General features: G+C 58.8%; 207 protein-coding genes and 1 pseudogene (2 of these 208 running past the window's edge). 77 read left to right on the forward strand and 131 right to left on the reverse strand.

The features are described 5' to 3' along the window. Together PspS49_RS20460 and PspS49_RS20465 are read left to right on the forward strand one after the other, a co-directional pair. Positions 1–33, forward strand: partial view of a metal ABC transporter permease gene (locus PspS49_RS20460; RefSeq protein WP_007917717.1) — the 3' end only. The gene continues 867 nt to the left of window position 1, outside the view; only the last 33 of its 900 coding nucleotides appear in the window; its start codon lies beyond the left edge, outside the window; its stop codon occupies positions 31–33. Next, positions 34–939: a zinc ABC transporter substrate-binding protein gene (locus PspS49_RS20465; protein ID WP_150750738.1), complete on the forward strand. Its 906-nt coding sequence runs from the start codon at positions 34–36 to the stop codon at positions 937–939. A 186-nt stretch (positions 940–1,125) separates the two neighbouring features. Here PspS49_RS20465 and PspS49_RS20470 read toward each other — a convergent pair whose 3' ends face one another. The 5 genes from PspS49_RS20470 to PspS49_RS20490 form a co-directional block, all read right to left on the reverse strand. Then, a complete protein-coding gene (locus PspS49_RS20470) occupies positions 1,126–1,350 on the reverse strand; it encodes an MbtH family protein (RefSeq protein WP_160041267.1) in 225 nt (74 codons plus the stop codon). Between the two features lie 83 nt (positions 1,351–1,433). Further along, complete coding sequence (locus PspS49_RS20475; protein ID WP_150775660.1) at positions 1,434–2,846, reverse strand: aspartate aminotransferase family protein; 1,413 nt, start codon at positions 2,844–2,846, stop codon at positions 1,434–1,436. A gap of 142 nt (positions 2,847–2,988) precedes the next feature. Beyond that, a complete protein-coding gene (locus PspS49_RS20480; RefSeq protein ID WP_127929196.1) occupies positions 2,989–3,474 on the reverse strand; it encodes a GNAT family N-acetyltransferase in 486 nt (161 codons plus the stop codon). Positions 3,475–3,602: 128 nt separating this feature from the next. Then, positions 3,603–4,925, reverse strand: a complete 1,323-nt coding sequence (locus tag PspS49_RS20485; protein ID WP_127929197.1) for an ATP-binding protein — start codon at positions 4,923–4,925, stop codon at positions 3,603–3,605. Next, positions 4,925–5,605, reverse strand: coding sequence for a response regulator (locus tag PspS49_RS20490; RefSeq protein WP_034155191.1), 681 nt, complete (start codon positions 5,603–5,605; stop codon positions 4,925–4,927). Before PspS49_RS20490 ends, PspS49_RS20485 begins: the two co-directional genes overlap by 1 nt. A gap of 258 nt (positions 5,606–5,863) precedes the next feature. Between PspS49_RS20490 and PspS49_RS20495 the strand changes: the two genes are divergently transcribed. From PspS49_RS20495 to dsbG, 4 genes are all read left to right on the forward strand, one after another. Next, positions 5,864–6,568: a hypothetical protein gene (locus PspS49_RS20495; RefSeq protein ID WP_160041269.1), complete on the forward strand. Its 705-nt coding sequence runs from the start codon at positions 5,864–5,866 to the stop codon at positions 6,566–6,568. Between the two features lie 149 nt (positions 6,569–6,717). Beyond that, positions 6,718–8,451, forward strand: coding sequence for a protein-disulfide reductase DsbD (gene dsbD, locus PspS49_RS20500; protein ID WP_160041271.1), 1,734 nt, complete (start codon positions 6,718–6,720; stop codon positions 8,449–8,451). Next, a complete protein-coding gene (locus PspS49_RS20505; protein ID WP_160041273.1) occupies positions 8,451–9,332 on the forward strand; it encodes a TlpA disulfide reductase family protein in 882 nt (293 codons plus the stop codon). The genes dsbD and PspS49_RS20505 overlap by 1 nt, the downstream gene beginning before the upstream one ends. Then, positions 9,308–10,078, forward strand: a complete 771-nt coding sequence (dsbG, locus tag PspS49_RS20510) for a thiol:disulfide interchange protein DsbG (protein WP_150775656.1) — start codon at positions 9,308–9,310, stop codon at positions 10,076–10,078. The genes PspS49_RS20505 and dsbG overlap by 25 nt, the downstream gene beginning before the upstream one ends. Before the next feature lie 103 nt (positions 10,079–10,181). On the opposite strand, the gene PspS49_RS20515 is transcribed toward dsbG, so the two are convergent. Beyond that, complete coding sequence (locus PspS49_RS20515) at positions 10,182–10,997, reverse strand: alpha/beta fold hydrolase (protein ID WP_160041275.1); 816 nt, start codon at positions 10,995–10,997, stop codon at positions 10,182–10,184. Positions 10,998–11,181: 184 nt separating this feature from the next. After that, positions 11,182–24,180, reverse strand: a complete 12,999-nt coding sequence (locus PspS49_RS20520; RefSeq protein WP_160041277.1) for a non-ribosomal peptide synthetase — start codon at positions 24,178–24,180, stop codon at positions 11,182–11,184. Positions 24,181–24,549: 369 nt separating this feature from the next. Here PspS49_RS20520 and PspS49_RS20525 point away from each other — a divergent pair, with 369 nt between their 5' ends. Then, positions 24,550–25,104 (forward strand): RNA polymerase factor sigma-70, encoded by a 555-nt coding sequence (locus tag PspS49_RS20525; RefSeq protein ID WP_141127401.1) that lies wholly within the window; start codon positions 24,550–24,552, stop codon positions 25,102–25,104. Between the two features lie 136 nt (positions 25,105–25,240). Here PspS49_RS20525 and PspS49_RS20530 read toward each other — a convergent pair whose 3' ends face one another. The 3 genes from PspS49_RS20530 to PspS49_RS20540 form a co-directional block, all read right to left on the reverse strand. Beyond that, positions 25,241–26,254 carry a GNAT family N-acetyltransferase gene (locus PspS49_RS20530; RefSeq protein WP_160041279.1) on the reverse strand — a complete coding sequence of 338 codons (1,014 nt, stop codon included), beginning with the start codon at positions 26,252–26,254 and terminating at the stop codon, positions 25,241–25,243. A gap of 85 nt (positions 26,255–26,339) precedes the next feature. After that, positions 26,340–27,137, reverse strand: coding sequence for a transporter substrate-binding domain-containing protein (locus PspS49_RS20535; protein ID WP_127929206.1), 798 nt, complete (start codon positions 27,135–27,137; stop codon positions 26,340–26,342). 92 nt (positions 27,138–27,229) lie between these two features. Then, positions 27,230–27,853, reverse strand: a complete 624-nt coding sequence (locus PspS49_RS20540) for a TetR/AcrR family transcriptional regulator (RefSeq protein ID WP_122597091.1) — start codon at positions 27,851–27,853, stop codon at positions 27,230–27,232. A gap of 184 nt (positions 27,854–28,037) precedes the next feature. Here PspS49_RS20540 and PspS49_RS20545 point away from each other — a divergent pair, with 184 nt between their 5' ends. From PspS49_RS20545 to PspS49_RS20580, 8 genes are all read left to right on the forward strand, one after another. After that, positions 28,038–29,822 (forward strand): acyclic terpene utilization AtuA family protein, encoded by a 1,785-nt coding sequence (locus PspS49_RS20545; RefSeq protein ID WP_160041281.1) that lies wholly within the window; start codon positions 28,038–28,040, stop codon positions 29,820–29,822. A 12-nt stretch (positions 29,823–29,834) separates the two neighbouring features. Further along, on the forward strand, positions 29,835–30,704 hold the full coding sequence (locus PspS49_RS20550; RefSeq protein ID WP_160041283.1) for an SDR family oxidoreductase: 870 nt from the start codon (positions 29,835–29,837) through the stop codon (positions 30,702–30,704). 3 nt (positions 30,705–30,707) lie between these two features. Continuing rightward, the gene (locus PspS49_RS20555; protein WP_127929209.1) at positions 30,708–32,324 is read left to right on the forward strand and encodes an acyl-CoA carboxylase subunit beta; all 1,617 of its coding nucleotides are present in this window, start codon (positions 30,708–30,710) and stop codon (positions 32,322–32,324) included. Positions 32,325–32,354: 30 nt separating this feature from the next. Next, a complete protein-coding gene (atuD, locus tag PspS49_RS20560; RefSeq protein ID WP_007908685.1) occupies positions 32,355–33,512 on the forward strand; it encodes a citronellyl-CoA dehydrogenase in 1,158 nt (385 codons plus the stop codon). Continuing rightward, positions 33,509–34,306, forward strand: a complete 798-nt coding sequence (locus PspS49_RS20565) for an enoyl-CoA hydratase-related protein (RefSeq protein WP_160041285.1) — start codon at positions 33,509–33,511, stop codon at positions 34,304–34,306. Before atuD ends, PspS49_RS20565 begins: the two co-directional genes overlap by 4 nt. Before the next feature lie 118 nt (positions 34,307–34,424). Continuing rightward, a complete protein-coding gene (locus tag PspS49_RS20570; RefSeq protein ID WP_160041287.1) occupies positions 34,425–36,386 on the forward strand; it encodes an acetyl/propionyl/methylcrotonyl-CoA carboxylase subunit alpha in 1,962 nt (653 codons plus the stop codon). A 70-nt stretch (positions 36,387–36,456) separates the two neighbouring features. Next, positions 36,457–36,999 (forward strand): exonuclease domain-containing protein, encoded by a 543-nt coding sequence (locus PspS49_RS20575; protein WP_127929212.1) that lies wholly within the window; start codon positions 36,457–36,459, stop codon positions 36,997–36,999. 105 nt (positions 37,000–37,104) lie between these two features. Continuing rightward, on the forward strand, positions 37,105–37,389 hold the full coding sequence (locus PspS49_RS20580; protein ID WP_003226701.1) for a pyrimidine/purine nucleoside phosphorylase: 285 nt from the start codon (positions 37,105–37,107) through the stop codon (positions 37,387–37,389). 87 nt (positions 37,390–37,476) lie between these two features. Here PspS49_RS20580 and PspS49_RS20585 read toward each other — a convergent pair whose 3' ends face one another. Then, positions 37,477–38,283 carry an MOSC domain-containing protein gene (locus tag PspS49_RS20585; RefSeq protein WP_127929213.1) on the reverse strand — a complete coding sequence of 269 codons (807 nt, stop codon included), beginning with the start codon at positions 38,281–38,283 and terminating at the stop codon, positions 37,477–37,479. Positions 38,284–38,450: 167 nt separating this feature from the next. Beyond that, the gene (locus tag PspS49_RS20590; RefSeq protein WP_064391361.1) at positions 38,451–39,386 is read right to left on the reverse strand and encodes a chemotaxis protein CheV; all 936 of its coding nucleotides are present in this window, start codon (positions 39,384–39,386) and stop codon (positions 38,451–38,453) included. Positions 39,387–39,841: 455 nt separating this feature from the next. Here PspS49_RS20590 and PspS49_RS20595 point away from each other — a divergent pair, with 455 nt between their 5' ends. From PspS49_RS20595 to PspS49_RS20605, 3 genes are all read left to right on the forward strand, one after another. Next, entirely contained in the window at positions 39,842–40,309 is a 468-nt protein-coding gene (locus PspS49_RS20595; protein WP_127929214.1) for a hypothetical protein, read from the forward strand. Positions 40,310–40,794: 485 nt separating this feature from the next. After that, positions 40,795–41,688: a sensor histidine kinase gene (locus tag PspS49_RS20600; RefSeq protein ID WP_127930432.1), complete on the forward strand. Its 894-nt coding sequence runs from the start codon at positions 40,795–40,797 to the stop codon at positions 41,686–41,688. Continuing rightward, positions 41,685–42,344: a response regulator transcription factor gene (locus PspS49_RS20605; protein ID WP_034155212.1), complete on the forward strand. Its 660-nt coding sequence runs from the start codon at positions 41,685–41,687 to the stop codon at positions 42,342–42,344. The genes PspS49_RS20600 and PspS49_RS20605 overlap by 4 nt, the downstream gene beginning before the upstream one ends. Here PspS49_RS20605 and yegS read toward each other — a convergent pair. Beyond that, positions 42,328–43,245, reverse strand: a complete 918-nt coding sequence (gene yegS / locus PspS49_RS20610) for a lipid kinase YegS (RefSeq protein WP_160041289.1) — start codon at positions 43,243–43,245, stop codon at positions 42,328–42,330. The genes PspS49_RS20605 and yegS overlap by 17 nt on opposite strands. A 313-nt stretch (positions 43,246–43,558) precedes the next feature. Between yegS and PspS49_RS29715 the strand changes: the two genes are divergently transcribed. Continuing rightward, positions 43,559–43,867 carry a hypothetical protein gene (locus PspS49_RS29715; RefSeq protein ID WP_174245074.1) on the forward strand — a complete coding sequence of 103 codons (309 nt, stop codon included), beginning with the start codon at positions 43,559–43,561 and terminating at the stop codon, positions 43,865–43,867. Between the two features lie 60 nt (positions 43,868–43,927). Here the strand turns inward: PspS49_RS29715 and glp are convergent, their stop codons facing one another. After that, positions 43,928–45,154, reverse strand: coding sequence for a gephyrin-like molybdotransferase Glp (glp, locus tag PspS49_RS20620; RefSeq protein ID WP_150750723.1), 1,227 nt, complete (start codon positions 45,152–45,154; stop codon positions 43,928–43,930). Beyond that, complete coding sequence (gene moaB, locus PspS49_RS20625) at positions 45,138–45,677, reverse strand: molybdenum cofactor biosynthesis protein B (protein ID WP_064120226.1); 540 nt, start codon at positions 45,675–45,677, stop codon at positions 45,138–45,140. The genes glp and moaB overlap by 17 nt, the downstream gene beginning before the upstream one ends. Before the next feature lie 81 nt (positions 45,678–45,758). Between moaB and mobA the strand changes: the two genes are divergently transcribed. Together mobA and PspS49_RS20635 are read left to right on the forward strand one after the other, a co-directional pair. Continuing rightward, positions 45,759–46,361, forward strand: coding sequence for a molybdenum cofactor guanylyltransferase MobA (gene mobA / locus PspS49_RS20630; RefSeq protein WP_150776325.1), 603 nt, complete (start codon positions 45,759–45,761; stop codon positions 46,359–46,361). A gap of 77 nt (positions 46,362–46,438) precedes the next feature. Beyond that, complete coding sequence (locus tag PspS49_RS20635; protein WP_007908660.1) at positions 46,439–46,660, forward strand: YgdI/YgdR family lipoprotein; 222 nt, start codon at positions 46,439–46,441, stop codon at positions 46,658–46,660. A gap of 79 nt (positions 46,661–46,739) precedes the next feature. On the opposite strand, the gene PspS49_RS20640 is transcribed toward PspS49_RS20635, so the two are convergent. The 3 genes from PspS49_RS20640 to PspS49_RS20650 all read right to left on the reverse strand — a co-directional run bounded on the left by PspS49_RS20640 (position 46,740) and on the right by PspS49_RS20650 (position 48,367). Continuing rightward, complete coding sequence (locus PspS49_RS20640) at positions 46,740–47,630, reverse strand: pseudouridine synthase (RefSeq protein ID WP_150750721.1); 891 nt, start codon at positions 47,628–47,630, stop codon at positions 46,740–46,742. Positions 47,631–47,701: 71 nt separating this feature from the next. After that, positions 47,702–48,019 carry a transcriptional regulator gene (locus PspS49_RS20645; RefSeq protein WP_150651944.1) on the reverse strand — a complete coding sequence of 106 codons (318 nt, stop codon included), beginning with the start codon at positions 48,017–48,019 and terminating at the stop codon, positions 47,702–47,704. A 111-nt stretch (positions 48,020–48,130) separates the two neighbouring features. Next, positions 48,131–48,367, reverse strand: coding sequence for a glutaredoxin family protein (locus PspS49_RS20650; RefSeq protein ID WP_150776326.1), 237 nt, complete (start codon positions 48,365–48,367; stop codon positions 48,131–48,133). Between the two features lie 208 nt (positions 48,368–48,575). On the opposite strand from PspS49_RS20650, the gene PspS49_RS20655 reads away from it, so the two are divergent. Next, entirely contained in the window at positions 48,576–50,288 is a 1,713-nt protein-coding gene (locus PspS49_RS20655) for a monovalent cation:proton antiporter-2 (CPA2) family protein (protein ID WP_160041291.1), read from the forward strand. Here the strand turns inward: PspS49_RS20655 and PspS49_RS20660 are convergent. Next, positions 50,285–51,493 (reverse strand): ammonium transporter, encoded by a 1,209-nt coding sequence (locus PspS49_RS20660; RefSeq protein ID WP_016985472.1) that lies wholly within the window; start codon positions 51,491–51,493, stop codon positions 50,285–50,287. The genes PspS49_RS20655 and PspS49_RS20660 overlap by 4 nt on opposite strands. 305 nt (positions 51,494–51,798) lie before the next feature. Between PspS49_RS20660 and PspS49_RS20665 the strand changes: the two genes are divergently transcribed. From PspS49_RS20665 to PspS49_RS20700, 8 genes are all read left to right on the forward strand, one after another. Next, positions 51,799–52,113, forward strand: a complete 315-nt coding sequence (locus PspS49_RS20665; RefSeq protein WP_007908653.1) for a DUF883 family protein — start codon at positions 51,799–51,801, stop codon at positions 52,111–52,113. A 2-nt stretch (positions 52,114–52,115) separates the two neighbouring features. After that, on the forward strand, positions 52,116–52,502 hold the full coding sequence (locus tag PspS49_RS20670; protein WP_016985474.1) for a phage holin family protein: 387 nt from the start codon (positions 52,116–52,118) through the stop codon (positions 52,500–52,502). Further along, positions 52,499–52,837, forward strand: coding sequence for a hypothetical protein (locus tag PspS49_RS20675; RefSeq protein WP_150776328.1), 339 nt, complete (start codon positions 52,499–52,501; stop codon positions 52,835–52,837). Before PspS49_RS20670 ends, PspS49_RS20675 begins: the two co-directional genes overlap by 4 nt. A 121-nt stretch (positions 52,838–52,958) precedes the next feature. Next, the gene (locus tag PspS49_RS20680; protein WP_160041293.1) at positions 52,959–54,122 is read left to right on the forward strand and encodes an EAL domain-containing protein; all 1,164 of its coding nucleotides are present in this window, start codon (positions 52,959–52,961) and stop codon (positions 54,120–54,122) included. 76 nt (positions 54,123–54,198) lie between these two features. Then, positions 54,199–55,527, forward strand: a complete 1,329-nt coding sequence (locus tag PspS49_RS20685) for a deoxyguanosinetriphosphate triphosphohydrolase (RefSeq protein WP_127929223.1) — start codon at positions 54,199–54,201, stop codon at positions 55,525–55,527. A 314-nt stretch (positions 55,528–55,841) separates the two neighbouring features. Next, positions 55,842–56,468, forward strand: coding sequence for a response regulator transcription factor (locus PspS49_RS20690; RefSeq protein WP_034155223.1), 627 nt, complete (start codon positions 55,842–55,844; stop codon positions 56,466–56,468). Between the two features lie 8 nt (positions 56,469–56,476). Continuing rightward, a complete protein-coding gene (locus PspS49_RS20695) occupies positions 56,477–60,121 on the forward strand; it encodes a transporter substrate-binding domain-containing protein (RefSeq protein WP_150776329.1) in 3,645 nt (1,214 codons plus the stop codon). Positions 60,122–60,168: 47 nt separating this feature from the next. Then, positions 60,169–63,114, forward strand: coding sequence for an HD domain-containing phosphohydrolase (locus tag PspS49_RS20700; RefSeq protein ID WP_160041295.1), 2,946 nt, complete (start codon positions 60,169–60,171; stop codon positions 63,112–63,114). Here the strand turns inward: PspS49_RS20700 and PspS49_RS20705 are convergent, their stop codons facing one another. Beyond that, entirely contained in the window at positions 63,115–63,597 is a 483-nt protein-coding gene (locus tag PspS49_RS20705; RefSeq protein ID WP_127929226.1) for a GAF domain-containing protein, read from the reverse strand. After that, entirely contained in the window at positions 63,594–64,484 is an 891-nt protein-coding gene (locus PspS49_RS20710; RefSeq protein WP_007908631.1) for an ATP-binding protein, read from the reverse strand. The genes PspS49_RS20705 and PspS49_RS20710 overlap by 4 nt, the downstream gene beginning before the upstream one ends. Before the next feature lie 166 nt (positions 64,485–64,650). Between PspS49_RS20710 and PspS49_RS20715 the strand changes: the two genes are divergently transcribed. Then, the gene (locus PspS49_RS20715; protein ID WP_127929227.1) at positions 64,651–66,972 is read left to right on the forward strand and encodes a response regulator; all 2,322 of its coding nucleotides are present in this window, start codon (positions 64,651–64,653) and stop codon (positions 66,970–66,972) included. On the opposite strand, the gene PspS49_RS20720 is transcribed toward PspS49_RS20715, so the two are convergent. The 3 genes from PspS49_RS20720 to msrB all read right to left on the reverse strand — a co-directional run bounded on the left by PspS49_RS20720 (position 66,956) and on the right by msrB (position 68,404). Continuing rightward, positions 66,956–67,417 (reverse strand): MarR family transcriptional regulator, encoded by a 462-nt coding sequence (locus tag PspS49_RS20720; RefSeq protein WP_127929228.1) that lies wholly within the window; start codon positions 67,415–67,417, stop codon positions 66,956–66,958. The two genes, PspS49_RS20715 and PspS49_RS20720, sit on opposite strands and share 17 nt — an antisense overlap. Beyond that, entirely contained in the window at positions 67,414–67,899 is a 486-nt protein-coding gene (locus tag PspS49_RS20725; protein ID WP_034155230.1) for a glutathione peroxidase, read from the reverse strand. Before PspS49_RS20725 ends, PspS49_RS20720 begins: the two co-directional genes overlap by 4 nt. Positions 67,900–68,008: 109 nt before the next feature. Further along, entirely contained in the window at positions 68,009–68,404 is a 396-nt protein-coding gene (gene msrB / locus PspS49_RS20730) for a peptide-methionine (R)-S-oxide reductase MsrB (RefSeq protein WP_160041297.1), read from the reverse strand. A 224-nt stretch (positions 68,405–68,628) separates the two neighbouring features. Between msrB and PspS49_RS20735 the strand changes: the two genes are divergently transcribed. Together PspS49_RS20735 and htpX are read left to right on the forward strand one after the other, a co-directional pair. Beyond that, on the forward strand, positions 68,629–69,840 hold the full coding sequence (locus PspS49_RS20735; protein WP_007908620.1) for a pyridoxal phosphate-dependent aminotransferase: 1,212 nt from the start codon (positions 68,629–68,631) through the stop codon (positions 69,838–69,840). 303 nt (positions 69,841–70,143) lie between these two features. Further along, the gene (htpX, locus tag PspS49_RS20740; protein ID WP_007908619.1) at positions 70,144–71,031 is read left to right on the forward strand and encodes a protease HtpX; all 888 of its coding nucleotides are present in this window, start codon (positions 70,144–70,146) and stop codon (positions 71,029–71,031) included. 183 nt (positions 71,032–71,214) lie between these two features. Here htpX and PspS49_RS20745 read toward each other — a convergent pair whose 3' ends face one another. Beyond that, positions 71,215–71,862 (reverse strand): thiopurine S-methyltransferase, encoded by a 648-nt coding sequence (locus tag PspS49_RS20745; protein WP_160041299.1) that lies wholly within the window; start codon positions 71,860–71,862, stop codon positions 71,215–71,217. 103 nt (positions 71,863–71,965) lie between these two features. Between PspS49_RS20745 and PspS49_RS20750 the strand changes: the two genes are divergently transcribed. After that, on the forward strand, positions 71,966–72,733 hold the full coding sequence (locus PspS49_RS20750; RefSeq protein ID WP_110721024.1) for a class III extradiol ring-cleavage dioxygenase: 768 nt from the start codon (positions 71,966–71,968) through the stop codon (positions 72,731–72,733). A gap of 105 nt (positions 72,734–72,838) precedes the next feature. Here PspS49_RS20750 and PspS49_RS20755 read toward each other — a convergent pair whose 3' ends face one another. Next, complete coding sequence (locus PspS49_RS20755) at positions 72,839–74,512, reverse strand: DEAD/DEAH box helicase (protein ID WP_008088238.1); 1,674 nt, start codon at positions 74,510–74,512, stop codon at positions 72,839–72,841. 423 nt (positions 74,513–74,935) lie between these two features. Here PspS49_RS20755 and PspS49_RS20760 point away from each other — a divergent pair, with 423 nt between their 5' ends. Beyond that, positions 74,936–75,727, forward strand: coding sequence for a crotonase/enoyl-CoA hydratase family protein (locus PspS49_RS20760; protein ID WP_150750712.1), 792 nt, complete (start codon positions 74,936–74,938; stop codon positions 75,725–75,727). A 111-nt stretch (positions 75,728–75,838) separates the two neighbouring features. Here the strand turns inward: PspS49_RS20760 and PspS49_RS20765 are convergent, their stop codons facing one another. Further along, positions 75,839–76,594, reverse strand: a complete 756-nt coding sequence (locus PspS49_RS20765) for a spermidine synthase (RefSeq protein ID WP_127929233.1) — start codon at positions 76,592–76,594, stop codon at positions 75,839–75,841. Positions 76,595–76,746: 152 nt separating this feature from the next. Here PspS49_RS20765 and PspS49_RS20770 point away from each other — a divergent pair, with 152 nt between their 5' ends. Continuing rightward, positions 76,747–78,093, forward strand: a complete 1,347-nt coding sequence (locus PspS49_RS20770) for a 3-deoxy-7-phosphoheptulonate synthase class II (protein ID WP_077573929.1) — start codon at positions 76,747–76,749, stop codon at positions 78,091–78,093. Between the two features lie 98 nt (positions 78,094–78,191). Here the strand turns inward: PspS49_RS20770 and PspS49_RS20775 are convergent, their stop codons facing one another. Next, positions 78,192–79,418 (reverse strand): winged helix-turn-helix domain-containing protein, encoded by a 1,227-nt coding sequence (locus tag PspS49_RS20775; RefSeq protein ID WP_160041301.1) that lies wholly within the window; start codon positions 79,416–79,418, stop codon positions 78,192–78,194. Between the two features lie 80 nt (positions 79,419–79,498). After that, positions 79,499–79,720 carry a DUF1127 domain-containing protein gene (locus PspS49_RS20780; protein ID WP_007908607.1) on the reverse strand — a complete coding sequence of 74 codons (222 nt, stop codon included), beginning with the start codon at positions 79,718–79,720 and terminating at the stop codon, positions 79,499–79,501. 96 nt (positions 79,721–79,816) lie between these two features. Here PspS49_RS20780 and PspS49_RS20785 point away from each other — a divergent pair, with 96 nt between their 5' ends. Continuing rightward, positions 79,817–80,671: a LysR substrate-binding domain-containing protein gene (locus PspS49_RS20785; protein WP_007908606.1), complete on the forward strand. Its 855-nt coding sequence runs from the start codon at positions 79,817–79,819 to the stop codon at positions 80,669–80,671. Here the strand turns inward: PspS49_RS20785 and PspS49_RS20790 are convergent. Further along, entirely contained in the window at positions 80,661–81,410 is a 750-nt protein-coding gene (locus tag PspS49_RS20790) for a sulfite exporter TauE/SafE family protein (protein ID WP_174245075.1), read from the reverse strand. The genes PspS49_RS20785 and PspS49_RS20790 overlap by 11 nt on opposite strands. Before the next feature lie 109 nt (positions 81,411–81,519). On the opposite strand from PspS49_RS20790, the gene PspS49_RS20795 reads away from it, so the two are divergent. The 4 genes from PspS49_RS20795 (at position 81,520) to PspS49_RS20810 (ending at position 84,796) form a co-directional block, all read left to right on the forward strand. Next, positions 81,520–82,476 (forward strand): LysR family transcriptional regulator, encoded by a 957-nt coding sequence (locus PspS49_RS20795; protein ID WP_160041303.1) that lies wholly within the window; start codon positions 81,520–81,522, stop codon positions 82,474–82,476. A gap of 73 nt (positions 82,477–82,549) precedes the next feature. Next, a complete protein-coding gene (locus PspS49_RS20800) occupies positions 82,550–83,005 on the forward strand; it encodes a MarR family transcriptional regulator (RefSeq protein ID WP_127929238.1) in 456 nt (151 codons plus the stop codon). A gap of 326 nt (positions 83,006–83,331) precedes the next feature. Then, the gene (locus PspS49_RS20805) at positions 83,332–83,751 is read left to right on the forward strand and encodes an organic hydroperoxide resistance protein (RefSeq protein ID WP_160041305.1); all 420 of its coding nucleotides are present in this window, start codon (positions 83,332–83,334) and stop codon (positions 83,749–83,751) included. 34 nt (positions 83,752–83,785) lie between these two features. Beyond that, positions 83,786–84,796, forward strand: coding sequence for an alpha/beta hydrolase (locus PspS49_RS20810; RefSeq protein ID WP_127929239.1), 1,011 nt, complete (start codon positions 83,786–83,788; stop codon positions 84,794–84,796). 183 nt (positions 84,797–84,979) lie between these two features. Here PspS49_RS20810 and PspS49_RS20815 read toward each other — a convergent pair whose 3' ends face one another. Together PspS49_RS20815 and earP are read right to left on the reverse strand one after the other, a co-directional pair. Then, a complete protein-coding gene (locus PspS49_RS20815; RefSeq protein WP_160041307.1) occupies positions 84,980–85,549 on the reverse strand; it encodes an elongation factor P in 570 nt (189 codons plus the stop codon). A 48-nt stretch (positions 85,550–85,597) separates the two neighbouring features. Next, complete coding sequence (gene earP, locus PspS49_RS20820) at positions 85,598–86,740, reverse strand: elongation factor P maturation arginine rhamnosyltransferase EarP (protein WP_160041309.1); 1,143 nt, start codon at positions 86,738–86,740, stop codon at positions 85,598–85,600. A 124-nt stretch (positions 86,741–86,864) separates the two neighbouring features. On the opposite strand from earP, the gene PspS49_RS20825 reads away from it, so the two are divergent. After that, positions 86,865–87,275: a hypothetical protein gene (locus tag PspS49_RS20825; RefSeq protein WP_160041311.1), complete on the forward strand. Its 411-nt coding sequence runs from the start codon at positions 86,865–86,867 to the stop codon at positions 87,273–87,275. A 2-nt stretch (positions 87,276–87,277) separates the two neighbouring features. Continuing rightward, a complete protein-coding gene (locus PspS49_RS20830; RefSeq protein ID WP_127929241.1) occupies positions 87,278–87,760 on the forward strand; it encodes a GreA/GreB family elongation factor in 483 nt (160 codons plus the stop codon). Positions 87,761–87,769: 9 nt separating this feature from the next. Here PspS49_RS20830 and cysB read toward each other — a convergent pair whose 3' ends face one another. The 5 genes and pseudogenes from cysB to PspS49_RS20855 all read right to left on the reverse strand — a co-directional run bounded on the left by cysB (position 87,770) and on the right by PspS49_RS20855 (position 91,740). Continuing rightward, positions 87,770–88,744, reverse strand: coding sequence for an HTH-type transcriptional regulator CysB (cysB, locus tag PspS49_RS20835; protein ID WP_007908591.1), 975 nt, complete (start codon positions 88,742–88,744; stop codon positions 87,770–87,772). A gap of 113 nt (positions 88,745–88,857) precedes the next feature. Then, positions 88,858–89,361 carry a universal stress protein gene (locus tag PspS49_RS20840; RefSeq protein WP_127929242.1) on the reverse strand — a complete coding sequence of 168 codons (504 nt, stop codon included), beginning with the start codon at positions 89,359–89,361 and terminating at the stop codon, positions 88,858–88,860. A gap of 97 nt (positions 89,362–89,458) precedes the next feature. Next, positions 89,459–90,364 (reverse strand): 5'-nucleotidase, encoded by a 906-nt coding sequence (locus tag PspS49_RS20845; protein ID WP_102900381.1) that lies wholly within the window; start codon positions 90,362–90,364, stop codon positions 89,459–89,461. 22 nt (positions 90,365–90,386) lie between these two features. Further along, a pseudogene (locus PspS49_RS20850) lies at positions 90,387–91,357 on the reverse strand (putative 2-dehydropantoate 2-reductase). Beyond that, on the reverse strand, positions 91,354–91,740 hold the full coding sequence (locus PspS49_RS20855) for a thioredoxin family protein (protein WP_160041313.1): 387 nt from the start codon (positions 91,738–91,740) through the stop codon (positions 91,354–91,356). Before PspS49_RS20855 ends, PspS49_RS20850 begins: the two are co-directional and overlap by 4 nt. On the opposite strand from PspS49_RS20855, the gene PspS49_RS20860 reads away from it, so the two are divergent. Both PspS49_RS20860 and PspS49_RS20865 read left to right on the forward strand, forming a co-directional pair. Continuing rightward, positions 91,739–92,182, forward strand: a complete 444-nt coding sequence (locus PspS49_RS20860) for a PilZ domain-containing protein (RefSeq protein WP_007908584.1) — start codon at positions 91,739–91,741, stop codon at positions 92,180–92,182. The two genes, PspS49_RS20855 and PspS49_RS20860, sit on opposite strands and share 2 nt — an antisense overlap. Positions 92,183–92,312: 130 nt before the next feature. Then, a complete protein-coding gene (locus PspS49_RS20865) occupies positions 92,313–93,389 on the forward strand; it encodes a 3-deoxy-7-phosphoheptulonate synthase (protein ID WP_127929246.1) in 1,077 nt (358 codons plus the stop codon). A 62-nt stretch (positions 93,390–93,451) separates the two neighbouring features. Here the strand turns inward: PspS49_RS20865 and PspS49_RS20870 are convergent, their stop codons facing one another. Beyond that, on the reverse strand, positions 93,452–93,733 hold the full coding sequence (locus PspS49_RS20870; RefSeq protein WP_003226804.1) for a GNAT family N-acetyltransferase: 282 nt from the start codon (positions 93,731–93,733) through the stop codon (positions 93,452–93,454). 640 nt (positions 93,734–94,373) lie between these two features. On the opposite strand from PspS49_RS20870, the gene oprI reads away from it, so the two are divergent. Beyond that, a complete protein-coding gene (gene oprI / locus PspS49_RS20875) occupies positions 94,374–94,625 on the forward strand; it encodes an outer membrane lipoprotei OprI (protein ID WP_003199355.1) in 252 nt (83 codons plus the stop codon). A 126-nt stretch (positions 94,626–94,751) separates the two neighbouring features. Here the strand turns inward: oprI and PspS49_RS20880 are convergent, their stop codons facing one another. From PspS49_RS20880 to PspS49_RS20890, 3 genes are all read right to left on the reverse strand, one after another. Continuing rightward, positions 94,752–95,723: a L,D-transpeptidase family protein gene (locus tag PspS49_RS20880; RefSeq protein WP_127929247.1), complete on the reverse strand. Its 972-nt coding sequence runs from the start codon at positions 95,721–95,723 to the stop codon at positions 94,752–94,754. Between the two features lie 180 nt (positions 95,724–95,903). Next, positions 95,904–96,197, reverse strand: a complete 294-nt coding sequence (locus PspS49_RS20885) for a hypothetical protein (protein WP_007908575.1) — start codon at positions 96,195–96,197, stop codon at positions 95,904–95,906. A 57-nt stretch (positions 96,198–96,254) separates the two neighbouring features. Then, positions 96,255–96,860, reverse strand: coding sequence for an arylesterase (locus PspS49_RS20890; RefSeq protein WP_016985507.1), 606 nt, complete (start codon positions 96,858–96,860; stop codon positions 96,255–96,257). A 10-nt stretch (positions 96,861–96,870) separates the two neighbouring features. Between PspS49_RS20890 and PspS49_RS20895 the strand changes: the two genes are divergently transcribed. From PspS49_RS20895 to greB, 3 genes are read left to right on the forward strand one after another with little or no spacing between them, the layout of a single operon-like run. Further along, the gene (locus PspS49_RS20895; RefSeq protein ID WP_007908572.1) at positions 96,871–97,554 is read left to right on the forward strand and encodes an ABC transporter ATP-binding protein; all 684 of its coding nucleotides are present in this window, start codon (positions 96,871–96,873) and stop codon (positions 97,552–97,554) included. Continuing rightward, positions 97,554–100,058 carry an ABC transporter permease gene (locus PspS49_RS20900; protein ID WP_150776381.1) on the forward strand — a complete coding sequence of 835 codons (2,505 nt, stop codon included), beginning with the start codon at positions 97,554–97,556 and terminating at the stop codon, positions 100,056–100,058. The genes PspS49_RS20895 and PspS49_RS20900 overlap by 1 nt, the downstream gene beginning before the upstream one ends. A gap of 34 nt (positions 100,059–100,092) precedes the next feature. Then, complete coding sequence (gene greB, locus PspS49_RS20905; RefSeq protein ID WP_003226818.1) at positions 100,093–100,590, forward strand: transcription elongation factor GreB; 498 nt, start codon at positions 100,093–100,095, stop codon at positions 100,588–100,590. Between the two features lie 6 nt (positions 100,591–100,596). On the opposite strand, the gene PspS49_RS20910 is transcribed toward greB, so the two are convergent. From PspS49_RS20910 to PspS49_RS20920, 3 genes are all read right to left on the reverse strand, one after another. Further along, positions 100,597–100,905: a hypothetical protein gene (locus PspS49_RS20910; RefSeq protein WP_077573983.1), complete on the reverse strand. Its 309-nt coding sequence runs from the start codon at positions 100,903–100,905 to the stop codon at positions 100,597–100,599. Between the two features lie 249 nt (positions 100,906–101,154). Next, a complete protein-coding gene (locus PspS49_RS20915) occupies positions 101,155–101,589 on the reverse strand; it encodes a DoxX family protein (protein WP_007908568.1) in 435 nt (144 codons plus the stop codon). A gap of 111 nt (positions 101,590–101,700) precedes the next feature. After that, positions 101,701–103,122 carry a transglycosylase SLT domain-containing protein gene (locus PspS49_RS20920; protein ID WP_160041315.1) on the reverse strand — a complete coding sequence of 474 codons (1,422 nt, stop codon included), beginning with the start codon at positions 103,120–103,122 and terminating at the stop codon, positions 101,701–101,703. A 236-nt stretch (positions 103,123–103,358) separates the two neighbouring features. Here PspS49_RS20920 and PspS49_RS20925 point away from each other — a divergent pair, with 236 nt between their 5' ends. The 3 genes from PspS49_RS20925 (at position 103,359) to PspS49_RS20935 (ending at position 106,435) form a co-directional block, all read left to right on the forward strand. Next, the gene (locus tag PspS49_RS20925) at positions 103,359–104,174 is read left to right on the forward strand and encodes a TatD family hydrolase (RefSeq protein ID WP_160041317.1); all 816 of its coding nucleotides are present in this window, start codon (positions 103,359–103,361) and stop codon (positions 104,172–104,174) included. A gap of 201 nt (positions 104,175–104,375) precedes the next feature. Beyond that, on the forward strand, positions 104,376–105,857 hold the full coding sequence (locus PspS49_RS20930) for a methyl-accepting chemotaxis protein (RefSeq protein ID WP_150750705.1): 1,482 nt from the start codon (positions 104,376–104,378) through the stop codon (positions 105,855–105,857). A gap of 212 nt (positions 105,858–106,069) precedes the next feature. Beyond that, positions 106,070–106,435, forward strand: coding sequence for an Mpo1-like protein (locus PspS49_RS20935; protein ID WP_127929254.1), 366 nt, complete (start codon positions 106,070–106,072; stop codon positions 106,433–106,435). 1 nt (position 106,436) lies between these two features. Here PspS49_RS20935 and PspS49_RS20940 read toward each other — a convergent pair whose 3' ends face one another. From PspS49_RS20940 to PspS49_RS20950, 3 genes are all read right to left on the reverse strand, one after another. Beyond that, entirely contained in the window at positions 106,437–107,231 is a 795-nt protein-coding gene (locus PspS49_RS20940) for an acyl-CoA thioesterase domain-containing protein (protein ID WP_160041319.1), read from the reverse strand. A 241-nt stretch (positions 107,232–107,472) separates the two neighbouring features. Beyond that, entirely contained in the window at positions 107,473–108,237 is a 765-nt protein-coding gene (locus PspS49_RS20945; RefSeq protein WP_160041321.1) for a CHAD domain-containing protein, read from the reverse strand. Positions 108,238–108,316: 79 nt separating this feature from the next. After that, on the reverse strand, positions 108,317–108,595 hold the full coding sequence (locus tag PspS49_RS20950; RefSeq protein WP_016770894.1) for a hypothetical protein: 279 nt from the start codon (positions 108,593–108,595) through the stop codon (positions 108,317–108,319). Positions 108,596–108,811: 216 nt separating this feature from the next. On the opposite strand from PspS49_RS20950, the gene PspS49_RS20955 reads away from it, so the two are divergent. After that, the gene (locus PspS49_RS20955; RefSeq protein ID WP_127929258.1) at positions 108,812–109,858 is read left to right on the forward strand and encodes a patatin-like phospholipase family protein; all 1,047 of its coding nucleotides are present in this window, start codon (positions 108,812–108,814) and stop codon (positions 109,856–109,858) included. A 109-nt stretch (positions 109,859–109,967) separates the two neighbouring features. On the opposite strand, the gene PspS49_RS20960 is transcribed toward PspS49_RS20955, so the two are convergent. The 6 genes from PspS49_RS20960 to kdpF all read right to left on the reverse strand — a co-directional run bounded on the left by PspS49_RS20960 (position 109,968) and on the right by kdpF (position 118,258). After that, complete coding sequence (locus tag PspS49_RS20960; RefSeq protein WP_150750702.1) at positions 109,968–110,663, reverse strand: response regulator; 696 nt, start codon at positions 110,661–110,663, stop codon at positions 109,968–109,970. 48 nt (positions 110,664–110,711) lie between these two features. Further along, positions 110,712–113,363, reverse strand: coding sequence for a sensor histidine kinase KdpD (locus tag PspS49_RS20965; RefSeq protein WP_160041323.1), 2,652 nt, complete (start codon positions 113,361–113,363; stop codon positions 110,712–110,714). 138 nt (positions 113,364–113,501) lie between these two features. Then, positions 113,502–114,047: a potassium-transporting ATPase subunit KdpC gene (gene kdpC / locus PspS49_RS20970; protein WP_127929261.1), complete on the reverse strand. Its 546-nt coding sequence runs from the start codon at positions 114,045–114,047 to the stop codon at positions 113,502–113,504. 344 nt (positions 114,048–114,391) lie between these two features. Next, positions 114,392–116,455: a potassium-transporting ATPase subunit KdpB gene (gene kdpB, locus PspS49_RS20975; RefSeq protein WP_127929262.1), complete on the reverse strand. Its 2,064-nt coding sequence runs from the start codon at positions 116,453–116,455 to the stop codon at positions 114,392–114,394. A gap of 10 nt (positions 116,456–116,465) precedes the next feature. After that, the gene (gene kdpA, locus PspS49_RS20980; RefSeq protein WP_127929263.1) at positions 116,466–118,160 is read right to left on the reverse strand and encodes a potassium-transporting ATPase subunit KdpA; all 1,695 of its coding nucleotides are present in this window, start codon (positions 118,158–118,160) and stop codon (positions 116,466–116,468) included. An 8-nt stretch (positions 118,161–118,168) separates the two neighbouring features. Beyond that, positions 118,169–118,258: a K(+)-transporting ATPase subunit F gene (gene kdpF / locus PspS49_RS20985; RefSeq protein ID WP_007899818.1), complete on the reverse strand. Its 90-nt coding sequence runs from the start codon at positions 118,256–118,258 to the stop codon at positions 118,169–118,171. 399 nt (positions 118,259–118,657) lie between these two features. Here kdpF and eat point away from each other — a divergent pair, with 399 nt between their 5' ends. The 3 genes from eat to PspS49_RS21000 all read left to right on the forward strand — a co-directional run bounded on the left by eat (position 118,658) and on the right by PspS49_RS21000 (position 121,011). After that, on the forward strand, positions 118,658–120,022 hold the full coding sequence (gene eat, locus PspS49_RS20990; protein WP_160041325.1) for an ethanolamine permease: 1,365 nt from the start codon (positions 118,658–118,660) through the stop codon (positions 120,020–120,022). Positions 120,023–120,151: 129 nt separating this feature from the next. Next, positions 120,152–120,319, forward strand: a complete 168-nt coding sequence (locus PspS49_RS20995) for a DUF2897 family protein (RefSeq protein ID WP_095120497.1) — start codon at positions 120,152–120,154, stop codon at positions 120,317–120,319. A gap of 137 nt (positions 120,320–120,456) precedes the next feature. Next, positions 120,457–121,011, forward strand: coding sequence for a TetR/AcrR family transcriptional regulator (locus PspS49_RS21000; RefSeq protein WP_150774846.1), 555 nt, complete (start codon positions 120,457–120,459; stop codon positions 121,009–121,011). Here PspS49_RS21000 and fabF read toward each other — a convergent pair. The 17 genes from fabF to PspS49_RS21085 form a co-directional block, all read right to left on the reverse strand. Next, positions 121,008–122,282: a beta-ketoacyl-ACP synthase II gene (gene fabF / locus PspS49_RS21005; RefSeq protein ID WP_127929266.1), complete on the reverse strand. Its 1,275-nt coding sequence runs from the start codon at positions 122,280–122,282 to the stop codon at positions 121,008–121,010. The genes PspS49_RS21000 and fabF overlap by 4 nt on opposite strands. A 22-nt stretch (positions 122,283–122,304) precedes the next feature. Continuing rightward, positions 122,305–123,108: an SDR family oxidoreductase gene (locus PspS49_RS21010; protein WP_160041327.1), complete on the reverse strand. Its 804-nt coding sequence runs from the start codon at positions 123,106–123,108 to the stop codon at positions 122,305–122,307. A gap of 211 nt (positions 123,109–123,319) precedes the next feature. Further along, positions 123,320–123,655 (reverse strand): helix-hairpin-helix domain-containing protein, encoded by a 336-nt coding sequence (locus tag PspS49_RS21015; protein WP_127929268.1) that lies wholly within the window; start codon positions 123,653–123,655, stop codon positions 123,320–123,322. A gap of 110 nt (positions 123,656–123,765) precedes the next feature. Then, a complete protein-coding gene (locus PspS49_RS21020; protein ID WP_160042566.1) occupies positions 123,766–125,760 on the reverse strand; it encodes a nucleoside-diphosphate sugar epimerase/dehydratase in 1,995 nt (664 codons plus the stop codon). 106 nt (positions 125,761–125,866) lie between these two features. Further along, entirely contained in the window at positions 125,867–126,895 is a 1,029-nt protein-coding gene (locus PspS49_RS21025; protein ID WP_160041329.1) for a glycosyltransferase family 4 protein, read from the reverse strand. Beyond that, positions 126,892–127,860 (reverse strand): SDR family oxidoreductase, encoded by a 969-nt coding sequence (locus PspS49_RS21030; protein WP_160041331.1) that lies wholly within the window; start codon positions 127,858–127,860, stop codon positions 126,892–126,894. Before PspS49_RS21030 ends, PspS49_RS21025 begins: the two co-directional genes overlap by 4 nt. A gap of 240 nt (positions 127,861–128,100) precedes the next feature. Beyond that, the gene (locus tag PspS49_RS21035; RefSeq protein ID WP_160041333.1) at positions 128,101–129,300 is read right to left on the reverse strand and encodes a glycosyltransferase; all 1,200 of its coding nucleotides are present in this window, start codon (positions 129,298–129,300) and stop codon (positions 128,101–128,103) included. Continuing rightward, positions 129,290–130,534 (reverse strand): methyltransferase domain-containing protein, encoded by a 1,245-nt coding sequence (locus PspS49_RS21040; protein WP_160041335.1) that lies wholly within the window; start codon positions 130,532–130,534, stop codon positions 129,290–129,292. The genes PspS49_RS21035 and PspS49_RS21040 overlap by 11 nt, the downstream gene beginning before the upstream one ends. 10 nt (positions 130,535–130,544) lie before the next feature. Continuing rightward, a complete protein-coding gene (locus PspS49_RS21045) occupies positions 130,545–133,118 on the reverse strand; it encodes a glycosyltransferase family 2 protein (RefSeq protein ID WP_160041337.1) in 2,574 nt (857 codons plus the stop codon). A gap of 9 nt (positions 133,119–133,127) precedes the next feature. Continuing rightward, entirely contained in the window at positions 133,128–133,877 is a 750-nt protein-coding gene (locus tag PspS49_RS21050) for an ABC transporter ATP-binding protein (protein WP_174245076.1), read from the reverse strand. Then, positions 133,874–134,671 (reverse strand): ABC transporter permease, encoded by a 798-nt coding sequence (locus tag PspS49_RS21055; protein WP_160041339.1) that lies wholly within the window; start codon positions 134,669–134,671, stop codon positions 133,874–133,876. Before PspS49_RS21055 ends, PspS49_RS21050 begins: the two co-directional genes overlap by 4 nt. Then, a complete protein-coding gene (locus tag PspS49_RS21060) occupies positions 134,672–135,166 on the reverse strand; it encodes a GNAT family N-acetyltransferase (protein ID WP_150774837.1) in 495 nt (164 codons plus the stop codon). Beyond that, the gene (locus PspS49_RS21065) at positions 135,163–136,290 is read right to left on the reverse strand and encodes a DegT/DnrJ/EryC1/StrS family aminotransferase (protein ID WP_150750685.1); all 1,128 of its coding nucleotides are present in this window, start codon (positions 136,288–136,290) and stop codon (positions 135,163–135,165) included. The genes PspS49_RS21060 and PspS49_RS21065 overlap by 4 nt, the downstream gene beginning before the upstream one ends. Before the next feature lie 97 nt (positions 136,291–136,387). Continuing rightward, positions 136,388–137,269, reverse strand: a complete 882-nt coding sequence (gene rfbA, locus PspS49_RS21070) for a glucose-1-phosphate thymidylyltransferase RfbA (protein ID WP_150750684.1) — start codon at positions 137,267–137,269, stop codon at positions 136,388–136,390. 2 nt (positions 137,270–137,271) lie between these two features. Next, positions 137,272–138,171 (reverse strand): dTDP-4-dehydrorhamnose reductase, encoded by a 900-nt coding sequence (rfbD, locus tag PspS49_RS21075; RefSeq protein ID WP_150774836.1) that lies wholly within the window; start codon positions 138,169–138,171, stop codon positions 137,272–137,274. After that, entirely contained in the window at positions 138,168–139,226 is a 1,059-nt protein-coding gene (rfbB, locus tag PspS49_RS21080) for a dTDP-glucose 4,6-dehydratase (RefSeq protein WP_150750682.1), read from the reverse strand. Before rfbB ends, rfbD begins: the two co-directional genes overlap by 4 nt. A gap of 4 nt (positions 139,227–139,230) precedes the next feature. Continuing rightward, a complete protein-coding gene (locus tag PspS49_RS21085) occupies positions 139,231–140,130 on the reverse strand; it encodes a glycosyltransferase family 2 protein (protein ID WP_150750768.1) in 900 nt (299 codons plus the stop codon). A gap of 299 nt (positions 140,131–140,429) precedes the next feature. Here PspS49_RS21085 and PspS49_RS21090 point away from each other — a divergent pair, with 299 nt between their 5' ends. Beyond that, entirely contained in the window at positions 140,430–140,588 is a 159-nt protein-coding gene (locus PspS49_RS21090; RefSeq protein WP_160041341.1) for a hypothetical protein, read from the forward strand. 120 nt (positions 140,589–140,708) lie between these two features. Here PspS49_RS21090 and PspS49_RS21095 read toward each other — a convergent pair whose 3' ends face one another. The 12 genes from PspS49_RS21095 to mtnA form a co-directional block, all read right to left on the reverse strand. After that, the gene (locus PspS49_RS21095; RefSeq protein ID WP_160041343.1) at positions 140,709–141,629 is read right to left on the reverse strand and encodes a glycosyltransferase; all 921 of its coding nucleotides are present in this window, start codon (positions 141,627–141,629) and stop codon (positions 140,709–140,711) included. Between the two features lie 215 nt (positions 141,630–141,844). Continuing rightward, on the reverse strand, positions 141,845–142,084 hold the full coding sequence (locus PspS49_RS21100) for a lipopolysaccharide assembly protein LapA domain-containing protein (RefSeq protein WP_150750680.1): 240 nt from the start codon (positions 142,082–142,084) through the stop codon (positions 141,845–141,847). Between the two features lie 30 nt (positions 142,085–142,114). Continuing rightward, complete coding sequence (gene ihfB, locus PspS49_RS21105; protein ID WP_003189779.1) at positions 142,115–142,411, reverse strand: integration host factor subunit beta; 297 nt, start codon at positions 142,409–142,411, stop codon at positions 142,115–142,117. 152 nt (positions 142,412–142,563) lie between these two features. After that, the gene (locus PspS49_RS21110; RefSeq protein WP_160041345.1) at positions 142,564–142,842 is read right to left on the reverse strand and encodes a hypothetical protein; all 279 of its coding nucleotides are present in this window, start codon (positions 142,840–142,842) and stop codon (positions 142,564–142,566) included. A 205-nt stretch (positions 142,843–143,047) separates the two neighbouring features. After that, positions 143,048–144,736: a 30S ribosomal protein S1 gene (gene rpsA / locus PspS49_RS21115; RefSeq protein WP_122609279.1), complete on the reverse strand. Its 1,689-nt coding sequence runs from the start codon at positions 144,734–144,736 to the stop codon at positions 143,048–143,050. Positions 144,737–144,855: 119 nt separating this feature from the next. Beyond that, positions 144,856–145,545 (reverse strand): (d)CMP kinase, encoded by a 690-nt coding sequence (gene cmk, locus PspS49_RS21120; protein WP_064391442.1) that lies wholly within the window; start codon positions 145,543–145,545, stop codon positions 144,856–144,858. Next, the gene (locus PspS49_RS21125) at positions 145,542–147,749 is read right to left on the reverse strand and encodes a bifunctional prephenate dehydrogenase/3-phosphoshikimate 1-carboxyvinyltransferase (protein WP_238704418.1); all 2,208 of its coding nucleotides are present in this window, start codon (positions 147,747–147,749) and stop codon (positions 145,542–145,544) included. Before PspS49_RS21125 ends, cmk begins: the two co-directional genes overlap by 4 nt. Positions 147,750–147,777: 28 nt before the next feature. Continuing rightward, positions 147,778–148,890, reverse strand: coding sequence for a histidinol-phosphate transaminase (hisC, locus tag PspS49_RS21130; protein WP_160041347.1), 1,113 nt, complete (start codon positions 148,888–148,890; stop codon positions 147,778–147,780). A gap of 13 nt (positions 148,891–148,903) precedes the next feature. Continuing rightward, positions 148,904–149,998: a prephenate dehydratase gene (pheA, locus tag PspS49_RS21135; RefSeq protein ID WP_007908404.1), complete on the reverse strand. Its 1,095-nt coding sequence runs from the start codon at positions 149,996–149,998 to the stop codon at positions 148,904–148,906. After that, positions 149,998–151,083, reverse strand: coding sequence for a 3-phosphoserine/phosphohydroxythreonine transaminase (gene serC / locus PspS49_RS21140; RefSeq protein WP_127929286.1), 1,086 nt, complete (start codon positions 151,081–151,083; stop codon positions 149,998–150,000). Before serC ends, pheA begins: the two co-directional genes overlap by 1 nt. A 229-nt stretch (positions 151,084–151,312) precedes the next feature. Continuing rightward, positions 151,313–154,087 carry a DNA gyrase subunit A gene (gyrA, locus tag PspS49_RS21145; protein WP_127929287.1) on the reverse strand — a complete coding sequence of 925 codons (2,775 nt, stop codon included), beginning with the start codon at positions 154,085–154,087 and terminating at the stop codon, positions 151,313–151,315. Positions 154,088–154,510: 423 nt separating this feature from the next. Then, positions 154,511–155,587 (reverse strand): S-methyl-5-thioribose-1-phosphate isomerase, encoded by a 1,077-nt coding sequence (mtnA, locus tag PspS49_RS21150; RefSeq protein WP_160041349.1) that lies wholly within the window; start codon positions 155,585–155,587, stop codon positions 154,511–154,513. A 108-nt stretch (positions 155,588–155,695) separates the two neighbouring features. On the opposite strand from mtnA, the gene PspS49_RS21155 reads away from it, so the two are divergent. From PspS49_RS21155 to PspS49_RS21175, 5 genes are all read left to right on the forward strand, one after another. Then, positions 155,696–157,030, forward strand: coding sequence for a TRZ/ATZ family hydrolase (locus PspS49_RS21155; protein ID WP_160041351.1), 1,335 nt, complete (start codon positions 155,696–155,698; stop codon positions 157,028–157,030). Between the two features lie 56 nt (positions 157,031–157,086). Next, positions 157,087–157,785, forward strand: a complete 699-nt coding sequence (gene ubiG, locus PspS49_RS21160; protein WP_007908399.1) for a bifunctional 2-polyprenyl-6-hydroxyphenol methylase/3-demethylubiquinol 3-O-methyltransferase UbiG — start codon at positions 157,087–157,089, stop codon at positions 157,783–157,785. Positions 157,786–157,789: 4 nt separating this feature from the next. Continuing rightward, positions 157,790–158,461, forward strand: coding sequence for an N-acetylmuramic acid 6-phosphate phosphatase MupP (mupP, locus tag PspS49_RS21165; protein WP_127929289.1), 672 nt, complete (start codon positions 157,790–157,792; stop codon positions 158,459–158,461). Positions 158,462–158,533: 72 nt separating this feature from the next. Then, entirely contained in the window at positions 158,534–159,274 is a 741-nt protein-coding gene (locus PspS49_RS21170) for a YciK family oxidoreductase (protein ID WP_085710824.1), read from the forward strand. Positions 159,275–159,635: 361 nt separating this feature from the next. Beyond that, a complete protein-coding gene (locus PspS49_RS21175) occupies positions 159,636–160,562 on the forward strand; it encodes a GGDEF domain-containing protein (RefSeq protein ID WP_127929290.1) in 927 nt (308 codons plus the stop codon). 134 nt (positions 160,563–160,696) lie between these two features. On the opposite strand, the gene PspS49_RS21180 is transcribed toward PspS49_RS21175, so the two are convergent. From PspS49_RS21180 to PspS49_RS21210, 7 genes are all read right to left on the reverse strand, one after another. Further along, positions 160,697–161,491 carry an iron-containing redox enzyme family protein gene (locus tag PspS49_RS21180; protein WP_127929291.1) on the reverse strand — a complete coding sequence of 265 codons (795 nt, stop codon included), beginning with the start codon at positions 161,489–161,491 and terminating at the stop codon, positions 160,697–160,699. Positions 161,492–161,537: 46 nt separating this feature from the next. Further along, positions 161,538–163,997: an EAL domain-containing protein gene (locus PspS49_RS21185; RefSeq protein WP_160041353.1), complete on the reverse strand. Its 2,460-nt coding sequence runs from the start codon at positions 163,995–163,997 to the stop codon at positions 161,538–161,540. Positions 163,998–164,198: 201 nt separating this feature from the next. Then, the gene (locus tag PspS49_RS21190; RefSeq protein ID WP_160041355.1) at positions 164,199–166,025 is read right to left on the reverse strand and encodes an ABC transporter ATP-binding protein; all 1,827 of its coding nucleotides are present in this window, start codon (positions 166,023–166,025) and stop codon (positions 164,199–164,201) included. Beyond that, complete coding sequence (locus PspS49_RS21195; RefSeq protein WP_174245131.1) at positions 166,018–166,620, reverse strand: DsbA family protein; 603 nt, start codon at positions 166,618–166,620, stop codon at positions 166,018–166,020. Before PspS49_RS21195 ends, PspS49_RS21190 begins: the two co-directional genes overlap by 8 nt. 35 nt (positions 166,621–166,655) lie before the next feature. Beyond that, a complete protein-coding gene (locus tag PspS49_RS21200) occupies positions 166,656–167,597 on the reverse strand; it encodes a rhodanese-related sulfurtransferase (protein WP_160041357.1) in 942 nt (313 codons plus the stop codon). A gap of 102 nt (positions 167,598–167,699) precedes the next feature. Next, on the reverse strand, positions 167,700–167,999 hold the full coding sequence (locus tag PspS49_RS21205; RefSeq protein WP_007908388.1) for a BolA family protein: 300 nt from the start codon (positions 167,997–167,999) through the stop codon (positions 167,700–167,702). A 12-nt stretch (positions 168,000–168,011) separates the two neighbouring features. After that, entirely contained in the window at positions 168,012–168,527 is a 516-nt protein-coding gene (locus PspS49_RS21210; protein WP_122661658.1) for a DUF2059 domain-containing protein, read from the reverse strand. A gap of 193 nt (positions 168,528–168,720) precedes the next feature. Here PspS49_RS21210 and PspS49_RS21215 point away from each other — a divergent pair, with 193 nt between their 5' ends. Next, positions 168,721–170,115, forward strand: coding sequence for a class II fumarate hydratase (locus PspS49_RS21215; RefSeq protein ID WP_007908383.1), 1,395 nt, complete (start codon positions 168,721–168,723; stop codon positions 170,113–170,115). Positions 170,116–170,238: 123 nt separating this feature from the next. Here the strand turns inward: PspS49_RS21215 and PspS49_RS21220 are convergent, their stop codons facing one another. Next, positions 170,239–171,198, reverse strand: a complete 960-nt coding sequence (locus PspS49_RS21220; protein ID WP_150750672.1) for a DMT family transporter — start codon at positions 171,196–171,198, stop codon at positions 170,239–170,241. A gap of 210 nt (positions 171,199–171,408) precedes the next feature. Here PspS49_RS21220 and PspS49_RS21225 point away from each other — a divergent pair, with 210 nt between their 5' ends. Then, positions 171,409–171,603 (forward strand): DUF6316 family protein, encoded by a 195-nt coding sequence (locus PspS49_RS21225; RefSeq protein ID WP_127929298.1) that lies wholly within the window; start codon positions 171,409–171,411, stop codon positions 171,601–171,603. A 135-nt stretch (positions 171,604–171,738) separates the two neighbouring features. Here PspS49_RS21225 and PspS49_RS21230 read toward each other — a convergent pair whose 3' ends face one another. Together PspS49_RS21230 and pap are read right to left on the reverse strand one after the other, a co-directional pair. After that, positions 171,739–172,923 (reverse strand): thiolase family protein, encoded by a 1,185-nt coding sequence (locus tag PspS49_RS21230; RefSeq protein WP_150750670.1) that lies wholly within the window; start codon positions 172,921–172,923, stop codon positions 171,739–171,741. Between the two features lie 103 nt (positions 172,924–173,026). Then, positions 173,027–174,541, reverse strand: coding sequence for a polyphosphate:AMP phosphotransferase (gene pap / locus PspS49_RS21235; protein WP_160041359.1), 1,515 nt, complete (start codon positions 174,539–174,541; stop codon positions 173,027–173,029). Positions 174,542–174,712: 171 nt separating this feature from the next. Between pap and mnmC the strand changes: the two genes are divergently transcribed. Then, positions 174,713–176,692, forward strand: coding sequence for a bifunctional tRNA (5-methylaminomethyl-2-thiouridine)(34)-methyltransferase MnmD/FAD-dependent 5-carboxymethylaminomethyl-2-thiouridine(34) oxidoreductase MnmC (gene mnmC / locus PspS49_RS21240; RefSeq protein ID WP_160041361.1), 1,980 nt, complete (start codon positions 174,713–174,715; stop codon positions 176,690–176,692). A gap of 3 nt (positions 176,693–176,695) precedes the next feature. On the opposite strand, the gene PspS49_RS21245 is transcribed toward mnmC, so the two are convergent. Next, entirely contained in the window at positions 176,696–181,507 is a 4,812-nt protein-coding gene (locus PspS49_RS21245; protein ID WP_160041363.1) for an NEL-type E3 ubiquitin ligase domain-containing protein, read from the reverse strand. Between the two features lie 340 nt (positions 181,508–181,847). Between PspS49_RS21245 and PspS49_RS21250 the strand changes: the two genes are divergently transcribed. The 5 genes from PspS49_RS21250 (at position 181,848) to PspS49_RS21270 (ending at position 188,693) form a co-directional block, all read left to right on the forward strand. Next, positions 181,848–183,332 (forward strand): DUF6543 domain-containing protein, encoded by a 1,485-nt coding sequence (locus PspS49_RS21250; protein WP_160041365.1) that lies wholly within the window; start codon positions 181,848–181,850, stop codon positions 183,330–183,332. Positions 183,333–183,441: 109 nt separating this feature from the next. Continuing rightward, the gene (locus tag PspS49_RS21255; RefSeq protein ID WP_160041367.1) at positions 183,442–185,214 is read left to right on the forward strand and encodes an N-acetylglutaminylglutamine amidotransferase; all 1,773 of its coding nucleotides are present in this window, start codon (positions 183,442–183,444) and stop codon (positions 185,212–185,214) included. Between the two features lie 3 nt (positions 185,215–185,217). Continuing rightward, positions 185,218–186,963, forward strand: a complete 1,746-nt coding sequence (gene ngg, locus PspS49_RS21260; protein WP_160041369.1) for an N-acetylglutaminylglutamine synthetase — start codon at positions 185,218–185,220, stop codon at positions 186,961–186,963. Positions 186,964–187,104: 141 nt separating this feature from the next. Then, the gene (locus PspS49_RS21265; RefSeq protein ID WP_160041371.1) at positions 187,105–188,295 is read left to right on the forward strand and encodes an osmoprotectant NAGGN system M42 family peptidase; all 1,191 of its coding nucleotides are present in this window, start codon (positions 187,105–187,107) and stop codon (positions 188,293–188,295) included. Between the two features lie 170 nt (positions 188,296–188,465). Then, positions 188,466–188,693: a YheU family protein gene (locus PspS49_RS21270; protein WP_003199186.1), complete on the forward strand. Its 228-nt coding sequence runs from the start codon at positions 188,466–188,468 to the stop codon at positions 188,691–188,693. A 6-nt stretch (positions 188,694–188,699) separates the two neighbouring features. On the opposite strand, the gene csrA is transcribed toward PspS49_RS21270, so the two are convergent. The 3 genes from csrA to PspS49_RS21285 all read right to left on the reverse strand — a co-directional run bounded on the left by csrA (position 188,700) and on the right by PspS49_RS21285 (position 190,234). Then, positions 188,700–188,885, reverse strand: coding sequence for a carbon storage regulator CsrA (gene csrA / locus PspS49_RS21275; RefSeq protein ID WP_007908359.1), 186 nt, complete (start codon positions 188,883–188,885; stop codon positions 188,700–188,702). 137 nt (positions 188,886–189,022) lie between these two features. Continuing rightward, on the reverse strand, positions 189,023–189,355 hold the full coding sequence (locus PspS49_RS21280) for a YnfA family protein (RefSeq protein WP_008088571.1): 333 nt from the start codon (positions 189,353–189,355) through the stop codon (positions 189,023–189,025). 63 nt (positions 189,356–189,418) lie between these two features. Beyond that, positions 189,419–190,234 (reverse strand): SDR family oxidoreductase, encoded by an 816-nt coding sequence (locus PspS49_RS21285; RefSeq protein WP_160041373.1) that lies wholly within the window; start codon positions 190,232–190,234, stop codon positions 189,419–189,421. Between the two features lie 323 nt (positions 190,235–190,557). Between PspS49_RS21285 and PspS49_RS21290 the strand changes: the two genes are divergently transcribed. Further along, on the forward strand, positions 190,558–190,716 hold the full coding sequence (locus PspS49_RS21290) for a DUF3309 family protein (protein WP_169432680.1): 159 nt from the start codon (positions 190,558–190,560) through the stop codon (positions 190,714–190,716). Positions 190,717–190,791: 75 nt separating this feature from the next. Here the strand turns inward: PspS49_RS21290 and PspS49_RS21295 are convergent, their stop codons facing one another. The 10 genes from PspS49_RS21295 to PspS49_RS21340 all read right to left on the reverse strand — a co-directional run bounded on the left by PspS49_RS21295 (position 190,792) and on the right by PspS49_RS21340 (position 200,203). Then, a complete protein-coding gene (locus PspS49_RS21295; protein WP_160041375.1) occupies positions 190,792–192,885 on the reverse strand; it encodes an LTA synthase family protein in 2,094 nt (697 codons plus the stop codon). Positions 192,886–193,185: 300 nt separating this feature from the next. Beyond that, positions 193,186–193,791 (reverse strand): START domain-containing protein, encoded by a 606-nt coding sequence (locus PspS49_RS21300; protein ID WP_150750659.1) that lies wholly within the window; start codon positions 193,789–193,791, stop codon positions 193,186–193,188. 41 nt (positions 193,792–193,832) lie between these two features. Then, positions 193,833–194,087: a YkgJ family cysteine cluster protein gene (locus PspS49_RS21305; RefSeq protein ID WP_160041377.1), complete on the reverse strand. Its 255-nt coding sequence runs from the start codon at positions 194,085–194,087 to the stop codon at positions 193,833–193,835. Positions 194,088–194,253: 166 nt separating this feature from the next. Beyond that, entirely contained in the window at positions 194,254–194,724 is a 471-nt protein-coding gene (locus PspS49_RS21310) for a translation initiation factor 2 (protein WP_127929308.1), read from the reverse strand. A gap of 78 nt (positions 194,725–194,802) precedes the next feature. Continuing rightward, positions 194,803–196,242, reverse strand: a complete 1,440-nt coding sequence (locus PspS49_RS21315; RefSeq protein WP_016985994.1) for a PLP-dependent aminotransferase family protein — start codon at positions 196,240–196,242, stop codon at positions 194,803–194,805. A 202-nt stretch (positions 196,243–196,444) separates the two neighbouring features. Beyond that, positions 196,445–197,257 carry an OmpA family protein gene (locus PspS49_RS21320; RefSeq protein ID WP_150750658.1) on the reverse strand — a complete coding sequence of 271 codons (813 nt, stop codon included), beginning with the start codon at positions 197,255–197,257 and terminating at the stop codon, positions 196,445–196,447. Continuing rightward, positions 197,254–197,610, reverse strand: coding sequence for a DUF4398 domain-containing protein (locus PspS49_RS21325; RefSeq protein ID WP_127929310.1), 357 nt, complete (start codon positions 197,608–197,610; stop codon positions 197,254–197,256). Before PspS49_RS21325 ends, PspS49_RS21320 begins: the two co-directional genes overlap by 4 nt. A 9-nt stretch (positions 197,611–197,619) precedes the next feature. Then, entirely contained in the window at positions 197,620–198,441 is an 822-nt protein-coding gene (locus PspS49_RS21330) for a transporter substrate-binding domain-containing protein (RefSeq protein WP_160041379.1), read from the reverse strand. Between the two features lie 80 nt (positions 198,442–198,521). After that, positions 198,522–199,451 carry an FAD-binding protein gene (locus tag PspS49_RS21335; RefSeq protein WP_127929312.1) on the reverse strand — a complete coding sequence of 310 codons (930 nt, stop codon included), beginning with the start codon at positions 199,449–199,451 and terminating at the stop codon, positions 198,522–198,524. A gap of 2 nt (positions 199,452–199,453) precedes the next feature. Further along, the gene (locus tag PspS49_RS21340) at positions 199,454–200,203 is read right to left on the reverse strand and encodes an electron transfer flavoprotein subunit beta/FixA family protein (protein WP_160041381.1); all 750 of its coding nucleotides are present in this window, start codon (positions 200,201–200,203) and stop codon (positions 199,454–199,456) included. A gap of 549 nt (positions 200,204–200,752) precedes the next feature. Here PspS49_RS21340 and PspS49_RS21345 point away from each other — a divergent pair. Then, complete coding sequence (locus PspS49_RS21345; RefSeq protein WP_016985998.1) at positions 200,753–202,417, forward strand: electron transfer flavoprotein-ubiquinone oxidoreductase; 1,665 nt, start codon at positions 200,753–200,755, stop codon at positions 202,415–202,417. 184 nt (positions 202,418–202,601) lie between these two features. On the opposite strand, the gene PspS49_RS21350 is transcribed toward PspS49_RS21345, so the two are convergent. Next, positions 202,602–203,492, reverse strand: a complete 891-nt coding sequence (locus tag PspS49_RS21350; protein WP_160041383.1) for an AraC family transcriptional regulator — start codon at positions 203,490–203,492, stop codon at positions 202,602–202,604. Positions 203,493–203,684: 192 nt separating this feature from the next. On the opposite strand from PspS49_RS21350, the gene PspS49_RS21355 reads away from it, so the two are divergent. Continuing rightward, positions 203,685–204,737, forward strand: coding sequence for an NAD(P)-dependent alcohol dehydrogenase (locus PspS49_RS21355; protein WP_160041385.1), 1,053 nt, complete (start codon positions 203,685–203,687; stop codon positions 204,735–204,737). On the opposite strand, the gene PspS49_RS21360 is transcribed toward PspS49_RS21355, so the two are convergent. From PspS49_RS21360 to PspS49_RS21410, 11 genes are all read right to left on the reverse strand, one after another. Continuing rightward, positions 204,734–205,537 (reverse strand): IclR family transcriptional regulator, encoded by an 804-nt coding sequence (locus tag PspS49_RS21360; RefSeq protein ID WP_034155326.1) that lies wholly within the window; start codon positions 205,535–205,537, stop codon positions 204,734–204,736. The genes PspS49_RS21355 and PspS49_RS21360 overlap by 4 nt on opposite strands. 61 nt (positions 205,538–205,598) lie before the next feature. After that, the gene (locus PspS49_RS21365) at positions 205,599–206,909 is read right to left on the reverse strand and encodes an MFS transporter (RefSeq protein ID WP_150750655.1); all 1,311 of its coding nucleotides are present in this window, start codon (positions 206,907–206,909) and stop codon (positions 205,599–205,601) included. Between the two features lie 174 nt (positions 206,910–207,083). Continuing rightward, positions 207,084–208,232 carry a galactonate dehydratase gene (gene dgoD / locus PspS49_RS21370; RefSeq protein ID WP_007908327.1) on the reverse strand — a complete coding sequence of 383 codons (1,149 nt, stop codon included), beginning with the start codon at positions 208,230–208,232 and terminating at the stop codon, positions 207,084–207,086. A gap of 61 nt (positions 208,233–208,293) precedes the next feature. After that, positions 208,294–208,914: a 2-dehydro-3-deoxy-6-phosphogalactonate aldolase gene (locus PspS49_RS21375; RefSeq protein WP_160041387.1), complete on the reverse strand. Its 621-nt coding sequence runs from the start codon at positions 208,912–208,914 to the stop codon at positions 208,294–208,296. A 19-nt stretch (positions 208,915–208,933) separates the two neighbouring features. Continuing rightward, positions 208,934–209,923, reverse strand: coding sequence for a 2-dehydro-3-deoxygalactonokinase (locus tag PspS49_RS21380; RefSeq protein WP_160041389.1), 990 nt, complete (start codon positions 209,921–209,923; stop codon positions 208,934–208,936). 77 nt (positions 209,924–210,000) lie between these two features. Continuing rightward, positions 210,001–210,927, reverse strand: a complete 927-nt coding sequence (locus tag PspS49_RS21385) for a hypothetical protein (RefSeq protein ID WP_160041391.1) — start codon at positions 210,925–210,927, stop codon at positions 210,001–210,003. A gap of 30 nt (positions 210,928–210,957) precedes the next feature. Next, positions 210,958–211,491 (reverse strand): hypothetical protein, encoded by a 534-nt coding sequence (locus PspS49_RS21390; RefSeq protein WP_127929317.1) that lies wholly within the window; start codon positions 211,489–211,491, stop codon positions 210,958–210,960. Continuing rightward, complete coding sequence (locus PspS49_RS21395) at positions 211,488–212,216, reverse strand: alpha/beta hydrolase (protein WP_160041393.1); 729 nt, start codon at positions 212,214–212,216, stop codon at positions 211,488–211,490. Before PspS49_RS21395 ends, PspS49_RS21390 begins: the two co-directional genes overlap by 4 nt. Before the next feature lie 5 nt (positions 212,217–212,221). Continuing rightward, positions 212,222–212,716: a PAAR domain-containing protein gene (locus PspS49_RS21400; RefSeq protein WP_150750649.1), complete on the reverse strand. Its 495-nt coding sequence runs from the start codon at positions 212,714–212,716 to the stop codon at positions 212,222–212,224. After that, a complete protein-coding gene (locus PspS49_RS21405; protein ID WP_160041395.1) occupies positions 212,713–213,375 on the reverse strand; it encodes a hypothetical protein in 663 nt (220 codons plus the stop codon). The genes PspS49_RS21400 and PspS49_RS21405 overlap by 4 nt, the downstream gene beginning before the upstream one ends. Positions 213,376–213,534: 159 nt before the next feature. Then, a complete protein-coding gene (locus tag PspS49_RS21410; protein WP_007908312.1) occupies positions 213,535–214,014 on the reverse strand; it encodes a GNAT family N-acetyltransferase in 480 nt (159 codons plus the stop codon). Between the two features lie 229 nt (positions 214,015–214,243). Between PspS49_RS21410 and PspS49_RS21415 the strand changes: the two genes are divergently transcribed. From PspS49_RS21415 to PspS49_RS21430, 4 genes are all read left to right on the forward strand, one after another. After that, the gene (locus PspS49_RS21415; RefSeq protein WP_160041397.1) at positions 214,244–214,897 is read left to right on the forward strand and encodes an HD domain-containing protein; all 654 of its coding nucleotides are present in this window, start codon (positions 214,244–214,246) and stop codon (positions 214,895–214,897) included. Positions 214,898–215,006: 109 nt separating this feature from the next. Further along, positions 215,007–216,203, forward strand: coding sequence for an MFS transporter (locus PspS49_RS21420; protein ID WP_160041399.1), 1,197 nt, complete (start codon positions 215,007–215,009; stop codon positions 216,201–216,203). Positions 216,204–216,285: 82 nt separating this feature from the next. Continuing rightward, on the forward strand, positions 216,286–216,627 hold the full coding sequence (locus PspS49_RS29890) for a hypothetical protein (RefSeq protein ID WP_007908306.1): 342 nt from the start codon (positions 216,286–216,288) through the stop codon (positions 216,625–216,627). A gap of 44 nt (positions 216,628–216,671) precedes the next feature. Further along, positions 216,672–216,929: a hypothetical protein gene (locus PspS49_RS21430; RefSeq protein WP_016986009.1), complete on the forward strand. Its 258-nt coding sequence runs from the start codon at positions 216,672–216,674 to the stop codon at positions 216,927–216,929. Between the two features lie 160 nt (positions 216,930–217,089). Here the strand turns inward: PspS49_RS21430 and PspS49_RS21435 are convergent, their stop codons facing one another. The 13 genes from PspS49_RS21435 to PspS49_RS21495 form a co-directional block, all read right to left on the reverse strand. Beyond that, on the reverse strand, positions 217,090–218,019 hold the full coding sequence (locus tag PspS49_RS21435; RefSeq protein WP_127929322.1) for a PfkB family carbohydrate kinase: 930 nt from the start codon (positions 218,017–218,019) through the stop codon (positions 217,090–217,092). After that, positions 218,012–219,478, reverse strand: coding sequence for a cytosine permease (locus tag PspS49_RS21440; RefSeq protein ID WP_016986011.1), 1,467 nt, complete (start codon positions 219,476–219,478; stop codon positions 218,012–218,014). The genes PspS49_RS21435 and PspS49_RS21440 overlap by 8 nt, the downstream gene beginning before the upstream one ends. 202 nt (positions 219,479–219,680) lie before the next feature. Continuing rightward, on the reverse strand, positions 219,681–220,679 hold the full coding sequence (locus PspS49_RS21445; protein ID WP_160041401.1) for an ADP-ribosylglycohydrolase family protein: 999 nt from the start codon (positions 220,677–220,679) through the stop codon (positions 219,681–219,683). Further along, positions 220,676–221,389, reverse strand: a complete 714-nt coding sequence (locus PspS49_RS21450) for a GntR family transcriptional regulator (protein ID WP_127929325.1) — start codon at positions 221,387–221,389, stop codon at positions 220,676–220,678. Before PspS49_RS21450 ends, PspS49_RS21445 begins: the two co-directional genes overlap by 4 nt. A gap of 403 nt (positions 221,390–221,792) precedes the next feature. Further along, positions 221,793–222,761, reverse strand: a complete 969-nt coding sequence (gene araH, locus PspS49_RS21455) for an L-arabinose ABC transporter permease AraH (protein ID WP_160041403.1) — start codon at positions 222,759–222,761, stop codon at positions 221,793–221,795. Between the two features lie 12 nt (positions 222,762–222,773). Beyond that, positions 222,774–224,318, reverse strand: coding sequence for an L-arabinose ABC transporter ATP-binding protein AraG (araG, locus tag PspS49_RS21460; protein ID WP_160041405.1), 1,545 nt, complete (start codon positions 224,316–224,318; stop codon positions 222,774–222,776). A 53-nt stretch (positions 224,319–224,371) separates the two neighbouring features. Then, positions 224,372–225,376, reverse strand: a complete 1,005-nt coding sequence (locus PspS49_RS21465) for a substrate-binding domain-containing protein (RefSeq protein WP_064120360.1) — start codon at positions 225,374–225,376, stop codon at positions 224,372–224,374. A gap of 136 nt (positions 225,377–225,512) precedes the next feature. Continuing rightward, positions 225,513–226,331: an SDR family oxidoreductase gene (locus PspS49_RS21470; protein ID WP_160041407.1), complete on the reverse strand. Its 819-nt coding sequence runs from the start codon at positions 226,329–226,331 to the stop codon at positions 225,513–225,515. 271 nt (positions 226,332–226,602) lie between these two features. Continuing rightward, positions 226,603–227,478, reverse strand: coding sequence for an SMP-30/gluconolactonase/LRE family protein (locus PspS49_RS21475; RefSeq protein ID WP_160041409.1), 876 nt, complete (start codon positions 227,476–227,478; stop codon positions 226,603–226,605). 132 nt (positions 227,479–227,610) lie between these two features. Continuing rightward, the gene (locus tag PspS49_RS21480; protein ID WP_160041411.1) at positions 227,611–228,327 is read right to left on the reverse strand and encodes a FadR/GntR family transcriptional regulator; all 717 of its coding nucleotides are present in this window, start codon (positions 228,325–228,327) and stop codon (positions 227,611–227,613) included. Between the two features lie 177 nt (positions 228,328–228,504). Next, the gene (locus PspS49_RS21485; protein ID WP_053122580.1) at positions 228,505–229,065 is read right to left on the reverse strand and encodes a DUF1285 domain-containing protein; all 561 of its coding nucleotides are present in this window, start codon (positions 229,063–229,065) and stop codon (positions 228,505–228,507) included. Positions 229,066–229,080: 15 nt separating this feature from the next. Continuing rightward, the gene (locus PspS49_RS21490; RefSeq protein WP_007908280.1) at positions 229,081–229,686 is read right to left on the reverse strand and encodes a DUF4823 domain-containing protein; all 606 of its coding nucleotides are present in this window, start codon (positions 229,684–229,686) and stop codon (positions 229,081–229,083) included. A 169-nt stretch (positions 229,687–229,855) separates the two neighbouring features. Next, a protein-coding gene (locus PspS49_RS21495) for a radical SAM protein (RefSeq protein WP_034155348.1) crosses the window boundary here: on the reverse strand, positions 229,856–230,686 show its 3' portion. It continues 138 nt past the right edge of the window; only the last 831 of its 969 coding nucleotides appear in the window; its start codon lies off the right edge, out of view; its stop codon occupies positions 229,856–229,858.

Here is a 230,686-nt window from a genome sequence, read left to right on the forward strand (position 1 = left end):
GTTGTCCCGAGCCTGAAAGGGAATCTTGGATAAATGACTTTTTCACTGCGCAAACTGACCCTGGCCATGACCCTTTGCGGCGTGATCTGCACGCCGTTGATGGCCGCCGAAAACACAAAACCGCTGCGGGTGCTGGCCTCCTTGCCCATCACCTTTGGCTTGGCTGAAGCGCTGCTCAAAGGCACCGATGTCAATCTCGAACGGGCGGCGCCAGCGAACCTGCCGGGCAGTCGTCAGAGCGCCTACTTCACGGGACGTGGCGCTCCGGCATTGAGCAAACTGGCAACCGCTGCCGATGCCGTGATTGGCGTGCGCTCGCTGTGGCCGGATGATCAGCTGTACCCGATCGCCCGCCGCAGCAATATCCGCATCGTTGAAGTCGATGCGGCGCGCCCGGTCGACGGCGCCCTGCCGGGCATTGCCGTGCAACCAGGTCTGCAGGTCGATGGCTTGAACAGCCAGCCATGGCTGGCCAGCAACAACATGGGACGTATGGCGGACGTGATGGCGGCGGATCTGGTGCGCCTGGCACCTAGCGCAAAGCCTGCGATCGAGGCGAATCTGGCGACGTTGAAGCAGCGTTTGCTTAAGCTCAGCGCCGACAGCGAAGCGCGACTGGCCAGCGCCGACAATCTGAGTGTGTTGAGTTTGAGCGATCATTTCGGCTATCTGATCGGCAGTCTGAATCTGGAGCTGGTTGGCCAGGATCCACGGCCTGATGCGGAGTGGACGCCCGAAGACCTGAAAAAACTGACGGCAACGCTCAAGGACAATGATGTCGCGATGGTGCTGCATCATCGGCAGCCATCAGACGCGGTGAAGGCAGCAATTGCCGAGTCGGGCAGCCATCTGGTGGTGCTGAGCACCGATGCGGCGGATCCGGTGGCGGAGCTGGAAGGCAATGTGGATTTGCTGCTTAAGGGTTTGAGCGGGGCTTAGTTTCAGCCGGACCGCGTTATCGTTCTTCGCGAGCAGGCTCGCTCCCACAGGGGTTTGTGCACGACACAGATCCAATGTGGGAGCGAGCCTGCTCGCGAAGAGGCCAGCCCGGACAACACCAATCCAAGGCAATAAAAAAACCCGCTGACCGTTATCGGTACAGCGGGTTTTCTTTTGCCCGGCCGCTTATTGCGCGGCGGCCTGCCCTTCCATCTTCTGACGCAGGCTCAACGGACGCATGTCAGTCCAGACTTCTTCGATGTAGGCCAGGCATTCCTTTTTCAGGCCGCTCTTGCCTGCGGTGCGCCAGCCTTCTGGCACGGCTTTGTAGTCCGGCCAGATCGAGTATTGCTCTTCGTGGTTGACCACGACCTGAAAGAGGATGTCCTCGCGGTCGAATACTGACGTCATGCTGGTTCTCCATCGCTGTAAGGGTGGGCTGCACGAAGGATGCAGCCGGGTATGTAGAAAGAACGTTCGGCGCGGCGAAAAATTTACAGCGCCGCCGTGGCAGCGGCCAAAGCGCGACCGAAGATTTCCGCAACGCGGTCGATTTCGGCAGCAGTGATCACCAGTGGCGGCAGGAAACGCACCACCGCACCATGGCGACCGCCCAGTTCCAGAATCAAACCGCGCTTGAGGCATTCGCGCTGGACCAGCGGCGCCAGTCGTGCAAACGCCGGCGGGTGGCCGAGCGCATCGAGTGTGCCGTTCGGCTCGACCAGTTCGACGCCGAGCATCAGGCCACGACCGCGAATGTCGCCCAGTTGCGGGAAGTCGCGTTGCAGGATGCGCAGGTGCTCGCTGAGGCGCTCGCCCATGGCAGCAGCGTGTTCGCAGACCTTGTGTTCAACCAGATAACGCATCACCGCAGAACCTGCCGCCATGGCCATCTGATTGCCACGGAAGGTGCCGGCGTGCGCGCCCGGCTGCCAGGTGTCGAGCCAGTCGCGATAGACCACCACAGCCAATGGCAGGCTGCCGCCGATGGCTTTGGACAACACCACCACGTCCGGGGTAATACCAGCGTGTTCGAAGGCAAACATCTTGCCGGTGCGGGCAAAACCGCTCTGGATCTCGTCGACGATCAGCGCCACACCGGCCTTCTCGGTGATCCGACGCAAGCCGCGCAGCCACTCGATGTCCGCCGGAATCACGCCGCCTTCGCCCTGCACCGCTTCGACGATCACCGCTGCGGGCAGTTGCACGCCGGCTTCAGGGTCGTTGAGCAGGTTTTCCAGATAGCTCAGGTTGGCCTTGACGCCCGCCGCGCCGCCGAGGCCGAACGGGCAACGGTAGTCATACGGGAACGGCATGAACTGCACGCCACTGCTGAGCAAGGCGCCCAGCGGCTTTTTCGGCCCCAGGCTGCCCATCAGGCTCAGCGCGCCCTGGCTCATGCCGTGGTAACCGCCGGAAAACGACAGCACGGTGCTGCGCCCGGTCGCCGTGCGTACCAGCTTCAGCGCCGCTTCCACGGCATCGGTGCCGGTCGGGCCGCAGAACTGGATTTTCGCTTCAGCCGCGAGGGCCGATGGCAGCAGGCCGAACAGGTCCTGCACGAACTGATCCTTGACCGGCGTGGTCAGGTCGAGGGTGTGCAGCGGCAATTCATCGGCCAGTACCTGCTGGATCGCTTCGATCACCACCGGGTGGTTATGCCCCAGCGCCAGCGTACCGGCACCGGCCAGGCAGTCGATGAAGGTGCGGCCTTCGACGTCTTCGACATACAGGCCTTTGGCACGCTTGAGCGCCAGAGGAATACGCCGCGGATAGCTGCGAGCGTTGGATTCCTGCCGGGCCTGGCGGGCCAGCAATGGCGACTCATTGAACTGGTACAGCGTTTCGGCCGGCGCCGAGCTGACCCGGGCCGACGACTCTTCGATAAGGCTGGTGGCGACTGACATCTCTCGACCCCTCAATTGGCTATGGATAGTGACCAAAACAGCACACCGGACAGGTGCGCATTCCGATCGCGGGGCGCACTTGCAGGTTTTCCTGTTCTGGAAACGCTTAAGGGGCTTGAGGATTTAGCCTTTGATCGAATTGTCAGACCGGCGATGCCAGCGACTTGTGCATGGGCAGGGTTTGCAAGCCTTGGTATTCGAGGGGAGGCGCAGATTCGCGGTAGCCAAGTCGGTGATAAAACGCACGACCGGTACGCGTGCTGTTGAGGTCAGCATGAGAAGCGCCGCAAATCCGTAACCAGCCTTCCAGATCCTGGATCAACGCTCGCCCGACGCCCCGGCGAAATGACTCTGGCTGCACGTAACACAGCGAAATATCGCCACTGACCTCGGCCATGCCGACACCAACCGGTCTGTCCGCCCACAAAGCAATACATAGATAGAAGTGAGGATCGGCAAGTCGAGCGCTGATGAAATCGGCGCATTGCCGGCCGATCCATTGGCTGACGAGTAGCGGATCATTACGGTGGTCGAGCGCACAACCGATGCGAATCGAACGTTCGATGATGCGGCTGATGATACCGGCGTCGGCCAGGATGGCCGGACGAATGCAGATGGGTGCTTCCATGGCGCAGTTCCCTCAATCCATTGAGTCAAAGCTGCGTTGACCTTACCCCTCCCCCTGGCGGATAGCGAACGCCGAGAAGTTACATTTGATGTGTCTGGCGCGATTTCCTTCCACAGGCTGTGCTGAAATCAGACAGGCTGCAACGGCATGGTCAGCTCGACCCGCAGGCCATCCGGTCGGCTGTCGAAATGCAGGGCACAGTCGCAACGCTGGACGATCGCCTGAACAATTGCCAGGCCGAGGCCACATCCGGTGCTCTGGCCGTTGCGCCAGAAGCGTTGGGTCAGGTGTTGCAGATCATCCGGCGCAATCCCCGGGCCATGGTCGCGCACGACAAAACGCACGCGGTTGCCAATGGTTTCCAGGCTCAGCTCAACCGCGCAGTCTTCGGGCGTATGGCGCAGGGCGTTGTCGAGCAGATTGCGCAGCGCCGCAATCGACAGCACGGCCGGCATTTGCAGCGGTGCAACGGAAAGTCCGGTCGGCAGTTGCAATTTGATGCGCAGGCGCTCGCCCCCCGTGGCGTCCTGAATCGCCAGGCGTGCCACTTGTTCGGCGCTGCATTGCGAGCCGTCATCGAACGACAGACTGCCCTCGACCCGCGCCAGCAACAGCAGTTGTTCGAGGGTGCGATGCAGACGGTCGGCGCCCTCTTCGGCCCGCGCCAGCGACTGATCGCGGGCATTGCCTTCAGTCATGCGCGCGACTTGCAGGTGCGTCTTGATCGCCGTCAGCGGGCTGCGCAGTTCATGCGCCGCGTCACCGGTCAGGCGGCGTTCACGCTCGATGGTTTTGCCAATGCGCTGGAACAACTGGTTTTGCGTTTCGAGCAGCGGCTTCAGTTCACTGGGGAAGGTCTGGATCTGCAACGGCTCAAGCGAGTCGGCGTTGCGTCGCATCAGCGCTTCACGCAGGCGATTGAGCGGCGCCAGCCCTTGGCCGATACCCAGCCACAGCAGACACAGACAACCCAGCAACGCCACACCCACCGGCACCGACGCCGCCAGCAGGATCGACATGTTCAGGGCTTCGCGCTCGATCTGCCGGTCAGCGGTGGTAATCCGCACATCGCCTCGGGCAAGGGTGAAACTGCGCCACGGCGCACCGTCGATCATCTGATCGTGAAAGCCCATTTTCTCGGCTTCCAGCGCCTGTTCGGGGTTATTGTGACTGCGCGCGAGGATTTCCCCGCGCAAGGAGCTGACCTGACAGGCCATGCCACCGGGGATATTCAGTTGTTCGGCACTGAAATGCGTGCCCTCGCCTTTGCTCGGCAAAGTCGGCAATTGTTCCAGCAGCCCGGCGACCATGCGCGCCGACGCCACCAGACGCTGGTCGAGGGAAAACATCATCTGATTGCGCAGATCACTGAGCATCCAGGCCGCCGCCAGCGCCCAGATCAGCGCAAACGCAGCGCCCAAGGTCAGGCTCAGGCGCAGTCGCAGACTCATCACTTGCCTTGATCTCCACCGTCAGCCGGGCCGAGACGATAGCCCAGACCGCGCACGGTCTCGACGATGCCTTTGCCCAGTTTGCTGCGCAGGTGATGGATGTGCACGTTCAGCGCGTTGCTTTCCAGCTCATCGTTGAAGCCATAAACACTGTCTTTCAACTGTTCGGTGGACAGCACCCGGCCGCGATTGTGCAGCAGCGCCTGCAACAGCGATTGCTCGCGACGTGACAAGTCCACCGGTTGTCCGGCCAGAGTGGTTTCGCGACTGCTCGGATCGTACGTCAGCGCGCCGTGCTCGATCAGGTTGACGCTGCGCCCGGCGACCCGGCGCAACAAGGTTTGCAGACGGGCGAACAGTTCACGCAGATCGAACGGCTTGAGCAGGTAATCGTCAGCCCCGGCCTGCAAGCCGTCGACACGGTCGGTGACCGAGTCGCGCGCGGTCAGGATCAGCACCGGAATTTCTAGGCCGCTCTGCCGCAATTGTTGCAGCAACTTGAGGCCATCTTCGTCGGGCAGGCCGAGATCGAGCACCATCACGTCGAATTCAGCGACTTTAAGTATCGCGCGAGCCTTCGATGCTGTGTTGACGTGTTCGACGGTCAGGCCTTGAGCACTGAGCCCCGCAACAATACCGCTGGCGATCAGCTCATCGTCTTCGCAAACCAGTACGTGCATGGGAACTCCGCAAGAAAAAACGTGAGTGAAGCAGGCGAGGATTAAGGCGCAATTATGGCCGTCACTGGCGTTATCGGGAAGCCGGGACAAAAAGCCCGTCGCGATATTCGGGCCGAACAGCAAGGAGCGCTGCCTGCCTGAAACTTTCACCCATATAAAAACCGACACAGAAACAATTCTCGCCTATATCACAGGTCCGTCGTCATTTAGCGTTGAACCTGCAACTTCACATGGATTCTCTAAAAGGATTTTATCAACATGCCACAACTTGAAAACTTCGTTGCCATCGACTGGCGCGCAGGCCCCGACCGGATTTATTTCTTCTTCAAGAACAGCGACACCTATTCTCGGTTCGATCTGGGCACACGCACTGTTTCGGACAACTATCCTGCCTCGACCTCCGGCAGTTGGGACTCGTTTGATCCGTTTACCAAAGACTTGCGCTTCGGCCTGACAACCACCTCATTCGGATTCAATAACTCGGCGGACGAAGATATTGCCTGGTTGTTCTTCTACCAGGGAACAACACCCATGGTGTGCAAGTACGATCAGGACAAGGACAAGGTCGCCGGATTCCAGAAAGTCGCCGACTCAATCTGGAAGCCGATACTGCCGTACTTTGAGCGGATCATTGCCGGCACATGGTTTCAACTGACCGGCCATCCGTTTCTGTTCCGCTTCATTCTTGATGACGGCCATTATCTCTCATTCAACGCCAGGGCAAAGACACTGACCCGCAAACCTTTCGGCGAACATCAACTCGGCGTGCTGAAACCTTATAAGGACCGAATCATCACAGCCGCCCAAAATGATCGGACGTTCGCCGACAGCTACTGGTACATCTTTCTGACCAACAACCAGTACCTGATCTACAACATTCAGACAGACCGGCTGATCTCAGGCCCGCACACCATCAATGACACTAATTGGCCGGGCCTGTTGCGAGGCGCCTCCCGAGGTTAAACCCACAAAGCAGGCGCATTTTCACGCGTGTCGGGGCTGCCCGGACGCCTGATTGGCCAATCGAGAGGGGCCTTGTAGGATACGGTTAATTATCGGTTAATCGCCGCCGCCCATTCTGCCCCCCACTTGCACAGGGACAAGGCTCCTCCATGCGTCATTTTTTTCTTTTTTTTGCACTGCTGATCTCGGGTCTGGCCCAGGCCGGGAACAATCCATTTGATACCAAACCGGAGTTTCTGCCGGTCGACCAGGCATTCGTGCTCACGTCCGAACGCCTGGAGTCCGGTGAAACGCAGTTGTTCTGGCAAATCACCGATGGCTATTACCTGTATCAGAAACGCCTGAAATTCGATGGCCTGAGCGCCGAACAGCAACCCGCACTACCCGAAGGCGAGTCCCACAGCGACGAGTTTTTCGGTGAGCAACCGGTCTATCGCCAAGGGCTGGAGGTGAAGATCCCGGCAGCGGCCACAGGCCAGATCAAGGTCAGCTATCAGGGCTGTGCCGATGCGGGCCTGTGCTATCCACCGCAAACCCGGGTCATTGATCTGGGCGGCAAAGCCACGGTGGCCGCAAGCACTGAAGCGCCGGATCAGGCCTTGGCCAGCAGCCTGCAACAACGGGCGCTGGGCTGGAGCTTGCTGGTGTTCTTCGGCCTCGGTCTGTTGCTGGCGTTCACGCCTTGCACGTTGCCGATGCTGCCGATTCTGGCCGGCATGGTGGTCGGCAGTGGTGCCACCCCGCGTCGCGGTTTCGCGCTGGCCGGCAGCTATGTGATCTGCATGGCGCTGGTGTATGCGGCGATGGGCGTGATTGCTGCGCTGCTTGGTGCGAATCTGCAGGCGTGGTTGCAGAATCCGTGGCTGCTCGGCACCTTCGCCGCGATCTTCGTGGTGCTGGCCTTGCCGATGTTCGGTTTCTTTGAACTGCAATTGCCGGTGGCCCTGCGCGACCGCCTCGAACACGCTTCGCGCAGTCGCAGCGGTGGCAGCCTGATCGGCGCCGGGGTCCTCGGTGCATTGTCCGGTCTGCTGGTCGGCCCGTGCATGACCGCGCCGCTGGCCGGTGCGTTGCTGTATATCGCGCAGAGCGGCAATGCATTGCATGGTGGCCTGATTCTGTTTTCACTGGGCATCGGCATCGGTGTGCCGTTGTTGTTGCTGGTGACCGTGGGCAATCGCTTCCTGCCCAAGCCCGGCGCGTGGATGAACCTGCTCAAGGGCGTATTCGGTTTCCTCTTCCTCGCCACCGCACTGTTGATGTTGCGCCCGGTGCTGGATGCTTCGTTGTGGCTGGGCCTGTGCGGTGCATTGCTGTTGATCGCCGCGTTCTGCGCGTGGAAACAGTCCGAAGGTTTTGGCCGCGTTGCCCAGTTGTTCGGCGCCAGTTCGTTGTTGCTCGGCCTGTGGGGCAGTCTGCTGGTGATTGGCGCGGCGGGCGGCAGCGATGATCCGTATCAACCGTTGCATGTCTACAGTGCCGGTCGTGTCGGGACTGCGGCGCCTTCGGCTCATGACGCATTCATCACGATCAAGGATCCGGCGGCACTGCAAAGTGAACTCGATGCCGCCAAAGCCAAGGGGCAGTGGGTACTGCTCGACTACTACGCCGACTGGTGCGTGTCGTGCAAAGTCATGGAAAAGCAGGTATTCGGCAAGGACAAGGTCATGCAGGCGTTGAGCGACGTGCGCCTGCTACGGCTCGATGTCACCGCTGACAACGCGGCCAGCCGTGAATTGCTCAGCCGCTACAAAGTGCCGGGGCCCCCGAGTTTCGTCTGGATCGGCACGGATGGCGAAGAACGCCGCAGCCAGCGCATCACCGGCGAAGTCGATGCCGAGACATTCCTGCAACGCTGGGCTACCACCCGGGAAGCCAATTAATGCTGACTTTCACCCTCGGCACCTTTGCCATTGCGCTTAATCACCTGCTGCTGATCAGTGCCTTGGCGCTGGCGACCTTTGTCGGCTGGCGGGTGGCCAAGCGTGGCGGCGATAACCCCGAGTCGGCGTTGTTCAGCCTGTTTCTGCTGGGCATGCTCGCAGCGCGTGTTGCCTTTGTGTTGCTGTATTGGTCGCACTATCGCAATGATCCGTGGCAGATCATCGATTTGCGCGACGGTGGTTTCCTCGCCTGGCCGGGCGTGATCGTGCTGCTGCTGGTGGCGCTGTATCGCGGCTGGCGCCGTCCGGGCTTGCGTCGCCCGCTGGGTTTTGGTGTGGCCAGCGGCGTGACGTTCTGGCTGTTGGCGACGCTGTCGCTGAATATCTATGAACAAGGCACCCGGCTGCCGGACATCTCGCTGCGCAATGCGGCTGGGGAAACCATCCAGCTCAGCGACTATCAGGGTGGCCCGCTGGTGATCAATCTGTGGGCGACCTGGTGCCCACCGTGCCGACGCGAAATGCCGGTACTGGAAAACGCTCAGCAACAGCGCCCGGACCTGACCTTCCTGTTCGTCAATCAGGCCGAAAGCATGCAAAGCGTGGCGACGTTTCTGGAAACCCAAGGCCTGAGCCTGAACAACGTGTTGTTTGACCGCAGCGGTCGGCTGGGCCAGGCCGTGGGTTCCATGGCCTTGCCGACTACGCTGTTCTATAGCCCCGACGGTCGGTTGCTGAGCAGTCACCTTGGTGAGCTATCGAACGCCAGCCTGGCGCGCGCGCTGGAAAACTTCGACACCCCGCCCCCGAATTCGAACCCGGCCACAGCACCGGCCACCTCTGCAAGGAAACTGCCATGCCCCGCCTCCGCCACCTGCTGACGCTGACTCTGGGCACCGCCCTGCTGCACTTGCCGTCGGTGCAGGCTGCTGAAGAGTTGCCTGCGGCGATCAAACAGATCGAAGCCAAAGGCGCGAAAATCGTCGGCCAGTTCGACGCCCCCGATGGCCTGCGCGGCTATGCGGCGCAGTATCAGAATCGCGGCATGGCGCTGTACCTGACCCCGGATGGCAAACACGTTTTACTCGGTAATCTGTACGACGCCGACGGTAAGGACTTGAGCAGTGAACCGCTGCAGAAACTGGTTTACGCGCCGATGGCCAAGGAAGTCTGGGCCAAGTTCGAGGCAAGCAACTGGATTCAGGACGGCAACAAGGATGCACCGCGCACCGTGTACCTGTTCAGTGACCCGAACTGCCCGTACTGCAACATGTTCTGGGAACAGGCTCGACCATGGGTCAAGGCCGGCAAGGTGCAACTGCGGCACATTATGGTCGGCATCATCCGCGAGGACAGCCCGGGCAAATCGGCCGCGTTGCTGGCGGCGAAAGATCCGGCCAAGGCGCTGGAAGATCACGAGAAGGCTGGCAAGGGCAGCACGCTCAAGGCCTTGAAAGATATTCCGGTGGCGGTGCAGACCAAACTGGCGGCGAACATGCAGTTGATGGAAGACCTCGACTTGCAAGCCACGCCGGCAATCTTCTATATGGATGACAAGGGCGAACTGCAACAGCAACAAGGCGCGCCTTCGCCGGACAAGTTGGTGAAGATTCTCGGGCCTAAATAATTTTCGGTGCCTGGACTGGCCCCATCGCGAGCAGGCTCACTCCTACAGGGGAATGCATTCCAAATGTAGGAGTGAGCCTGCTCGCGATCGAAGATCACTCGGTTTAACGGTTGCGCGCGCTGAGGAAGGTAAGCAACACCTCGGTGACAAACTGCGGATTCTCCAGATTGGAGATATGCCCCGCCTCCGGCACCAGTACCCACGGGCAACCGATCAACTCGGCCATTTCCTGTGTTTCCGACGGTGGTCGCGGCTTGTCCTGATCGCCGCACATGACCAGCGTGGTCGCCGCATTCAGCTCACCCAGCCGTGGCAACAAATCATCCCGGCCAAACGTGATGCGCCCCATCGGTACGATGCTTTCGCGTAAACGATCGGACGAGTACGCCGCCAGTTTCGCGCGAAAATCCTGATACAGCGCCGACTGCGGATCGATGCCCGGGCGGAAGAAGATCGGCACGACGATATCGAGTAACTGATCGGAGATTTCGCCGGTTTCTTCAATCTGTTTAAACAGTGAAAAGTAGTACTGGCGGGTCGGCTCAGGCTCGACACCGACGAAGGTGTCCATCAGCACCAGACCATTGACCCGCTGCGGTGCCGACAGCGCCAGACGCACGCCCCACATGCCACCGACCGACAGCCCGACGAGGGTGACCTGATCGATGTCCAGATGATCGAGCAAGGCCTGCGCCTGTCGGGCAATGTCATCCAGAGATGTCGTGCCTTCAGGCAACCGGCCCGATTCGCCATGGCCCCACAGATCCAGCGCAATCACCCGATAATGCGGCGATAACGCGGCAATCTGCGGCGCCCACATGGCCTGATCCCACAGATAACTGCCGGCCAGCAAGACTGCCGGGCCTGAGCCTTGATCAATGTAATGCAGCGCTTGTCCGTCAACCGTGAAAAAAGGCATCGACCACCCCCGCGACAAAAAAAGAGAACCGGCAGACTGAGCTGCCGGTTGCTGGTCGTCAACCTTGGAAATGTAGGTGAATGTACGGACGCCAATCGCGAGCAGCCTCACTCCTACAGGGGAACGCATTCCAAAATGTAGGAGTGAGCCTGCTCGCGATGAGGCCCGTACAAACGCTAGAGAATCAAAGCCCCTCCAGCTCCGCCATCAGATCATTCAACCGATCAACCTTCTCCTCGGTAATGTCACTCGCCGCCAGTCCATCAATGTACTCAGCCAGTTCCTCCACCGTGCTGCATTCGAACATCGCCCGCAACGGCACATCACGTTGCAGGGTTTTCTGCACGCGCGAAGCGATCTGCGTGGCCAGCAACGAGTGCCCGCCCAGCTCGAAGAAGTTGTCGCGGACACCAACTTGCTCGACCTTCAATACCTCGGCCCAGATATCAGCCAACGTCTGTTCAAGATCATTGCGCGGGGCCAGATAATCCTGGCTCTGCAACTGGCCGATCTCCAGCGCCGGCAAGGCTTTGCGATCGAGTTTGCCGTTGGTATTGCGCGGCAGCTGATCGAGCCACAACCAGTGCAGCGGCACCATGTATTCCGGCAGTTCGGCGCGCAACCGCTGCTTGATCCGCTCCAGTCGTTCACCCGGATTCAGCGCGCTATCAGCAGCCACCAGATAACCGACCAAGTGCTTACCGTTAACGCCTTCCTGCACACCGACCGCGCCATCGCGTACTTCCGGTTGTTCGTGCAGACGCGCTTCGATCTCGCCCAGTTCGATGCGATAACCGCGAATCTTCACCTGATGGTCAACCCGACCGACGTACTCCAACACTCCGTCGCTGCGACGCCGCGCCAGGTCGCCAGTGCGATACAGACGCTCGCCCGGCGCACCGAACGGGTTCGGCACAAACACCGGCGCGGTGCGCAACGGATCGCTGACATAACCGCGACCAACGCCCGTACCCGCCACGCACAACTCCCCTACCGCGCCCAACGGCACCAGTTCCAGAGCGCCATCAACGAGGTACAGCAAGTTGTTGTCGGTCGGCGTACCGATCGGCAAGTAACTGCCGCGCGTCGACGCCATGTCGACGCGGAAGAACGCCACGTCATCGGAGCATTCCGCCGGGCCATAAGCGTTGACCAGCCCGATGTCCGGGTAACGCAGCAGCCATTGGTGCGCCAGTTCCGGCGGCATTGCCTCACCGGTCGGCAGCATCCAGCGCAGGCCATCCAGACTCAGACGATCCGAGGCGAGCATGCCCTGGATCAACGAAGGCACACTCTCCAGCACGGTGATGCCCTGCGCCTGCACATGCACCAGCAACCCTTGCGGATCGTGGGCGATGGTGTTCGGCACGATGTCCACCCGCGCGCCGAACAACGGCGCGGCGAGGAACTGCCAGACCGAAATATCGAAGCTTTGCGACGCGGTCTGGGCGATCACGTCGGCGTCGCTCAGTTGCAGATACGGCACCTTGCTCAACTGATTGTTGAGCATGCCGCGCTGCTCGACCATCACGCCTTTCGGCAGGCCGGTGGAGCCCGAGGTGTAGATCACGTAGGCGAGGTTGTCCGGGCCGCTGTAAATGCCCAGGTTCTGCGCCGACGTCGCCGCTGCTTGAACCTCTTCCCACACCAGCAAGCGCGGGCGATTGGCGCAGCTGAATTCATCCAGCAAGGTCTGCGCCTGTTCAAAGCATGTTTTAGAGCAGACCAGCACCGGCGTGCGGCTCAGCTCGATGATGCGTTGCAGACGTTGACTCGGCAGGCCCGGATCCAGTGGCAGATAACCCGCGCCAGCCTTGAAGCTGCCGATGATCATGCCGAGCAGATCGAGATTCCGTTCTGCGAGCAAGGCCACCGGTTGATCCATCTGCACACCCGCGGCGACCAGTGCATGGCCGAGACGGTTGGCGTTGTGGTTCAGCTCGGCGTAGCTCTGTTGCTGGTCAAGGCATGTAGCGGCGATGCGCTGCGGATGCGCGGCAACTTGAGCTTCGAACAGCGCAACGTAGCTCTGCTCCAGCGGATAATCGTGGGCACTCTGGTTGCAACCGTGCACCAGGAAGTCCTGTTCTTCACTGCCCACCAGCGGCAGATCGGCCATGTCGCCATGGAAGCCGTCGACCAGCGCCAGCAGTAGACGTTTGAACTCGCCGAGCATGCGCTCAATGGTCGATTCGTCGAAATAACGCTGGTCATACGACAAGTGCAGACCGAGATCATCACCGGGGTAGCACACCGCCGTCAGCGGGAAGTTAGTGTGCGTACGGCCCGAGTCCGAGGTCGCATTCAGGCTCTGCGCGCGATCAAGCACCGAGACTTCCACCGGGGCGTTTTCGAAGACGAACAGGCTGTCGAACAGCGGCTGGCCTTTCGGCAGTTCGCTCTGTTCCTGAATGTTCACCAGCGGCAGGTATTCGTACTCGCGCAGCTGCATGTTGCTGTCGAGCAAACCACTGAGCCACTGACGCACGCTGCTGCGTTCATCGTCCGCCGGCATCTGCACCCGCAGCGCAATACTGTTGATGAACAGGCCGACAGTACGTTGCATCTCCGGCATTTCCACCGGGCGACCGGCCACGGTCACGCCGAACAGCACGTCACGATCGCCGCTCATACGCCGCAGCACCAAGGCCCACGCCGCTTGGGCGAAGGTGTTGATGGTCAGTTGATGGGCCTGCGCCAGTTCACGCAGACGCGCGCCGTCCTCGACATTGAGGCGAGTGTAGCGGTCGCCGACGATCATGCCGCCGCTTTCGCCAGCATGTTCACGCAGGAACGGCCGGTCGCTCGGGATCGGTGTAGTACGCTCGAACCCTCGCAGGTTCTGCTGCCACCACTGCCGCGCTTCGGCCAGGCTCTGGCGTTGCAACCAGCCGATGTAATCGCGATAACGCGGCGGCACGGCGAGTTGCGCTTCACGCCCCTCACCCAGTGCGGTGTAGATTTCGAAGAAGTCATTCATCAGCAACGAGCGGCACCAGGCATCGATGAGGATGTGGTGGTTGCTCATCATGAACCAGTAACGCGCCGCGCCGACCTTGATCAGGCGCAGATGAAATGGCGCCTGATTGAGCAGATCGAAACCGGCTTCGCGCTCGTTTTTCAGCAGCGTTTGCAGCTTCGGTTCCTGCTCGGTTTCAGCGATGGCGCTCCAGTCCAGATACTCGATCGGCGTGCGACCCGGCGTGTGAATCACTTGCAGCATGTCTTCGCCGACGTTCCAGCAGAACGACGCGCGCAACGCTTCGTGACGGGCGATTACTGCTTGCCACGCCTGGGCGAAACGCTCGGCGTCGAGTTCGCTGTTGATGCGGTAGCGATCCTGCATGTAGTACAGACCGGTGCCCGGCTCGAGCAAGGTGTGCAGCAACATGCCTTCCTGCATTGGCGTCAGCGGATAGACGTCTTCGATGTGCGCGGCCGGCACCGGCAACGCATCGAGTTGCGCCTGAGTCAGTCTGGCCAGCGGGAAGTCCGACGGCGTCAGGCCGCCGGCCTCGTCTTGCAGGCAATGGGCGATCAGGCTTTGCAGCTCGCCGAGGTAAGCGTCGGCCAGATCGTGGATGGTTTGCGCCTCGTAACGCTCGGCGCTGAAGGTCCAGCGCAGCAGCAATTCACCACCGTAAACCTGGCTGTCGATGCTCAGTTCGTTCGGCAATGGCGCCTGCGGATCGTGGGCGGCACCGACCGCTTCATCCAGCGGACGGAACAGCGCATCGCTACCGAAGCTCTGGTCGAACTGGCCGAGGTAGTTGAAGGTGACCGGCGCCTGCGGCAACGCGGCCATGCTGCGCTGGCTGAGATCGTCGGCGAGATAACGCAGCACGCCATAACCCAGACCTTTGTGCGGCACTGCGCGCAGTTGCTCCTTGATCGCTTTGATTGATGCGCCCTGCCCGGCGGCTTCTTCGATGTTGTGCGGGGTCAGACGCAGTGGGTAGGCGCTGGTGAACCAGCCGACGGTGCGGGTCAGGTCGATCTCGTCGAACAGGGTTTCGCGACCGTGGCCTTCCAGTTGAATCAGCGCCGACGGCTGACCGCTCCAGCGGCACAGCACGCGCGCCAATGCCGTCAGCAACAGATCGTTGACCTGAGTGCGATAGGCGGCCGGCGCCTGTTGCAGCAACTGTTTGGTGTGCTCGGCATCGAGGCGCACGCTGACGGTTTGCGCATGACGATTGTGCTGGCCGCCCTGCGGATTTTCGCAAGGCAGATCGGCGTTCTGACCGGCCAGTTGGGTCTGCCACCAGTTGAGTTCTTCACGCAGGGATTCGCTGCCGGCGTAGGCCTGCAAGCGTGCCGTCCAATCCTTGAAAGCACTGGTTTTCGCCGGTAGTTTTACCGATTGCTCAGCCGTCAGTTGGCGATAGACCGTTTGCACATCGTCGAGCAACACGCGCCACGACACGCCGTCGACCACCAAGTGATGGATCGCGATAAACAGGCGTTGCTGACCTTCAGGGCCGTCGACCAGCAAGGCGCGAACCAGCGGGCCGTTTACCAGATCAAGGCTGCGTTGCGCATCAGCGAACAGCGCTTCGCACTTGTCCATCGAGGTGACGCGCACTTGCCACAACACCGCCGCATCGGAGACCGGTTGGTGCGTCGCTTGCCATTGACCGTCGGCCTCGGTGAAGCGCAGACGCAAGGCATCATGCTGTTCGATCACCGCCAGCAGCGCTTGCTCCAGACGATGGGGTTCGAGGGTCACCGTCGGCTCCAGCAACAACGCCTGGTTCCAATGCTGACGCTCAGGAATATCGGTATCGAAGAACCAGTGCTGAATCGGCGTCAGACGCGATTCACCAACCACCAAGCCTTGCTCCGCCGTCACTTGTTCGGTGCGGCTGGCCACAGCGGCGAGGGTTTGCACAGTCTGGTGCTGGAACAGATCGCGCGGGCTGAAATGAATGCCCTGCTGACGGGCACGGCTGACCACTTGAATCGACAGAATCGAATCGCCGCCGAGTTCGAAGAAGTTGTCGTTGAGACCGACCTGTTCGACGTTGAGCACTTCGCACCAGATCTGCGCCAGGGCCTGCTCCAGCTCGTTGCTCGGCGCAACATAATCCTGACGATTCAACTCAGGATCCGGCGCCGGCAACGCGCGGCGATCGAGTTTGCCGTTGGCGGTCAGCGGCATGCTCGCCAGCAGAATCAGATGCGTCGGCACCATGTAATCCGGCAGTTGCGCCTTGAGGTGCGACTTGAGGGCTTCGCGCAGCTCGGCCTGCTTGGCTTCGTTTTGCTCAGCGACATCGGTGACGAGGTAACCGACCAATTGCTTGCCGCTCGGCGCATCCAGTGCGAGCACGACGGCTTCGCGGATCGAGTCGTGATCGAGCAGGCGCGTTTCGATTTCGCCCAGTTCAATACGGAAACCACGGATCTTTACCTGATGGTCGATCCGGCCCAGGTATTCCACCAAACCATCGGCACGCTGGCGCACCAGGTCGCCGGTGCGGTACATGCGCCCGCCATCGGTGGCGAACGGATCCGCGACAAAACGTTCGGCGGTAATGCCCGGACGGTCGTGATAGGCCTGGGCCAGACCTGCGCCGCCAACGAACAGTTCACCCGTCGCGCCTTGCGGCACCAGCGCCAGATCGGCGTCGAGAATGTAGGCAACACGCGCACCGATCACGCTGCCAATCGGCACACTGCCGGCGCCCTCTTCCAGCACCTCCGGCGCCAGACTGGCCAGCGGCATGACCACGGTTTCGGTCGGGCCATAGGCGTTGAAGAACGTCGCCGGTTTGAACGCTGCGCGAATCCGTTGCAGGTGTTCACCGGTCAACGCTTCGCCACCGGTGATGATCATCCGCACCGGGAGGATTTCGTTTTGCGTGGACAGGAACTGCGCCAACTGGCTGCCGTAGCTCGGGGTAAAACCGAGCACGTTGATCTGATGAGCACGGATCAAGCCGCAGATTTCTTCCGCGTCCCACTGACCCTGCGCACGCAACACCACCTGCGCACCGCTGAGCAGCGGCACCAGCAGACGTTCGGTCGCCGCATCGAAGTTGATCGAATAGAAGTGCAGTTCGCAGTCGTCGGGGCGCATACCGAAACGCTCGATCACCGCTTGGCAGTGCATGGCGATTTCACCGTGGGAGACCACCACGCCTTTCGGCTTGCCGGTCGAACCCGAGGTGTAAATCAGGTACGCCTGATGCTGTGGCAGGCTGATAAACGGCAGCTCGCTGGCCGGGTAAGCGGCCAGCGCTGCGCTGTCCTCCTCCAGGCACCAACGCGCCACATTTGGCGGCAGATCGCCGAGGGCGTTGAACATCGCGCGATCACTGAGCAGCAAACCAATGCGGCTGTCTTCGATCATGTAATGCAGACGGTCGAGCGGGTATTCCGGGTCCAGCGGCACGTACGCGCCGCCAGCCTTGAGAATCGCCAGCAGGCCGATGACCATTTCCAGCGAGCGCTCCAGTGCCAGACCAACGCGCACTTGCGGACCGACGCCGCGCTCTCGCAGGGCCCAGGCCAGACGATTGGCGCGGGCATCGAGTTCGGCGTAGCTCAGGGTCTGCCCGGCGAAGGTCAGGGCCGGCGCGTCTTTGCGCGCCAGCGCCTGTTCGGCGAACAGGTGATGAATGCACTGGTCGAGACGATGCTCGCCCGGCTCGATGCCAAGGCTGTCGAGCAGCTGCTGTTGCTCGGGTTGATCGAGCAGCGGCAATTCGCTGAGGCGCTGTTGCGGATCGGCGATCAGCGCTTCAAGCAGATTGCGCCAATGTTTGGCCATGCGCGCGATGGTCGGCTCATCGAACAGATCAGTGCTGTAGGTCAGGCAGCAACCGAGGCGATGGTCGAGGTCGGTGACTTCCAGGTTGAGGTCGAACTTGGTCGCCCGCGCATCGTTGGCCAGGTACTCGACGGTCATGCCGGCGAGCATGCGGCTCTGCTGGAATTCCCAGCGCTGCACGTTGCACATCACCTGGAACAGCGGGTTGTACGCAGCACTGCGCGGCGGCTGCAACGCTTCGACCAGATGATCGAACGGCAGATCCTGATGCGACTGGCCTTCGATCACGGTGTGGCGCACCTGCTCGAACAGTTCGCCGACCGACATCATGCCGTCGAGCTGGCAACGCAGCACTTGGGTGTTGAGGAACGCCCCGATCAGCCCTTCGCTTTCCGGACGGATGCGGTTGGCTACCGGCGCGCCGATGCGCAGATCGGTCTGGCCGCTGTAGCGATACAGCAGGGTGGCGAGTGCGGCGGTCATGGTCATGAACAGGGTCAGACCGTTTTGCGCATTGAACGCACGAACCCGCGCGGCGAGGTCATCGCTCAGGTCGAAGCGGAACAGTTCGCCTTGGTGGCTTTGCACCGGCGGACGCGGACGATCACCGGGCAACTCCAGCAGCGGATGTTCACGGCCGAGTTGCGCGGTCCAGTAGTCGAGCTGACGCTGACGCTCGCCGGATTCCAGCCAGTTGCGTTGCCAGACGCTGTAGTCGAGGTACTGCACCGGCAGCGGCTCAAGCGGTGAATCACGGTCATCGACAAACGCTTCATAGAGCGCACTGAGTTCGCGGGCGAAAATGTCCATCGCCCAGCCTTCGGTGACGATGTGGTGCAGAGTCAGGACAAAGTAATGCTCTTGCTCGGCAGTCTTCACCAAACAGGCGCGCAGCAGCGGACCGGTTTCCAGATCGAACGGCAGATGTGCTTCCTCATCGGCCAGTTGCTGAACCTTTTGCTCACGTGCATCGGCGGCAAGTTTTGAAAAATCCTTCCAGCCCATGCGCACACCGGTTTCGGCATGCACCTGCTGACGGGCGACGCCGTCGACGCTCGGGAACGTGGTGCGCAGGGTTTCGTGGCGCAGGATCAGCGCTTGCAACGCCGCCTCGAAACGCTCGACATGCAACACGCCGCGCAGACGCGCCATGCCGCCGACGTTGTACGCCGGGCTGTCCGGCTCCATCTGCCAGAGGAACCACATGCGCTGTTGCGAGTACGACAACGGCACCGGTTTGCTGCGATCAACCTTGTCGATCGGCGGCTGTTTGTTGGTGCGGCCGCTGGCCTGGATCAGGCGGATCTGTTCGGCGAAATCACCGAGTTCGCTGTGTTCGAACAAGGCGCGCAACGGCAGTTCGACGTCGCAGGCCTGACGGCTGCGTGAGATGATTTGCGTGGCCAGCAGCGAGTGACCGCCGAGGGCGAAGAAATCGTCGCGCAGGCCGACTTGTGCCAGACCGAGCACTTCGCGCCAGATCGCGGCGATCTGCTGTTCCAGTTCAGTCACCGGCTCGACGTGTTCACGCACTTGCCATTGCGGTTCGGGCAGCGCGCGGCGGTCGAGTTTGCCGCTTGGGCTGAGGGGCATTGCGTCGAGGCGCATCAGTTGCGCCGGGACCATGTATTCCGGCAGCTCGGCGGCCAGTGCGGTTTTCAGGCGTGTTATTTGATCGTCGTGATCTTCGCTGGCATCGGTGGCGGTGAAGTAGCCGATCAGCTGCGCGCCGGCAGCAGTTTCACGCACCTGCACCACGGCTTGGGCGACGCCGTCCTGTGCGAGCAAGCGTGCTTCGATTTCTTCCGGTTCAACGCGGAAGCCACGCAGTTTGACCTGCTGATCAAGACGGCCGAGGTATTCGATCACGCCGTCGCAGGTCCAGCGCGCACGGTCGCCAGTGCGGTACAAACGTGCGCCCTGCTCGCCCAGCGGATCGACGACAAAACGTTCAGCGGTCAAGGACGGTCGGCCGAGGTAACCACGGGCCAGACCGACGCCGCTGATGCACAGCTCACCCGGCACACCGCTCGGCACTGGATTGAGATCGGCATCGAGCACGCGGCAAATCACGTTGCCCAACGGCCGGCCGATCGGCGAGCGTTCGCCATCGGCCGTGGTGCAATGCCAGTGGGTGACGTTGATCGCGGTTTCGGTCGGGCCGTAACGGTTGTGCAGTTGCACCGTTGGCAACTGCGCCAACACGCGATTACGCAGTTCGGCCGGCAGCGCTTCACCGCCGGAGAATACCCGGCGCAGGCTGGTGCACTCGGCGCTCAGCGGTTCGTCGATGAACAGCGAGAGCAGCGGCGGCACAAAGTGCAACGTGGTCACGCCATGTTCTTTAACGAGCTGGGCGATGCGATGCGGATCGCGGTGTTCGCCGGGGCCGGCAATCAGCAGACGCGCGCCAGTGATCAGCGGCCAGAAGCATTCCCACACCGACACGTCGAAACTGATCGGCGCCTTTTGCATCAGCACATCAGTTTCATTGAGGGCGTAAGCGTTCTGCATCCATTGCAGACGTTCGGCCAGCGCGGCGTGAGTGTTGCCGACGCCTTTCGGCTGGCCAGTGGAACCCGAGGTGTAAATCACATAGGCGAGGTTGTCGCCGTGCAGGTGCAAACCCGGTGCCTGGCTCGGCCAGTTTTCCAGGTGCAACGCGTCCATGGCAATCACGCTGACGCCGTCGCTGGCCGGCAAACGGCCGAGCAATTCGGTTTGGGTCAGGAGCAATTCGACGCCGCTGTCGCTGAGCATGTAGGCCAGTCGATCGGCCGGGTAATCCGGGTCCAGCGGTACATAGGCGCCGCCGGCCTTGATGATCGCCAGCAGACCGATCAACAGCTGCGGCGAACGCTCGGCGGCGATGGCCACGCAGACATCCGGGCCGACGCCTTTGTCGCGCAGATAGTGCGCGAGACGATTGGACTGGCTGTTCAATTCGGCGAAATCGAGGCTGCCGCCGTCCCATACCAGCGCCGTGCGCTCAGAGGTCAGGCGCGCCTGTTCGTGGAGCAGTTCCGGCAGCCATTGTTGCGCCGGGGTGCAGGGTGCAACGCCCCAGACTTTTTGCTGATCGTACTCGCTGGTGGTCAGCAACTGCAGATCACCGATGGCTTGCTCCGGGCGTTCGCAAACTGCGCGCAACAGGTTGCTGAAGTGCTCGGCCAGACGCGCGATGGTCGCGGCGTCGAACAATTCACTGGCGTAGTCGAACGACAAGGTCAGGCGACCGTTACGGTCTTCTTCGCTGTGCAGTTGCAGGTCGAACTTGGCTTCGCGACTGTGCCACGGCAGCTCTTCGGCGAGCAGCCCCGGCAGGCGCTTGAGCGCGCTCAGATCGCGCTGCTGGTGGTTGAACATGACCTGGAACAGGCCTTGTTCGCGGGCCTGCGGGAAGGCTTCGAGCAGTTGTTCGAAGGGCAGATCCTGATTCGCTTGTGCCCCGAGGGCGGCCTCGCGGGTCTGGGCCAGTAGTTCAACAAACGGCAGGCGCGAATCAATCTCGGCGCGCAGCACTTGAGTGTTGATGAAGAAACCGATCAGGCCTTGGGTTTCCAGGCGCGGACGGTTGGCATTCGGCACACCGATGCGGATGTCGCGCTGACCGCTGTAGCGCTGCAGCAAACTCTGGAATGCCGAGAGCAGCAGCATGAACGGCGTCGATTGATGCGTTTGCGCCGTGTTGCGGATCGCATCGCTGAGGCTGGCGCCCAGACGCACAGTGTGGCGTGCTGCGCTGTGATTTTTTTGCGCCGAACGCGGATGATCGGTGGCCAGTTCCAGCGTCGGATGCTCGTCACCCAACTGCGCTTTCCAGTAGGCCAGTTGTCGCTCGCCCTCACCTTGCGCCAGCCATTGGCGCTGCCAGCTGCCGTAATCGGCGTACTGGGTTGGCAGTGGCGCGAGGCTAGCCGTCGCGCCTTGCGAAGCGGCGGCGTACAGGCGCGAGAACTCGTCGATCAACACGTTCAGCGACCAGCCGTCGGCGATGATGTGGTGCATCGTCACCAGCAGTTGATGATCTTCGTCATCGAGGCGCACCAGCGTCACCCACAGCAGCGGGCCATTTTCCAGATCGAACCGGGTGCGTGCTTCTTCTTCGCGGATTTGTTGCGCGCGGGCTTCACGCTCATGGGCCGGCAGGTCGCTGATGTCGACCAATTGCAAATTGAATTCGGCGGCGGCATCGACTTGTTGCAAGGCCACGCCGTCGCGCTCGAAGAAGCGCGTACGCAGGGATTCGTGGCGCTCGATCAGTTGCTGGAAGCTGGCGCGCAAGGCGTCTTCGTCCAGTTCGCCGCGTAAACGCAGGGCACCGGGAATGTTGTAGGCGCTGCTCTGTGGGTCGAGTTGCCAGGTGATCCACAAACGGTTTTGTGCCAGCGATTGCGGCATTGGTTCGGAGCGCGACAACGCGGTGATTGCGCCTTGAGCGCTACCGCCGTCCTGTTGCTGTTGCGCCACGGCAGCGGCGAACGCGGCCAGCGTCGGCGCTTCGAACAGCAGGCGCAGGTTCAGCTCAAGGGCGAGTTCTTCGCGGACTCGGGCGATGACTTGGGCGGCGGCGATCGAGTTGCCGCCGAGCAGGAAGAAGTGATCGTCGGCGTTGACCTGTTTGACGCCGAGTTGCTCGGCCCAGATTTTACCGATCAGTGCTTCGAGTTCGGATGTGCTGGCTGTTGCACCGTGAGTTTCGGACGTGTTCGACGGAAACACCGCGTAACTGTCGAGGCTGCCATCGGCCAGGCGATTGCGGCACGCCGAACGCTGCAATTTGCCACTGGAGGTTTTCGGCAGCGCGCCTGGATTGAGCAGCACCACCACGCTTGGGGCCTCTTGATAAGCCTCGGCCACCGCTTGGCGGATGGCTTTGATCAACGCTTCCGGCGGCAGGATTTTCTGCACGCTACGGCTGATTTCCGCCGCGATGCCGATGCCCTCTTCGCCATTCTGACTGACGGCGAATGCAGCGACGCGGCCCTTGCGCACCACTTCCACTTCGTTTTCGACGGTCTTCTCGATGTCCTGCGGATACAGGTTGTGACCACGCACGATCAGCATGTCTTTCAAACGGCCAGTGATGAACAGTTCACCGTCGCGCATAAAGCCCAGGTCACCGGTACGCAGCCAGGTCCGGCCGGCGTGCTGAACGAAGGTCTTGGCGCTGGCTTCGGGGTTGCGCCAGTACCCGAGGGCGATACTCGGCCCGGCAGCCCAGACTTCACCGACGGCGTTATCGGCGAGTTCTTCCAGTGATTGCGGTTCGATGATCAGCACGGCGTGTTCGGGCTGGCTGATGCCGCAGCTCATGATCGGGCTGCCCTCGCCCGGCTCGGCACGGTTTTGTGCCAAAGCCTGATCGTCGACGCGCAGCGCGGGAATACCGGTGCCGCGTGGGGTGCCGGCGACGAACAGCGTGGCCTCGGCGAGACCGTAAGAAGCCATGAAACTGTCGGCGCTGAAACCGCTCGCGGTGAACTTCTCGGCGAAGCGTTCGAGGGTGTCGAGACGGATCGGTTCGGAGCCGGAATAGGCCACACGCCAGCCGCTTAGATCCAGGCGTTCAAGCGCCGATTCGCTGACCCGCTCGCTGCACAAGCGATAAGCGAAGTCCGGCCCGCCGCTGATGGTGCCGCCGTATTGGCTGATCGCTTCGAGCCAGCGCAATGGCCGGCCGAGGAAGTAGGCCGGCGACATCAGGATGCATGGCACGCCGCTGAAAATCGGTTGCAGCAGACCACCGATCAAACCCATGTCGTGATACAGCGGCAACCAGCTGACGATGACGTCATCAGGGTTCATATCGATACCGAAACCGTGGCGGATCAGCAATTCGTTGGCGACCAGATTGCCGTGGCTGACTTGCACGCCTTTGGGCAACGCGGTGGAGCCGGAAGTGTATTGCAGGAAGGCGATGTGGTCTGGTGGCAGATTCGGCTCAACCCAGTTTTGCGCCAGTGCGCTGTCGAGGCTGTCGACACACAGCAGCGGCGGCGCGCCTTCGATTTGCTGCAAGGCGTCGCGCAGGTCGGTGCTGGTCAGCAGCAGACGCGGTTCGGCATCGGCAATGATCGACAGCAAACGCTCCTGATGGTGACGACGCGCGGATTCCGGCGGATAGGCCGGCACCGCGATCACCCCTGCGTACAGGCAGCCAAAAAACGCCGCGACGTAATCCGGACCGCTTGGGAACAGCAGCACCGCGCGATCACCGAATTCAGCGTCAGCCTGCAATGCAGCGGCAATGGTGCGCGCGCGCTGATCCAGTTCGCGATAGCTGAGCACCACAGCCTGCTCTGGGTTTTCGGCAAGAAAACGCAAGGCCAGTTGATCCGGCGTCAGGGCCGCGCGGCGCTGGAGGGCTTGGACCAGGGTGCTGGGGAGTTCGAACGCGTCGGTCATGAGGTTTCCTGCCTGAATTCGGCTTGCTAGTGGAATCGGGTTGCTGCGTCACGCCCCTCAAAGGGCATGCAGGGCGCGGTCTGTGCCGACCGCGCGAGGCATTGGAATGCTGTCTGGCCGGGCGCTTCACCCGGAACCATTCACCAATGAGAACGGATGACGTCTTGAAATAATTAGTCGGCAGGCTGGATCGCCAACGGGGCCGGGGTGTGGCGGCGTGTCGCAGTTCTCACATCGCACCGATTTGGATCATTAGTTCTCTTTCTCAATTGACAATCATTATCATTCAACATAATTTGTCGCTCGATGTGTAGGACGGCCCGTCCCCGAAGGCGTCCCACTAACCTATTTGGCAGCAAGGTGATTTCCATGACGGAACAAGTATCCACAAGCAAGTGCGATTCACCGCTACTTCAGGCATTCGTCGACAATCGACTGATTCTGGTCAAGATTGCAGCCCGCATTACCGGCTGCCGGTCGCGCGCCGAAGATGTGGTGCAGGATGCGTTTTTCCGACTGCAATCGGCGCCACCGATCACGTCGTCGATCAAGGCGCAACTGAGCTATCTGTTCCAGATCGTGCGCAACCTCGCCATCGATCACTACCGTAAACAGGCGCTGGAACAAAAATACTCCGGCCCTGAAGAGGAAGGGCTGAATGTGGTCATCCAGGGTGCTTCGCCGGAAACCTCGCACATCAATTTTTCGACCCTGGAAAACATCGCCGACGCACTGACCGAGCTGCCGAGTCGCACTCGTTATGCGTTCGAGATGTACCGCCTGCACGGCGTGCCGCAAAAGGACATCGCCAAGGAACTCGGCGTTTCGCCGACCCTGGTCAACTTCATGATTCGTGATGCGCTGGTGCACTGCCGCAAGGTCTCGGGCAGTCGTCGGGATGCGGTGATCGCGGGTCGTCGCTAAGATTCAGATTTTGCGTCAAGCCATTCGCGAGCAGGCTCGCTCCCACATGGAATTTGTGAGTGCCACAAAACCCATGTGGGAGCGAGCCTGCTCGCGAAGGCGGCCTCAAGATCACAGAAATCCTGAAGCCAGATCATCACGCCAGTTTGCACCGATCAAAAAACCGCTCACGCCCCAGGATCATCAGCGCCGCACGCTTGTGCGGGAAGTCGAACTCTTTCTCACAGTGAAAGCACTGATTCTGCATATGGCCGATCATCTTCGCATTGTCGGCGCGTGGTTCAGCGACCACCCGCTGCGTGCGCGGATCATCCAGAAACAGGTAATGCACCAGCGCCGATAACCAGCTCGCCACTTTGTGCGGCCCGCGGTGATCCTCCTCGCCGACCAGCATGTGAATGCCACGATCGTAATTGTCGGCATCGTAGAACGGCGCAATACGATCTTCCTTGGCCCAATAAGCCTCGAAATAGGCAAACGGCTGATCATCGAAACAGCCGACCAAGGTCAGCGTGTGCGGGTCGGCATCGAGCTTGTCCAGGTATTCGCGGTGTTTCTCGAGACTGCCCTCTTCCTGCCAGAAACTGGCGACACGCGGGCTGTTCTGCCAGCGGTTGAAACGCGGCAGATCTTCTTCGATTTCTACGGTGCGCAGAGAAATCCACGCACCCAGACGCGCATCGAAACGCCGATAGACTTCACCGCGCGGCTTCACCGGCCGCAGCGGATGACGCTTGCCTTGGCTGAGGATCATCTGCTGCGGATAGCTGCCGGTCAGCGAAGTGCCGAGCCACGGTTGTGGCAATTGCCAGAACAGCGTGCGCTCGCTGCGATATTCGCCAGCCACTTCGGTGCTCACCAACAAGCCACTGAGCAACGCCTCGGTCGGCGGCTGATCCAGTTGCCAGGTCAATTGCTGGCACGCCGGATCCCGCGCGAACAGCCAGTAACAGGCCGCCCACAGCGCCTGCCCGGGCGGCAGCGCAAAGCGCTCATCAAGCTGGATCGGTCCCTTGGCCTCCCGGTCAAGGCGCAGGCGAATCAGTGGTTGCCCGTCCAGGCTCAGGCTCAGACGGCTTTCGGTAGCATCAGCGATCAGTTGACTGCCCGATGGCAAGGCCAGGGCAGTGAGGTCATTCAGATTGGACATGGGTCGGGCTCACGATAATCGTCGACAGTTCAACGATGTGACGTGAGCCGAGAGGGGAAATTTAGCCCTCAAGGGAAATCAGGCATCAATGAAGGGGCACCGGCACAACCGCAATCTTGTACGGATCGAAAATCTTCAGCATTTCGCCATTGTCGCGTAACCCCTTAAGCAGCTTGCCAAACGCAGCACCGGTAATCGGCGCCGTCGGGCGAAGAATGGCGTAATGGTGATAGACCTGATCGATACGCTGCGACACCAGCAATTCGTCGCGCACTTTCTCGTTACGCAGCAGGTAATCGAACAGATAGGAACGCGTCACCAGGGCGATATCCGCCCGCGAACGCAGGACCATCAGCAGATTGCTGTCGTGGGAATAGGTCAGCGTAGCGTTGTAATTCTGCGCAAGAAATTTGGGGTCAGCGTTGAAGTTGGCGAACTCGTAGTGATAACCGCTGAACAGCGCCAGGCGCTTGCCGGTGAGGTCGGCAAAATAGTTCTGCTGACGACCGTCTTCGCGTTGCGCGACGAAAATCTCCGCGTCCTCAAGACCCATGTCGACGTCCGTGTGCGGGATATCCTTCCAGCCCCATTCCGGATTCTCGAAAATCGCCATGTCGATACGGCCCTGCTTGAAGTCACCGAAACGCCGGGGGATCGAGGTCGGCACAAGGACGAACTGATAGTCGCTTTGCAGGCGATTGAGGGCCTCGACCAGTTGCGGCAAGAGGCCGGTGTCGGCACCGTTTTCCGGGCGAATGGTGTAAGGCGGAAAATGCGCCGCGCCGACCCGAACCAATTGCGCTGCCTGAGCGGGCAATACCCAGAATGCAGCCAGCGCTGCGAGCATCAACCCCGCGGCCGTCCGAATTGGCAAAGACTTCAAAACACCCCACTCCCCGAAAAAATACCGATCAATGCATTCAAGCTAGGCGGTTTCGCCCAGTTAGCCAGTTTCCCGGCTGGATAGAAAGTGCTTCAACGTTCTTCGAGGACCAGAATCAATGCCTCGTCGGCCAGTTGATCAAGGCTCAGACTGCCGCCGGCACGGAACCATGTGGTCGTCCATGACAGTGCCCCAGTGAGGAAACGTCGGGTAATAAATACATCGCCACGGATAAATCCGGCGTCCTTGGCCTCACCCAGCACCTGCAGCCAGATGTCTTCGTAAACATCGCGCAGCGCCAGTACTTTGGCCTGCCCCTCTTCGGACAGCGAGCGCCACTCATAAACCAACACCGCCATGGCTTCACCGCTGCCGCCCATGATCGACTGCAGTTCGCAGCGAATCAGCGCCAGCACGCGCTCGCGCACATCTGCAGCGTCGGCCAGCGCCGCGCGCATCAGGGCCGTGTTGTAGCGGATGGTTTCTTCCATCACCGCGCGGAGGATTTCATCCTTGCTTTTGAAGTGATGAAAAATGCTCCCGGACTGGATGCCGACGGCGCCGGCCAGATCGCGCACCGTGGTGCGTTCGTAGCCTTTGTTGCGAAACAGGTGAGCCGCCACTTGCAGCAATTTGCCACGGGCGCTGTCGGGGTCGGTCAACTGGCCTTCGTCGACCAAATCGCGCATGACCCTCAGGGCTTTTTGCTCGTCCACCCGTTCTCTCCTACAGTCGATCAGTCTGTTGCCCCCTGAAACCGCAGGGTTGCGCGCAATTTAAGCCGCCAGCGGCAACCAAGCAAGCGCTTGGGAAGAAGATAGTTTCAACTGTTTACAAACCAAGCGCTTGCTTGGTAGCCTCCAGACACTTCTGTCGCAGGTTGCTGAGTCGGAGAAAAAAATGCCCACCACCGTTCGCATCGGATGCGCCAGTGCATTCTGGGGAGATACGTCCACCGCCGCCGCGCAGCTAGTGGGAGGCGGCGAGCTGGACTATCTGGTGTTCGACTACCTCGCCGAGATCACTATGTCGATCATGGCCGCTGCGCGCATGAAAGATCCGCAGGCGGGCTTCGCCAGTGACTTCATCGAAATCCTCACGCCCCTGCTGCCACAGTTGGCCGAGCAGAACATCCGCGTGATCAGCAATGCCGGCGGAGTCAATCCGCAGGCCTGCGCCAATGCCTTGCAAGCAGCTTGCGACAAGGCCGGCATCAAGCTGAAAATCGCCGTACTGCTTGGCGATGACCTGCAACCGCAATTCAAACACCTCAGCGGCATCAGCGAGATGTTCAGCGGCGCTCCACTGCCACCGATGTGCGTGTCGACCAACGCCTACCTCGGCGCACCGGGCATCGTCGAAGCGCTACGTCTGGGCGCCGACATCGTCATCACCGGACGCGTGGTCGACAGCGCTGTGGTCAGCGCCGCACTGGTGCACGAATTCGGCTGGTCGTGGCACGACTACGACAAACTCGCGCAAGCCGCGCTGGCCGGGCACATCATCGAATGCGGCGCGCAATGCACCGGCGGCAATTTCACCGATTGGCGCGAGGTGCCGGACTACGAACACATCGGCTTTCCGATCGTGGAAGTCAGCGCCGACGGCCTATTCATCGTCAGCAAGCCTGAAGGCTCCGGCGGACTGATCACGCCGCTGACCGTTGGCGAACAGATGCTGTATGAAATCGGCGATCCACAAGCCTATCTGCTGCCCGACGTGGTCTGCGATTTCACTCAGGTCAAACTTCAGCAGCAAGGCAAAAACGCGGTGCACGTGCACGGCGCCAAAGGCTTGCCGCCCAGCGACAAGTACAAGGTCAGCGCCACTTACCCGGACGGTTTTCGCTGCACCGCCAGTTGCCTGATCGCCGGCATCGATGCGGTGGACAAGGCACGGCGCGTCAGTCAGGCGATCATCGCCAGAACGGCGGAGATGTTCAGCCAGCGTGGCTGGGCGCCCTACAGCGAAACCGATATCGAACTGCTCGGCAGCGAGGCCACCTACGGCCCCCACGGTCAGCGTCACGACAGCCGTGAGGTGGTAATCAAACTCGCCGTGCGTCACCCGAACAAACAGGCATTGATCCTGTTCTCCCGGGAAATTGCCCAGGCCGCGACCGCCATGGCGCCGGGATTGACCGGCATCGTCGGCGGACGGCCAACGGTGTACCCGCTGATCCGTCTGTTCTCATTCCTGATTGATAAAAGTGCCTGCACCCTGCAAATCGACATGGCCGGTAAAAGCCATCCTTGCGCCCTGCCCTCACTGGTTGCACTCGACAGTGACGATTTGCCGATTGCCCACCAACCAGACAAACCTCAAGGCCGCGCCGATGCCAGCGTGGCGCTGGTGAAACTGGCCGTGGCGCGCTCTGGAGACAAAGGCAATCACAGCAACATCGGCGTCCTGCCGCGCCAACCCGAATACCTGCCGTGGATCGCCGAAGCGCTGACCCCGGCCGTCATTGTCGACTGGATGAGCCACGTGCTCGACCCGATCCACGGCCGGGTCGAGCGCTGGTATCTGCCTGGCACCCACAGCCTGAATTTTCTCCTGGAAAACGCGCTCGGCGGTGGCGGCGTGGCCAGTCTGCGCATCGACCCGCAAGGCAAAGCCTTCGCCCAGCAACTGTTGGAAATCCAGATTCCGGTGCCGCAAAGCATCGCCGAACAGCTCGACTAGAGGAGGGTTTGCATGGCTTACGCGTCGATATTCAACGCCGATCTGTTCAGCGGCCAGACCATCATCGTCACCGGCGGCGGCAGCGGCATCGGCCGTTGCACCGCGCATGAACTGGCAGCGCTCGGCGCCAATGTACTGCTGGTCGGGCGCAAGCCGGAAAAACTGCAAAAAGTCGCCGGCGAAATCGCCGAGGACGGCGGCCGCGCGCACTGGAAGGCCTGCGATATCCGCGATGAAGAAGCGGTGAAACAACTGGTCAAGGAACTGATCGCCGATCATGGGCCGATCCATGGTCTGGTCAACAATGCCGGCGGCCAGTACCCGTCGCCCTTGGCTTCGATCAATCAGAAAGGTTTCGAAACCGTGTTGCGCACCAATCTGGTCGGCGGTTTTCTGATGGCGCGTGAAGTGTTCAACCAATCGATGAGCAAACACGGCGGCAGCATCGTCAACATGCTCGCCGACATGTGGGGCGGCATGCCCGGCATGGGCCACTCCGGCGCGGCGCGTTCGGGCATGGACAATTTCACCAAGACTGCCGCGTTTGAATGGGGTTATGCCGGGGTGCGGGTCAACGCGGTGGCGCCGGGCTGGATCGCCTCCAGTGGTATGGACACCTATGAAGGTGCGTTCAAAGCGGTGATTCCAACCTTGCGCGAGCATGTACCGCTCAAACGCATCGGCACCGAGTCGGAAGTCAGCGCAGCGATTGTGTTTCTACTCAGCCCGGCGGCGGCGTTCATCAGCGGCAGCACCTTGAAAATCGACGGTGCGGCCAGCCTTGGCAGCCGTGCATGGCCGCTGCACAAGGCGAATCACAGCGAGTCGTTCAACGGCTTTCACCGGGCCTACCTCCCCGATGTCCTCAAGGACAAGGAGTAAGTCATGTCGCAGATCCAGTCCCAACTCGATCCGCGCAGTGAGGCCTTTGCCCGTAATCGTGCGGCAATGCTCACGGCCATCGAGCAAGTGCAGCAGCTCGAACAGAACCTGTTGAACAGAGCCGCAGAAGCCAAGGCGAAATTCGACAAGCGCGGGCAATTGTTGCCCCGCGAGCGTCTGAATCTGTTACTCGATCCCGGTGCCCCCTTCCTCGAACTGGCCAGCCTCGCCGGCTACAAACTGCACGACGACAAGGACGGCAGCTCGGCCGGGGGCGGACTGATCGCCGGCATCGGTTATGTCTGCGGCATCCGCGCGATGGTCGTGGCGAATAACAGCGCGATCAAGGGCGGCACCATCTCGCCGAGCGGCCTGAAAAAATCCCTGCGCCTGCAACAGATCGCTCAGGAAAACAAGCTCCCGGTGATCACCCTCGCCGAAAGCGGCGGCGCCAACCTCAACTACGCCGCCGAGATTTTCGTCGAAGGCGCGCGCAGTTTTGCCAACCAGGCGCGAATGTCCGCCATGGGCTTGCCGCAGATCACCGTGGTGCACGGTTCAGCAACGGCTGGCGGCGCTTATCAGCCGGGGCTGTCGGATTACGTGGTGGTCGTGCGCGGCAAGGCCAAGCTGTTTCTCGCCGGGCCGCCGCTGCTCAAAGCCGCCACCGGCGAAGTCGCCACCGATGAAGAACTCGGTGGCGCCGAGATGCATGCGCAGGTCGCCGGGACCGCCGAATACCTCGCGGAGAACGATGCCGATGGCGTGCGTCAGGTGCGTGACATCCTGCGCATGCTGCCGTGGAATGAACAACTGCCATGGTTGCCGGAGCCGCAGTACAAAGAACCGCTCTACCCCATCGATGAATTGCTCGGACTGATTCCGGATGATCCGAAAAAGCCCTATGACGTGCGCGAAATCATCGCGCGCATTGCCGACGAATCGAACTTCGTCGAGTTCAAAGGCGAGTTTGATCAGCAAACCATCTGCGGCCAATTGAAGATTCAGGGCCGCGCCTGCGGCTTTATCGGCAACAACGGCCCGATCACACCCAACGGTGCAAGCAAGGCTGCACAGTTCATCCAGTTGTGCGATCAGAGCCAGACGCCATTGCTGTTCTTCCACAACACCACCGGCTTCATGGTCGGTACCGAATCGGAACAGCAAGGCGTGATCAAACACGGCTCGAAGCTGATTCAAGCGGTGGCCAATGCGCGCGTGCCTAAACTGACGATGGTCGTCGGCGGTTCCTACGGCGCCGGCAACTACGCGATGTGCGGGCGCGGTCTCGATCCGCGTTTCATCTTCGCCTGGCCGAACAGCCGCACGGCGGTGATGGGCGGCGCACAAGCCGGGAAAGTCTTGCGCATCGTCACCGAAGCCAAACAGCTCAAGGACGGTCTGACGCCAGACCCGAAGATGCTCGACATGCTCGAACAGGTCACCGCGCAGAAACTCGACAGCCAGTCCACCGCGCTCTACGGCAGCGCCAACCTGTGGGATGACGGGCTGATCGATCCGCGCGACACGCGCACCCTGCTCGGCTATTTGCTCGATATCTGCCACGAAGCCGACATTCGCACGTTGCAACCCAACAGCTTCGGCGTCAGCCGGTTCTGACCGCCACGGATTCTACGGAGAACAAGAACAATGATCTTCACCCCGGAACACGAAGCCTTGCGCCGTACCGTCCGCCAGTTCGTCGAGCACGAGATCAATCCGCACGTCGATGAATGGGAAAAGGCTGGCCGCTTTCCCATCCACGAGATTTTCCGCAAGGCCGGCGACCTCGGTTTGCTGGGTATTTCCAAACCGGAAAAATTCGGCGGCATGGGCCTCGACTACAGCTATTCGATTGTCGCCGCCGAAGAGTTCGGCACCATTCATTGCGGCGGCATTCCGATGTCGATCGGCGTGCAGACGGATATGTGCACCCCGGCGCTCGCCCGCTTCGGCTCCGATGAACTGCGGGAAGAGTTCCTGCGTCCGGCGATCACCGGCGAACAGGTCGGTTGCATCGGCGTCTCCGAAGTTGGCGCCGGATCTGATGTGGCCGGGCTGAAAACCACCGCGCGCAAGGACGGCGACGACTATGTGATCAACGGCAGCAAGATGTGGATTACCAACTCGCCGAGCGCTGACTTCATCTGCCTGCTGGCCAACACTTCGGACGACAAACCGCACATCAACAAGTCGCTGATCATGGTGCCGATGAACACACCGGGGATCAGTCTCAGTTCCCATCTGGACAAGCTCGGCATGCGCAGTTCGGAAACCGCTCAGGTGTTTTTCGACAATGTGCGCGTGCCACAGCGCAACCGCATCGGTCATGAAGGCGCCGGGTTCATGATGCAGATGCTGCAGTTTCAGGAAGAACGTCTGTTCGGCGCAGCGAACATGATCAAAGGCCTGGAATACTGCGTCGACAGCACCATCGAATATTGCAAAGAGCGCAAGACCTTCGGCAATGCGCTGATCGACAACCAGGTGATCCACTTTCGCCTCGCCGAATTGCAGACCGAAATCGAATGCCTGCGCGCGCTGGTCTATCAGGCCACCGAGCAGTACGTGAAAGGCCAGGACGTCACGCGCCTGGCGTCGATGGCCAAGCTCAAGGCCGGACGCCTCGGCCGCGAAGTCAGCGACAGTTGCCTGCAATATTGGGGCGGCATGGGCTTCATGTGGGACAACCCGGTGGCCCGCGCCTATCGCGATGTGCGGCTGGTGTCGATTGGCGGCGGCGCCGACGAAATCATGCTGGGGATCATCTGCAAACTGATGGGCATCCTGCCCGGGAAAAAGAAATGAGCAGCCTGCCGGATTGCCAGACGCTGCTGCAGGAGCTGCATGGCGGTGTGCTGCACATCACCCTCAATCGGCCGGACAGCCGTAATGCGATGAGCCTGCAGATGGTGGCTGAATTGCGCTCGATGCTGGCGGCTGTGCGGGATGACCGTGCTGTCCGGGCCTTGGTACTCAGCGGTGCTGGCGGGCATTTCTGTGCCGGTGGCGATATCAAGGACATGGCCAGTGCACGCGCTCAGGGCTCTGATGCTTATCGTGATCTGAATCGTGCTTTCGGCGCCTTGCTGGAAGAGGCGCAACACACGCCGCAAGTATTGATCACGGTGCTGCAAGGCGCGGTACTCGGCGGTGGTTTCGGTCTGGCGTGTGTCAGCGATATCGCGATTGCCGATCATCAGGCGCAATTTGGTCTGCCGGAAACCAGCCTCGGCTTGCTGCCGGCGCAGATCGCACCGTTTGTCGTGCAGCGCATCGGCCTGACCGAAACCCGTCGGTTGGCGCTGACGGCAGCGCGTTTTGACGGGCATCAGGCACGGCGTCTGGGGCTGGTGCACTTTGTCGAACAGGATCCGCAGGCGCTGGCCGAGCGGCTGGATGAGGTACTGCAACATGTGTTGTGTTGCGCGCCGGAGGCGAATGCGATGACCAAGAAATTGCTGTTGGCGAGTGCCGGGCAGCCTTCGAGTGAATTGCTTGATGAGGCGGCGCAGTGGTTTAGCGAAGCGGTGACTGGCGACGAAGGTGTGGAGGGAACCATGGCATTCATGCAGAAACGCAAACCTCGATGGGCCAGCTAAAAGCTTCGCGAGCAGGCTCGCTCCCACAGGTTTTGTGAACGACGCAAACCCCTTGTGGGAGCGAGCCTGCTCGCGAAGAGGCCAGCCAATCCACCGCCAAATATTCAGGAAGATCACCATGCCCGCCATCCACAAAATCCTGATCGCCAACCGCGGTGAAATCGCCTGCCGCATCCAGCGTACCGCCCAGGCTTTGGGCTATCGCACCGTCGCCGTCTTCAGCGACGCCGACGCCGATGCCCTGCACGTGAAAATGGCCGATCAAGCCGTACACATCGGCCCCGCGCCCGTGCAGCAGTCCTACCTGAACATCTCGGCCATAGTGGACGCCGCCCGCCGCAGCGGCGCCGACGCAATCCACCCAGGCTACGGGTTTCTCTCGGAAAACGCCGAATTCGCTCGCGCCTGCGAGCAAGCCGGGCTGATCTTCATCGGCCCCAGCGTCGCAGCCATCGAGCTGATGGGCAGCAAACGCCAGTCAAAAATCGCCATGCTCGAAGCCGGCGTGCCGTGCATCGCCGGTTATCAGGGTGCAGAACAAGACGACGCAACGTTGCTGCGCGAGGCTGAACGCATCGGTTATCCACTGATGATCAAAGCCAGCGCCGGCGGCGGTGGACGCGGCATGCGTCTGGTGCTCGACGCCGCTGATCTGCCGGCGCAACTGCGCACCGCACGCTCCGAAGCTTTGAACGGTTTCGGCAGCGACGAATTGATTCTCGAACAAGCATTGCTCGAACCACGGCACGTCGAAGTACAACTGTTCGGCGATCAACACGGCAACCTGATCTACCTGGGCGAACGCGACTGTTCGATCCAGCGTCGCCACCAGAAAGTCATCGAAGAGGCACCTTGCCCGGTGATGACCGCCGAACTGCGCCAGGCCATGGGTGAAGCGGCGCTCAAGGCTGGCCGCTCGGTGAATTACGTCGGTGCCGGCACGGTGGAGTTCTTGCTCGATGCGCGCGGACAGTTCTACTTTCTGGAGATGAACACGCGTTTGCAAGTGGAACACCCGGTGACTGAATTGATCACCGGGCTGGATCTGGTGGCGTGGCAAATATTGGTTGCCGAAGGTCAGCCATTGCCGCTGACTCAGGATCAGGTCCAGCTCAACGGGCATGCAATCGAAGTGCGACTCTATGCCGAAGATCCAGCACAGGATTTTCTGCCGCAAACCGGCCGCATAGAAGCCTGGGCGCCAGCGCTTCGACACGGCGCGCGAATCGATCATGGCTTGCTGGAAGGGCAATCGATCAGCCCGTTTTACGACCCGATTCTCGGCAAAATGATCGCTTTCGGCGCCACTCGCGAAGAGGCCCGGCGCAAACTGTTGCGCGCAGTACAGGACACGGTTTTATTGGGCATGCAAAGCAATCAGCGCCTGCTCGTCAGCCTGTTGCAACATCCGCAATTCATCAGCGGTGAATTCAGTACCGCCTTCATTGCGCAGCATTTCAGCGATCATCCGAGCCTGCACCGTTACTCGCCGAGTGTCGAAGACCTGGCGATCGCCGCAGTGCTGTTCTATCAAACCAGCGCCCTCAGCCATCACGCGCCGCTTTCCGGCTGGCGCAACAACGCCAGTGTGCCGCTGCATTATCGTCTTGGCCGCGACGAACAGAACTGGACACTGCAACTGCTCGCCGAGCCGCAAGGTGCGTTCAAGGTGCAGGTCGGCGAACGCACGCTGGCATTGAAACTCATCGACCACGACGCACATTCAGTGACGCTGGAAGTCGACGGTCTGCGCCAGCGCCAGGCCTTTCGCCAGAATGGCCAGCAGCTCTGGCTGTTCACCCTCCCCGGAAGCCTGCGCCTGGAGGATCGAACTCACGCCGTGATCGACAGTCAGACCAGCGTCAGCTCCGGCACCCTGAAAGCGCCGATGGACGGTGCCATCGTCGACGTACTGGTCAGCGAAGGCAGCCCGGTCAGCAAAGGTCAGTTGCTGGTGGTGCTGGAGGCAATGAAAATGGAGCACCCGCTCAAGGCCGGCATCGACGGCGTGCTCAAGCGGGTGCAGGTCAAGGTCGGCGATCAGGTAAAAAATCGTCAGGTTCTGTTGCAGGTCGAGTAGTCGCCCACACGCGAATGCGGGTTTTGACTACGCTCTGAGTTATCAGAACGCGGAAATCAGGAACCCTGCGATGCCCCACTGGCTGGTCATAGATCTGGAAGCCACCACCGATGAGGGTGGCTGGCCGGTCACCGAAATGGAAATTATCGAGATCGGCGCCACTTTGGTCGATCGCGCCGGGCGCGAGCAGGATCACTTCCAGCGCTTCGTCAAACCGACGCGGCGGCCATTGCTGACACCTTTTTGTCGTGAGCTCACGCACATCACTCAGGCCAATATCGACACGGCGCAGCCGTTGACCGAAGTCTGGCCGGCGTTCGAACGCTGGCTCGCGCAGCATCAATCACGTCTCGAAGGCTGGGCCAGTTGGGGTGATTACGACCGCAAGCAGTTGTTGCAGGAGTGGCAGCGTCTGCAAATCGACAGTGGCTTGAGCAAAGTGCCGCACATGAACCTCAAACAACGCTTCGCCAAGGCTCGGCGCCTCGAACGGCCGCTGGGCCTTAACGGCGCACTGCAATTGGCCGGCATGCAGTTCAGCGGTCAACAGCATCGAGCGCTGGAGGATGCACGCAACACCGCGCGATTGTTGCCACTGGTATTGCCACTCTAGGGTCAATTCGAGAACTCACTGGACAGACGCCGGGCAGGTGACGGCGTTGAACGCCTTGTGCATACTGGCCGCCTCCATTTTTCAGCCCTTTGCGAGGAATCGCCCATGTTTAAAGTCAACGAGTACTTCGACGGCACCGTCAAGTCGATCGCCTTTGGCACCGCTGAAGGTCCGGCGACCATCGGCGTCATGGCGCCGGGCGAATACGAATTCGGCACTGCTCAGCGTGAAATCATGCACGTCGTGTCTGGTGCACTGACCGTCAAACTGCCCGACAGCAGCGACTGGGAAACCTTCGCCGCTGGCAGCCAGTTCAACGTTCCGGCCAACAGCAAGTTCCAGCTGAAAGTGGCGGTCGACACCGCTTACCTGTGCGAATACCGCGGCTAACCCCAAGGCTCGCAGCGAAAAAAGAAGTACTGCACCCATAAAAATGCCCGTGTCCAAAGACACGGGCATTTTCGTTTCAGTGGCGGATTACTCGAGAATCTCCACCGGCATGCCGACTTCGAGTCGACCATTGCTGTCATTTACCAGGTTCTGGCCGAACATCGCGCCATCGGCTTCGGCGCGATATTTCTGCAGGGTTGCCAGCGGTTCACGATCGGCACTGCGCTCGCCGGTTTGCGGGTCGATGGTGGTGAGAATGCAGCGCGAGCATGGCTTGACCACGCGAAACTCGACGTCGCCAATGCGAATCCGCTTCCAGCCGTCCTCGGCGAATGCCTCGCTGCCCTCGATCACCAGGTTCGGCCGAAAACGCAACATTTCCAGCGGGCGTCCAACCTTTTGCGAGAGATCCTGTAAAGAGGCTTCGCCGATCAACAGCAGAGGAAATCCGTCGGCGAACGCGACCTGATCATCTTCGTAGCCATAGCCAGCTTGCGTGGTGCGAGCGCGATCCAGCGGCACCTGCACCAGACGGGTCGGTTTTCCAATGAAATCGCTGACCCACCGGGCAGCCTCATCACCGGCATCCGGCACGCGCAAGGTGTCACGCCAGATCGTCACGCCCCGCAGTTCAGCGTCGTTGCCCGGCAAGGCGATGTCGATGGAAGACTGCTGCGGCGCACTGAGGGTCAGACCGCCCTGCACATTCCACAGGGCTGACAACTGGCTCATCTTCGCTTCGGCGCGCTGGGTCAGGAAGCGGCCGCTGGCTTCGTCCACGAGCATCCAGCGTCGGTCGCCATCAAGGCCCAGCTTGTCGAGGTCGACGTGTTGCAGCACATCGACTTTGCCGGATTTCAACGGGTAACGATAAAGCGCGCTCAGACGCAGCATGGCCAGCTCCCTGGAGGATAAAAACGCCACCCTATACGAGCTTGATCAGGAATCAAAGAGCAATAACTGTAGGAGTGAGCCTGCTCGCGATAGCGGTGTGTCAGGTAATGATTCGGGGCTGACACACCGCTATCGCGAGCAGGCTCACTCCTACAGTGGGTGTGTGATCAGGCTGGAACTTCGTCGAGCATCAGACGCTGGCGAACCACGTCGACCAGTTTGTCCGGCTGGAACTTGGAGAGGAAGTTGTCGCAACCGACCTTCTTCACCATCGAATCGTTGAAGCTGCCGGACAACGAGGTATGCAGCACCACGTACAGGCCACGCAGACGCGGGTCGTTGCGAATTTCGGTAGTCAGACGATAGCCGTCCATTTCCGGCATTTCCGCATCGGTGAAAATCATCAGCAGCTTGTCGGTCATGTTGACGCCGGTATCGGCCCAGGCCTTGAGCATGTTCAACGCCTTCAGGCCATCGCTGGCAATGTGCATTTTTACCCCGAGCTGGCCGAGGGTGTCGCGCAATTGCGAAAGTGCCACGTTGGAGTCGTCCACCAACAGCACTTCACGGCCACGGGCGCGCTCGAGCACCGGATCATCGAGTTTTTCACGCGAGACCTTGGCGTTGTACGGGACGATTTCGGCGAGGACTTTCTCGACGTCGATGATTTCCACCAGTTGATCGTCGACCTTGCTGATCGCGGTCAGATAATGCTGGCGCCCGGCGCTGGTCGGCGGCGGCAGAATGGCTTCCCAGTTCATGTTGACGATGCGGTCTACACCGCCGACGAGGAAAGCCTGCACCGAGCGGTTGTACTCGGTGACGATGATCGTGCTGTTCGGCCCCGGCACCAATGGACGCATGCCGATCGCTTGCGACAGATCGATCACCGGCAAGGTCTGACCGCGCAGATTGACCACCCCGCAGACAAACGGGTGACGCTGCGGCATCAAGGTCAGCTTCGGCAGTTGCAGCACTTCCTGAACCTTGAACACGTTGATCGCGAACAACTGACGCCCGGCCAGTCGAAACATGAGAATTTCCAGGCGATTCTCACCCACCAGTTGCGTGCGTTGGTCTACCGTGTCGAGAATGCCGGCCATCAATGACTCCTGGGCTTGTTCTGATGAATTTCACTATGTGAGGTTATCGGCGGCAAATGGCGGTTCTTGATTGCCATGCCAGACCCGCGCAAAAATGCCATGATCGGGCATTGATGTCACATTAACATCATGGTTTACTGGCGCAGTGATTTTCATCTGCTACATTCTCTGCGGCGCGACCTCGGTTTGCACGGTAGGTTCCCGTGTCTAAGGGATTCCCCTAGTAACAATCAGGCCCAACCTGATATTCGCAATATCCAATAGCCATTAATGTGACGCCATTCTCATTGCATGAACGGAGTCAGGCTATTGTGTGCGATCGCAGTTCAGTGGAAACACCCCCTCTGGAACCCCTCAGCCTGTGCACCTGCACGTCTGGGCGCGATCTCCCGACGATTCATGATCGTCGCCACACACGGCATTCCCTCATCAGACATGACGTGGTGGAGATAAGCATGCCAATGGACCGCAAAGAGTGGGTACAACGCTTCCCCGAATTCCTTGTCGAGGCCGAACAACTCCTGGCCAAGTCCGAAGAATGCCTCAGCCATCTGCAACTGATCAGCAATGACAAGGACGCCATCGAGTGCATACTCAGTACCCTCCTCAAACTCGCACGCCGCGCTGAAGCCTTGGCGCTGGAGGCGATTTCCGAGTTTTCCCTGCACATTTACAGCCTGCTCAATCTGAACCAGGATCATGTCGACCTGCACGAACAAGCGCTGCAAGCGTTGCAGGACTGCTTCACGCTGATGGCCTGGCAGTTGGAACTGGTCGATCAGCAGACAGGGCAACTGAGCCTTGATGAAAGCGAACAGACATCGCTGATCGAAGCATTCGCCTTCCAGGTCGGACAAAGCCAGTTGCAGCCACCATTGACGGGCAAACGTTTGCCTCAACTGCCCTACTCGGGCCAAGCCTGAACTGCCCCTAGTACTCCGCGCAGGCACATTGAACTCAAACGTTGATGTCGTAATTGGATAGTTCATACCTGTCAGCGACAAACCGAATTAAATAATCAGCTTTGACAGACACGAATGTTTTCTGCCGGCCTCAGGGTTTGCCTGTGTGTAAACAAGCACACTTTCAGGCAACACCAACATCTCCCGCACACAATAAATCGGCTTTTCCATTATGGAACTTGCGTCCAATATCGCCTATTTCCTGACTCAATGGACATATATAGCAAACGCGACCAACGGTATCTTAAGTGGTATTATGCCGGGCACTAACTGCTTTCAAATTAATGGCACAGTGACTTCAGAGAGCGCTATTCGCTGAAGTAGGCGATCAATACGTTCACTGAACCGCGTTGAAATCAATAACATAATTCACAGCATTTTCAGACAGAGACCCGCCAGCCTCCGGCCGGTCTGCCCGCAGCGAACATCCATTGGCTCCATCCGTTATGTACGCCAGCCTCAAGTCAATCACTACATGGCCACCCTCCCGGGAAAATGCACGCCGGTTCACACTCATACTGTGTATCGCGGCAACGCTTGGCAGCCTGCTGACCTACAGTCTTTCGACTCCACTTTGCCTTGGATTGCTATTGCTCGACATTGCGGCTACCGCGTGTGTCTGGGTGCAATATCGCCTGTCGCGCAAATCGATCAAGTTTCAGCCGCAGGAGCTCGCCGACCGTCTGCTGGAAGTCCAGGAAAACGAACGCCATCGCCTCAGCCGTGAACTGCACGACGATATCGGCCAGTTGCTGACGGCCGCCAAACTGCAGAGCGAGTGGCTCAAACGACGCATGCCGGCTGACTTGCAGGAACAATGCACGGCGTTGTGCGACACCCTGGAAGAAACCCTTAACAAAGTGCGCGACGTTTCGGCCATTCTCAATCCACGTCAATTGACCAGCCTGGGACTTGAAGCCAGTCTGCGTGCGCATCTGCTCAAGACCTTGACCAACAGCAACGTGCACTGGAGCCTTGATTGCCAGCAGCGCCTTAACGGTATTCCAGAAGAAATGGCCGTGGCCGCTTTTCGCATCACCCAGGAGGCTGTTACCAATATCCTGCGTCACGCACAGGCGAAAAACCTGGTGATACGCGTGCAACGTCTGCCAAAAGGCCTGACCTTGCTGATCAGCGATGACGGCCTGGGATTCGCCCCGGCTGTCAATCCGGGTCGTGAAGGACAACGAGGCATGGCCGGGATGGCCGAACGAATCGAACAACTGGGTGGCACCCTGAACGTCATCAGCGAACCGGGCAAAGGCACTCAAATCGAAGCACTCTTCCCCTGGGCGCCTCGCGCACTCGAGCGGGCCAGTACGAATAAGGTTATGCGTTGACTTGCAACTTACTTCTGGTGGATGACCACTCGCTGATCAGGGCCGGCGTGCGCGCTCTGGTGCTGGATATTCCCGGTTACGCGGTGATTGGCGAGGCCAATGACGGTTCGCAACTGCTCGAAATGGTCGAGCAATTGAGTCCCGACATCGTCTTGCTGGATATCTCCATGAAAGAAACCGGTGGCCTGGAAGCCTTGCAACGGCTCAAGCGGGTGCGCCCGCAGAGCAAGGTGCTGATCCTGTCGATGCATACCGATCCAGCGTTGATCATGCAGGCCCTGGAGTCCGGCGCCCATGGTTACCTGCTCAAGGACACGACGGCCACCGAACTCGAACATGCGCTGGAAGCCTTGCGCAACAACGAGCGCTATTTGAGCCCGGCCATCGCCCATACCGTGATCAATCAGGCCCTGACGCGCAACCAGAAGCAGCAGCCGGAAATCGCCGACTCGCACAATCTGACCGCCCGCCAACTGGAAATCCTGCGCTTGATCGTGCGCGGGAAATCCACCCGGGAAATCGCCAATGGCCTGGGGCTGAGCATCAAGACAGTCGAGACCCACCGCTCTCAGATCATGAAGCGCCTGCAAATCTACGACGTTGCAGGCCTGGTGCTGTTCGCCGTGCGCGAACAGATCATCAGCCTGGACGACTGACCGATCCGGCGCTGCCCAACAATGGAGAATGCTCCGGTAAATGCACACGCAACGCCGCCGGACGCACTTCAAATCGCATGCTGTCGCCTTCCAGCGGTTCGCCATCAAGATTGATGCAGAGCCCCTCGGCGACCTTGATTTCGACCCATGGCAAGCGGGTTCGTACAAACATGTTGTCGATCCCGAAACCATCACTGAGCAGCGTCTTCAACGTGCCAACCAGCTCCTGCGGTGCCGGCAGGATGCTGATATCCAGCAAACCGTCATCGGCCAGCGCCTCTGGACACAAAACGTGCCCGCCGCCGGCCTGACGGCCATTGCCGATGCCCAGCGCCAGCAACTCGCCACGCCAGTGAAAGTCCGGCCCCTGAAGTTCGCCGTAAGCGGCATGCAGCTCGCTGAACCGTGACAAACCGGTGAACAGATAAGCGGCACCACCCAGCACCTTTTTCAGGTCCTCGGAAGTATTGGCCGTGACCTGGCTACCGAAACCGCCAGTGGCCATGTTGAGGAAAATCTGCCCGCCCACTTCACCCAGATCGATATTGCGCGGCGGTACATCAAGCAGCTCGAGTGCCTCGGCGGGCTCCAGTGGCACACCGGCTGCGCGAGAAAAATCGTTGGCGGTGCCCAAAGGTAAAAGCACCAGGCTGGCTTTACCCGGATGCGCCGCGAGCGCTTCGGCAATGTCGCGCAACGTCCCATCTCCACCGCCGGCAATGATCTTTGTGTAGCCGTCCGCCAATGCCTGTTCGACCCAACGCTGAGCATCCCCTGCCTCCCAGGTCAGGCGTACGGCCAGTTCCCAGCCCTGTTTACGCTTGTCCTCGACGGCGGTTCGAACCGCCTCGTTGAGAGCCTGCTTGCCATGCAGAATCAACAGCGCTCGGCGTTCAGTCATTACGTCACTCCACAAATCGAATCGGTTGAAACATCTTGACCGCTGCCGCACACAAAAAAGCCGTGGAAATCACAATTAATTCAGCCTTCCGGCCCGGACGTCCTACACAGCGGTATTTTTTCTTACAAAACATGCGGAATCGGCTTAATTGACCCGGTCCGAGCATTGAGTCACCGTGTTCTGGCGGTATCAATCTTCAATCCAATACACAAGGACGTGCATGTAATGAGCGGATACACCCCCAGTGCTCTTGTCAGTTCGGGAGCTGGAACAGGTAGCAAGCGAACATTCGAAACAACCGGTGGATGCTTCCATGCCAAGTCATGAAGCAAGAATGCCAGTGAGCCCGGTCGGCCCTCTCGTCGAAAGTCGCGCGAATCACAAGTCCGAATTCAAAAACAGCGCCAGAGCTACTGGAGAAGTTGATATGGAACCTCGTGTAACCGAGCTGGAAACCCATCTCAAATATCTACGACGGGACATGGACGAAGTCCGCAGTGATGTCAGAACGATCAAACACCGGCTTGCCTACTCGGCAGGCGCGACAGCAGTAGTTCTGGGACTGCTGGGTTGGGTGGCGAACAGCCGATTCGACCAGCTTGTGACATTGATCAGCAACTGACGAATGAGTCATTGCAGGCGCCGCCAGAGTCAACCGACGCCTGCATTTGCGAGACTGCGATCAGTCCAGCAGGTCACTCAGCGGAATGAAGGCAACTTCGTCTCCCTCGCTCAATGTGCGACCTTCCAGCACTTCGACCAATCCATCTGCCCACGCAGCGCTACGCAATACGCCTGAGCTCTGGTTGCGGTAAACAGTCGCCCGTCCTTGCTCCAGACGACCACGCAGATATTCGCGCCGATTGCCTGCCACCGGCCAGACAAAACCAGCCGGGACAGTGAACTTCAGCGGCTCGACGTCCCGCACACCCTGACGGCGTAACAGGTAAGGCCGAGTGAGCAGCGCGAAGGTCACCAATGTTGACGCCGGATTCCCGGGCAAACCAATGACCGGCACGCCGCGGAAATGCCCAAACGTCAACGGCTTTCCGGGCTTGATCGCCAGTTTCCAGAGGGCCAGCTCACCCTCTTCGCGCAAGGCAATACCCAGAAAATCCGCCTCACCCACCGAGACGCCACCCGTGGAAAGAATCAGATCAACATCCTGCAACTCACCCAGACGGGCACGGGTAGTGGCCAGATCATCCGGGAGAATGCCGGCGTCGACTACCTCACAGCCCAGACGTTGCAACCAACTGCACAGCAACACCCGATTGCTGTTGTATATCTGACCCGGCCCCAGTGCCTGGCCTGGTTCGACCAACTCATCGCCGGTGGAAATCACCGCGACTCTCACCTTGCGCACCACCTTCAGTCCGGCGCAGCCCAACGATGCAGCCAATCCCTGCTCAATCGGACCCAATCGAGTGCCGGCAGGCAGAATCAGCTCCCCGACGGTAGTTTCCTGGCCTTGCGGGCGGATGTTCTGCCCGGCTTTCATCGGTTCCAGGAAACGCACCATTGCGTCGGCTTGAACCTCAGCGTTTTCCTGCATTTCTACACAGTCAGCACCCGCCGGCACCGGAGCCCCGGTGAAAATCCGCGCACAAGTGCCGGGCTTCAGCGGTTCGGGGGATTGCCCGGCAAACACTTTCTGACTGACCGGCATCGGTTGGCCATTCCAGTCGGCCAGATTCAACGCATAACCGTCCATGGCGCTGTTAGGCCAGGGTGGCAGATCCAGCGCCGAAATCAGGTCCTCGCTCAGCACCCGCCCCTGAACCTGTGCCAGCGGCAAATACTCATGCTCGACAATTGCCGACGTTTCAGCCATTTCGAGCAGACGCGCCAGCGCCACCTCGACCGGCATCAGCGCCCCCGTTTTGCCCGGCTTACCCACGGGATTCACAAGGTGCCGCCTGCTTCAAATGGGTGACAAAATTGCACGGGCGGTGCCGAGCGTCCAGTTGCTCACCAAGGATGCCGTCCCAGCCAGTGCGTACGGCATTGGTCGAACCCGGCAAACAGCAAACCAGCGTGCCATTGGCCAGGCCGGCCAATGCACGGGACTGCACCGTCGAAGTGCCGATATCGGCTACCGAAATCTGCCGGAACAACTCACCAAACCCGTCGACCTGTTTGTCGAGCAGACAGGCGACCGCTTCGGGTGTGCTATCACGGCCAGTGAATCCGGTGCCGCCAGTGATCAGCACTACCTGCACGACATCGTCGGCAATCCAGTTGGCGACTTGCGCGCGAATTTTGTAGAGGTCATCTTTGAGCAAGACCCGCTCTGCCAGATGGTGGCCCGCCGCCGTCAAGCGGTCGACAAAGACCTGACCTGAGGTGTCGGTTTCCAGAGTTCGGGTGTCACTGACTGTCAGCACCGCAATATTGAGCGGCACGAAAGGTACATCAGCCTTGGCTTTCATAGGCTCGTCCAGTTGTAGGAGAAACAGCCCGGTGTTATATCACAGCGCCTCATTTCTTCGCCGCCCCTCTGGAGAGCTGCCATGCCCCTGAATACGCAATTGCCACCCTGCTCCATTCTGCTCCTGGCAGGCGGACGCGGCCAACGCATGGGCGGTCAGGACAAAGGCTTGGTGGAGTGGCTGGGTGAGCCGTTGATTGCACATTTGCAGCGCAAGGTTCGTGCAATGACTGACGACCTGATCATTTCGTGCAACCGCAATCGCGAGCGTTACGCGCCATTCGCCGATCAATTGGTCATCGATGACGAGGGCGATTTCCCAGGGCCATTGGCCGGCATTCGCGCCGGCCTGAAAGCGGCGCGCCACACGCACCTGTTGGTCTTGCCCTGTGATGTCCCGAGAATTGACGCAGCACTGCTGCAAAGCATGCGTGAGACCGCCAATCTGAATCCTGAAAAACCTTTAATGTTGCGCCATGACGAGCACTGGGAACCGTTGCTGTGTGTAATTCCGGTGGCTCTTTTATCGGCCTTCGAAGACGCCTGGAACGCCGGTGAACGCAGCCCCGGCCGGGTCATGCGCGGTCTCGGTGCCACTGCCCTGCAATGCCCGGACAACGACCCGCGACTGGCCAACCTCAACACCCCCGAACTGTTAAATTCCCACAACACTGTGTCAGACTGACACTATTCAAGGAACTCTCACGCCTTGTATACGTCTCAAGCTCAGTAACCAAAAGAATTTCCATTCGGAGACACACCATGACTCAACGGACCCTCGCCACTTTCATGCTCGCACTGGGCCTTGCCACCCTCGCCGGTTGCTCCTCGCCTACAGTGATCACCTTGAATGACGGTCGCGAAATCCAGGCCGTCGACACCCCGAAATACGATGATGATTCGGGCTTCTACGAGTTCAAACAGCTGGACGGCAAAGAAACCCGCATCAACAAGGATCAGGTTCGTACCGTTAAAGAGCTGTAAGCTCTGGTTCGACACCGGATACAGAAAGCCCGCATTGATTGCGGGCTTTTTTATGGGCGCTCGAAAAGTGAAGTCGGTATCACCACTGCAGCGTAATCCGGCTCTCGAATTCGCGTTCTTCACCGGTCACCGGGTCGATAAACCGCAAACCTTGCGCCAACAACTTCAGCGGATTGGCGTAATCGTCCTCGACGTCTTTCAACACCTGCGGATAAAACGGATCGTTGCAGATGCTCGCGCCCAGCGCAGTCATGTGGACGCGCAGTTGATGTTTCTTGCCGGTCACCGGAAACAATCCATAGCGCCACAGATCGCCATGTTTTTCCCGAACCTCCACCGCCGTTTCGGTATTGCTCGCACCTTCGCCTTCCTGCATGCGGAAAAACGGTTCGCCATCCACCAGACGGCTTTTGTGCACCAAGGGAAAACTCAGATCCGGCAGCGCTGGGGCGATGGCTTCATAGCGTTTGTCGATCTGCCGCGTAGGGAATAGCGACTGATAAGCCGAACGGGTTTGCGGATTGGCCGAGAAAATGACCAGTCCCGCCGTATGCCGGTCGATGCGGTGCAGCGGCACCAGGTGAGGATTGTCCAGACGTCGGATCAAACGCCGCAGTAACGTTTGTTCGACGTACTCACCGGCTGGTGTCACTGGCAGAAAATGTGGCTTGTCAGCCACCACCAGATGCTCGTCCGCATACAGGATCGACTCGACCACCGGGATTGGCTTCTCGTCCGGCACTTCGCGAAAATAATGAATTCGCAAGCCTTCCTTGTAAGGCAGATCCACCGGGATTGGCTGACCTTGGCCATCCAGCACCCGCCCCCGGGCGATCCGGTCCAGCCATTGCTCGCGATCAATGGCGCGGAAATGCTCGCACAGGCAATCGAGTACGGTCAGCCATTTACCGGGTGGCAGATAAAGTGTGCTCGCCTGATTCTGAGCAGCAGAGAATGTAGACATGGACATACGGAAAATCGAATCCTCAATACAGGGCGGCATTATCCAGCACTGAGGGAAGCGAACCTAGCATTGAATGCTCAGGCCGGGATCGTTTTCAGCGCCGCGGCGTCGGTGAATTCCTTGAGCCAGCGCAACACTTCGACGGCCTCCCAGCGGCCCGGGTCATACAAGGCGTAGAGCAACCCCTGATAACCGACCACATCCAGTTGCTTGTGATAACCGGCACGCTGAAACAAGGCCTCGATCTCGGCAAAGCAGGTGTTGAAATGCAGTTTGTTGAAGGGCGTCTTGCCTTCCGTGACCAGCCCGTCCAGGCGCAATTCGAGAACCGCCTCGCGCACCACGTCAACCGACATCCGGTTCACGCTGTTCTTCAACTGTTCGACATTGACCACGGTTCATTCCTCTGAAGCATTTACTGTATGCACATACAGTAACCGAACAATCCGCGAAATGCCAAGGAATGGATGGCAGCGGCGACCGGCGGGATGAACCAGAAACGCGGATTAACGCAGAAACGCGACGACTTCATCAGCACTGAATGGCCAGCCCAGTTCCGCCCCAGTGTCGATGCGGCGCAACACCGGAATTCGCAGGCTGTAAGCCGCATACCAAGACTCATCCTCAGCAATATCGACCAATTCAACCAGCAGGCCATGCTCGACAAGAGGCATCAGTTCGGCCTCGGCGACTTCACACAAATGGCATCCAAGGGTGCCGAACAGCTGACATTCAGGAGGCATGATTGCTCAACCAGAAAATGAGTGGGCCTATTCTAGGCCGCACCTGAAAACCCGTCGAGCCACCGCCGCCCAAAGGCTCCAGCCCGCCAACAAAGGCTCACAGGCAAAACCCTGACGCAAATCAGTCCGCAGAAAAAACATTTACGCGATCCTCCCGGTCTTTTTGCCTCTACGCTTGAAAAGCCTGAATCTGACATCGGAGTGTCCAGTGTTTGCCAATCTGTTGATCATCCTCGCCTCGTCCCTCGTGGTGATTGCCCTGTTCCGTCGCCTGCGGTTGCCGCCGGTTCTGGGTTATCTGTGCGTGGGACTGCTGGTCGGGCCGAGTGCCTTCGACTGGGTCAACGAAAGCGAACACTTGCCTGACGTAGCCGAACTGGGCGTGGTGTTTCTGTTGTTTTCGCTGGGTCTGGAATTCTCCCTGTCGAAGATGATCGCCTTGCGCCAGGTGGTGTTCCGTCTCGGTAGTCAGCAGGTGCTGATCAGTACCGCGCTGCTCGGTTTGTTATTGATGCTGCTGGGCATGCCGACGACACCGGCACTGCTGCTCGGCGCCGGGCTTTCGCTGTCATCAACGGCGATTGTGACCAAAGAGCTGGGCAGCCTCGGCGAGGTGTTCAGCAGCCATGGGCAGAATGCCGTTGGCGTTCTGCTGTTTCAGGACGTGGTCGCGGTATTGCTGCTGACGCTGGTGCCAGTGTTCGCCGGCAGCAGCGAGCAAGCCTGGTATTGGGCGCTGCCACTGACGCTGGCGAAAACCGTGGTGCTGTTTGTCGGTCTGCTGCTGGCCAGTCGCTGGTTACTGCCGAGGCTGTTTCATGAAGTGGCCGCGTCACGCTCGGCAGAGTTGTTCGTACTGCTGGCGCTGGTGATTGTGCTGTTGACCGCGTGGCTGACTCACCTGCTGGGCCTGTCCCCTGCCCTCGGTGCATTTCTGGCCGGCATGCTGCTCGGTGAAAGCCACTATCGGCACCAGATCGAGGCGGATATCCGGCCCTTCCGCGACATCCTGCTCGGGGTGTTTTTCGTCAGCATCGGCATGCTCATCGACCTGCAACTGTTCGTCAGTCACAGCCTGCTGATCCTCGGGCTCACCGTCGGTTTGATGGTGATCAAAGGCATCGTCGTGGCCGTGCTGGTGAAGTGGCGCGGCAGTGACAGCGAAACGGCGTGGCGCAGCGGTCTGGCGTTGGCTCAGGGTGGCGAGTTCTGCTTCGCACTGATGGCGCAGATGCAGCAAAACAGCATGATGCCCAAAGCACTGGGCGACCTGCTGCTCGCCGCAACGTTTTGCTCGATGCTGCTGACGCCGCTGTTACTGCGCGCAGCGCCACGCATCGCGGCAGTGCTGCACCGCAAACCCAATCAAGAGGCACAGATCGAAGAGATCAGCGCACTCAACGCCGACCTCAACCAGCACGTGGTGATTTGTGGTTACGGCCGCGTCGGCCAATCCATCGGGCGTTTCATGCGCAATGCCAAACAGCCTTATATTGCGCTGGACAATGACCCGGTCCGGGTCCAGGAAGCCGCCAGCGGAGAAAGCGACGTGCATTACGGCGACTCGTCGCGCGGCGAGCTGCTGACTGCGGTTGGCCTGCTACGCGCCAGATTGCTGGTGGTTGCCGTGGATCAGAGTGACATTGCCCTGCGCATCCTCAAGGAAGCGCGCCGGCTCAACGCCCACGTGCCGATTCTGGTGCGCACCCGCGACGATAGCCAATGGGCCGAATTGAAAGCTGCCGGCGCCACCGAAGTGGTGCCGGAGCTGTTGGAATCGAGCCTGATGCTCGCCTCCCACGCCTTGATCATGCTTGGCTTGCCGGCGCACCAGGTGCAGGAAAAAGTCGATCAGGTACGCATCGACCGCTATCGCCTGCTCCACGGTTTTTATCCGGGTAGCGACGATGCCGAAACCTAGTCCTGACTCACCGCGCCGATCTTGTGCAGCGACAGATCGGCGCCGTAATACTCTTGTTCCTGACTCAGGCGCAGCCCGTGCAGCGCCTTGATCACGCCGTATACGACGAAGCCACCGATCAGCGCCACCGCGACGCCGAGCGCAGTGCCGATCAACTGACTGATCAGGCTGACGCCGCCAATTCCGCCGAGTGCGGTCTGGCCGAAAATCCCGCAGGCAATCCCGCCCCACACGCCGCACAAACCGTGCAGTGGCCATACACCCAGGACATCATCGATACGCCATTTCACCTGCGCAGCGGTAAAGCACCAGACAAACAGCGCTCCAGCGATCGCGCCGGTCACCAGCGCACCGACCGGATGCATCAGATCGGAGCCGGCACAGATCGCCACCAGTCCGGCCAACGGCCCATTGTGCAGAAAGCCCGGGTCATTGCGCCCGACAAGCAGTGCTGCCATCGTGCCGCCGACCATCGCCATCAACGAATTGACCGCCACCAGACCGCTGACCCCTTGCAGCGTTTGCGCGCTCATCACGTTGAAGCCGAACCAGCCGACAATCAGAATCCACGACCCCAGCGCCAGAAAGGGAATGCTCGACGGTGCGAACGCCACCAGGCGACCGTCGCGGTAACGTCCATTGCGTGGCCCCAGCAACAGCACCGCCGCCAGCGCCAGCCAGCCGCCCATGGCGTGCACCACGACGGAACCGGCGAAATCATGAAAAGCGGCACCAAATTGCGCTGTCAGCCACGCTTGCAGACCGTAGTTGCCGTTCCAGATCATGCCTTCGAAAAACGGGTAGATGAACGCGACAATCAAGGCCGTGGCGCACAACTGCGGCACGAAACGCGCGCGCTCGGCGATGCCGCCGGAAATGATCGCCGGGATCGCAGCGGCAAACGTCAGCAGGAAGAAAAACTTCACCAGTCCATAACCGTGATCGGCACTCAGCACCGCCGCCGGTTGCATGAAGGTCACGCCATAGGAGATCCAATAGCCTATAAAGAAATAGGCCAGGGTCGAGACGGCGAAGTCACTGAGAATTTTCGACAGCGCATTGACCTGGTTTTTCTGACGGACCGTGCCGACTTCCAGAAAGGCGAAACCGGCATGCATTGCCAGCACCATCACCGCACCGATCAGAATGAACAAGGTATTGGAGCTGTGAACCAGGGTGTCCACAGCGCTTTGCAGATTTTCCATAAGCAGGCAGACCTAAAGGCGAAAAAGGCACCAAAGCGGTTCATGCGCACATTTCATGCACCAAGTTGCGACCACGCAGTCACGGATCCGCAGATGCGGCGAACTGCTTTGGCGCACGAGGTCGATGTCCTGACACGAACCGGGCTTGTTTGAGATAAGGTTTCTCGAGGCGCACGCCCGGCAACAGCGCACAACGGCCAGGCGACGCACCACGACACAGCAAAAGTTGTACCAGTCATTTGTACTGAACCTTCGCGCAAGGCTCATACTCGAACGCTTCAGACGTCACTTACGGAGATCCACCCATGGCCAGCATCAAGGCAAAGACTGCTCAAGAAATCCTCATGAACGACTTCCAGACTTTGGTCGCCGACACCGAACGCTTGCTCGAGCACACCGCCACCCTGGCCGGCGATCAGGCCGATGAGCTGCGCGAGCAGATCCACGACAGCCTGCTGCGCGCCCGCGAAACCCTGAAACTGACCGAAGAAACCCTGCGCGACCGCGGTCAGGCGGCGGTAACCGCCACCGAGGATTACGTGTCGGCCAACCCTTGGCAGTCCGTCGGCATTGCTGCCGGTGTCGGCTTCCTGATCGGCCTGCTGGCTACTCGGCGCTGATTATGTCGATCGGTGAATCCGGCCCGACTGCGGGCACCGCCTCTTCCACGCGACGCCTGGGCGCCGCCGTTCTGGGTCTGCTGCACAGCCACGTCGAATTGTTCGGCATCGAATTGCAGGAGCAGAAATCCCGTACCGTCAGCCTGTTGCTGTTCGCCGGCCTGGCCCTGGTTTTTGCTCTGTTGTTGCTGGTGGGTTTATCGACATTGGTGATGATCGTGTTCTGGGACACTTACCGCTTGGCCGCGATCATTGGCCTGTGCGTTTTCTATACCCTGGCCTCGATCTTCTGCGGGCTGCGCCTCAAGGCGGCGATCTTCGATGAGTCCTCACCTTTCCACGGCACGCTCGAAGAGCTGGCCAACGACCGGGAGCGCCTGCTGCCATGAGCCTGCCTGAACTGCCACACAACAGCTCGCGTCGGGAAATGCGCAAGGCGTTGATCCGCCTGCGCATGGAAATGCATCGCCAGGAAATCCGCCATGAAGCCGGGCAAGTGCTGCAGCCTCTGCATCGCATGCGCGGCATGTCGCAAAACCTGCAAGGTGGCTTCGGCATCAAACACGCGCCATTGTGGGGCGTGGCTGCCATTACGCTGCTGGGATTTATCACCGGCAAAGGCGCGAAAAGCGGCGGCGTTGGCGGATTGACTCGCTTGGTCCGACTCGGCACCAGTCTTGGGCCGCTGATCAAACTGGTGATGCAGAGTTCGGCAAAACGCTAAGCAGATACATCTGGCTACATTCTTGCAGTAGCGGCGGGATGAACCTCTTTATCCGGAGGTTCAATCCCGTACGCCTACCCGGCTGGCGGGGTTCAACCAAAACAAGAACCAAGGAGGCCCCGTGATCGACGGGCAACCGCTCGCCTGCTTTCAGCCTTTCATCGATACCGCCACGGGACGTATTGCCGGCGTCGAAGCGCTGGGGCGCCTGCGCCAGGCTGACGGTCATTTGAATTCGGTCGGGCCATTGTTCGCCGACCCGCGCACACCCGCCATAGCCCTGCGGCGCCTCGACCGGCAAATCCGCGATAACGCCTTGAGCCGCTTGCACGAAGCGCCGGCAGACTGGTTTCTCAGTCTGAACATGTCGCCGCGCTGGATCAGTCGCCTGCGCGCCGATCAAGCCTTGCCCAGCCTTAAACAATTGGCACGCTACAACATCGATCCGCAACGTATTGTTTTCGAAATCACCGAACTGGGTGGCAATGGTCAACGCCTGGCAGAAGTCGTCGCGCGTTACCGCGAGGCAGGCGCAAGAATCGCCATTGACGACTTTGGCGCCGGCTACTCGCAACTGGATCGGGTGCTGGCGCTGCAACCGGACATTCTCAAACTCGATATGCGCCTGTTCCAGGCTGCGGCGCTGGGCGGGCCAAGCAGTGATGTGGTCAAGGCACTGGCGCAGATGGCCGAAAAGACCGGCTGCTGGATAATCGCCGAAGGCGTCGAGACCGAAGCGCAATTGAATTTCGCCCTGGAATGCGGTTCGCGCTACGTGCAGGGATTCCTGTTCGCGCGGGCGCAGGAGGCTTTCTTCCCCACCGATGCGTTCGTACAGCGCTTCGCCGAGCTGCGCCAGCGCTATGTTCGGCAAAAACTCGCGGAACGCGGTCGGCTGATGCAAATGCGTCAGCAACTCGCTGAACTGATGTCGATCCTGCAAGCCTGGGCTCAGGCACATGCTCCCTTGAGCGCATTGCCACAACTGGACGCCTTCCCCTGGTTGCTGCGCTTTTATCAATGCGATCGTCACGGCACGCAACTCACCCCCAACCTCGAATGGCGGCAGCACGGCTGGGTCGCCGACAATCGGTATCTGGGGCACAACTGGTCGTGGCGTCCGTACTTCTATCATTTGCTCGCCGAAGGTTGGGAGGAGCGGCGTTTGACGCTCTCTAATACGTACCGCGACGCCACCAGCAATCAGTACTGCCTGACGGCCGGACAGTTTTTCGACAATGGCGAGCGTTTGCTGCTGATCGACATCGACGCCGCAGGACTGTAGTTCCGCTTGCAGGGCCGGGCGTGAACCGGGAAGCTAGGGGCCAACGCCCCCAGTCACCTGACGGAGAGAATCAGCCTTGGATTGGCAAACCCTGCTCAACCGCGAACGTCTCGGCAAGCCGCTGCACAGCCCGCAAGAACTTGGCCGCAGCCCTTTCCACAAAGACCATGACCGCATCATTTTCTCCGGCGCCTTCCGCCGCCTCGGGCGCAAGACCCAGGTGCATCCGGTCACCAGCAACGACCACATTCACACGCGCCTGACCCACTCGCTGGAAGTCAGTTGCGTTGGTCGTTCGCTGGGCATGCGGGTGGGCGAAACCCTGCGCAGCGCCCTGCCCGAATGGTGCGACCCGGCCGACCTCGGCATGGTGGTGCAGTCGGCGTGTCTGGCCCACGACATTGGCAATCCGCCGTTCGGCCATTCCGGTGAAGATGCCATCCGCCACTGGTTCCAGCAGGCGGCCGGCCGTGGCTGGCTCGACGGCATGAGCGAAGCCGAGCGCGCTGACTTTCTCAATTTCGAAGGCAATGCCCAAGGCTTTCGCGTACTGACTCAGCTCGAATACCACCAGTTCGACGGCGGCACGCGGCTGACCTACGCCACCCTCGGCACCTACCTGAAGTACCCGTGGACCGCGCGCCACGCCGACTCTCTGGGCTACAAGAAACACAAATTCGGCTGCTATCAGAGCGAGCTGCCGCTGCTTGAGCAGATCGCCCACAAACTGGGCCTGCCGCAAATCGAGGATCAACGCTGGGCGCGCCACCCGCTGGTGTACCTGATGGAAGCCGCCGACGACATCTGCTACGCGCTGATCGACCTCGAGGACGGCCTCGAAATGGAGCTGCTGGACTATGCCGAAGTCGAATCACTGCTGCTCGGGCTGGTGGGCGATGATCTGCCGGAAACCTATCGTCAGCTCGGCCCACAGGATTCGCGTCGACGCAAACTGGCGATTCTGCGCGGCAAGGCCATCGAGCATTTGACCAACGCCGCCGCGCGAGCCTTTGTCGAGCAACAGGACGCACTCCTTGCCGGCACGCTGCACGGCGATCTGGTCGAACACATGCACGGTCCGGCCAAGCGTTGCGTGTTGAATGCCAAGGACATCGCCCGCAAGAAAATCTTTCAGGACAAACGCAAAACCCTGCATGAGATCGGCGCCTATACCACGCTGGAGATCCTGCTCAACTCGTTCTGCGGCGCGGCGCTGGAACAACACAACGGTCGCACGCCGTCGTTCAAGAGCCGGCGCATTCTCGATCTGCTGGGCAGTAACGCACCGGATCCGCAAGGTTCGTTACACACTTCGTTTCTGCGCATGATCGACTTCATTGCCGGCATGACCGACAGCTACGCCAGTGACATGGCGCTGGAAATGACCGGTCGCTCCAGTCACTGATCCATTGCACGCGGGCGGCTATTGATATTGGCCGCCCGCAGGCATCGCACTCACTGCCGACAACCAATGATTCAGCAACTTTAAACAGCTATAAAAAACCATTTACAGCCAGCACTTGCAAATCATTCAACTAAAACTATAAGCCTGTTCAAATCCTGCACTTCCTTACGTCAAACCTAGTTTGACCGTAGTCTGTTTCCTTATTAGTTGTAGGAATAATCCGATAACGTGGCTAGAGCCATGTCACTTCATGCGAGCGTTCATTCATCTGAGCTAAGGTGCGCGCTTTATTCGTGCTTGCATGGGATTTGATTATGAACTCCGTTTTTATTGTCGACGATCACCCGGTCATCCGTCTCGCCGTTCGAATGCTGCTGGAGCATGAAGGTTACAAGGTCGTCGGTGAAACCGATAACGGGGTCGATGCCATGCAAATGGTGCGCGAATGCATGCCCGATCTGGTCATTCTCGATGTGAGCATCCCCAAGCTGGACGGCCTGGAAGTGCTGGCCCGCTTCAATGCCATGGGCTCTCCGCTGAAAATCCTGATTCTGACGGCACAGTGTCCGACCCTCTTCGGCATTCGCTGCATGCAATCCGGCGCATCGGGTTATGTGTGTAAACAGGAAGACTTGAGCGAACTGGTCAGTGCGATCAAAGCGGTACTTTCCGGTTACAACTATTTCCCCAGTCAGGCATTGAATCCGGTTCGCAGTGACGACGTTCGTTTTGCCGAACTGGAACTGTTCAAATCCGTCAACGATCGCGAATTGATGGTATTGCAACTGTTTGCCCAAGGTCGCACTAACAAGGAAATAGCCAAGGGCATGTTTCTGAGTAACAAGACTGTCAGCACCTACAAAAAACGCCTGATGCAAAAACTCAAAGCCAAATCCCTTGTAGAACTTATCGAGATGGCCAAACGAAACGCACTCGTGTGAGAGCCCGCATGCCCAGCCGTTTAAAGGACTATTTAATGGCGTTGAGTGCAGGTCTTTGCCTGAGCACCAACGTATTCGCCATGCCCGGCACGTCACCGGACTATGCGCTGCTGAGCCGGTCGGCGAACGAACCGGTGCAGGTCACGCTCGAACAGTCCCAACGGCAATGGCTGCTTGCACGTAGCGAACTGGTTCTGGGCACCTCCGCGCCCGACTATCCGCCTTTTGACATGACGGTCAGTGGCAAGGACTACGAAGGCCTGACGGCCGACTACGCCGGACTCCTCGGCCAGGCCACCGGTTTGCCGATCAGGGTGCAGCGCTTTCCCTCTCGGGGTGCGGCCATTCGCGCATTGGTCGACGGCCAGGTCGATCTGCTCGGTACCGCGAACGGCTTCGAAGCGAGCAACGCCAACCTTGCGTTATCGACCCCCTACGCTGTTGACCAACCTGTGCTGGTCACCCGCGAAGACGAAACCCGCTCTCTCACTGAAGGCCTGGCCGGCTTGCGGCTGAGCATGGTCTATCACTATTTGCCGCTGCCCGAAGTCAAGGCGCTGTACCCCAAAGCACTCATCACCTGCTACCCCTCCTACCAGAATGCGATCAATGCCGTAGCGTTCGATCAGGCCGATGTGTTTCTCGGCGATACGCTCTCCACGCACTACATGATCAACAAGGGCTACCTGAACAACGTGCGCATGGCCAACTTCGGCAAACAGGAGGCCCAGGGATTCAGCTTCGCCGTACGCCGCAACAACCCGCAACTGCTGGCCATCGTCGACAGCGTGCTCAAGGCCGTGCCGGCCAGTGAGCGTGACAACATCGCCAAACGCTGGAGCGCCGGCAGCGATCTGCTGCTCACTGACCAGAAACTGCAACTGACCCAGCGCGAAGAAGCGTGGCTCAAGCAGCATCCAGTTGTCAGTGTGGTGGTGAACGAAGCGTTCGCGCCCCTGACATTCTTTGACAACGACGGCAATTTTCGCGGCATCAGTGCCGACCTGCTCGAACTGGTCCGCCTGCGTACCGGCCTGCGTTTCGAGATCCGTCGCAGCCGCAACGACGCGGAAATGATCCAGCAGATAGACCGTCATCAAGCTGATCTGATCGCAGCGCTTCTGCCATCAACGGAACGCGAAAAAACCCTCAACTTCAGTCGTCCCTACCTGGAAAACTCTTACGTTCTGCTGACCCGCAAAAGCGCCGATGGCCCGACCAATCTGGGCCAGCTCAAAGGCAAACAACTGGCGATTGCCCAAGGCAATCCGATGGTCGAATACCTGCGCCGAGAGTACCCGCGCATCCAGTTGATCGAAACGGCGGATACCTTCAGTGCGGTCTCGCTGCTCGCTGAAGGCCACGTCGAAGGCGCTGTGAACTCCCTGGTCATTGCCAACTACTTCATTTCCTCGCGGATCTTTAATCAGGCGCTGCAGATCACCACCACCATCGGCACCGGTCAGGCGGCCTTTTCACTGGCGACCGCGCGAGACAACACGGAACTGACCTCGATCATCAACAAGGCATTGCTGAGCATCGCACCCGATGAACTGGGTGTGATCAATGGCCGCTGGCGCGGTTATTCCACGGCGTCTCAAAACATCTGGCACAACTACCAGCGCCTGTTTTATCAAGTGATTTTCGGCGCCTGCCTGCTATTGCTGTTGCTCCTGGCCTGGAATGCCTACATGCGCCACCAGATCAAACAACGCCAGGCCGCCGAGCGTGCGCTGAACGACCAGTTCGAATTCATGCGCTCACTGGTCGATGGCACGCCGCACCCGATTTATGTTCGTGATCGCCAGGGGCTGCTGCAAAGTTGCAACGAAAGCTACCTCGAAGCTTTCAATGCCAGGCGTGAAGACGTCATTGGCAAAAGCGTCATCGAGGGCACCCTGAGCAACGCGTTCGAAGCCCAGGCCTTTCAGGCCGATTACCAGCGCGTCGTTGCCGAGGGCACCCCGATGGTCGTCGACCGACCTCTGCACATCGGTAACCGGCGCCTGACCATCTATCACTGGATCCTGCCGTACCGCGACTCCAGCGGCGACGTGAAAGGCATCATCGGTGGCTGGATCGACATCAGCGAACGCCGTCAGTTGTTCGAGGAACTACGCACGGCCAAAGAACGGGCGGATGAGGCCAACCGGGCGAAAAGCACGTTTCTGGCGACCATGAGTCATGAAATCCGCACGCCGATGAATGCCGTGATCGGCATGCTCGAGCTGACGCTCAGACGCATGGATCAACAACATCCGGATCGCTCGTCAATCGACACGGCCTATCATTCGGCCAAGGATCTGCTGGGGTTGATCGGTGACATTCTCGATATCGCGCGGATCGAATCCGGACGCCTGAGTCTTTGCCCGGAACGGGTCAATCTGGTCGACACCGTGACGTCAGTGGCGAGAATCTTCGACGGTCTCGCGCGGCAGAAGAATCTTTCCCTGCAAGTCATCTTCAATCCGCCGGATCTGGCCGTCGATGTGTATCTGGACCCTCTGCGTTTCAAACAGGTGCTGTCGAATCTGGTCAGCAATGCGATCAAATTCACCGAACAAGGCCATGTGCGCATTACCCTCGATCTCATGAACACCGATGCGCCCGCCCGCGCCTTGCTGCAACTGACCGTGCAGGACAGCGGTGTCGGTATCAGTGCAGAGGATCAGCAACGCTTGTTCGAACCGTTTGCCCAGACCGAAAACAGCAGTCAACAAGGCAGAAGCGGTGCCGGCCTGGGGCTGGTGATCAGTCGCAACCTGTGCGAAATGATGGGCGGACAACTGCAATTGAGCAGTCAGCCGGGCATCGGTACCCAGGTCTGCCTCTCACTGGCCCTGGAAACACTGCCGATACAGGTGAATACGATCAAAAGTGAACCTGCGATCAAGACATCCTGCTCCCCCCTGCGTGTGCTGGTGGTGGATGACCATCCGGCCAATCGCTTGCTGATGTGTCAGCAACTGGAGTTTCTCGGCCATCAATTCAGCATTGCCGAGAACGGCTGCAGTGGCCTGAAACTGTGGACGGCTGGCCATTTCGATCTGGTGATCGTCGACTGCAACATGCCCTTGATGAATGGTTATGAACTGACTCGCGCCATTCGTCAGCATGAACTGCAGACACGCAGCCCGCCGTGCACCGTGCTGGGCTTCACGGCCAATGCGCAACCTGAGGAAATCCAGCGTTGCAAACAGGCCGGCATGGACGACTGTCTGTTCAAGCCCCTGAGCCTGAGCCTGCTCAGCCAATGGGTCGATGGCATCACGCCGACGTCGACGGCACCGGCTTTCAATCTGCAAAACATGAATATGCTCACCGGTGGTAATCCGGCGCAGGCTCGCCGGCTGTTGGCCGAATTACTTAAAAGCAGCCGCCTCGACCGCCAGGAATTGCTCGCGCTGTCGCCCGAACATGATCGCGGCGCACTGGCCGTGGTCGCGCACAAGATCAAGGGTGCCGCGCGCATTGCTCAGGCCACGCGCGTGATCGAATGTTGCGATGCCCTCGAGCAGGCCTGCGCCGAGGCACAGGCGACAACCGAGATCGCCCGCCATTGCGAAGCGAGCAACCGCGCGATGCTCGAACTGGAGCAGGCCCTTCAGCAACAACTGACGTTGTCGGATCGAGGCACAATGAGCGTGCCTTAACTATGCTTGGCGCTGAGCAGTGAGTTAACCATCATGGAGAGCCAGAAATGCCCAGCCCACTGCGCCCGGAGCAACGCCGGTTCCCGCTGCACGTGCACATCAGCGTCATGTTCACATTCCTGCTGCTGCTCACCGGGGTCGTGCTGGGATTGTTCAATTACCGCCAGACCACGCAGATCATCCTTTCAAGCAGCGAGAAGCTGTTCGAAAGGATCGAACAGGACGTGCGCCTCGACATGTCCGCCACCTATCAGCCGATCCGGCATCTGCTGAGCCTGCTGGCGGACAACCCCGCCGCTCAGGCCGAGCGCCTTGAACAACGCTTGCCTTTGCTCAGGCCGTTCAGCCAGTCGCTCACCGACAACCCGAATCTGGCCTCGCTGTATCTGGGTTATGCCAACGGCGACTTTTTCATGGTGCGCCCGCTGCGCAGCGCCGCGTTGAAAACACTGCTCAAGGCCCCTGAAGCGGCGGCATATCAGGTTTGGAGCATCGAGCATGACGCGCAGGGCGCCATGCACTCACAGTCACTGTTTTTCGATCAGGCACTGATGCCGATCAGCCGTCAGGACAATCCCGAAGACCGCTACGACCCGCGCAGCCGTGCGTGGTTCACCGATGCCCGCCAGCAAAACGAACAGATCACCACCGAACCTTACGTGTTTTTCTCCACGCACAATGTCGGCACCACGCTGGCCCGACGCAGCGGCGAGCATGCCGTGATCGGCGCTGACCTGACGCTGGTCGCATTGTCTGCCGCCCTGAGCAAACATGTCGTCACCGCGTCCACCGAAATTGCTTTGTTCGATGCTGACGGCAACGCGGTGGCCTATCCCGACAGCCAGCGGCTGATCGTCGATGGCAACACCGCACATCTGGCAAAAGCCGCGGACCTGAGTCCGAGCCTGCACACGCTGTTGTCCGGCGCGCATTCCGGCAATCGCCTGCAGGCGGACGGCCGGCAATGGATCGTCGCGCGCAGCAGCATTCAGGAGGGCGGCCCGAAAGGTTTGCAACTGGCGCTACTGGTACCGGAAGACGAACTTTTGGTCGATGCCTACCGCTTGCGCTGGCAAGGTGCGCTGATCACCCTGGCGACCTTGCTGCTGTGCCTGCCCCTGGGCTGGATGATTTCGCGGATTCTGGTCAAGCCGTTGCACGCGCTGGTCAAGGAAGCCGACGCCATCCGCAGTTTCGATTTCAATTTTCCGTTGGCACGCCGCTCGCCCGTGCTTGAAGTCGACCAATTGAGCGTGTCGATGGCACGGATGAAAGACACCCTGGCGAGTTTTTTCCGCATTACCGACACCCTTGGCGCCGAAACCCGCTTCGCCCCCCTGCTGCAACGGGTGCTGTTCGAAACGGTGCAGATTGCTCAGGCGCAGGCGGGGCTGATCTATCTGCGTGAAAGCGATAGCAGTCGCATGGAGCCTTACGGACTGGTCATCGACGGCACGCCCCGGACGCTGGAGGCGTTCGACATTGAGGGCCATGATCTGCAACACAACCAGGGCCCGACGTGGTTCGAGCAATTGATCAACGCCAACAATGTGGTGAGCAACTTCGGCGTCGATCAGGCCGGCGATCTGCAGAAAGTCCTGCTGGCGATGCAATCGCCACGCGTTCATCTGATCGGCCTCCGCCTGCACAATCGCCACGACGAAACCATCGGTCTGCTGATCCTGCTGGTGAACGACAGCGGCACGGCAGTCGATCTGGAAAAACTGCGCCCCGACCGCATCGCGTTCCTCCAGGCCGTGTCCGGCGCGGCGGCGGTGAGTATCGAGAGCCAGCGTCTGCAAGCCCGCCAGAAGCAGTTGCTCGACGCCTTCATTCAATTGCTCGCCGGCGCCATCGACGCGAAGAGCCCTTATACCGGCGGACATTGTCAGCGCGTGCCAGAGCTGACGCTGATGCTTGCTCAGGCAGCGGCAGCCAGTCAGGCGCCAGCCTTCAGCGCCTATCAACCCAGCGAAGACGAGTGGGAAGCCTTGCACATTGCCGCGTGGCTGCACGATTGCGGCAAGGTCACGACGCCCGAATACGTGGTCGACAAGGCGACCAAACTGGAAACCATCAACGACCGTATTCACGAGATCCGCACCCGCTTCGAAGTACTCAAGCGTGATGCCTGGATCAGCTATTGGCAGGCGCGGGCCCTGGGCGGTGATGAGACAGCATTGGCCGAACTGCGCGATGCGACACTGACGGCGCTCGACGACGACTTCGCGTTTGTCGCGCGCTGCAACCTGGGCAGTGAGGCCATGGCCGAAGCGGATCTGCAACGCCTTGATGATCTGGCTCGACGCACCTGGATGCGTACCCTCGATGACCGTCTGGGTGTGTCCTGGGAAGAGAACCGGCGTCAGTCGCGCACGCCGGCGCCGAGCTTGCCGGTCAGTGAACAGCTATTGGCAGACAAATCCGAACACTTGCTCGAACGCGACCCGAACGAGTTGATTCCCGAAGACAATCCGTGGGGCTTCAAACTGGAGGTGCCGCGCTACAAATACAATCGCGGCGAGCTGTACAACCTGAGTATCAGCCGTGGCACCCTGACCCGCGAAGAGCGTTACGTGATCAATCACCACATGGTCCAGACCATCATGATGCTCAGTCACCTGCCCTTCCCCGGCCACCTCGACAGCATTGCCGAAATCGCCGGCGGTCATCATGAAAAAATGGACGGCACCGGTTATCCGAAACGCCTGAAACGCGAAGAAATGAGTCTGCCGGCACGGATGATGGCGATCGCCGATATCTTTGAAGCGCTGACGGCGGCTGACCGCCCGTACAAGAAAGCCAAAACCTTGAGTGAAGCACTGGCGATCATGGCCACCATGTGCCGTGAGGCGCACATCGATGCCCCGCTGTTTGGATTGTTCATCAGCGAAGGCGTGTACATGCAGTACGCCGTGCGCTTTCTCGATCCAGCGCAGATCGACGCCGTGGATCCGGCCAGCCTGTTGCACAAGGCTGGCCTCAGCGCGTGATCAGCAGTCGGTCAGACGCAGGAAAATCGCCGCCAGTTGTTCGATACCGGCCTGATCCTGCGCGCCGAAACGCGCCAGTTTCGGGCTGTCGAGGTCGAGCACCCCGATCAGGCGTCCGTCTTTGACCAACGGCACGACCAGCTCACTGTTCGAAGCGCTGTCGCAGGCGATATGCCCGGGGAACGCATGCACGTCTTCAACGCGCTGGGTTTGCCGACTGGCTGCCGCCGCGCCACACACACCACGACCGAAGGGAATGCGCACGCAAGCGATCTGGCCCTGGAACGGGCCCAGCACCAGCTCTTCGTTGCGGTTGAGGTAAAAACCCGCCCAGTTCAAGTCATCGAGCTGGTTGTACAGGAACGCCGAAAACTGCGCGGCGTTGGCAATGAAGTCGCGCTCATCCGCCAGCAGCGATTCCAGTTGCGCGGCCAACATGCCATAGCCTTCGAGGCCCTGGCCGCTTTGTTGCAAATCAATCATGCCTTGTGCTCCAACAATTTCAGTCCCACCCAGTAACGGGCGAATTGGTACGCGCAACGTCCGTTGCGATTACCGCGGCCGGTGGCCCAACGCACGGCGAGGATGTCCAGTTCTTCGTCGCGCTGCCAGCTCAGGCCGGCCTTGGCGGCCAACTGGCCAATCCAGTGCTCGACGACGTTAAGGAAGTGTTCTTGGGTAAACGGGTAGAACGACAGCCACAGACCGAAACGGTCCGACAGGGCGATCTTGTCTTCAACGGCTTCGCTGGGGTGCAGTTCGCCGTCGACGCGTTTCCAGTTTTCGTTGTCGCTTTCCTTCTCCGGCACCAGATGGCGGCGGTTGGAGGTGGCGTACAGCAAAACGTTGTCCGGCGCCTGTTCAAGCGAGCCGTCGAGCACGCTTTTGAGAACGCGGTAATCGCCTTCACCGGACTCGAACGACAAGTCATCGCAAAACAGCACGAAACGTTGTGGCAGCTTGCCGATCTGCTCGACCACCCGTGGCAGATCCGCCAGATGATCGCGCTCGATCTCGATCAGGCGCAGGCCCGCGGCGGCGTGTTCCGCCAGCAAGGCCCGCACCAGCGAAGACTTGCCGGTACCGCGCGAGCCCCAGAGCAGCGCATGGTTGGCCGGCATGCCATCGAGAAATTGCTGGGTATTGCGCCCCAGTTGCTCCAGTTGACGGTCGACACCGATCAGGTCGGACAGGCGCATGTCGAGGCTGACTTCCAGTGGCAGCAGGTAGCCGCTGCGTCCGTCGCGCTGCCAGCGCGCAGCCAGACAAGTACCCCAGTCGATCACCGGCCGAGGTGCCGGCAACAACGGTTCGATCCGCGCCAGAACCGACTCGGCGCGTTCAAGAAAAGCATTCAATCGGGAATCCACGTCTTCTCCTCGGGCACGTTCACAGTGATGATGACGATCCAGCGACGACACACAGATCAGAATTCACCTACCAAGCCTTGTTACAAGGCGATTCGGGAACCTCGGTATCCATACATGATCGACTATGCTTGAGCAGCGAAGGGAAACGGAAGTGGTTCAACACCCCATGGATATCAAATTCACCCACCGGCTGTCTTACAAGCAAGCCAGGCTTACCGTGCTGGTCGGGTTCATTCTGGGCACGCTGCTCAGCCTGCTGCAAATCGGCATCGATTATGCCAGTGAAGACGCCTCTATCAACCGTGAAATCCTGTCTTTACTGGAAATCAGCCATAACCCGGCGTCACGGATCGCCTACAACATTGACGCCGAGCTGGCGCAGGAACTGACCCTGGGGCTGTTGCGCTCGCCGGCGATCATTTCTGCGCAACTGATCGACAACAACAGCACGGTGCTGGCCAGCGTAAAACGCCCGGAACTGCAAAGCGGTTATCGGGTGATCAGCGACTTCCTGTTTGGTGCCAAGCGCCAGTTCGAGGATCGTCTGTATCTGGATCATCTGCCCAATGAATCGCTGGGCGTCTTGAGCCTTGAAGTCGATACCTACGCCTTTGGCAGCCGTTTCCTGCGTCGGGCCGAGATTACCTTGCTCAATGGCTTCGCCCGCAGCCTGATTCTGACCGGCCTCCTGCTGGCGCTGTTCTACGTGATGCTGACCAAACCGCTGGTGCGGGTGATCCGCGAGCTCAGTGGACGCGACCCGCGCAGTGCCGAACCGACCACGCTGGAATGTCCGTCCGGCCATGCCAACGATGAAATCGGCGTGCTGGTCAAAGTCGCCAATCAGCAATTCGAGAACATTGCCACCGAGATCCAGCAGCGGCGCAACGCCGAGAACCGCCTGACGGACTATCTCGGACAACTGGAAAACATCGTCTCGGCGCGTACCGCCGAACTCAAGGCGATCAATACGCGGCTCAGCCAGTCCAATCAGGAACTCGAAGTCGCTCGCAGCACCGCCCTGGAAATGGCCGAGGCCCGCTCGGCCTTCCTCGCCAACATGAGCCATGAGATCCGCACGCCGCTCAACGGCCTGCTGGGGATGATCGCGCTGTCACTCGACGGCCCGCTGAATGCCGAGCAGCAGCAACAGCTGTCGATCGCCCACGATTCGGGCAAGGTGCTGGTCGAGTTGCTCAACGATATTCTCGACCTGTCGAAATTCGATGCCGGGCAACTGGAGCTCGAGCACATCCCGTTCGACCTCGGCTCATTGATCGAAGACACCGCCAATCTGCTCTCGCAGAATGCCGCGCCGAGCGTCGAGCTGACCTGCCTGATCGACCCTCACTTCCCGGCCCTGGTATTGGGCGATCCGACCCGGGTTCGGCAGATCGTCAGCAACCTGCTGTCCAACGCACTGAAATTCACCCGGTTCGGCCGGGTGGATGTGCGCTTGTCGACCTCCAGGGATGGCGTGCGCATCGAGGTCTGCGACACCGGCATCGGTATCGCCCAGGACGCGCAGCTGAAAATCTTCCAGCCGTTCACCCAGGCGGGCGCCGGGATCACCCGTCAGTATGGCGGCACAGGGCTGGGACTGGCGCTGACGTACAACCTCTGCGAGGCCATGCAGGGCCGCCTGACCATCAGCTCCGAGACCGGTTTCGGCAGTCAGTTCTGTGCCGAGTTGCCACTGCCCTGCCATACGCGCGCACTGGCACCGGCGCCGCTGCACGGCAAGATACTCGCCATCACCGCAGCGAGCAGTGGTCTGGCGGAGCTGTTGCAGAGTCTGCTGCCGGTCTGGGGACTTGCGTATGAACAGCGCACCATTGATGACTCGCTGCTGGGCCTGACCCCGGATGTGGTGATCACCGATTGCCCGGAGTGCCTGTTCGGCCTGCGCCCGACGCTCGGTGCGCCGATTTTGCTGGTGACCGCCTACGGCAGTTTCCTGCCGAGCGAAGAAGCGGCCGCGCTCGCACCGCTGCAACAACAGGCGCGACCGTTGGCGCGCAATGCGCTCTACCAGAACCTGCGGCGCACCCTGCAACCGGACGTGGTTGCAATCAACGATGCGCAGCTCGAAACCTCTCCCTCGGTGCGCCGCGGGCGGGTGTTGCTGGTGGAGGACAACCCGGTCAATCAACTGGTGGCCAAAGGCATGCTCGGCAAACTGGGCTGCGAGGTCATCGTCGCCGCCCATGGCGCCGAAGCGCTGGATCAACTGGAGTATCACGAATTCGATCTGGTGCTGATGGACTGCAACATGCCCGTGATGGATGGCTACGAAGCCAGCCGGCAGATCCGTCAGAGCGGGCGCTGGCCGCACCTGCCCATCGTCGCTCTGACCGCCAACGCGATGTCCGAAGAACGCGAACGCTGCCGCGCGGCAGGCATGAGCGACTATCTGGCCAAGCCGTTCCGCCGAGAAGAACTGGCGGCACTGCTTGATCAGTGGATCCCGACTACGACAGCGCTTTGATCTGGCCCAGCAAGTGATCAAGACCGTTGCGCAGGTCATTGAGGCGGTCCAGATCCACCCCGCTGTCGCACAGCAGTCGGGCCTTGAGCGGCCCGACCTGCTCGCGCAAGGCTTGCCCGGCGGGCGTCAGGCTCAGATGGACTTCCCGTTCGTCGCGCGTCGAACGCTGGCGCTGCACCCATTGCAACTGCTCCAGGCGCTTGAGCAACGGCGTCAGCGTGCCCGAGTCCAGCGCCAGGCGTTCGCCCAAGGCCTTGACGGTCGGTTGCTCCGGCGCGGCGTCCTGCCATTCCCACAACACCAGCATCGCCAGATATTGCGGGTAGGTCAGACCGAGCTGATCGAGCATCGGCTTGTAGGCCCGAATCACCGCCCGGGAGGCGGCGTACAACTTGAAGCACAACTGGCTGTCGAGCTTCAGCGAATCGACCGGCAGGCTGTTCATTTGAGCAGGGCTTCGATCTCGCGGCTCAGGTCCTGCGGCTTGGTCGCCGGGGCGAAGCGCTTGACCAGTTGGCCGTCCTTGCCGATGAGAAACTTGGTGAAGTTCCACTTGATGCCTTGGGAGCCCAGTACGCCCGGCGCACGTTTCTTCAACTGTACGAACAATGGATGAGCGCCGGCACCGTTGACTTCGATCTTCTTGAACAGCGGGAAGCTGACACCGAAGTTCAACTCGCAGAATTCGCTGATCGCCCCCTCATTGCCCGGCTCCTGCTTGCCGAACTGATTGCAGGGGAAGCCCAGGACCACCAGGCCCTGATCCTTGTAGGTCTGCCACAGTTCTTCGAGACCTTTGTATTGCGGGGTGAAGCCGCACTTGCTCGCGGTGTTGACCACCAGAACCGCTTTGCCGGCGAAATCAGCCAGGGTCTTTTGCTCACCTTTGATCGTGGTGCACGGGATGTTCAGCAGGTTGTCGCTCATGGCACTGGGCTCCGCAGACAGTCAGGAAAGGCCAAACATAGCGAGCAATTAAATTGTGTGCAATTTAATTATCGAATAACAAGGCGACCCGAAGGTCGCCTTCAATCGTTTATGCGCGCGGTTCGAGGTTCAGACACACCGAGTTGATGCAATAACGCAGGAATGTCGGCGGCGGGCCGTCGGGAAACACATGACCCAGATGCGCATCGCAGCGCGCACACTTCACTTCGATGCGGATCATGCCGTGCGTGGTATCACGGATTTCAGTCATCGCGCTTTCGCCGATCGGCGCGTAGAAGCTCGGCCAGCCGCAACCGGAATCGAATTTGGTCTTGGAGTCGAACAGCGCTTCGTTGCAGCAAACGCAGTGGTAGACACCGTCGGTCTTGGTGTCGTTGTATTTGCCGGAGAACGGGCGCTCGGTCGCACTGAGGCGGCAAACCTCGTACTGCTGCGGATCGAGCATGGCTTTCCATTCTTCCAGGGTTTTTTCCAACTTTTCCATCATCACACCTCAGCGGCTGAAAAAGCCCGATCTGTACCTTTTCCACGGATCGGGCGGCACGTATGATTGCGCCTCGTCACGCACCAGTCTGGCAGCCAGACCGGGCGCATTCAAACGGATTATGGGAGCCACGGCTCAAGACGTCCGCCTGTGTGAAGACGCAGGAATCCCAGCACGGTTGTCCATCCGCCGCCTGGATCGTTCATTTTCGGGATCACATCGCCATGCAGTTCAGCAAATCGAACAAGCTCGCCAACGTCTGCTACGACATTCGCGGCCCGGTGCTCAAGCACGCCAAACGACTGGAAGAGGAAGGCCAGCGCATCCTCAAGCTGAACATCGGCAACCCGGCGCCGTTTGGTTTCGAAGCCCCGGACGAAATCCTTCAGGATGTGATCCGCAACCTGCCGACCGCACAAGGCTACAGTGACTCCAAAGGTCTGTTCAGCGCGCGTAAAGCGGTGATGCAGTACTACCAGCAGAAGAATGTCGAAGGTGTCGGCATCGAAGACATCTATCTGGGCAACGGCGTTTCCGAACTGATCGTGATGTCGCTCCAGGCGCTGCTCAACAACGGCGACGAAGTGCTGGTGCCGGCTCCGGACTATCCGCTGTGGACTGCCGCCGTCAGCCTCGCTGGCGGTAACGCCGTGCATTACCTGTGCGACGAAGGCGCCGACTGGTTCCCGGATCTGGCCGACATCAAGGCCAAGATCACCCCGAACACCAAAGCCATGGTGATCATCAACCCGAACAACCCGACCGGCGCGGTGTATTCGAAGGAAGTGCTGCTGGGCATGCTGGAAATCGCGCGTGCGCACAACCTGGTGGTGTTCTCCGACGAGATCTACGACAAGATTCTGTATGACGATGCCGTGCACATCTGCACCGCCTCCTTGGCGCCGGACCTGCTCTGCCTGACGTTCAACGGTCTGTCGAAGTCCTACCGCGTAGCGGGTTTCCGCTCCGGCTGGATCGCCATCTCCGGGCCGAAACACAACGCGCAGAGCTACATCGAAGGCATCGACATGCTGGCCAACATGCGCCTGTGCGCCAACGTGCCGAGCCAGCATGCGATCCAGACCGCGCTCGGCGGCTACCAGAGCATCAATGATCTGGTGCTGCCGCAGGGTCGCCTGCTCGAACAGCGCAACCGCACCTGGGAGCTGCTCAACGACATTCCGGGTGTGAGCTGCGTCAAGCCGATGGGTGCGCTGTATGCGTTCCCGAAGATCGACCCGAAGGTCTGCCCGATCCACAACGACGAAAAATTCGTCCTCGACCTGTTGCTGTCCGAGAAGCTGCTGGTGGTGCAGGGCACGGCGTTCAACTGGCCGTGGCCGGATCACTTCCGCGTGGTCACCCTGCCCCGCGTCGACGATCTGGAAATGGCCATCGGCCGCATCGGCAACTTCCTCAAGTCGTACCGCCAGTAACTGGCCAGCAGTGCGCAACGGCCAAACGTTGCGCACTGTCTGATTCAGCAACACTTCTGCATTCCGCGTCTGCGCACGCCTTCTACACTTGCGATTCGTATCAGTCACCTGCGCCTGAGGTAATGGCGACGGGTCGCGGCTGGCTGTCATCCCTATCGGTATCTGTCGTGGGAAATGTGCCGAGCACCGAAGAATTCGCTGTAGGACACAGTTTGAAATAGTCACTCAGTTGAATAGCCCGGTGCAGCACCTTATATACCCCGCAGTACGCTACATCTTTAGCTTGAGGAGATTTCTACAACCATGATGCGCATCCTGCTGTTTTTGGCCACTAACCTGGCGGTCGTGCTGATAGCCAGCATCACCCTGAGCCTGTTCGGCTTCAACGGGTTCATGGCGGCCAACGGGGTTGATCTCGACCTTAGTCAGCTGCTGGTTTTCTGTGCGGTCTTTGGTTTCGCCGGCTCCCTGTTCTCGCTGTTCATCTCCAAGTGGATGGCGAAGATGAGCACCGGCACCCAGATCATCAGCCAGCCACGTACCCGGCATGAGCAATGGCTGCTGCAAACCGTCGAGCAACTGTCCCGCGAAGCCGGGATCAAGATGCCCGAAGTCGGTATTTTCCCGGCCTACGAAGCAAACGCCTTCGCCACTGGCTGGAACAAGAACGACGCGCTGGTCGCGGTCAGCCAGGGCTTGCTCGAGCGTTTCTCGCCCGATGAAGTGAAAGCCGTACTGGCCCACGAAATCGGTCACGTGGCCAACGGTGACATGGTTACGCTGGCGCTGATCCAGGGCGTGGTGAACACCTTCGTGATGTTCTTTGCGCGGATCATCGGCAACTTCGTCGACAAAGTGATCTTCAAGAACGAAGAAGGCCAGGGCATCGCCTACTACGTGGCGACCATCTTCGCCGAACTGGTACTGGGCATTCTCGCCAGTGCGATCGTCATGTGGTTCTCGCGCAAGCGCGAATTCCGTGCCGACGAAGCCGGCGCACGTCTGGCGGGCACCAGCGCAATGATCGGCGCACTGCAACGCCTGCGCGCCGAACAGGGCCTGCCGGTGCATATGCCGGACACCCTGAACGCCTTTGGCATCAACGGTGGCATCAAACAGGGCTTTGCCCGCATGTTCATGAGCCACCCGCCACTGGAAGAGCGTATCGACGCGCTGCGTCGTCGCGGTTGATCCGACTGGCGTAACAATGAAAAAAGGTCCGCAGTGATGCGGACCTTTTTTTGTTCCTGCCAATAATGGATTGTTGCTGATGGCCTCTTCGCGAGCAGGCTCGCTCCCACACGGGCCCTGCAAACACCCATCCAATGTGGGAGCGAGCCTGCTCGCGAAGAGGCCGGCACTGTCAGCAAACATCTATCGAGAAGAAACCCGGTAAACCCGCTCCTCAAGCCGCGTCACGCCTGCCTGCAGGAACTTCCCGCTCTCCCCCAGCACATCCTGCTCTTCCAGCACCTGCACCTGCCAGACATCCCCCAGCAACCGCAGCACTTCATCATCCCCCACCGCAAACGGCGGCCCCGGCATCTGCGCCTGATCGTAATCCAGCGTAATCAACAGCCCTTGCACACCCAACGGCAGGATCCGCTGAAGATGCGCCGCATAGCGCTCACGCATCGGCGCTGGCAAGGCAATCAGCGCAGCACGGTCGTAGATCGCCGTGCAATCGGCTACATCGCTCGCCGTCAGCGCGAAGAAGTCACCGCACCACAACTCGATGGTGTCACTGCGATAGACCTTGAACGCGCCCTTCTGGCTGATCTGCGGCTGTATCTGATGCTCATTGAAAAAGTCCTCGATAGCCTTTTCCGACAGTTCGACCCCGAGCACCTGATGACCACGCCCGGCCAGCCACGCCAGATCCAGACTTTTCCCACACAAAGGCACGAGCACTCGCCCCGCTGCCGGTACCGCCCAGTGCCGCTGCAAATATGGGTTCACCTCGGGCAGATGAAAACCGATCTGCCCCGAATCCCACTTCTTGTGCCAAAACTCAGGCTGCATGCATCACTCCGAATAATTCGATCAAAAAGCGTTAAAACTTATATTAGATTTAGATCAATGATCTGACTGAAGATGAGCTCATCTTAACGCTCAGGAACCCATCATGTTTCCCAGCCTGTTTATTTCCCATGGCTCACCCATGCTGGCGCTGGAGCCCGGTGCCAGTGGCCCGGCGCTGGCGCGTCTGGCAGCCGAATTACCGAAACCCAAAGCCATCGTGATCGTCTCTGCCCATTGGGAGAGCCACGAACTGCTGGTCAGCAGCCATGCGCAACCGCAAACCTGGCATGACTTCGGCGGCTTCCCCCGCGCATTGTTTGAAGTGCAGTACCCAGCGCCGGGGAATCCGCAGTTGGCCGCTGAGGTGGCCGATCTGTTGACTGCCAACAATCTGCCAGCACGTCTCGATCCGCAACGTCCGTTCGATCACGGCGTCTGGGTGCCGCTGTCGCTGATGTACCCGCAAGCGGATATCCCGGTGGTGCAGGTCTCGCTGCCGAGTCGCGCTGGCCCGGCGTTGCAAACCCGGGTCGGCCGCGCGCTGGCGAGTCTGCGTGATCAGGGCATTTTGCTGATCGGCTCTGGCAGCATCACCCACAACCTGCGTGAACTCGACTGGCACGCCGGCCCGGAAAGTGTCGAGCCGTGGGCGCGGGATTTCCGTGACTGGGTGATCGAGAAGTTGGCGGCCGACGATGAGGCGGCGCTGCATGATTATCGCCAGCAGGCGCCGCATGCGGTGCGCAGCCATCCGAGCGATGAGCATTTGTTGCCGCTGTATTTTGCACGGGGCGCGGGCGGTGAGTTCAGCGTGGCGCACAAAGGATTCACGATGGGTGCGCTGGGCATGGATATTTATCGTTTCGGTTGACGCCTTCGCGAGCAGGCTCGCTCCCACCAAGGCAAAAAACAGGCAAAAAAAATCCCCGAACCAGTCGGGGATTTTTTATGTTCGATCAATCAGCCCGGGGGCGGATCAATCTTCGCGATAGCGACGCAGTTTCAGCTGCTTACCGGCAACGCGAGTGTCCTTCAGTTTGGTCAGGAGTTTGTCCAGACCATCTTCCGGCAGCTCGACGAGGCTGAAGCTGTCACGCACCTGGATGCGACCGATCGCTTCACGGGCCAGACCGCCTTCGTTGAGGATGGCGCCCAGCAGGTTCTTCGCAGCGATACCATCACGCGCACCCAGCGCGGTACGGCAACGAGCACGGCCTTCGCCCAAAGGCATTGGCGCGCGACGCTCGCGGTCACCACGATCAGGACGATCACCGGTGCGCTCAGGACGGTCGCCACGCGGTGCGTTGTTCGGCACCAGTGGACGTTCCTTCTCAATCGCAGCCAGGTTCAGCGCTTGACCGTTGGTGGCTTTGCGCAGCAGCGCAGCAGCCAGAGCACGCGGGGTGCAGCCGATGTCTGCAGTCAGACGATCGAGCAGCTCACCGTGAGTCGATTCGGCGTCAGCGACCAGCGGCGACAGGCTGTTGGTCAGTTTCTTGATGCGCGCATCGAGAACGGCTTGAGCGTCCGGCAGGCGTACTTCGGCAACTTTCTGACCGGTTACGCGCTCGATCACTTGCAGCATGCGGCGCTCACGTGGAGTCACCAGCAGCAGTGCACGACCTTCGCGACCGGCACGGCCAGTACGGCCGATACGGTGAACGTAGGATTCCGGATCGTACGGCATGTCGACGTTGAACACGTGAGTGATGCGCGGAACGTCCAGACCACGAGCAGCAACGTCGGTCGCGACAACGATGTCCAGACGGCCATCTTTCAGCGAGTCGATGACGCGCTCACGCTGGTTCTGGGCGATGTCACCGTTCAGCGCCGCGGCTTTGTAGCCTTTGGCGTCGAGGGCGCTGGCCAGATCCAGGGTCGCTTGCTTGGTGCGCACGAACATGATCAGGGCGTCGAAATCTTCCACTTCCAGCAAGCTGAGAACGGCCGAAGTCTTCTGGTCAGCGTGAACCAACAGGTGAGCCTGTTCGATCGCGGTAACGGTCTGAGTCTTGGTCTGGATCTTCACGTGTTGCGGATCGCGCAGGTGGCGTTCGGCAATAGCGCGGATCGACTGCGGCAGGGTAGCCGAGAACAAAACGGTCTGACGGGTCGCTGGCAGAGCCTTGAAGATGACTTCCAGGTCATCCATGAAGCCCAGTTTCAACATTTCGTCAGCTTCGTCGAGAACCAGGTGGTTCACGGTCGACAGAACTTTTTCGTCACGACGCAGGTGGTCGCACAGACGGCCCGGAGTGGCGACAACGATCTGTGCACCATTACGGATTGCTTTCAGTTGTGGGCCCATCGGCGCGCCGCCGTAAACGGCCACAACGGTAACGCCCGGCATTTGCTTGGCGTAGGTTTCAAAAGCGGTTGCTACTTGCAGCGCCAACTCACGAGTTGGCGCCAGGATCAGGGCTTGCGGTTCGCGCTTGGCAGGATCGATGCGGTGCAGAATAGGCAGTGCGAACGCGGCGGTTTTACCGGTACCGGTTTGCGCCTGACCAATCATGTCCTGGCCGGCCATGATGATCGGGATCGATTGCTGCTGAATCGCCGAAGGCTCTTCGTAGCCAGTCGCTGCGACGGCTGCAAGAATATTCGGGTTAAGATTAAAAGCGGCGAATCCGCCGGTTTCCTGGGTCATGGGTCTGCCTCTAAGTGCATCCGCAAAGACCCATGCTCCAAAGCTGCGCATGCCGTGTTGAGACTCAAGAGTCGCCCTGGCAGCTTTGTCGGCGGGGATTTGCGAAAACGAATGAATGAAAAAAAGAATCGTCCGGGAAGAGCCCGCAATGCGGACGTGCAGCCGAAGCTGACTTCGGGAAATTGCGCTACCTAAACGCGGCCCGGTTAAAGGCCGGCGCGCACTATACCGGATTTTGCCCAAAAAGGGAGCTTTTTTTATCGTCTGAATGCGTGTGTCACCGCTGTGTAACGGGGTTTTGCGGATAATCGCGCCAAGGTCTATTTTTCATAGGCCCGGCCCTGCGGGCGATGACGCTTAAACGATTCATCGATGTGCGGCATACCGTCGCTGCACCCGCCCTCCCCGCTCGAGGATTTCGCCATGAATCAGCCCTGTGCCGGCCGCGTCAGCCGTGAACGCCGTGGTCACGTCCATCTGATTGGCCTCGATCGAGCGGCCAAACGCAACGCCTTCGACCTCGACCTGCTCAACGAGCTGAGCCTGGCCTACGGCGAGTTCGAAGCCGACAGCGAAGCGCGGGTGGCGGTGGTGTTTGGCCATGGCGAGCACTTTACCGCCGGTCTGGATCTGGTCAATGCCAGCTCCGCCCTCGCCCAAGGCTGGCAGGTTCCGACCGGCGGTTGCGACCCGTGGGGGGTTTTCGTCGGACCACGGGTGAGCAAACCGGTGATCGTCGCCGCGCAAGGTTACTGCCTGACCATCGGTATCGAGTTGATGCTGGCGGCAGATATCAATCTCTGTGCGAGCAATACCCGCTTCGCGCAGATGGAAGTACAGCGTGGGATCTTTCCTTTTGGTGGCGCGACTTTGCGATTTCAGCAGATTGCCGGCTGGGGTAATGCGATGCGCTGGTTGCTGACCGGCGATGAATTTGATGCGCACGAAGCCTTGCACTTGGGACTGGTGCAGGAAGTGATGGCCAGTGAAGACCTGCTGCCGCGAGCGATTGCGTTGGCCGAACGGATTGCCCGGCAGGCGCCGTTGGGGGTGCAGGCGACGTTGATGTCGGCGCGGCAGGCTCGGTATGAAGGCGAGACAGCGGCGGCGCAGGGTTTGCCGGCGCTGGTGAAGAAGTTGCTGGCCAGTGAAGATGCCAAGGAAGGAGTGCGCTCGTTGGTGGAGCGGCGACCTGGAGTCTTCAAGGGGATCTGAAAAACTTGGCGCCTGCCATGACGCCATCGCGAGCAGGCTCACTCCTACAAGGGAACGCATTTCAATGTAGGAGTGAGCCTGCTCGCGATAGGGCCAGCAAGGCCAGATGCCTCAGGTGGCCGGGCGAATACTGTTGATCAACGACTGCAACGAATACCCCAACTTCGGCGCCAACGATTCGGCCCGGGCGGTCAGTGCCTGCATGTCCAGCGCCTGATCGAGATCCGCCGGCACAATCAGAATGACGTTGCCCTCCTTCACCGGCAGCTCCCAGTAGTGCCGGTGATAGAGCCCGCGCAACAACGCCGCGCCCAACGGCTTGCCGTCATCGGTGGCCCACTGGTTGATCACCAGCCAGCCGCCCGGATTCAGCCGTTTCTGGCAGTCACCGAGAAAACTCCAGGCCAGATGGCCGACACCCGGCCCGACATCGGTGTACAGGTCGACAAAAATCAGGTCCGCCGGCTCGGCAGTCGGCAGCAGTTCGAGGGCGTCGCCGACGCGAATGTACAGGCGTGGATCATCATCCAGCCCAAGGTATTCGATGGCCAGACGCGGCACATCCGGGCGCAATTCAATCGCTTCGACATCTTCCAGCGGCAGAAACTTGAGGCAGGCCTGCGTCAGCGTACCGGCACCGAGCCCCAGAAACAGCGCACTCTCCGGCTGCTCATGGCACAACGCACCGATCAGCATCGCGCGGGTGTAGTCGTATTCCAGCCAGCTCGGATCAGCGGTGAACACGCAGCTCTGCTCGATCGCATCGCCGAACTCGAGAAAGCGGTAATCGGCCACTTCCAGCACGCGTATCACGCCGAACTCATCCTGTACTTCGGCGAGCAGATGCTCGACGCGCTCCTCAGTCATTTCGTCTCCTGATGGTCACCGGGCGCGGTGACGCGATGGCACCGCTGTGGCGCCGTGGCAAAGCGGCGATTGTCGGTGATGGGGCGGGAGCAGGTCACGCACTAATTGCTGCTAACATGGCCTTCCGTGCGTAGAACCAATTAGAGACCGTGATGAGCCAACCGTGGAGCCCTGACAGCTGGCGCGCCCTGCCGATCCAGCAACAACCCCAATATCCTGACGCTGCGCATCTGCGCCAGGTCGAGCAGACGCTGGCCAGCTATCCGCCGCTGGTGTTTGCCGGCGAAGCGCGCGAACTGCGCCGACAGTTTGCCGAAGTCACTCAGGGCCGCGCATTCCTGCTGCAGGGTGGCGATTGTGCGGAAAGCTTTGCCGAATTCTCTGCGGCAAAAATTCGCGACACTTTTAAAGTATTGCTGCAGATGGCGATCGTCATGACCTTTGCCGCCGGTTGCCCGGTGGTCAAGGTCGGGCGCATGGCCGGCCAGTTCGCCAAGCCACGCTCGGCCAACGACGAGACCATCGATGGCGTGACCCTGCCGGCTTATCGCGGCGACATCGTCAACGGCATCGGTTTCGACGAGAAAAGCCGCGTACCGGATCCGGAGCGTCTGCTGCAGTCCTACCACCAGTCCACCGCCACGCTGAATCTGCTGCGCGCGTTTGCCCAAGGCGGTTTTGCCGACCTGCATCAGGTGCACAAGTGGAACCTCGATTTCATCGCCAACTCCGCGCTGGCCGAGAAGTACAGCCACCTCGCCGACCGCATCGATGAAACCTTGGCGTTCATGCGCGCCTGCGGCATGGACAGCTCGCCACAACTGCGCGAAACCAGCTTCTTCACCGCCCACGAAGCGTTGCTGCTGAACTACGAAGAAGCCTTCGTGCGCCGCGACAGCCTGACCAACGATTACTACGATTGCTCGGCACACATGCTGTGGATCGGCGACCGTACCCGTCAGCTCGACGGCGCGCATGTCGAATTCCTCCGTGGCGTGAACAATCCGATCGGGGTGAAAGTCGGCCCAAGCATGGACCCCGACGATCTGATCCGCCTGATTGACGTGCTCAACCCGGACAACGATCCCGGCCGTCTGAACCTGATTGCGCGGATGGGCGCAAACAAGGTCGGCGATCACCTGCCGGCGCTGATCCGTGCGGTGCAGCGTGAAGGCAAGCAAGTGCTGTGGAGCTCAGACCCGATGCACGGCAACACCATCAAGGCCAGCAGCGGCTACAAGACCCGTGACTTCGCGCAGATCCTCGGTGAGGTTAAACAGTTCTTCCAGGTGCACGAAGCCGAAGGCAGTTATGCCGGCGGGATTCACATCGAGATGACCGGGCAGAATGTCACCGAGTGCATTGGTGGCGCGCGGCCGATTACTGAAGATGGCTTGTCGGATCGCTATCACACCCATTGTGATCCGCGGATGAATGCCGATCAGTCGCTGGAATTGGCATTCCTCATCGCTGAAACCCTCAAACAAGTTCGCCGTTAGACCGCGTCGCCTCTTTCGCGAGCAGGCTCGCTCCCACACTGGATTGGTGTCGTACACACAACCCATGTGGGAGCGAGCCTGCTCGCGAAGAGGCCGGCTCAGACACCACCAAGCTCCGCCAATGCCACCCGCAACCGCGCCGCACTCTCGCGCTGACAATTCAATTGCACCCGCGCAAGCCCCAGCCAATCCGCCATCTGCCGCAAGTTCAGCGCCAGCGCCAACATCCCTTCCTCATCCAGTCCCTTTTCCTCTTCGTGCACCGCATGCACCGCCAACTGCCCCGCCGCCCGTTCGGCACGCAGATCAACCCGCGCTGCAATCCGCTCGTTGTGCAAGAACGGCAGCACGTAATAGCCGAAAACCCGCTTGTTCTGCGGCGTATAAATTTCCAGCCGATAGCGAAAATCGAACAAACGCTCAGTGCGGCTGCGTTCCCAGATCAACGAATCAAACGGCGATAACAACGCACTGGCCAACACCTTGCGCGGGACTTTCGGCTCCGGCAGGCAATAAGCGATCTGGCGCCAACCAGCGACTTCGCACATCTGCAATTGCCCCGCCTCGACCAGTTCCGCCAGACGTGGACGCGCATCCGCCGGATTCAGACGGAAGTAATCTCGCAGGTCTTTTTCTGTACCGACGCCCAACGCCTGTAACGCATGCAGCAACAGCCCGCGCTGCGCTTCGGCTTCATCAGGCAACGCTTGTTGCAGAATCGATGAAGGAATTACCCGCTCAGGCAAATCATACAAGCGCTCAAATCCACGCCGCCCCGCTACCGTCACTTCGCCCGCCGCAAACAACCATTCCAGCGCATGCTTTTCCGCGCTCCAGTCCCACCATGGCCCGGCCTTGTCTTCGCGAGTCGACAAGCTGCCGGCACCCAACGCGCCCTGCTCTGCGACCGAGTTCAACACCCGGCGAACAACGTCCTGCTGCTCGCGACCGAACTTCGCCAGTTGCTGATAGATATCCTCGCCGCGCCTGGCTCGCTGCATCCGCCACGCCATCAGCGGATACATCGACAGCGGCAGCAATGACGCTTCATGGCCCCAATATTCGAACAATGTGCGCCGACGCCCCGAACTCCAGGCAGCCTGGTCGAGCAAATCAGAAGAATAGGAACCCAGACGGGAAAACAGCGGCAGGTAGTGCGAGCGCACCACGGCGTTGACGGAATCGATTTGCAGCAATCCCAGTCGTTCGATCAGCCGGTTGAGGTGTGGCGCTTTGACAGTCGGCGGCTGGCGCCCGTTGAAGCCTTGGGCTGCCAGCGCCAGTCGTCGCGCCTGTTTGAGGGAAAAGGATACTGTTGCGGGCATGAGCATCTCCTTGTCTGCTCGCAACCTACCTCACTGGAAGTTGGTTTGTGTAGCGCTCTGCTCATCATTTATGCAGGGGGTCATTTATGCATCGGGTCATCCCAGAACGGCCGCACGGCTTCGTGTTCGACGTCGGCACGACTGACGCCGATGTCCTTCAACGCTTCGTCGCTCAGACTGGCGAGCAATTCGCGTTCACGGTGCAGTTCGTACCAGCGGCTAAACTTGTGCAGCAGGTCGGAAACGATATGGCCGTGGCCGGAAAATTTTGATTCGTCTACATACTCTCTTTGACCTTTCATCGTGTTGCCTCCTTTGTGGATGGCTCAAGTCTCGCGCCGGCGCTAAGATCAATCCAACGAATGTTTCTGATGGCATGCATCACGGAGATTCATCAATTGTCGGCCTACCCCAGTATCGATACCGATGTACTGCGCACCTTTGTCGCCATCGCTGATCAGGGCGGTTTTACCCGTGCCGGCGAAATGGTCAACCGCACGCAATCGGCGGTGAGCATGCAGATGAAGCGTCTGGAAGAAGACGTATTGCAGCGGCAGTTGTTCGAGCGCGACGGACGCCAGGTGCGCCTGACCGCCGAGGGCCAGGTGCTGCTCGGTTATGCGCGGCGCATCCTCAAGTTGCACAGCGAAGTGTTCAACACCTTGCGCGAGCCGCACATGGTCGGCACGGTGCGCATCGGTACGCCGGACGATTATGTGATGCGGTTTCTGCCGGGGATCCTGTCGCGGTTCGCGCAGTTCTATCCGCTGATCCAGATCGAAGTGCATTGCGAGTCGACCAAACAACTGCTGCAGCGTACCGATCTGGATCTGTCGATCGTCACCCGCGAGCCGGGCAACGAGATCGGCCAACTGCTGCGCAAGGAGCGTTTTGTCTGGGCCGAGGCGCAGAATTTCAGTGCCCACGAACAAACCCCGCTGCCGCTGGCGATGTTCAACAGTGATTGTTTCTGCCGCTTGTGGGCGTGCAATGCGCTGGATGCGATGGGCCGCGAATACCGCATCGCCTACAACAGCACCAGCCTCTCGGCGTTGATGGCCGTGGTCAGCGCGGGTCTGGCGATCACCGCGCAACTGGAAAGCCTGATCACCCCGGACATGCGCATTCTCGGTGCCGCCGAAGATCTGCCATTGCTGCCCGAAGCCAGCATCATGCTGATCCGCAACCTGAACAATCCGTCACCGATCACCGAGTGCCTGGCCGAGCACATCGTCGAAGGCTTCAAACTTTAAACGCGAGCATCACCGCACACAGCACCAGGAAACCGCAGAACAGCCCGCGCAGGAGTTTTTCCGGCATGGCGTGGGCGACTTTCACTCCCCAACTGATGCTGGCCAGACCACCGATGGCCAGCGGCAGGCCGATCATCCAGTCCACTTCGTGGTGTACCGCGTAGGTGACCAGAGTCACTCCGGTGCTTGGCAAGGCCAGCGCCAGCGACAAGCCTTGAGCAACCACTTGCGTGGTGCCGAACAGGCTGGTCAGCACCGGCGTTGCCACCACCGCTCCGCCCACTCCGAACAATCCGCCCATGGTCCCGGACGCCGCGCCAAGCACGCCAAGCCACGGCCAGGAATAGCGCATTTCGGATGTCACAGCGGGTTGCTTGCCGAACATCTTCAACAGGTTGTAGATCGAAAGGACCACCAGGAACGCGACGAAGCCGATGCGCATGGTTTGCGCATCAATGCCCACCGCCCAGATCGAACCGATCCAGGCAAAGCAGAAACCCATTACCGCCAAAGGCAGCGCATGCCGCAGTTCGATGCGATTGCGCTGGTGATAACGCCACAGCGCCAGCATCACGTTCGGCACCACCATGACCAGCGCTGTGCCTTGGGCGATCTGTTGATCAAGGCCAAACCACACGCCGAGCAACGGAATGGCAATCAAACCGCCGCCGATGCCGAAGATGCCGCCAAGTGTGCCAAGGGCGGCGCCGAACAACAGGTACAACAAAAACTCCATCACAGCCGAATTCCTCTCACGTCAGGCGATTCATCCTACGCAGTCGCGGCTGGCGGGGAAACGCACAGCAACGCACAATGGCTATGCTGATTTCGCACAGGCGTTGCCAACCATGAATCCCAATCAATTGACCGATCAACTCGGGCTGTTTCTCGATGTGCTGGAAAGCGGCAGTTTTTCCGCCGCCTCGCGCCGTCATCCGCTGACACCCTCGGCCGTCGCCCGACGAATCGACAGCCTGGAAAGCGCCGTCGGCAGCCAGCTGTTTGTCCGCAGCACTCACGCAGTACGCGCAACGCCGGCGGGTCTGGCGTTTGCCGAACGCGCGCGACGGATTGTCGCCGAGTTGCAACTGGCCCGCGCAGAAGCGGTGTCCTTGAGCAGTGCGCCCGAGGGCTTGATCCGCATCGATGCCCCCGCCGCTTTCGGGCGACGGCACCTGGCACCGGTGATCGCTGACTTTCTCGTTCTGTATCCGGGGCTGGATGTGCAGTTGCATCTGATCGACAGTTTCGTCGACATGGGCGGCTCGAACCTGGGCAAAGTCGATCTGGTGCTGCGCGCCGGACAAATGGCTGATACCCGCTTGGTGGCCACACCCTTGGCGAGCATGGTGCGTATTGCCTGCGCCAGTCCTGATTACCTCAAACGCCGTGGTGTGCCCGGCAGTCCGGCGCAACTGAGCGAGCATGACGGCCTCGACTGGGACGGCCTCGCTCCGCCCTTCGCCTGGCGCTTCGAGCAGGACGGCCAGATGCATTTGCACCGCCCGGCGCGCATCCGCATGAGCGCCAACAATGCTGAAGCCTTGGTCTGCGGCGCCTTGGCTGGCTTGGGCATCGCGCATTTGCCGACGTGGCTGGCCAGCGAATACCTGCTGCGCGGCGAACTGCTGCCGTTGTTTTGCGAAAACGGCCTGCCAAGCCCGGAATCCACCGGCATTTACGCGCTGCGTATGGAGCAACAAACCAACTCGCGCAGCCGCTTGTTGCTCGAATATCTCAAAACCCGCTTCAGTCCGGTGCCGCCATGGGATCTGGCGTTACAGCGAGATCTGGGCCGGCACTAGCGCCGGAAAATTATCTGGCGCATTAAAGATTCGAGCGCTAGATTCATGACCATTACCGAACAAGGCTTTTGAAATGACTTCCGAACGCGACACCTGCGACGACCTGCTGCTGGACAACCAGGCCTGCTTCGCTCTGCATTCCACTTCGCTGATGATGACCAAGGTCTACAAGCCGCTGCTGCAAGCCTTGAACCTGACCTATCCGCAGTACCTGGCGATGATGGTGTTGTGGGAGAAGGATGGTTTGACCGTCGGAGAAATCAGCTCGCGGTTGCTGACCGATCCCGGATCGCTGACTCCGCTGCTCAAACGCCTGGAAGGCGAAGGCTTGCTCAGCCGTACGCGCAGTCGTGAGGATGAGCGGGTGGTGATGGTTGAACTGACCGAACAAGGCCGTGCGCTGCGCGACAAGGCACAGACCATTCCGCAATGCATTCTCGGCGCCAGCGGCTTCTCTCTGGAACGCCTGCAGAAGCTGCAATCAGAGTTGCAGGCGCTACGCGGTCACTTGCAGGAAAGCCTGATCTGACCTCCACACAGTCCCTATGGGAGCGAGCCTGCTCGCGAATGCGTAGTGTCCGTCGATATGAATGGTGACTGATACACCGCATTCGCGAGCAGGCTCGCTCCCACATTGATTTCATCGACAGCAAAATATTTTCACCACCTGATCTACCGCGCAATCCGCTCTAACTCAAGCCTTACAGACACCCTCTCATACCCGCCCCTTCGTGGAAGTGCAGCTTTTTCAGAAATTTATCTTGCGCGCTAAATATTTGCGCGATACATTCACCTCGCACTTACTTAGCGCGCAAACAATTAGCGCACACAACCACACCCAATGAGGCTCACACCATGCAAACTATCTACACCGCAATCGCAACCTCCACTGGCGGCCGTGATGGTCGTGCGATCTCCAGCGACAACATCCTCGACGTCAAACTCGCCACCCCGAAAGAACTCGGCGGTGCCGGCGGCGCGGCGACCAACCCTGAGCAACTGTTCGCGGCCGGCTACTCGGCCTGCTTCATCGGCGCACTGAAATTCGTCGCCAGCCAGACCAAACGCAAAATCCCTGACGATGCCTCGATCACCGCCCACGTCGGTATCGGCCAGATCCCCGGTGGCTTCGGTCTGGACATCGACCTGCACATCAGCCTGCCTGGCCTGGAACAAGCCGACGCACAAGCGCTGGTCGACGCTGCTCACCAGGTCTGCCCGTACTCCAACGCCACCCGCGGCAACGTCGATGTGCGTCTGCACGTCACCGTTTAACTGCTGATACCTCAGGCCCGAACAGGAAATGAACATGCACACTTTCAGCAAAGTCTTGACCGGTACCCTTCTCGCCCTGTCCATCCACAGTGCATTTGCCGGTGATGTCGAACACAACACTCAGGCATTTCTCGATGTGCTGAATGCCGGTACCGGCAAACCGATGGAACAGCTGACACCCAAAGATGCCCGCGCCGTGCTGGTCGGCGCGCAGTCCGGGGTCAAGCTGACGCTGCCCAAAGCGGACGTCAGCGAGAAAACCATCCAGATCGATGGCCAACCGTTGAGCCTGACCATCGTCCGGCCGGCCGGGGTCAAGGGCGAGCTGCCAGTGTTCATGTTCTTCCACGGTGGTGGCTGGGTGCTGGGCGATTTCCCGACGCACGAGCGGCTGGTGCGGGATCTGGTGGTCGGTTCGGGAGCGGCGGCGGTGTTCGTCAATTACACGCCTTCACCGGAAGCCCATTACCCGGTGGCGATCAACCAAGCTTACGCGGCAACGAAGTGGGTCGCCGAGCACGGCAAAGAAATCAATGTCGATGGGAAACGTCTGGCCGTCGCTGGCAACAGCGTCGGCGGCAACATGGCGGCCGTGGTTGCACTGATGGCCAAAGACAAAGGCACGCCGGCGATCAAGTTCCAGGTGCTGCTGTGGCCTGTGACGGACGCCAATTTCGACACCGGTTCCTACAATCAGTACGCCGAAGGGCACTTCCTCACGCGCAACATGATGAAGTGGTTCTGGGACAACTACACCACCGACGCCAAGCAGCGAAACGAGATTTACGCGTCGCCGCTGCGGGCCACCACTGCACAACTGAAGGGCCTGCCGCCAGCACTGGTGCAGACCGCCGGCGCCGATGTGTTGCGTGATGAAGGTGAAGCGTATGCGCGCAAACTCGATGAGGCCGGTGTGGCGGTGACGTCGGTGCGTTACAACGGCATGATCCACGATTACGGTTTGCTTAACGTGGTCAGTCAGGTGCCGGCAGTGCGTTCGGCGATGTTGCAGGCATCTGAAGAACTCAAGCAACACTTGAAGTAATCACAATCCCATTGTGGGAGTAAGCCTGCTCGCGAAAGCGGTGTGTCATCCGGTGATGTGCTGGCTGACAGAATGCTTTCGCGAGCAGGCTCGCTCCCACAGGGGATTGTGTGAAGCTCAAATCGCAGGCACAAAAAAGCCCGACTCAATGGTCGGGCTTTTTCTTTCCGTAAAAAGCAGTGCTTATTTGGCACGGCCTTTGTAGGAACCGCCTTCGCGGGTGTCGATTTCGATCTTGTCACCGATTTCGATGAAGTCAGCAACTTGCAGCTCGGTACCGTTAGCCAGCTTGGCTGGCTTCATGACTTTGCCGGAAGTGTCGCCGCGAGCCGAACCTTCGGTGTAGTCAACTACGCGCACGATGGTGGTCGGCAGCTCTACGGAAACCAGACGCTCTTCGAAGAAGATCGCTTCGCAAACATCGGTCATGCCTTCTTCAACGAAAGGCAGAACAGCTTCGATGTCTTCAGCGTTCAGCTCGTACATGGTGTAGTCAGTGGTGTCCATGAACGTGTAGGTGTCGCCGCTGATGAAGGACAGGGTCGCTTCTTTGCGGTCGAGGATTACGTCGTCCAGTTTGTCGTCAGCGCTGTAAACGATCTCGGTCTTGTAACCGGTCAGCAGGTTTTTCAGCTTGGTCTTCATGATCGCGCTGTTACGGCCCGACTTGGTGAATTCAGCTTTCTGAACCAGCCAAGGATCGTTATCGAGACGGATCACGGTACCGGGTTTCAGTTCTTTACCAGTTTTCATTGCGAATATCCGAATTTGGATGGGATTTACAAAAATCTAGGCCGCGTATCATATCCAATTTAGGTAAAACTGTACCAGCGCTGCGGCAAGATCGGCCTGCAAGCCTTGTTCCAGACACCACGCTTCGGCATTTTCCTGCAGTTCTGGCCAATGATTACGGACTGCGAGCCAGTGTTCGCCGATGGGCTGACCGGCACTCCAGGCTCGCCACAGACCGTTCATCGCCTCGGCAGCGGCCGGTGACAGGCCTTTAGTGTAGAGCGCAAGGAAGGCGTCGAGCTTGTCCAGATGGATGTCTTCGTCCTGCTGATAGATGTGCCACAGCATCGGCCGCGCCGCCCACTGCGCGCGGACGAACGAGTCTTCACCGCGCACGGCATTGAAATCGCAGCACCAGAGCAAATGGTCATACTGATCCTGACGGACGAACGGCAATACCTGCACGGTCAGCGACTGACGCACATTAATCTCGCCCACCGTCAGGGTTTCCACTCCAAGCCAACGCGCTACGTCGCCAAGAATCCGCCCTTCCGGCACCAGAAGATGGGTCGGTGCAGCATCGGCCGCCAGCACATCAAGCCAACTCGCCAGCCCGGCATTCTCATAGGCAAACAGCGAAATCAGCTGCGCATCCGGTGCGCGATCGACCCCCAGACCTTGCAGAAACTGGCGCTGAGCCTCGGTATCCTGCTGAAACAGTCGACGCTGCTCAAGCAATCCTCGTTCACGAAGCAGCCCGCCAGTGCCCGCCTGAAAGCCCGGAAAAAAGAAGAACTTCTGCACGGTTTTGTATTTGACCGACGGCAACCCGTGGCAACCGATCACCCAGTCTTCGGCGCTGAGATAGTCGAGGTTCATCCACAGCGGCGGCTGTTCGCGCACGGCCATCGCCTCCATATAGTCAGTAGGCAACTGACAGGCAAACGCGGCAATCACCACATCGGCGGCGTCGGTGTGCGACCACTCAGCCGGCCAGTGGCGCACTTCGACACCCTGCAGGGATTGCTGTGCCGCGTTGATATCGATCTCAGGGCAAATGCGCTCGAAGGCGCGCAGATCATCGACCCACAGGCGCACCGCCAGACCGTGCTCGGCCGCCAGTTGCCGGGCCAGACGCCAGGTCACACCGATATCACCAAAGTTGTCGACGACGGTGCAGAAAATATCCCAGCGGGTTTTCAATTGCGGCATTCAAGACTCCCGTTGGCAAAAGCGTCGATTGTCCGCATAAATGACCTCGCGCAGAAGAGCCGACGGCGATTAATCTTCGTGCGACAATCGCCACTTGCCCGCAATCATCCGCCAGGAGGCAGCCATGCCCTATCGCCCCAACACACGCCGGCCCTTGCCTGTACAGCTTAGCGCGCTGCATCTGACCGGCAGCATTGCCCTGGGCATGTGGCTGGGTTTTCTCGCTATTGCACTGACGTGCTGGCTGCTTTCGCATTTTCTGTTCAAGGAACAGCTGGCACCGGTTGCCCAAGCGGTGCAACAACTGGGCAATCCGCCGGCGGCTGTTCAGGTCCAGCCGGATATTCCGCCGCAAAGCCCATTGTTCCAGCAGTACGAAGAAAACCTGCGCAAGAACGAGCAGCAGGCACGGCTGGATCAGGCGCGCGGCAGCACGCGTAATCTGTCGAATCCAAAGTGTCAGTTCTGGCTGCAACAGGATCAAACCGCTCCGAGCGAGAAGAGCCGCGCCAACGTTTTGCAATTCTGCGATTGATCATGAACAAGCACATCGTCCACCAATTGATTCTCGACAAACTGCGCATCGATCTCGACATCGCCGAACGCGCCGCGCAAACCGCTTACGAAACGGCGACCCACGAAGAAAACATCGCCGAAAACAAATACGACACGCTGGGGCTTGAGGCGTCGTATCTGGCGGCGGGTCAGGCGAAAAGAGTCGAAGAAATCCGTCAGTCACTGGCGCTGTGCCAGAACCTGACCTTGCGGGCCTATGACGAAAATCGTGGTATCGAAGTCGGCGCCCTGCTCGGCCTGGAGGACGAAAAGGGTCGCGAGCAATGGCTGTTTCTGGCGCCGGATGCGGCAGGCCTGAAAGTCGATGTGGTCGGTCAGCCGATTACCGTCATCACACCGCGCTCGCCGCTGGGTAAAAGTCTGCTGGGCAAGCTCGAAGGTGATGAGGTGGAGATCCTGGTCGCAGGCACCCGGCAACAGTTCGCTGTCACCGAGGTGCTCTGAAACAACTGATCAGTGAACCGGCAGTTCGACGCCGTCGAACAGTTCTTCCAGTTCCTGCTTGTTGTGGCATTGAATGGCTTTGGCCATCACTTCGCGGGTAAGGTGCGGGGCAAACTTCTCGATGAAGTCGCACATGAAACCACGCAGGAAAGTGCCGCGACGGAAACCGATCTTGGTAATGCTCGATTCGAACAGTTCGCTGGCATCCAGCACCACCAGATCGTTGTCGAGTTTGGTGTCGACCGCCATTTTAGCGACGATGCCCACGCCCAGGCCCAGACGCACATAGGTTTTGATCACGTCGGCGTCGGCGGCGGTGAACACCACTTTCGGCGTCAGGCCACGATGGCTGAAGGCTTCGTCGAGTTTCGAACGACCGGTGAAACCGAAGACGTACGTCACGATCGGGTATTCGGCCAAGGCTTCGAGGGTCAGCTTCGGCAGCTTGGTCAGCGGGTGGCCCTGTGGCACGACCACGCAGCGGTTCCAGCGATAGCACGGCATCATGACCAGGTCGCCGAACAACTCCAGCGCTTCGGTGGCGATGGCAAAATCGACGGTGCCGTCAGCGGCCATTTCGGCGATCTGCATCGGCGAACCCTGGTGCATGTGCAGCGCTACGTCCGGGTATTGCTTGATGAAATTGCTGATCACCGGCGGCAGCGCATAACGTGCCTGAGTGTGGGTGGTGGCGATCGACAGGGTGCCTTTTTTCTCGTTGGAGAATTCCTGGGCAATCTGCTTGATGCTTTCGACCTTGCGCAGAATCTCACCGGCGGTGGTGATGATGCGCTCGCCGGCCGGGGTCACGCGGGTCAGATGCTTGCCGCTGCGGGCAAACACTTCGACGCCAAGTTCATCTTCCAGCAGACGGATTTGTTTACTGATGCCCGGTTGCGAGGTGTAAAGGCTTTGGGCTGTAGCGGAAACGTTGAGGTCGTGGTGCGCCACTTCCCAGATGTAGCGCAATTGTTGAAGCTTCATATGAATCCCTCAAAGCAGGTAGACGCCACGGGCATCAGCGACGGTATATAACTATATTAATGGTTTGAATAATAAATCTAGAACTTTTTTATCAAAGCGCCATTATTCCTGCTTCAGCGATCCCCCCGCCGCCGGCGCTCCACCAACGGCACTAGATAAACCGGCACCTTGGCCAATTGCAGAACTCGCGCCGCCGTGCGCCCTAACGGCGTTTCCGCGCCCACCCCGTGGCTGTGACTGCCGACGATCAGCAAGTCGACCGAGAGTTTCTGCACCTGGTCGAGAATCACCTGCGACGGATCACCCTGCAGCACGCGCACGGCGCGAATGCGCTGCAGATCCTGCTCGCCTTCATCCCCCAGTTCTTCGCGAAAGCTTTCCAGCACCCGCTGCTCGATATTGGCAATGACAGTTTTCAGACCCTGGCTGTGAAATTCGTTCAATGCCTGTTCGTCGAGGTAACTCTGCAACACCGATTCGGCAAACAGCCCCATCGGCTCCACCGCGTGCACCACGTACAAATCGGCATTGAATGTTCGCGCCAACGCCAGGGCATGCTGCATCACTAACGGTGCGTACAGACCGAGGTCAGTGGCATACAGCATCGAACGAATCATATGACCTCCTCGCAAGCCAACATGGCGGAGATTTGATTCAGCTTAGCAGTGCCTTGGCGAGTACGACGTGCGGCGCAACGTCTTGAACCACAGGGCTTTAGACCGACGGTTCGTTGCTGATGCCATGCGGCACGTGGCCGGTGGCAACGACTTCGCGGGCGAGTTCGCAATGGCCGGCCTGATCGTCGAAAAACACGTCGGCAGCGAAGGCTTCAAGGAACGCCGATTTGGTCAGGCCGCCGAGGAACAGGGATTCGTCGAGGCGAATATCCCACTCACGCAAAGTGCGGATCACCCGCTCATGGGCCGGCGCCGAACGCGCGGTGACCAGCGCTGTGCGGATCGGGCAATCGTCATCGGGAAACTCGCGCTGCAACAGATTGAGCGCTGCCAGAAAGCCTTTGAACGGCCCACCGCGCAATGGCTCGCGGGCCGACTCACGCTCCTTGGCCTGGAACGCTTCCAGCCCGCCGGACTGATAAACGCGCTCCGACTCATCGGAAAAAATCACCGCGTCACCGTCGAAGGCGATGCGCAATTCGTCGCTGGCCGCGCGACTGGCGCCACCGGACAGAATCGTTGCTGCGGCGAAACCGGCGTCCAGTGCCGCGCGCACGTCTTCGGCATGCGTCGACAGAAACAGGTCGCAACCAAAGGCTTTCAGGTACGGATACGGACTGCGCCCGCCGACAAACGCTGCGCGGGAAATCGCCAGACCGTAATGGTGAATCGAGTTGAACACACGCAAACCGGTGTCGGCGCTGTTGCGCGAGACCAGAATCACCTCGACCCGCGCCCGCCCGAGGCGACTGTTGAGTGCCAGGAGTTTTTCCACCAGCGGGAAGGCATCGCCGGGCGCAAGAATTTCGTCTTCGTGTTCGATCTGGTATTGCCGGTAGGCTTCTACGCCGCTCGACAGGTAGACCTTGTGGCTCTCGCTCAGGTCGAACAGGGCGCGCGACGAAATCGCCAGCACCAGTTTGTCATCGATGTTTTTGGCCATGCTTTCCCCCAAAGCAACCGGCTTAAACGTTGCGCCGGTCGATAAAACTCAAATTGCGATACAACGCTTCGATGCGCGGCAACTCACAACCTGCTGCGTTTGCTGCCGCCAATGGCCGAGCGTAGATCGCTTCCAGCTCCAGCGGTCGTTTATGTAAAAAATCGTGGTGCATGCTCGGCCAGTAGTCGGGCATTTTCTCGGTCATCATGAACAGATAGTCGGCGTAACCTGGCGGAATATCGTGACCGCAGGCCTTGGCCCCCTGCACCACTTCGTTCATCAGCGCCTTGATCAGCAGGCGGCTGTCGGCATCGGCCATCAGCGGTGTGGTACTCGCACCGAGCAACACCGAGAGCCCGTTATAGGGAATATTCCACACCAGTTTCTGCCAGCGCGCCTGCTGCAGATTGGGCATCGCCTGTGAATCGATTGCGGCGGCGCGGAACAGACCGGAGCCCTCTTCGACAATCGCCATGCGTGCAACGTCATCAATGGCCGGGCCGCTGTGATAGCCAACATTGACGGCGCCCAAGGCCTGATGGGTGATTTGTCCAGGACCTCGCGGTGTACGCAAATCAGGCACAAGCCGCCCAGCAGGTGCAGGGAATCGGGGAGCAGTTCACGCAAACCGTCTTCGACGTCGAGACCGTTTTGCAGCACCAGTACTTTCGCATCCGGTTTGGCCGCTTGAATGATGGAAGGCGCGAGACCGGCGTTGCTGGTGGTTTTCGCCCCTACCAACAGCCAGTCGCACTTGGGCATGTCTTCGGCAGCCGAATAGGCTTGCACCGGATTCAACGTCAGCGGGCCATGCACCGCGCTGTTCACCTGCAAACCACGCTCGGCCACCGCCGAAAATTCGCTGCGCAACAGAAAGTGCACATCGAAACCGGCACGCGCCAGCATCACACCGTAGAACCCACCAATTGCGCCGGTACCGATAATCCCTACGACCGGTTTATCAAAGCCCGGTTTATTCTCTGCCGCCATCATGGCAACTCCTCTGCAATTCGGCCCAGTGCCTGTCCCAGCGCCGCGTTCAGCGCATCAGCGGTCAGGCGCGTGTGCAATGCCCCAAAGAACTCACCGTCGCGCACCACAAACAGCGCCGGCAAATGAAAGACCTGATAACGCTCGACCAACCCGCCGTTGTCGCCGGCATCGATCCAGCACAACTGATCGATGGCCAGATCAAGTCCCGGCAACACCTCGCGGGCATAACGGCAACTGGCGCAACCGACGCTGGTGAAAATCACCAGCGAAACGCCGCTCATCGCCAATAGCCGTTGATCGGCGTCGAAATCGGTCAGTTCGGATTCGACCACTATACTGGGGGAAACAATGTCAAATGACCGACACAGGGAGTCTGTGCTCATGGGACGTTTCATTCCTCATCCGGACGAGGTGCCGGTTGAATTAACCTTGCTCAAGCCTGAGTGTATTTCCAGGCAACAGCTGCACACTATCAGCCTCGGCGGCATCGCTTGCAATTACCACCGTGCCTGGCGCCATGGCACCGCCCTGCAAGTACGCATGCCGACACTCAACGCCGACATCTGCTACCCGGGCTATGTCGCGTGGTGTCTGCGCCGCAAAAAAGGCTACCTGGTGGGCATCGCCTTCACCGATGAGCAGACGCTGTTCAGCGCGCGAATGGGTGAGCAGGTGTGTCAGATCGAGCGCTATTGCCGCATGCACGACACCCACGATGACCTGCAAGAAATTCAGGCGGTGGCCCTGCAATGGGTCGAGCAACACGCCGACGAGTTCTCCCACGACAGCGTGCGCAAGGCTTTTGCGCAGCCAGCGCTGGACTAAAGCGCCTTTTGCCCATTGTCGAGCAGGCGCTTTACGCGCTAAGGTTCCGCTCCCCGACGCGCTTAAATCTGCTGTGCTCCGCCGCGCGGGGATCGCTGGCGGCCGGCACCCGTGACCTGACGAGTAAACGATGGCTGATTTACCGATCAACGACCTAAACGTCGCCTCTAACGAGACCCTGATCACTCCCGATCAGCTCAAGCGTGATATCCCTCTGAGCGATGCTGCCCTGCGCACCGTCACCAAGGGCCGCGAAGTCATTCGCAACATTCTTGATGGCACCGACCACCGTCTGTTCGTAGTGATCGGCCCGTGCTCGATCCACGACATCAAGGCTGCCCACGAATACGCCGATCGCCTCAAGGTGCTGGCTGCGGAGGTCTCCGACACTCTGTATCTGGTCATGCGCGTGTATTTCGAGAAGCCACGGACCACCGTTGGCTGGAAAGGCCTGATCAACGATCCGTATCTGGACGACTCGTTCAAGATCCAGGACGGTCTGCACATCGGTCGTCAGTTGCTGCTGGATCTGGCCGAAAAAGGCCTGCCAACCGCCACCGAAGCCCTCGACCCGATCTCCCCGCAGTACCTGCAGGATCTGATCAGCTGGTCGGCCATCGGCGCACGTACCACTGAATCGCAGACTCACCGGGAAATGGCTTCCGGCCTGTCCTCGGCCGTAGGTTTCAAGAACGGCACTGACGGCGGCCTGACTGTGGCGATCAACGCCTTGCAGTCGGTGTCCAGCCCGCACCGTTTCCTCGGTATCAACCAGGAAGGTGGCGTGTCGATCGTCACCACCAAAGGCAACGCCTACGGTCACGTGGTGCTGCGCGGTGGTAACGGCAAGCCGAACTACGATTCGGTCAGCGTTGCCCTGTGCGAACAGGCGCTGAACAAGGCGAAGATCAAGCCGAACATCATGGTCGATTGCAGCCACGCCAACTCCAACAAGGACCCGGCCCTGCAACCGCTGGTAATGGAGAACGTTGCCAACCAGATCCTCGAAGGCAACCAGTCGATCATCGGCCTGATGGTCGAGAGCCATTTGAACTGGGGTTGCCAGGCGATTCCCAAAGACCTCGCCGACCTGCAATACGGCGTGTCGATCACCGATGCCTGCATCGACTGGTCTGCCACCGAGAACACCCTGCGCAGCATGCACGCCAAGCTCAAGGATGTTCTGCCGAAACGCGAGCGTAGCTAATCAGCGTTTTACAGGCATAAAAAAACGCCGGGCATTGCCCGGCGTTTTTTTGTGTGTGCGGTTCAGATCTTGGCGGCGCGGCGCTGATGGCGTTCCATGTAGCGCTCGACGTAGGAGCACGACGGGATCACCGTGTAGCCCATTTCTTCGGCGTACTGCAGCGCGCTTTCGGTCAGCGCTGCGGCAATGCCACGACCACGCAGGGCGTTGGGCACGAACGTGCGATAGATATCCAGAGTCTGTTTCCCCAGATCCATATAGGTCAGGTAGGCACGATGACCGTCCACATTGGTCTCGAACTGATGACCAGCCTGGTCATGGTGGATGGACAACGCCTCGCTCATCACTACTCCTCGCGGGTCTTGAATTCTGACCCCTACCTTACCGATGTTTTTCCGGCGAAGAAACAACTACGCCACCCCGTGCCTGATGGACACCGAGAAGAGCCACACCGATCTCGCGCAACCTGGCACCTGATAAATAGTAGGCACCATTGGCAAAAATGCTCAAGGTACGCTCGTCATCAAGCGAGTTCGCGGGGGGGGAGCTCCGATGGACGCAGGGTGAGCTTGCGAGAGGTTCTTCGCGGTCCGCTCACCTGCACATTGCCGGATGTTGAGATTTAAGACGTGCGACCTTTTTTAAAGTCACCTCAACATGGACAAAGATAAGCGAAGCAGCGCGCAAATTCGCAACAAAAGTGTGGACGAATTCATCTAGACAGACTTATCCAAGACTGCAAAAACAGCAGGCAGTAACGGGAACTTTTTCTCAATAACTCGCTCTGCGCGGGGCCTGCAGCTGGGTATTTTTTATACAGCGCAGTTAAAAGTTGCTCGAAAAAGAATCAGCGCCTACAATTTTTTTTGCTTCTTGCCTTACGTCAGTTTACTTACTACAAGTAATGGGTAGTATGTACGCCGGCTATTTCCTCAATCGTGAGGAGACAGCCACTTAATTTGAAAGTCCTTGAAGGGGAACACGATGAACAACGTTCTGAAATTCTCTGCTCTGGCTCTGGCCGCAGTTCTGGCTACCGGTTGCAGCAGCGCATCGAAAGAAACCGAAGCACGTCTGACCGCTACTGAAGACGCAGCTGCTCGCTCCCAGGCTCGTGCAGACGAAGCTTACCGTAAAGCTGATGAAGCTCTGGCTGCTGCTCAAAAAGCACAACAGACTGCTGACGAAGCTAACGAGCGTGCTCTGCGCATGCTGGACAAAGCTAGCCGCAAGTAATAATCCCTCGGGATTGTTATCGAGCCGACCCGATTTTTCGGGTCGGCTTTTTTATTGCCCGTCTTTTTGTTCAGGCAATAAAAAACCCGCCGACGCTTCACGCATCGACGGGTTCCGGACTTCGACTTACTGCTGCAGGTCGATCGGTGTATTGGCAACAATCGGTGCCGAAGTATTCGGTGTGCCGATTTCCGTTGGCAGGCCATCTTCGGCCGCAACCACATCCCGTACCACATCCCAGTTCACACGCAGGTTGCTGGTAACGTCTTCACGCTTGAGCATCGCGTTGATCACTGCGGTGTGTTTGTCGACCACCGACGGGTTGCCCTTGTCGTCGATCGGCGTGTGCGCTTCCAGATAAACCTTGCCGCCACTGCTGCCGAACTTGTAGGCATCGTTGAGGATACGCACCGACGTACCGACCGGCACCATGCCGGCCATTTCCAGCACGTTGTTGTTGAACATGCGGAAGCAGCCGTGGCTGGTACGCATGCCGATCCCGAACTTCTTGTTCGAGCCGTGGATCAGGTAGCCCGGCGTGCCCAGCGTGAACTTGAACGGGCCCAGCGGATTGTCAGGGCCGGCCGGCACTACGTTTGGCAGTGGATCGCCATCAGCGGCGTGCTCAGCCTTGATCGACGCTGGAGGCGTCCAGGTCGGGTTTGGCGTCTTGGCGGTGATCGAGGTGTGCGCAATCGGCGAACCCCAACCCTCGCGACCGATACCCAGCGGGAACGTGTAAACCACGTTGCGGCCTTTCGGGAAGTAGTAGAGGCGGTATTCGGCGAGGTTGATGACAATGCCTTCGCGCGGACCCGGCGGCAGAATGAAACGGGTCGGCAAGACGATTTCGGTGCCGGCGCCCGGCAACCAGGCATCGACGCCCGGGTTGGCTGCAACCATCTCCGAGTAGCCCAGATCGTACTTCGTGCCCAGATCGGCGAAGGTATCTTCGTACTTGGCTTTGATCACCTGCACCTGGCCGATGATGTCTTCACCGGGTGGTGGCAGGGGAAACTCCAATGCAGCAACGGGACCGGCCACACACAGGGCGGCAAGTGACAGGCAGCGGGTGACGGCAGGAAAGCGCGGCAACATCCGGAAAATCCTTCGCATGATCAACAAGGGTATAAGAGCGCGATTGTACACCGCACTTTGAATATTCGGGGAGCCACGCCGATGGACCGTGCTGAATGCGAAAAGATCGCAGCCTTCGGCAGCTCCTACAGGATTACGCGAACCCATGTAGGAGCTGCCGCAGGCTGCGATCTTTTGCTCTTAAAGCTCGAAACGCAATTCCGGCCAGATCGGCGAGGTGCCACGCTTCTGCGATTCCAGAATCGCCCGGCACAACGAGCACAGGCGCTGATCCTGAAACACCCGGCGATCCACGCTCGACCAGCGCGGTTGCGCCGGCAGCAGACTGCCGCACAAGGTGCGATCAGCCGAGCCACCGAGTTCGAGTTGACGGGTCACCAGATGCACCCGCACTTCCTGGCAGGCGAACAGATCCAGCTGCTCGTCAGGCTCGATCAGTTGGTAGGCAAACAGGGACCAGGCAGAACGCGACATCGGGGGCTCCAAATAAGGGGGCGCCACATTAGCCGAAAGCCTGCCACTAGAAAAGCCTCATAACAGCGGTTTTAGCGTCGGCCAGACATTTTCCAGCAACTTGCCCTGAGCCCCGGCCGCCGGGTGCAGACCATCGGCCTGCATCAAGTCCGGATGCCCGCCCACGCCGTCGAGGAAAAACGGTACCAGCGGGATCTTTTTATCGTCGGCGAGTTTGCCGTAGACCTCGGCAAAAGCATCGGTGTAACGCTTGCCGTAATTGGGCGGCAGTTGCATGCCGAGCAACAGCACCTTGGCCCCGCTCTGACGCGAGCTGTCGATCATCGAGGCAAGATTTTGTTGCAATTGAGTTGGCGGCATTCCGCGCAAGCCATCGTTGCCACCCAGTTCGAGGATCACCAGTTCCGGCTTATGCTCTGCAAGCAGCGCGGGCAGCCGCGCCTGGCCTCCGGCACTGGTGTCGCCGCTGATGGAGGCATTGACCACTTTGTCGTCGAAACCCTCCTGTTTGAGCCGTTGTTCGAGCAACGACACCCACCCCAAGCGGGTATCCAGTCCGAAACCGGCGCTGATACTATCGCCAACGATCAGGACAGTACCCGCCGCTGCGTTCTGGGCCATGCACATCAAGGCCAGGCCAGCACTCAAAAACCACACACGCATCGGATTCTCCATGGGCGCAAGCATTCTCACCGCGAAGAACCTCAGCAAAGTGGTTCCCAGCGCGGAAGGTGAACTGACTATCCTGCACGAACTCAGCCTGGAACTGAACAAGGGCGACAGCCTGGCCATCGTCGGCGCATCCGGTTCGGGCAAATCCACCCTCCTCGGCCTGCTCGCCGGTCTCGATCTGCCGAGCAGTGGCGAAGTCATCCTCGCCGGCCAGGGCCTGAGCAATCTCGATGAAGACCAGCGCGCACGCATTCGTGCCGAACACGTCGGTTTCGTCTTTCAATCGTTTCAACTGCTCGACAGCCTCAATGCACTGGAAAACGTCATGCTGCCGCTGGAACTCGATGGCCGCAAAGACGCCCGCGAACGCGCGACTGAATTGCTCCAGCGCGTCGGCCTTGGCCAGCGCCTGACCCATTCGCCGCGCCAGCTCTCCGGTGGCGAACAGCAACGTGTGGCGATCGCCCGTGCGTTTGCTGCCGAGCCTGACGTGCTGTTCGCCGACGAACCCACCGGCAACCTCGACAGCCACACCGGTGAGCGCATCAGCGACTTGCTCTTCGAATTGAACAAGGAACGCGGCACCACCCTGGTGCTGGTGACCCACGACGAACGCCTGGCCCATCGCTGCCGGCGTCTGATCCGACTTGAAGCCGGGCTGTTGGTCGCCCCTCTGGAGCCTTGATGGCACGTTTGCCGCTGTTGCGTCTGTTCAGTCTCGCCATTCGCCAGCTCATGCGCGATGCCCGCGCCGGCGAATTGCGCGTGTTGTTTTTCGCCTTGGTCGTCGCGGTGGCGGCGAGTACCGCCATCGGCTATTTCGGCGCCCGACTGAATGGCGCGATGATGTTGCGCGCGACCGAGTTTCTCGGCGCCGACCTGGTGCTTGAGGGAAGTTCGCCAGCACGCGAAGAACAGATCAGGAGCGGCACCGAGCTGCGTCTGAATCATGCGCAAGTGGTGGAGTTTTCCAGCGTCATCGCCACCGACAATGGCATTCAGCTGTCGAGCATCAAAGCCGTCGACCGCACCTACCCGTTGCGCGGTGAACTGAAGAGCGCACCTGCTCCGTTCGCCGCCGAAGAAACCGGCGGTGAACCGCAACCCGGCGAAGCCTGGGTCGAGGCACGCCTGCTGACCGCACTGGATCTGAAGATCGGCGACAGCATCGATGTCGGCATGAAGACATTGAAAATGACCCGTGTGCTGACTTACGAACCGGATCGCGCCGGCAACTTCTATAGCCTGACGCCGCGGGTGATGATCAACCTTGACGACCTCGCCGCCACCGGCGTGGTGCAACCCGGCAGCCGCGTGAGTTACCGCGAACTGTGGCGCGGTGAACCGCAGGCGCTGGAAACCTATCGACAGCTGATCAAACCCGGGCTCGCCGCCAACCAGCGGATTCAGGATGCCCGCGACGGCAACCGGCAGATTGGCGGTGCACTCGGTAAGGCCGAGCGTTATCTGAACATGGCCAGTCTGGTCGCCGTGCTGTTGGCCGGTGTCGCGGTGGCGTTGTCGGCTAACCGCTTTGCCAGTCGCCGCTTCGATGCCAGCGCCTTGCTGCGCTGCCTCGGCCTATCGCGCCGGGAAACCATGGTGCTGTTCAGTTTGCAGTTGACCGTGCTCGGCCTGCTCGCCGCACTCAGCGGAGCGCTGCTCGGCTGGCTGGCACAACTGGGATTGTTCGCGCTGCTGCATGATTTGTTGCCAAGCGATGTGCCTCCGGGCGGTCTGTTTCCAGCCATCGCCGGCATCGGCACCGGGCTCGTCGCACTCGCCGGTTTCGCCTTGCCGCCGTTGGCCGCATTGGGTCGCGTGCCGCCGCTGCGTGTGCTGCGCCGGGACATGCTGCCGATTCCATCGAGTACGTGGATGGTTTATGGCGCCGCTCTGGGTGCGCTCGGCCTGATCATGTGGCGCCTGAGCCTCGATCTGCTGCTGACATTCGCCCTGCTCGGCGGTGGCGTGGTCGCCGCGTTGGTACTGGGCGGCCTGCTGTTGCTGCTGCTGCAAAGCCTGCGGCGGATGCTCGCCCGAGCTTCGCTGCCATGGCGCCTGGGCCTGGGCCAGTTGCTGCGCCATCCGTTGGCAGCGGCCGGTCAGTCGTTGGCGTTCGGTCTGATTCTGCTGTCGATGGCCTTGATCGCTCTATTGCGTGGCGAACTGCTCGACACCTGGCAAAACCAGCTACCGAAAAACGCTCCCAACTATTTTGCCCTGAACATTCTGCCGGCAGACAAACAGGCCTTCACCGATCACCTGATCAAGGTGTCCGCGCAAGCGGCGCCACTGTATCCGGTGGTACCGGGACGGCTGATCAGCATCAACGGCGACGCCGTGCAGCAAATCGTCAGCAAGGATTCGGCGGGCGACCGCGCCATTCAAAGAGATTTGAGTCTGACCTGGGCCGCTGACTTACCGGCGGGCAACAAGCTCACTTCGGGTGAATGGTGGAAGGATCAGCCGACCGACGATGTTCCCGGCGTATCGGTGGAAGGCAAAGTCGCCGAAAGCCTCAAGCTCAAACTCGGCGATCACATGGTGTTCAGTGTCGGCGGGGTCAATCGCGAGGCGAAGGTCACCAGCCTGCGCGAAATCAACTGGGACAACTTCCAGCCGAACTTCTTCATGATCTTCCAGCCCGGCACGTTGAAGGATCTGCCGGCGACTTACCTGACCAGCTTCTATCTGGCGCCGGGCCATGACCAGCAGATCGTCGAACTGTCGCGTACCTTCCCGGCGGTGACCATTCTTCAGGTCGAAGCGCTGCTCGAACAGCTGCGCAGCATCCTCGCCCAAGTCACCCTGGCCGTGGAATATGTGTTGTTGTTTGTTTTGGCAGCGGGCATGGCCGTGCTGTTTTCCGGCTTGCAGTCGACTCTGGATGAACGTATTCGCCAAGGGGCGCTGTTGCGTGCACTGGGGGCGGAGCGGCAGTTGCTCATCAAGGCACGGCGTATCGAGTTCGGTTTGCTCGGTGCGGTCAGCGGATTGCTCGCGGCGATCGGCTCGGAAGTGGTGAGTCTGGTGTTGTATCGCTACGCGTTCGATCTGCCGTGGCACCCGCATCCATGGTTGTTGGTGCTGCCGTTGATTGGCGCCGCGCTGATTGGGGGGGCCGGCGTGTTCGGTACGCGCCGGGCACTCAACGCAAGTCCACTGACAGTGTTGCGTGAGGGTTGATAGACTCAGTCGGTCTTAATCACAAGAAGTTGCCATGAGCCGTTATCGCCCTCCCCGCACCGCCGGCACCGCGTTGATCACCCCTGAAGGTGAAGCGCGGATGCGTGCCGAATTTCATGAGCTGTGGCATGTGCGCCGTCCGCAGGTGACGCAATCGGTCAGCGAAGCGGCGGCTCAGGGTGATCGCTCGGAGAACGCCGAATACACCTACGGCAAGAAGATGCTGCGCGAGATCGACAGTCGCGTGCGCTTTCTGACCAAACGCCTGGAAGCGCTCAAGGTCGTCAGCGAAAAACCCAGTGATCCGAACAAAGTCTACTTCGGCGCCTGGGTGACCATCGAAGACGAAGACGGCAAGCAATCGCGCTACCGCATCGTCGGCCCGGATGAACTGGATCTGAAACTGGGCCTGATCAGCATCGACTCACCACTGGCCCGCGCCTTGATCGGCAAGGCGCTGGATGCAGAAGTCCGGGTGCAGACTCCGACTGGTGAACAGTTCGTTTACATCGTCGCCATCGACTATCCGTAAAGCGTATCAGCGGCGAGTGATCAGGCCCTGCCGCGCAACGCGGACCAGTTGTTTGATCATCTCTGGTGCATCTTCGGCAGTCGGGGCCTGAATCACTGCCAGATCAAAACTGTCAGTGGCGAAACGCGCCAGCGACTCGCCGTCTTCAACGAACTGGATGAGGAACGCGGCAGGACCGCCGCTGCGACGTGGCCAGCCATCGAGATAACGCAACAGCGTCGGCTGATGTTTGCCGCCAAGGAGAATTTTCGGGTTGCGCTGGGTGATATGTGCCGTGATCGGCGCGGGACGTGCTGGAGGGCGTAGTGCATTCATCATGTCGTGTCTCTGCCTCAAAAGTCTGCATGGCAGGTGAGAGGCAACACCGAACCAGCGCTTTAGCGGTATTTCAAAGCCCTGTTCCGGCTTCTGACGGCAACTGTTGAAAGTCACCTGGCGCCCCGCAAGTAGCTGTTTAAATCGGCGCATGGGCAACATCCTAGAGAACGTGACCGATGAGTGTCAAGAATCAGCCGCAACAAAAAAGGCCCGCACAATGCGGGCCTTTTCCTTGAGCCAGAGCGGTTAACCGGCGATGGCGCGGTCCACCGAGAGCTTGCCGGCGCCTTCGATGAGTACAGCGAGGCTGCCACCGAGCAGGGCGAGAGCGAACTCGTAACCGTTGTTGGCCATAAACAGACCGTTGCTGATGTGTACGGTGAAGATCGCCACCAGCGACAGGAAGGTCAGACCCAATGCTGCCGGACGCACCAGCAGGCCGATGATCAAGGCCAGGCCGGCGAAGAACTCAGTACCGCCCGCCAGCGTCGCCATCAGGTAGCCCGGGTGCAGACCAATGCTGTCCATGTACTGCGCCGTGCCCGCCAGACCATAACCACCGAACAGTCCGAAAAGCTTTTGCGAACCGTGCGCAGCGAAGATTACGCCGACCGCAATGCGCAGGATGGTCAGACCGTAGCCAGCGCGGGTGAACAGTACTTTGTTGATCAGAGAGCTCATGGGGCATTCCTTGTTTTGCGAGAAGTTGTGTGTGTTGGTTGGCCGCTATATTAATCAGTAAATTTCATGTTAAAAGCGCAAAGATTCCGCCATAACAATCAACTTATTAGATCATTTCCGTGAGACGACTTTTTGCGCCCCGGGCTCCAACGACTCCCGCTCCCGGTCGAACGCCAAGTAATACTTGTTCACGCTATTAACATAGCTGACCGGCCCCATTCCTACCTGCTCCATGGCGATGCGCTCGACCTGGAAGAACCACTGGTTAGGATTCAGCCCCCGGCGTCGGGCCTCGGCGCGCATGCCCTGCACGCGCTCGGGGCCGATGTTGTAGGCCGCCAGCGTAAACGCCATGCGCTCGCGCTCATTGAGTTTGGGGCTGTTGAAGAACTTGCGGCGGATCATCGCCAGATATTTGGCCCCGGCCTGCACATTCGCATCGAGATTCTGAATGTTGCTCACGCCGACTCGCTGAGCGGCGGAAGGCGTGATCTGCATCAGCCCGGTCGGGCCACTGCCGCTGCGGGCATTGGGTTGCAGGCGTGATTCCTTGAACGCCAGTGCGGCCAGATTGAGCCAGTCCATGTTCTGCGCCTGGGCGTGCTTTTGCAGGGTCGGGCGCAGTTTTTCCAAGCGCTGGCGGTCAGCCTTGGCCAATGGATAGTGGACTTGATAGAGACGGCGATAGATGCGCAGAAACGCGGCATCTTCGTTGGACGGTTTCTTGTAACCACCGAGGAAGCGGTCAATGCTCGCGCGCAACATCGAAGCGTCGCGACGCACGAACCAGTACTCCTCGCCCGGCTCGCTGATCATCAGTTGCCGGTCAAAGCGCAGTTTCGGCAGGATTTTGCCCCAGCGCTCGGCGATCGGTTGTTCGACGATGGTCAGGTGAAAAATACCGCCCTGAACCATCTCCAGCACATCCTCGACCGCCAGGGTCGGATCGACCCATTCGATCTTGATCGGCGCCAGTTTGTGCAACGCCAGTTTCTGATTGAGCTGACTGACCGCCTCCCCCGCCGCACTGCCGGTGGGCAGCGCCAGGGTTTTACCGGAGAGCTGCTCGACCTTGGTGTAGCGGCGCTCACCCTTGATCCCGACCAACACCAGCGGCACGTTGCTGGCGATCGGTTCGCTACTGGCCACGGCATAGCCAGATTGCAGATCGAGCAATTCACCCGGTGCGACCAGATCACCTTCGCCACGCTGCAAGGCGCCGAGCAATTGGTCCTTGGCTTTGGGAATGATCTTGAGGGTGATTTCCTGGCCATCGCGGGCATGGCCATTGAGGTATTGCTCGAAGGCACGCAGGCGATGGTATTCGACGCCGATGGCCTGGCCCTGAACTTCGCCGGAGCTGTTGCGGCTCTGGTTGACCAGTACGCGCAACACGCGGCTGCTGCGAATCTCGGACAAGTCACGCACCTTGGCCGCCGGCACGGCTTGCAGCGGCCCGGGCAGGCGCGCAACCGCCGTCATCGGCAGCAACAACGATCCACACAACAGCAGCAAAACCGAGGGACGAATCATCCACTCTCCGAAAAGAATACGGGGTGATTTCATCTCTTTGAGTTCGAAATCACCGACGAAAACAGAGCGCCTGGAGCGCTGGCAAAGTGCGAGAGACTGGCACAGTACTGGCACTTCTGCCAAACCGGGCTGCGTCGCGGCATCAAGAGACAGCTATAACTCGTTGTAGTTCTTGGCTTTTCTTATGAATCTACAGCTCTGGTATGCTTTCCGGCCTTCGGCCCGAGGTAGCAACCATGCAACTCATCGATATCGGCGTCAACCTGACCAACCCCAGTTTCGCCGACAAACACCAGGCCGTACTCGACCGCGCCTATGCGGCCGGGGTCTGCCAACTGGTGCTGACCGGCACCAGCGTCGAGGGCAGCGAACAGGCTCTGGAGCTGTGCCAGCAACTGGATGAGAGCGGTCAACGGCTGTTCGCCACCGCCGGTATTCACCCGCATTCGGCCAGTGACTGGAACACGGACAGTGCCCGTCGTTTGCGCAGCCTGCTGCAAGAGAAAAACGTCGTTGCCGTGGGTGAATGCGGTCTCGATTTCAACCGTGATTTCTCGCCGCGCCCACAGCAGGAAAGAGTCCTCGAAGAGCATTTGGCCTTAGCCGTTGAACTGCAATTGCCGGTGTTCCTGCATGAGCGTGATGCCAGCCAGCGCCTGTTGGAAATCCTCAAAGGCTTCCGTGATCACCTGCCCGCCGCTGTCGTGCATTGCTTCACCGGTGAGCAAAAGGCGCTGTTCAGCTACCTTGATCTGGATCTGCACATCGGCATCACTGGCTGGATCTGCGACGAACGCCGTGGCACGCATTTGCATCCGCTGGTCAAAGAGATCAAACGTGGGCGCTTGATGCTGGAAAGCGATGCGCCTTATCTGCTGCCGCGCACCCTGCGACCAAAACCGAAAAACGGCCGCAATGAGCCGGCCTATCTGACTGAAGTCCTGCGCGAAGTGGCGTTGCACCGCGGCGAAACCGAGGAGGATCTGGCAGCGCACACCACCGCGTGCACCCGCGCGTTCTACAACCTCCCGGCCCTTCCTGACACACCATAATTCCCTTGTGGGAGCGAGCCTGCTCGCGAAAGCGGTGGTTCAGATGGCAATGATGTTGACTGACACGTCCTCTTCGCGAGCAGCTCGCTCCCACAGGGGGAACAATGCGCCCTGTTGACTCATATCAAGATCCTCCGACCTGCATAGCGGCACAATGCTGGCACCTTGCAAAAACTGTTTCCGCTATCAGAGAAGACCTCCATGGGTGCCTGGCTTAGCAATATCTCGCTGAAGTACAAATTCTGGGCGGTCAATGCGGTCGCCTTCGTCACCACCCTGCTGCTGGTGCTGTACGCCGTGCAGCTCGAACAACAGGCGCGCAGTCACGCCTCACAAGCCTCCGCACAGGCCCAGGCGCAACTGCTCAAGGCTTGGCCGGCCGGGCAGCCATTGCCTAAAGCCGATCAGGTGCTGACCTTCAAGCGCGGCGAAGCACCGCGCCTGAACGATCAACCCTTGCTGGAAATCACGGAAAGCAACGGTTGGAACGAGATCAATCACCTGCCGCTGTTCGGCGACAACCCGTTGATGGGCGCTGAGGTGTTCAGCCGCGCCGACGGCCAACAGGTTGCGGTGATTGCCTACGGCCCGAGCCTGAGTCAGGTGTTCAGCGAGCGTTTCGCCAATTACGCGGTGGCGGTGTTCATTCTGATGTTCGCCATGCTGTGTGCCTCGCAACTGCTGATCCGTTTCCTGCTCAGCCAGCTCAACACCTTGAAAGACGTGATGCTGCACGTTGAAAAAAGCGGCGATCTATCGGCCCGAGTACCGCTGGCCGGCAAAGACGAAGTCGGGCAGATGGCCAATGCGTTTAACGCGATGCAGGCCGGTTACCAGCGCGTTGTGACCACCGTCGCCAACACCGCGCGGCAACTGGATGTCGGCGCGGCGCGACTGGCATCGAGCATGAACGAAGTGCGCCACGGCATGCTCGGTCAGCAGAGCGAAACCGATCAGGCGGCCACGGCGATCAATGAAATGACCGCCACCGTTTATCACATCGCCCAACACGCCGGCGCCACCCGCGACCTGTCGCAGACCGCCGACGGCCTCGCCGGCAGCGGTCAGCAAGTGGTCGCCCGGGTGCAGCAGTCGATTGCCGGGCTGTCCAGCGGTGTGCAGCAGACGGCCGAGATGATTCAACGGCTGGCCGAGGACAGTCAGAAGATCAACGGCGTGGTCAGCGTGATTCACAGCATTGCCGAGCAGACCAACTTGCTCGCCTTGAACGCCGCCATCGAAGCGGCCCGCGCCGGTGAAATGGGCCGAGGGTTTGCCGTGGTCGCCGATGAGGTGCGCAATCTGGCGAAACGGGTGCAGACCTCGACCGACGAGATCACCACGATGGTCTCGGCCTTGCAGGCTGGCACTCGCGACGCGGTGGACTTCATGCAGGAGAGTTCGTACAAGGCCGACGACTGCGTGCAGCAGGCGCAAGAGGCCGGCGCGGCGCTGGCGGAGATCACCGGAGCGGTGGCGCAGATGCGCGAAAGCAATACGCAGATTGCCGTGGCGGCCGAGCAGCAAAGCCAAGTTGCCGAGGAGATGAACCGGGCGGTGGTAAGTATTCGCGATGTGACCGAGAACACCGTGCAGCAAACGGTGGATTCGGCGACGACCAGTAATGAATTGGCGACGTTGGCTGGGGAGTTGAGCAAGGCCATAGGTCAATTGAAGCTCTGACGCCCCCTTCGCGAGCAGGCTCGCTCCCGCATTGGATCGGTGCGCATACAAATCCCTTGTGGGAGCGAGCCTGCTCGCGAAGGCGTCAGACGGGGCGACATCGAATCCTGCGATGACGCCTATCACTTCAATAGCCAACCTTGATTCGCCGCCCTCCGCGCCCGGGCCTATTCTTCAACCATGAGTTCAACATGGATCGAGGAGTAGAAAACATGGGCAAACGTCACCCCAACCTTCCCGCGTGGCAATGGCGCGCGTACCCGGGCAATCATCAGCACCCGACCAATCTGGTGTTGCACCTGATCGCTGTGCCGTTATTCATCGTCGCGTTTCTGCTGATTGTCTCCGGGGTGTTCAGCCTGAGTCTGGCCAGCGTCGCCATCGGCGTGATCGGAATCGTCGCGGCGCTGGGTTTGCAGCGTCACGGCCACAGCCTGGAGACGCAAGCCTCCGAGCCGTTCAGTGATCGTAAAGATGCGGTGTCGCGGTTACTGGTCGAGCAGTTTCTGACTTTTCCGCGCTTCTTTCTCAGTGGCGGCTGGTGGCGCGCCTGGCGTGAGCGCCACCGTCGGCACTGAGTCAGGCGAAGATCGTGACCGTCTGACGACTCATTGCAATCAACTCCCCTTCTGCGCTCCATAACTTGGCGGCGACATGGCCGTAGCCGTCGGCGGCGTACTCGATGTCGGCCAGGTATTGGCACCAGTCCAGCGTGCTCAAGTCGCGTAACGGCTGAACGAATTCGATGGTCCAGGTCAAGGTGCTGCCCGGTGCCGGCTTCTTCAGATACGGCAGCAGTGCGGGCGGCCATGCATCCACCAGGGCCAGTAGATGCGCCTCTTTGACCGGCTCTTCTTTGACATCGCCGCGTAACCGCACCCAGCCTCCCATCAGCCGCGATTGATTGCCGGTGAACGGCATGCCGCCGACGCTCCAGCGCATCGCCAGATGACGCATGAATTCCGGGGTCACGCCTTTGATGTAAGGCAGCTCCTGGCATTCGTCCCAGTGTTTCATTGCCGGCGCCGGATACGCTTCCACGGCGACTTCCGAGGGCCGCGAAGCACCGAAGCTGCCTTGAACGATTGTCACCACCTGACCATTCTGCATCGCCCGGCCCATGACCTGGCTGACGGCTTTGCCTTCACGCAGCACATCCACTTCGAAACTCACCGGGACTTCAGGCTCGACCGGGCCGACAAAAGTGATCGCCAATGAACGCACCGGACGATCCGCCGGCACTTTCGCGCGCATGGCTTCGTATTGCAGCGCGGCAACCAGGCCACCGAAACTGGCACGGCCCTGGCCCCATTCGGCAGGAATGGTCAGTTCCGGTTGGCGGCGGACCGCATCGAGCAGATCGCTAAAGCGCATGGCAACCTCAGAAAACGAGAAAGGAATGCAGGGATCTTAACCAGACCTGCAGAGCGCCGCAGCGTCTATTCCGGTCAAAGAGACTGACAGAAAGGCCTTAAACCTATATCCGCCACATTGAAGATCCCTTGTAGGAGTGAGCCTGCTCGCGATAGCGGTCTGACAGCCAACACATTTGTTGAATGTCTGACCGCTATCGCGAGCAGGCTCACTCCTACAGGGGATTGGTGGTGATTCAGGATTATTTGAAGCAGGCTGAACTGAGTTTTTCCAGCACGCGATCAGCCTTGCTTTCGGCTTTGATCATGGTCGCCTGCCAAGTGGCGACGCACGGTTGAAGATCAGCCTCCAGCTCGGCTTTCGCCAACCATTGCCAGCAATCGTGCCAGTCGCCCAACGCGCTTTGCGCAGACTTCAATCGCTTCAGCGCCGCGGCGGGCAAGCGGTCCAGTTCGGGATAAGCTTCGATGCCGTAGCGCACGCGTTTGATCAGCAAACGCAAGCGATGGCGGTCGTGAGCGGGATCGTGCAGCGCCTCGTCGAGTTTCTGCCATTGCTTGCCGAGGCGTTTTTCGATGCGCTTGTCCAAGCCCTTGAGCAATCCCTGACGCTGGGAAGCACGCAGGAAACGCGGGAAAGCATCGAGAATCATCAACAGCGAAGCCACCTCGGCACTCGCCGCCAGCGCCGGATAGGCCTCGGCCATTTGCGCCATGCGGCGTTGCGCAGCTTCAGGCTGATCATGCTGAAGCAAGTACGCCGCCAACACTTCGCGATCCCGCCACGGCGTGGTCAATTGGCCGACCGCCGAAGCGGCGTCTTCCAGTTGCTCGACACCGGGCAAACCGCGCAATGGCCGCAACAGGCTGCGCAAGCGCCGCACCGTGGTGCGCAGATCATGCAGCGCCTCGGGGTCGGTACGTGCCGTCAATCGCGCCTGACAGGCCAGCAGCCGCACCTCCAGACTCAGGACATGAGCCACCAACCGGTCAACCAACGCAGACATCACTTGCTCCTGATTCAAATGGCTCCGAAGAACATTCTGCCGTCCAGTGAACGCAGCCTCCTTGCTTCACGTCAGCAGCTTAGCGGCCGGCGCGGGATTCGCGAATGTAGAAACGCGCCTTCTCGGCTTTCTTACTGCAACCTTCGAAACCCTCGAATTGCTGCTGGGTCTTGGCCGCAGTCAGCAGCGACAACGCTTTGGAATAGCTGACGGTGCCGGCAAAGCCTTCGGCCTTGGCCAGATCCAGCTCATGCCAGGCCGCGTCGAGCTGGCTGCCGCAGCTGTCGCGGTAAGCGGTTTTACCGGCGCAACCGGCCAATACCAGAGCCATCAACGGCACACAGATCCAGGCTTTCATCACTCACACCTCAAAATAGGTCAACAGTCGTGCAGGTAAGACGGCTTGGCTACGAAAAAGTGCCTTGCCGGCGGGTGAAACCGCGCAACTGAGAAGGATAGCGCTGAAGGGTCATGCAGTATCGAAAAAACGACGTCACCGGCGCACTCAACGACCTCGGCGATTGAGCCGGCCCGGCGATGGGTGCATTGTGGAGCCTTGTCGGGAGGACGCTGGATGAAAAAACGTGTCGCGCTGGTACTGGGCTCCGGTGGCGCCCGGGGCTATGCCCATATCGGGGTTATTGAAGAGATTGAACGACGCGGTTACGACATCGCCTGCATTGCCGGATGTTCGATGGGCGCCGTGGTTGGCGGAATCTATGCCGCCGGTAAACTCGACGTTTACAAGAACTGGATCGAAAGTCTCGACTATCTGGATGTGCTGCGGCTGGTCGACGTGAGTTTCCGGCTCGGTGCGATTCGCGGCGAAAAGGTCTTCGGGCAGATCCGCAAGATCGTCGGCGAAATCAACATCGAAGACTTGCGCATCCCCTACACCGCCGTCGCCGCCGACCTCACCAACCAGCAGGAAATCTGGTTTCAGGAAGGCTGCCTGCATCAGGCGATGCGCGCCTCGGCGGCGATTCCCAGCCTGTTCACGCCGGTGATGCAAGGCAATCGCATGCTGGTCGACGGCGGCATTCTCAACCCGTTGCCGATCGTGCCGGTGGTGTCGAGCCACTGTGATCTGATCATTGCGGTCAATCTCAACTCGACCAACCAGCGTCACTACAAATTGCCAGTCATCCAGCGCCCGGCCGCGTTCCGCTCACGCTTCGACAGCCTGATCAGTTCGCTGGGATCGAAGATGCCGTTCCGCCGTACTCAGGCCGAACAACTATTGCGACTCGAGCAGGAAGCGCTGCGCGCCGAAGCGGCGGACATCAATCCCTGGCTGGACGGCGCCGAGCCGGAGAGTCAACAACCGGCGGCCGCGCCCGAGCGTGAAGGCGCACCGAAATCGGCGACCGGTTCGTTCATCATCGATAACGTCGGGCCGGCCTCGTTGCTGGATTTGATCAACCAGAGTTTCGAGGTGATGCAGACCTCGCTGGCGCAGTACAAGATTGCCGGATATCCGCCGGACATCCTGATCAACGTACCGAAGCGGGTGTGCCGGTTTTTCGAGTTCTACAAGGCGCCGGAGTTGATCGCGTTGGGGCGCGAGATTGCGCGGGATACGCTGGATCGGTATGACAGTGAGCAGAGCAGAGAGCCTTGAAGCTCTCCGTTGTCTCAAGGCCGCCTTCGCGAGCAGGCTCGCTCCCACAGGGGATTTGTGAACGACGCAGATCCAGTGTGGGAGCGAGCCTGCTCGCGAAGAGGCCAGATCAGCCAACATCACTCAATAGCCGATAGCCAACCCCGGCCTCCGTGACAATAAACCGCGGCCGCGTCGGATCATCCGCCAGTTTCTGCCGCAAATGCCCCACCACAATCCGCAGATAATGGCTGTCCTCGGTGTGCGTCGGCCCCCAGATATCCTTGAGTAACTGCTGCTGGGTAATCACTCGCCCCGGATGCCGTGCCAGTTGCGCCAGCACCGCGTATTCCTTGCGCGTCAGCGCCACTTCGACGCCGTCGAGCAGCACCCGCCGATAGGCCAGATCCACCGTCAACGGGCCGAAACTCAACGCCGCCTGCTGCGCCTCCCCCGCCGGTGCCTGACGCAACAACGCACGCACCCGGGCGAGAAATTCCTGAATACCAAACGGCTTGGTCACGTAGTCATTGGCGCCGCCATCCAGTGCCTCGACCTTCTGCCCTTCGCTGGCGCGCACCGACAGCACCAGCACCGGCGCCGTGGCCCATTCGCGAAACTCGCGCAGCACTTGCTGGCCGTCCATGTCCGGCAGGCCTAAATCGAGCACCAGCAAGTCCGGCTTGTTCAAGGCGGCCTGCGCCAGCCCTTCGGCACCCGTGCCAGCCTCAAGCACTTTGTAGCCTTGGGAAGCGAGGCTGATGCGCAGGAACTTGCGAATCTGCGGTTCGTCGTCGATGACCAAAATGGTCGCGGTCTGGCTCATGAATTCACATCAACACAAAAGAGTGGCAAGAGAGTAGCGCAGTCGCAATCAGGCTTCATCGTCCATCCCCGGTTGCGTCTGCAACGGCAAGTGCAAGGTGATGCAAGTGCCGCGTCCGTCGATGCCGTCGGCGACACTGATACGACCGCCGTGCGCGCCGACCATGCCCTGACAGATCGCCAGGCCCAGGCCGGTGCCCTGGCCGCCGCGATCACCCCGGGCAGCGGTGTAGAACATGTCAAAAATCTTCGCCCGCTCGTCCTCGGGAATCCCCGGTCCCTCGTCGCTGACCGAGAAGAAAATCTCCTCGTCATTAGCTCCCGCACTGAGTTGCAAACGTCCGTGAGCGGGTGAAAAGCGCGCAGCGTTTTCCAGCACATTGACCAGCGCCTGTTCAATCAACGCGGCATGCACGAACAACAGCGGCAACTCGCTCGGCACATCGGTGCTGACCTGCAACGGTGCCAGCACCGCACGCAGACGATTGAGCGAACTGCCGACGATGTCGGCGGGCGACACCCAGTCTCGCGCAAGTTTCAACGCACCGTGGCCGAGCCGGGTCATGTCGAGCAGATTCTGGATGTAGCGGTCGAGGCGTTCGGCTTCGTCGCGGGTGCCTTCGAGCAACTCGCGACGGTCTTCCAGCGGGATCGCCTCGCCGAGGGCCAACAGGCTGTCGATACTGCCGCGCATGGCGGTCAGCGGCGTGCGCAAATCGTGGGACACGGAGGCCAGCAAGGCACTGCGCAGTTGTTCGGTTTCACCGTGCAGGCGCGCGGCTTCCAGGTCATCGGCCAATTGCGCGCGCGCCAGCGCTTGTGCGAGCGGCTGACTCAATGCGGTGAGCAAGCGGCGACGCTGGCCACTCAAGGTCTGGCCTTCTTTGGCGCAGACACCGAGCAGCGCCAGCGGTCCGTCCTCGACCGATAACGGCCACCACCACCAGCGCCCGAATGGCAGCGTGCCGGTACCCATGCCCGCCGGTTGATCGTGCTGCCAGGCCCAGTCGGCGGCGGCACGCTCGGACTCGGTAAACTCCAACGGCCCGCCGGTCTCGACTTTCCAGCCGCCCTGGCCGTCGCGATTGAGCAGGCACAGTTGCAGATCGCTCCAGCCATTGAGGTGTTGCGCGGCGGCGCTGACCACGGCTTGGCGATCGGTCGCGGCGGTGAGTTTGCGCGACAGGTCGAGCAGTTCGGTGGTTTCTTCCTGGGTGTCGCGCAACGCCTGCAATTGCCGACGCTGACGCGCCGCGAGGTTGCCCGTCAGTGCCGCCATCAACAGGAAAAACAGCAGGGTCAGCACATCTTCTTCGCGCTGAATGCTGAAAGAAAAATTCGGCGGGATGAACAGAAAATCGTAGGTCAGAAACGACAGCGCCGCACAAGCCAGCGCCGGGCCGAGACTGCTGCGCACCGCCACCAGCAACACGGCCGCAAGGAACACCAGCGAGATGTTCGGCAACGGCAACACACTCGACACTGCCCACGCCAAGGCACTGGCCAACACGGTGGCGACCAACGCCAGCGCATAGTCGAACCACACCAGTGTCAGCGGGTTTCGCGGGCGCGCCTGCGGGTGTTCATGATCGTTGTCGAGGACGTTGATTTCCAGCCCATGGGCCTGACGCAACAGACGCGCCGCCAAGCCACCGCCGAACAGTCGACGACGCCAACTCGGCCGAGACTGGCCGACCAACACCAGACTCGCACGGCGCTCGGCAGCATGCTGGACCAAGGTTTTCGCCACCTCACCGGCGCGCAATAAAACCACTTCACCACCGAGGCGCTCCGCCAATTGCTGAGCGCTTTGCAGGCGCAGACGCGATTGCTCATCACGCACCGCACCGTTATCGACGTGCACCAGACTCCACGGCAGATGCCGACGCTGAGCGACGCGACTGGCGTGGCGCACGAGGCGTTCGGCCTGCGCATCACCATCAACGCCGACCAATAATCGGCCACGCACCGCTGGCGCGGCCTGACCGAGTTGGCGATAGCCTTGGGCGAGATCGTTGTCGACCTGCGCGGCAGCCGTTTGCATCGCCAGTTCGCGCAGTGCAGTGAGGTTGGTCTGGGTGAAAAACGCATCGATCGCTGCGCGCGCCTGCTCGGGCACGTAGACCTTGCCTTCGCGCAAGCGCTCGAGCAATTCGCGCGGCGGCAGGTCGATCAGCAGCAGTTCATAAGCTTCTTGCAACACCCAGTCGGGCAGCGTCTCGCGCACCTGCACACCGGTAATGCCGCGCACTTGGTCGTTGAGGCTTTCCAGGTGCTGGACGTTGACCGTAGTGAACACGTCGATGCCGGCGGCGAGCAGTTCCTGAATGTCTTGCCAGCGTTTCGCGTGGCGACTGCCGGGGGCGTTGCTGTGAGCGAGTTCATCCACCAGCACAAGTTTCGGCTTGGCGGCGAGCAGGCCGTCGAGGTCCATTTCTTCGAGCATCACGCCACGGTACTCCGAGCGCACCAGCGGCTGCTGCGGCAAGCCGCCGAGCAGCGCTTCGGTTTCCGCCCGGCCGTGGGTTTCGACGACGCCAGCGATGACTTTCACGCCTTGGCGCAGTTGCGTGTGCGCAGCCTGAAGCATGGCGTAGGTCTTGCCGACACCGGGGGCGGCGCCGAGGAAAACCTTCAGGCGGCCACGGCCGTCACGGGGCAGGTCTGCTAACAGCGCGTCGGCGCGGCCGGAGTCGCTCATGCTTGATGCTCTCTCTTCCTGATTGATCGTTCCCACGCTCTGCGTGGGAATGCAGCCCGGGACGCTCTGCGTCCCATAAAAGCAGACGCAGAGCGTCTATTGATGCATTCCCACGCAGAGCGTGGGAACGAGCATCGACTACAGTTTTTCCAGTGCCATATTCAGCTCCAGCACATTCACCACCGGCGGCCCCACCAGCGGCTGCTCGATGTGCGCATCGAGCAGTTGCTGCAAGGTCGACACCGGCAGATTGCGTGCTGTCGCGACACGCGCCAGTTGATAGGCAATTGCTGCCGGTGGCAAGTGTGGATCGAGGCCGCTGCCGGAAGTGGTCAGCAAGGCCAATGGCACCGGACCTTGACCCGAAACCTGCAGTTTGTTGGCCTCATCGATCACCCGTGTGGCGAGCGCCGGATTGCTCGGTGCCAGGTTGCTCGCGCTGCTGGAAACGGTCGCGAAGGCACCGGCGGAGGGACGTGCATGGAACCAGGCATCGCCGACAAAATCCTGGGCGATCAGCGACGAGCCACGGACCTTGCCAGCGGCGTCGTGCACCAGGCTGCCGTTGGCTTGAGCGGGAAATGCGACTTGCGCGACACCCGTCACCACCAGTGGATAGGCAACGCCGGTGACCAGGGTCATCAGCACCAGCAGGCTCAGGGCCGGACGTATCATTGTGGACATAGCAAAATCCTCGAATTCGTTGGGCAAACTTTGGTGGGGTGCCAGGGGGATCTTTTCCCCCTCACCCCAGCCCTCTCCCCCAAGGGGGCGAGGGGGAAAGGGAGCCGATTTATGTGCTTTTCAAAACCTGGGTTCAGCTCGGTATTTCAAGTCGGTGTAGCTCTCGTAAACACCTCGGTCAGTCCCCTCTCCCACGAAGGTGACAAGAGGAAAGGGAGCCGATCTTTGTGCAGTTCAAAACCTGAGTTCGGCTCGGTATCTCAAGTCGGTGTAGCTCCCACAAGCACCTCGGTCAGTCCCCTCTCCCCCCGGGAGAGGGCTAGGGTGAGGGGCTCTTCTGAGACTCACACCAGATGCAGCGCCGTGAGCAACATGTCGATCGCCTTGATCCCCACAAACGGCACCAGAATCCCGCCCAATCCATAGATCAACAAATTGCGTCGCAACAACGCCGCCGCACTCGCTGCCTGCACGCGCACACCACGCAGTGCCAACGGAATCAGCACAACGATGATCAAGGCGTTGAAGACGATGGCCGAGAGAATCGCGCTCTGCGGACTGGTCAGCTGCATGATGTTGAGCACGCCCAATTGCGGATAAATCGAGGCGAACAGCGCCGGCAGAATCGCGAAGTATTTGGCCACGTCGTTGGCGATGGAAAAGGTCGTCAACGCACCACGGGTCACCAGCAATTCCTTGCCGATCTGCACCACATCGAGCAGCTTGGTCGGATCGCTGTCGAGGTCGACCATGTTCGCCGCTTCGCGTGCTGCTTGTGTGCCGTCGTTCATCGCCATGCCGACGTCAGCCTGAGCCAGCGCCGGCGCGTCGTTGGCACCGTCACCGCACATCGCCACCAGACGTCCGTCGTTCTGCTCATGGCGAATGCGCGCGAGTTTTTTCTCCGGGGTGGCTTCGGCGAGGACGTCATCGACCCCTGCTTCAGCGGCAATGGCGGCAGCGGTCAGCGGGTTGTCACCGGTGACCATTACGGTGCGAATGCCGAGTTTGCGCAGTTCGGCGAAACGCTCGCGAATACCCGGTTTGACCACGTCCTTGAGGTGAATCGCGCCGAGCAATTTACCGTCGGCGCAGACCAGCAACGGGGTGCCGCCGCTCTGCGCAATCTTGTCGATTTCCCGCGACAGTGCCGGGGCCAGATCCGAACGTTTCTGGCCGAGGAAACTCAGCAGCGAATCCACCGCGCCTTTGCGGTAGACACGGCCCTGATAGTCGACGCCGGACAAACGGGTTTCAGCGCTGAACGGCACAGCGGTCAAGGTTTCCGGCGCCGGCTCAGGTTGCGGATGCAGGCCGCGCAGGTATTCGACGATGGATTTACCTTCAGCGGTTTCGTCGGCCAGCGAAGCGAACAGCGCGCCTTCGGCCAGTTCGCGACCATTCACACCGGGCGCGGCATACACCGCACTGCAACGACGGTTGCCGAAGGTGATGGTGCCGGTCTTGTCGAGCAGCAACACATGCACGTCGCCCGCCGCTTCCACCGCGCGACCGGACTTGGCGATCACGTTGAGGCGAACCAGACGATCCATGCCGGCAATACCGATCGCCGACAGCAAACCGCCAATGGTGGTCGGGATCAGCGTAACCAGCAGCGCCACGAGGAACACCAGCGGCAGGCTGCCATTGGCGAAATGGGCGAACGGTTGCAGCGTCACGACCACCAGCAGGAAGATCAGGGTCAGGCCGATCAGCAGGATATCCAGCGCCACTTCGTTCGGAGTTTTCTGGCGTTTGGCGCCTTCGACCAGCGCGATCATGCGGTCGAGCGTCGACTCGCCGGGGTTGGCGGTGATCTGCACCAGCAACCAGTCAGAGACCAGTCGCGTGTTGCCAGTGACGGCCGAGCGGTCGCCGCCGGATTCGCGAATCACCGGCGCCGATTCACCGGTGATCGCCGCTTCGTTGACTGCCGCGATGCCTTCGATGACTTCGCCGTCACCGGGGATCATCTCCCCGGCTTCGACGCGCACCACATCACCCTTTCGCAGGCTCGCTGCCGGCACCACTTGAAAGCTGCCGTTGGCCAGTTTGCGCCGGGCGCTGAGGCCTTCGCTGCCAGCCTTGAGGCTGTCGGCGCGGGCCTTGCCGCGACCTTCGGCCAAGGCTTCGGCGAAGTTGGCGAACAGCACGGTGAACCACAGCCACAGGGCGATTTGTGCAGCAACAAAAGTTGGCACATCGGCGTCGGGAATGAAGCACAGCACGGTGGTGAAAATCGCGGTCAGTTCGACCACCAGCATCACCGGCGAACGCTTCAATTGCCGAGGGTCGAGCTTGACGAAGGCTTGCACCAGCGCCGGCCGCCACAGGGCCGAGATCGCGGTTTTCGGTGCTTCTGCCGACTTGGTCGGCTCTGCAGGTTTTGCAGGAACGTGCATATTCATGATGGATTCCTTAGAAGCCCATACTTAAATGTTCGGCAATCGGGCCGAGCGCCAGAGTCGGCAGAAAGGTCAGGCCGCCCACCAGCAAAATGGTCACGGTCAGCAGGGTCACGAACAGCGGGCCATGAGTCGGAAAGCTGTTCTGGCCGATCGGTGCGGTTTTCTTCATCGCCAGGCTGCCGGCCAGGGCCAGAACCGGGAGGATGTAACCGAAGCGGCCGATCAACATGCCCAGGCCCAGCATCAGGTTATGGAACGGCGTGTTCGCGCTCAGACCACCGAACGCCGAGCCGTTGTTGGCGCTCGCCGAGGTGTAGGCATACAGCAACTGGCTGAAACCGTGCGGGCCGGGGTTGCTGATGGTCGCCGCAGCACTGGGAACCGCGGCGGCAATCGCACCGAGCACCAGCACGCCAACCGGCATCACCAACAGGGTCACCACCAGCAATTGCACTTCCCGCGCCTGGAGTTTCTTGCCGAGGTATTCCGGGGTTCGCCCGATCATCAGACCGGCGAGGAACACCGCGATCAGCACGTTGAGCAACATGCCGTAGAGCCCGGCACCGACGCCGCCGAAGATCACTTCGCCAACCATCATGTTGACCAGCGCAACCATGCCGCTAAGCGGATTGAGGCTGTCGTGCATGCCGTTGACCGAGCCGTTCGAGGCCGCCGTCGTCGTCACCGACCAGAGCACGGTCGCAGTGGTGCCGAAGCGCGCTTCTTTACCTTCCAGCGGTGCCGTCTGTTCAACGGCAGCGTTGTTCAGAGTCGGGTTCGGTTGATATTCGGCCCACAGCGAGGTCGCGCCACCGATCAGGAACAGCGCCAGCATGCAGGCGATGATCGCGCGGCTCTGACGCAGGTCCTTGACGTAGTGGCCGAAGGTGAACACCAGCGCCACCGGAATCAGAATGATCGACGCGACTTCGAACAAGTTGCTCCACGCGGTCGGGTTCTCGAACGGATGCGCCGAGTTGACGCCGAAGAAGCCACCACCGTTGGTGCCCAGTTGCTTGATCGCAATCTGACTGGCGGCCGGGCCAAGCGGGATCACTTGATCAACACCCTGCATCGTCACTGCGTTCACATACTGCGCGAAGGTTTGCGGCACGCCCTGCCAGACCAGATACAGCGCCAGCAGCAGGCACAGCGGCAACAGGCCGTAGAGGGTGGCGCGGGTCATGTCGACCCAGAAGTTGCCGAGGGTTTTCGTCGATTTGCGGCCGATGCCACGGCACAGCGCGACCAGCACGGCGAGGCCGGTGGCGGCGCTGACGAAGTTCTGCACGGTGAGGCCGACCATCTGGCTCAGATAGCTGAGCGTCGCTTCACCGCTGTAGGACTGCCAGTTGGTGTTGGTCATGAAACTGACCGCGGTGTTGAACGCCTGGGTCCATTCCTGGCCCGGCAGATTTTGCGGGTTCAGCGGCAAGTGATCCTGGAACAACAGAATCGCGAACAGCAGCAGGAAACCGGCAAGGTTGAAGGCGAGCAGTGCCAGCGTGTACTTCTGCCAGCTCTGTTCAGCCTCGGGGTCGACACCGGCGATGCGGTAGCAACCGCGCTCGACCGGGCCGAGAACCGGTGTCAGCCAGGTACGCTGACCTTCCATCACTTTGTAGTAGAAGCGCCCGAGGAACGGCGCCGGTAGCAAGACCACCGCAAAGAACGCGAGGATCAGCCAATAGTCATAACTGTGCATAGCCGCTCCTAGTTCCGATCCGCGCGCAACAGCGCAACCAACAGATAAATGAACAGCCCCACTGCCAACAGCAGTGACACCCCGTCCAGAACGCTCATGGAAGATCTCCGTGTTACGGCGTATTGCCGCGTGTGCAGGCATTGTCGGAAAGGAGGCTGTAAAGGAACGAGAGCGAGGGTGTTGGCTGTGCATAAAGAAAGCGTAAAGAGTGGGTTTATGCGGGCTTTACAGGTGGGTTTGGCGCTGTATGGGTGGGCCTCTTCGCGAGCAGGCTCGCTCGCACAATTTGCAATGCATTCCCCTGTGGGAGCGAGCCTGCTCGCGAAGACGGCATAACGAGCAACATCGCACCCAACTGGCGCACAAAAAGCAGCCATCCCCCAACAAACATCCCCGATACGACAGCATTCAACTCATTACGACTTGTTTCAGCGCAATGGCACGCCCACTGCACACACCCTCCCCCGAGCTTTCCAAACCGTTCAGGGAGCAACCGCATGAACACACAACTCAAACCCACGCTGGGCACTTTGCACCTGTGGGGAATCGCCGTAGGGCTGGTGATTTCCGGGGAATACTTCGGCTGGAGTTATGGCTGGGGCGTGGCCGGAACGCTGGGTTTCCTGGTGACCTCGTTCATGGTCGCGACCATGTACACCTGCTTTATCTTCAGTTTCACCGAACTGACCACCGCGATTCCCCATGCGGGCGGGCCATTTGCCTACAGCCGCCGCGCCTTCGGTGAAAAAGGCGGATTGATTGCCGGCCTGGCCACGCTGATCGAATTCGTTTTCGCTCCGCCGGCCATTGCCCTGGCAATTGGCGCTTACCTCAATGTGCAGTTTCCGGCGCTCGACCCGAAACACGCAGCAGTCGGCGCCTATATCGTCTTTATGGGCCTGAACATCCTCGGTGTGAAACTGGCCGCGACCTTTGAGTTGATCGTCTGCGTATTGGCGGTAGCCGAGTTACTGGTATTCATGGGTGTGGTCGCGCCGGCGTTCAGCTTCAGCAACTTTGCGCTCAATGGCTGGGCGGGGTCGGATGTATTTGGCGCGCCGGCGATTGCCGGGATGTTCGCCGCGATTCCTTTCGCTATCTGGTTCTTCCTCGCCATCGAAGGCGCCGCCATGGCCGCCGAAGAAGCCAAAGACCCGAAGCGCACGATTCCCAAGGCCTACATCAGCGGCATCCTGACCCTGGTGCTGCTGGCGATGGGTGTGATGTTCTTTGCCGGTGGCGTCGGCGACTGGCGCACCCTGGCCAACATCAACGACCCGTTGCCGCAGGCGATGAAAACCGTGGTCGGCGACAACTCCGGCTGGCTGCACATGCTGGTATGGATCGGCCTGTTCGGTCTGGTGGCGAGTTTCCACGGAATCATTCTTGGCTACTCGCGGCAGTTCTTCGCCCTCGCCCGCGCCGGCTATCTTCCCGCTTCGCTGGCGAAACTCTCGCGCTTCCAGACGCCGCACCGGGCAATTATTGTCGGCGGCATCATCGGCATTGCCGCGATTTACAGCGACGGCCTGTTCAACCTCGGCGGCATGACCCTTACCGCCGCGATGATCACCATGGCCGTGTTCGGCGCCATCGTGATGTACATCATGAGCATGCTCAGCCTGTTCAAACTGCGTAAATCGGAACCCAATCTCGAGCGTACTTTCCGCGCGCCGTGCTATCCGTTGATTCCGCTGATTGCCTTGGTGCTGGCGGTGGTGTGTCTGGTGGCGATGGCGTGGTTCAACGCGTTGATCGGCTTGATCTTCCTTGGCTTCATGGCGGTCGGTTTCGGCTACTTCCTGCTGACCGGACAACTGCGTGCCGACGCACCGGCCGATGCGATGTTGACAGGTAATTGAGGGATTACGGGTGTACCGGGTGTAAGCGGCCTAGAATGGAACCACTGCGAGTTCACTTCGCTCAAAAGTGGTATGCAGCGTTGCACGGCGAAATCCTCGTCCGTCGACCTGCCATTAAGGAGAGCCGTTATGCCTTGGTATGCCTGGTTGATTCTGGTCGTTGCAATCGGCTCGATCGTGGGGGGATTGATGATGTTGCGCGACACCGCCAACAAGGTCGATCTGACCGATGAAGAACGCAAGCGCGTTGCCCAACGCAATGCCGAAGCGGACGCCAAAGACGCCCAAGACCGTTGAACACAACCCCGCCTGATCGGCGGGGTTTGTGCTTTTTATAGCCATTGGACCTATCCGCACGCTTTTAAGAAGTAGAAGTACAGTCACCATCTAATTTTCCTTGGTTAAGATGGGGACATTGTTGCGGAGAGTTCCAGATGCGTTATTCGCAGGACCATAAAGCCCAGACCCATCAGCGCATCATCAAGGAGGCTTCGGCACGCTTTCGCAAGGACGGAATCGGCGCTACAGGGTTGCAACCCTTGATGAAAGCGCTAGGGCTGACCCATGGCGGTTTCTATTCACATTTCAAGTCCAAGGACGAGTTGGTGGAGAAGGCCTTGCAGGAGGCCGGCAACCAGGTCGACGGGTTATGTGCCGAGATTTTTTCACAGGATAATCCGCTCGATGTCTTCATCGAGACGTATCTGTCCGAATGGCATCAAACGTCGCCCCATGAGGGCTGCCCGCTGCTGACCATTTCTTCCGAACTGGGGCTGCGCGGGCAACCGAGTCCCACCAGTGACGTCGTACTCAAGGCACGGCTGGAGCAGATCGAAAACAGCCTCGAAGGCGAGAACAGCGCCGATCGCGCCATCGTTATCATGTCGACTCTGGTCGGCGCGCTGCTGCTGTCACGCAGTGTCGCGGATACCGAGTTTGCTCAACGCATCCTCGATGTCACCCGCGATCATCTCAAGAACCGGGATTAAGCCTGCCAGCGCTTGAACAGCACGCTGGCGTTGACCCCGCCGAAGCCGAAACCGTTGGACAGTGCATATTCGATCGACATCGGCCGCGCCTGGCCATGAACAATGTCTACACCTGCGCTCGCCGGATCGGGATTGTCGAAATTCAAAGTCGGCGGCACCACCTGATCACGAATCGCCAATAGCGTGAAAATCGCTTCAAGCCCACCGGCAGCGCCGAGCAGATGACCTGTGGCCGATTTTGTCGACGTCACCGCGATTTTATTCTCTTCGCCGAAAACACTTTTGATCGCCGCCAATTCACCCAGATCCCCGACCGGGGTCGATGTGGCATGGGCGTTGAGGTGTTGCACCTGATCAGCAGCAATACCTGCCTGCGCCAAAGCCAATGTCATTGCCCGGCGCGCGCCGCTGCCATCCTCCGGCCCGGCCGTCAGGTGATAGGCATCGGCACTGGTGCCGTAACCGACCAGTTCCACCAACGGTGTCGCGCCACGAGCCAAGGCATGCTCCAGGGATTCGATCACCAAGAGGCCCGCGCCCTCGCCCATCACGAAGCCGTCACGCCCACTGTCGAACGGCCGCGAGGCGCGCTGCGGAGTGTCGTTGTAACCGCTGGACAGGGCCCGCGCTGCCGCGAATCCCGCCAGACTGACGCGGTCGATGCAGGCTTCCGCGCCGCCACACACGGCAATATCCGCTTCGCCGGCCCGGATCAGACGCGCGGCATCACCTATCGCTTGAACGCCGGCAGCACAGGCCGTCACCGGTGCACCCAGTGGCCCCTTCAGACCGTGCTGGATCGATACATGCCCGGCAGCCAGATTGACCAGGAAGGATGGAATAGTGAACGGTGACAAACGCCGCGGTCCACGGCTGTCAGTTGTGCGCACGGCGTCGGCAATCGCCCCGAAACCACCGACACCGGAACCGATGATCGTTGCGGTACGCTCTTGGCTTTTGCTATCTGAAGGGTGCCAGCCAGCCTGCTCCAGCGCCTGCCGGGCAGCTTCCATCGCGAACAGAATGAAGCGGTCCATCTTCTTCTGTTCCTTGGGTGGCGTGGCGCGATCCGGATCGAAACCTGCTTCAGCATCCTCTTCCAGCGTCGGCACTGCGCCGCCGACTCGCGTGGGCAAATCAGCAATCACTGAGTCCGGCAGATTACGCAGACCAGAGCGCCCGGCCAGCAAGCGCTGCCATACAACCTCGACATCGCTACCCAATGGAGAAACCAGGCCCATGCCCGTGACGACTATTCGACGCGAATCCATAACGTGGAGACCTCTGATCAATTCAATTGCCGGACTTGTAGCGTTGGGCCGCCGAACTGCGGGAAAGGTTCGGAGCCATCACATGGCGAGCAGCAACAAATGCCTGCCATTCGCCTGCGTCAGGCAGTGAAGGAATGGTGATCAACTCACCTTGGTCCAGACCGGCCAGCGCCGCATCGACCATCTCGCCCGCCTCCATGACCATTTCTGCCGGAATGCCACTGGCGTCAATACCGGAGCGCTCCCAGATTTCAGTGCGGGTCACACCCGGCAGCACGGCCTGGATCTGCACGCCGGTGCCTTCGAGTTCAGTGTTCAGCGACTGCGTCAGGCTCAGTACATAAGCTTTGCTGGCGCTATAGGTGGCGTTGAAGCGTTCCGGAAACAACGCCACCACCGAGGCGATATTGACGATCGTGCCACGACCGGCCTTGGCGAAACTGGCGGCGGCCGCCGATGCCAGGCGGGTGACGGCGGTGATGTTCAACTGGATCAGTCGCTCCAACTGGTCCAGGTCGGCGTTGGCCAGCAAACCGTCCGCCGCTACACCGGCGTTATTGACCAGCAAGCTGATGCTGGAATCGCTGCGCAGGCGTTGTTCCAGTTTGAGCACGTCATCCTTCTGCGTGAGATCGGCCTTGAGCACTTCAACCTGAACGCCATGGGCATCACGCAACTGGCTCGCAGCACTCTCCAGACGCTCCTTGTCACGGGCAACCAGCAGCAGATCAAAACCACGCGCCGCAAGCCGCTGAGCGTAAATCGCACCGATACCCGACGATGCGCCGGTGACGAGAGCAGTACCTTTGGATCGTGCGGAATTCATGTAAGTGCTCCTGGAATGCTTGATGGGGAATCGTCATTGAGTCGCATAGGCTCAACGAACCGGCAAATTATTATAGGCATAATCCTGGCGCAATATGATAGCCGTAATTTTCAATCGTCCGACCGACGCCTTTTTCACGTCATCACGAGCCATGCATTGCGCTAAACAAAAAGGCCGGTCAATGACCGGCCTCTTGGCTTATACACTCAGCTTAGTTGACTTCCAGCTTGTCACGATTGCGATCAAGGATCGCCTTGCCAATACCTTTCACTTCCAGCAACTCATCCACCGATGAAAACGGCCCGTTTGTTTCTCGATATGCAACAATCGCCTTGGCCTTCGCTTCACCTACTCCGGCCAGCTCTTTTTGCAGCGTCGCCGCATCGGCATCGTTGAGATCGACTTTTGCGCTTTGTGCAGGTGCTGTTGTATCCATCACCAAAGGCGCTTTGGGTGACTCCGCTGGCGCCAAGGGTGCGGCGATCGCGGCAATCGAAGCGCTGGCAAGGAAAGCAAAAATCAGAGAACAGAAGTAACCGGTACGCATTTTTGACGCTCCATCATCGTTTGAGAAAGCAGCTTTTCCGAAGCTGCTCTCCAAACGTAGGTCATGATGGGTGTATGTCAAAAATGCGAGCGTTACAGAATGTGAAACAATCAGGGTTCGAGACGGCGTTGCTGATAGATCCAGTCGACAATTTCGCCATCGGGGGTGTAGCCGCTGACGGTATCACGCAGCAACTGGCGAACGCGCGAATAATCATCCTGCTCGACGGCATCCAGCAAATCCGTCAAACGAAGCTTGAGCAAATCCCATGGCAAATGATCTTCGCTGGCACTCATGATCATCGGGTGCTCAGTCGCCAATACGTTATCGCCAATCAACAACTCTTCATAAAGCTTCTCGCCGGGGCGTAACCCGGTGAACTCGATCGAAATGTCGCCTTGCAGATTTTTTTCCGAACGCACGCTCAAACCGGACAAATGAATCATCTTCTTCGCCAGTTCGACAATTCTTACCGGTTCCCCCATATCGAGTACGAACACATCGCCGCCCTGCCCCATGGAACCGGCCTGAATCACTAGTTGCGCGGCTTCAGGGATAGTCATGAAGTAACGGGTAATCTTCGGATGGGTAACCGTCAGTGGCCCACCGGATTTGATCTGACTGTGGAATAGCGGAATGACCGAACCAGAAGAGCCCAGCACATTCCCGAAGCGAACCATCGTGAAGCGAGTCTTGTTGACTCGGGATACGTTGGATTTGTCACCGAATAGAACGGGGGCGATTTCTCGACTCAAGGCCTGAAGCGTCAGCTCGGCAAGTCGCTTGGTACTGCCCATTACGTTAGTGGGGCGAACAGCCTTGTCCGTGGAAATCAACACGAAATTGGACACACCCGATTGCAATGCAGCCTGGGCAGTATTAAGCGTCCCGATGACGTTATTGAGCACCCCTTCCGCAATGTTGTGTTCAACCATGGGCACGTGTTTATACGCGGCAGCATGATAAACAGTTTCAACATTCCAGGTCTTCATGACATCCAGCAATTTATGCGGATGACGAATGGAACCGAGTATTGGCAAGAGCTGGACCGACGCCGACTCCCGGTTTCCTCTTTGCTCCAGTTCCGAAAGTACGCTGTAAAGGTTGAATTCACTGTGGTCAAACAACAAAAGCCTGGTGGGGCCAAGCGAGTAAATCTGCCGGCAAAGCTCTGAGCCAATGGAACCGCCAGCGCCAGTAACCATTACCGTCTTGCCTGTGATACAGCGCTCAAGCAGATCCGGTTGTGCAGGTACCGAATCACGCCCCAACAGATCCGCGATATCCACTTCCTGAATATCCTCGACCTTGACTCGGCCACTGGCAAGGTCAGTGAAATTCGGAACACTGCGAATATGTAGCGGAAAACTCTCCAGAAGCGTGAGAATCTCCCGGCGACGTGCACGTGTCGACGACGGCAGCGCCAGAAGAATTTCCTGCGCACCTGTTTCATCGATCATCTGTTGAATGTGCTTGGGTTTATAGACCTGCAGCCCGGCAATTACCCGATCAGCAATGCTCGGATCGTCATCGATAAATGCCACCGGGCGCATGGTTCGCCCCATGCGCAATGCTGCGACCAATTGATTACCCGCGACGCCTGCCCCATAGACTGCAACTTTAATAAGGCTATCGTCACGACTGGAAAACGGAACGTGTTGAGCGCCGGCGAACCAGTCACCCATGAAATACTGACGCATGCACAACCGCAAGCCGCCGATGATGACAAGGCTTAGCCACCAGTAATTGAAGACAATCGAACGCGGGACTACTGCCTCGTGGTTGCTATACCAATAGACAACCAGCGCCAGAATCAATGCGGACAGACTGACCGCTTTGATAATAGCGACCAGCGCATCGTTGCCGAAATAGCGCATGACCGCACGATACATGCCAAAGCGAATGAACAAGGGAATCGCAACAATAGGTGCACATACAAAAAGCCAGAAATGCACCTTGAAAGGGTTGTACATATCGTCCAGGCCCAAGCGAACGATAAAGGCCAGCCACAACGCGGCCCAGACGAGCACGATGTCTGTGGCAACCTGAAGCAGTCTCTTGCGGCGCCGGGGAAGGCCTAACAGGTACTCTCTGATTTTATCCATAAACCCTTCAATTACCTTGATCACTCCTTTGAGCAGCACTCTCCATCGTGCCGGCTCAACGGCATTTCGTGATCACTCTAAACCTAAATGACCTGGCAATTACTGCTTAGTTCTTGACCACCGGAATCTCGAGATCTCCGGCGTGAAACTTTATTGCCAAAGCGATCAATGGAATGTAAGCCAAAAGCACACCCGAAGCACCGTCCAAACCGAGGCTCGTGACACAAAAGGCAATGGGCAACAGCCAGAACAGATTGATCACGCCGACCGCAACAGTGACCGGTAAGTGTTTGCCAAAGCGACGTGAAGCGAACTGGTAGCCATGACTACGATGTGCTTCATAGATCTTTTCTCCTCTCAGCATGCGATGAAACAGCGTGTACGTAGCGTCGACAATGAACACACCAAGCAAAATCATCCAGGCCCAGAGCATCGGTGCGCTCACCCATGCCGCCTGCAGAGACAATCCGCCAAGGACGATGCCCAGAAACCCACTGCCAGCGTCGCCCATGAATATCCGTGCCGGAGGGAAGTTCCAGTATAGAAAGCCGCCAACGGCAGCAGCGAGCAACAAAGGCGCCCAGATCAGATTCTCCAATCCCGACAACCAGTAAAGCAGACACGCACCGACGCAGGCACAAATCGCTTCTACACTGGCGATTCCGTCAATGCCGTCCATGAAGTTGTAAAGATTGAGTAGCCACACAAGATAAAAAGCACCCAGCACAAAGCCCAGCCAACCCAGCTCGATCGAAGTACCGAACAACTCAACGGGTGGCATGCCCCCTATCCACCCCAACAACCACAAAGCTGAAGCAAAATGCCCCAATAATCGCCATCGCGCGGCGATATGCCCGTGATCATCCATGAATCCAATCAGGGCAATGGCAGCACCGCCACCTGCCATTGCGAAAAAAAACCGGGCGGAAATCAAATCCGTGAAAAACAGAAAACCCAGGGACAAGATAAATGCAACAACAATCGCTACACCGCCACCGCGTGGCGTAGCCACAACATGAGAGCTGCGTGCATTGGGAACATCCATCAGACTTCGAGATATCGCATACCGGCGCAAAACAGCAGTCAGCAAAAAAGAAATACCGAAAACCAATGGAATGAAATATCCGTAACTCATCTTTTGTGAGACTCCAGAAAATGCTCGGCCGTCGCCTTCAAACCCTCATCCAGCGTGAAGGGCGGACGCCAGCCTAACAACTCTCGATTCTTCTTGATATCGACCTGTAGCGAGCCGAAAAGCCGCTGAGCGACTGCACCTCGCCCCACCAGGCTAGCCAAGAACTTCAGTAGCGAAACAGGAACGGGGACGAGCCAGGTTTTTCTACCCAAGAAAGTCAGAAGACGTTGCATCAATCGGGTTGTAGAAACATCTTCATCATCACTGACCAGAAACACCTGGTTTGCGGCCCGAGGATGATCGACACACGTACTGACCAAATCAACGACGTTATCCAGTGAAACGAGACTTCGCAGGTTGTGAACAGATCCGAAAGGCATTGGAATGCCCTTCGTGAGCCAGTGCATCATTTGACGAAAGTTCGCACCTACACCTGGACCATAAATTAGTACCGGGCGGATGATTACAACTTCTATTGCGCCTGTCTGGGCAAGCTGCATTAGTTGTTGCTCTGCTTCGTATTTGGAGATCCCATAAGCATCAGACGGGAGCGGAGTGTCGCTGGCACTAAAGGCATGGCCGAGCAGAGTAGCTTCGCCATTAACCTTGATAGAACTAATATAGATGAACCTTTTGGCACCGGCCGCGACGGCCTGCCGTGCCAGACAAAGTGTTCCTCTGACATTAACCGCGCGAAACTCTTCAATCGATTGTGCCGAGTCTTCTTGCATGACATGAACTCGCGCCGCAGCATGTACAACAACATCCACACCAGTTAGAGACTCGCGCCAGTCGGTATCGCCACCGATATCTGATACACGAGTAACCTTTACTATTTCTGGTAACTTATCACTGACATTACGGAGTGGAGCCACCACGGAAATATCTGGAAAAGTGACAAAATGCTGAACCAAGGACCTTCCAAGGAATCCTGTCGCACCGGTGACAAGTATTTTTTTTGGCATTTTTAACCGATTCGGGGGGAGCAGAGCCTCAATTTATCACGAAAAGCGTGCAGGAGAAATTACTGTAACGCGTGCTCAGAAGATTCTGACAAGCTTATAACGTAGGGATTTGGAGGCCGACACGCGCAACCTCATACTGTGTGCGTGCGACCATGATGAACTGTGCAGCATCAAACGAAGCGAGGACTACTCGTGATGTAGACGCGCTCCATTAATCCTGCCGGGATATTGCACCAACAATTAGCGCTTTTTGTTCGGAGTAAAAACCCGAAATATTTTTTTGAGGGCACGGGAAAGGGTGAGTTTTATACCACCTTCATACATGGAGATCTCAACCAACAACCAATAATGTGTCAAGCTTCTGACAAACTTATCCCAGAGAGAACTATGAATAGGCAATGTTTTACTATTGCTCAGCAGTCGTGCACCCTGCTGAAAAAGAGTAGCCCACTGAGTTGCAACAACAACGATATCAAATCTGCTATGCACGTCATTGTACGCCCGATCAGCAATAGCCAACCTTTGCTGATCATCATCCAAATAACGCTCGATCGCAGCTATCCAACATTCGGCGACATTGTCATTTATTAGCAAGCCAGTAACTCCATCTACGACCGAATCAATGTAGCTTTCAGAGTCGGTATATATTCCTGCACAACGAAATGCGGAATATTCTCGGTACTTGTTATTTGTTTTATACCTGTTGGATGTTTTGTCCCCCAACGGCGCTAAACCGATTTTCCAACCCCGCTGCTCCTGAAACGCAATATATTCAGCATAGCTGCTCATATGCCCAAAAAACCTTACCCTGGAACATTGCTCCAACCACTTCGGAAGACAGCCGACAAACTCAAAAACCACATCACTCCTTTTCGCAAGAAAATATGGAATGACATCCTTGAGCACTTCCAAATCGGCATCACGTGATGGGCTTCCGGCAAAACCGATCCGATACTCGGAGGTCGCCTCGATATCGTCAGATCGCAGTAATGAGAAGTCAAAAAAAGCGGGGAGAAGTACCGTATTACGATTTTTCGGAAGTATAAATTCCCTAAGTGCAACTGAATTAGTGATTACAACATTTGCTTTTTCAACTGCGAATTTTAGCGATCGCCGAATAATCGGATGCTGATAGTATTTCGCTAAAGCCGTATCACCCTCTATCAACCAAAAATTATCATCAATATAATAGAAATAAGGAATATTACTGCGTCTCAAACACTGCATCCAGGAGATAGCAACCGGATCGGCCGTCCTCACAAACAAAGGCAGTGCATTACTTGAGAGAACCTGTTCATCAAGCTCAGTGAGATAGACCTTCTTATATCTAACGCTCAGGCTTGAGCATTCGGACAGTAGCTGTTCAGTTAACTGAGTTGTCGCGATATCCGCTTCGACAATCAGCAGAACGTCAACATTGTAATCAGCATCATTCATCATTTAAAAAACATACGTAGGGAACTAATTTAGTGGAGCGAAGAGGCCAACGAGGCGCAATTGAACACTCCACGACTTTGACACCGACACTCAAGTCACGAACGAAAAAACGAATAAAAGCTAAATCTTCCTGCCTGAGTGTCTTATCGATAGAAAAACCAACTACACCAAGCGTGCTTACTCCCGAAAGCGTTTCTGATGAATTCCATATGACATTATGACTTTTGTCCACCAACTCGACGCCCAGTCGTCCTTCCTGAGTATCTGTCGCCAGGTATACACATACAGAAATAGAGTTATACTCACCACTGCCACTTACCTGATATTCAACATACCCTTCTCTTGGTATGTTTTTACCGACTCGATAATCTCTTGGCTCGCGAGAAGAGTAGTTAGCGACCAGGTATTCATCAAAATGTTTCAGATGCAATTCTGGTAGATCTGGACCCGATATCAGTAACCCAATCAGCTTTTCGTTCCGAAGCAGTTTTCGCTCACACTCAGCAATATAGTCATACTGCTCTCGCAACCTCTCACCTAAAACTTCCTCCGCATATGCAACAGTAGAAAATTTCTCTTCTCCAGATATCTCGGCATCAGCGCGGGATTTCTGCAGTGCGGGCGTATCGAAAAATGGATAACTATCCAGTTTTTCAGTCAACGCAAAGTAATCAGGTTCGTTGTCTTCCTTCCAAACAACCAGATGATATACAACCTGGTGGCAAACATCAGTCAGGTGTTGGCGTAATTCTCTTAGACAAGAAGCGTCCATACTATTAAATCTTGGAAAATAAAAAAACTCCATCCGCAACAGTCGAATTTCCAATCCAGGATTCGAGTTATCAGATTGCGACAGCCCCCATGTGACTGCGTGAGGATGGTAGTATTCTTTTTTATCTATAGGTGCCCAAGGACAACTCGTCCAAAATCTGGGAGTATGCTCATTAAACACTTGGAGATGATACGGATTGGCTAAGTTAAGCTTCTGCTCGTAGTAGGGTGCGACAATACAAATTTGAGCTTTATGCTTACATACACGATAAAGTTCTCTCATTGTAAACGTTAGATCTGAGACGTGCTCCAAACTATGAGCCGCATGCACAAGCTCAATAGAATCTTCCTTGAATGGCAACGGCTTATCAAGATCCGCTACCACTTGAACACCCGGCAACGGGAATCTGTCGACACCGACAAATCCCGGCAAGCCATTCGGCCCACAGCCTAGATCTAACTTCATCGCAAGCCCCCTACATAGTCAAAAACTCAACGAAGGGATATACCGGAAGACGCTTTAAACCGGCAAAGCGGTACCTAACCAGTTCAAACATATACACAGGGTGAGATGTTCGAGCAAAGACGCGAAGTTTACAATCAGCCGACATACCCCCGGCTATATAACTAATATCGAATTCAACCGGCACCGATAGATCTACCGTATTTAACGATACAACTTTATGGAGGACTATCGCTCCAGACGCACCCACAACCTCAATACCGATCAATCCATCCTGAAGCCCATCAGTAGCGAACGCCAACGAAATTGATCTGATATTAGCAGAAGCATTTATTTCATACTCCAGGTAGGGAACATCATGTAGCGACCTGGACAACTCCAGAATTATATCTGTATTCGTTTCCTTAACCACCCGAGAGAAATTTTTCATCCCCCCGAACTCTGGCATCAGACTTTCCCACAAATCATGTTTCCGAGCCATAAAGCCCAAGCGCTTGGAAACAGAAGTTGCTTGCCTCAGTCTAGCCAACTCTTCCAGACTCTCAATCAGCTTGCGCGGATCCCTTATCAAATCATTGCCGAGAACAGAAATGTTCCCAACATGATTTCTGGGTATTAGCTTCATCCTGCTTTCTACAGTCGTAAACCCATTAAATGCACTAGAACTAGAGATCGACTCAAGAACCTTACAACTAATAGTTCCCGAAAAACTATCCTGACAGAATTTCTGATTATTACGCTTGACAGCTGAAAATTCGGAAACATCCAAGCCATTCAACATGTCGTACCAAGAGCTAGCGCTAAATGGCGAAGAGACTACATAACCGATACCAAGCTTTTTAACTTCGGAATATGGAAAATAATCAGGTACCACAAGCACCGCATTTAAAACATTTGCGGACATAGCCACATTCATCGTTTTGTATTTATTATTAATCGAATCACTTGGCGCATGGATAAGGATATCCGGACTGTATCTGGAAATTTGTAAAAGAGCAGTTTCCCAGTTAATCTCAAACGGCAGAGTCACCAACTCAAGTCCTTCATGCCGTTTAAAATCTTCTAAAAAGCCTACGCTGGCCCCCCCTACAATTAGCTGAACACGCCTACCTGATTCAATAAATTGTAGTAAAGCTGGCAACATGACGTTTTGCAGCGCGGACAGTCGATGACTCCCGCCTGCGAATGCTATTACCAACTGGTCGCGCTCAGCGGCCGGTTCAGCAGTAATAATTTTCAGATTCTGAAATGAAGGTGGAAATAGCTCTACATTGGAATGAATACGGTGTTCTTTCAAATACTCTTGTAGAGGCAGTGTACTACTCAAAACTCCCGCAAAATCTTGGAGTTTAGTACGCAGAGTTTCTTTGCTAAAATCTTCGGTGAAGCTCATCTCCTTACTCTCCTGAAGAAGAGTGAGGTTATCATCGATAAAATAATAGCAAGGGATTTGCATGCTTTTCGCAGCATTGACCCATTCGGCAAATGCGTCCAACTGCCTAACAAATATAATACAGCTGGCGTGAGTAATTTCGAGGATTGAACCGATCCCTGAATGAACTACGCGCACTCGGCTCTTCCACTCATCTGGCAAAAAATCAAAAGTCACAGTCGTGCTGGCATCGTGATTAGACGTAACGACTAAAATCCTTCGATTATCTTCTGAGGTTATTAAAGAGTTACTAATTTTGAAGTTGCTTCTCGTTCGCGCATGCGCAACTGCCATTTCTTTTACAGAAACAGACGTACAATAAGACATACTTTCCGACAAACTGAAAACATCATTCTCTTCATAGTTTTCTGGTCGTAAGGACGAATCGCGTTCGTGCCTGATTCTATCTTCAGCGGCCCAACTGTCTAACGCATATGTTTTGCCAAGGCTGTCATTGGTCGCAGGACCGCCTACCTCTCCAACACAAATATCAACATAACGCAAAATGTACTTTCTTGAAATTCTCCGCCACAAATCCCAATCACAAATACGCGTCATCAGAATATGTGGATCATACAAACCGATATCATCCAATATAAAGCGAGGCACTAAAACCGCATTATTCGCGACACAGTTTCCACTATTGATATTGCTATTGGACAATCCAGACCCCAAGTGTACAACTTGCTCTTCGTCGGTCCCGAATTGGGTAAACTTCATCGCAACTGAACCGTACACTACTTGATCAGGTGTCTTCTGGGCATGTAGGTATAATTCGCTCAGCGCCTCAGGAAAGAATATGTCATCGTCAAACGCAAATGCAATGTAGCGACCGCGCGACTTAGAGTACGCCTCATACTCCGAAATCGCAGGAAGGCCGATATTCTCCACATGACGAAGACAGCTTACCCGTCCATCCTTTTGCATGAACTCTGCAATAATATCGGCACTGCCATCGGTACTCGCATCGTCCACGATAATCAATTCGAGCTCAGCCAGTGTCTGGCTTAAAACTGATTCGATTGCCTTACGAAACTTCCCACTCTTTGCCCGGCGAAAAGTAGGCAGAAGAACGGAGACGATTGGAAGCGGACCACTATTGTAGGAACTACCAGGCAACCACTGAGTTTCGCGAATGAGCTCTTTGACTTTCATGTACGGACCTTAGGCGCTTACTTGGTAATTATCTGAATAAGACTTAAGTACTTGATCAGTTTTCCCATCCATACGAATCTTCCCTTTTTCAAGCCAGATTGTACGTTCGCAAAAATCACTCACTAACTCCGGCGAATGACTCGAAAAAACAAGTATCTTTCCCTGAGCCATAAATTTTTTCATGCGTTCTTTCGCTTTATGGGCGAAATTTATGTCGCCGGCCCCCATCACCTCATCCAGCAAGAGAACCTCGGGATTTATCGCAGTTGATACAGAGAACGCCAAGCGAATAAACATACCTGCCGAATAAGTGCGCACAGGATAGTTCAAAAACTCCCCTAACTCAGAGAACTCAGCAATCTCCTGCATCTTCGCTTTAATTTCTTTAGGTTTGAGTCCGAGCAGCAGCGCTCGAATTTTTATATTGTCCCAACCAGATTGGTTCATCTCAAATCCAGTGGCGAGCTCAAACATCGGGCATACGTGACCACGTGTTTGAGCCGCCCCGGTAGTAGTTGGGTAGATTCCAGCCATCACCTTTAGCAAAGTGCTTTTGCCAGCACCATTCAAACCTATTAAACCGACACGCTCTCCTCGCGAAATAGTGAGATTGACATTAGAAAGTGCGTTAATTGTGTATTCTTTAGTATTCGACGCCGAGGGACGACGCAATATCGTATTCTTCATTCTCCCTATGAGATCTGTCTGGCCAGTGAATACAACACTTGCGTCTCGCAAAACTATAGAAATATCGCTCATAACATATAAACCACTTTCTTGTCCATTTTAGACCCGAGCACTATACAGACCGCCCAAAGAAGCGCCAGATAAGCCGCGCAAAACATATAATCTTGTTTTACCGCGAGCGTGCCTTCTAGTATTGGAAACCTGATAACATCTACCAAATAATAAAACGGATTGAATTTATATATAAAATCCAAGCCACGATCTTTAAGCATAGCGACAGGAAACATTATCGGCGTAACAAAAAACAGGACTTGAAAAATCCCACTCAATGCATGCGGTAGATCTCTGAAGCGTGCAGAGAGGTAAGCACTGAGAGTAATATGACCCAAGCCCGCAGCTAGAAGAATACCAACGCCGGGCAATGCATATAGCCAACCTATCGGGTTAAAACGATCAAAAAACAACAGTGTGCCTGCCAAGGCAACAACGCCGATCAACAATATTAAGAAAAGCGAGACCAGTACACGAAACAAATAAATCTGCTTCGGAAATGAAAATTGCTTGATGTACCCTTCAGAACTTATAAATGCATAGCCGCCTTCAACAAAGGAAGCAACCAAGAACCCCCAAAGTATTAAACCGCATGTGAGATAAGGGAGAAACTCCTCCATCGGCTGCTTTAACAGCACCCCATAAACCATCCCTGCACCTAAAACCATCATCGCCAGGTTTATCAGGATCCAAAGTGGCCCTATTGCCGACCTGCGAAAACGGGCTTTAATATCTTGAAGGCCCATATACAACCAGACGCGCCATTCAAGAAGCGACTTCAGCGTATTGGGTATAAAACTATTCTGACTGATCATCTAAAGCCTATTTAGCTCAAGCACTATTAATTTACCGTTACGGGAAACTTCGTTGAAGCCCAGCTTTTCGTATAACTTAATCGCCCTGACGTTTTCTTCCAGAACTTCTAGAAATACGCTATCAAGCGCAAGCTGCTGCCAACACGTTTCAATCAATAGTTGGCAGCCTCGCTTGATGTAACCTTTACCTGCGCCCTCGGGGGCAGCAAGAAAGCGTCCGACTTCGGCGCGCTTTCTCTGCAGATCCACGCCATAAACAGCGCATTGCCCAACCAACTCACCATCTGCCGCGATCACAAACACAAAATCATCAGACTTTTTTGAATAGGACTCGAACCACTTTACGTGACTGTCCCATTCAATGATGTTTGAATTAATAAACCATCGGCGGTTTTCGTCTCGGTTTCTCCAGTCCAAGGTAGACTGTAAATCAGCCGCCTCTAGTAGACGGATCTCGACGACTTCATCAGATGCTGAGTGGAGGGTAGGTTTCATTTTGCGTACTTGGCAACCAATTGAGATACGGTGTCAACATCGGCTTTACTTAGTCCCATGTGTACAGGGAGCGAAATAATTTCCTGAGATGCCAATGCTGCTTTAGGGCAGGTGCCATTACCATGCGCATACATACGATATTCCGTGTTATCACGGTAATGTACGCCTGGGTATACCTGGTGCTCATTGAGGGCCAGCATCAGCTCTTCACGGTTTTTGACACGAATTTGAACCAGGTGAGTCGACGATTCACATTCTGGGTTAATTTCAATAAAGCGTACTTTTTCGTTACCACCCAGGTTTTCGCGGTACCACTTGGCGAGCTGACGACGGTATGCGTTATCACGATCCAGATACTTCAACGCAACCAAGCCCATAACAGCCATGATCGAGTTGCCGTGGTATTTAAAGCCGACTTCTTCGACATCGTACATCCACTTATACGCGCCCTGAGACGCGGTACGTGCGTAAGTATCCTTGTTGATACCCAACCAGCTCATCTTGCGCACACGCTCGTCATCTTCCGCGTTTTTGAAGCAGATCATGCCCGAGTCAGCTGTTGCCAGGTTTTTAACGGCCTGGAAGCTGAACACGACAACGTCGGCTTCTGGACACACATGACGCCCATTGATGCGAGTACCCGACATGTGGGCAGCGTCAAGAATCAAAGCGATATTACGTGCTTTGCAGATTTCAAGGATCTTCGAGTACTGACCGACGTTGCCACCAATACCAACGAAAATCAGTGCCTTGGTCTTATCGGTAATGCGCTGCTCGACGCTAACAGGATCCAGACACAGCGACTCATCGACATCTGCGAATACAGGCGTCAGGCCTGCACAGAGAATGGCGTGGTTGGTCGATACGAAAGTCAGCGGAGTAGTGATGACTTCTGCATCATCGCCCCATCCATTCTTTGTCTTGAGCAAGCGGAAAGCCAGCTCCAGACCTACGGTGTTCGACGAAAGAAAATGTGCGTGCGGCAGCCCGGTATAGGACTTCCATGCTTCTTCCATCTCAACAGTTTTAAAACCCAACCCAGTCCAGCCTTTCTCAAGACATTCACGAATACCTTCAAGGCATTCGTCGACACGAAATTTAGGTACAAACAGTTGAATTGCCATGTATTTAGCCTCGAATCACAAGTGCTGTGCGGTTTAAATTTTTATCCAATTACATCTTTCGCAGAACGGCCATAGAGCGCCTGGTCCGCTTGTACAATCAATGACTCTCGTGCTCCAAGAGGCGCTTGAGATACTTTCCGTAGCCATTTTTAATTAATGGCATGGCTAACGCGAGCAATTGATCATCCGATATCCATCCCTTGCGCCACGCCAACTCTTCAGGGCACGCGACTTTAAGGCCTTGCCGGTTTTCCAGGGTCGCAATGAAATGGCTCGCCTCAAGCAGAGACTCATGAGTTCCTGTATCTAGCCAGGCATATCCCCTTCCCATGATTTCTACGGAGAGGCTGTTACGCTCCAGATAGACGCGATTCACATCAGTGATTTCCAACTCGCCACGCTCAGAGGGTTTGATACTCTTGGCAATTTCCACGACGTTTGCATCGTAAAAATAGAGGCCGGTCACAGCGTAGCTGGATTTAGGCACCGATGGTTTTTCTTCAAGGCTGATAGCCTTGCCTGACTTGTCAAATTCGACCACGCCATAGCGCTCAGGATCATTTACATGATAGGCAAAGACACTTGCACCGCTGTCACGCTGCATGGCATTTGCCAAGAGTTCCTGGAAGTCATGGCCATGATAGATGTTGTCGCCCAGCACCAAAGCACACGCATTACCGTCAAGAAATTCCTCGCCAATAATAAATGCCTGGGCTAAGCCATCCGGTGACGGCTGAACCGCATAACTCAGATTGATTCCCCACTTGGCACCGTCACCCAAAAGCTGCTCGAAGCGAGGGGTATCCTGTGGCGTGGAGATAATCAATATATCTCTGATCCCTGCCAGCATTAATGTGCTGAGGGGATAATAAATCATCGGCTTATCAAAAACCGGAAGCAACTGCTTTGATATTGCGAGTGTTGCTGGATGCAGACGCGTACCAGAACCACCCGCTAGAATTATACCTTTACGATACATAATCATCCCTGCCTAGCCATATCAGAAAGCGTTCTTTTTAAACAAGTCTTCCAATCTGGAATGTTTATATCGAACACATTTTGAATTTTACTATTATTCAATCTTGAGCTTTTCGGCCTGACTGCTTTCGTCGGATACTCGGAACCATTCACAGGACGTATATCGTGTTCCGTGCAATTCAGAGGAATACCTAGATTCGACGCCTCAGACACTAAATAACGGGCGTATTCATACCAACTCGCATACCCCGAAGACACCAAATGGTACGTCCCACTAAGAGACGCTGCATCCGCACTGTTGAGAACTCGATAAAGGCAAAGCACAGTAGTATCCGCGACGAGAGAAGCACTCGTAGGCGCACCAGTTTGATCATCAACGACCGAGAACTCTGACTTGGTTGCCGCAAGGTTCAATATTGTTTTTGCAAAATTGCGCCCACGCGTGGAATACACCCAACTGGTTCTGAGCAAAAGATGATTGCAGCCACTAACGACAACGGCACCCTCGCCCAACGCTTTCGACCTGCCGTATGCATTCAACGGGTCAGGGACATCAGTTTCACTGTATGGGCGTTCGGAACTCCCATTAAACACATAATCAGTCGAATAATGCACAAGCCACGCTTCATTCTCCGCTGCGTAGTCGGCGAGCACTTTCACCAAATGAAAATTAATTGCCTGTGCATCTTCTTCGCAAGTCTCAGCCAACTCTACGGCGTTATAGGCAGCCGCATTGACAATTACGTCGGGACGCTCCTGACGAAGATAATCCGACACAGCATCTATATCGGCCAGGTCAAGTTTACTACGATCGCAAGCCACAACGTTTCCAAGCAAAGGCAGGGAGCGTTGTAACTCCCAGCCTACTTGCCCGTTACTTCCAAATAAAACAATTTTCTTCATGTGTACTGCCTGCTTACCCAATCACGATAAGCCCCGCTTGTGACATTACCTACCCATACCTGATTATTGAGGTACCACTCGACCGTCTTTCGAATACCAGTTTCAAATGTTTCAGCGGGTTTCCAACCCAATTCCCGCTCAAGTTTTCGAGCGTCAATTGCGTAACGACGGTCGTGGCCTGGACGATCGGTAACATAGGCGATCTGCTGGTGGTAAGGCTGGCCGTCAGCGCGAGGACGCAACTCATCGAGCAAACCACAAACGGTGTGGACGATGTCGAGATTTGGCTTCTCATTCCAGCCACCAACGTTGTAAGTCTCTCCGACCAATCCGGCTTCGAGTACACGGCGAATAGCACTGCAGTGATCTTTGACGTATAGCCAGTCGCGAATTTGCTGGCCGTCGCCATATACAGGCAAAGACTTACCTGCAAGGGCGTTGACGATCATCAACGGAATAAGCTTTTCCGGAAAATGATACGGGCCGTAGTTGTTCGAGCAGTTGGTCGTCAGAACAGGCAAGCCATAGGTATGGTGATAAGCACGTACCAAGTGGTCGCTTGCAGCCTTGCTCGCCGAATAGGGACTGTTCGGTTCGTACTGATGGGTCTCGGTGAACGCAGGATCATCTTTTGCCAGCGACCCATAAACCTCATCCGTGGAAACGTGCAGGAAGCGGAACGCCTCTTTTGCACCCAGCTCGAGTCTGCCCCAATAAGCTCGCACTGCTTCCAATAGCCGGAACGTCCCGACAATATTGGTTTCGATGAAATCTTCCGGACCGTGAATTGAGCGATCGACGTGGGATTCAGCGGCGAAATTGAGAATTGCACGAGGCTGGTGCTCGTTTAACAAACGCGTTACCAGCGCACTATCACCGATATCACCTTGCACAAATACATGCCGCACATCCCCGTCCAGACTCGCCAGGCTTTCCAGGTTCCCGGCATAGGTCAGCTTGTCCAGGTTGATCACCTGTTCATCCGACTGCGCCAGCCAGTCCAGTACAAAGTTCGCCCCGATAAACCCGGCACCGCCGGTGACTAAGATGGTCATAAATTTAGATCTTTTTCAGTAGAACTACGAGAATAAGCCCCAGATTTCCAAACAACGTCTGCCGGTATATACCGGCTCGCTGAAAACCCAGGATTCTTGAAAAGAGTTTCTGAGTGCGTGCATCTTTGAATCGAGTCAGAGTCACCTGATGCTCAGGGCTCAGACGATGATACATTGCTTCAAGCGCATTGATGATCTGATCGTTCCACCTGCAGAAGCGGCCTTGGAAAATCAAGGGTAAGCGCTTCAGGCGCGCAGACCAACCGGAGTTGCCACCAATCAGGTTGTCGTCATGCTGACGGTAAAGAAGCATAGGCTCCGGATCATAGTGAACCTCACCACCTGCTCCTGAAACAAGAAGGTAAGCCCACCAATCGTGGCATGGGACATCAACACGGTCGCCCGCCTCCAGCAACAGGTCGCGGGCTGCCCGGTTAAAGACCATGGTGTTGCCACCACCGATACTCTGAACCAATGCATTTGAGAAATGTGGAGGAAGACTAAAACGTGGTGAATACCCACACGAGACTCCCGATTCACCAATTAGCTCGGTGCGGCCACAGTAGAGAGCCGGAATGGAATCGGGTACGCCCTCTAACCATGCAAGAGCCCTTTCGAGCTTCGCGCCCCTCCAGATGTCATCCTGATCCGACCAGGCAAAAAAATCTGCATCAATATCAGTTCGGCAGGCCAAGGACAGGAAGTTGGCTACGAATCCTCTCTTGGGACCTTTCGACACGTGAACGCGATCCGCACCCATTTTGATTCGAAATGTTTGCAAAATATCCAGGGTGTTGTCTTGAGAGCCATCGTCGGAAACATAAAGCGTCCAATTGCGATACGTTTGACGTTCAAGTGAGTCGAGTTGCTCAGCAAGAAATGATGCACCGTTGTATGTACACATAAGAATTGCGACATTCGCAATATGCTCGCCAGCTACCTGGACGGCATTATCTGTACCAAAACTCTGGCTGGAAACCGTCACAAAATCCCTCTTTGCACGAACCGTCGCCCAAAAAAGGCGCCCATCACTAATAAAAAAACATCCGATCTTTGCTTTTGCTCTTACCGTCCGATTGCGCATTCTACATCAATTGACGCGCCTCACACCCAAAAAAGCGACGACAGCCACGGCGGCCCTAGCCCGTCGCCGAGCCAGACATAGCTGCATCCGAGAGATGTAAAGCGGAAGATTAGGACCTGGTGACTGCGCAGGATTCCACAGGTAAAGAGCTGATGATCGGCGAGAAAAGGACCTTGCAAAGATGCCATATAGCCATCATCGAGAAAACAGAGGCGCAAGCAAGAGAAACATTAACGGCTGCCAAGGAGCTAAACCTGCGCCATCTCTGCGCCTTTTGAAAAACCTTAAAATAGAAGCGCCCGCCCGTACGCAACTGAGCTGTACGAGACCAATACAGAACAAGTTTCGATCGTCAACAGCAATAACAAATAACTGCCTTTAACCGCCAAAACAAACTGTCAGTTTTTATTCCCCACCAACATCATCACCCAACAAACAATGAAAAACAGTAACTTATCTCGAACCCGACGGCGACAATACCACGCACTAAAAGAAAGCCTGAACAATTGTGAGCGACTCAACGAGAACCAACTTGATACAAAGGCAGTAGTATCACCCCCCACCACCCTGGCAATTAGTTGCACCTGACTAAACCACCAACCATTATTAATGGTTTTATATCGAGCCACCAAAGAGCGCAACCCGGTATTGGCGCCTACTTGATTACTATCATGCTGGCGATAATCCATGGAAGGTATCGGATCAATGAACCATCGATACCCATGACTACGCGCATATGCGTAAAAGAACCAATCATGCAGACTGACGCCCTGTAAAGCATCCCAATTGCTTACCACCGACAGCTTAATCGACTCAAACAAACGCTTGGTCAAAACGTAGGTACAGCCCGGGCCAGCCGCTTCAAACAGATAATCCCATGCAACTTGGGGTTGCGCCTTATCCAGCAACCTTGTTTTACCATCCAGCCAGAAAGCCGTAACATTACTGGAGTATGCGTCAGCCCGTTGCTGCCCGAGCTGAGACACCGCACGCAGAAGCTTATCCGCGTACCAGACATCATCCTGATCAGATAAAGCAAAAAACTCAAAATTGCCGACATCAACATCGCGGATCAGTCGAAAGAAATTGCGAGATGCACCACCAAATCGCCCAGCGGACGGCAACAGGATGACATTCGGCAGGTTAGTTGCAAGCGTCGCACACCAAGCTTCAGTTCCGTCTGTCGAGGGGTCCACGCTGATATATACAGTTACTTCAACCCCAGACTGCGCAAGAATCGAAGTCACCTGCTCTTCAATCCACCGAATTCCATTATACGCCGCTAGCAAAACCGCAACTTTTGGTAATTTTACAGTCATGCCATCCCACTTGTAGCGTTCAGCTCGGAAATCAAAAAAATTAAACTGCAGTCAAACGAGAGGAGCTGCAGCCCGCCTCGGCCAGACAGAAACGACCCATTACGATTGAGGAACACAACTCTACGAATGAGATGCTCGACCCCTTAAGCAACACCATGAATCCTGGAGATAGCAGTGGCTGCGGTACAAGGTAGCCCTCTGGCGCAGAGCAGCAATCAAACAAGATGCTTGCGCGACCTCTGGGAAAAACGCCCGAGAAACCAGCCGAGCACTGGACCGACAAGCATTCCGACCAACAGAGCCAAGACCACGAGCATAGAAACCGGCAACCGGGGCATCGACCAGCCAAGAAACAATAGCGACACTGACTGCTGATTCTCCAGCACAAAGGCCAGAATCACTAACACCAGCAAAAGAACAAGAGCACCAAGAAGCACGCGCTTGAGGTTACGCATTTGCGCCTCCTTGATAATAAGTAGAGAAAATCAAACCCCCTCCTCCTCTTCCTCATTCACCCGATCGCGCAGCTCTTTACCCGGCTTGAAATGCGGTACGAACTTACCGTCCAGACTGACGGACTGACCGGTCTTGGGATTACGACCGACGCGCGGCGCACGGTAGTGTAGAGAGAAACTGCCAAACCCACGGATCTCGATACGATCCCCGGTGGCCAGACATTGGGACATTTGTTCAAGCATGGTCTTGATGGCCAGCTCCACATCCTTGGATGAGAGCAGCCCTTGATGGGTGACAATTCGTTCGATCAACTCCGACTTCGTCATATTTTTCCCTTCTTTTTCAAGCAGCTAGATCAGCGCTTGAAAGGTTTTAGCACGCCCGGAAGATTTTGAACAGCCCAGGGATTGACATATCTTCCACCGCGTCGAAACGCCCGTTTTCAGGGCATCACAGCAACAAACAGGGCATGGCATGCTTAACGGCATATCACCAGCATGGTTCGTGTCACGTAGCCTGCCGGGTTGAAGCCAAAAGGAAACTCATCTTCATCCTTGGCATCATCCGATCGCGTAATCACCTTGTACCCCGCCCCCTTGCACTCCTTTGCCGCACGCTTCTGACATTTCTCCCAGCCAGAGCCCAATCCAGAGCAGTCGACCTCTATACCACTGACACCACGCACGGCATGGGTCTTGGCACTGGTCGTACAGCCAGACAGAACCAGTACAACCATGAGGACAATAAACTTGTTCATCCACTTCCTTATGCCAGGCAACTGCCCGACGACCACACGCTTAAGACCAAGCTTAGTCGTGAATAGGCGATTGATCCGATTAAAGAAACAGACCGCCCAGAAGCGGGATTGGTTTCACTAAAACCTTCATGCATGACTCGAAACACTAAATAGCGGGCACAAAAAAGGGCGACCGAAGTCGCCCTTTTTATTGCCCAATCAGAACTTAGTTCTGTTTGGCCGCCATTGCCTGGCGCAGCAGGCCAGCCATGGTGGTGTCAGCTGCTTCACCTTCCGGAGCCGATTTCAGGCTCTGGATAGCTTCTTTCTCTTCAGCATCATCTTTCGACTTGATGGAGAGTTGGATCACGCGGCTCTTGCGATCAACGCTGATGATCTTGGCTTCTACTTCCTGGCCTTCTTTCAGAACGTTGCGCGCGTCTTCAACGCGGTCACGGCTGATTTCGGAGGCTTTCAGAGTCGCTTCGATATCGTCGGCCAGAACGATGATGGCGCCTTTGGCGTCAACTTCTTTCACGGTGCCAGTAACGATTGCGCCTTTGTCGTTAACCGAGACGTACTCGGAGAACGGATCGCTTTCCAGTTGCTTGATACCCAGGGAGATACGCTCGCGCTCTGGGTCAACCGACAGGATAACGGTGTCCAGCTCGTCGCCCTTCTTGAAACGACGTACGGCTTCTTCGCCCACTTCGTTCCAGGAGATGTCGGACAGGTGAACCAGACCGTCGATGCCGCCATCCAGACCAATGAAGATACCGAAATCGGTGATCGACTTGATGGTGCCGGAGATTTTATCGCCCTTGTTGAACTGGCCAGAGAAATCTTCCCATGGGTTAGATTTGCACTGCTTGATGCCCAGGGAGATACGACGACGCTCTTCGTCGATGTCCAGAACCATAACTTCCACTTCGTCGCCGACTTGTACGACTTTCGAAGGGTGGATGTTCTTGTTGGTCCAGTCCATTTCCGAAACGTGTACCAGGCCTTCAACGCCCTCTTCCAGCTCAGCGAAGCAGCCGTAGTCGGTCAGGTTGGTTACACGAGCGGTAACGCGAGTGCTTTCTGGGTAACGGGCTTTGATAGCAACCCATGGATCTTCGCCCAGTTGCTTCAGGCCCAGGGAAACACGGTTGCGTTCGCGATCGTACTTCAGAACCTTGACGTCGATTTCGTCACCAACGTTGACGATCTCGGAAGGATGCTTGATGCGCTTCCAGGCCATGTCGGTGATGTGCAGCAGGCCGTCCACGCCACCCAGATCGACGAATGCGCCGTAATCGGTGAGGTTTTTGACGATACCTTTGACTTGCTGGCCTTCCTGCAGGGATTCCAGCAGAGCTTCACGCTCGGCGGAGTTCTCGGCTTCCAGGACGCTGCGACGGGAAACGACAACGTTGTTGCGCTTCTGGTCCAGCTTGATGACCTTGAATTCCAGCTCTTTGCCTTCCAGGTGCGTGGTGTCGCGCACTGGACGGACGTCAACCAGGGAACCTGGCAGGAACGCACGGATGCCGTTAACGTCGACAGTGAAGCCGCCTTTAACCTTACCGTTGATAACGCCCTTGACCACTTCCTCAGCTGCGAATGCTGCTTCCAGAACGATCCAGCACTCAGCGCGCTTGGCTTTTTCACGGGACAGCTTGGTTTCACCGAAACCGTCTTCAACCGAGTCCAGAGCAACGTGAACTTCGTCACCGACATTGATAGTCAGATCGCCAGCGTCGTTGTAGAACTGCTCAAGCGGGATGAGTGCTTCAGACTTCAGGCCAGCGTGAACGGTTACCCAGCGAGCTTGGTAATCGATATCAACGATAACACCGGTGATGATGGAGCCTGCCTGAAGGTTCAGGGTTTTTAGGCTTTCTTCAAAGAGTTCCGCAAAGCTTTCGCTCATTTTAATTCCTGTAAATGAGGGCGAAGGATACGCCCATCTCCACACCCCAGACGGTGTGGGTTAGTTTCATTAAAAAGAAGCACCACAGGACTATGACTGGTCCCCTGCGGCCTTCTTGGTCACCCGGCGATATCGCGAATGGCGATCTCGCTCATGATGCGTTCAAGCACCTGATCGATGGACAACTCCGTGGAATCCAGCTGTATGGCGTCAGCCGCCGGCTTAAGCGGGGCTACCGCTCGCTGGGTGTCACGCTCGTCGCGTGCACGGATCTCATCTAGCAGACTCGACAGACTAACACCCTCGACCTTGCCCTTCAACTGCAAATATCGACGGCGCGCCCGCTCCTCGGCACTGGCGGTCAGGAAAATCTTCAGCGGCGCATCAGGAAAAACCACCGTTCCCATGTCGCGACCGTCGGCCACCAGGCCCGGCGCTTCCTGGAATGCACGCTGGCGCTGCAGCAGCGCCTCGCGCACGGCGGGCAATGCAGCCACTTGCGAAGCACCGGAGCCGACGCTTTCGGTGCGGATCACATCACTGACTTCATCGCCCTCCAGAATGATTCGCTGCAACTGACCTTCGGTCGCCGCAATGAACTGCACATCCAGATGAGCGGCGAGTTTCTTCAGCAGCTCTTCATTGGTCAGGTCGACACCATGGTTGTGCGCAGCAAAGGCGAGCAAACGGTATAGCGCACCGGAATCCAGCAGGTTCCAGCCCAGACGCTTGGCCAGAATTCCGGCTACGGTGCCCTTGCCCGAGCCGCTTGGCCCATCAATGGTGATGACCGGTGCAATGTTTTTCACGACTGAGCCTCTTGTGCCACACGAATACCGACCTGCCCGCACAGCGCGAGGAAGTTGGGGAACGACGTCGCGACGTTGGCGCAATCATGGATGCGGATCGGTGCAGTGGCGCGCAACGAGGCAACGCTGAACGCCATCGCAATACGGTGATCGCCGTGACCATGCACTTCGCCGCCGCCGATCTGGCCGCCGTCGATGATGATGCCGTCCGGGGTTGGCTGGCATTTCACGCCCAGCGCCAACAGACCGTCCGCCATCACCTGGATACGATCCGATTCCTTAACCCGCAGCTCTTCTGCGCCAGTCAGCACAGTGCGCCCTTCGGCACAGGCCGCGGCGACGAACAGCACCGGGAATTCGTCGATAGCCAACGGGACCAGCTCTTCAGGAATCTCGATACCTTTAAGCTTAGCTGCCCGCACGCGAAGGTCAGCGACCGGCTCGCCGCCAACTTCACGCTGGTTCTCCAGAGTGATGTCCGCGCCCATAAGACGCAGGATGTCGATGACGCCAGTGCGGGTCGGGTTGATGCCGACGTGCTCCAGCACCAGTTCCGAACCTTCAGCGATCGAAGCCGCCACGAGGAAGAACGCCGACGAAGAAATGTCGCCCGGCACTTCAATGTGAGTTGCAGTCAGCTTGCCGCCAGACTCAACCGAAGCCGTAGCGCCTTCAACGCTTACCGGATAGCCGAACCCGCGCAGCATGCGCTCGGTGTGATCGCGAGTCGGCGCCGGCTCGGTCACGGTGGTTTTGCCTTCAGCGTACAGACCGGCAAGCAGCAGGCAGGACTTCACCTGCGCACTGGCCATCGGCATGGTATAGGTCAGGCCTTTAAGCTTGTGACCGCCACGAATGGTCATCGGCGGACGACCTTCAGCCGCGGTTTCAATCACGGCGCCCATTTCACGCAGTGGATTGGCTACGCGATTCATAGGACGCTTGGACAGCGAGGCATCGCCAGTCAAAACGCTGTCGAAGTTCTGCGCCGCCAGCAGGCCGGACAGCAGACGCATCGAGGTACCGGAGTTGCCCAGATAGATCGGGCCCGGAGCCGGCTTCAGACCGTGCAGGCCGACACCGTGGATGGTCACGCGGCCGTGATGCGGGCCTTCGATGACCACGCCCATGTCACGGAACGCCTGCAAGGTCGCCAGGGCGTCTTCGCCCTCAAGGAAGCCTTCGACTTCAGTGACGCCTTCGGCCAGCGAGCCAAGCATGATCGAACGGTGGGAAATCGATTTGTCACCCGGTACGCGAATCCGACCGGACAGGCGGCCACCAGGTTGAGCCAGGAAGATCAGATCGTTGGAATTCATAGCGTCCACATAGGCCCTGCGGGCCAGGATTTTACTGAAATGCTCGCGGGCAACCCGGGCGCGCGTGAAAACGCCCAACAATTGGTGCCCATCCCCTGCATCGACCGCGTCGCGCAAGGCGTCGAGGTCGCTGCGAAATGTATCGAGTGTGCGCAGGACAGCTTCGCGGTTGGCGAGAAAGATGTCGTGCCACATCACCGGGTCGCTTCCGGCGATTCTTGTGAAATCGCGGAAACCGCCCGCAGCGTAACGGAAGATCTCAAGATTTTCATTGCGCTTGGCCAACGAATCGACCAGACCGAAGGCCAGCAGGTGCGGCAAATGACTGGTCGCAGCCAGCACCTCATCGTGACGCTCGACCTGCATGTGCTCGACGTCCGCGCCCAATTCGCGCCACAGACGGTCGACCACAGCCAGCGCAGCCGGATCGGTTTGCTCGAGCGGCGTGAGAATCACCTTATGACGACGGAACAGCTCGGCATTGGAGGCTTCCACCCCGCTCTGCTCGGAACCGGCAATCGGATGGCCCGGCACGAAACGCGGCGGCATGGCGCCAAACGCTTCGCTGGCTGCGCGTACAACATTGCCTTTGGCGCTGCCGACGTCAGTCAGAATCGCCTGCCCCAGATCCATGCCTGCCAGACGCGCGAGCACTTTTTCCATGGCCAGGATCGGCACTGCCAACTGAATTACGTCAGCACCCTGACAGGCTGCCGCCAAGTCATCTTCACAGCGATCCACAACGCCCAACTCAACCGCCAGCTTGCGCGACTGGGGGTCGAGATCGACCCCGACCACTTCGCGGCAGATACCGCTTTCACGCAAGCCTTTGGCAAACGAACCACCGATCAACCCCAGACCGACCACCACAAGGCGACCGATCATAGGTGCAGCAGATTGCAGTGCAGTGACATCACCCACGAGCCAGAACCTTGCGCAGCGCTTCGAGGAAGCGGCTGTTTTCCGCCGGCAGACCGATGGTCACTCGCAGGTGGTTCGGCATGCCGTAGTTGGCCACCGGACGCACGATCACGCCTTCGCGCAGCAAGCCCTGAAACACCGGGGCCGCAACTTGAGCGAGATCGACGCAGATGAAGTTGCCCTTGGACTCGATCCAGTTCAGGCCCAGCTCACGGAAACCGGCTTGCAACTGCTGCATGCCCGATTCGTTGAGCTGGCGGCTTTGCGCCAGATATTCCTCGTCTTTCAACGCCGCACACGCCGCCGCCAACGCGAGGCTGTTGACGTTGAATGGCTGGCGAACACGGTTCAGCACGTCCGCCACCACGGGTGTCGACAGACCGTAGCCGACACGCAGCGCTGCCAGACCGTAGGCCTTGGAGAACGTGCGCGAAACCAGCAGATTCGGGTAAGCCGCTAGGAAATCCAGACCGTCCGGCAGATCACTGCCTTCGGCGTACTCGATGTATGCCTCGTCGAGCACCACCAGCACATGCTCCGGAACATCCTGCAGGAATTCGTCCAGCGCTTCAGCGCCGAACCAGGTACCGGTCGGGTTGTTCGGGTTGGCGATGAACACTACGCGAGTGTTGGCATCGATGGCCGCAAGCATCGCCGGCAGGTCATGCCCCCAATCCTTGGCTGGCACCACTTTGGCTTGCGCGCCGACCGCCTGAGTGGCGATCGGATACACCGCAAATGCGTGCTCGCTGAACACCGCATTGAGGCCCGGGGCCAGATAGGCGCGCGCAACCAGCTCGAGAATGTCATTGGAACCGTTGCCCAGCGTGACCTGATTGAGGTCTACGCGGCATTGCTCGGCCAGCAGCGATTTCAGTGCGAAACCGTTGCCATCCGGATAACGGGTCAGCTCGGCCAACTCTTCACGGATCGCCGCCAAGGCTTTCGGACTGGCACCCAACGGGTTTTCATTGCTCGCCAGTTTGACGATTTTTGCCGGATCCAGATCCAGCTCGCGCGCCAGTTCGTCCACAGGCTTGCCTGGAACGTACGGCGAAAGTTGTTGCACGCCCGGCTGTGCCAGAGCGAGGAAGTTGCCACTCATTTGCTACCGCCCCTTAGAGAACTGCTTTCGGGTAGGAACCCAGCACTTTGAGTGCTACTGCTTCCTGACTGATCTTTTCCAGCACACCTTTGATCAACGGATCACGGTGGTGACCGACGAAGTCGATGAAGAACACATACGTCCATTTGCCGCTGCGCGACGGACGGGTTTCGATGCGGGTCAGGTCGATCCCGTTGTCATGGAACGGCACCAGCAACTCGTGCAGCGCGCCGGGTTTGTTGCTCATCGACACGATGATCGAGGTCTTGTCGTCGCCGGTCGGCGGCACTTCCTGGTTACCGATCATCAGGAAGCGCGTCGAGTTGTCCGGACGATCTTCGATCTTCTCGGCCAGACGAGTCAGACCGTAAAGCCCTGCCGCCATGTCACCGGCGATCGCCGCCGAGTTCCATTCGCCTTTAACCCGCTTGGCCGCTTCGGCGTTGCTGGATACCGCCACGCGCTCGACATTCGGGTAATGCGCGTCCAGCCACTTGCGGCACTGGGCCAGCGACTGTGCGTGGGAATAGATGCGGCTGATGCTGTCGGTCTTGGTGTTTTCACCGACCAACAGGTGATGGTGAATGCGCAGCTCGACTTCGCCACAGATGACCATGTCGTGTTCGAGGAAGCTGTCCAGCGTGTGGTTGACCGCGCCTTCGGTGGAGTTTTCCACCGGGACCACGCCAAAGTTCACCGCACCGGCCGCCACTTCACGGAACACTTCATCGATCGCCGCCATCGGCTTGCTGATCACCGCGTGACCGAAGTGCTTCATGGCTGCCGCTTGGGTAAAGGTGCCTTCAGGGCCCAGATAAGCCACTTTCAGCGGCTGCTCCAGCGCCAGGCACGACGACATGATTTCGCGGAACAACCGCGCCATCTCTTCGTTGCCCAGCGGCCCCTGATTGCGCTCCATCACCCGCTTGAGCACCTGAGCTTCGCGCTCAGGACGATAGAACACCGGCACTTCGCCTTCGGCCAGCGAGGCCATCTTTACTCGCGCGACTTCCTGGGCGCAACGCGCACGCTCACTGATCAGCTCCATGACTTTGGTGTCCAGAGCGTCAATGCGAACGCGCAGTGCCTTGAGTTCTTGCTCGGACATCAGCCGTGTTCCTTCTCGAATTCAGCCATGTAGGCCACCAGCGCGTTGACCGCGGTGATGTCGACAGCGTTATAGATGGAGGCGCGCATGCCGCCTACAGAGCGGTGACCCTTGAGGTTGAGCAGACCGCGCTCTTCGGCACCGACCAGGAACGGCTTATCCAGACGATCGTCAGCCAGACGGAACGGCACGTTCATCCACGAGCGATCCGACTTGTTGATCGGGTTGCTGTAGAGGCCGCTGGCGTCAATGAAGTCGTACAGCGTGCGCTGCTTGACGTCATTGAGCCTGGCGATCGCTTCAACGCCACCCTGCTCTTTCAACCACTGGAACACCAGACCGGACAGGTACCAGGCCAGGGTCGGCGGGGTGTTGTACATCGAGCCGTTATCCGCTGCGACTTTGTAGTTGAGCATGGTCGGGCATAGCGAGCGCGCTTTGCCGAGCAAGTCTTCGCGGATGATGTTGACGACGATGCCGCTTGGGCCGATGTTTTTCTGCGCACCGGCGTAGATCATGCCGAAACGCGAGATATCGACCGGGCGCGAGAGGATGTCCGAAGACATGTCAGCCACCAGCGGTACATCACCGACTTCAGGAATCCACTGGAATTCCAGACCGCCGATGGTTTCGTTTGGCGCGTAGTGAACGTAAGCGGCGTCTTTCGACAGGTTCCACTCGTTCTGGCCCGGAATGGCGAAATAGTCGTAAGGCTTGGCAGTGGCGGCAACGTTGACGTGGCCGTAGCGCGAAGCTTCTTCAATGGCTTTCTGCGACCAGATACCGGTGTCGATATAGTCGGCCGAGCCGCCTTCAGGCAGCAGATTCAGTGGGATCTGCGCGAATTGCTGGCTGGCGCCACCTTGCAGAAACAGCACTTTGTAGTTCGACGGGATATTCAGCAGGTCACGCAGATCCTGCTCGGCCTGGGTGGCGATGGACACGAACTCATCACTGCGATGGCTCATTTCCATGACCGACAGACCCTTGCCGTGCCAATCAAGGAGTTCACCCTGGGCACGTTGCAGGACAGCTTCAGGAAGCGCCGCAGGACCGGCGCAGAAGTTATAGGCTCGCTTGCTCACATCCAATCTCGCTCTGATTTGGTGGTCACTTAAATCTATTGGTCTGCGGATGATCGTTCCCACGCTCTGCGTGGGAATGCATCCGATGACGCTCTGCGTCATGGGACGCGGAGCGTCCCGAGCGGCATTCCCACGCAGAGCGTGGGAACGATCCTGCGCAGTGTCGCAAATTTTCAAACGGGACAAATAACAAGGGGGCGAATTCTCATCCGCCCCCTCGTTTGTCCGCTTATTCTTGCGGTTCTTCGTCTGCTGCGGCGTCGAGTTGCTGGTCTTCGCCAGCATCGTCGATCACGACGCTGCCTTCGAATTCCTCACCCTCTTCACCCTCAAGCTCTTCACCTTCGACTTCCGAAGGTTCCTGAACCCGCTCCAGTCCGACCAGGGTTTCATCCTTGGCCAGCTTGATCAGCGTCACACCTTGAGTGTTACGACCCAGGCTCGACACTTCGTCGACACGGGTACGTACCAGAGTGCCCTGATCGGAGATCAGCATGATTTCTTCACCGTCCTGCACCTGAACCGCACCGACCAGACGGCCGTTACGCTCGTTGCTGACCATGGCGATAACGCCCTGACCACCACGCTTGTATTCAGGGAACTCGGTGATGGCCGTGCGCTTGCCGTAGCCGCGCTCGGAAGCGGTGAGAATCTCGCTGCCTTCTTCCGGAATCAGCATGGAGATCAGCTTTTGCCCTTCCGGCAGACGCATACCACGCACACCGCGGGCGGTACGGCCCATGGCGCGAACTTCGGATTCCTTGAAGCGCGTCACTTTGCCGCCGTCGGAGAACAGCATGATTTCCTGCTCGCCATCGGTGATGGCGGCGGAGATCAGGATGTCGCCTTCGTCCAGTTCCAGCGCGATCAGACCGACGCTGCGCTGACGGCTGAAGGCCACCAGCGGAGTCTTCTTCACGGTACCGTTGGCGGTCGACATGAAGATGAACGGTGCTTTCTTGCGGTCAGCAGCCTTGATGCGAGCGCGACGCTCTTCGTCGGTCTCGTTGCTGTTTTCGATTTCTTCAACATCAGCCTCGGCGCCTTCGGCTTCTTCTTCATCAGCCTGACGCTTCATGGCTTCGAGATCGACCGGCAGCATGGTGGTGATGTATTCACCCTCGCTCAACGGCAACAGGTTGACCAGCGGACGACCACGGGCGGCGCGGGACGCTTCCGGAATCTCGTAGGTCTTGAGCCAGTACACCTTGCCCTTGCTGGAGAACAGCAGCAGCGTGGTGTGGCTGTTGGCAACCAGCAGGTGAGCGATGTAGTCCTCATCCTTGACGCCAGTAGCCGACTTGCCTTTACCGCCACGACGCTGAGCCTGGTACGCAGCCAATGGCTGGGTCTTGGCGTAGCCACCGTGAGAGATGGTCACGACACGCTCTTCTTCCGGGATCATGTCACCCAGGGTCAGATCGAGACGGGCATCGAGGATTTCGGTGCGACGCTGGTCGCCGTATTCGGCACGGATCACTTCCAGCTCTTCGCGGATCACTTCCATCAGGCGCACGGCGCTGTTGAGAATGCGGATCAGCTCGCCGATCTGGTTGAGGATCTCTTGATACTCGGCCAGCAGTTTTTCGTGTTCCAGACCAGTCAGACGGTGCAGACGCAGTTCCAGAATGGCTTGTGCCTGTTCTGGCGACAGGAAGTACTTGCCTTCGCGCAGACCGTATTGCGGATCGAGGTTTTCCGGACGGCACGAATCGGCACCGGCACGCTCAACCATCGCCACCACCGCCGAAGACTCCCACGGCGTGCTGACCAGCGCTTCTTTAGCTTCCGACGGCGTCGGCGAGGCTTTGATCAGGGCGATGACCGGGTCGATGTTCGACAAGGCAACGGCCTGGCCTTCGAGGATGTGACCACGCTCGCGCGCCTTACGCAGTTCGAACACGGTACGGCGGGTAACCACTTCGCGACGGTGACGGACGAAGGCTTCCAGCAGATCCTTGAGGTTCAGGATGCGTGGACGGCCGTCGATCAGCGCAACGATGTTGATGCCGAAAACCGATTGCAGCTGGGTCTGGGCGTAGAGGTTGTTGAGGATCACCTCAGGCACTTCGCCGCGACGCAGTTCGATCACGACGCGCATACCGTCCTTGTCGGACTCGTCGCGCAGCTCGGTGATGCCTTCCAGCTTCTTCTCTTTGACCAGCTCGGCGATCTTCTCGATCAGACGCGCCTTGTTCAGCTGATAAGGGAGCTCGGTGATGACGATCTGCTGACGGCCACCGACCTTGTCGATGTCTTCAATGATCGAACGCGCACGCATGTAAATGCGCCCGCGACCGGTGCGGTAGGCTTCGATGATGCCGGCGCGACCGTTGATGATCGCGGCAGTCGGGAAGTCCGGACCGGGAATGTATTGCATCAGCTCATCGACGGTCAGCTCAGGGTTGTCGATGAGCGCCAGGCAACCGTCGATGACTTCACCGAGGTTGTGCGGCGGAATGTTGGTCGCCATGCCCACGGCGATACCGCTGGAGCCGTTGACCAGCAGGTTGGGAATACGGGTCGGCATGACCGCCGGGATCATTTCGGTGCCGTCGTAGTTCGGCACCCAGTCCACGGTTTCTTTGTGCAGGTCAGCCAGCAGCTCGTGCGCCAGCTTGGTCATGCGCACTTCGGTGTATCGCATGGCCGCAGCGTTGTCGCCGTCGACCGAACCGAAGTTGCCCTGACCGTCTACCAGCAGGTAGCGCAGGGAGAAAGGCTGAGCCATACGAACGATGGTGTCGTACACCGCGGTATCACCGTGCGGGTGATACTTACCGATCACGTCGCCGACAACACGGGCAGATTTCTTGTACGGCTTGTTGAAGTCGTTGCCCAGCTCGCTCATCGCGAACAGTACGCGACGGTGCACGGGCTTGAGGCCATCGCGCGCATCCGGCAGTGCACGGCCGACGATCACGCTCATCGCGTAGTCGAGGTAGGACTGTTTCAGCTCGTCTTCGATATTGACCGGGAGGATTTCTTTGGCCAGTTCGCCCATGAGAAGCCTGATTCCTTTTTCTGGTGAAACTTCGTCATATCCATGTGGGAGCAACGAAGCTCGTCGGGGCAGGCCGAGTGCCATGCGCCGACTTACGACAAATCAACATTGGATCGCGGATTTGCGCAGTAAAGACAGCTCCGTGGAGCTGCCTCGGAAAACGCCGGATGTTATCACAAAGGCCGCCACGCACCTATCCCCCTGATGCGCATGGAGCATAGTTAGTTGACCGGTGACAGGCTTAACGGGGACGAGAGAGGCTCAGAGCTTCTTTGAATGCAGAATTCAGGCTTGGTTTGGGGATGTTTATTGACTTTTAAGGCCCTTTCGCGAGCAGGCTCGCTCCCACATTGTTCTGTGGCGTTCACAAAAACTGTGGGAGCGAGCTTGCTCGCGAAGATGTCGACGCGGGATTCAAGCCTGTTAATGCAGGCGCTTGCGGCACGTCAACTGGGCCATTTTCGCGGTATCCGGACGCTCGACGATGCCCTTTTCGGTAACGATCGCGTCAATCAGGTCTGCCGGAGTCACGTCAAACACCGGGTTGAACGCTTCAACGTCGGCACCGACGCGCTTGCCGCCGACTTCCAGCAACTCGGCACCGTCACGCTCTTCGATCGGGATGTCATCACCACTGGCCAGGTTCATGTCGATGGTCGAACTCGGCGCCACGACCATGAAACGCACACCGTGGTGCATGGCGTTGACCGCCAGTTGATAGGTGCCGATCTTGTTCGCCACGTCACCGTTGGCGGTAATGCGGTCAGCGCCGACGATCACCCACGTCACGCCCTTGGTTTTCATGATGTGCGCGGCAGCGGAGTCGGCATTGAGGGTCACCGGAATGCCTTCGTTGGCCAGTTCCCACGCGGTCAGGCGCGAACCCTGCAGCCATGGGCGGGTTTCATCGGCGTAAACGCGCTCGACCATGCCTTCAATAAAGGCTGCACGAATCACTCCCAACGCCGTACCGAAACCACCGGTGGCCAGCGCGCCCGTATTGCAGTGGGTCAGAATCGCCTGGGCATTGCCCTGATGCTTGCGGATCAGATCAACACCAAGCTGCGCCATGGTCAGGTTGGCTTCACGGTCGCTTTCGTGGATAGCGATGGCTTCGGCTTCCAGCGCCGCCAGCGGATCGGCATTCTCTTTCAAGCGATCGAGGCGATCATGCATACGGCCGAGCGCCCAGAACAGATTGACCGCCGTCGGACGGGAGTCGGCCAGCAGGGCAAAATCCTCTTCCAGCGCCGCGTACCAGTCGCCACCTTCGGCGATCCGCGCACGGGCCGCGAGCACGATGCCATAGGCCGCACTGATGCCGATGGCCGGCGCGCCACGCACCACCATCGAGCGAATCGCCTCTGCCACGCCGGCGGCGCTGGTGTAGGCGATCCAGGTTTCCTCGAACGGCAAAATACGCTGATCCAGCAGGTGCAGCGCGCCGTCACGCCAATCGATGGCCTTCACTTTTTCCGCAGCCAACAGTCGATCGCGCATCCCACACCCCGCACTCATGAACAAAAGCCGCCGATTATAGCGATCCCCCCGCGAAGACGCTCGGGTATACTTCGCCATCCTTTACAAAAGCACTGGAACCGACCCTCGATGCCGAAACCTGCCATTGCGCTCGACTTATTATTGCTGCCGACCTGGCTGGTACCCGTCGAACCTGCAGGCGTTGTGCTCAAAGAGCACGGCCTGGGCATCCGCGACGGTCGCATCGTGTTTATCGGCCCGCGCGCCGAAGCATTGAAGTGTAACGCCACTGAAGTTCGCGAACTGCCGGATGTGCTGCTCGCCCCCGGCCTGATCAATGCCCACGGCCACGCGGCGATGACGCTGTTCCGTGGCCTGGCCGACGATCTGCCGCTGATGACCTGGCTGGAAAACCACATCTGGCCGGCCGAAGCGAAATGGGTCAGCGAAGATTTTGTCCGTGATGGCACCGATCTGGCCATCGCCGAGCAGATCAAGGGTGGCATCACCTGTTTTTCGGACATGTATTTCTTCCCGAAAGTCGCCAGCGAGCGCGTGCACAACAGCGGTATTCGCGCGCAGATCGCGATTCCGATCCTCGACTTTCCGATTCCCGGCGCCGCGAGCGCCGATGAAGCCATTCGTCAGGGTGTCGAGCTGTTCGGCGACCTGAAGCATCACGACCGCATCAAAATCACGTTCGGCCCTCATGCACCGTACACCGTCGGCGACGAGAATCTCGAGAAAATCCGCGTGATTGCCGAGGAGCTGGACGCAGCGATCCACATGCATGTCCACGAAACGGCGTTCGAAGTCCAGCAAGCACTGGAGCAACGCGGCGAACGTCCGCTCGCTCGCCTTGGTCGTCTCGGCCTGCTCGGCCCGCGTTTCCAGGCCGTGCACATGACCCAGATCAGCGATGACGACCTGGCGTTGCTGGTAGAAAGCAACACCAGCGTGATCCATTGCCCGGAATCCAACCTCAAGCTGGCCAGCGGTTTCTGCCCGGTCGAGCGCTTGTGGCAGGCTGGGGTGAATGTCGCGGTCGGCACCGATGGCGCCGCCAGCAATAACGATCTGGATCTGCTCGGCGAAACCCGTACCGCTGCGCTGCTGGCCAAAGCCGTCGCCGGTTCGGCCACCGCGCTGGATGCCCATCGGGCGCTGCGCATGGCCACACTGAATGGCGCGCGCGCACTGGGCATCGAAGCGCAGGTTGGCTCACTGGAAATCGGCAAAGCCGCCGACATCGTCGCTTTCGACCTGTCCGGCCTGGCCCAGCAACCGGTGTATGACCCGGTTTCGCAGCTTATCTATGCCACCGGTCGCGATTGCGTGAAACACCTGTGGGTCGCCGGCAAGCAACTGCTTGACGACCGCCGCCTGACGCGGCTGGATGAAGAACAACTCGGCGCCACCGCCCGGGCCTGGGGCCAGCGCATCAGCGGCCACACCGAATCGTAAACACCCCGGCGCAAATGCCGGGGCTACAGCCTTTTTCAAGTTTTAGAGGATTCAACATGAGCAACGTCGACCACGCCGAAATCGCCAAATTCGAAGCCCTGGCCCATCGCTGGTGGGATCGTGAAAGCGAATTCAAACCGCTGCACGACATCAACCCGCTGCGGGTCAACTGGATCGACGAGCGGGTCAATCTGGCCGGCAAGAAAGTCCTTGACGTCGGTTGCGGCGGCGGCATTCTCAGCGAAGCCATGGCCCAGCGCGGTGCCACCGTAATGGGCATCGACATGGGCGAAGCGCCGCTGGCGGTCGCGCAACTGCATCAGCTGGAATCCGGCGTCAGCGTCGAATACCGCCAGATCACCGCCGAAGCGCTGGCCGAAGAAATGCCTGAGCAGTTCGACGTGGTGACTTGCCTGGAAATGCTCGAGCACGTACCGGATCCATCCTCGGTCATCCGCGCCTGCTTCCGCATGGTCAAGCCCGGCGGCCAGGTGTTCTTCTCGACCATCAACCGCAACCCGAAGGCGTACCTGTTCGCCATCATTGGCGCTGAATACATCATGAAGCTGCTGCCGCGCGGCACCCATGACTTCAAGAAATTCATCCGCCCGTCCGAGCTCGGTGCCTGGAGCCGCATGGCCGGCCTGACCGTCAAGGACATCATCGGCCTGACGTACAACCCGCTGACCAAGCACTACAAGCTGGCCAACGACGTTGACGTCAACTACATGATCCAGACCCTGCGCGAGGAGTAAGCCGATGGCCATCAGAGCAGTTCTCTTCGACATGGACGGCACCCTGCTCGACACGGCGCCGGACTTCATCGCCATCTGCCAGGCGATGCGCGCGGATCGCGGCTTGCCGCCGATGAACGACAAGCACATCCGCGACGAGATCTCCGGCGGCGCCAAAGCCATGGTCGCAGTGACGTTCTCGATGGACCCGGAGTCGCCAGGCTTCGAGGAGCTGCGCCTGGAATTCCTCGAGCGCTATCTGGTCGGCTGCGCGGTACACAGCAAGCTGTTCGATGGCATGGGCGAACTGCTCGCCGACATCGAGAAGGCCAATCTGATCTGGGGCGTGGTCACCAACAAGCCGCTGCGCTTTGCCGAGCCGATCATGCAGCAATTGGGGCTGGCCGAGCGTTCGGCACTGCTGATCTGCCCGGATCATGTGAAGAACAGCAAACCGGATCCGGAGCCGTTGATCCTTGCGTGCAAGATGCTTGATCTGGATCCGGCGACGGTGCTGTTTGTGGGCGATGATCTGCGCGATATCGAATCCGGCCGCGATGCCGGTACGAAAACCGCGGCGGTGACGTTTGGCTATATCCACCCGGACGACAACCCGCGGCATTGGGGTGCGGATGTGGTGGTGGATCATCCGTCGGAGCTGCGCAAGGTGCTCGATAGCGCGCTTTGCAGTTGCTGAGACCTGACGCAGAGCGTCATTGGTTGCATTCCCACGCAGAGCGTGGGAACGATCTGACTTGATGAGGTTTTTATGTTTGATTATTCCGCTCGTCCCGAATTGCTCAAGGATCGGGTCATTCTGGTCACCGGTGCCGGTCGTGGCATTGGTGCGGCTGCGGCGAAAACCTACGCCGCTCATGGCGCCACCGTATTGCTGCTGGGCAAGACCGAAGCGAATCTGACGCAGGTCTATGACGAAATCGAGGCGGCGGGCCATCCGCAACCGGCGGTCATTCCGTTCAACCTCGAAACCGCCCTGCCCCATCAGTACGATGAGCTGGCCGCGATGATCGAGAGCGAATTCGGCCACCTCGACGGTTTGCTGCACAACGCTTCGATCATCGGTCCTCGCACACCGATCGAGCAATTGTCCGGCGAAAACTTCATGCGCGTCATGCAGGTCAACGTCAACGCCATGTTCATGCTGACCAGCACTCTGCTGCCGCTGCTCAAGCTGTCGCAGGATGCGTCGGTGGTGTTCACTTCCAGCAGCGTCGGTCGAAAAGGCCGAGCTTATTGGGGTGCATATGGCGTATCGAAATTCGCCACTGAAGGTTTGATGCAAACCCTGGCCGATGAAGTCGACGGTGTGGCGCCAGTACGCTCGAACAGCATCAACCCCGGCGGTACGCGCACCAGCATGCGTGCTCAGGCGTATCCGGGGGAAAACCCGCTGAACAATCCGACACCGGAGGAGATCATGCCGGTCTACCTGTACCTGATGGGTCCGGACAGTACCGGCATCAATGGCCAGGCGTTCAACGCGCAATAACTGCCATACGTCGCATTTGTTGCCGCGGCAGATTCCTGTCGCGGCATGCATTTGCCGCTGATGACTGTCATATTTCAGTCAATTTTCCAGCGTACCCATCCCTAACCACTAGCCAACCCATTGATTCAAAACGGTTTAAATAAAACCGAACCGAATGGCACGACTTTCGCTCTAAGTTTTCTCAAAGCAAGCCGCGTGAAGGCAATGGGGCGAAGCCGATTTCGATAGCTTACTAATCGTCATCCGGCAGACTAAACTTACGCCAAACGTCCTACGGGACTGATGGATCAGTATGACGCGCAGCCCATAGCCGCTCTCACCCAGCCTGTAAGACGGACTTACTGCTAAGGGTTCACGCCATATGAAATCACCCTCCCAGACCAATGCAATTGACTTTGACAGTGCCAAATTGCAACGCCTGGGCTTTGGTCAACTGCCGCCCCTTCTGGAGCGACCGGCCAGCCTGGCGCAACTGCGCCAGCAAATGAGCCTGCAACTGCAAACCAGCCTCGAACCGCAACGCATCCTCGGTCTGTTTTTCCGCGAAGTTCAGCGCCTCGTGCCGCTGGACGCGCTCAGTTATGTGCACCAGGGCAGTGATTTGCGCCTGGAGTTCGGTACTCGCGGACACCACTCGATCAGCTATACCCTGAGCCACGAAGGCGAGCACATGGGCGAACTGGTGTTCCGTCGCAATCAGCGCTTCAACGAACTGGATCAGGGCAACCTCGAATCGCTGTTGTCGTCGCTGCTGTACCCGATGCGCAATGCCCTGCTCTACCGCGCCGCCACGCAGAGCGCCCTGCGTGATCCGTTGACCGGCGCCGGTAACCGCATCGCCATGGAGCAGACCTTGCAGCGCGAGATCGACATGTCGCGTCGGCATGTGCAGCCGCTCTCGGTGCTGATGCTCGATATCGACCACTTCAAACGAGTCAACGACAGCCATGGCCACAGCGCCGGCGATCACGTGCTTAAAGCCATCGCCGCGACGATCAAGGCACAGTTGCGTAATGTCGATATGGTGTTTCGTTATGGCGGGGAAGAGTTTTTGATTCTGCTGTCCAACACCAGCCGCGAAGCTGCGGCCATGGTCGGCGAACGGCTGCGCTATGCGACACAGGCGGCCGAATACTATGCGGATGGGCAGTTGATCGAATTGACTGTGAGCCTGGGATGTTCGACGTTGTTGCCCGGCGAATCAGCCGACAGCTTGCTGCGCCGCGCCGACAGTGCGTTGTATGTGGCCAAGCGTGAAGGTCGCAACCGGCTGGCGATGGCCGGCTAAGTCCTTCCAACCAACACAAAACAGTGTGGGAGCGAGCCTGCTCGTGAATGCAATCTGACATTCAACCATGAGTTGACTGACGGACCGCTTTCGCGAGCAGGCTCGCTCCCACATTAGTTTCATGTAGCCCGAAATCAGCTCTCGACTACCGCCCTGCGCTCTCGGTTGACCAACAAGCGCTCCGACGTCTCCAGTTGCATGCAGCGCTCCAGAAACAGATACATGTAGTCGTAGCTCTTGCAGATTGCTTGTCGCAACTCAGCCTGCAAGGCCTTGCTCGGGTTCATCCCGGCCAGGGTGCAGATGATTTCCAGCGCCTCCCACGGATGGGCATCGTCATACTGCGCGTGCATCTTCAACCACTTCATCGCCCGCTTGCGATCTTCTTCGGGAAACGCTGCGGCATACACGCCGGTGGAGCAGACCAGCGCCGACCACTCCCCGGTCGCGCCTTCGATGGCATAGTTAGTGGCCGCGATGGCCACAATCAATGAATCGGCTGAACTGGTGTGCCAGCACCAATGACTCAAGGCATGCAACTCAGGCGGTACATGCTGGGCCTGAAGGTCTTCCAGACTGACGCCATGGGCGCGACTCCAATGCACCCAGTAATCGGCGTGATTGAGTTCAACGCGGATATTGCGCATCAGCCAGCGCCGCGCCATGTCTTCGCCCGGGTGACGGGCAAACCTGGTTTTGGTGAGATTCTGCGCCATGTACAACGCGAATTGCTCAACCACCGGCCAGCCCCCGATCAGGTACTGACGCATGGTTCTGGCGCTGAGCTTGTTATCACGCATGCGCAGATAAAGTTCATGTTCGACAACCCGGCGCTTGCTCTCGCTGCAGTCCTGAATGAGCTGTTGTGCCCAGGCTGGATAACTTGCAGCTTCCATGAGTGGTCCGGTTCGGTTGAATGTGTCGATCACTGTTCGGCTCCTTTTGATTTGTGATTGTAAGGATCGGCGAGAGACTTCAACGGAACGTGCCAGGCGCTTTGAATAACAGCGGTTGCGGTCTGGCGGGCCGACTTTGCAAACTGTCACAGGTAAACAACTGTGGGCGTTCTATAACATACCCTTGAGCGTAATCCACACCGATTTCAAGCAATGCCTGCTCGATCTGGGTTGTTTCAACAAACTCGGCAATTGTCTGCTTACCCATGACATGCCCGATGTGATTGATCACTTCGACCATTGCGCGGTTAATCGGGTCGTCCAGCATATCCTTTACGAAACTCCCGTCGATCTTCAGGAAGTCTACAGGCAAATGTTTCAGATAAGCGAATGAAGACATTCCGGCGCAAAAATCATCTAACGAAAAGTAGCAACCTAAGCCTTTGAGTTCATTAATAAATCTTATTGCACTGCCGAGATTTGCAATTGCACTGGTTTCTGTAATTTCAAAACAAATCATTTCAGGCGGTATTGCGTAGTTAACAAACTGCTCGCGCAGAAAGTGCAAAAACGCGTCATCTCCTATAGTAATGCCTGACAGATTAATCGCACACATTGCTAAAGGACCTTCATGTTCTTGCGCAATACATTGAGCAATAACCTTGAATACGTTCTGAACTACCCAACGATCCAACTGACTCATCAGCCCATAACGTTCAGCCGCGGGAATAAAACTGTCAGGCAGAATCATTCGCCCGGCTTCATCGTGCAGACGCAACAGAATTTCGATGTGCCCGCCCTTGCTGTCACTTGGCTTGAGTGGCGCGATTTCCTGGGCGTACAGACAAAAGCGGTCTTCTTCCAGCGCCATGTGCAGACGTTGCACCCAAGCCATTTCACCAAAGCGCAGCGACAGCTCGGAATCGTCGGCGTGGTAAACCTGGACGCGGTTGCGGCCCTTTTCCTTGGCCATGTAGCAGGCCATGTCGGCAGCGCGCAGCGAGGCCTCGAGCGTGGTCGGTGTCTGCGCTATATGCACAAGGCCGATGCTTACCGTGGTCAGGAATGGCCGCCCTTTCCAGACAAAATGCAGATTCTGTACGGTCTGGCGCAGTGCATCGGCAATTTTCTCCGCCGCCTCCGGTGCGCAGTTCTCCAGCAGAATGCCGAACTCATCACCGCCGAGCCGCGCCAGCGTATCGCCCTCACGCAGTCCCGATTGCAGCAGCGTGCAAATATGCCGCAACAGCTCATCGCCCGCAGCGTGACCACAAGTGTCATTGACCAGTTTGAATTGATCGAGATCGAGGAACATCAACGCATGGCGCCCGGAATGGCGCATGAGGTTGTGCAACGCCTGCTCCAGGCGATATTCAAACTCGCGGCGGTTGGCCAGCCCGGTCAGCGCATCATGGGTCGCCTGCCACGACAGATTGGCGATGTATTGCCGCTCCTGAGTCATGTCGTGCAATACCAGCACCGTGCCGCTGACCTTGCCGGCATTGCGGATCGGCGCACCGACCAGCGTCACCGACAATGTCGTGCCATCCAGGCGCTGGATCAGTTTCGAATGCTCGCTGCCGCCACTGAGTTTGCCGCTGAGAATGTGCTCGATCAGCGTCACGCCTTCAGCCTGAGCGTTGTCGTCGAGCAGATTGAACAGCGCAGCCAGCGGCAGGCCGGCGGCTTGTTCAGCCTTCCAGTGGGTCATGGCTTCAGCGGCAGGGTTCATGTAATCGATGGCGCCGCTGACATCGGTGGTGATGACGCCATCACCGATCGAATGCAACGTGACGTGCGCCCGATCCTTCTCCAGTTGCAGCGCCTCGGCAAAAGCGTGGCGCTGCTTGAGCAGTTTGTGCGTACGCAACAGCGCCAACAGGATCAAACCCAGTGCAGTAGCAATATTGGTGAACAACAGGAGTCGCAGAATCATCCGCGACCCCTCGCCAAGCGCATCACTGAAAGCCTTGGCCGCGGGCGTCACGCCCTCGTTGATGGCGAGAATCTCACCTTTCCAGCGTTGGATATCACCGAGTGTGGCCTCGTTGTCAAAGATGCGCTGGTGCATCTCCCGGGCCACGTCATCGAGTTGTACCAGATAGGCATCACCCACTGTCCAGCGGTCGATGGCGGTTGCCAGGTAGCTGAAATGGCGAAAATTCAGATACAGCCAGATCAGGCTTGAGACATCGTCCGGATGGTTTCCGCCCTTGAGGATACCCTCACGTGCGGCTTGCAGATCGGGCGGTTGCCGATCAAGCGCCAGACGCAATTCATGCCCACCCTGCGGCACACTGATTGCGTTTTGATACTTGTGGTAAATGACTTCGTCACGGCTGTCGGCGTACAGATTGAGGTAGTAGATCGCGTCTTTCTGGCCTTTGGACCAAAGGCTTTCGCCGGCGACGTAACCGCGAACGGCTGATAGCACGTAGAGACTCACGCCTCCCAGTAACGCTTGAAACAACACGACGGCAATAAATGGCCAGACGATGCCCAACAACCGTGGCGTTCCGAGAGTCCGCTTTTGCTTCATGAGATCCCTTGCGCAAGCACTGCCAGATGAACACCGGAAAATCCCGCTCCTGACAGCTCAGCCTAGGCTAATTTTCGACATAACAAAGGGACAGCTCTGCCGTCCTCTAGGTCGATTGCGCAAATGGCTGGCCTGTTGAAGCGCTTGAGGTGATTTTACTCAATGCAATTCAAGCACTAAGCACAGAAACCCGCACGAAACTCAAGGGCGCTGGATCTGTTGCAGATGACCGTAGAGCTTGGCGTACAGGCCGCCATCGGCAATCAACTGCTGATGATCGCCGTCTTCGGCGACCTGGCCACCGTCGAACACCAGCACGCGATCAGCCTGCTTCACCGCTGACAGTCGGTGAGCGATGATCAGCGTGGTGCGGCCATTGAGGAAGCGCGCCATGGCCTGATGGAGGTTGTACTCGGTGGCGGCGTCGAGGGCCGAGGTGGCTTCGTCGAGGATCACGACTTTCGGCTCGGCGAGGATCATCCGCGCAATGGCCAGACGTTGCCGCTGACCGCCGGAAAGGCGTACGCCGGAGCGGCCGACGATACTGTCCAGACCCTTGGGCAAGGCGCGGATGGTCGTTTCGAGCTGAGCGATTTCCAGCGCCTGCCAGCAGGCTTCGTCACTGCGGGTGCGGCCCATGGTCAGGTTGGCGCGCACGGTGTCGTTGAACAACGCCGGGTGTTGCAGCACCACGGCGACGTTTTCCCGCACCGTATCCAGACCGATCTCCTGCTGGCTCGAGCCGCCGAAACGGATGGTCCCGGACAGTGGTGTATATAGCCCGAGCAGCAACTGTACGAGGGTGCTTTTACCGCCGCCGCTGGCGCCGACAATCGCGACTTTCTCACCGGGCGCAATCGACAGATTCAGTTGATCCAGCACCAGTTCATCACCGTAGCCGAAGCTCAGGCCTTGCACCTGAATGCCGACGGTGTCACGGCCCTTGAACGGATCGACACCCCCCGGATACTGCGGCTCATCGGCGCGCGCCAACAGTTCGTTGATCCGCGCCAGCGCACCGCCCGCCGCGTAGTAGGCGTATTGCAGGTTGAGCAGTTGTTCGACCGGGCCGATCATGAACCACAGGTAACTGAACACTGCGAGCATCTGGCCGATCGACAGGTCGGAGAACAACACCGTGAGCATCGCCGCCGCGCGGAAGATGTCGATACCGAACTGGAACAGCAACCCACTGGCGCGGTTGGAAGCGTCGGTTTTCCACTGCGAGTTGACTGCGTAATTGCGCACTTCCTGCGCACGCAGGCCGAGTCGCCCGAGGAAAAAGCCCTGACGGTTGCCGGCGCGGATTTCCTGAATCGCATCAAGGGTTTCGCTCAGCGCCTGAGTGAAGCGCGCGGTACTGTCGTTCTCGAGTTTCTTCAGGTGCTTGACCCGCTTGCCCAACTGCACCGTGGCGTAGATCACCAACGGGTTGAACAGCAGAATCAGCAGTGCCAGTTTCCAGTGCATCCACATCAGGATGCTCGCGGTACCGACCAGTGTCAGCATCGCCACCAGAAAACGGCTGAGGGTTTCGCCGACGAATTTGTCGAGGGTATCCAGATCGGTGACCAGGTGCGTGGTCACTGTGCCGCTGCCCAGGCTTTCGTATTCGCCGAGGGAAATCCGCTTGAGCCGCTCAATCAGGCGCACACGGATGCGGTAAACGATGTCCTTGGCCAGCCGCGCAAACAGCCGTGCCTGCAACACGCCAAAACACAAGGCGCTGCAACGCAACGTCAGGGTGACCACCAGCATCAGGCCGATGTAACCCGCCGCTTGTTGCCACATGCCCGGCAGCATGTGGTTCATGACTTTCAGCGCGGAATCACCGTGGCCGAGCAGAACTTCGTCCACCAGCAACGGCAGCAGCAATGGGATCGGCACGCTGCACAACGTCGCCAGCACAGCCACGCCGTTGGCGATCCACAGGGATTTTTTGTGAGTGAGTGCCAGTCGCCGGACTTCTGCCCAGCTCAGCCGGTCGACACGCTTTACGGCTGGCGTGTCATCGGCCAGATCAGACACAGGCCGCGCGTTCCAGCCAGCGGCCGAGCAATGGCGACAGCTCGCTGAGCGGTTGATAGCCGTTGGTCAGCAGCGCCAGTTGGCCGTTGCGCTCGGCCAGCAGGGTCGGGAAACCGGCGATGCCGAGATCCTGCACCCAACTGAAATCGGCCTGAGTCGCTTTGTGTTGATCGGCATGATCGAACAACGCTGCGAATTCGATGCGCGGCACACCGGCCTTTTCTGCCAACTCGACCAGCACGCTGGCCTGGGTGACATCGCGACCTTCAGCGTAAAACGCCTGCTGGATCAGCCCGACCAGTTTCCACGCGCAATCCGGCGCCAGGCTGCGCGCAGTGACGATCGCCCGGCAGGCCGGCTCAGTGTCATAGACAAAACCATCGGGCAACGCACCGTCGAACTTGAACGCCTGGCCGGTGGCCTCGGTGACCGCTTGCCAGTGTTCAAGAATGTAGCGCCGCGTAGTCGGCTCCAGCGCCGAGCCACTGCCGGTGCGCAAACCACCGACCACCAGATGCAACTCGACCCCGGCTGCTTGCGCCTGCTCGACCAATGCCTTGGCCACCGGAGCGAAACCCCAGCACCACGAACACATCGGATCCATCACATAGAGCAGGCGTGCAGACATGGTTAAGCCTCGGTGGATGCTTGCTTGTAGTTGTAGCCGATCGGGTGCGGCTGGTTGCGCGCCTTGGCCAGCTCGATCTGCTTCTGCCGATCGATGGCGCTGCGGCGGGTCTTCTCGCTCAGCTTGTCCCAGCAATGCGGGCAACTGATGCCGGCGACGTAATGCTCGGAGGCGCGATCTTCAACGCTGACCGGTGTGCGGCAGGCATGACATTGATCGTAGTCGCCTTCGCTGAGGTCGTGACGCACGGTCACGCGGTTGTCGAACACGAAGCAGTCGCCCTGCCATTTGGTTTCTTCCTGCGGCACTTCTTCAAGGTACTTCAGGATGCCACCCTTGAGGTGGTAAACCTCTTCGTAGCCTTCGCTGAGCATGTAGCTCGAGGCTTTCTCGCAGCGAATGCCGCCGGTGCAGAACATCGCGACTTTCTTGTGCACGGCCGGATCGAAGTGTTCTTTGATGTAGTCGGGGAATTCGCGAAAACTGGTGGTTTTCGGATCGATGGCGCCTTCGAAGGTGCCGATCGACACTTCGTAATCGTTGCGCGTGTCGATCAACAGCACTTCCGGGTCGCTGATCAACGCGTTCCAGTCTTGCGGATCAACGTAAGTGCCGACTTTTTTGTTCGGGTCGACGCCTTCGACACCGAGGGTGACGATCTCTTTCTTCAGTTTGACCTTGGTGCGATAGAACGGCTGCTCGTCGCAGTACGACTCTTTGTGATCGATATCGATCATGCGTGGGTCGTTCTTCAGCCAGGCGAGCAGGCCATCGATGCCTTCGCGGCTGCCGGAGACCGTGCCATTGATGCCTTCTTCGGCGATCAGCAGGGTGCCTTTGATTTCGTTGTCGACCATCGCTTGCAGCAGGGGCTCGCGCAGGTTGACGTAATTTTCGAGAGTGACGAACTTATACAGTGCCGCCACGACAATCGGTTGTGTCATGGGTATTTCTCCAGGTGGCTACCCTCGCAAAGGGTGAACCGGATTCAAAAAAAAACGCGCCGGGTAAGCGGCGCGTTGCGGATTCTAGCAAAAAACCGAAGCTTAATGCTTGCTGCCGCCGGCACAGGTCGGTGACGCCGGGGCGGCGCCGATCTCTGCCCATTCCTGCGGGGTGTAGGTGTGCAGCGCCAACGCATGGAACTCGCCCATCAGCTCGCCGAGCGTGCCGTAGACTTTCTGGTGGCGCTTGACCCGGTTCAGGCCGTCGAACTGCGCGCTGACCACCACAGCCTTGAAGTGCGTCTGCAACCCGCGACTGTGCATGTGGCTTTCATCCAGCACTTGCAGATGTTCGGGCTGAAGCAGCGCCAGCGTCGATTCGATGCGTTGTTGCATGGTCATCACGAACTCCGCTTACTTCTTCTTGGCCGGCGCAGCTGCAGGAGCCAGCTCTTTGGTCATGTCGTCGAGCAGCTTGTTGACGACAGGTACGGCGCTTTCCAGTTTGGCCTGGGTCATCTGGGCCGATTGCTGAGTCAGCTGCGGCATTTTTTCGAGGACTTTCTTGCCCAGTGGCGACTGGTAGAACGCGACCAGGTCTTTGAGCTCGGATTCGCTGAAGTTAGTGGTGTAGAGCTTGACCATGTCCGGCTTCAGCTTGTTCCAGCCAATGGCCTGGTCCAGCGCGGCGTTAGCCTTGGCCTGGTAGGTTTCCAGGACGGCTTTCTTGGCTTGCGGGGCTTTGGTCTGTTCGAAACGCTGAGCGAACATTTGCTGCACTTGCATGTACACCGGAGTGCCCAGCTTGTCAGCGTGCGCCAGGGTCAGGAAAGCTTCAGCACTGGCGTTGTGGCTGGCGGTATCGGCAAGCACCTGGCCGCTGGCGCAAACCAGTGCAACCGCGGTGCAGATGGCACGAAGACGAGTCATCGAGTTTCCTTTTCAGCTAGGCGAGGTAAAACCCCAAGGGCGACCATTCTGCGCCTAAAAAACCTCGTCGCTCAACCCCCGAGCCTTGCCGCGCTTGATTGGCCGGGTTTTACCGGTCAACAATCGGCTCGATGGAACCACCACGGCCGAAGCCGGCCTAAACTGCGCAAACAGACCAACAGGAGTGTGCACGATGAGCCGTATCGAAACCGACAGCCTGGGCCAGATCGAGGTCCCGGACGACGCTTACTGGGGTGCTCAGACGCAACGCTCGCTGATCAACTTCGCCATTGGTCAGGAACGCATGCCGCTGCCGGTACTGCACGCCTTGGCCCTGATCAAGAAAGCCGCCGCCCGCGTCAACGATCGCAACGGTGATCTGCCTGCCGACATCGCCCGCCTGATCGAACAGGCCGCTGACGAAGTGCTCGACGGCCAGCACGACGACCAGTTTCCGCTGGTGGTCTGGCAGACCGGCAGCGGCACCCAGAGCAACATGAACGTCAACGAAGTGATCGCCGGTCGCGCCAACGAACTGGCCGGCAACCCGCGCGGCGGCAAGACGCCAGTGCACCCCAATGATCACGTCAACCGCTCGCAAAGCTCCAACGACTGCTTCCCCACTGCGATGAGCATCGCCACCGCGCAAGCTGTGCAGGAGCAACTGCTGCCGGCGATTGCCGAGTTGTCCGGCGGCCTAGCTGAACTGGCGGCGCGGCACATGAAACTGGTGAAAACCGGGCGCACGCACATGATGGACGCAACGCCGATCACCTTCGGTCAGGAACTGTCCGGATTTATCGCGCAGCTGGATTACGCCGAACGCGCTATTCGTGCGGCACTGCCGGCGGTGTGTGAACTGGCTCAGGGCGGCACGGCCGTAGGCACCGGGCTGAATTCACCGCACGGTTTTGGTGAGGCGATTGCCGCCGAACTGGCGGCGCTGTCGGGTCTGCCATTCGTCACCGCACCGAACAAGTTCGCCGCCCTCGCCGGCCACGAGCCGCTGACCAGTCTTTCTGGCGCGCTGAAAACCCTCGCCGTGGCGCTGATGAAGATCGCCAACGACCTGCGTCTGCTCGGCTCCGGCCCACGCGCAGGTTTTGCCGAAGTACGCCTACCGGCGAATGAGCCGGGTAGCTCGATCATGCCGGGCAAGGTTAACCCGACCCAGTGCGAAGCGCTGTCGATGCTCGCCTGTCAGGTGCTGGGCAACGACGTGACCATCGGCATTGCCGCCAGCCAGGGTCACTTGCAGTTGAACGTGTTCAAACCGGTGATCATCCACAACCTGCTGCAATCGATTCGCTTGCTTGCCGACGGTTGCAGCAACTTCCAGCAGCACTGCATTGCCGGGCTTGAGCCGGATGCTGAAGTCATGGCCAGACATCTGGAACGTGGGCTGATGCTGGTGACCGCGCTGAACCCGCATATCGGCTATGACAAGTCGGCGGAGATTGCCAAGAAGGCTTACAGCGAAGGGCTGACTTTGCGCGAGGCGGCGTTGGCGCTGGGCTATCTGACGGATGAAGAGTTTGATGCGTGGGTGCGGCCGGAGAATATGATCGAGGCTGGCGCCAAGGGTTAATATTTGTAGCGCCTGAAAGTCCGTCTTCGCGAGCAGGCTCGCTCCCACATTCGATCGCATTCCTGACATGGGATCGCGGTCAATTGTGGGAGCGAGCCTGCTCGCGAATGGGAGCGACGCGGTCTAACTGGCGGCCATCTTCATCCGCCGCGCCTTCAACCCGGCAATCAACGAAGGCCCCAACGCCACCAGCGCCGACCCCAATACCACCAGCACCGCCCCGCCATACCCGAGCCCGTTGATCTGCTCGGCATGCACGTATTCCGGCCAGATCCCCGCCGCAATCGCCACCGCGCCAAACGTCACCAACGGCGTGATCGCCAACGTCGCACTGACCCGCGACGCCTCCCAATGCGCCAGCGCTTCAGCGAACGCGCCATAGGCAATCAAGGTGTTCATGCAGCACGCCAACAGCAGCCAGCCCTGCAGCGGGCTAAGGTTCAGCGCTTCGAGCGGATGCACCCACGGTGTCAGCAACAGTGCGCAGAACAGATAGATCACCATCATCACCTGCAACGAATTCCACACCGTCAGCAATTGCTTCTGGCCCAGTGCATAAAAGGTCCACACCGTCGATGCCAACAGCACCAGCAAAACCCCTGCGGTGTAGTCCGACAATGACGTCAGCAGCTCGGCCAGGCGCTGATTGAAAAACAGTACAAAACCGATCAACAGCACCGCCAGCCCTATCCCCTGACCAATGCTGAAACGCTCCTTGAACACAAACAGACTGGCGATCAGCAGCATGATCGGGCCCATTTGCACCACCAGTTGTGCGGTGCCAGGGCTGAGCAGATTGAGGCCCATCAGGTACAACACGTAGTTGCCGACCAGCCCGAGCACCGCCATCAGCACCAGCCAGCCGCCCTTGGGCCCGAGCACTTTGCGGCTGGGAAGGCGTTTTACCGCCGCCAGGTAGATGAAGAGGCAGCCGCCGGAAACCAACAGACGAAACCAGGTCACCGTCACCGGGTCCATCACCAGCAATACCTGTTTGAGTTTGATCGGCAGGATGCCCCACAGAAACGCGGTCAGCAGGGCCAGGAACAGACCGTAGACCCAGCGACCGGATGAAATGTGCATGCGAACCCCAAAGCCTGCTGACAAGTGCGCCCATTCTAGGCCTGCCACTGGTCGCGACACAGGGACAGTTGCGGTCAGGACGCGAATGAAACTGTGCAGGTCGCAGCATTAAATTGACGCGGCGCCGTTGATCGGCTCAGCGGGCGCGCCAAGTGCTTCAGGCATAAGCTCATTGGATCCCTTTCAGCGCATCAGCCAAGGACACCGATCATGTTAGCAATGCGCGCGCAGGACAACGCCCCCGCCATGCGCTTTCGCAGCGAGCGGGTGTGCCGGGTCAATGGTGAACTGTTTTTCAGTACTCGGGAAAATACCCTTGAAGGGCCTTTCGACAGTCATGAGATCGCTGAGCAGCAAATAAAAGCCTACATCGCGCGGATGCAAGCATTGGATTCCAACCGGTAGACCCGGTCGATCGCTTCGCGAGCAGGCTCGCTCCCACAGGATTGGGGTGAACATAAAAAACAGGTACACCCTTAACCCATGTGGGAGCGAGCCTGCTCGCGAAAGCGGTAGATCAGACACCAAACAGGTCAGGGTTTAGCGTACCGCCTCAAACAACCCCGTCGCGCCCATCCCGCCGCCCACACACATCGTCACGATCCCATAACGCAAATTACGCCGCTGCAACTCGCGCACCAGATGCCCGACCTGCCGCGACCCGGTCATGCCGAACGGGTGACCAATCGAAATCGACCCGCCATTGACGTTGTACTTGTCGTTATCGATCTCCAGCCGATCACGGCTGTACAGGCACTGCGAAGCGAACGCCTCATTGAGTTCCCACAGATCAATGTCCGCCACCTGCAAACCTTTCGCCTTGAGCAGTTTCGGCACCGAGAACACCGGGCCGATGCCCATCTCGTCCGGCTCGCAACCGGCCACGGTGAAGCCGCGGAAAAACGCTTTCGGTTTGAGCCCCAGTTGCAGGGCTTTTTCCAGGCTCATCACCAGGGTCATCGACGCACCGTCAGACAGTTGCGACGAGTTGCCCGCCGTTACCGAACCGTCTTCAGCAAACACCGGTTTCAATCCAGCAAGGCTTTCATAGGTGGTGTCCGGACGGTTGCAATCATCGCGATCGACCACGCCATCGAGAATCTGCACCTCGCCAGTGTTTTTGTCCTCGACGCGAAACTTGACCGCCATTGGCACGATTTCATCGTTGAACAACCCGGCCGCCTGCGCCTGTGCGGTGCGAATCTGACTTTGCAGCGAATAACGATCCTGCGCTTCACGGCTGACGCCATAACGCCGCGCCACCACTTCGGCAGTCTGGCCCATCGTGTAATAGATGCCCGGCGACTGTTGCTTGAGCAGCGGGTTGATCAGGTGATCGGTGTTGACGCTTTTCATGGTCAGGCTGATCGACTCGACACCGCCGGCGACGATGATGTCGCTGCAACCCGAGGCAATCTGGTTGGCGGCAATCGCGATCGCCTGCAAACCTGAGGAACAGAAACGGTTGAGGGTCATGCCGGCGGTGCCGGTGCCCAGACGCGAGAGCACCGCGACATTGCGGCCGATGTTGTAACCCTGCGCGCCTTCGTTGGAGCCGGCACCGACGATGCAGTCCTCGACGCTGGCCGGATCGATATCGTTGCGCTCAAGCAGGGCGTTGACGCAATGAGCCGCCATGTCATCGGGACGGGTCTGGTTGAACTTGCCGCGAAAGGATTTGGCCAGGCCAGTCCGCACGCTGTCGACGATCACCACTTCACGCATGGCATACCTCATTGTTGTTGTCAGTTGAGAGTGGACTTGAGCATAAGTCCACCGCATCAACGACCGCGACAATCATTCACCCCGCGTATGCGTGTCTATCGGCTCAGTCCTTGTGTTTCTTCGCGTGCTTGTCGGACTTCTCGAAGGCCTCTTCGAGTGCGCGGTTGATCGTGCGCAACACCTTCACCCGGGCCCAGCGCTTGTCATTCGCTTCGACCAGCGTCCATGGCGAGATTTCCGAGCTGGTGCGGTCGACCATATCGCCCACGGCGGCACGGTAATCATCCCACTTGTCGCGATTGCGCCAGTCGTCTTCGGTGATCTTGAAGCGTTTGAACGGAATCTCTTCGCGCGCCTGGAAGCGCTCCATTTGCGTTTCCTTGTCGATGGCCAGCCAGAACTTGACGACGATCACCCCGGCGTCCGCCAGTTGCTCTTCAAAATCATTGATCTCGCCATAGGCGCGCAGCCAGTCGGCCGGCGTGCAGAAACCTTCGACCCGCTCGACCAACACACGGCCGTACCAGGAGCGGTCGAACACGGTGAACTTGCCGCGCGCCGGAATGTGCCGCCAGAAACGCCACAAGTACGGCTGCGCGCGCTCCTCTTCGGTCGGCGCAGCAATCGGCACAATGTTGTATTGACGTGGATCGAGCGCCGCCGCAACTCGACGGATCGCCCCGCCCTTGCCTGCCGCGTCGTTGCCTTCGAATACCGCGATCAGCGCGTGGCGGCGCATGCGTTTGTCGCGCATCAGCCCGGACAGGCGCGCCTGTTCGGTGATCAGTTGCTCTTCGTAGTCTTTCTTCTCCAGGCGCTGGGTCAGGTCGAGGCTGTCGAGCAGGTTCAACTGATCGACCGGCGTACCCAACGGCGCGGCGCTGACATCGTGGGGATGAACGTCCGGACGCTTCAGCGCATTTTGCAAACCTTCGAGGAGAATCTTGCCGACCGCCAGGCTGCGGTAATTGGCGTCGGCGCCTTCGATCACATGCCACGGCGCGTAGTCGCGACTGGTACGGCGCAGCACACGCTCGCCGTATTTGACGAATTTGTCGTAGGTTTGCGATTGCTGCCAGTCCAGCGGGCTGATGCGCCAACTGTGCAGGGGGTCATCAGCCAGCGCCTTGAGCCGCGCCTTCATCTGCTTCTTGGACAGGTGAAACCAGAACTTGAAGATCAGCGCGCCTTCATCACAGAGCATCTTTTCCAGACGTTCGGCCCCGGCAATCGCCTGATCCAGACGCGGATCCTTGAACAAGCCATGCACCCGCCCCTGCAGCATCTGGCTGTACCAGTTGCCGAAGAAAATCCCCATGCGCCCCTTGGCCGGGAGCATCCGCCAGTAACGCCACGCCGGTGGCCGCGCCAGCTCTTCATCGGTCTGCTGATCGAAAGTGCGCACTTCGATCAGGCGCGGGTCCATCCACTCGTTGAGCAACTTGACCGTTTCGCCCTTGCCCGCGCCTTCGATGCCGTTGATCAGGATGATCACCGGGAAACGCTTCTGCTGCTGCAATTCGAACTGGGCTTCGAGCAAGGCTTCGCGCAATGCCGGCACGGCCGCCTCATAGGTGTCTTTGTCGATGGCGTGACCGATTTCAGCGGATTCAAACATGGGACGGCTCCTTCCAGGATTCAGCAAGACTAGCGGATTGGGCACAGCAGCGGCGCAGAAATTCCCGCGGGTGGCGGATTGTCCGCCAGTCTCGGCGGCAAGCCTTGCCACGGATCAAGCAACGCCTGCGCGATCAGCTAGAATGGCCGCCTTGTCGTTGTCGAGCCTGCCATGAAACCTGTACTGCCCCATGCCCAACTCGATTGGGATGACCAGGGACGCCCGCGTTCGCGGGTGTTCGATGACGTGTATTTTTCCGACAAATCAGGTCTGGAGGAAACCCGTTATGTGTTCCTCGAACAGAACCGTCTGGCCGAGCGCTTTGCCGCGTTGCCGGCACACGGGCGGCTGGTCATTGGCGAAACCGGATTCGGCACCGGGCTGAATTTTCTCTGCGCCTGGCAGCTGTTCGAACAGCACGCCGTGGCAGGAGCGCGGCTACATTTCGTCAGCGTCGAAAAGTACCCGCTGAGTCCAGCCGATTTGCACCGGGCCCTGGCCTTGTGGCCTGAACTCAAGCCACTGTCTGATCAGTTGCTGACGCACTACGTGGCGATCCATCAGGGTTTTCAGCGCATCACGCTGGCCAACGGCCGCGTGACGCTGACGCTGTTGATCGGCGATGCACTGGAACAACTGCCGCAGCTCGATGCGCAAATCGACGCGTGGTTTCTCGACGGCTTCGCTCCGGCGAAAAACCCCGACATGTGGACCGCCGAACTGTTTGTCGAACTGGCGCGACTGGCGGCACCCGGCTCGACCATCAGCACCTTCACCAGCACCGGTTGGGTACGGCGTTTGCTCAACGCCGCCGGGTTCAAAATGAAACGCACGCCGGGCATCGGCCACAAGTGGGAAATCCTCCGGGGCGAATTTCTCGGCTGGCCAGCGCAAGTGTCGCCGCCTGCTGCGCAAAAGCCGTGGTTCGCCCGCCCTGCCCCGATTGCCGGAGAACGTCGTGCGTTGGTGATCGGCGCCGGTCTGGCCGGATGTGCCACGGCGTCCAGTCTGGCCGCACGCGGCTGGCAGGTGACGTTGCTGGAGCGCCATGAAGCGGTGGCGCAAGAAGCCTCGGGCAACCCGCAGGGCGTGCTGTACCTGAAGTTGTCCGCCCACGGCACAGCCTTGTCACAACTGATCGTCAGCGGTTTCGGTTACACCCGGCGCCTGCTCGAAACCCTGCAACGCGGCAGCGACTGGGACGATTGCGGCGTGCTGCAACTGGCGTTCAATGCCAAGGAAGCCGAGCGTCATGCGCAATTGGCTGAAGCCTTCCCGGAAGATCTGTTGCAGTGGCTGGAGCAACCCGAGGCGCAGGCGCGTGCCGGGGTCGGCGTGAGCCATGGCGGTTTGTACTATCCCGAAGGTGGCTGGGTGCATCCGCCCGCGCTGTGTCAGGCGCAAGCGGCGCAGCCAAACATTCAACTGCTCAGCCATTGCGAAGCGCTGCAATTGCGCAAGGTCGATGGTCAGTGGCAAGCGCTGGACGGTGACCGTCTGCTCGCCAGCGCGCCGGTCGTGGTGCTGGCCGGTGCCGCCGAGATCAAACGCTTCCCCCAGAGTGCCGAGTTACCGCTCAAACGCATTCGCGGGCAGATCACGCGTCTCGCCGAAACCGTAGAAAGTCAGACGCTGGCCACGGTGGTCTGTGCCGAAGGCTACGTCGCGCCTGCCCGTTTGGGCGAGCACACCCTCGGCGCCAGTTTCGATTTCAACAGCGATGACCTGACGCCGACCACCGCCGAACACGCCGGCAATCTGGCGATGCTCGAAGAGATTTCCACTGACCTCGTCGCGCGTCTGCAGATCAGCGAACAGCCTGTCGAAAGGCTGCAGGGCCGCGCAGCCTTTCGCTGCACCAGCCCTGACTATTTGCCGATTGTCGGACCGCTGGCCGATCGCGCAGCATTCCTCGACGCTTATGCGGCGCTGAGCAAAGATGCCCGTCAGGTGCCGGCCATCGTCTGTCCATGGCTCGACGGCCTGTACATCAACAGCGGCCATGGTTCACGAGGACTGATCACCGCGCCGCTATTGGGCGAGCTGCTGGCTGCCTGGCTGGACAACGAACCACTGCCGCTGCCCAGAAGCGTCGCCGAAGCCTGTCATCCCAACCGTTTCGTGTTGCGCCAACTGATTCGTGGCAAGTAGTGCTCATACGTCGCTCAGGGTGCAAAGACCCAGGTCCGCAGTGCGCAGCGCATCGGTGGTCAGAAGCGTCACCACATCGTCTATGGCGCTTTGCCGTTCGGCCTTGATGACTTCCGCCTGGCTCAAATAGTCGGCATCGGACAACTCGTCCTGCTGCGCGTCCAAAGCACTCATGCGCGGCGCATACACATCATCGAGAGGGGAAAATTTTCGCGCAAATGTGCGTTGCAGGTAGGCTCTCCAGAATGACCGTTCACTCATGAACTTCAGCCATTTTGGCGAGAGTTCCGCTGTGGCAACCTGGTGTTTCGCCACCTCCAGATCGGCTTCGGTTACCCCACCCAGTGTGCCAAAACGCATGTTTTGCGGCTGGCCTGGCAAATCCAGCGCCTTGGCGAGGCCAACACGATAGGCCAGATTCACCTCCAGCGGATCGACCGTCGGGGCCTTGGCGGCATGTTCCTGAGCAATTTCGTTCAGTTGTTCCAAGCGGAACAGACCGCGCCCCAGTTCGAGCAGCGGCTTGGCGCTGTTGATCCGGCCACCCGCGCCCCGGGTCACGCGATCGACTTCCACAGCGACCTCCAGATAACTGAAATTGATCGCCGCCGTGTCGGTGCAATTGATCGGGTTGGCGGCCGCGCTCAGTACCTGATCACACAGCGCGCTATCGGACTCGGCTGCCTCGAGCACGGCCCAGACCCGCCGCTGCATGTCCTTGCTGACCTTCTCCGAATCGGCGGTATCGCCCAGTTCAGAAAGCAAATGAAACAGGCCCTCGGCGCGTGAGTCATCCTTGAATGCGTTCCAGATCCGTTCACGCCTGGCCCAAACCTCACCGGTCTCCTCAGAAAGCCAAAGCGAGCGTGCCTGTTGCTCGTCGAGTCGCGGCATGTCGTTTTCCAGATAGCCCATGCCGACGCCGAAATTGTCGCGATAATTCTCAAGGTGTGTTTTGCTCGGCTCGGCCAGAGGATTGAGGCCCAGGTCCAGCGCCTGGCTGAAACGTCGCGGAGTCTTGAACAGCCAATCAGGCAGGCTTTTTATGGCATTGCTGCGCAAGTCCACCCAATCCAGATACAGCAGACGCGCAAGCCCCTTGGGCATTTCCGTGAGGCCAGTGTCTTGCAGCAACAGACGGCGCAGATTGAACATCTGACTGACATCCGGTGTGGCACCCAGCGGATTTCTGTTGAGGTTCAGATGGTGCAGCGATCGCAAACCGTTGAGTTTTGTCAGCGTCTGCCCGGTCAACTGGAGCTTGTTCTGCGCCAGACTCAAGTGGGTCAGATCAGGCATATGCGACAGCACTTCAGGAAAACGAGTCATGGCATTCTGGTCGAGTTCCAGCGACTCGAGTTTTGTGAATGACTTGAGGAAGTACGCCACATCATCGTCCAGCGCCATGTCCTTCATGGACAATTGCTGGAGGTGGTCAAAACTGATCCCCGGTGGCAGCGTCGGCAACTTGCCGACGCGCATGCCATCAAGACGCAAGACACCGACCGATTTTCCATTTTCATTGTTGACGGAGTAGAACCGACGGAATCCGTTTTCGATCAGCTCGGCCATGGTCTTGCGACTGTGCCGTACGTCCGCCAGATCCCCTCCCAGCGTACTCATGGCGGCGGTATCCTCGCTCCAGAGAAACAGCGCTTCACGCAGGCTCTGCAGATCCCGGCGCAAGTCATTGACCCGTGTCGCACGGGTCAACAGGTCTTCTCCCAGACTGTCAATGAATTCACTGGCCTGCGCTTCACTCAGACGCGGATAGAGCTTGCGGACTTTGCGCATCAGCGCAGGCGGATGCTTCACCGCCGGCGGATGATCGCCCTGGATACAGGCAGGCTCGACGACCAGTGGTTCGGATTGGCCGCGGATCAGCGTGCGTGCCGCGGCCTCACGCTCATCCAGTGCAGTGTTGAGCAACTGTTTGCGCAGCCGTGCCGTGTCAGCCGGCACCGGCTCGGGAAATCCGGCGGCTAGTCGTTGGCGTGGCGGCAGTGCCTTGAGGATGGCGGCGTACAGGGCGTCAGGGCCGGAAGCAACCGTGCCGAGGCTTTTGCCATCGCCGCCAAACGCTTCATAGCCCTCGACGGTTTTCACCAGCGAGCATGTATCGGCGGAAGTCGCCGACGCGTCGCCAATGGCTTGCAGAATCGGCCCGCTGAGCGTCTTGTCGCGTAGCTCCAGACGCAGGGAATCCCAACCGCTCAGACGGGGCAGCAACTGAATCGCCAGACTGTCGGTGTCGGCATTGGCAAGCCGCGGCCAATGAAACCCCGCCAGTGCGCGATCCAGACGCACCTGATCGATCCCCTCCCTGACTTGCTGCCCGAGCCGCAGCGGCACTCGCCCGGTCGAGCGCAGATGCAGGCGCTGCGCACTCGGCGCGCGATCGATGAGCGCTTTCGCATAGCGTGCCGGGATGTCGGCAAACACCTGGCGCAACTTCACAACATCACCAACGTCACTCTGATCGACGCGCTGATACATACGCTCGAAAGCTGCGCGATGATCTGCCTTGAGCGCCGCGCCCAGTTTCTTTGCCAGGATCGGTTCTTCGGCGCTTTTCGCGACTTTGCTGCCCAGCAAGGCGTCGACCTCTTTCTGGTACAGGCCATCAAGCACGGTTTGCAACAACTGCCCGCGCGCCAGTTGCTGTTCGCTGACTACCACACCCAGCGACTCATCGAGGGTCTTGGTCAGGGGATAGGTCGCCGTCACGCTGCCTTCGGCGTCGGTCACCTCGATGTAGCGGTCGGTCGGCCAGCCGGGCATTTTCGGCAAGGCCTGCAACTGCTCTTCGACAGGCTGGCCGGAATGGGTTTCGCCACTCTGCAGTTCGAGGGTCAATTGCCGCAACTGGCGCACGATACGCGCGCGCTCCACGGTTTCACGCAAGCGTACAGGCAAGCTCAGATTGTCGGTAAAGGCCTGTTGCAAGCCTTCGTGCGGGGTGTCGCTGAGGCGGCGCATCATGTCCAGATCGGTATCGACGAATTCGCTCAACTGCGGATCGATACGCTTGAGCGTGTACGCCGAGCTACCCCATTGTTGCGGTTCTTCGGCGGGCAGCCGCCAGCCACCTTCAACGTGCCGGACAAGCTCTGGAACATAAGCCTGCGCACGCTCGGCATGTTCCAGACGCCAGACTTTCGCGGCGGAATCATAAGGCCCGGCGAAGAATCGATGATCGACGCGGGCCATGGTTTTCGCGCCGATCTGATAAAACTCCGTGGAGCTCGGGGCGACCGTCAAACCCGCCGGAAGGAAATGCTCATAGCGTGAGAGTTCAGGTTTCCACAGTCGCGGCTTGCCGGCACTATTGAGAATGGCGCTGAATTCACCGAAGAACTCCGGGTGTGAGCGCAGCAGTTTTTTGCCAAGCGCGCCCAAGGTTTTTTGCCCGCCGGCAAAGACGCCCATCAGCGCGATATTTTCCGCCACGCTCAACAGGTGCGACAGCGCTTGCTGATGATCGCCATGACGCCAGTCTTCGACACCTTCATAAACCTCACCGAGCAACTGCCCGACTGCAACGCCCATCATCAACTGGCCAAGCACGGGCACGACGAAGCCGGCCACGGAGACGATGGTCACACCCAACTGAAGAAAATCCAGCAGGCGCTTCTGGCGCACTTCCTCATCAATATCGGCGGTCGGCACGGCCAGCTTGCGCGCATCGAGTTGCAACTTGCCGACGTGGCTTTGCACCATGAATTCAAAGAGCGCCACAGTAATCGGCAACTGCTTGATGTGGCCCAGCTCAGCGCTGTCAGCGACGGATTTGAAAAAGTCGGCCTTGTCGTCTTCATCAATGCTGTTGGCGAAATAATCCTTGTAACTTTTTACCTTCAACTGCTGCGTCAGGTACTGCTTGAACGCGGTAAAACTGCTGTATTCATACAGCGGTCGCTCGGGCTCACCCGCCATGTACACCAAGCACCACTCATCGGGGTACAACTCCACCGAACGGGCAGAAAACACCACCACGCCCCAGACGCAACTGTCGAAAATCTCAATGCCTTGCATGATCAGCGTTCGATTGCCATAGCGCAGTGTTTGCGCTGACACCCCGCCATCGAAGTCGATCAGCTTCTGCAGCATTTGCTGACCCGCCAAGGTGATATGGCTTTTAAGCGCGGCCTGGTGCAGGTCGAATTGCAACAGCAGCTTTTTCATCTTCGCGATATCAGCGGTCATGGTGCTGGTGGCGATCACCTTGTCATCGCTGTCGCGCAAGCCGAACACCTGCTGGAAATGCTCCTGATAGCGCTTGCCCAAATCCAGCTCTCGGCAAAAAGCGGCAAACGTGGCCGGGGTCAGCCCGGTGACCCCGTCTGGGGCACTGTGCACTCGAATAAAACTGCCTTGCGGAAAGCTCTCAGCGGCCTCGTCTTCGCTGAAGTTCTGCATCGCCGCTTGCAACAGCGTCGGGGTAGCGTGCGGGAACGTCTGAATACCGTTCTCGTCGGTTGAGGTCGCAGGGCAACCGCAATCAACGCCCGGCAGACTCAGAAAGTCTTTCTCGACATCAAAGACTACCGACCATTTGCGACTCAAGGCATCGCTCAGTTCATTGATGCAGAACGTCTGCAAGGACTTCAATGCGAGCAGATCCGCCGCCACGGTCGCCTGAATCTGGTGCAGATCACGGCTTGTCTGATCAAGGGCTGACAAGTCGGCCACCGTCGCTTTCAATAAATGCGCCGGCAGGCTTTTTTGCAGAGTCCGGGCGGTATCGAGATCCTCTGTGGCATCGAGCAATGTGCTGAGGATTGTTTTTTGTGGAAGCTTTACTTTGGTTGACATCGGCAATAGTCCTTTATTGCGAAATGGAAGTTTTAACATATCGAAATCGAGGAATGACCAACCCCCCAAACCTCATGTTCCTGCACGCATAAAACCACAGCAACTCGCACCAACAACATAGATATCTACCACCATTTTTCCGGCAACTTCAGGGTGCCCAGAGTGCCATCTCCCCTGCAAATACCGCAGACACACTCAGACCTTTCCGTGGCGATAGATATGTATATCTTTCAATCAAAATACCGCTGACTTCATGGCTCAAGCGATCAACTAAACACGTTATTCTTTTTTGTTTCGACGGCCTAGGATCAAGTCCCTTCTTCAACACGAGACTTCCAACATGATTATCCAGACGCAACAACAAGCAAGCGTTTTGACCCATGAAGCCACGCTGAAAAAACTGCTCAATGAAATGGGCGACCGGGACAAGGCAACCGTCGTTGCCCAATTCATCAGCGACGGATTGCTCAAAGCCGACCCGGTCAGGCTGGGCGAATTCCGTGCATTACTCGATGAGGCGCTGCCCTACCAGAACTACATTGATCAATTGCTGGGCAACCTGGAAACGCTGGAGGATTTCTGCATGCGAAAGCTGCGACAGGCGTTGCAGCAACAGTATGGAGGGCGGTTCAGTGTCAACGACAGCATCAAGCTCAAACCCGCGACAGCCGTGGACGATGGCTCCCACACCTACACCTTGCTGCAGGCAGCGATGCTGAATTTCACGGAACAGGAAGCGGCTGCCGGTTACTTCTCGGACGACAGCAAGACCTTACCCAAAGTCGACGAAGAAGCGCCCGACGGCTCACCGCCTACTCAGATAACCGCACAAGCGTTTGCGCTGTTGAGTCGCCAGCTTGATCTCGGGGGCGAATACCGGAAACACATTTCCAGAACGTTCAGAGTCTCAAGTCTCGAATTGATCAGCCTGCGCATGCATAAAACAAACATGAAGCTCGCCGCCTACGAAAAATATTTCAGCAAAGCGAACTTCCCTCTTTATCGGCTTGTCACCCTGTTGAACCTCGCCAAAGGCAACGAAGATATTGTTTATGGTGACCTGTTCAACAACGCCAGAATCAAGCTGTATTCGATACAGCTATTTGGCAAATACATGACAGATGCCGTATTGATAACCTGTCGCCAGACCGATCACTCGACGAAAGACAGCTACTACGTATACATCCCCAATGATGCCGGCGACAGCTTTTACCAGGACGACAGTGAAGACCAGTGCAGGTATCGCCTGGCCGTCAACTTCGTTGCAAGTAAACAACTGCAAGAGCTGTTCATTTCGCAATTGACCCACCGCGAACAAAGTGAATTCCGGACATTGAACCTGCAAAGCATTTCGTTCGTAGAAAACATCGCGTTCATCCCGCTGGAGACAGGCCTGTACAAACATCTTTTCGATCGCCATCTCGACAAGTTGACAGCAGATACCGGGAAGCTCGCGGTGGCGGTTGCCAATGTCGACGAGGCCGCCTACGCCAATCGCCGGGAGAGTCAGGCGTCACTTATAGGCGCAGCCCATCTCAACAGCCCGAATGAGGACTTCAACAGGCGCTTGCGTGTTTATGCCACGGATGAATTGCTGGCCCTCGTTTTCGCCAGCCTCGATCGTTGGACCGCCATCGAAAAACACGACGCGCTGTCTCGACTGGTGGATCTGAAAAAACGCTTGGCCACAACAGACTCCGCTAAGCCCGGCGCACCCATGAACAGCGAAATGGCGGACGACTACTTCGGGCAGTTCGAGGTGCAGAAACATTTGCGCGAACAACCCGGCGCTCTGCTGCACAAGCTGGAACCTGTTGCCTTATAACTTATCGTTCTAAAACTCCACTTACCGGGGCGGGTCAGTTTCTGAGTACCCGCCCTTCTGGCGAGGTACGGCTTGACCCCTCCCCAACGGAAAAACCGGTAAGGATTTTATGTGCGGATTAGCTGGCGAGTTACGTTTTGATCAACAACCTGCAGACCTTGCAGCGATCGAGAGAATCACCCATCACCTGGCCCCTCGCGGCCCCGACGCGTGGGGCTTCCATGCCCAAGGGCCGATTGCCCTGGGTCATCGGCGCCTGAAAATCATGGACCTGTCGGACGGCTCTGCGCAGCCGATGATCGACAGCCAACTCGGCCTGTCTCTGGCCTTCAACGGTGCGATCTACAACTTCCCGGAACTGCGCGCCGAGCTTGAAGCGCTGGGTTATGCCTTCTATTCCGGTGGCGACACCGAAGTGCTGCTCAAGGGCTATCACGCCTGGGGCGAAGCGTTGCTGCCGAAGCTCAATGGCATGTTCGCGTTTGCCATTTGGGAACGCGACGCCAAACGCCTGTTCATCGCCCGCGACCGTCTCGGCGTGAAGCCGTTGTACCTGTCGCGCACCGGCCAGCGCCTGCGCTTTGCCTCGGCATTGCCGGCACTGCTCAAGGGCGGCGACATCAACCCGATCCTCGACCCGGTGGCGCTCAATCACTACCTGAATTTCCACGCGGTGGTCCCGGCGCCGCGCACCTTGCTGGCCGGCATCGAAAAACTGCCGCCCGCTACATGGATGCGCGTTGAAGCCGATGGCCGCACCGAGCAGAAAACCTGGTGGACCCTGCCTTACGGCCCACACGACGACGAGAAAAACCTGACCCTGGAAGACTGGGTCGACCGCGTGCTCGACAGCACCCGCGAAGCGGTGGCGATTCGTCAACGTGCGGCCGTGGATGTCGGCGTGCTGCTGTCCGGCGGTGTCGATTCGAGCATGTTGGTCGGTCTGTTGCGTGAAGTCGGCGTCGAGAACCTGTCGACCTTTTCCATCGGTTTCCAGGATGCCGGCGGTGAGCGTGGTGATGAATTCCAGTATTCCGATCTGATCGCCAAACACTACGGCACGCAGCACCATCAGTTGCGCATCGACGAGAAAGAAATCATCGAGCAATTGCCCGCCGCGTTCCGCGCAATGAGCGAACCGATGGTCAGCCATGACTGCATCGCTTTCTATCTGCTGTCGCGTGAAGTGGCCAAACATTGCAAGGTGGTACAGAGCGGCCAGGGCGCCGATGAACTGTTCGCCGGTTACCACTGGTATCCGCAAGTCGACGGCGCGGCCGATCCTTACACGGCTTACCGCAACGCATTTTTCGACCGCAGCTATGACGACTACGCCGCCACTGTGCAGCCGAAATGGCTGACCGCGAACGATGCCGCAGGCGACTTCGTCAAGGAACATTTCGCCCAGCCCGGCGCCGAGGCCGCAGTGGACAAAGCCCTGCGTCTGGACAGCACGGTGATGCTGGTCGACGACCCGGTCAAACGCGTCGACAACATGACCATGGCCTGGGGCCTGGAGGCGCGTACGCCGTTTCTCGACTATCGACTGGTCGAACTCTCGGCCCGCGTACCGGGCAAATTCAAGCTGCCGGATGGCGGCAAACAGGTCTTGAAAGAAGCCGCGCGCCGGGTCATTCCAAGTGAAGTGATCGACCGCAAAAAAGGCTACTTCCCGGTCCCGGGCCTCAAGCATTTGCAGGGCGATACGCTGAACTGGGTACGCGAACTGCTGCTCGATCCGAGTCAGGATCGTGGCCTGTTCAACCCGGCCATGCTCGACAAACTGCTGACTGATCCGCAAGGCCAACTGACGCCGTTGCGCGGTTCGAAACTGTGGCAACTGGCAGCCCTGAACCTGTGGCTCAGTGAACAAGGAATCTGATCGATGAAACCCCACGCCACGGCCATCAACCAACGGCTGCTACGCGGTCAGACGCCGTCCTATGAACGCCTGCAGGCACGTCTGGCCGAAGATGGCAGCACGCTGGCCGCCGAGCCGATCGCCGTACATTGCGGCTGGGGCCGGTTGCTGATCGGCCACACCTTTCCCGATCCGGCATCGCTGGCGCAGGAACTGCTCAAAGAGCAGCCCGGCGAACGCGATATCGCTTTGTACGTTGCAGCACCGCAGCAAATTCTCGGACTTGAGCCGACGCAACTGTTTCTCGACCCGTCCGATACGTTGCGTCTGTGGTTCAGCGATTACCGGCAGGCCACCCGAGTGTTTCGCGGCTTCCGTATTCGTCGGGCGCAAAGTGAGGCGGACTGGCAGGCGATCAATCAGTTGTATCAGGCGCGCGGCATGTTGCCGATCGATGCCACCCTGCTCACTCCGCATCATCAGGGCGGCCCGGTGTACTGGCTGGCCGAGGATGAGGACAGCGGCGCGGTGATCGGCAGCGTCATGGGCCTGAACCATCAAAAGGCTTTCAACGACCCGGAAAACGGCAGCAGCCTGTGGTGCCTGGCGGTGGATCCGCAGTGCTCACGACCGGGTGTCGGCGAAGTGCTGGTGCGGCACCTGATCGAACACTTCATGAGTCGTGGTTTGAGTTATCTCGACCTGTCGGTGTTGCACGACAATCGTCAGGCGAAAAACCTCTACGCCAAGCTCGGTTTCCGCAACCTGTCGACCTTCGCCATCAAACGCAAAAACGGCATCAACCAGCCGCTGTTTCTCGGCCCTGGGCCGGAGGCGCAGTTCAATCCGTATGCGCGGATCATTGTTGAAGAAGCGCATCGTCGCGGCATCGATGTGCAGGTGGATGACGCCGATGCCGGACTGTTCACCCTCAGCCATGGCGGCCGTCGCGTGCGTTGCCGCGAATCGCTGAGCGACCTGACCAGCGCGATCAGCATGAGCCTGTGTCAGGACAAAAGCCTGACGCACAAAGTGCTGAAAGGTGCCGGGTTGAATCTGCCCTCGCAGCAACTGGCGGGCAATGCCGACGATAACCTGGCCTTTCTCGATGAGCATCAACGGGTGGTGGTCAAGCCGCTCGACGGTGAACAGGGCCAAGGCGTGGCGGTGGATTTGCAGAGCATCGAAGAGGTGCAGCAAGCCATCGAAACGGCGAAGCAATTTGATAGCCGCGTACTGCTGGAAAGCTTCCATGAAGGGCTTGATCTGCGGATTCTGGTGATTGGCTTTGAAGTGGTGGCAGCAGCGATTCGCAAACCCGCGGAAGTGGTCGGCGATGGCCAGCATTCGGTGGGCGCGTTGATCGAGGCGCAGAGTCGTCGTCGGCAGGCGGCCACCAGCGGCGAAAGCAAGATTCCGCTGGACCACGAGACCCAGCGCACCCTGCACGCGGCGGGCTATGACTACAGCAGCATTCTGCCGGCGGGCGAGCATCTGTTTGTCCGCCGTACGGCAAATCTGCACACCGGCGGCACGCTGGAGGATGTCACGGCGATTCTGCATCCGACGCTGGTTGATGCCGCCGTGCGCGCGGCGCGGGCGCTGGATATTCCGATGGTTGGCCTCGACTTGATGGTGCCAGCGGCGGATCAACCGGAGTACGTGTTTATCGAGGCCAACGAACGCGCCGGTCTGGCCAACCATGAGCCGCAGCCGACGGCGGAACGCTTTGTCGATTTGTTGTTTCCGCACAGTCAGCCGGCTATTTAACCCTTTCCTGATCGTTCCCACGCTCTGCGTGGGAACGCCTCACCGGACGCTCTGCGTCCACTCTTTGGACGCAGAGCGTCCCCGGCTGCATTCCCACGCAGAGCGTGGGAACGATCAGTGCTCAACCCATCAGGAGTTTCCATGACCACGCAAATCCCCGAACCGGATCTGAACTATCTGCAAAAAGTCCTCCTGGAAATGCTCGCCATTCCCAGCCCCACCGGGTTCACCGACACCATCGTGCGTTACGTCGCCGAGCGTCTGGAAGAACTCGGCATTCCGTTTGAAATGACCCGGCGCGGCACTATTCGCGCCACGCTCAAAGGCAAAAAGAACAGCCCCGATCGTGCCGTCTCGGCGCACCTCGATACCATCGGCGCTGCCGTCCGCGCGATCAAAGACAACGGTCGCCTGACCCTCGCCCCGGTCGGCTGCTGGTCGAGCCGTTTTGCCGAGGGTAGCCGCGTCAGCCTGTTTACCGACAACGGTGTGATTCGCGGCAGTGTCCTGCCGCTGATGGCGTCCGGGCATGCGTTCAATACCGCCGTGGATGAGATGCCGATCAGTTGGGATCACGTTGAACTGCGTCTGGACGCTTACTGTGCGACCAAGGCTGACTGCGACTCACTGGGCATCAGCATCGGTGACGTGGTTGCCTTCGATCCGCTGCCGGAGTTCACCGAAAGCGGCCACATCAGCGCCCGTCACCTGGATGACAAGGCCGGTGTCGCCGCGCTGTTGGCATCGCTTAAAGCCATTGTCGACAGCGGTCAGGAACTGATGATCGACTGCCATCCTCTGTTCACCATCACCGAGGAAACCGGCAGCGGCGCGGCGGCGGCATTGCCGTGGGACGTCAGCGAATTTGTCGGCATCGACATCGCTCCGGTCGCCCCGGGGCAGCATTCCAGCGAACACGCGGTGAGTGTGGCGATGCAGGATTCCGGCGGGCCGTATGACTATCATCTGTCGCGGCACTTGCTGAAACTGGCCAGCGAGAACGAGTTGCCGGTGCGCCGCGACCTGTTCCGCTATTACTTCAGCGATGCGCATTCGGCGGTGACGGCCGGCCACGACATCCGCACTGCCCTGCTCGCGTTTGGCTGTGACGCGACCCATGGTTATGAGCGTACGCACATCGACAGTCTGGCGGCGCTCAGTCGTTTGCTCGGCGCTTATATTCTGAGCCCGCCGGTGTTTGCCAGCGATGCGGCGCCGGCCAATGCTTCGCTGGATCGCTTCAGTCATCAGATCGAACATGACACGCAGATGGAGAGCGATACGCGGGTGCCGTCGGTGGACAGTCTGGTGGGGCAGCGTAACGATAGTTAGATCATCGTTGTTTGGAATACCGCTATCGCGAGCAGGCGAAGGCCTACCTTTGGAATGCGTTTCCCTGTAGGAGTGAGCCTGCTCGCGATGAAGTCGGTACAGGCAACACAAAACTGGCAGGCAACCCGCAATCGCCGTAGCATCCCGACACTGATTTGACCGAGGTGCCCATGCTCATTCCCCACGACCAACTTGAAGTCGACACCCTCACCCGCCTCATCGAGGATTTCGTCACCCGCGACGGCACCGACAATGGCGATGACACGCCGCTGGAAACCCGTGTGCTGCGCGTACGCCAGGCACTGACCAAAGGCCAGGCGCTGATCGTCTTCGACCCGGAAAGCGAGCAGTGCCAATTGATGCTCAAGCACGATGTGCCCAAGCATCTGTTCGACTGAAAATCCTCAGCGGAGCTTTTCGGTGGCCTGCTTGCGCTTGATCCGGTCATAGACCTCTGCGCGATGCACATTGACCTTTTGTGGCGCTTCGACGCCGAAGCGCACGCTGGAACCGTTCACCGACAGCACGCGCAGGGAAATGTCGTCACCGATTGAAATCAACTCACCAACGACACGGCTGAGTACAAGCATGAGATTCGTCCTTCAGGGTTAGCGAACCCTGAAGATGCGCGGCTTGAGGCGGCTCTACAATGCGCGGCAGGCAAATCAGTTTTGCCTTACAGCCCCCCTTACACCGAGACGTAAGACGTTTCCCACAAACGCCCCATTCAGGCAGCGGAAAACCGTGGCCCGAACAGAATCACGCTGGCGCCGATGACGCACAACGCCACGCCGATCCAGTCCGAACCCAATGGACGCACGCGCTCCACCACCATCAGCCATCCGATCGAAGCAACGATGTAAATCCCGCCGTAAGCGGCATAGGCACGACCGGCGTAGTTGGCTTCGACACGGGTCAGCAACAGCGCGAACAAGGTCAGACTGAGCAGCGCAGGAATCACCCACAAGGCACTCTTGCCTTGGCGCAGCCACATGAAGAAGGCGAAACAACCGGCGATTTCAAACAGCGCCGCGAGGAAAAACCACAAGTAATTGAGCATTGACGCGTCTCGACAGGGTGACCATTGCGGCCACCCTAACGACGCCGCCGGCAACGGGCAAGGTCAGCCGTTGTTCTGCTTGGCCTTGGCGCGCATTTTTTCCGCCATGGAGGTCATTTCGTTATAGAGCAGTTGCGGGTTCTTCTGCTTGATCGCCCAGGCCATCCGGCCCTGCTCGTGGGGCAGAATCATGAATTCGCCAGCCGCCACTTGCTGATAGATGTAGTCGGCGATGTCCGCCGCCGTAATCGGCGAACTTTCCAGCAACTTGCCGACCTGCGCTTTCATCGCCGGGGTCGGGCCACGGAACGAGTCGAGCAAGTTGGTCTGGAAGAACGACGGGCAAACCACGTGCACGCCGACTTCCTGCTGCGCCAGTTCGATCAGCAGGCTTTCCGAGAGTGCAACCACGCCGGCCTTGGCCACGTTGTAGTTGCTCATCGCCGGCCCCTGCATCAGTGCGGCCATGGAGGCGATGTTGATGATCTTGCCTTTGCTTTGTTCGAGCAGCGGCAGGAACGCCTTGCAACCCTTGACCACGCCCATCAGGTTGATCGCGATCTGCCAGTCCCAGTCTTCCAGCGACAGCTCGCTGAAGAAACCGCCCGACGCAACACCGGCGTTATTGACGATGATGTCGATGCCACCGAACTTCTCTTCGCAGGCCTGAGCGAACGCGGTGAGCTGGCTGTAATCACGCACATCGCAGCGCTGAACAAAACCGTCACCGCCCGCCTCGCGGACCATTTTCAAGGTTTCCTGCAGGCCGGGTTCGCTGACGTCGGACAAGGCCAGTTGCCAGCCTTCACGCGCCCAGCGCAGCGCGATTTCGCGACCCAGGCCCGAGCCCGCACCAGTGATCATCATGCGATTTTGCATAGCACACAGCCTTGTTGTTCCGGGGAAGATGCGCCGAGTGTAGCGAAGGATCGGCGCGTGCCCACGCTCCATCAAGTTGCTGAATGCAAGATCAAAAGATCGCAGCCTTCGGCAGCTCCTACTTGGATTCGTGTAGGAGCTGTCGAGTGAAACGAGGCTGCGATCTTTTCGCTGTAAAGGAAATAAACGAGCAATCCAAATACATTAAAAAAACATTGAATTTTCTTTCATGCGCGCCAGTCGGAACTTGTAAGCCGGCTGGAATTACTTAGTCTCCAGTCGCCCCCTGAACACAAGACTTCTCGAACGCTATCAACAAGGAAATCGACATGGGCACAATTCTAATCATTATCCTGATCCTGTTGCTGATCGGTGGTCTGCCGGTCTTCCCGCACTCCAGAAGTTGGGGTTATGGTCCTTCAGGCATTATCGGCGTGGTGTTGGTGGTGCTGTTGGTCCTGCTGTTACTCGGTCGGATATAACGCTTCAAGCGCAAAAAAAAGAGGCCCTGTTCAGGGCCTCTTTTTTATTGCGCGGATTTTACTGTCGGCAAGCGATCAATCCGGCTTGCCGTGAATCACACCAGCGGTGTTATCCATCAGGCTCTTGGTCGCCGTTTGCAGGAACGCTTCCAGCTTGAGTTTCAACTCGGCAGTGCGCGGTGCATTCGGAACGACTTCGGCGTGAGGATTCGCACCCAACTGGTACTGCCAGATCTTCGGCCCCATGTCTTTGTCTCTCGGCAACACCAGAATCTGGTCGGCCGTAACGATAGCGGTGGTCTGCTCACTGCCCGATGGCTTGATCACACCGAAACCGGTGTCGCCTTCCGGCAGGTTGAGCAAGTCGCGGCCCCAGCACTGATGGCGTACTTCACCGCCCAGACGGCCCATGATGGTCGGTACGATGTCGATCTGCGTGCCCACGGTGTGGTCACGGGTACCGAACTTCTCCTGAATGCCCGGCGCAATCATCAGCATCGGCACGTTGAAGCGACCCAGGTCCATTTCGGTGATCTGGCGTTCGTTGCCGAAACCGTGGTCGCCGACGATGACGAACAGGGTTTCCTTGAAGTACGGCTCTTTGCGCGCCTTCTCGAAGAACTGACCCAGCGCCCAGTCGGAGTAGCGCATGGCGGTCAAGTGTTCGTTGAGGCTGCCACGGTCAGTCACGCGCTCGACCGGCAATGGCGTCGGCAAGGCGTATGGCGTGTGGTTGGACAGGGTCTGCAGCAGCGCATAGAACGGCTTGCCGTTTTCGCGTGCTTTCAGCTCCTGCAGACCACGGTCGAACATGTCCTGGTCGGACACGCCCCAGGTCGGATCGGAGAACACCGGGTTGACGAAGTCATTACGGCCAACGAAGTTGGTCATGCCCTGGTTGCTGAAAAAGCCCGACTGGTTGTCCCAGGCGAAGTCGCCGTTGTAGACATACACGTCGTCGTAGTCACGGGCGCTGAGCACCTGCGGCAGGCCGGACAGCTTATGGCTGCCTTCCGGGGTCTGCATCAGGTATTCGAAACCTGGCAGGTTGGGGAAGCAGGCCATGGTCGCGAACATGCCCTGATGGGTGTGCGTACCGTTGGAGAAGAAGCGGTCGAACAGCAGACCTTCCTTCGACAGTTTGTCCAGGTATGGCGTGATGTTGCCTGGCGCGCCCAATGCACCGACCGAGTGACCGGCCATGCTTTCCATCAGGATCACCACAACGTTCTTGATCGGCAGAGTCTTGTCGGCCGGCGGCGTGTAATCACGGCGTACGGCGGCAATATCGGCATCGACCAGTTTGTCGTCTGGCATCAGCAGCATGTCGCGCACGACTTTCTGCGCCTGCTCTTGCGGCAACGTGGCTTTCCAGATGTTGTCGCGATCCTCGCCCATGCGTGACTTGGCGGCCTCGATCAGCGACAGCGTGGCGTTGAGGCCGAGCTGGTTGGCGAAGTTGGAATCGGTGGTGTACACGTCACCCCAGCGCATCGGCGGGCCTTGACGCAGGGTGCCACGGGCGGCGACCACACAGATCAGCAGGCAGACCACGAACACCGCAAGACGGGTGTACCACGGCGCGACTTGGCGACTGCTGACGCTACCGCCGCTGAAAGGCCCGCGCGGACGCGTGGCACGATCGGCACCTTTGAACGCAAGGGTCAGAATGACAGTGCCGATGACCCACGCCAGCAGGTAGCGCACCACCGGGAAACCGTACCAGAGCATGCTCATCACGGTTTTCGGGTCTTCTTTCACGTACTGGAACACCAGACCGTTGAGGCGCTGGTGAAACTCGCGGTAGAAGTCCATCTCCATCAGGCCGAGGAACAGCGCGATGCTCGAAGCGATGGTCAGCCACAGACGGAAGAAACCGCGTGCGGCCATGGCGCGCGCACTGAACAGTGCCAGCACCAGCGGAATGCACAGGTAAACCACCAGGCGCAGGTCGAAACGCAGGCCGTTGGCGAAGGCTTCGAGGAAGGTCGAAGCCGGGGTGTCGAGGATCATCTCGCGGTTGTAGACCAGCAGCGCGAGGCGCAGCACGGAAAACATCACCATCATGACCAGTGCACACAGCAGCGTGTAGGCCAGATGCGATTTGACGGTCGGTTGCAGCAGGCGAGCGGAAGATCGCTGCTGATTCAGGGCGTCCGGGTTTGCCATGTCGTTTTAGGACCCATTGGAAGTTGAAGTTGCAAAAATACAGCGGCGCCATGCCCTCTATTGGTCATTCCAGACCCCGGGGCTTGCGCAGTGCGCAAATGTTGCACGATCACCTGCACCATTGCCATTGATTACTGCCCCGCCGCCAGACACTTTCATTTATGGCAGCTGGCAAACAGCGCGGGCGAATTGTCGGGAACACTTTGTGAAAATTTCGTGCAACGCATATCTGGAAACACAATATAGATACAAAACAAAACGCCCCGACTTGTTCGGGGCGTTTCGCTGAACGCGGGCCGATTACTTCTCGGCGCGTTCTTTCAAAGCTTTGAGGGTGTTGAACGGCGCATCGACGACAAACTTGTTGGCAACCATCGCCGGCACGCTGCCGCCTGGCTCGGTGTGCACTTGATAGGTCACTTCAACCTGGTCGCCCTTCGGTACGAACTTCCAGAAGCCTTTGACCTGCTGCACACGGACAAAGCCTTTTTCTTCAGGAACGTACGTCGGCAGACCTTTGAGGTTGCGGGTCAGGCTGCCGTCGGCGCCTTCGACGGTGGTGACTTCGATCACCGAGTCACGCGGAGTTACCGGCCAAGGCGTATTGAACTGGCTATAGGTCCAGCTCTTGTCGCCTTCGTGCTTGAGCAGTTTCTGGGTCTTGCACTCGTGAATCCAGGCGCAGGCGCCAGCGACGTCTTCCTGCAGTGCGCGCAGTTTGGCGACGGTGGTTTTCATCAGCGCAATGCCTTGGTAAGACTTGTAGTCCGAACCCGGCACTTCACTGAGGGAAATCTTGATGCCGTCTTCGTTCTTGGCGACTTTCCAGTCTTCAGCCTGAGCGACGGACGTGGCCAGCACAGCGGTCAAACCACACAACACAGCGATACGATGCAGCGAACCCATAGTCTTATTCCTTATTGTTGAAGTTCCGTTCGTTTGACACATCACGCCGCGGTCATTTGCTCCCACCAGCCGATCAGCCTGATCGCTTCTTCCGAGCTGCTGCCACAGATTTCAACATCAGCCGCGAAGCCGGAACAGACTGCCGGGCGCTCCGGGCGGCCGAAAATGCTGCACAGGTTTTCGACCGAGAGTTGCACGCAACGTTCGCCGGCAGGTTTGCCATCAGGCATGCCGGGAATCGGCGAACTGATGGAAGGGGCAATGCAGCAAGCGCCACAGCCTTCACGGCATTTCATGACGAACAATTCCTCGCGACGGGCGATGTGTAAAAGGGACGCGGAACAGAGTAACCGCTAAAACGGCTGTTTCAAATTGCCGGAACCGGGGTTTTTAGCGATAACTCAATATGACTGACCAGTCTCCGACAAAGCGTCTGGTCTGCGGGTCACAGATGGGTTGGTTTTACTGTTTGAATTCGAAATCCAGCGCGGCACCTTCGACTTCGCGGCGCTCTTCGTTGCGCAGTTGCAACTGCATTTCGTTGCTGAGCAAGCGGCCGTTGAGCTGGAATCCGTTGTTTTTCTCGCCAAACATCTGCGGCAGGATCGGCTCGCGCTTGGGCAATTCAACCGTGCCCTTGGGTTTCAATTCCTCGACCATGTCCTTGGGCAGGCTCAAATCGAGTCTGGCCGACGGCAACCTGGTTTTTACCACTTCACTGGCGGGTTTCGATTTCGAGGCGACTGGCTTGCGCTTCTTGATGACTTTTTGCTGGGTTTTCTTCGCCGTAGCGGTCTTCTGCGCGGGCGGATTTTTTTTCGTGGGGCTCGTCGCAGCCGGTTTTTCCTGAACCGCAGCGGCCACAACTCCAGGCGCCTGACCGATCATCAGCAAACCCAGCAAAACCCAAGCAGCAGGAGCAATCGCTTTCATGGACCCAACGACACTAACGGCAGAGGGCCATATGCTCGCTTGTTGGACGCCACAAGACAAGCATCACCCACCGCTCGTTCAGAATCCGCCAGCGGTTTCCTGACACAGTTGAGTCGCCAACAGACCCAGCGTCATCAACGCCCGCTCCGCCTCGCGATTCCACGGAATCCCGCAATTCAGGCGGATACAGTGGTTGAATTGCTCGGTATTACTGAAGATCAGCCCCGGTGCAATGCTGATGCCCTGCTGCAAGGCGCGCACATGCAGTTCTTGTGTATTGACCCTGCCCGGCAGACTCACCCAAAGGATGAAACCGCCCGTGGGCCGGGTCATTTGCGTGCCTTCGGGGAAGTACTGCTGCACCGCCAACTGGAAGGCGCTGAGGTTTTTCCGGTATTCCTGGCGGATGTACCGTAAATGCCGGTCATAGCCACCGTTTTCCAGATAAGCGGCGATCGCCATCTGCGTCACGCTACACGCCGAGTGGGTGCTGAAAGTCTGCAAGCGCTGGATTTCCTGCTGGTACTTGCCGGCGATCATCCAGCCGATGCGCACACCGGGTGACAAGGTCTTGGAGAAACTCGAACAGTAGATCACCCGATCCAGTCGGTCATAAGCCTTGAGCGCTTTGGTTTTGCCTTGCTCGAACATCAGTTCGCCATAGATATCGTCTTCGACAATCTGAATATCGAAATCCGAGGCCAGACGCAGCAACTGTTTCTGCCGCTCTTCGGGCATGGTGCCGCCCAGCGGATTGCTCAGGCGCGTGGTCAGCACCAGCGCTTTGATCGACCATTGGTTGGCGGCCAGTTGCAGGGCTTCGAGGCTCATGCCGGTGGCCGGATCGCTGGGGATCTCGATGACTTTCAGGCCGAGCAGGTCAGCCAGTTGCAGCAGACCATAATAGGTCGGCGATTCGGCGGCGATCAGATCGCCCGGCCGGGTCAGCACACGCAACGACATCTGCAGGGCATCGACGCAACCGTGGGTGATCACCACTTCCGACGGATCGACCACCACACCGGCGTCGCGCATACGGATCGCCACTTGCCGGCGCAGCGGTTCAAAACCGGGGCTGAACATGTAGCTGAAGGCACGCGGGCTATGGAACCGGGTGACCTTGGCCAGTTGCTGATGCAGCGCGCGCACAGGTAAGTAGTCGACACTGGGCACTGCGGCACCGAGCGGGAACACGCCTTCGCGGCGCGACTCGACCAGCACTTGCTGAATGATGCTGCTGCGAGTGACCAGACCGGGACGCTCGACCCGGGCAATGTCCGGCGTCGGCGCAGTCAGCGCGGGGGTCTGGTGGACGTAATAACCGGACTGCGGACGCGCCCGAATCAAGCCCTGATCTTCGAGATTGGCGTACGCCTGCAACACCGTCGCATGGCTGACATTGAGCTGCGAACTCATCTTGCGTACCGAAGGCACGCGCTCCCCCGGTTGATAGACACCACGACGGATATCTTCGGCCAGTTGCTGAGCAATACGTTGGTAGAGCAAGAGATTGGTCATGACGCAGCACTCGATTTCACGGGCATTTTATTCTTGTGTGAAACAATACCGGAACAGTTTAGAAGTGTACTGGGACAGTTGCCACATTACTCGACCATACAGTGCGGTGTCTGCCCCCGACTGTACTGATTTGCGAGCTGATCGACAGACGTAAAAAAGCCCGGTACTGCATGACAGACCGGGCTTTCCAGAGACGCAACCCTTAACGGGCAGCGCCGAGCTGGCCTTTTTCGTCGGAGAAGACAATTTCCACCCGACGATTCTGTGCCCGTCCGCGCTCGGAAGCGTTGGCGTCCACCGGGTATTCGTCGCCGTAACCTTCGACCTGAATGCGTTTGTCGTCGATGCCCAGGTCCATCAGCACGTCCGCCACCGATTGTGCGCGATCGCGAGACAGTTTGAGGTTTTCCTGTTTGCCGCCAGTGCTGTCGGTGTAACCCTCGATACGCACCACACGTTTCGGGTTCAGTTGCAGGAACTGCACGATTTTCAGGACGACACGGTTGGCCGAGTTTTTCAGCTCCGCTTCACCGGTATCGAACAGCACATCACCGAGAGTCATCACCAGACCACGGTCGGTCTGCGTGGTGGCCAGTGCGACGATCTGCTCTTCGAGCCATTTACCCTGCTGCTGTACGCTCAGCAGCTTCGATTCACGCAGGGCCAGTTGCAGACGCTGACGCTCCAGTTCGAGTTTGGCCGCACGTTCTTCGTTAAGCACCTGATTGGTGTGCTCGCGGGCGATCTCGCTGTAGCGCTGGCTCAGGTAGGCGTAATGGATCACGTCGGAACCGCTGCCCCAGTAGGTCGACAGGCGATCGGCACGGGCCAGCGACTCACCGGCACGGATCACGTCCTTCGGCGCAATGCGCAGCACGTTGGAGTCTTCCTTGACCTTCTGGAAGTCGGCGCTGGCTTCTTGCAGCGCGGATTCGCTGTGTTGACCGGCGCAACCGTACAGGCTGACACACCCGGCGAGGATCAGACCGCCGACAACTTTCGACTTGAAGCTCATTGGGCATCTCCCAGTTGCTTGCGCAGTCGGACGATGCGGGTATTGAGCACATTCACCTGTTCTTCACTTTTTTGCGTCAGCACTTTGGCCTCGGCCAGACGTGCATCCAGTTCCGCCTGCTCGGAACGCATGCGCGCATTCCGGTAGGACTCGTCAGCCATGTTGCCTTTGGCGCGGTTGTATTTGGTCTCGGCCAGTTTCATTTCCGGCACTTCGTCGGCAGTAGCGCCAACAGCCTTGGCCTGGGTGATGGCTTGCTCGGTCAGGCGCATTTGTTCGATGGGTGCCGGATCGGTCGCGCAACCGGCCAGAGCCAGAACGGCCACAGCCGCGAAAAAAGGTCGAATACTCACTAAGAATCCCTACTGTTTTGGGGCACTGACAGGTGGTTGCGGCTGTTGCTGCTGCGCCTTCCAGCGCTCGATGTTGCGTTGCAGCGCGGCTTCCGTCAGTCCGGACGCGGGCAATTCTGTCATCTTTTTGGCTAGCTGTCCGCGCAACCACGGATCGTTGCAGGCAGAGTTGTGGGAAACCGCGAGGAACAGGCCCGGCCGGTCGACGGGTTGCTCGAACGCCAGCAAGTCACTGGCCATCCCCAATGCCTGCGCGGCAGCCATGCCCGAATAGCGCCCGGCGAGTACATATTCGACTTCACCGAGGAGCAATTTCTGCAGGGCCTGGGTAAGGTTGGCTGTCTTGGTCAGGGTCAGATTCTGCTCGGCGAAAGTGCCGAATGCCTGGGTGATTCGAGACTTTTCCGACAGCGCACCCGCGTGGCCGTGCAGATCTTTGGCTTCGCTGTAGACCAGGGTCGAGCCTTTGCGCGTCCACACCAGATAGTCGTTTTCCAGCAGCGGCGGATGGATGTAGTCGAGGTTCTCCAGCTCGGTGAAGGTCAGCGGCGCGTCGGCGAGCATGTCCATGCGCCCACTGCGCACTTCGTCGAGGGCTTGCGAGCGTTTGCCGGCGTAAAGCAACTCGACCTTGATGCCGAGATCTTTGGCCACTTGTTGCAACAGGTCGGCGCTGGCGCCGATCAACTGTTTGGGATTCTGTGGGTCTTGCCAAAGGTATGGCGGCGCATCCGGGCTGCCGGTGACGACGAGGCGCTCGCATTTGCCGGCGGCTATCGCCAGCCCCGGCAACAGGGCCAATCCCAACAACCATCCGCAACGCAGATCCATGGCAAAACGCTCCCACTCAAATCCGAGACAAAAAAAAGCCCGACCAACAGGCCGGGCTCTTTATAAGTGAAGCCGCTGGATTAGACCAGCTTCTCCAGCTCAGGTACCGCTTCGAACAGATCCGCCACGAGACCGTAATCGGCCACCTGGAAGATCGGCGCTTCTTCGTCCTTGTTGATCGCAACGATCACTTTGGAGTCTTTCATGCCGGCCAGGTGCTGGATCGCGCCGGAGATACCGACGGCAATGTACAGCTGTGGCGCAACGATCTTGCCGGTCTGACCGACCTGCATATCGTTCGGTACGAAACCTGCGTCGACCGCGGCGCGCGAAGCACCAACGGCAGCGCCCAGCTTGTCGGCCAGGGCGTACAGGTGTTTGAAGTTGTCGCCGTTCTGCATGCCGCGGCCGCCGGAAACGACGATCTTGGCAGCGGTCAGCTCTGGACGATCGGACTTGGCCAGTTCTTCGCCAACGAAGCTCGAAGTGCCAGCGTTGTGTGCAGCAGCTACAGCTTCAACAGCAGCCGAACCACCTTCAGCAGCAACCGGGTCGAAACCGGTGGCACGCACGGTGATCACTTTGATTGGCGCGGTCGACTGTACGGTAGCGATGGCGTTACCGGCGTAGATCGGACGCTTGAACGTGTCAGCGCTTTCAACCGAGATGATCTCGGAGATCTGGTCAACGTCCAGCTGCGCGGCAACGCGCGGCAGGATGTTTTTGCCGTTGGAAGTAGCGGCAGCCAGGATGTGGCTGTAACCAGCGCCCAGCTCGGCTACCAGCGGAGCAACGTTTTCCGGCAGCTGATGCGCGTAAGCGGCGTTGTCAGCGTTGAGGACTTTGCTCACACCAGCGATTTTCGCCGCGGCTTCAGCCACGGCGCCAGCGCCTTGGCCAGCAACCAGAACGTGGATGTCGCCGCCGATTTTGGCCGCAGCAGCCACGGTGTTCAGCGTGGCCGGGGCCAGCACTTTGTTGTCGTGTTCAGCGATTACCAAGATAGTCATTTTTAGATTACCTTCGCTTCGTTTTTCAGTTTCTCGACCAGTTCAGCCACCGACTTGACCTTGATGCCTGCGCTGCGTGCAGCCGGCGCTTCGACTTTCAGGGTCTTGTTGGTGGAGGCGGTGGAAACGCCCAAAGCGTCCGGAGTCAGCACTTCGAGAGGCTTCTTCTTGGCTTTCATGATGTTTGGCAGGGACGCGTAGCGCGGCTCGTTCAAACGCAGGTCGGTGGTGACGATTGCCGGCAGTTTCAGGGAAACCGTCTGCGCGCCGCCGTCGATTTCGCGGGTCACGGCAACGCTGTCGCCCGAGACTTCGACTTTCGAGGCGAACGTGCCCTGACCGAAGCCGCTCAGTGCAGCGAGCATCTGGCCGGTCTGGTTGTTGTCGCTGTCGATGGCTTGTTTGCCAAGGATCACCAGCTGCGGCTGTTCCTTGTCGACCACAGCCTTGAGCAGCTTGGCCACGGCGAGCGAGGTCAGATCTTCAGCGGATTCGACGAGGATGGCACGGTCGGCACCCAGAGCCAGTGCGGTACGCAGCTGCTCCTGAGCGGTGGTCGGGCCGATGGAGACGACGACGATTTCAGTCACAACACCTTTCTCTTTCAGGCGTACGGCTTCTTCCACTGCGATTTCGCAGAACGGGTTCATCGACATCTTGACGTTGGCGAGATCGACGCCGGAATTGTCCGCCTTGACGCGAACCTTGACGTTGTAATCCACAACGCGTTTGACAGCTACAAGAACCTTCATGGATTCCTCGTTACTCTCCGGTGAAAAGAAAGTCGCCTAGGCGAACCTGGCGGTTGATGCTCATCAGGCTAAAAGGGCACCTCTAAAAACGCCGACTCGGGTGTCTGGTGACTACAGGGTGCGAAGACCTGCGACCGTTCGTCAGGGGTGACCGACGAGTCATTGATCTTCACGCTGTGTAAACTGCGCGCCGGACTGCGCTGCGCATCACCTTCTACTGCCTGTGCCCTGTCTTTAGACGTGCTCTTGAAACCGCCAGTCTGCCTACGACGAGCGTAAAACCGCCCGTATCTTGACCGGAACGCCTATTCCGGTCAATACAGCAAAATGACCATTCATAAGCCGCGCTTCTTTGATTTCTCTGGGCTGGAGCCGATTCAAACAAACGTTTGTATTGGACGCTCGGAGTGGTGTAGATATAATGCGCCGCCTAGAGAGAAAGGTCGGTCTCCAATATTCCCCTTGACGTTAACGTAAAGGAATAGCGGATGCGACATCAAACCTCCAAATTAGAAAAAAAACTGTTGAGCCTTGAGTAGGAGATAGCCTGTGGAACGCGAATACATGGAATTCGACGTGGTCATCGTCGGTGCCGGCCCCGCTGGCCTGTCCGCCGCCTGCCGTCTGAAGCAGAAGGCCGCCGAAGCCGGTAAGGAAATCAGCGTCTGCGTGGTCGAAAAAGGCTCCGAAGTCGGCGCACACATCCTCTCCGGTGCCGTGTTCGAACCACGCGCTCTGAACGAGTTGTTCCCGGACTGGAAAGAACTCGGCGCGCCGCTGAACACGCCAGTCACCCGCGACGATATTTTCGTGCTGAAAAACGCCGAAAACGCGCAGAAGATTCCAGACTTCTTTGTGCCCAAGACCATGCACAACGAAGGCAACTACATTATCTCCCTCGGCAACCTGTGCCGCTGGCTCGCCCAGCAAGCCGAGAATCTCGGCGTAGAAATCTACCCGGGCTTCGCCGCTCAGGAAGCGCTGATCGACGAGCAAGGCGTGGTGCGCGGGATCATCACCGGTGATCTCGGCGTCGACCGCGAAGGCAACCCGAAAGAAGGCCTGTACACCCCTGGCATGGAACTGCGTGGCAAGTACACGCTGTTCGCCGAAGGCTGCCGTGGCCACATCGGCAAGCAACTGATCAAGCGCTACAACCTCGACAGCGATGCCGACGCTCAGCATTACGGTATCGGCCTGAAAGAAATCTGGGAAATCGACCCGGCCAAACACCAGCCAGGCCTGGTGGTGCACACCGCCGGTTGGCCGCTGGACATCATGGGCACCGAGAACACCGGCGGCTCGTTCCTTTATCACCTGGAAAACAACCAGGTGGTGGTCGGTCTGATCGTTGACCTGTCCTACAGCAACACTTACCTGTCGCCGTTCGACGAGTTCCAGCGCCTCAAGCATCACCCGGTGCTGGCTCAGTACCTGGAAGGCGGCAAGCGCATCAGCTACGGCGCTCGCGCCATCTGCAAAGGTGGCCTGAACTCGCTGCCGAAAATGGTCTTCAAGGGCGGCGCGCTGATCGGTTGCGACCTCGGCACCCTGAACTTCGCCAAGATCAAAGGCAGCCACACCGCGATGAAGTCCGGCATGCTCGCCGCAGAATCGGTGGCTGACGCGCTGTTCGCGGAAAAGGACGGCACTGAAGAGCTGACCACTTACGTCGACGCGTTCAAGAAGAGCTGGCTTTACGACGAACTGTTCGCCAGCCGCAACTTCGGCCCGGCAATCCACAAGTTCGGCGCCATTGTCGGCGGCGGTTTCAACTGGCTGGATCAGAACATCTTCGGCGGCAAACTGCCGTTCACCCTGCATGACACCAAGCCGGATTACGCTTGCCTCAAGCTCGCGGCGGACTGCAAGAAGATCGACTATCCGAAGCCGGACGGCAAACTCAGCTTTGACAAGCTCAGCTCGGTGTTCATCTCCGGTACCAACCACGAAGAAGAACAGCCTTGCCACTTGAAGCTGACCGACCCGAGCATCCCGATCAGCAAGAACCTGCCGCTGTACGACGAACCGGCGCAGCGCTACTGCCCGGCCGGCGTGTACGAAGTGATCACCAAGGAAGACGGCGAGAAGCGCTTCCAGATCAACGCCCAGAACTGCGTGCACTGCAAGACCTGTGACATCAAGGACCCTTCGCAGAACATCACCTGGGTCACGCCGGAAGGCGCTGGCGGTCCGACTTATCCGAACATGTAAGTCGAACCGCTGAACATCAAGGCTCCCGATTTGGGGGCCTTTTTGTTGCCCAAAATTCCTCTGACACCACAAAAAAACTGTGGGAGCGAGCCTGCTCGCGAAAGCGGTGTGTCATATAAAGATGATGTCGATTGATGCACCGCATTCGCGAGCAGGCTCGCTCCCACAAGGGATCTGCGCAGGATCAGGCGGCGCGCTCGTCTCCAGGGCTACGCTCGAAGTAGCGCTTGTACTCGCGACTGAACTGCGACGTACTTTGATACCCCACCCGATGCGCCACCTGCGCCACACCCAGCCCTTCCGCCACCAGCAACGTCTGCGCCTTCAACAACCGCAAACGCTTCAGATACTGCACCGGCGACAACAGCGTGCTGCGCTTGAAATGCTCATGAAAGGTCGACACGCTCATGTTCGCGCAACCGGCCAGCGTCTCGACATTCAATGGTTCGGTGTAATGCGCATGCAGATGACTGATCGACGCCGCCACCCGCGCGAATTGCCCCTGCTGCTCGACCAGCGCCCGCAACACATCGGCCTGCGGCCCGCGCAACGCCGTGAACAACAACTCCCGCACCCGCGCCGGCCCGAGAATCTGGCATTCCAGCGGATCGTGCAGGCAACTGAGCAAGCGCTCGACACAGCCACGCATTTCATCGTCGAGCACCACTGAGGTCATCGACTCCGGCGTCTGCGCGGGAATATGCCGGCCCGGCGCCAGCCCCATGGCCAGCACCAGTTCACCGAGCAACACCCGATCAATCGCCACCGACACGCCGAGCAACGGCGCATCCGGCAAGGCGAAGGTCTCACATTCGAACGGCACCGGCAGCGCCTGAATCAGATAATGCCCGGCGCCGTATTCCATGGTGCGTGGCCCGAGAAACGCCAGTTTGCTGCCCTGGGCGATGATCATCAGGCTCGGCTCATAAATGTGCGGGCCACGGGCGACGTCGCAACTGGCGCGCAATACTTGCACACCGGGCAATCCGGTCGGCGAATAACCATCGCGAAGCGCCAGCGGTTCGATCAGCGAAACCAGCCGCGCATTGGCATCAAGATGACGGGTCAATTGCATCGAATTGTTCTTCACGAAAAATCACGAAAATAGGGGATGAAAGCATCATCGCAGATCCTTTTGCCAATGCGACCGATCAAACCCGCATGCCGGAGGATTAGGCATGAGACCCGGAGGAATCGTCATGGCCGACCGGTCAGTCGACGCCCAAAATGCGCCGCCTCACTTGTTCCTGCTTTTGCGAGGTTTCACATGTACACCGCCATCGGTTATGCCGCCCAATCGGCCACCACCCCCCTCGCCCCGATGAAGTTCGAACGTCGCAGCCCGCGCGCCGACGACGTTGCCATCGAGATTCTCTACTGCGGCGTCTGCCACTCCGATATCCACCAGGCGCGCAACGAATGGGGTATCGCCGTTTACCCGTTGATGCCGGGCCACGAGATCGTCGGAAAAGTCACCGCGATCGGTGCGAATGTCATCCAACATAAAGTAGGCGATCTGGTCGGCGTTGGCTGCATGGTCGACTCCTGCCGTACCTGCGAAGCGTGCCAGTCGAACCTTGAGCAATATTGCCTCGAAGGCCCGACCATGACCTACGCCACCCCGGATCGGGTCGATGGCAGCAACACCATGGGCGGTTATTCCGACAGCATCGTCGTCAGCGAACACTTCGTCGTGCGCATCCCGGAAAAACTCGCACTGGCCAGCGCCGCGCCGATTCTCTGTGCCGGCATCACCACCTACTCGCCGCTCAAGCACTACGGCGTCAAGGCTGGCGACAAGGTCGGGATTCTCGGCATGGGCGGTCTGGGCCACATGGGCATCAAGTTCGCCAAGGCCATGGGCGCCGAAGTCACGCTGTTCACCCGCTCGGCGAGCAAGGCTGAGGAAGGTCGTCGTCAGGGTGCCGATCATGCGATCGTCTCCACCGACGCCGAGCAGATGAAAGCGGCTGCCGGTTACTTCGACTTCCTGCTGGACACCATTCCGGTGCAGCACGATCTCAACCCGTACCTCGACACCCTGCGTTTCGACGGCGTACACATTCTGGTCGGTCTGATCGAGCCGATTGATCCACCGGTCCACGCCGGCAAACTGGTGATGAGCCGCCGCGTATTGGCCGGCTCGTTGATCGGTGGCGTCGCCGAAACCCAGGAAGTGCTGGATTTCTGCGCCGAGCACAACATTACCTGCGACATCGAAATGCTCGACATCCGCCAGATCAACGAGGCTTACGCCCGGATGATCGCCGGTGACGTGAAGTACCGTTTCGTGATCGACATGGCGACGCTCAAGGTTTAAACCTTCAGGCCTAGCTCTGCCGAAAGCCGGGCTGTGACCCCTTTGATCAGGGGAATCAGCTCGGCCATTTTTTCCAGCGGCATGTATGGCACGGTGCTGGCGATACTGATCGCCGCCACAATGCCCTTGCTCGCATCGCGAATCGGCGCCGCCACACAGCGGATCGACGGTTCGTTGTCTTCCAGATCGAACGCGTAGCCACCGGCGACGTACTCGGTCATGCGTTGCTCAAGCTGTTCCCACGACTGCTGGGGATGCTGCGGCCAGAACTGACTTTTCCCACCTGCCGGCAGGCTGATGTCGTACAGACGCTGCCAATCTTTCGGCGAGTCATCGAGCATCAACGCCTTGCCAATCCCGGTGCGCGCCAACGGCATGCGATGGCCGACCCGCGAGCGCATTTCCGGGCCATTGCGTCCCGGGTTCTTCAGCAGATACAACACTTCATCGCCTTCACGAATGCCCAAGTGCACCGTATCGCCGGTCAGCGCTGACAACTCGTCCAGATACGGCCCGGCCAGCGTCACCAGCGGCAACTCTTCGCGCGCCTGAAACCCTAGTTCGATCAGCTTCGGCCCGAGCAGATAACCGACTTGCGGCACCACGCGCAGGTAGCGCTCGTCGACCAGGCAACTGGCCAGACGATGGGTGGTGCTGCGTGTGGTGCCGATCAGCCGGGCAATCTCCTTGAGATCACGGGCGCCACTGGCCACCGCTTGCACCACACCGAGGCCGCGCAACAGCGTTTGCGTGCCGGTGGGCGCGGCGTCCTTGGTTTTTTCCGGGGCGTCTTCCTGCATATCCAGCCTTTTACCGTTGAGCGAGGGAACGGGCGGCATTATGGTCGCCCGACGCAGACCACTACAACTCGATACGCTCGACCTTGCCGACCAACAGCACGTAGGACAATGCACCGATCAATGCGAGCACCGCGATATAGGTGATCGCCGGCGCGAACGAATCGCCGCTGGCGAGGAAGCCGATGACGATCGGCGTGGCAATTGCCGACAGGTTGCCGATGAAGTTGAACACCCCGCCGGTCAGACCGAGTAGCCGCGCCGGCGCCAACGTTGACACCAACGACCAGGTGATCGAAGCCAGACCGTTGCCGAAAAACGCCAGCGCCAGAAAGGCAATCACCAGCGGCGTCGATTCAACAAAATTGGCGCCGATGATCGAGGTGGAAATCAGCAACCCGCCAATGATCGGCAACTTGCGCGCAAAGCCGACGGTGTAGCCGCGACGGATCAAGAAGTCGGAAAAGAACCCCGAGCACAAAACACCAATAAACGCGGCGAGAAACGGCAGCGACGCCAGCAGGCCGGACTTGATGAAATCCATGCCGCGATATTTCACCAGATAGGTGGGGAACCATGTCAGGAAAAACCACAGCGTCGAGTTCAGGCAGAACTGGCCGAGGTAGATGCCCCACAACTTGCGTTTGGTCAGCACGATGCCCAAGTCGGTCCAGCTGAATTTGGCTTTGACCTTGGCCGTCTCCTGCTGAATATCGACCAGACCACCGCCCTCGCGAATCAGGTCGATTTCCGCCTCGTTGGCACCTTTGAAATCCCGTGGCTCGCGATAGACCGCGTACCAGATCACTGCCCAAATGATGCCGACGGCGCCGGTGGCGACGAACACCATGTGCCAGCCGAATTCGTGTTGCAGCCAGGCCAGCACCGGGGTCAGGAATGCCAGGCCGACGAACTGCCCGGAGGTGTAGAAACCGATGGCCGTGGCGCGTTCACGCTCGGGGAACCACGTCGTGACCACGCGGCTGTTGATCGGATACGCCGGCGCTTCCAGCGCACCGACCGCCATGCGCAATACAAACAACGCGATGAAACTGGCAGCGAAACCGAGCATCACCGTAGCCACAGACCACAGCAACAAAGCGACGCTGTAAAGAATGCGCGGCGGCACGCGATCGACCAGCCAGCCGCCGGGGATCTGCATGGCGGCGTAGGTCCAGCCGAACGCAGAGAAAATCAGGCCGACGTGAATCGGATCGATGCCCAGCTCACTGGTCAGCGCTGGCGCGGCAATCGACAGGTTGCTGCGGTCGAGGTAGTTGATGACCACGGTGATAAACAGCAACACCATGATGAAAAACCGCTTACGGCTGGGCGTGACTAAAGACGCCTGCCCGGTGAGGGTTTGCGGTTGCATGGGGAGAGCCTCTTTTTATGTTTATTGAGGTCGGCCTGAGGCCTGATCGTTCCCACGCTCTGCGTGGGAATGCAGCCCGGGACGCTCTGCGTCCCAAAAGCGGACGCAGAACGTCCATTGAGGCATTCCCACGCAGAGCGTGGGAACGATCTCATCGGGTGTGTCAGGCAGTGCTCACCACTCGGCAAAACTGCCATCGGCATGGCGCCAGATCGGGTTGCGCCAGCGGTGGCCGACCGCCGCACGCTCGATCACGTATTCCTCGTTGATCTCGATGCCCAACCCCGGGCCGTTCGGAATCTTCACGAAACCTTTGTCGTAATCGAACACCCGCGGATCCTTCACGTAGTCGAGCAAGTCGTTGCTCTCGTTGTAATGGATGCCCAGGCTCTGCTCCTGGATAAACGCGTTGTAACAAGCCGCGTCCAGTTGCAAACACGCTGCCAGCGCAATCGGCCCCAGCGGGCAATGCAGCGCCAGCGCAACGTCGTAGGCTTCGGCCATGTTGGCGATCTTGCGCGTTTCAGTGATGCCGCCGGCGTGGGAAGCATCCGGCTGGATGATGTCGACGTAGCCTTCGCTCAACACGCGTTTAAAGTCCCAACGCGAGAACAGTCGCTCGCCAAGGGCAATCGGCGTGCTGGTCAGCGGCGCCAGTTCCTTCAGCGCTTCGTAGTTTTCGCTGAGTACCGGCTCTTCGATGAACATCAGTTTGTACGGATCGAGTTCCTTCATCAGCACCTTGGCCATCGGCTTGTGCACGCGGCCATGGAAGTCGACACCGATGCCGACGTTCGGCCCGACCGCATCACGCACAGCGGCGACGTTGGCCAGCGCCAGATCGACTTTTTCGAAGGTATCGAGAAACTGCAACTCCTCGGTGCCGTTCATTTTCACCGCAGTAAAACCACGGCTCACCGCCTCTTTCGCCGCACGCGCGGTGTCGGCCGGGCGGTCGCCGCCGATCCACGAATACACGCGAATCTTGTCACGCACCTGACCACCGAGCAGATCACTCACCGACACACCAAGGGCCTTGCCCTTGATGTCCCACAACGCCTGATCGATACCGGCCAGTGCGCTCATGTGGATCGCGCCGCCACGGTAGAAACCGCCGCGATACAGGACGGTCCAGATGTCTTCGATATTGCGTGGGTCTTTGCCGATCAGGTAGTCGGACAATTCTTCGACGGCAGCGGCCACGGTGTGCGCGCGGCCTTCGACCACAGGCTCGCCCCAACCGGTGACGCCTTCGTCGGTTTCAACCTTGAGGAAACACCAGCGCGGCGGGACGATGAAGGTCGTGAGTTTGGTGATTTTCATCTCTGCTCTCTTTTGTAAATGCAGCTCTTATTAGATGCAGCGCACGCAGCGCCAGAAAGTCTTAGCGAAGGGCCTTCCACGCGGCCACGTAGGCCTTGGCGTTCACTGCCACCTGCTCCGCCGTCATGCCCGGTTTGAACAAGCCGGAACCGAGGCCGAAACCTTTCACGCCAGCGTCGATAAACGCCTGCATGTTGTCCGGGGTAATACCGCCGACCGGCGCCAGCACCGTCCCCGCCGGCAACACCGCAAGCCAGGCTTTGACGACCGCCGGGCCCATCTGCTCGGCCGGGAACAGCTTGAGAATGTCCGCGCCCTCCTCCAGCGCCGCGAAGGCTTCGGTCGGCGTGGCGACACCCGGCGATAAGTACAGCCCCGCCGCTTTTGCCGCGCGCAAGACCTTGGCGTCGCTGTGCGGCATGACAATCACTTGGCCGCCGGCCTCTTTCACCAACGCGACCTGTTCCGGCGTCAACACCGTGCCGGCACCGATCAGGCAATCGGCGGGCAAGGTCTTGCGCAGGATGCGGATACTTTCGTACGGCGAAGGGGAATTGAGCGGTACTTCGATGACGCGAAATCCGGCTGCATACAGGACTTCTCCGACAGCGGCAGCTTCCTGCGGATGCAGGCCACGCAGAATCGCGATCAGACCGTTTTGCGCCAATGCTTGCTTGAGCATGTCAGGCCTCCAGTCAGGGTTAACGGGATGAGGAATCGATCAGTCCGGCGGCCAGCGCCAGTTGCCACAGACCACGCTCGGTGGCCTGCTCGGCCAGCGTCACGTTGGCGAAGCCACAGGCGTCGAGGGCGCGGCTGTAACGCGCACAAAGTTGCGCGTTGCCGATGAGGATGATCGAAGGAAGATTCGGATTGTTGCGACGACGTCGCTGAACCGTGGCGAGGGCCGCCAGTTCATGGCCGATCATCAGGCCGGACAGATAATCCGCCTGCGCGGTCGGGCTCAATTCACCGGTCAGCCCCAGCGTGCGAGCACTGAACAAGGTCGACAGCACGCCCAGCTCGCCATCCGCCGACTGCGCAATCTGCACACCGCGGTCAAACGCCAGAGCATCGAACGTCGCACCCTGCTTCAGGGTCCGGCCGAGAATGCTGTGTTCACTGAGTACGGCGAACACTTCGCCGGTCATGAAGGTATCGAAATGAGTGATGCAGCCATCGACCACGTCGACCCATTTCGAGTGACTGCCCGGCAGGCCGATCAACAGATCAGCACCCGCCTCAATCGGCAGATTCTGCAGCACGCCAAGGACCTGGGTTTCTTCGCCGCGCATCACATTCGGCAGGCGCGAACGCTGAATCACACCCGGCACGATATGCACGACCGTGCCGCGCAGACTGACAACTGTTTGTAGGGATTTTCCGAGATTAGCGACGTTCGCCGGCGTCTCGCAGTAGGCCGCTTCACGCCAGCCCTGCGCACTGCCGACCATGCCGCAGGCGATCACCGGCAGATCCGGCTGCGCATCGAGCCAGTCGCCGCACGCCTCGTCAAACGCCAGTTCAAAACCATCGGCGCATTCGCGACCGTTGATGACTCGCGGAGTCTTCGGCAGTTGCATGATCCCGGACGACAGCGCGCGCTGCTCCAGCACCACACCGCCCGCCGCGAGTTTGTAAGCACGTAATGAGGTCGTCCCCCAATCGAGCGCGATCAATTGCGCCAGCATCGCTTCACCTGTTTTGTTTTTGGCAGTGAGTGCGATGGACTATAGACCTCTCAGGCGCTAAATCTCAATATGTAATTTTACATCCCATATTCTGGGACAGAATCAGTCCATTTTGTCCAACGCTGAACGACATCCAGATTATTGTTGATCAGGATCCTCACTGTTTCGTACTCGCTGAATCCCACCTCATGTGTGCGGCCCTTGTCGTCAGTTATTCCAGGCTCCCGGCGTCCGTCAGCGCGAATAATGGTGTACGCCGCGAAGGGCGCCGGGTTTTCCTCTGAACCTGAAACAACCTTCAGCTTCGTGTTGTTCGGTGCAAACGAAGCCAACATGCCGGCATAGGGCACGTCGCTACAGAGTCCGAGGCTGTCAATCTGGTCATATCCCAGCGCCAGGTCATAGCGCCAGCGCACGATGCACACTGAGGCAAAAGGCAGCAACGACCTCGGTCGGTCGGACTGTTCAAGCGAAATACGCGCGGGCGCCACGCGGGGATTTTCTATTGCAGCAATGAACCGCGACGTGGGCATGTACATGACTTTCGAGTAATACGCCACGAACGGGAACGCGGTGATCACCACCTTGCACGGAATGTATTCCTGCGGCTTGAGGATCTGCACCAACTCAACCGGTCTAATGTGGTTACGGCCGTCATTGACGGCGTGATTCTCGACACTGATATTCGCGAACATCTCATAGCGACGATCGCCTTCGATCAAGCGCATGCCGCTGACGATTCCCGAGGCCTCCAGGACGATTTTATGTTCGATGGAAAAATCCGCATCGCCATTCAACGAGCAATGGATCCAGGTACCAATCTGCCCTCGTCGCCCATGATCCTCATACAGGTCAATGAGGTTTCGGTCGGAGGTGAAACGCAGGTCGTAAGAGGAAGACATCTCGTGATTGATCGAGACAAATTCAAGCCTTGCGGGGGGAACATCCAAGTGCATGCAAGAGGAACACAACGCAAACAAAAAAACCAAAAGCAACCTTGCCATTACCACTCCAAAAATCAACTGCTGGGCACGTCAGCGAAAACTGTCGTAGTCCGACAGGGCAGAAAAGACATCTGCAACGGGGATGAACAGTGATTTGGTGTAATACGCCTTATAACCCGTTGCCGTAACCACCACTTTGCACGGAATCATCTGCTTGTCTTTCAACAAGCCTTTTATGGCGTCACGACTCAAGTACTTCGAGGTCCTTTTCTTTTCACCAACGTCCTTGAAAGCAATGCTCGCGGTATATCCGAATCCGGCCTTGTTCAAATGCTCCTTGTTTTCTCTGACCAAACCCATTGCTGCTTTCGATATCGTATGTTCAATGGAAAAGTCCGTGTCATCACCCAAGGCACAAACAAACACCTGATCAAAGCTGTTCGCTTTCTTTTCCCGCCAGAAAATCTCCAGCAGTTCCACATCCGAATTGAAATTGACCTCAAAAAAAACGCTATTCGAGCGCGGCGTAATCGATTCATAGCCCAATGACGCGGGGGTGATGTCATGAGACTTTGCGCAGGCAACGCACAATAACGACACAGCGATCAGCAATACCCATCTCATGCACCTTCCCTCAAGTAACCAGCAATTGAACTCGCCGACAAATCCAATGCCGACTGCCCGCACTCCAGGCGGGACTCATACAATCTCAAGGCCGAGTAATGGTTGAATTTGACGATCCCCATAACATCGGGACCGGATTCGATATCCCACTTGCCCCCCACCCAAGCGACTACGTCGGTTCGATCCATCTCGTCAGGCTCTGCCCGAACGTTGATCCAGGTTTCAGCCTTGGGCGTTGGCTCCGACCAGTAAATATCCGAAATCAACGCCACCATCACACCTTCCCCCACAGGATCCAGAGTAACGAGCATTTTCACGATATAACCTTTATCGGTGAGAATCTGCGACAAATGCGCGCCGTTCCACCCGCCCAGACTATGACCCACAATGTAGACATGTGCGGACTTGTGAGGCAGCTTGGAGAATACAAACTCTTCGAGGTCGGCATCCCCTTTTACATCGTTGTATCCCATGTAATAGGGTTGGAATTTGCCGCCATAGCTCGAGCCCAAACGGACCTGCAAAGCTTCCATGGCCCGCAAGGTGTAGTTGCTAGGCCCGTCTCCGTAGTAACTTTCCGAATCGCCAGCACCGCCAATGAAAAAAGCCACAACCTCTCTGGCAAGCGTCACGGGTTTGACCGTCTGATCCTCTTTTGTCGTCAACTCATGACTGGCGACCAGTCTCCCGATGCATCCTTGAACGGCTCCGGATTGAGCTCCCATCGGTATTACTCCACGTACAGTTTGATGGTTTCTTTGAGGTGCGAACTGACCGTGTGGGTATGACCCTTGGCATCAGTGACGCCTCGTTCCAGCGTTCCATCTGCCCGTTCGATGACGTAGGCAATATAGGAAAGCGGTTCACCGCTGTTTTCATCAACAATCTGCATCCGATCATTGAAATGCACCGGCATCGGCAGCAATCCGCTAAACGCCGCCCCGCCGCCACTTTGGCCGATAATCACCGTCCCTGAACCACCGACCACGACATTGCCGTGCCCGCCAGTGCTGTCGAGCGTTGCGGCATTCAGGCCATTGATGAATACCGTGCCGGAAACGGCTCCGGTAATCGGACTGCCGCACGCCGATTTATCGGTCATGCGCGCGGCGGCGAGGCCGTCGAAGAAGACGTCGGGCGAGCCGGAGGCAATCGGGTTGGTGCCATGGCCTGGCAATGGGCAGGCGGTCGGGTCGGTGACGCGTGCAGCGGGTTTACCACTCAATTCAAAGCTCCTTGCTTCAGGGGTTCCGGGTGCGGCTGATGAATATCGATGTCGGTCGCGGCGAAGCGCCAGCGGTTGTCGACGGGGTCGAACAGGGCGTGACAATGCTCACGGCTGTCGGGGGGTGTAGCGAATTGCAGATGCTGCCAGGCTTCGTCGACCTGCCATGCCAGCTCGGCAGGCGTCGCATCGTCGAGTTCGTTGAGCCAGGCGTTGTAGTGGCGCAGTTGATTGCGCTCGTAAGTCGATTGCAGCAGTTCGGCCATTTGTGCGCCGAGGTCGAGATGATGCCGGGCCGTCCACTGGCCGATCTCGGAATAGACGTACCAGCCCATCGGCATCAACCCGCCGTCCTTGAGCAGCGAATGCCCGGCAGGGGCGACAAAACCGCAACAGACATGCAGCGTCAGCCAGCCTTGATGGGCGTCGATAAACGCCGTCGGATCGAAGGTGCGCAGCGGTATCACGCGGTAATCGGCGAGTCCGGCACTGCGCGTCATCAACTCGGCATCGAGGCGCGACACGAACGCACGAATGGCAGTGCCGCCCGTGCTGTTCGTCGTACAGAGAATATCGACCGGTTGACGTTGGGGGTTGTCGCTCGAGCCTGAGTTTTTCACCAGGCCGTACAGACGCATTGTCGCCCGTAGTCCGCTCATCGCCGGTCACTCGTTGACGCGGCGAAGGCTCCACGGGCGTGGAGAAGTTGTGCCAGAGGCATTGCAGGTGTCGTCCGTGAGCGCGCAAAAATGGCGCGTAGGATGCCGGACTAGAGCGCTGGCGACAATCGAATTACTGCCGGATTGCCATCATTGTGATCAGCCCTCGGCAAACTCACGCAGGACCTGGCCATCCATGCGGTAGCGCACCCACTCTTCCTGGGGTTGCGCGCCGAGGGATTTGTAGAATTCGATCGCCGGGGTGTTCCAGTCAAGTACGCTCCATTCGAAGCGGCCGCAGTCGTTGTCGCAGGCGATTTTTGCCAGGTGACGCAGCAGGGTTTTGCCGGCACCGCCGCCGCGTTGCTCCGGGGTGATGTAGAGGTCTTCGAGGTACAGGCAGTTGCTGCCCAGCCAAGTCGAGTAGCTGAAGAAGAACACGGCGAAACCGATCGGCAGACCATCGCGCAGGCAGATCAAACCGTGTGCGGTGGCGCCTTCGCCGAACAGGCTGCGTTCGATGTCGGCAACGCTGGCGATGACTTCGTGGCGGGCCTTTTCGAAATCGGCAAGTTCAGTGATGAAGGCGAGGATTTGCGGGGCATCGCTGGGGGTCGCCGGGCGGATTTCGATCGTCATGGACGGGCCTTGTCGGAAAAGGAAAACGCCATACTAAGGTGGTGAGCGGCGCTCGTCACATGGCAAAACACACACTACCCTGCGCACTGTTGCAAACACTGCAGTTCCCTGTGGGAGCGAGCCTGCTCGCGAAGGCGTCCTTTCAGTCACCTGCATTGTTGATTGACAGACAGCATTCGCGAGCAGGCTCGCTCCCACACAGGGGACTTCGAAATCTGAAAGGATGCTTATGAACATTGAGTTTTTCACACCCGTGGCGGCACTGGCAGCAGAGTTGCTGCCGCACGCATTGGAGCCGTCCGACGACGGCGCCCACGACCTCGCCCACTTGCAGCGCGTCTGGCACAACGTGCGTACGTTGCATGAAGAAGAAAGTGGAGATCTTGAGGTGCTGTTGGCCGCCGTGCTCTTGCACGATTGCGTGTCCGTCGAGAAGAATTCACCGCTGCGTTCGCAGGCTTCGCGGCTGGCGGCAGATAAAGCTTCGTCAGTGCTGGCCGATCTGAACTGGCCCGAAGAAAAAATCACGGCCGTCGCCCACGCCATCGAAGCCCACAGCTTCTCCGCCAACATCACTCCGCGCACCCTCGAAGCGAAAATCGTCCAGGACGCCGACCGCCTCGACTCGCTGGGTATGCTCGGCGTCGCCCGTACGTTCTACATCGCCGGTCGCATGGGCTCGGCGCTGTACGACCCGCAGGATCCCGAAGCGAAACAGCGCGACTACGACGACAAACGTTTTTGCCTCGATCACTTCCAGACCAAACTGCTGCACCTCGCCGACGGTTTCCAGACCGCCGCCGGCCAGCGTCTGGCGCAGGTCCGTCATCATCGTCTGAAGGGCTTCATGGAGCAATTCAAGGAGGAGATCGGCATCGTTTGACCACTTACTCCGGCGTGCGCTGAACCTGACTTCGCCAAGCTCAGACCTAACCCGCCGGCCCGACATGTTAAACAGACGACGCTGATTTTTCCGGTCAAGGAACCGCGTCATGTCCCAAGCCCCACCCCCCGTGTCAGGCAAGCTGTTCGGCCTGTTCTGTCTCGCCAGTTATCTGCTGTCGCTGTCCTATGGTTCGACGTTTTTGCTGTCGTTGTTGATCGGCTCTCGCGGCGGCAATGAGCACGATGCCGGCAGTGTGATTTCGGCGGCGATGCTCAGTACGTTTGTTGCGGTGCTGATGTCCGGGCATCTGTCGGACTGGCTCGGCGCGGCGCGCTCGATTGCACTGTTCGGGCTGTTGCTGGTCGCGGCGAGTCTGGGCTTTGCGCTGACGCCGGGGTTTGGTCATCTGTTGTTGTTTTTCGGTTTGTTACTGGGATTGGGCTGGGGTGTTTTCTACACCCTGGGGCCAATCATCGTCGCCAGTCTGGTGACGCCGGCGCAGCGGGCCAAGTACTTCGCGCTGCTCTCGGGCAGCATGATGACCGGCATTGGCAGCGGCCCATTACTCGGGCGTGCAGCCAGTGCCTTGGGGTTGCCAGTGACCTCGGCGTTTTATCTGGCGGCGCTGGCAAGCCTGATCGGTGTGCTGCTGTTCTGGCATCTCGGTGCTCGATTGAAAAGCACACAAGCCACGTCTGCCGCGAGAATCACCTGGCAAGCGACCACTCAAGTGCTCGGTTCACGAGCGCTGTTTGCGATCATCATGGTTGGTCTCGGCGGCTGCGTATTCGGCGGTCTGTCGAGTTTTCAGACCAGTTACGCGGCGGCGCGCTCGCTGGATTATTCGTTGTTCTTTCTCGGTTTCATGAGTGCGGCAATCAGCAGTCGGATGCTGATCGCCGGCTATGTCGTCAAGCGTGATCCATTGCGCGCATCGTGCCTGCTATCGGGACTGATGCTGGCTTCGATTGTGCTGTTCGCGTTCGGCGTGCACAGCGGCTTCAGTTATCTGCTGGCAGCGGTGATGCTCGGCGTCGGTTATGGCCTGACCTATTCGGTGATCAACGGACTGGCGGCCAACGAAGCACCGGCCGGCACCACGTCGCAGGCCTTGTTGCTGTTCAGTCTTGCCTACTTCATCGGCGTGTTCGGCTTCCCGTTTCTGGCCGGGAAGATCATCGTAGAGCACGGCATGAGCACGCTGCTTTTGACCGTATTGATCGTCGCGTTGGCCAACTGGCTGATTACCGTTGGCCGCTTGCTCTGGCGACGGATCAGTCTGAAAGCGGCGCAGGCCATCTAGACCGTTCGTCGCTGATCAGGCACCAATCCGCTCACCGGGCAGACCAACGACAGGTAAGGATTCCAATCACTGGAGACGCCCTATGATCCCGTCAAGGTTGACCGCTTTCGTATTCAGCGCCCTGCTCTGCCCTGCGGTTTTCGCCGCATCCGCCACCGCTGCGGGCACCGGCCCTACCGATCCGACCCCACCACGCGCGCCCGCCATCAACAGTGCCCCCGGAATGAACACCGATGGCTCTGGCGTGCCCCTGATCAATCAGCCTCCCGCCACCGGGACCGACCCGCGCACGCAGGGCAGTGACCCGGGTCGTCAGGGCGGTATGAACACTCCCGACGCCCCCGCCACGCCAGACAACGCGGGCCCCGGCGTCGGCTCCAAAACCACCACTGGTGGCTCCGGTTCCGAAGGATCCGGTCAGTAGTTCGCCGACGCGAGCGTCCTGTTCAACCCAATGAAGAGGTAACCATGAACGTCGATAAAAACCTGGAAAAAGAAGTCCTCACCCGCCTGCTGCACGCCCACCCAAGTGGACTGGGCAAGGAGGTGCTGGACAATTACCGGGGCGAGAAAGTCGTGGCCAGCGCCCTCGCCGCTTTGCAGGATCGTGGACTGATTCACCACGGGCATGTGACCTGCAACGAGGCTGGCGAACATTCGTTGAACCTGCCGATCAAGCTCAGTGCCGCTGGCGTTGAGGCGGCGCGCAAGCTGGATCTGCAGTAGTCCTGAGGCCGCTCGCTGCCGATGCGGCGAGCGGTATCCAGCATTGAATTTTGTGTTGAAACTAATGGTCCTTTCGCGAGCAGGTCGAATCGTCGCACCGTCGCTCCCACATTGGAATGCATTTCAATGTGGGAGCGAGCCTGCTCGCGAAAGCGGTAGATCATTCGCCGCTAGATTCGCGGATAAACACTTCCACCTCAGCCGCTCCCGGCGATGTCGCCGGCCCCCAGCGTGTCACCGCCAACGCCGCTGCCGCATTCGCCCGCCGCGCCGCTTCATGCGCTGACAAACCCTGCGCCAACCCGGCAACAAACACCCCGGCATGGGCATCACCCGCTCCATTGCTGTCCACGGCTTTCACGGCAAACCCCGGCACATGCCGACGCTCGCCGACCTGATGAATCCAGCACCCTTGCGGGCCGTCACGCACCACCATCAGTACATCGCCGGGCAGATGTTCAGCGAGACGATCCAGCGCCGCGCCAATATCCTCAGCGCCGGTAAAGCGCAGCGCTTCAACACTGTTGCTGGTCCAGACATCAATGCGCGGCAGCAACGCTTTCATCAGCGGCGAGTCCGGCGACTCCACCAACGGGCCCGGATCGAACACAACATTGATCGAGTCCGGTAGCGCCAACGTCCAGTCGAGCAACGCTTGGGCCTTGCCTTCGTGGAGCAGGCTGTAGCCGCTGAGATAAACGTAATCGCCCGCCTCGGCCGGCACGCTGTTCAGATCCGCCTCAGTCACTTCACCTTCAGCGCCGATGTAGGAAATGAAACTGCGCTCGGCGGACGCATCGGTCAGTGCCACACACAAACCGGTGTCTTTCGGTGCGGGTTCGGTGATGCCGATGTGAATTCCCTCGGCATTCATCGCCTGACGCGCGAGATCGCCGAAACGCCCACTGCCATGCCGACCGAGATACACCACCGGCAGGCCGTTACGCACCGCCGCCGCCATCACGTTGAAACCGCCGCCCGCTTCGAAACCGGCCGACTGCGCCAGCACGTCACCGCCAATCTGCGGCAGTTTATCCACGGCCATGACCAGGTCGATGATGACCTGGCCGGTGTGCAACATCTTAGGCATGAGCATTCTCGGTTTGCGCGGCGCGGCGATCTTTCGCCCCGCCCAGTACAAAGTAAATCCCACCAGCGACGACGAAGGTCACGATCCAGCCGAGGCCGTTGTGGCCCAGCCACGAGTCGGACAGGAAGCCCTTGAACCAGACGTTCTCGGCAGTGGTGCCGATGGTGGTGAAACTGAAGCCGAGGACAATGGCAATCGCCCATGCACCAAACGCACGCCACTCGATACCGCCGCGATACCAGTAAGCACTGCTCGGGCTGACGTCGAGCAGGTCCTTCGGGCTGTAGTAGTGACGATGAATCAGGTCGACGACGAAGATCCCGACCCATGCGGTGATCGGCACGGCAAGCAGGGAAATGAAGGTAATGAACGGACCGTAGAAGCTGTCGGCGATCAGCATGAAGTAGATCGAGCCGGCGAAGATAGCGACGATATCGACCACCACCGCGTAGACGCGCTTGACCTTGAGGCCGAGGGTCAGCGTGGTCAAACCAGCGGAATACACCGACAGGTTGTTCGACAGCAGCAAGCCACCGAATGCGGTGATCAGGTACGGCACCGCCATCCAGGTTGGCAGCATGTCGCGAATTGCCACGATCGGGTCAGTCGCCGAGGCCAGGTCGTTGTTGCCCACCGACAGCAGACCGCCAAGAGTGATCAGCAGCACCAGCGGAATACCCGCACCAAACGCGGCAGACGCGACCAGACGCACAGCCTTGACGCTGCGATGCTGATAGCGCGACATGTCGGCGCCAGCGTTGGCCCAGCCGATGCCGGTGCCGGCGGCCATGGTGCCGATGCCGATGATCATTGCGCTCATCGGCGCCGGTGTCGCGTTGAACACTGCGCTCCAGTCGATGGTCGCGCAGAGGAAGCCGCCAACGAGAATGTTCAGCGCGCCGAACACGTAGGTCGCCCACTTCTGGATGACCAACAACGTCGCGTGACCGAGGCCGGATACTGACAAGGTCAGCAGAACGAAAATCGCGATGAAGATCAGCGTCAATACCGGTGCGCTTTTCGCTTCGACCGGGGAGCCGAACAGGATCGAGCACAGCGACAGCAGCACGAATGCAGCGGTGGTGGTGTTGACCGTTTCCCAACCGAGACGCGACATCAGCGAGACCAGCGTCGGGCCGATATTGCCGCGCACGCCGAAGATCGCTCGTGACAAGGTCAGGCTCGGCGCACGACCACGTCGACCGGCAATCGAGATGATTCCGACCACCGCAAACGAACCGGCAGCGCCGATGATCGCGACGATGATCGCCTGCCAGATCGCCAGCCCGCGAAACGCCACCAGCGTGGCGCCCAATGGCAAACCGAGGATGGAAATGTTGGCGGCGAACCAGACCCAGAACAGTTGCAGCGGATGGCCGTTGCACTCGGCCTCCGGCACCGGTTCGATGCCGCGGGTTTCCAGTTGCCCGGCGCTTTGCCCGGCGTTTGATGAACTCATGAAGGTGCTCCTGTTTGCCTTTTTTGTGGTTGTGGCAATGATGCAAAACGACAAGACATCGCGGCCATCCTCGGCCTGTCTGCGCGATCCATTGCGGGTTAAATATTCGAATATGCGGTGCGGCCATCGCGAGCAGGCTCGCTCCCACAAGTACCGTGTAATCCCTGTGGGAGCGAGCCTGCTCGCGAAGACGTCAGCCCAATCAGCGCAAAGCCAACAGCCCCTGCACCAACGGCTCAAGCTCCAGATGATTAACGGCCTTAACCGTCTCGATCATCTCGGCAGGCCAACTCTCAAGACCCAGGCAGGCCCCAAGCATCGCGCCAAGAATCGCCGCAATGGTGTCCGTGTCGCCGCCAAGGCTGGCGGCCATGCACAGCGCATCAAACGCGCTCATCTCACCGACCGCCACTTGCTGTGCCAGTGCAAACGAAACCACCACCGATTCCTGTGACGCCACCGAAGTGCCGATCACGTCGTAGAGCAGATCCGCCAGTAAAGCCTTGTCGCTATCGACACTGATGGTGCGCGCCCAACTGATGCGCGAGGCAATACGCCCACCGGCGACCCAGTGCCCGTGCGCCTCGGCTTGCTGAGCGATTTGCTGACCGAGGTTCAACGCCTCGCCCAGGTCCATGCCGTTGATGCCGGCAGACACCACCGCCGCCACTGCTGCCGCACTGGAAATCCCCAGCGTGGTGTTGTGGGTGACCTGGCAGGCCTGGACCACCGCCACAATAAACCGTTCAGGGTCGACAACATCCGCCGCAATCCCCACCGGCGTAATGCGCATCGCCGCGCCGTTGGTGGTGCCGTAGCGCCCGGCTTCTTCCGGCGAATGGCCGGCAAGGATCATTTCGATCGCGCGTTTGGTCGACGGCCCGAGCAAGTCCTGCGAGCCTTTGGCCTGCATTTCGGCTTCCCATTCGATCAAACGTTGCGCGAGGATCGCCGGCTCAATGCGGCCCTTGCCTTCGACCAGCAACTCGCCGACCAGAATCGCCTGCTCGGTGTCATCGGTGATCGAGCCTTTGGGCATGTTCGCGGCGATCGGCTGCAAGGGGCCGGCGTCCTGCAGATCAGTGATCTGGCCGAAGCGGGTCTTGATCGTTTCGCGGTTCAGCGATTGCGTCGGCATGCCCAGCGCATCACCGAGGGCCAGGCCATAGAAAGCGCCGAGGGCACGGTTGAGCGCGGTCACTTCGATTCTCCAAATTGCAGGTGCAGACGGAAATGCACCGGGTCGAGCAGGCTTTCAACCAGCTCCATGAAACGGTTCTGGCGGTCGTAAGTGGTGCGCAGGGCTTTGAGGAACACCGTGCCCTCAGGGCGGCCAAGCAGTGCGGCGTCTTCGGCATTCAACGGTTCGGCGCCGATCCATTGATCGCCGCGTTCGCCGATGTAACCGTAGGCGGCCAAAGTAATGGTCAGGGAATTGTCGATCAGACCAACGCGCGGCAGGCTTTCCAGGCCGCCGGTGGCTGGCATCAACGAGCGTTCGAGGGAGACCAGCGTGCCTTCGTTGGAACGGCGACGACGGTCGAGGGTGATGAATTGGTCAGTGCCGAATCGCGACAGCAGGTCTGGCCGGGTCACGGCTTCCAGACGCAACACTTCGGTATTGATCATCGCCCCGCTATCGGCCAAGGCCTGCGCCCAGCCGCTGCGCTGGTCGAGGGCGACACCGTCGAAAGTGACGATGGAACCGACACCGCTTTGCGTGGCGATGTAGTTACGCCGTTTCAGTTCGGCCAGCGCTTCGCGCAGCGTGCCTCGGCTGACTTTGAATTCTTCAGCCAACTGATGCTCGCCAGGCAACAGAAAGCCGTCCTCCATGAGGCCGCTTTCGATGCGCCGGACGAGTTCGTCGACCACCCGTTGTTTCTTGTCAAATCGTACCTGTCTAATCATGTACAAATTGATACCCGAAACAAGCGTGGGCGGGCAAGGGATATTTAGGGAGAGTGACGAAAGGCGGGAGAATCAAAAGCCCCTCACCCTAGCCCTCTCCCGGAGGGAGAGGGGACTGAATGGGGGATATTTGGGAGATACATCGACCTGAAAGTGCTTTACCGAATCCATAATCGACGAGGTCTTTCAGTCGACGAATCACCTCGGTCGACCCTTCCCCTCACCCTAACCCTCTCCCGGAGGGAGAGGGGACTGAATGGGGGATGCTCAGGAGGTTCGCCGACCTGAAAGCGCCTTGCTGAATCCATAATCGACACAATCTTTCAGGTCGATGTATCACGCCAGACACCTCGGTCGGCCCCCTCTCCCTCCGGGAGAGGGCTGGGGTGAGGGGCTCTTGATCTTAGCGCTGCTTCAGACGGTCAATCACGACGGCCAACAGCAGGATCGAACCACGGATAACGTATTGGTAGAAGGTATCAATATTCTTCAGGTTCATCGCATTCTCAATGATCGCCAGAATCAACACCCCGGCAATCACATGCCGGATCATGCCGATCCCGCCGCTCAGCGACACCCCGCCCAGCACGCAAGCCGAGATCACCGTCAGCTCGAAACCCTGGCCAATCATCGGCTGCCCCGACGTCATCCTCGACGCCAGAATCACCCCCGCCAACGCACCAATCACGCCATGCACGGCAAAGATAATGATCTTGGTCCGATCAACGTTCACACCCGCCAGCAACGCCGCTTCCTGGTTACCACCAATGGCCATGGTGTTGCGCCCGTAGGTGGTGTAATTCAGCAGCCAGCCAAAAAACAGAAAGCAAACGATGGTGATCAGAATCGGCACCGGCACACCAAACAATTGGCCGTTACCAAACACGAAGAACGATTCCTGCGACACGCCCACCGCCTTGCCGTTGGCAAAGATGTAAGCCAGACCGCGAACAATCTGCATGGTCGCCAACGTCGTGATCAAGGCATTGACGCGCAACTTGGCAATCACGATGCCGTTGATCAGCCCGACAATCAGGCCCATCACCAGCGCTGCACTGACACCGAGAAATACGCTGTTGGTGTCACGCATCACCACCGCCGCGACCACGCCAGCGCAGGCAATCACCGAGCCCACCGACAAGTCGAAATGCCCCGACGCCAGGCAGTACAACATCGTGCACGCGGCAATCCCTGTGGTAGAAATCGCCAGGCCCAGACCGCGCATGTTCAGCGGCGAAAGGAAGTTGTCGATCAGCAAGGTGCAGGCGACAAAAATGCCCACCGCCGCCAGCAACATGACCCAGTCATCAAGGAAGCGGCGCATCTCCAGCGGTTTGCGCTCTTTGGGCAGGGTTTCGTTTTGGGTTGTCATCATAGTCACCTCTCAGTTCGCCACGCCGTCAGCGCGGTGGCGCGGCAAAGCCAGTTGCAGCAGGTTGGATTCATTGGCCTGGTCGCGGCTGATTTCGCCGCGCAGGGTGCCTTCGCAAAGCACCAGAATGCGGTCGGAAATACCCATCACCTCCATCAGATCGCTGGACACCACGATCACCGAAATACCGTCGGCGGCGAGGTTATGGATGATCTGGTAGATCTCGGCCTTGGCGCCGATGTCGATGCCGCGTGTCGGCTCATCGAGCAGCAAAACTTTCATCGGCATCGACAGCCAGCGGCCGAGAATGGCCTTCTGCTGATTGCCGCCGGAAAGGAATTTGATCTGCTGGCCGGCGTGCGGGGTTTTCACTTTCAGGGCTTTGATCTGTTTGTCGGCATTGCCCTTTTCCCACAGACCGCGAATCAGGCAGCCGAGCCCTGAATGGGCACCGCGTGCACTGATGTTGATGTTCTCGGCGACGCTGGCCAGCGGGATGATGCCTTCCTTCTTGCGATCTTCCGGACACAGCAGAATCCCCGCCGCAATCGCGTCGCGCGGTGAGCGCAGTTTCAATTCATGACCGCGCAATTCGAGACGCCCGGCCGTGTGACGTTCGAGCCCGCTGAGCAAACGAAACAGCTCGGTGCGCCCTGCCCCGACCAGTCCGAACAAGCCAAGAATTTCACCTTTGTGCGCCTCGAAACTGATCGGCTCGCGCAGACCCGGACCGAGCAGGCCGGCGACCTTCAGCGCGACGGCGCCGCGTGGACGATGGCGATAATCGTAGATGTCCTGAATGTCGCGCCCGACCATGCAGGTCACCAGTTGATCGTGGCTCAACTGGCTCATGTCCTCGAACGTGCGCACGTAGCGACCGTCCTTGAACACTGTGACCGCGTCGCAGATGCGGAACACTTCTTCCATGCGATGGGAGACGTAGAGCACGACTTTGCCCTCGTCGCGCAGGCGGCCGATGATCGCCATCAAGCGGTCGATCTCACGGGCCGAAAGACTGCTGGTCGGTTCGTCGAAGGCGATCACATGCGCGCCGCGCGACAGGGCTTTGGCGATTTCCACCAGTTGTCGCTGGCCGAGCGACAAGCGCCCGACCTTGGTCTGCGGATCAATTTCGTCGGCCAGGCCTTTCAGGCAATTCAACGCTTGCTGGCGTAACGCACCGCGATTGATCAAACCGAAACTGGCCGGTAAATGGCCGAGGAACAGGTTTTCGGCGACGGTCATTTCCGGCACCAGATGCAGCTCCTGGTGAATCACCGCGACGCCGCTGCCGATGCTGTCAGCCGTCGACTTGAACGCCATGGTCTGCTCGCCGATCTGCAACTCGCCGCTGCTCGGGATGTAAGCGCCGCCGAGGATTTTCAGCAGAGTCGATTTGCCGGCGCCGTTCTCGCCCATCAAGGCATGAACCTGCCCCGGATGCGCGACGAAGCTGATAGCGTCCAGCGCTTTCACGCCGGGAAAGGTTTTGCCGATCCCGTTGAAGCGCAGGCTGCCGCTGGCGCTGTGTTGTTGTGTTTGTACTTGCGCGTGCATAAAGCCACCTCTTCACACCAAAAAACGGCCCGGCTGCCCGGGCCGTCGCGGCATCAGTTCCACAGGCCGATTTTTTCCAGCTCTTGTTTGAAGTTCTCGCGGGTGATCAGGGTGACGTCGTCCATCGCGGTGTACTTCGGCGGCTCTTTGCCGGTGGTCACCCACTCGTACATCATCTCGGCGGTCTTGTAGCCTTCGATGTGCGGGCTTGGCAGCATCGAACCGAAGAAGCCGCTGTTAGGCTTTTTCAATTCGCCGATGGCGTCGGTGCCGTTGATGCCGATACCGATCACGTTGGCGGCGGCAAAACCGGCGGCTTCGGTGGCGCGTACGCCGCCGAGCACGGTGTTGTCGTTCATGCCGCCGATGATCAGGTTTTTCGCCGCGCTTGGCAGCTTCACCAACGCCGAGTTGGTGGCGTCCATGCTGCCCGGTACGTCGAGGGTTTTCAGCGCGGCGAAGAGGATGTGGTCTTTCGGCATGCCGGCGTCTTCAAGGGACTTCACCGAGCCGTCGGTGCGCTTCTTGCCGGTGTCGAGTTCGTTGTAGGTGTTGACCACCGCGTAGGTGTCTTTCCAGTCCCAGTTGCGTTTTTTCGCCTCGGCGACCATGGCGTTACCCTGCTTCTGGCCGACTTCGAACGCGGCCATGCCGAGGTACGGCACGTCTTCCATGAATTTGCCGTTGGCGTCGACGAAGCGGTCGTCGACGGCAATCACTTTGAGGTCATTGAGTTTGGCTTTGGCCATGATCGCCGGGCCGAGCGAGACATCCGGCGGGCAGATCACAAAGCCCTTGGCGCCATTGGCGGCGAGGCTGTCGATGGCCGACAAGGTTTTCTCGCCGTCCGGCACGGCGATCTTGATCAGTTCGAAGCCCTTGTCCTTGGCGGCTTTCTCGGCGAAAGCCCACTCGGTCTGGAACCACGGCTCTTCCGCCTGCTTGACCAGGAAACCGATTTTCACGGTGTCGGCAGCGAGCAGCGCACTGCTCAGGCTGAACGCGGTGACCGCCAGGGCGGTACTGCACAGGGTACGAATCCCGAAACGACGTTTCATAAGCTGACTCCTTGTTATTTTTTTTGAGCAATGTTTGAAAAGCGTTAAAGCAATTTCCTGCAAAGCCTGTTGAAAATAGTCATATCGTATGATGATTGGATTTCAAACGGACCTGTCCGTGTGAAAAGCCCTTCGCTCAGTCGTGGTACATCACCGAGCGCCCACCATCGATGGTGATGCATGAAGCATTGATGAACGGCGCCTCATCACTGGCCAGAAATACCGCGGTCATCGCCACTTCAAGCGGCTGACCGATGCGCTTCGGCGGGTGCAGATCAAAAGCGCGCTGACGCTCGGCGTGCGGGTCGGCGAAACCGTTCCAGTAGTCGACGTTCAGTTGCGTTTCAATGTAGCCCGGTGCGATGGCGTTGACGCGAATGCCTTTCGCCGCGTATTCGATGCCGAGTGCGCGAGTCAGACCGAGCAAACCGTGTTTGGCCACCGGGTACGGGAAGCAGCCGGGAATAATGTGGCTGGAGTGGGTCGAGGCGATGTTGATGATGCTGCCGACGCCCTGCTCGATCATTTGCGGCAACACCGCTTTGCAGCCGAACCACGCACCGTCCAGATCGATGGCGAAGCAGCGATGCCAGTCTTCTTCCGTCATTTGCAAAGGATCGCAGAACACGTTGACCCCGGCGCAATTGACCAGCACGTCGATGCGCCCGTGCAGCTCAACGGCGCGTTTGGCCATGGCGTGCAGATCGTGCTGACGCGAGACATCTGCCTTCAGCGCCTGCACATCAAAGCCCCGTTCACGCCAGTGCGCAGCAACCTGTTCGACCTTCTCGGCCTGGATATCACTGATGACCAGTTTCGCTTGCTGTGAGGCGAACGCCGCAACAATGGCTTCCCCGATGCCTTGCGCAGCACCGGTCAGCAGCACGACCTTGTTTTTCAGACGCTCGCCCTTCGGCGGCGCGGGCACCGGCGGCAGGGAAAGGGGTTCAGCCATGGATCAGGACTCCTGTTTCGCAGGCACAAAAAAACCGGGCATCTACCGATGTCCGGTCTGGAAGGCGATTTGAACGAAACAGGCAGGCGCGACCGACGGCTTCGGGCCGTTGCGAGACGCGGACTCCACACGGGAGTGCGATAGACATTCGCTGCATCACTTCACCTGTTTTGTTCTTTTTAAGTGTGAGTGCGTGTTACTGCTGCAGCCGACTATAAACCCGACCGCCAAATAATCTCAATATATAATTTTGCATCCCATATTTTGGGATCTAATCCGCAAAGCGCGTACAGAGTTTTCCTGCAACCTCCACACGCATCGACAGCACCGCGCCATCCAGCGGGTGGTTGTGCGGGCTTTTGGCGCTGGTGATGAACAGGGTTTTCAGGTCTTCCCCACCGAACACACAACTGGTCGGGCGACTGACAGGCAGATCAATTTTGCGATCGACGTTGCCTTCAGGCGTTAATCGCAGCAGGCAACTGCCGTCCCAACGGGCATTCCAGATGTAGCCTTCGGCGTCCATTGCCGAGCCGTCCGGGCCACCCTGCTGATCGGGGCCGTACCAGACTTGTGCAACATCGAGATTGCCGTCGGTGTGGATGAAATAGCGATGGAGCGTGCTGTCGAGACTGTCACCGAACAGCAGCGTGGTGCCATCGTCACTCCACAGCAGCGTGTTGGGTATGCCCAGACCACGCAGCAAAGGCGTGACGCGTTTATCCGGATCGATCCGGAACAGGCCACCGGAACGACGGGTGATCGGCAGGTCTTCGCCCTGCTCGCCGATGTTGTTTTGCATGGTGCCGAGCCACAGACGACCCTGGCCATCGCAGCGCGCTTCGTTGGGGCGATTGCCGGGTTGCGGATCGGCGACGCAGAATAGCGTCAGGCGCGGTTCGAGACCGGGCGAGTCGAGATCGAGGCGATAGACGCCGCTGCTCAGGGTCACCAGTGCATCGCCGCTGGCGCAGGGGATGAACGCGGAGACATGCTCGGGCATTTGCCAGATCTGCACGTTCTGGCCGATCAGGCGCAGGGCCTGTTTGCCGGCAATGTCGACCCAGTACAACGCCTGGGTCGGCGCGTCCCAGAACGGGCCTTCACCGAGTTGGGCGCGGTGTTGGGTCAAGGCGGTCCACGGCATATCAACTCCTCGGATCTTGTTGTTATTTAATGTGGGAGCGAGCCTGCTCGCGAAAGCGTCGTGTCAGTCGATGCATGAGTTGCCTGATACACCGCCTTCGCGAGCAGGCTCGCTCCCACAGGGAAATTTGTATTAACCGGCTTTTTTTTCGGCCATGACTTTCGGGTAGAAACGTTTGATCGCCAGGTCGGCGTTATCGATCAGGGTCATGCACGCCCACACGCCGCGCGCGGAATCCCGGGCAGCGATGGCGTTGGCTATGTCCTTGTGAATCGGCAAAGTGCGGCGCAGTTCATCCGGGTCGGCCGCAGAAACTTCAAATGACACCGCGAGCAACGCACCGAGCGCCGGGACCATTTGTTCGATGAATTGATTGTGGCTGGCGGCGAGGATGCATTCGTGGAAGACCTGATCGGCGCGGTTGTAATCGGTGCCGCTGTCGACCGCACGCTCAAGGGCGTTGTAGGCCAGTTGCACCGCTTCAATCTGTTCCAGGGTCGCGCGCTCACAGGCCCAGCGCACCGCCATCGGTTCGATGGTGCGGCGCAGGTCGAGCAAGTCATCGACAAAGTTTTCCGGCAGCCCGTTGCGCGACAGCCAACCGACCACTTGCGGATCGAACAGGTTCCAGCGCCGTACCGGCAGCACGCGGGTGCCAACCTTCGGCCCGACTTCGAGCATGCCTTTGGCGACGAGGGTTTTGATTGCCTCGCGGATGACCGTGCGGCTGACGCCGAGCTGTTCGCCCAGATCGGCCTCGACCTTGATGGTCTGTCCCGGTTTGACCTGGCCAGCGGCGATCCAGCTGCCCAGCCAGTCGACCGTGGATGCGTGAAAGCTGCTGGACATGAACACCTCAAAGCGGATCGCGATGGGTGCTCAAGCTAATCATCATACGATTAACTGTCAACGACAATCCTCTGTAGGAGTGAGCCTGCTCGCGATTGCGGAGTGTCAGTCACCACAAGGATTGACTGATCCACCGCTATCGCGAGCAGGCTCACTCCTACAGGGGGGATGTGTGTCTCAGGGTTCTAGGCCGATGCGGAAGAACTCGCCGCCGCTCCACACCCCCAGCCAGCGCTGGCCATCGATTTCGCGACTCACCGCCAGTTCCACCAGTTGGTAGAACACATTGCGATGAATCAGCGCTTCAAGGTTGGTACGCACATGCACGTAAGGCGCCGGCTCTTGCGTTGTCGGATCGATCTCGACACGGATCGGATGCTCAGGCCCGGCCTCGGCGGTTTCATCGACGTTGGTGGTGAAGCGCAACAGCTGCGCCTCCCCTTCGCCTTCAACCTCGACCGCAATCGCCACGAACGGCGCATCGTCAACCTTGATCCCGACCTTCTCGACCGGTGTGATCAGGAAATAGTCATCGCCATCGCGGCGCATGATCGTCGAGAACAGCTTGACCATCGGCTTGCGCCCGATCGGCGTGCCCAGGTAATACCAGGTGCCGTCGCGGGCGATGCGCATGTCGATATCGCCGCAGAAGTCCGGGTTCCACAAGTGCACCGGCGGCAAGCCTTTGGTTTTCGGGATCTGTCCCAACAGGTCATTGGCTTTTTGCGGGCCGCTCATGGCGTTCTCCTTGAATTATTGGTCGCCGACTCCCAACAGGCTGCGCGCGTACTGTGCCAGCGGCGGGCCGATCAGGTCTTCGGGCTTGCTGTCGTGGAACGTCAGTAAACCGCCACGACTTTTGATCCGTGCAGTATCAATCAAATACTGGGTGCTGGTCTCGATCAACATGATCTGAATCACGCCGCCGTCGATGCCGAGACGATCCACCGCCTCTTCATCAAGCCATTCGTCGGAGTTGCCGATGCGGTCGTCAGCCTTGGCGAAACGCGTGTACAGCAGATAGTGCGCGCCGGCGTCACGAGCTTCGCCCATCGCCTGATCGAGACCTTCCGGCGCACGGGCACGGCGGACCATCGGGAAGTATTCGACGAAACCTTTGAAGGCTTCTTCGGCCACGACGTTGGGGCGCGGGTAGGAACCACCCGGCGGCGCGAACGCGCCTTGCGCGATGTAGATGAACGAGTCCGGCTGAATGCGAAAATTGTTCACCCGACGGCTGTCGCTGTGATCCAGCAAGCCCGCGTCGCTCATCTGGTAGCGAGTGCCTTCGGCCATATCGCTGACAGTCATACAGCCGCCAAGCGCCAAAACGGCCAGCAGCAAAACCAGGCTACGCATCCTATTCCTCCAGAGGCCGGTGACGGAAAACCGGCGAATGGCCGTTGGATGCAGCTTTTGCGCCAGCTCGGGATCTTTGTCGAATGATGGATGGCTTTCGCGAGCAGGCTCGCTCCCACAGGATTGCGAAAAACCCTGTGGGAGCGAGCCTGCTCGCGAAAAAGAGGTATTAGCCGCCGATGATTTTCATGACTGTTGCGCCGCCAGAGAACGCCACTTCCTGCTTGTCGCCCAACGCTTTGACCAGCAAACGCTGCAGCGCTGGCAAGGCCTGATGGCGCGGCTTGTCGAGCAGATCGCCGACATAGTGGCGGTTGCTCGACGACAGGCAGCCATGCAGCCAACCGGTCGACGACAGGCGCAACCGTGAGCATGTCCGGCAGAACGGTACGCTTTCGTTGGCGATCACACCAAAGTTGCCCAGGCCGGGAATCGCATAGCGCACGGCGGTGGCATCTACGGGGGCATCGGTTTGCGCGTACTCGTAGCGTTCGCCAATCAGCTCCAGCAACTGCTGCAGGCTGACGAACTGTTGCAGGAACGCATTGTTGTCCTTGGCCAGATGTCCCATGCGCATCAACTCGATGAAGCGCAGTTCATATCCGCGTTCCAGGCAGTAATCGAGCAGCGGCATGACTTGATCAAGGTTCTGCCCACGCAATGGCACCATATTGACCTTGATCTTCATCCCCGCCGCTTTCGCCTGATCCATGCCATCGAGCACAGTGGCCAGATCGCCGCCTCGGGCGATGCTGCGGAACGCGCCGGCGTCGAGGGTATCGAGGGACACGTTGATCCGGCGCAGACCGGCATCCACCAGCAGCGGCAGTTTTTTCGCGAGGAGTTGACCGTTGGTGGTCAGGCTGATGTCGTCCAGGCCCATCTTGCCGACGGCGGTCATGAACGATTCAAGTTTGGGGCTGACCAGCGGCTCGCCGCCGGTAATGCGCAGCCGCTCGATGCCGGCGGCCTCGATCAGATACGCCACGCCACGCGCCAT

Source organism: Pseudomonas sp. S49, from assembly GCF_009866785.1.
In the GTDB taxonomy this organism is placed as follows: domain Bacteria; phylum Pseudomonadota; class Gammaproteobacteria; order Pseudomonadales; family Pseudomonadaceae; genus Aquipseudomonas.

Coding starts and splice junctions, on each gene's coding strand:
- PspS49_RS20530 (WP_160041279.1), bottom strand. CDS start 26,254: ATGTCCAATCTGAATGACCTCACTGCCCTGGCCTTGCCATCGGGCAGT.
- PspS49_RS20860 (WP_007908584.1), top strand. CDS start 91,739: ATGGGACGTTTCATTCCTCATCCGGACGAGGTGCCGGTTGAATTAACC.
- PspS49_RS20960 (WP_150750702.1), bottom strand. CDS start 110,663: ATGAGCCAGACCGCGACCATTTTGGTCATCGACGACGAACCGCAGATT.
- rfbD (WP_150774836.1), bottom strand. CDS start 138,171: ATGAAGAAAATTGTTTTATTTGGAAGTAACGGGCAAGTAGGCTGGGAG.
- atuD (WP_007908685.1), top strand. CDS start 32,355: ATGATCTTCACCCCGGAACACGAAGCCTTGCGCCGTACCGTCCGCCAG.
- PspS49_RS21195 (WP_174245131.1), bottom strand. CDS start 166,620: ATGTGTTCGTGGTGCTGGGGTTTCGCTCCGGTGGCCAAGGCATTGGTC.
- PspS49_RS20635 (WP_007908660.1), top strand. CDS start 46,439: ATGACTCAACGGACCCTCGCCACTTTCATGCTCGCACTGGGCCTTGCC.
- PspS49_RS20515 (WP_160041275.1), bottom strand. CDS start 10,997: ATGCCTTTTTTCACGGTTGACGGACAAGCGCTGCATTACATTGATCAA.
- PspS49_RS21365 (WP_150750655.1), bottom strand. CDS start 206,909: ATGCAACCGCAAACCCTCACCGGGCAGGCGTCTTTAGTCACGCCCAGC.
- PspS49_RS20465 (WP_150750738.1), top strand. CDS start 34: ATGACTTTTTCACTGCGCAAACTGACCCTGGCCATGACCCTTTGCGGC.
- PspS49_RS21280 (WP_008088571.1), bottom strand. CDS start 189,355: ATGCTCAATTACTTGTGGTTTTTCCTCGCGGCGCTGTTTGAAATCGCC.
- PspS49_RS21055 (WP_160041339.1), bottom strand. CDS start 134,671: ATGATCAGTCAGAATAGTTTTATACCCAATACGCTGAAGTCGCTTCTT.
- PspS49_RS21185 (WP_160041353.1), bottom strand. CDS start 163,997: ATGAAGCAAAAGCGGACTCTCGGAACGCCACGGTTGTTGGGCATCGTC.
- PspS49_RS20690 (WP_034155223.1), top strand. CDS start 55,842: ATGAACTCCGTTTTTATTGTCGACGATCACCCGGTCATCCGTCTCGCC.
- PspS49_RS21295 (WP_160041375.1), bottom strand. CDS start 192,885: ATGGCAAACCCGGACGCCCTGAATCAGCAGCGATCTTCCGCTCGCCTG.
- PspS49_RS21465 (WP_064120360.1), bottom strand. CDS start 225,376: ATGAAACGTCGTTTCGGGATTCGTACCCTGTGCAGTACCGCCCTGGCG.
- PspS49_RS21225 (WP_127929298.1), top strand. CDS start 171,409: ATGTTAGCAATGCGCGCGCAGGACAACGCCCCCGCCATGCGCTTTCGC.
- kdpF (WP_007899818.1), bottom strand. CDS start 118,258: ATGAGCGTTCTGGACGGGGTGTCACTGCTGTTGGCAGTGGGGCTGTTC.
- PspS49_RS20600 (WP_127930432.1), top strand. CDS start 40,795: ATGTACGCCAGCCTCAAGTCAATCACTACATGGCCACCCTCCCGGGAA.
- PspS49_RS29715 (WP_174245074.1), top strand. CDS start 43,559: ATGCCAAGTCATGAAGCAAGAATGCCAGTGAGCCCGGTCGGCCCTCTC.
- PspS49_RS20470 (WP_160041267.1), bottom strand. CDS start 1,350: ATGACGTCAGTATTCGACCGCGAGGACATCCTCTTTCAGGTCGTGGTC.
- PspS49_RS20895 (WP_007908572.1), top strand. CDS start 96,871: ATGGGCGCAAGCATTCTCACCGCGAAGAACCTCAGCAAAGTGGTTCCC.
- PspS49_RS20705 (WP_127929226.1), bottom strand. CDS start 63,597: ATGATTGATTTGCAACAAAGCGGCCAGGGCCTCGAAGGCTATGGCATG.
- PspS49_RS21420 (WP_160041399.1), top strand. CDS start 215,007: ATGTCCCAAGCCCCACCCCCCGTGTCAGGCAAGCTGTTCGGCCTGTTC.
- PspS49_RS21030 (WP_160041331.1), bottom strand. CDS start 127,860: ATGCCAAAAAAAATACTTGTCACCGGTGCGACAGGATTCCTTGGAAGG.
- PspS49_RS20570 (WP_160041287.1), top strand. CDS start 34,425: ATGCCCGCCATCCACAAAATCCTGATCGCCAACCGCGGTGAAATCGCC.
- hisC (WP_160041347.1), bottom strand. CDS start 148,890: ATGAGTGGCAACTTCCTCGCTCTGGCACAGCCGGGCGTGCAACAACTT.
- PspS49_RS20780 (WP_007908607.1), bottom strand. CDS start 79,720: ATGAAAGGTCAAAGAGAGTATGTAGACGAATCAAAATTTTCCGGCCAC.
- PspS49_RS20805 (WP_160041305.1), top strand. CDS start 83,332: ATGCAAACTATCTACACCGCAATCGCAACCTCCACTGGCGGCCGTGAT.
- PspS49_RS20580 (WP_003226701.1), top strand. CDS start 37,105: ATGTTTAAAGTCAACGAGTACTTCGACGGCACCGTCAAGTCGATCGCC.
- oprI (WP_003199355.1), top strand. CDS start 94,374: ATGAACAACGTTCTGAAATTCTCTGCTCTGGCTCTGGCCGCAGTTCTG.
- PspS49_RS21000 (WP_150774846.1), top strand. CDS start 120,457: ATGCGTTATTCGCAGGACCATAAAGCCCAGACCCATCAGCGCATCATC.
- PspS49_RS21110 (WP_160041345.1), bottom strand. CDS start 142,842: ATGAACAAGTTTATTGTCCTCATGGTTGTACTGGTTCTGTCTGGCTGT.
- mupP (WP_127929289.1), top strand. CDS start 157,790: ATGGCCATCAGAGCAGTTCTCTTCGACATGGACGGCACCCTGCTCGAC.
- PspS49_RS21095 (WP_160041343.1), bottom strand. CDS start 141,629: ATGACTGTAAAATTACCAAAAGTTGCGGTTTTGCTAGCGGCGTATAAT.
- PspS49_RS20930 (WP_150750705.1), top strand. CDS start 104,376: ATGGGTGCCTGGCTTAGCAATATCTCGCTGAAGTACAAATTCTGGGCG.
- fabF (WP_127929266.1), bottom strand. CDS start 122,282: ATGGATTCGCGTCGAATAGTCGTCACGGGCATGGGCCTGGTTTCTCCA.
- kdpB (WP_127929262.1), bottom strand. CDS start 116,455: ATGAATATGCACGTTCCTGCAAAACCTGCAGAGCCGACCAAGTCGGCA.
- kdpA (WP_127929263.1), bottom strand. CDS start 118,160: ATGCACAGTTATGACTATTGGCTGATCCTCGCGTTCTTTGCGGTGGTC.
- PspS49_RS21310 (WP_127929308.1), bottom strand. CDS start 194,724: ATGAAAGCGATTGCTCCTGCTGCTTGGGTTTTGCTGGGTTTGCTGATG.
- PspS49_RS20770 (WP_077573929.1), top strand. CDS start 76,747: ATGAGCCAACCGTGGAGCCCTGACAGCTGGCGCGCCCTGCCGATCCAG.
- PspS49_RS21040 (WP_160041335.1), bottom strand. CDS start 130,534: ATGAAGTTAGATCTAGGCTGTGGGCCGAATGGCTTGCCGGGATTTGTC.
- PspS49_RS20750 (WP_110721024.1), top strand. CDS start 71,966: ATGTTTCCCAGCCTGTTTATTTCCCATGGCTCACCCATGCTGGCGCTG.
- PspS49_RS21360 (WP_034155326.1), bottom strand. CDS start 205,537: ATGCAGGAAGACGCCCCGGAAAAAACCAAGGACGCCGCGCCCACCGGC.
- PspS49_RS21350 (WP_160041383.1), bottom strand. CDS start 203,492: ATGCAATTGACCCGTCATCTTGATGCCAATGCGCGGCTGGTTTCGCTG.
- PspS49_RS20910 (WP_077573983.1), bottom strand. CDS start 100,905: ATGAATGCACTACGCCCTCCAGCACGTCCCGCGCCGATCACGGCACAT.
- mtnA (WP_160041349.1), bottom strand. CDS start 155,587: ATGCGCGATCGACTGTTGGCTGCGGAAAAAGTGAAGGCCATCGATTGG.
- PspS49_RS20475 (WP_150775660.1), bottom strand. CDS start 2,846: ATGTCAGTCGCCACCAGCCTTATCGAAGAGTCGTCGGCCCGGGTCAGC.
- PspS49_RS20880 (WP_127929247.1), bottom strand. CDS start 95,723: ATGTTGCCGCGCTTTCCTGCCGTCACCCGCTGCCTGTCACTTGCCGCC.
- PspS49_RS21230 (WP_150750670.1), bottom strand. CDS start 172,923: ATGCGTGAAGTGGTGATCGTCGACAGCGTGCGGACTGGCCTGGCCAAA.
- ihfB (WP_003189779.1), bottom strand. CDS start 142,411: ATGACGAAGTCGGAGTTGATCGAACGAATTGTCACCCATCAAGGGCTG.
- PspS49_RS21100 (WP_150750680.1), bottom strand. CDS start 142,084: ATGCGTAACCTCAAGCGCGTGCTTCTTGGTGCTCTTGTTCTTTTGCTG.
- cysB (WP_007908591.1), bottom strand. CDS start 88,744: ATGAAGCTTCAACAATTGCGCTACATCTGGGAAGTGGCGCACCACGAC.
- PspS49_RS21255 (WP_160041367.1), top strand. CDS start 183,442: ATGTGCGGATTAGCTGGCGAGTTACGTTTTGATCAACAACCTGCAGAC.
- PspS49_RS21270 (WP_003199186.1), top strand. CDS start 188,466: ATGCTCATTCCCCACGACCAACTTGAAGTCGACACCCTCACCCGCCTC.
- PspS49_RS20940 (WP_160041319.1), bottom strand. CDS start 107,231: ATGCGCTTTAGCGATCTGCTCGATGCGGTCCGCCGCCAACCGGAACTG.
- PspS49_RS20915 (WP_007908568.1), bottom strand. CDS start 101,589: ATGAGCTCTCTGATCAACAAAGTACTGTTCACCCGCGCTGGCTACGGT.
- msrB (WP_160041297.1), bottom strand. CDS start 68,404: ATGGAAAAGTTGGAAAAAACCCTGGAAGAATGGAAAGCCATGCTCGAT.
- PspS49_RS21175 (WP_127929290.1), top strand. CDS start 159,636: ATGAAATCACCCTCCCAGACCAATGCAATTGACTTTGACAGTGCCAAA.
- araH (WP_160041403.1), bottom strand. CDS start 222,761: ATGACAACCCAAAACGAAACCCTGCCCAAAGAGCGCAAACCGCTGGAG.
- PspS49_RS21025 (WP_160041329.1), bottom strand. CDS start 126,895: ATGAGTTACGGATATTTCATTCCATTGGTTTTCGGTATTTCTTTTTTG.
- PspS49_RS20590 (WP_064391361.1), bottom strand. CDS start 39,386: ATGGCCGGCATTCTCGACACGGTAGACCAACGCACGCAACTGGTGGGT.
- dgoD (WP_007908327.1), bottom strand. CDS start 208,232: ATGAAAATCACCAAACTCACGACCTTCATCGTCCCGCCGCGCTGGTGT.
- PspS49_RS21430 (WP_016986009.1), top strand. CDS start 216,672: ATGAACGTCGATAAAAACCTGGAAAAAGAAGTCCTCACCCGCCTGCTG.
- PspS49_RS21440 (WP_016986011.1), bottom strand. CDS start 219,478: ATGAGTTCATCAAACGCCGGGCAAAGCGCCGGGCAACTGGAAACCCGC.
- PspS49_RS20585 (WP_127929213.1), bottom strand. CDS start 38,283: ATGCTGCGTCTGAGCGCGCTTTATCGTTACCCGTTGAAATCCGGCAAA.
- PspS49_RS21250 (WP_160041365.1), top strand. CDS start 181,848: ATGATTATCCAGACGCAACAACAAGCAAGCGTTTTGACCCATGAAGCC.
- PspS49_RS21375 (WP_160041387.1), bottom strand. CDS start 208,914: ATGCTCAAGCAAGCATTGGCGCAAAACGGTCTGATCGCGATTCTGCGT.
- PspS49_RS20575 (WP_127929212.1), top strand. CDS start 36,457: ATGCCCCACTGGCTGGTCATAGATCTGGAAGCCACCACCGATGAGGGT.
- PspS49_RS20555 (WP_127929209.1), top strand. CDS start 30,708: ATGTCGCAGATCCAGTCCCAACTCGATCCGCGCAGTGAGGCCTTTGCC.
- moaB (WP_064120226.1), bottom strand. CDS start 45,677: ATGAAAGCCAAGGCTGATGTACCTTTCGTGCCGCTCAATATTGCGGTG.
- PspS49_RS20640 (WP_150750721.1), bottom strand. CDS start 47,630: ATGTCCATGTCTACATTCTCTGCTGCTCAGAATCAGGCGAGCACACTT.
- PspS49_RS21335 (WP_127929312.1), bottom strand. CDS start 199,451: ATGACTATCTTGGTAATCGCTGAACACGACAACAAAGTGCTGGCCCCG.
- PspS49_RS21155 (WP_160041351.1), top strand. CDS start 155,696: ATGCCGAAACCTGCCATTGCGCTCGACTTATTATTGCTGCCGACCTGG.
- PspS49_RS20935 (WP_127929254.1), top strand. CDS start 106,070: ATGGGCAAACGTCACCCCAACCTTCCCGCGTGGCAATGGCGCGCGTAC.
- dsbG (WP_150775656.1), top strand. CDS start 9,308: ATGCCCCGCCTCCGCCACCTGCTGACGCTGACTCTGGGCACCGCCCTG.
- PspS49_RS20815 (WP_160041307.1), bottom strand. CDS start 85,549: ATGAAAACTGGTAAAGAACTGAAACCCGGTACCGTGATCCGTCTCGAT.
- PspS49_RS20830 (WP_127929241.1), top strand. CDS start 87,278: ATGAACAAGCACATCGTCCACCAATTGATTCTCGACAAACTGCGCATC.
- PspS49_RS21305 (WP_160041377.1), bottom strand. CDS start 194,087: ATGAAATGCCGTGAAGGCTGTGGCGCTTGCTGCATTGCCCCTTCCATC.
- PspS49_RS20870 (WP_003226804.1), bottom strand. CDS start 93,733: ATGAGCGAGGCGTTGTCCATCCACCATGACCAGGCTGGTCATCAGTTC.
- PspS49_RS21200 (WP_160041357.1), bottom strand. CDS start 167,597: ATGACACAACCGATTGTCGTGGCGGCACTGTATAAGTTCGTCACTCTC.
- PspS49_RS20505 (WP_160041273.1), top strand. CDS start 8,451: ATGCTGACTTTCACCCTCGGCACCTTTGCCATTGCGCTTAATCACCTG.
- PspS49_RS20725 (WP_034155230.1), bottom strand. CDS start 67,899: ATGAGCGACAACCTGCTGAACATCCCGTGCACCACGATCAAAGGTGAG.
- PspS49_RS21355 (WP_160041385.1), top strand. CDS start 203,685: ATGTACACCGCCATCGGTTATGCCGCCCAATCGGCCACCACCCCCCTC.
- PspS49_RS21485 (WP_053122580.1), bottom strand. CDS start 229,065: ATGAGCGGCCCGCAAAAAGCCAATGACCTGTTGGGACAGATCCCGAAA.
- PspS49_RS21410 (WP_007908312.1), bottom strand. CDS start 214,014: ATGACGATCGAAATCCGCCCGGCGACCCCCAGCGATGCCCCGCAAATC.
- pap (WP_160041359.1), bottom strand. CDS start 174,541: ATGTTTGAATCCGCTGAAATCGGTCACGCCATCGACAAAGACACCTAT.
- PspS49_RS21285 (WP_160041373.1), bottom strand. CDS start 190,234: ATGCAAAATCGCATGATGATCACTGGTGCGGGCTCGGGCCTGGGTCGC.
- PspS49_RS20840 (WP_127929242.1), bottom strand. CDS start 89,361: ATGATTCGTTCGATGCTGTATGCCACTGACCTCGGTCTGTACGCACCG.
- htpX (WP_007908619.1), top strand. CDS start 70,144: ATGATGCGCATCCTGCTGTTTTTGGCCACTAACCTGGCGGTCGTGCTG.
- PspS49_RS20490 (WP_034155191.1), bottom strand. CDS start 5,605: ATGCACGTACTGGTTTGCGAAGACGATGAGCTGATCGCCAGCGGTATT.
- PspS49_RS21215 (WP_007908383.1), top strand. CDS start 168,721: ATGAGCCGTATCGAAACCGACAGCCTGGGCCAGATCGAGGTCCCGGAC.
- kdpC (WP_127929261.1), bottom strand. CDS start 114,047: ATGTCCACAATGATACGTCCGGCCCTGAGCCTGCTGGTGCTGATGACC.
- PspS49_RS21045 (WP_160041337.1), bottom strand. CDS start 133,118: ATGAAAGTCAAAGAGCTCATTCGCGAAACTCAGTGGTTGCCTGGTAGT.
- PspS49_RS20670 (WP_016985474.1), top strand. CDS start 52,116: ATGTCGATCGGTGAATCCGGCCCGACTGCGGGCACCGCCTCTTCCACG.
- PspS49_RS20885 (WP_007908575.1), bottom strand. CDS start 96,197: ATGTCGCGTTCTGCCTGGTCCCTGTTTGCCTACCAACTGATCGAGCCT.
- PspS49_RS20545 (WP_160041281.1), top strand. CDS start 28,038: ATGCCCACCACCGTTCGCATCGGATGCGCCAGTGCATTCTGGGGAGAT.
- PspS49_RS21330 (WP_160041379.1), bottom strand. CDS start 198,441: ATGGATCTGCGTTGCGGATGGTTGTTGGGATTGGCCCTGTTGCCGGGG.
- PspS49_RS21020 (WP_160042566.1), bottom strand. CDS start 125,760: ATGGATAAAATCAGAGAGTACCTGTTAGGCCTTCCCCGGCGCCGCAAG.
- PspS49_RS21480 (WP_160041411.1), bottom strand. CDS start 228,327: ATGTCCAGCAGCTTTCACGCATCCACGGTCGACTGGCTGGGCAGCTGG.
- PspS49_RS20755 (WP_008088238.1), bottom strand. CDS start 74,512: ATGACCCAGGAAACCGGCGGATTCGCCGCTTTTAATCTTAACCCGAAT.
- PspS49_RS20715 (WP_127929227.1), top strand. CDS start 64,651: ATGGATATCAAATTCACCCACCGGCTGTCTTACAAGCAAGCCAGGCTT.
- PspS49_RS20675 (WP_150776328.1), top strand. CDS start 52,499: ATGAGCCTGCCTGAACTGCCACACAACAGCTCGCGTCGGGAAATGCGC.
- PspS49_RS21265 (WP_160041371.1), top strand. CDS start 187,105: ATGACCACGCAAATCCCCGAACCGGATCTGAACTATCTGCAAAAAGTC.
- PspS49_RS21050 (WP_174245076.1), bottom strand. CDS start 133,877: ATGAGCGATATTTCTATAGTTTTGCGAGACGCAAGTGTTGTATTCACT.
- PspS49_RS20775 (WP_160041301.1), bottom strand. CDS start 79,418: ATGCCCGCAACAGTATCCTTTTCCCTCAAACAGGCGCGACGACTGGCG.
- PspS49_RS20665 (WP_007908653.1), top strand. CDS start 51,799: ATGGCCAGCATCAAGGCAAAGACTGCTCAAGAAATCCTCATGAACGAC.
- PspS49_RS21125 (WP_238704418.1), bottom strand. CDS start 147,749: ATGATCGGTCGCCTTGTGGTGGTCGGTCTGGGGTTGATCGGTGGTTCG.
- PspS49_RS21395 (WP_160041393.1), bottom strand. CDS start 212,216: ATGGGAGCTCAATCCGGAGCCGTTCAAGGATGCATCGGGAGACTGGTC.
- PspS49_RS21015 (WP_127929268.1), bottom strand. CDS start 123,655: ATGCGTACCGGTTACTTCTGTTCTCTGATTTTTGCTTTCCTTGCCAGC.
- PspS49_RS20920 (WP_160041315.1), bottom strand. CDS start 103,122: ATGATTCGTCCCTCGGTTTTGCTGCTGTTGTGTGGATCGTTGTTGCTG.
- earP (WP_160041309.1), bottom strand. CDS start 86,740: ATGCCGCAATTGAAAACCCGCTGGGATATTTTCTGCACCGTCGTCGAC.
- PspS49_RS21470 (WP_160041407.1), bottom strand. CDS start 226,331: ATGGCTGAACCCCTTTCCCTGCCGCCGGTGCCCGCGCCGCCGAAGGGC.
- PspS49_RS20520 (WP_160041277.1), bottom strand. CDS start 24,180: ATGACCGACGCGTTCGAACTCCCCAGCACCCTGGTCCAAGCCCTCCAG.
- PspS49_RS20825 (WP_160041311.1), top strand. CDS start 86,865: ATGCCCTATCGCCCCAACACACGCCGGCCCTTGCCTGTACAGCTTAGC.
- PspS49_RS20945 (WP_160041321.1), bottom strand. CDS start 108,237: ATGTCTGCGTTGGTTGACCGGTTGGTGGCTCATGTCCTGAGTCTGGAG.
- PspS49_RS21065 (WP_150750685.1), bottom strand. CDS start 136,290: ATGGCAATTCAACTGTTTGTACCTAAATTTCGTGTCGACGAATGCCTT.
- PspS49_RS20855 (WP_160041313.1), bottom strand. CDS start 91,740: ATGAGCACAGACTCCCTGTGTCGGTCATTTGACATTGTTTCCCCCAGT.
- PspS49_RS21385 (WP_160041391.1), bottom strand. CDS start 210,927: ATGGCAAGGTTGCTTTTGGTTTTTTTGTTTGCGTTGTGTTCCTCTTGC.
- PspS49_RS20965 (WP_160041323.1), bottom strand. CDS start 113,363: ATGAGCGACTCCGGCCGCGCCGACGCGCTGTTAGCAGACCTGCCCCGT.
- PspS49_RS20950 (WP_016770894.1), bottom strand. CDS start 108,595: ATGAAAGCCTGGATCTGTGTGCCGTTGATGGCTCTGGTATTGGCCGGT.
- PspS49_RS21245 (WP_160041363.1), bottom strand. CDS start 181,507: ATGTCAACCAAAGTAAAGCTTCCACAAAAAACAATCCTCAGCACATTG.
- PspS49_RS20660 (WP_016985472.1), bottom strand. CDS start 51,493: ATGGAAAATCTGCAAAGCGCTGTGGACACCCTGGTTCACAGCTCCAAT.
- PspS49_RS20810 (WP_127929239.1), top strand. CDS start 83,786: ATGCACACTTTCAGCAAAGTCTTGACCGGTACCCTTCTCGCCCTGTCC.
- PspS49_RS20695 (WP_150776329.1), top strand. CDS start 56,477: ATGCCCAGCCGTTTAAAGGACTATTTAATGGCGTTGAGTGCAGGTCTT.
- PspS49_RS20955 (WP_127929258.1), top strand. CDS start 108,812: ATGAAAAAACGTGTCGCGCTGGTACTGGGCTCCGGTGGCGCCCGGGGC.
- PspS49_RS20760 (WP_150750712.1), top strand. CDS start 74,936: ATGAATCAGCCCTGTGCCGGCCGCGTCAGCCGTGAACGCCGTGGTCAC.
- PspS49_RS21435 (WP_127929322.1), bottom strand. CDS start 218,019: ATGCCTAAGATGTTGCACACCGGCCAGGTCATCATCGACCTGGTCATG.
- PspS49_RS21085 (WP_150750768.1), bottom strand. CDS start 140,130: ATGTGTACATACAACGGTGCATCATTTCTTGCTGAGCAACTCGACTCA.
- PspS49_RS21450 (WP_127929325.1), bottom strand. CDS start 221,389: ATGATTAGACAGGTACGATTTGACAAGAAACAACGGGTGGTCGACGAA.
- PspS49_RS20735 (WP_007908620.1), top strand. CDS start 68,629: ATGCAGTTCAGCAAATCGAACAAGCTCGCCAACGTCTGCTACGACATT.
- PspS49_RS21220 (WP_150750672.1), bottom strand. CDS start 171,198: ATGCACATTTCATCCGGTCGCTGGGTCTACGGTCTGTTCCTGGCCCTG.
- PspS49_RS21060 (WP_150774837.1), bottom strand. CDS start 135,166: ATGAAACCTACCCTCCACTCAGCATCTGATGAAGTCGTCGAGATCCGT.
- PspS49_RS21320 (WP_150750658.1), bottom strand. CDS start 197,257: ATGAGCTTCAAGTCGAAAGTTGTCGGCGGTCTGATCCTCGCCGGGTGT.
- PspS49_RS20565 (WP_160041285.1), top strand. CDS start 33,509: ATGAGCAGCCTGCCGGATTGCCAGACGCTGCTGCAGGAGCTGCATGGC.
- yegS (WP_160041289.1), bottom strand. CDS start 43,245: ATGACTGAACGCCGAGCGCTGTTGATTCTGCATGGCAAGCAGGCTCTC.
- PspS49_RS20890 (WP_016985507.1), bottom strand. CDS start 96,860: ATGCGTGTGTGGTTTTTGAGTGCTGGCCTGGCCTTGATGTGCATGGCC.
- PspS49_RS20865 (WP_127929246.1), top strand. CDS start 92,313: ATGGCTGATTTACCGATCAACGACCTAAACGTCGCCTCTAACGAGACC.
- PspS49_RS20650 (WP_150776326.1), bottom strand. CDS start 48,367: ATGCCTCCTGAATGTCAGCTGTTCGGCACCCTTGGATGCCATTTGTGT.
- PspS49_RS20795 (WP_160041303.1), top strand. CDS start 81,520: ATGAATCCCAATCAATTGACCGATCAACTCGGGCTGTTTCTCGATGTG.
- ubiG (WP_007908399.1), top strand. CDS start 157,087: ATGAGCAACGTCGACCACGCCGAAATCGCCAAATTCGAAGCCCTGGCC.
- PspS49_RS21405 (WP_160041395.1), bottom strand. CDS start 213,375: ATGAGCGGACTACGGGCGACAATGCGTCTGTACGGCCTGGTGAAAAAC.
- PspS49_RS21390 (WP_127929317.1), bottom strand. CDS start 211,491: ATGAGATGGGTATTGCTGATCGCTGTGTCGTTATTGTGCGTTGCCTGC.
- PspS49_RS20480 (WP_127929196.1), bottom strand. CDS start 3,474: ATGGAAGCACCCATCTGCATTCGTCCGGCCATCCTGGCCGACGCCGGT.
- PspS49_RS21205 (WP_007908388.1), bottom strand. CDS start 167,999: ATGACCATGCAACAACGCATCGAATCGACGCTGGCGCTGCTTCAGCCC.
- PspS49_RS20800 (WP_127929238.1), top strand. CDS start 82,550: ATGACTTCCGAACGCGACACCTGCGACGACCTGCTGCTGGACAACCAG.
- PspS49_RS21210 (WP_122661658.1), bottom strand. CDS start 168,527: ATGACTCGTCTTCGTGCCATCTGCACCGCGGTTGCACTGGTTTGCGCC.
- dsbD (WP_160041271.1), top strand. CDS start 6,718: ATGCGTCATTTTTTTCTTTTTTTTGCACTGCTGATCTCGGGTCTGGCC.
- PspS49_RS21490 (WP_007908280.1), bottom strand. CDS start 229,686: ATGCGTAGCCTGGTTTTGCTGCTGGCCGTTTTGGCGCTTGGCGGCTGT.
- PspS49_RS21300 (WP_150750659.1), bottom strand. CDS start 193,791: ATGGGTTCGCTGCATCGTATCGCTGTGTTGTGTGGTTTGACCGCTGTG.
- PspS49_RS20995 (WP_095120497.1), top strand. CDS start 120,152: ATGCCTTGGTATGCCTGGTTGATTCTGGTCGTTGCAATCGGCTCGATC.
- mobA (WP_150776325.1), top strand. CDS start 45,759: ATGCCCCTGAATACGCAATTGCCACCCTGCTCCATTCTGCTCCTGGCA.
- PspS49_RS20550 (WP_160041283.1), top strand. CDS start 29,835: ATGGCTTACGCGTCGATATTCAACGCCGATCTGTTCAGCGGCCAGACC.
- PspS49_RS29890 (WP_007908306.1), top strand. CDS start 216,286: ATGATCCCGTCAAGGTTGACCGCTTTCGTATTCAGCGCCCTGCTCTGC.
- PspS49_RS21010 (WP_160041327.1), bottom strand. CDS start 123,108: ATGAATTCCGCACGATCCAAAGGTACTGCTCTCGTCACCGGCGCATCG.
- gyrA (WP_127929287.1), bottom strand. CDS start 154,087: ATGGGCGAACTGGCCAAAGAAATCCTCCCGGTCAATATCGAAGACGAG.
- araG (WP_160041405.1), bottom strand. CDS start 224,318: ATGCACGCGCAAGTACAAACACAACAACACAGCGCCAGCGGCAGCCTG.
- PspS49_RS21035 (WP_160041333.1), bottom strand. CDS start 129,300: ATGATGAATGATGCTGATTACAATGTTGACGTTCTGCTGATTGTCGAA.
- PspS49_RS20525 (WP_141127401.1), top strand. CDS start 24,550: ATGACGGAACAAGTATCCACAAGCAAGTGCGATTCACCGCTACTTCAG.
- PspS49_RS21475 (WP_160041409.1), bottom strand. CDS start 227,478: ATGCCGTGGACCGCCTTGACCCAACACCGCGCCCAACTCGGTGAAGGC.
- PspS49_RS21340 (WP_160041381.1), bottom strand. CDS start 200,203: ATGAAGGTTCTTGTAGCTGTCAAACGCGTTGTGGATTACAACGTCAAG.
- PspS49_RS20745 (WP_160041299.1), bottom strand. CDS start 71,862: ATGCAGCCTGAGTTTTGGCACAAGAAGTGGGATTCGGGGCAGATCGGT.
- PspS49_RS20700 (WP_160041295.1), top strand. CDS start 60,169: ATGCCCAGCCCACTGCGCCCGGAGCAACGCCGGTTCCCGCTGCACGTG.
- PspS49_RS21170 (WP_085710824.1), top strand. CDS start 158,534: ATGTTTGATTATTCCGCTCGTCCCGAATTGCTCAAGGATCGGGTCATT.
- PspS49_RS20925 (WP_160041317.1), top strand. CDS start 103,359: ATGCAACTCATCGATATCGGCGTCAACCTGACCAACCCCAGTTTCGCC.
- PspS49_RS20845 (WP_102900381.1), bottom strand. CDS start 90,364: ATGGCCAAAAACATCGATGACAAACTGGTGCTGGCGATTTCGTCGCGC.
- rfbA (WP_150750684.1), bottom strand. CDS start 137,269: ATGTATCGTAAAGGTATAATTCTAGCGGGTGGTTCTGGTACGCGTCTG.
- pheA (WP_007908404.1), bottom strand. CDS start 149,998: ATGTCCGAGCAAGAACTCAAGGCACTGCGCGTTCGCATTGACGCTCTG.
- PspS49_RS21380 (WP_160041389.1), bottom strand. CDS start 209,923: ATGCTGGCGCAATTGATCGCGCTCGATTGGGGGACGACCTCATTACGT.
- ngg (WP_160041369.1), top strand. CDS start 185,218: ATGAAACCCCACGCCACGGCCATCAACCAACGGCTGCTACGCGGTCAG.
- greB (WP_003226818.1), top strand. CDS start 100,093: ATGAGCCGTTATCGCCCTCCCCGCACCGCCGGCACCGCGTTGATCACC.
- eat (WP_160041325.1), top strand. CDS start 118,658: ATGAACACACAACTCAAACCCACGCTGGGCACTTTGCACCTGTGGGGA.
- PspS49_RS20900 (WP_150776381.1), top strand. CDS start 97,554: ATGGCACGTTTGCCGCTGTTGCGTCTGTTCAGTCTCGCCATTCGCCAG.
- PspS49_RS20595 (WP_127929214.1), top strand. CDS start 39,842: ATGCCAATGGACCGCAAAGAGTGGGTACAACGCTTCCCCGAATTCCTT.
- PspS49_RS21415 (WP_160041397.1), top strand. CDS start 214,244: ATGAACATTGAGTTTTTCACACCCGTGGCGGCACTGGCAGCAGAGTTG.
- csrA (WP_007908359.1), bottom strand. CDS start 188,885: ATGCTTGTACTCAGCCGTGTCGTTGGTGAGTTGATTTCAATCGGTGAC.
- PspS49_RS20495 (WP_160041269.1), top strand. CDS start 5,864: ATGCCACAACTTGAAAACTTCGTTGCCATCGACTGGCGCGCAGGCCCC.
- PspS49_RS20485 (WP_127929197.1), bottom strand. CDS start 4,925: ATGAGTCTGCGACTGCGCCTGAGCCTGACCTTGGGCGCTGCGTTTGCG.
- PspS49_RS20765 (WP_127929233.1), bottom strand. CDS start 76,594: ATGACTGAGGAGCGCGTCGAGCATCTGCTCGCCGAAGTACAGGATGAG.
- PspS49_RS20720 (WP_127929228.1), bottom strand. CDS start 67,417: ATGAACAGCCTGCCGGTCGATTCGCTGAAGCTCGACAGCCAGTTGTGC.
- rpsA (WP_122609279.1), bottom strand. CDS start 144,736: ATGAGCGAAAGCTTTGCGGAACTCTTTGAAGAAAGCCTAAAAACCCTG.
- rfbB (WP_150750682.1), bottom strand. CDS start 139,226: ATGACCATCTTAGTCACCGGCGGTGCCGGGTTTATCGGGGCGAACTTT.
- mnmC (WP_160041361.1), top strand. CDS start 174,713: ATGAAACCTGTACTGCCCCATGCCCAACTCGATTGGGATGACCAGGGA.
- PspS49_RS21315 (WP_016985994.1), bottom strand. CDS start 196,242: ATGACCAATCTCTTGCTCTACCAACGTATTGCTCAGCAACTGGCCGAA.